Consider the following 225636-nt stretch of genomic DNA (forward strand, 5'->3'; position numbering starts at 1 on the left):
CGAGCAGCGTCTGATAGGCCGCCTTGGCCGCACCGATATCGCTCACCAGAACGACGACGTGATCGAGGCCGGTGATCATTCTGCACCCTTTTTGTGGACCGGGAACCCCGGGAGCGAACGACGGCGTTTCTCCGGGCTTGGCATTGGCCTGTGATGGTCGTATTCCCGGACCATGCTGACCTCAAGCGCTTCGGGCGGCAGTTTTGCGAATAATTTCAGCGTCCCTCCGGAGCGGAACCGGTGCTAGAGTAATCTCGCCGGCCGGGACCACAAGCGCATCACGGACAAGCAATGCAGGCTCTCTTCATCGGACAGACCTATATCGACGTCGTCTTCATCACCGACCACATGCCGACCGGCGACGAGAAGCACGTGGCGCGCGACTACGCGGTCTCATTCGGCGGCAATGCGGTGACGGCGGCGTTCTGCTGCGCCAAGCTCGGCATCGTGCCGGACCTGATCGCGACCGCAGCCAATGACTGGCTGGGGCGCATGTTCCAGGATATGTGCGCGAAGTACGGCATCTCGCTGCATGGGCGCAAGGTCAACCAGTCCTCGCTCTCCTTCATCATGCCCAAGGACGGCAAGCGCGCCATCGTCCGCTGTCGCGACGACGAGCACATCCACCCCTTTCCGATGCTCAATCTCGGCGGCTGCCGCGCGCTGCACGTCGACGGCCACCAGCCGGATGCCGCCATCCACTACGCCAAGGTGTGCCGCGAGGCCGGCATCCTGACCTCGCTCGACGGCGGCGGCCTGCGCACCAACACCCATGAGCTGCTGGAATTCATCGACGTCGCCATCGTCGCCGAGCGCCTGTGCGAGCAGATGGACCTGACGCCGGAGAAGATGCTCGACTACCTCAAGGGCCGCGGCTGCAAGATCGGCGGCGTCACCATGGGCGAGAAGGGCCTCTTCTGGTACGACGAAACCGGGACGGTGCAGGTGATGCCGGCGATGCCGATCCCGCGCGAGCGCGTGATCGACACCAACGGCGCTGGCGACGTCTTCCACGGCGCCTATGTCTATTCCTACCTCGCCCATCCCGGCAAAAGCTGGCGCGAGCATTTCGATTTCGCCCGCGCCGCCTCGACCTTCAAGATCCAGCGCCTCGGCAACGAGGCCGGCTTGCCGACGCTGGTCGATATCGCCAAGGTCAGGCACGAGTTCGAGGTCAGGGTCTAGAAAAAGATGGGACGCGTCTTCGTTGCCGGCAGCATCAACATGGATGTGGTGGCGACGGCCGATCGCCATCCACGTGTCGGCGAGACCGTCGCCGGCCGCCAGGTGCTGTATTTCCCGGGCGGCAAGGGCGCGAACCAGGCTGTCGCGGCCTCGCGGTTAGGGGCGCGGACCACGCTGATCGGACGGCTGGGCAGGGATTCGTTCGGCACTGAACTGAAGGCCTTTCTCGGCGAGCAGGGCATCGACCTCGGCTACGTCGTCGAAACGGCCGAGGCGCACACCGGGACGGCCATCATCACGGTGGCCGAGGCCGACAACACCATCGTCGTCGTTCCCGGAGCCAACGGGCTGGTCGGCGCTGATGACGTCAAGGTCGTGCCGCTACTGAAGGGTGACGTCGCCGTCAGCCAGTTCGAGATTCCGCTGCCGGCCATCGCCGCCTTCTTCGACCGCGCCCGCGCGGCGGGGGCGGTGACCGTGCTGAACCCGGCGCCGGCGCAGAAGATGCCGGGCGAGCTGCTGGCGCTGGTTGACATCCTCGTCCTGAACGAGACCGAGCTCGGCTTTCTCGCAGGCAGCGAGCTGTCGGACGACGATGAGGCCGCGAAGATCATCGACGTCGCGCGAAAACTTCAGGCGCGGCAGGACCAAACCATCTGCGTCACGCTCGGCAAGCGCGGCGTGCTCGCGCTGGCCGGGCGCGAGGAAATCTCGGTTGCCGGCCGTGTGGTGAAGGCACTCGACACCACCGGCGCCGGCGACTGCTTCGTCGGCGCGCTCGCCGCGCAACTCGCGGACGGCGCAGCCTTGCGCGACTCGCTGAGATTCGCCAACGCCGCCGCCTCGATCAGCGTGCAGCGGATGGGCGCCGGACCGTCGATGCCGACGGCGGCCGAAGTGACGGCGGTGCTGTAGAGGCCTCTTCGCCTCTCCCCGCTTGCGGGGAGAGGTCGGAATTTTGCGAGAGCAAATTCCGGGTGAACTCTCCGCGAGTCCGACTGCCATCGTATGCGCGGAGAAAGCCCCTCACCCCGACCCTCTCCCCGTAAGAACGAGGAGAGGGAGAAGAACTTCACGCCAGCGCGCTCTTGAGGTCGAAGCTCTCGTCCGCGGCCTGCTCCGGCGTGATCGTGCGGTCCATGCTCTGCAAGCGGCGGCCGAACATGTGATCGCCGGCGCGGTTGATCGATTCGATGCCGAGCAGCTTGTCGCCGTGATAGCAGAACGCCGAAAACGCCTTCTTGGCGGGATCGCCGCGCAGCACGACGCGGTCGTAGCCCGTGGTGAGACCTGCGATCTGGAGCTTGTCGTCGCCCTGGTCGCTCCAGAACCAGGGATGGCTGTCGTACGGCTTCTTGTCGCCGGTCAGCTTTGCGGCGAGACAGCGGGCCTGGTCGGTGGCGTTCTGCACCGATTCCAGCCGCAGCGATCCGCCGAAGCGCGGGCTTGCGAACAGCGCGCAATCGCCGATGGCCGAAATGTTGGGATCAGCCGTCGACAGATATTCATCGACGATGATGCCGGCCGCGACCGGCAGCCCTGCCTCGGCCGCGAGTTCGATGTTCGGCAGCACGCCGACGCCGACCACGACGAGGTCGGCGGGCAGATGCCGCCCGTCGCTCAAGGACACGCCGGTGACCTTGCCGGCCTCGGCTTCGATCGCGGTGGCCTGCACGCCGAGATGGATACGGATGCCGGCTTCGCGATGCCGCGCCTGGAAATATTCGGAGACCTCCGCCGTCACCGCCCGCGCCATCACGCGCGGGGCGAGCTCGAGCACGTCGACCTCGAGGCCCTTGATGCGGGCGGTCGCGGCGAATTCGAGGCCGATGAAGCCGGCGCCGATGATCACGGCGCGCATCTTCGACGGCATGATCGCGCGCAGCGCCTCGCTGTCGTCGAGGATACGCAAATATTTCACGTCGGGCAGATTGGCATTGGGCAGATCGAGCAGGCGATTGCGCGCGCCGGTCGCCAGCACGAGGTGCCAATAGTCCAGCGTCTCGCCGGATGCGAGATGCACCTTACGCGCGGAGCGGTCGATCGAGGCGGCGCGGCCCGCGATCAGCTCGATGGTCTGGTCCTGGTAAAACTTCTCAGGCCGGAACATCAGGCTCTCCGGACCCGCGGAGCCCTTGATGTAGGCCTTGGACAGCGGCGGCCGCTGATAGGGCAGATGCGGCTCGTCATTGATCAGGCAGATGCGCTCGGCAAAGCCGGCCTGGCGCAGCGATGCCGCGATCTGGTAGCCGCCATGGCCGGCACCGACGATGATCACCGGGCCAGTCATCGGACAGCCCATTTCCGGAAGACACGAGCGTGACCCATGCCGCCTCCTCTCTCGCTGATTTTGCTTGCTGGCCTTGCGAGGAGCCGGCGCTCGTGTCCGTCCCTTGGCGAAAGCGGCTCCATTTGAGCCTATCATTCCGCCCGGCGCAAGAGCGGTGGTTCGGGGATTGTCACCCCTGCCCTTCTGCGATTTAGTTCGAGCCTCGACCTCCTGCCGGAGAAATCCAGATGACCGCTCCCGTCTCAAAGCCCGACGATCCCGCCCTGCTGCGGATCGACGGCCCGATCGCGACCATCACGCTGAACCGCCCTGCCGCGTTCAACGCAATCGACCTTGCAATTGCGCAGAAGCTCGAGCAGCTCGCGGCCTATCTCGAAGGCGCCGACGACATCCGCGTCGTCGTGCTCGAGGGTGAAGGCCGCGCGTTCTGCGCCGGCGGTGATCTGCAGACGATCGGGGCCGCCGCCGAAGCCGGCACGGTGACGCCCGTCGTCGGCGAGCTATTGAAGCACTATCACGCCTTCATCGAGATCATCAGGCGCATGCCGAAGATCTCGCTGTCGAGCGTGCACGGCTCGGCCGCCGGCGCCGGCATGGGCCTCGCCTTCGTCACCGATCTCTGCATCGCCGCTGACGATGCCAAGTTCACGCCGGCCTATGCCAAGATCGGGGTGTCGCCGGACGGCGGCTCGACGGTCGGCATCGTCGGCACGGTCGGCTCCCGCCGGGCGCTGCAGATCTTTCTGTCCGAGGACAATTTTACCGCGCAGCAGGCCTATGAATGGGGCCTGGTCGCGAAGGTCGCTCCTGCCGCCGAGCTGAAGACCGCGACGCGAAAACTTGCCGAGCGTCTCGCGCAGAACCCGCCGGCTTCGATCGCCAGCACCAAGCAGCTGGTCTATCAAGCGGCGACCACGCCGGTGAAGCAGCAGCTCGATGCCGAGGAGCACAAGATCATCATGGCGATGAACACGGAGGCGTTCCGCACCGCCGTGAAGAAGTTCACGAGCAAGGGAAAGTAGCGGCCACATGACCGGTCACAGGTCTATCGCATATGACCCGTGGCGGCGGTCTGCGCGCACGCCTCGTCCTTCGAGACGGCGCAAACGCGCCTCCTCAGGATGAGGCTCATCAGCGTCAGTGCCCGTTGAAACTGCTGCCGCACTCCGTCCTCATCCTGAGGTGCCCGCCTAAAGCGGGCGTCTCGAAGGATGGCCGCAGGGAAAGCTCTCAAATGCGATACCCCTGCGGTCGGTGACTCAGCCCTTCGCGGGGCCTGTCCTCTGCATGAAGTCAAAATCGCAGCCCTCGTCGGCCTGCAGGATGGTCTCGTTGAACAGCCAGGCGTAGCCCCGCCGTGCCTCCTCCGGCGCGGCCACCGGCTTCAACGCAGCGCGGCGCCGCTCCAGCTCGGCGGCGTCAATCAAGAGCTCGATGCTGCGCTTGGCCACGTCGAGGCGGATCATGTCGCCGTTCTCAACCAGCGCCAGCGGCCCGCCGACGGCGGATTCCGGGGTGATGTGCAGCACGATGGTGCCGAACGCGGTGCCGCTCATGCGCGCATCCGAGATACGCACCATGTCCTTGATGCCACCGCGCGCGAGCTTCTTCGGGATCGGCAGATAACCCGCTTCCGGCATGCCCGGCGCGCCCTTCGGGCCGGCATTGCGCAGCACCAGCACGTCGTCGGCGTTGACGTCGAGATCGGGATCGTCGACCCGCAAGGTCATGTCCTCGACGGATTCGAACACGACGGCGCGCCCGGTGTGCTGCAGCAGCTTCGGGCTCGCGGCCGATTGCTTGATGACCGCGCCGCGCGGGGCGAGATTGCCGTGCAGGATGGCGAGGCCGCCCTCCTTCTTGATCGGATTGTCGCGCGGGCGGATGGCATCCTGGCCGGGCACGTCCTCCGCATTCGCCGCGATCTCACGCAGCGTCTGGCCGCTGATGGTCCTGGCATCGAGATCGACGAGATCGCCGAGCTGCGCCAGCAATTTCGGCACCCCGCCGGCGTGGTGGAAGTGCTCCATATAGTGCTCGCCGGACGGCTTGAGATCGACCAGCACCGGCACCTCGCGGCCGATCTGGTCGAACGCTGCGAGGTCGAGCCGGTGCGGCGAGCGATGCGCCATCGCGGTCAGATGGATCAAGCCGTTGGTCGAGCCGCCGATCGCCTGCAGCACGACTTGCGCGTTCTTGAACGAGGCCGGAGTCAACACGTCGCTCGGCTTCGGGCCCTTCGTCTTGGCCATCTCCGCGGCAATCTTGCCGCTGGCCTCGGCGAGACGGAAGCGCTCGGCATGCGGCGCGGGAATCGTCGCGCTCATCGGCAGCGACAGGCCCATGGCCTCGATCATGCAGGCCATGGTCGAGGCCGTGCCCATCACCATGCAGGTGCCGACCGATGGCGCCAGCCGGCCGTTCACCGCTTCGATTTCGGCATCGTCCATGTCGCCGGCGCGATATTTCGCCCAGAGACGGCGGCAATCGGTGCAGGCCCCCAGCACCTCGCCCTTGTGATGACCGACCACCATCGGCCCGACGGGGATGACCACAGTCGGCAGGTCGGCGCTGATCGCGGCCATCACCTGCGCCGGCAGCGTCTTGTCGCAGCCGCCGATCACGATCACCGCATCCATCGGCTGGGCGCGGATCATCTCCTCGGTGTCCATCGCCATCAGATTGCGCAGGTACATCGAGGTCGGATGCGCAAAGCTCTCGGCGATCGAGATGGTCGGGAACACGAACGGCATCGCGCCCGACAGCATCACACCGCGCTTGGCGGCTTCGATGATCTGCGGGACGTTGCCGTGGCAGGGATTGTAATCGCTATAGGTGTTGGTGATGCCGACGATCGGGCGCTCCAGCGCGTCGTCGGAATAGCCCATGGCCTTGATGAACGCCTTGCGCAGGAACAGCGAGAAGCCGGCATCGCCATAGCTCGTCAGACCCTTGCGCAAGCCGTTCGTCATCAGGTCGCTCCCTTCAGCTTTCGTCGTGGTGGTAAGGCCAGCCCCCTGATTGTCAATAACTCGACTTGCAGGCCTGACGCCTGGTCTTCGGGGCGTCCCGAGCATCGCACGGCCTTGCCGCACGCGACGGCGCCCGACGCGCACGGAATCTCCCGCTTCCAGCCTCTGCGGCGCCGACGTCTCCGGCCCGCCAGCCCGCCGTAGCTCCATTGAACGCAACTAAGAATGATTAGCAAGTAGTTGCACGGCCGGTCATTCTGTGGAATCTTTGTTGCGAATGACTTGCAATCGCAGGGGCTGCTCGTGAACCAAGCTCCTTGCTCGATTAGTGCCGTTGGTTCGCGTGGGTTGGTGGATGTCGTGCTGAGAAAGTCGAACTTCCGGGGCGCAACAGCGGCTGCAATTGTCGTCGCCGGTCATCTGGCGAGTTGCGTCTCCGCCTCTGCCGACGACGGTCCACGCGGCCTCGCCTATGCCTGGGCTGGCTCCGCACCGGCCCCCGGCGTCAGCAAGCTGACGGGAGGTTTGCCGTCGGCTCATTCGGAGATCGACACCGAGCACATCTTCGGTTTCAGCATGGGCTCCGACATCGGCAAGCCCGGCGAAATGGAGATCGAGTTCGAGAATGTCGGCGCGTTCGGCAAGCGCTCCGGCACTTACGCAGCCTGGGCCAATCTCAATCAAGTCAAATACACGGTCTCGGACAACTTCCGGATAGCACCCGGGTTTGCACTGACCGGACAGCACATCAGTGGCGTTCCGGGTCTTGCCGATCATCGCGACGTCGCTTTCGGCGGTGTCGCGCTCGAACTGCGCTACAAGCTGGTCGATCGTGCCGTCGCGCCCTTCGGGTTGACACTCCATGCCCAGCCCGGCTGGAGCCGGATCGACGACGCCAGCGGCATGCATATCGCGCAATATGGCGCAGAGTTTGCCGCGCTGTTCGACAGCGAGCTCGTCAAGGACAGGCTGTTCGCCGCCTTCAACGTCTGGTACGGGACCGGCGGAACCCGCGAGATCTCGACCAATCTTTGGCGACACGATTCCGAGATGCAGCTACAGGCCGCGATCTCGTACGCAGTGCAGCCCGACCTCGTGTTTGGCCTCGGCGTACGCTACGCGCGGGCCTATGACGGCGGCGGCCTCGACCGCTTTTTGGGAGACGCAGTCTTTGCTGGCCCAACCTTTTCCTACAACATCTCGAAGGAGGTCGGCATCTCCGGCACCTGGCAGATGCAGGTTGCCGGCCAGGCGATCGGCGACGTTCGCAGCCTCAACCTCGATCAGTTCGAGCGGCACCAGGCGCTGTTGCGGCTCAACCTGCATTTCTGATGTGCGCGCCCGCAGCTACGCCCGCGGCCTCCGCGGCGCAACGTTTCCGGGACTGTCGGCCAAGCGCGCCCTCAGGCGCGGCCCTGCGAAGTCGAGAAACGCGCGCAGCTTCGCCGGCATGAAGCGGTTGGGCGAATAGACGAAGCTGACCGGCTGCGGCGGCGGTTGATAGTCCTGCAGGAGCGCAACGAGCTCTCCAGACCTCAGCGCATCCGATGCCAGGTAGGAGAACACGACGGTGATCCCGATGCCTGCGCGCGCGGCATCGATGGCCGATTCCAGATTGCTCGCAATGAAGCGCGACCGAACCGGCACTGCATACTCGGTCTGCCCTCGTTTGAATCTCCACGTGCCCGGCGATTGAAGCGGAGGATAGCTGATGCAGTCGTGGGCGGAGACATCATCGGGAGCCTTCGGCGTTCCCCGTAGCTTCAGATAGGACGGGCTGGCGCAGGCGACGCGGTGAATTTCCCCCACGCGCACGGCGATCAGGCCGCTGTCGGCGAGATCGCCGACACGAAGCGCGACGTCAATGTTCTCGTCCAGAAGGTTGAGCGTCCGGTCCTGCAAGATGAGCTGAACATCCACTTCCGGAAATGCCGCAAGGAACTCGGCAAGGATCGGCTGCAAGCATAGCCGACCGAGCGCGACCAGCGTCGTGATGCTGAGATCGCCACGCGGCGTGGTGTATTCGCCGGAGGCAACGCGCTCGGCTTCGGTGAGATCGGCGAGAATTCGCTTGGCCGCGGCGATGTAAGAGCGACCGGCGTCCGTTGGGACGAGCGCGCGGCTCGAGCGATGAAACAGCTTGGTCTGGAGGTGCTCCTCGAGCTCCGAAACCTTCCGGCTCACCGTTGCCAACGGCATTTTCTGACGGCGCGCGGCAGCAGACAGGCTGCCCGCCTCCGCCACCGCCAAGACCACCGACATGCTTTCGAGACGATCCATGGGACACTTCCATATTCTGGAAGGAAAGATCCCGATTTTGCCAGATACCCACCATTTCCGGAAGTGCCTATTCCTCTCCGCACCCAAACCGAAGGAGAGACGAAAATGACCCAGACCAGAAAAGGCACTGCCCTCATCACCGGAGCTTCGACCGGAATCGGCGCGATCTACGCCGATCGCCTGGCGAAGCGCGGCCACGACCTCATCCTCGTTGCGCGCAACAGGCAGCGGCTCGCATCGCTCGCGCGCAGGCTCGGCAACGAAACTGGCCGCAAGGTGGAAACGGTGGAAGCCGATCTCACATCCCCTGCCGACCTCCGCCGCGTCGAGCAACTCATCAGAACCAACGGCAACATTTCGGTGCTGGTCAACAACGCCGGCGTCGGCGCCTCGGCCCCGCTGATCGATTCCGACATCGACAAGATGGAGGACATGATCCGTCTCAACGTCGGTGCACTGACGCGCCTGACCTACGCAGCGGTGCCCGGATTCATCGCCCGCGGCCACGGCACGATCATCAACATCGCTTCCATCGTCGCGATCGCGCCGGAGCTGCTCAACGGCGTCTACGGCGGCTCGAAAGCTTTCGTGCTCGCATTCACCCAGTCACTCGTTCACGAGCTCGCCGGGAAGGGCATCCGCATTCAGGCCGTGCTGCCGGGCGCCACTGCGACGGAGTTTTGGGACATCGCGGGCACGCCGGTTCACCAGCTGCCGGCAGAGATCGTCATGTCGGCCGACGACCTGGTCGACGCCGCCCTCGCCGGTCTCGACCTCGGCGAAGTCGTGACGATCCCGGCGCTGGCCGACAAGTCGGAGTGGGATCGCCACGAGAGCGCGCGGCTTGCCATGACGAACAAGCTCTCGAGCACCATTCCCGCCCCTCGCTACAACCTGCACACGCACGTGAGTGCGTGAGCGAACAACCGGCATCAAACGGAGATCACCATGTCACGCATCATCAGCCATGCGTCCACCTCAACCATCGCCCTGCGCCGCACGATCAGTTGGCGCGAACAGTCTGAACGCCTGCTTGCTTACGCCGAACCGATCAGCCGAATCGGTCTCTACGCGTCGCTCGCAATCATCTACGCCTGGTTCGGCGGCATGAAATTCACCGATTACGAAGCACAGGGGCTGGTGCCCCTGGTCGAGAACAGCCCGCTGCTGCGATGGTTCTACACGCTGTTCTCGGTCCGCGGCTTCTCGACCTTTCTCGGTTTCGTCGAACTCAGCATCGGGGTTCTGATCGCGCTCCGCCTGTCCAGCCCGATCTACTCCGCGGCCGGCGGCCTGTTGTCGGCCGGGCTGTTCGTCACCACGCTGAGCTTCATGATCTCGACGCCCGGCGTCGTCGTGCCGGAGCTCGGGGCCCCCGCGATCACGGTCGCTCCGGGACAGTTCCTGCTGAAGGACGTCGGCCTGCTCGCCGCTTCCTTCTGGGTGTTCACGGACTCGCTGAAGGCCGTCATCCGCAGCTGAACAAAGGCACCACAGCACAACAGACACGAACTCTAAACAGGAGATCCTCCATGAAAGTGCCATCCATTCTCGCTGCGGCTTGCGTTGCCATTTCCATTGCGAGTGCGGCGCCCAGCGCCGCCCACGGCATCGGCGAAACGGTCACGCCCCATTTCGAGCAATCGATCCCCAACATCCCGGGCAAGTCACTTGTGGCCCTGGTTGTGAACTATGAACCCGGCGGAAGATCGCCTTCGCACATCCACGCAAAGTCGGCCTTCATCTTTGGTTACGTGCTGTCAGGCGCAATCGAGTCACAGGTGAACGATGGACCTAGGCGGGTCTATCGCGCCGGCGAGAGCTTTTACGAGCCGCCGGGCTCCAAGCATCCTGTCAGCCGCAATGCGAGCCGGTCCGAGCCCGCAAGCCTGCTCGCAGTATTCGTCGTCGACAGCGGCGAGAAGGAACTGACCACTGCCGTCCAGCAGAAACACCCTCAAGGAGAGAAACATGAGTAAGCGTCTCGACTACAACCAGATCGCGCCAGCCGGCATCAAGGCGCTCGGCGGCGTCTACGGCTACGTCCTGCAAAGCCGGCTTTCTGCCACGCTGATCGAGCTGGTCTATCTGCGGATCTCCCAGATCAACAATTGCGCCTACTGCCTGGACATGCACACCCGCGACCTGCTCAAGAAGGGAGAGAAGGTCGAGAAGATCGCGCTGCTGCAGGCATGGCGCGAGGCCGGCAATCTCTTCGACGAACGCGAACGGGCTGCGCTGGCCTGGGCAGAGACGGTGACGCGGGTTGCCGAGACGGGCGTGCCGGACGAGGCATACCAGGCCGCAAGGGTCGTGTTCGAGGAGCGCGAGCTCGTCGACCTCACGATCGCGATCAGCCTGATGAACGCCTACAACCGCATGGCCATCAGCTTTCGCGCAACCCCGGCGGCTGCCGCCGGCTGATGCTCCCCCACAACATCCTGCATAACTCGAAAGGACATTCACATGACTAAACGTGGGATCGTGGTTGCGGCGGCGCTGATCGTCGCAACCAGCCTAGCTTCGCTCTCGGCACGATCCGAAGAGCCACGACTGGGAGACATCAAGCGCACACATCTCATGAAGGAAGCACTGAGCGCGCCCGGGCGCGAGGTCGTCCAGGTTCGCGTCGACTTTCCTCCGGGCGTCGTTGCCGCCAGGCACAGTCACCCGGGCGAAGAGCTCGTCTATCTGATCGAAGGCGAGCTGGAATATCGGCTCGACGGCAGGCCGCCGCTGATCCTGAAGGCCGGCGACGTGCTGCTCATTCCTCACGGAGTGCATCATGCAGTGAAGAATGTCGGCAGCGGCAACGCCGCGGAGCTTGCGACCTACATTGTCGAGACCGGCAAGCCGCTGTTGACGCTCGGCCGGTGAACGATCACTACCGCTTATTCCAGTCGATGATCCGGCTCGGATCAGCATCGAACTCCATGCTGCAGAACGTGCCGCCCTGGAAATAATCGCCAACCGGATCCGGCTTCAGCTTGGCCTGCTCGGCCATGGCGTGCTCGCGGAAATCTTCGGCGCGGCCTGTCGGGCGATAGCCGAATTCGTAGGCGCGGTGGTTGTCCCACCAGGCGCGCTCGTTGAAGGAGGCGCCGTAGAAGATCTCGAAATGGATGTCGGGATGCTCGAGCCCGATGCGGCAGAGCTGCACGAGGTCATCGGGCTTGAGCCAGATCGAGAGCCGGCGCTTGTCCAGCGGCATGTCGCCGAAATTGCCGATGCGCAGGCAGGTCACCTTCATCCCGTGCTTGTCGGCGTAGAGCGCGCCGACGGCCTCGCCGAACACCTTGCTGACGCCATAGCGGCCGTCAGGGCGCGGGGTGACGTCGGTGCCGATCTTGTGGTGGCGCGGATAGAAGCCGACGGCGTGGTTCGACGAGGCGAACACCACGCGCTTGACGCCCTTGCGGTAGGCCGCCTCGAACAGATTGTAACCGCCGATGATGTTGGCCTGGAGGATCTGATCCCAGGTGCCTTCGACCGAATAGCCGCCGAAATGCAGGATGCCGTCGACGCCCTCGCAGATCGCCTCGCATTGCGCGAGATCGGCGAGGTCTGCGGCCTTGAATTTTTCATCGGAGCCGAGATCAGCCGGCGGCTTGATATCGGACAGTAGGAGATCCGAGTAGATCGGCGGCAACAGCTTCCGCAGGCTGGTGCCGATCCCGCCCGAAGCTCCCGTCATCAGAATACGCGGCATGTCGTCCCTCGCCGTTGGTGACCGAATTTGCGATCACGTGTCTCTAATGATAGCAGGATTGTCCAGAGGGAACGAAACGAGAGAACCGGCATGAATGAGGCATCGTCCCACACGGAGGAACGGCCAGGCTGGCAGCCGGCGACCTATTACCCCGATCCCGCGATTAGGGCACTCGATCCTCGCTTCGAAAAATACTGGCTGAAGCTTTCGGCGGTGGAGCGGCTGGCGACCGGCCTGCGCTGGGCCGAGGGGCCGGTGTGGTTCGGCGATGGGCGTTATCTCCTGTGCAGCGACATCCCGAACCAGCGCATCCTCAAATGGGAGGAAGAGACCGGTGCGGTCAGCGTGTTCCGCAAGCCCTCAAATTTCGCCAACGGCAACACGCGTGACCGGCAGGGCCGGCTGATCACCTGCGAGCACGGCGGCCGGCGCGTGGTGCGCACCGAGTATGACGGCAGCATCACCGTGCTGATGGATCAATTCAACGGCAAGCGGTTGAACTCGCCGAACGATGTCGTTGTTAAATCGGACGGCTCGATCTGGTTCACCGATCCGACCTTCGGCCTGCTCGGCAATTACGAGGGCTACAAGGCCGAGCCCGAGATCGAGCCCAACGTCTATCGACTCGATCCCGAGACCGGCAAGGCGACCATCGTCGCCGAAGGCGTGCTCGGACCGAACGGGTTGTGCTTCTCGCCGGACGAGAAAATTCTGTATGTCGTGGAATCGCGGGGCGTGCCGAACCGAAAAATCCTCGCCTATGACGTTTCGCCCGAGGGCACCACGATCTCGAACAAGCGCGTCCATATCGATGCCGGCCCGGGCACGCCCGACGGCATGCGCTGCGACATCGACGGCAATCTCTGGTGCGGCTGGGGCATGGGCGATCCCGAGCTCGACGGCGTGGTGGTGTTCGCACCCGACGGCGTCATGATCGGCCGCATCGCCCTGCCCGAGCGCTGCGCCAATGTCTGCTTCGGCGGCGTCAAGCGCAACCGCCTGTTCATGGCCGCGAGCCAGTCGATCTACGCGCTGTATGTGAACACGCAGGGTGCGGTAGGGGGATAGGCTCCACAGCGCGCCCAACCACCGACCGTCTCTACCCCTTCTTCTCCTGTGCCGCCGCGGTCTGCTTGACGAGCGCCTCTTCGAACGCCTTTTCCAGCGATGCCGCATAGACCTTGAACTCGCCCGGGTCGACAAACGGACTGGGCCCGCCGCCGGCGAGCTTGGCGCGCTTCTCGGCCATCTTGTACATCTCGGGATGGGGAGCCAGCAGGATGTCGACCTTCATGTCCTTGGCACGCGCAAAGGTCTTGCGATAGTCGTCGACGATGCCGGCATAGGTCGGGCTGCCGACAAGCCGGTTCAGCGCGACGGTGCCGCTGCAGAAGATCAACACCGAGCGTGTTGCATCGCCATCCTTCACCGAGAAGGCCCAGCTGGTGCAGCCCGGCGAATGGCCGGGCGTCTCGCGCGCCGTTAGCGTGACGCTGCCGACCGCGACGGTGTCGCCCTCACGCACCGTGCGGTCGACTTTCACCGGCGGAAAGTCGAGCGCCTTCTCCTCCTGCGCACCCGGATAATAGCCGCCTTCGAGCAACGGCTTGTCGGCCTCGCCCGCGACCATCTGCGCGCCGCTCGCCTGCTTCAACTCGGCAAAGCCGCCGGTGTGGTCGATATGGGCGTGGGTGTTGATGAGATACTTGATGTCGCTGATCTTGAAGCCGAGCTTCTCGATGCTCGTCGTGATCTGGGACGTCGATTCCGGCATCACGGTATCGACCAGAATATGCCCCTGTGGCGACGTGATCAGGTAGGACGCAAGGCCGTTAGTGCCGACATAGTAGACGTTGTCGACGATCTTGAACGGCTCGGTCGGTTCGTTCCATTTCGCCCTGAGCGTGTTGAGCAGACCCTTCACCGTCTGGGCCTGCGCAGCGCCTGACAGCGTCAGCAGCGCAACGAATGCGATGATCAGTTGTCTCACGTTCCGTCCCTTTGCTTTTATTGATTTGACGGGCTGTTGTCGCCGTGAAGCGGCTGGTCTCACAGCAAAGATGCCGGCTTCCCTGGAAGCCGGCATCCCCTCGCGGCGCAAGCGCCGTATGAACTACGCCGCGTTGAAGCCGGCGACCGCCTTCACTTCGAGGAAGTCCTCGAGGCCGAACTTGCCCCACTCGCGGCCGTTACCGGACTGCTTGTAGCCGCCGAACGGCGCGGTGCGGTCGTTGGGTACGCCCTGCAGGTTGACATTGCCGGCGCGGATCTGGCGGCCGACGCGCTTGGCGTCCTCGACCGTCGGGCCGGTGACGTAACCGGCGAGGCCATACGGCGTATCGTTGGCGATCTTGACCGCGTCGGCTTCGTCCTTGGCGCCGATGATGGTCAGCACCGGCCCGAAGATCTCCTCGCGAGCGATCGTCATGTCAGGGGTGACGTCGGCGAAGATGGTCGGGCGGACATAGAAGCCCTTGTTGACGCCTTCGGGCAGGCCCGGGCCGCCGGCGACGAGCGTTGCGCCCTCGTCGATGCCCTTCTTGATCAGCCCCTGGATCTTGTCCCACTGACCGCGATTGACCACCGGGCCGATGGTGGTGCCTTCGGCGCGGGGATCACCGGCCTTGGTCTTGTCGGCGACGGCCTTCGCGATCGCGGCGACTTCCTTCATCTTCGACAGCGGCACGATCATGCGCGAGGGCGCGTTGCAGGACTGACCGGAATTGTTGAACATGTGCATCACGCCGCCGGTCACCGCCTTCGTGAGGTCGGCGCCTTCGAGGATGACGTTCGGCGACTTGCCGCCAAGCTCCTGGCTGACGCGCTTGACGGTCGGCGCTGCGCGCTTCGCAACGTCGATGCCGGCGCGGGTCGAGCCGGTGAATGAGATCATGTCGATGTCGGGGTGCTCGCTCATGGCGGCGCCGACCTCGGGGCCGAGGCCGTTGACGAGGTTGAACACGCCCTTGGACACGCCAGCTTCATGCAGGATCTCCGCGAAGATCAGCGCAGAGGTCGGCGTGAACTCGCTGGGCTTCAGGATCATGGTGCAGCCGGCGGCGAGCGCGGGCGCGACCTTGCAGGCGATCTGGTTCAGCGGCCAGTTCCAGGGCGTGATCATGCCGACCACGCCGATCGGCTCGCGCAGCACCATGGCGGTGCCGACCGGCTCCTCGAAATGATAGTTCTTGAGCACGTCGAGCGTGGTCATGAGATGGCCGAGGCCGGCGCCGGCCTGCAGCTTCTCCGCCATCGGCAGCGGCGCGCCCATCTCGTCGGAGACGGCGGCGCCGATCTCCTTAAGGCGGCCCTTGTAGATCTCGATGATCTTGCTGAGCAGCGCGACGCGCTCTTCGCGGCTGGTCTGGGAGAAGGTCTCGAAGGCGCGCTTGGCGGCGGCAACCGCCTTGTCGACATCGGCCTTGGAGCCGAGCGCAACCTCGTACATCGCCTCTTCCGTCGCCGGATTGATCACGGCGGTGGACTTCTTGACGGCGGGATCGACCCAGGCGCCGTCGATGTAAAATTGCATGCGATTGACCATCGTTAACCTCTTCTTGGGGGCTTGGAGGGGGCGTTTCGGCAGGCATCCTTGCACGAAAGCGCCGGCAATTGAACCCGCCATATGCGGGGCCAGCGTTGCGGCGGACGGAGGTTATATGAGCCGGTGGCGGGAACGTGGCAAGGCACTCTCAGCCGTCATTCCGGGCGCGCGGAGCGCGAGCCCGGAATCCATACTCCCGATCGTGGTTATGGATTCCGGGCTCGACGCTGCGCGTCGCCCCGGAATGACGAGGCAGTTACCTCCACTACACCGCCATCTTCCGGTGCAGCACCGGTGCGCCGGTGGTGAGGCTTTCGGCCGCATCGATGATCGCGTTCGCATCGATGCCGTAGTGCCGATAAAGGTCCGCGATGCTGCCGGTCTGGCCGAACTGCTCGACGCCGAGCGCCTCGGCACGGTGGCCGCGGACGCTGCCGAGCCAACCGAGCGCAGACGGATGGCCGTCGATCACGGTCACGATGCCGCAGTCGCGCGGCAGCGGCGCCAGGAGCTTTTCGATGTGGCTGAGATGCTGCACGCCGCGGCGGTCGCGCCGCAATTTCCGCGCGGCGGTCCACCCCGCATGGAGACGATCGGCCGAGGTGATCGCGAGCAGCCCGACGTCGCGGCGGCTCTCGCCGATGAAGCCGGTCGCCTCGATCGCCTCAGGCGCGACCGCGCCGGTATAGGCGATCACGACCTCGGCATTCGGCCCCGGCTTGCGCAGCCAATAGGCGCCGTCGGTGATGCCCTGTCGCAGCTCCGGTGTCATGATCCGCTGCGCCTGCTCGATTGAGCGCGTCGAGAGCCGCAAATAGACCGAGCCGCCCTCGCCTGGATCGCGCTGCATGTGCTCGAAGCCGAAAGCCATGATCACGGCGAGCTCGTCGACGAAGGCCGGCTCGAACGAGGCGAGGCCGTCTTGCGCCATGCCGATCAAGGGCGTTGCGATCGACTGATGCGCGCCGCCTTCGGGCGCGAGCGTGATACCCGACGGCGTCGCCGCCACCATGAAGCGGGCGTCCTGGTAGCAGGCGTAGTTCAGCGCATCGAGGCCGCGCTCGATGAAGGGATCGTAGAGCGTGCCGACCGGCAAGAGCCGCTCGCCGTTGATCTGGTGCGACAGGCCGAGCGCCGAGAGCATGATGAACAGGTTCATCTCGGCGATGCCGAGCTCCAGATGCTGGCCCTTTGGCGAAGCGTCCCAATTGTAGGTCGAAGGAATTTTCTCGCTGCGGAATAAGTCCGCCTTCTCGGCCCGCGCGAACAGGCCGCGGCGATTGACCCAGGGGCCGAGATTGGTGGAGACGGTGACGTCCGGCGAGGTCGTGACGATGCGCCTGGCGAGCTCGCTGTCGCTGCGCGCGATCTCGTTCAGCACGAGGCCAAAGCCCTGCTGGGTCGACATCTGCGGCGACGGCTTGAAGGCGAGCTGTTGCGCCACCTCGACGACGGGCGCCGTGAGCCGGCGGCCATCCTGGTTGAACGGCACCCGCGCGAGGAAGGCCTCGAGCTCGGCTGCATCCTGCGACAGCCCTTCGAACTTGTCCCATTCGTGGCCGGGCCGGATGTTCTGGCTCTCGCGATACTTCTCCATCTGCGCAACAGTCATCAGACCGGCGTGGTTGTCCTTGTGGCCCTGGAACGGCAGGCCGACGCCCTTGATGGTGTAGGCGATGAAGCAGACCGGGCGGTCGTGATCGATCGCGTCGAACGCCTCCAGCATGCTCGCCATGTCGTGGCCGCCGAGATTCGACATCAGCGCCAAGAGCTCCTCGTCGCTGCGCTTGTCGATCAGTCTTGTGATCGGGCCCTGGTCGCCGATCTCATCATGGAGGTGCTTGCGGAAGGCTGCGCCGCCCTGGAAGCACAGCGCCGCATAGAGCGCGTTCGGGCAATTGTCGATCCAGCGCTTCAGCGCCTCGCCGCCGGGCTCGGCGAAGGCCTCGCGCATCAGTCGGCCGTATTTCACGATGACGACGTCCCAGCCGAAATTGCGGAACATGGTCTCGAACTTTTCCCAGAGACCTTCGCGCACGACGGCATCGAGCGACTGCCTGTTGTAGTCGACCACCCACCAGGTGTTGCGCAGGCCGTGCTTCCAGCCCTCCGCGAGCGCTTCGAAGATGTTGCCTTCGTCCATCTCGGCATCGCCGACGAGGGCGATCATCCGCCCCTCGCGGCGGTCCTTCATCCAGCCGTGCGCCTTGACGTAGTCCTGCACCAGCGAGGAGAACAGCGTCTGCGCGACGCCGAGGCCGACCGAGCCGGTGGAGAAGTCGACGTCGTCGACGTCCTTGGTGCGCGAGGGATAGGACTGCGCGCCCTTGAAGCCGCGAAAATTCTCCAGCTTCTCGCGGCTCTGCCGGCCGAACAAATACTGGATGGCGTGGAACACCGGGCTCGCATGCGGCTTCACCGCGACGCGGTCCTCAGGGCGCAGCACGTGGAAGTACAGCGCCGACATGATGGTGGCGAGCGAGGCGGACGAGGCCTGGTGGCCGCCGACCTTGAGGCCATCCGCATTGGAGCGGATGTGGTTGGCGTGGTGGATGGTCCAGGACGACAGCCACAGCGCCTTGCGGCTGAGGGCGGTCAGGATTTCGAGACGGGCGGGGTCAACGGGCATGGCGATGCTCCGGGAAATATGCACCGATCATACGCCTGCGCGGTGCGTCAAACTTCTCAATTTTTCGCGCCGTACCCTCCGATATTGGGATACTTTACCAACGTAGCAGACAAAATGCAGGTTTCATCCCAATGCCCGAGCTCGACGCCATCGACCGCAAGATCCTCAGCCACCTTCAGAACGACAGCCGCCTGACCATGCAGGAGCTCGCCGACAAGGTCGGGCTCTCGGTCTCGCCCTGCCATCGCCGGGTCAAGCTCCTGGAGGAGCGCGGCGTCATCTCGCGCTATGTCGCGACCGTGAACCAGAAGGCGCTGGGACTGCATGTCAGCGTGTTCATCTCGATCAAGCTGGCACGGCAGAAGGAGGAGGACCTCAACCGCTTCGCGCGCGCCATCTCGAAATGGGACGAGGTGCTGGAATGCTATCTGATGACCGGCAACCGCGACTACCTGCTCCGCGTCGTCGCCGCCGACCTCGCCTCCTACGAGACGTTCCTGAAGACCAAGCTGACCCGGCTCGACGGCATTGCCTCGATCGAGTCCAGCTTTGCGCTCAGCCAGGTGAAATATTCGATCGCCCTGCCGGTGTGACCTGGCTCCGAGGTATTGGCGGGTTGTCACATGGGCGCAACAAAGCCCGCCGATGGTCGTTGGTAACTGGCATCCTAGCGGAGAGAAGGACCCATGACCGCAGCCGATCGCAAATCCGAGATCTCCAAGCGCGCGCGCATCATCCAGGAAATGGCCGATGATCTCGACGAGGAACTTGAGATGGAGCTGGATGATGCCCGTCTCGACGAGCTCCTCGACGAGACCGGAACCCTGAAACCGACGGTCGATCGCAGGCTCTATTTCCGGGAACTGCTTCGCCTCCAGGGCGAGTTGATCAAGCTCCAGGACTGGGTGCAGAGCGAGAGGAAGAAGGTCGTGGTGCTGTTCGAGGGCCGCGACGCCGCCGGCAAGGGCGGCGTGATCAAGCGCATCACGCAACGGCTCAATCCGCGTATCTGCCGCGTCGCGGCGCTCCCCGCGCCGAACGAGCGCGAGCGCACGCAATGGTATTTCCAGCGCTACGTCGCGCACCTGCCGGCCGGCGGCGAGATCGTGCTGTTCGATCGCAGCTGGTACAACCGCGCCGGCGTCGAGCGCGTCATGGGCTTCTGCTCGGAGAACGAATATCAGGAGTTCTTCAAGACAGTGCCGGAGTTCGAGCGCATGCTGATCCGCTCCGGCATCATCCTGGTCAAATACTGGTTCTCGATCACCGACGACGAGCAGCAGTTCCGCTTCACCATGCGGATCAAGGATCCGCTCAAGCAGTGGAAGCTGAGCCCGATGGACGTCGAGTCCCGCAGTCGCTGGGAGGCGTACACCAAGGCCAAGGAGACGATGCTGGAGCACACGCATCTGCCGGATAGCCCGTGGTGGATCGTCGATGCCGTGGACAAGAAGCGCGCCCGGCTCAACTGCATCGCACATCTATTGACTCAGATCCCGTACCAGGAGGTCGTGCGGGCTCCGGTGACGCTGCCGCCGCGCGTGCGACATCCCGACTATCAGCGAGGCCCGGTCCCGCCGGAGATGTACGTGCCGGCGAAATATTGACACTCCTACCGCCACGGCTGCACGATGATCTTGGTGTGGGCTTCGGGGTTGGCGAGATCGGCGAAGGCCTTGGCGACGCCGTCGAGGCCGACTTCGGCGGTGACCATCGCGGCCGCGTCCACCTGCCCTTCGGCGATCAGGCGCAGCGCCGCAGCAAACTCCTCCGGGGTGTAGCCGAGCACGTATTGGACGTTGAGCTCCTTCATGATGCCGAGCATGGGCTCGCTTCTGTCGCTCTCCATGCAGACGCCGACCACGACGATGCGCGCATCGCGCGGGGCACCCTCGAATACCTGCTGCAACAGGCCGGGCACGCCGACGCATTCGAAGATGATGGCGGGCTTCAGCGCGGGCAGCATGGCCTGGAACGGCGGCCGCGCCGCCTTCTCGGCCTCCGACATCTGCGCGTGCTCGGCCCAGGTCGTATAAGGCTGCGACGTGCGGGGATCGACGACGATGTCGGCGCCGAGTTTTGCGGCGAGCGCGCGCCGCGCCGGCGAATAGTCGGCCGCGATGATCGGATGCAGGCCCTTGATCCGCAGCGCCGCGATCACCGCAAGCCCGACCGGGCCGCAGCCGATCACGAGCGGCACCTCGCCGCCACGAATATTGGCTTTGGCGACGGCATGAACGCCGACGGCGAGCGGCTCGGTGAGCGCGGCATGCTCCGGCGCGAGGCCATTGGGTACTTCGAGCAGCAGCGCTTCGCTCAGCAGCATCGCCTCGGCATAGCCGCCGATATTGTCGTTGGAATAGCCGATCCCTTCGATGCCCTGCGGCGTCACCAGCGCGGGAAGCGAGCAGACCTGGGTTCCCGGCTTCAGCTTGCGCGATGTGCCGGCGCCGTAGTCGACGATCTCGCAGCAGAATTCGTGGCCGAACACGACGTCGCGGCTGAGATCCATCGGCTTGCGTCCGGTCTTACGCGCCATCTCCACCATGCGATGGGCGTGCTGGCGCGCGTGCAGATCGGAGCCGCAGATGCCGCAGGCGAGCGTCTTGACCAGAACCTGGCCGGGGCCCGGCGTCGGCTCGGCCATCCGACCTACGACGATTTCACCGTTCCTGAAAATCGCGGCGCGCATCCGGCTCCTCCCTGATCGTTGGAGCCGTTGATAGCATGACGCGAAAGCTGCGAACTTGCGTCAGGCGTTCGGAGACCGCTCTTCCAGCACGAGCAGCTGGGCGCGGCGGACGCGCTCGCGATGGGCGATGTAGAGACCGCTGGCAACGATGAAGGCTGCACCAACGACGGTCCAGATGCTCGGGATCTCGCCGAAGATGAAGAAGCCGAGAATGCTGACCCACAACAATTGGGAGTAGGAGAACGGCGCCAGCACCGAGGCATCGCCGTAGCGATAGGCGAGCACGACGATCCACTGGCCCGCGGTCGAGGCGACGCCGATGAAGATACCGAGCGCGATCGCGGTCCAGGACGGCGTCACCCAGACGAACGGCACGATCGCGGTGAGGATGGCAAGGCCGGTGAGCGAGGAATAAGCCATGGTGGTGACGACGGCTTCGCGTCCGCTCATCATCCGCGTCAGGATCAGCGTGCCGGCCCAGCACGCCGCCGAGACCAACGGAAAGAAGGCAGCGGGGTGAAACGCGCTGGTGCCCGGGCGCAGGATGATCAGCACGCCGATCAAGCCGAGCGCGGTGGCGAGCCAGCGGCGCATGCCGACCTTCTCGCCGAGGAACACGATCGAGAGCGCCGTGACGAACAGCGGCGCGACGAAACCGGTGGCGGACGCTTCCGCGATCGGCAGGAAGCCGAGGCCCGTGATGAAGAACAGCGAGGAGCCGAGCAGGGCCGCCCCGCGCATCACGTGCAGGCCGGGACGCTTGGTCCGCATCGCATAGAACGGCGAAGCGGGCAGCATCACGGGCGTGAACAGCAGCGTGAAAGTCAGGAACCGGATCCAGGTGATCTCGATCGAGGGCAGGCTGGTCGAAAGATATTTCGCAGTGACGTCGGAGCAGCCGAGAAACACCGTCGAGAGCAGGATCAGCGCGATGCCCTTGAAGGGATGATCGACGCGCGCAGGCGCGCGGCGAGCCTGCTGCTTCTTCTCCGGCACAGGCATGGGAATACTGTCGAGCCTTGCGGCTGCGGCGGGCGGCGGTGTCACGGCTGGAACCCGGGCAAAATGCGAATCGAGAACAGCCGTAAAAAACGACAAATGCCCCGCGTTCACAACTTCCGAAAACAGGATGCCGATATGCGCGAGCCGCTGCGCGCGTCAATGCTCCGTTAATATTGCCCGTTGTGCACTACAGCATGGGCAGGCCGCGCGGCCTCGGCCCGCGCGGAAACACCGCGTCGAGCGCGTCAACCTCATCTTTCGTCAGCACGAGATCGCCCGCCGCCGCATTCTCGCCGGCATGTTCCGCGGACGAGGCCTTCGGAATCGCGAACACCGTAGTCGCACGGGTCAGGAAGCCCAGCGCGACCTGACGCGGCGTCGCACGATGCGCTTCCGCGATGCGCGCCAGCACGGCGCCGCCCTTGCTGCTGCTTGCGGGGAAATCGTCGTGGCCGAACGGCGAGTAGGCGACGACGGCAACAGTGTGCCGTTCGCACCACGGGACGACCGCATGCTCGATCGCGCGCTCCTTCAGATGATAGAGCACTTGGTTGCAGGCGATCCGGCCCTCGCCGGAGACTTCGAGAATCTCGTCGAGATCGTCGGCATCGAAATTGGAGACGCCCCAGGATTTGATCTTGCCTGATTGCACCAACTCTTCAAACGCAGCGACGGTGTCCTCCAGCGGATAGGAGCCGCGCCAGTGCAACAGATAACAGTCGAGCCGGTCGGTCTTCAGTCGCTTCAGCGAGCGCTCGCAGGCGGTGATGGTGCCGCGGCGCGAGGCGTTGCTGGGCAGCACTTTCGAAACGAGAAACACTTCATCGCGCCGGCCTGCGATCGCATCCGCAATGACGAGCTCGGCATCGCCGTACATCTCGGCGGTATCGATGTGGGTCATGCCGAGATCGAGCCCGCGCTGCAGCGCCGCGATCGCGCGCTTGCGGTCGCCGTGGTCGAGATACCAGGTGCCCTGCCCGATGACGGAGACGTTTGCGCCGGTCTTGCCGAAGGGTTTTGTGTTCATGGTCGCTCCGATCTCCGCTGTTATTTCTCCCTCTCCCCGTTCTTACGGGGAGAGGGTCGGGGTGAGGGGCTGCTTCCGCAAACTCGATAGCAAAGAGACTCGCGCAGAGTCCCCCCCGCCGCCGCGCTTTGCGCGTCGGCCTCTCCCCACAAGCGGGGAGAGGCTAAGAGTCAGCGCTACAATCCCCCGATATCCGCCACCAGCACGCTGCCGGTCGCGGACTCCGTGATATAGAGCCGATCCTTGTTCTCGCCACCGATCGCGACATTGGTGCAGTTCGGTCCCGCGCACGATTTGATGCGCGCGATCAGTTCCCCGTTCGGCGCGAACACGAAGACGTGGCCGAGCGAGGGGTGGCCGACGAACAGGCGGCCCTTGGCATCCATGGTCAAACCGTCGGGGCCGCTGGTGCCGAACAGCGAGCAGAAGCGGCCGACCTTGGACACGCTGCCGTCCTTCATGAACGGCAGCCGCCACACCGCGTTGTCGCGCGTCATCGCGACGAACAGCACGGTTTCGGTTGGGTCGAGCACCAGGCCGTTCGGACTGATGCCGGTGTCGAGCAGGCAATCGAGCCGGCCGTTCGAACCCAGCCGATAGACGCGCCCGCTCGGATCATGCAGCCCGGTCTGCCCCTGGTCGGTAAAATAGATATCGCCGTTGGAGGCGAGATGCAGGTCGTTGCAGCCGCGAAACGATTCCGAATTGCGCCCGGTCACGACCGGCTTGACGCGGCCGGCTTCGGCATCGAGCTCCATGATGCCATGCCTGTAGTCGGCGACCAGGATGCGTCCGTCGGATGCGATCTTCAGCCCGTTCGGCCAGCCCTCATATTCGACCACGAGCGACCATTCGCCGTCGGGCGCAATCCGGAAGATGCGGCCGAACGGAATGTCGACGATGTAGAGATTGCCGTCCTTGTCGAATGACGGCCCCTCGATGAAGCTCTCGGTTGGCATGTTCGGCCGGTTGGCATCGGCCCAATCGGTTCGCACGCCCTTGCGGCGAAACTTTTCGGGCATGGCGGTGAACAGCCTGGTTTCGATCAGGCGCGGCGGCGTTTCCAGGTACATCTTTGTTGTTGTGTTTGTTGAGGGGGAGCGCGGGCAGCATAGGGCACAATCGAGGGCGCGTCGATTGGCGCGGGGGGCATGGCTGCGTCCACGTCGCTCTCGTGTCCCGGGCGCGCTGCAGCGTGAAACGCTGCTGCGCAGAGCCGGGACCCAGGAAGCCACGCAACTCGGTGCAACATGGGCCCCGGCTCTGCAGCGCATCGCTATGCGCTGCGCTGCGTCCGGGGCACGAGATGATCGATTTGGTGCGCACCTGCATCAACTCATTGCGAGCGCAGCGACGCAATCCAGAATCCCTCTGCTGAAAGACTCTGGATTGCTTCGCTGCGCTCGCAATGACGGTTGAGAGAGCCAGCCCTACCCCGCCGCGCTTGCGATCTTCGCCTGCTGTGCTGGCACTTCCGTCGTGGCGATCAGGCGTTTCAGCTCGGGGATGCAGGAGCCGCAATTGGTGCCGGCCTTGAGCTTGGCGCCGATTTCGGCGGCCGTGCGCGCGCCGCCAGCGATGCTGTCGCAGATGATGCCGCGGCCGACGCCGAAGCAGGCGCAGACGATCGGGCCGGTCGAGGCCGCGCCTTCGCTGGACCTGCCCGACAGCAGCATGCGGCGCTGCTCATCCGTGACCTGATCGGCCGCGAACAGGCTCTTCACCACCTCCCAGTCGCCGGCATCGTGCGCGGGGCCGACGAACAGGCAGGTCTCGATTCGATCCCCAACAAACGAAGCCGCGCGAAAAACCCCGCCGCCGAAATCGCGATATTCGGCAACGTCCTCTCCGGCGACGCTCTCGAGCCAGGCGGGCCAGCGGGCGAGATCGGCATTGTCGGCGAACAGATAGCCGAAGCCGCCGCTGACGGTCGCGCGCGTCCACAACAGGTTCTGCGGCAGATCGAGCGGCTTGCGCGACAATGCAAAGCCGCGGAAGACGAATTCGTAAGGCGCGATCGCGGCCGGCGTCGCCTTGGCTTCCGGCTGTCCCGAGAACGGATCGGTGAACGGTGCTACCATCGCCCCGACGCGGCCGTGCGAGGCGTTCATCGCGCTCCAGTGGATCGGCACGAACAGGGTGCCGCGCTGCTGGCGGTCGCTGACGACGACCTTGAGGATGCACTGGCCGTAATCGGTGGTGATACGGGCATAGCCGTCATGGGCGATGCCGTATTTGCCGGCATCGTCGGGATGGATCTCGACGAAAGGCTCGGGCAGATGCGCGCCCAGGCGCTGGCTCAGGCCGGTGCGCGTCATGGTGTGCCACTGGTCGCGGATGCGCCCGGTGTTGAGCCTCAGGGGACGCGACGGGCCGGTCTCGCCGCGCAGCGCCGGCACCTCCGGCGCAACGAAGCGGCCCTTGCCGTCATTGGTGAAGAAGCCGCCCTGCGCGAAGAAGCGCTCGCCGGGCGTCCCGCCCTCGCGCACCGGCCATTGCACCGGCTTCAAACCATCGAAGGCTTCGTCCGACAGCGAGGTCAGCGCGCCGATGTCGAAATCGCGGCTGCCATTGTTCTCGAACGCCGAGAGCGCGGCATGCTCGCGGAAGATATCGGCGGCCGATTTGTAATTGAAGCTGTCGCCGAAGCCGAGACGTTTTGCAGTCTCGCTCAGGATCCACCAGTCAGGACGCGCTTCCCCCGGCGCCGGCAGGAACGCGCGCTGGCGCGAGATGCGCCGCTCCGAATTGGTCACCGTGCCCGACTTCTCGCCCCAGGCCAGCGCCGGCAGCAGCACGTGCGGGCCGGCCGCGACGGTGTCGTTGGAGAGCACGTTCTCGGACACCACGAACAGCTCGAGCTTCTTCAGAGCGTCGCGCACCATGTCGGCATCGGGCAGCGACACCGCGGGGTTGGTGCCCATCACCCAGAGCGCCTTGACCTCGCCGCGGTTGATCGCCTCGAACAGCTGCACCGCTTTCAGCCCCTCATGGGTGGCGATGCGCGGCGCCTTCCAGAACCGCCTGACGCGGTCGATGTCGGGCGGCGTGAAACCCATATGGGCGGCGAGCATGTTGGCGAGGCCGCCGACCTCGCGGCCGCCCATCGCGTTGGGCTGGCCGGTCAGCGAGAACGGCGAGGCGCCCGGCTTGCCGATCCGCCCCGTGGCGAGATGGCAGTTCAGGATGGCGTTGACCTTGTCGGTGCCCTGCGCCGACTGGTTGACCCCTTGCGAATAGAGCGTGACGACCTTCTCGGTGTCGCGGAACATCCTGAAGAAGGCGGCGACGTCCTGCTCGGAGAGGCCCGTGGCGAGCGCGGTCGCAGTGACGCTGCCGGCGATGTTGCGCGCGCGCGCCAGCGCATCATCGAAGCCCGACGTGTTCTGCGCGATGTAATCCTGGTCCAGCACGCCATTGTCGGCGAGATGCACGAACAGGCCGGAGAACAGCGCGGTGTCGGTGCCGGGCTTGAGGCCGAGGAACAGGTCGACATCGCTGGCGGTATCGGTGCGGCGCGGATCGATCACGATCATGCGGGCGCCGCGCTCCTGCCTGTTCTTCACCATGCGCTGGAACAGCACCGGATGGCACCAGGCCGCGTTCGAGCCGACGAAGACGAGCAGATCGGCCTGGTCGAGATCCTCATAGCAGCCAGGCACCGTGTCGGCGCCGAAAGCGCGGCGATGGCCCGCAACCGAGGACGACATGCAGAGCCGGGAATTGGTGTCGACATTGGCGGTGCCGACAAACCCCTTCATCAGCTTGTTGGCGACGTAATAGTCTTCGGTGAGGAGCTGGCCGGAGAGATAGAACGCGACCGCGTTGGCCCCATCGCGCGCCACGATGTGCTGCATGCGGTGGGCGACGTGGTCCAGCGCATCGCTCCAGGCGACCCGCTCCAGCACGCCCTTGCAGCGGATCATCGGATAGAGCAGCCGCCCTTCCAGGCCGACGGTCTCGCCGAGCGCGGAGCCCTTCGAGCACAGCCGGCCGAAATTGGCGGGATGATCGGGGTCGCCCGCGATTGCTGCACCACCCTTGCCGTCAGGCGTTGCGAGCACGCCGCAGCCGACGCCGCAATAGGGACAGGTGGTCTTGGTGGTGCGGAGATTTGGATCGATCGCCGTCATATCACGCCGCTTTCGAAGGCTGCGCCAGCGCGCGGCCGAACATCATGTCGGTGCGGATCGAAGCGACCTTGTCGCGATTGCGGATCAGCTCGAGGTACCAGAGCGCATCGATCGTATCGCCGATCAGCACCGCCCCGGTGAGCCGACCGTCGGCGATGACGAGCTTCTTGTAAGTGCCGCGCCTGCGATCCGACAGCACGAGGCTCTCGCTGCCCTCCCCGCCCATGAAGTCGCCGGCGGAGAACACGCTGACGCCGGAGACTTTCAGGTTGGTCGAGACCACGCTGCCCTGATAAGCGGCGGGCCGGCCGGCCAGATGCCGCGCCAGCACGCGCGCCTGCTCGTAGGCGGGCTCGACCAGGCCATAGCAGGTGCCGCGATGCTCGGCGCATTCGCCGAGCGCAAAGATGTCGGACGCGGAGGTCTGCATCACGTCGTTGACGACGACGCCGCGGTTGACCGCGATTCCCGCCTCTTTCGCCAGCGCGACGTTCGGCTTGATGCCCGCGGCGAAGATCACCGCATCGGCCGCGATGCGACTGCCATCGGCGAGCTCGACCGCCTGGACGTGGCCGTCGCCGTGGATGCGGGCCGTCGCGGCATTGAGCAGGATGCGGATACCCTTGCGCTCGACCAGCGTCTTGAGCAGGTCGGCCGCGGGCGCGTCGAGCTGACGCTCCATCAGCCGGTCCATCAGATGCAGCAGCGTCACCGGTGCGCCGGCCTTGGCGAGACCGTAGGCCGCCTCTAACCCGAGCAGGCCGCCGCCGACCACGACGACGCGCTTCCTGGCCGCGGCCAGCGTCAGCAGCAGGTCGACGTCGCGGGTGTCGCGAAACGTGTGCACGCCGGCAAGATCGGCGCCCGGCACGTTGAGCCGCAGCGGCGTCGATCCCGTGGCGAGCACGAGCTTGGAATATTCCATGCTCTCCTCGCCCGCGATCTTGAGCTCACGGCGGCCGACATCGATCTCGCTGACGCGATAGCCGTAGCGTACCGTGACGCCGCGGTCTCGCCACCAACCGGCCGGCCGCAGCTCGATCTCGTGCGAGCCGGTCTCGCCCGCCAGCACGGAGGAGAGGAGCACGCGATTGTAAGCGAGCCGCGGCTCTTCGCCGATCACGGCGACCGCGTAGCGGCCGAGCGCGGTCTTGGCGAGCTCGTCGACCAGACGCGCGGCCGCCATACCGTTGCCGACGATGACCAGCGGTTCACTCACAACGCATCTCCTATTCGGCGGCCTGCGCTTGCGCGCCGTAGGCCTCGGAAATCATGTAGCCGGACAGCACGCCATAGGCGTCGGTCCACGCTGCGGCGAGTTCGGGCGTCCAGGCTTCGCCAAGGCCCTTCTCGAGGGTCCAAAGCAAGCTCGCGCCGACCACGGGGTAGTGCTCGGCCTTGGCGCCATAGTCGACGTGACGCTTGGCGAGCGCGGAGGCCGCGGGAAGAATCGACTCCAGATTCGACAGGCCGCTGATCACGGCGGCGAGCATGCCCATCAGCTTCTTGCGCTGCTCGGTCATGTCCTCGGGAAACATCCCCCGCACGGACGGCGCCACCTCGAACAAGCGGTCGTAGAACAGCACCGCAGCGGCTTCCGAAATCGGGGCGACCTTGGCGAAGCTCTGCTGAACGAGGGTAATCTGCTCGGGCGTCATGATGTTCTCCTGTCTGTTTCGGTCTGCCTTCGTCCGCGCCATTGCGGACAAAGTTCATGAGTCAAACGTCATCAGAGAGATTTCTCCCCGCGTACGGGGAGAAGCGACATTCGTGCCAATTTGTCGTGCTCACACACGCGCCTCGGCGAGGCTTGGCGCGCCCTCACCCTGCGGGCTGCGACGCAGGTAGAACCACCAGGTCAGAGCGAGGCAGGAGGCGTAGAAGCCGAGATAGACCACGAGCGCGAGCTGCGGCCCGCCGGTCATGGCGATCGACTTGCCGAAGCCGCTCGGGATCAGATAGCCGCCGACGGCACCGACTGCGCCGATGAAGCCGACGGCCGCGCCGCTCTCGATGCTCGCGGTCTTCAGGGCAGCGCTGCGTGCCGCATCGCCCTTGCCGCGCACCTTGAAAAGGTTCTCCTCGCGGAAGATCGAGGGGATCATGCGGTAGGTCGAGCCGTTGCCGATGCCCGTCGTCACGAACAGAATCAGGAACATCGACAGGAAGCCGATGAAATCCTTGTGTCCGACGAAATAGAGCGCGCCGACCGTGGCGCCCGCCATCACGATGAAATTCCAGAACGTGATGATGGAGCCGCCGACCCGGTCTGCGAGCCAGCCGCCGAGCGGACGCGACAGCGAGCCGACCAGCGGGCCGAGGAAGGCGATCGAGATTGTCACGGTGGGGAACTGCGTCTTGAGCAGCAGCGGAAACGCCGCCGAATAGCCGATGAAGGACCCGAACGTGCCGATATAGAGATAGGCCATGATCCAGGTGTGCTTGCGCTTGACGATCGCGAGCTGGTTCTTCACCGACGATTTCGCCGTGGTGAGGTTGTTCATGAAGAACACCGCGCCGAACACCGCGATTGCGATCGGCAGCACCCACATCAGGCCGGCATTCTGCAGGAAGATGCCGTCGACGGGCGTCGCCTGATACAGGTTGAAGACGGCGAGCGTCATCAGGATCGGGGTCAGGAGCTGCACGCTGGAGACACCGATATTGCCGCCGGCCGCGTTGAGGCCGAGCGCCCATCCCTTCATCCGGTCGGGAAAGAAGAAGGAGATGTTGGTCATGCTGGAGGCGAAATTGCCGCCGCCGAGACCCGCGGTCGAGGCGACCAGCAGCATGAGCCAGAACGGCGTGTCGGGCTGGCTGACGAAATAGGCAAGCGACAACGTCGGGATGAACAGGATCGCCGCGCTGAAGATGGTCCAGTTGCGGCCGCCGAACGTCGTCACCGCGAAGGTGTAGGGAAAGCGCATGAAGGCGCCGATCAGGCCCGGCACGGCGACGAGCTGGAACAGCTGGTCGGTGGTGTAGTGGAAGCCGGCCTGCGGCAGCTTGGTGGTGACGATGCTCCAGATCAGCCAGACGGAGAAGCCGATATGTTCGGCGACGATGGACCAGATCAGATTGCGCCGCGCGATCGACTTGCCGGTATTGTTCCAGAACGCCTCATCCTCGGGGCGCCAGTCTGAAATCCAGCTGGACTTCAGGGTCGGATTCTTCGTCATTGCGTATCCCTTCCAGGCTCACCGCTGCGTCGTTGCAGGCTCTGCCTCCGGTCACGGAGGCGCGCTCCGAGGCTTCACCCCCGGTGGCGAGATCACGATGCTGATTGATGATGTTGAGGGACGTCGTCGTTGGCGTCGCGCAAAGACGTTTCAATTTCCGTGCCAGTTGCGCGCACGCAGGAAACAAAGGGATTTCAGGATGTTATTCGTACTGCCCGAATGGTTTGCAGGGCTTTTCCGCACGCTAAATTTGCGTTTCGCTCAATCCCTGTGCGACGCACAAGGATTGAGCTTGATGTCGATTAATTGGGCGCGGGCAGATCTCGCGTGAACGCGTGACTTACGCGGCTTCGACGAAGCGATGACGCTCGTAGAGGAATTCGAGCACGCGCTGGCGGCACTTCAGATAAGTGGCGTTGGTGGCGAGGTCGAGCCGCTTGCGCGGCCGCGCCAGCGGCACCTCCAGCACCTCGCCGATGCGCGCGCTCGGTCCGTTGGTCATCATCACGATGCGATCAGATAGGAGCACGGCTTCGTCGACGTCGTGGGTGATCATCAGGATGGTATTGCCGAGCTTCTGATGCAGCGCCATCACCGAGTCCTGCAAGTGGGCGCGGGTCAGCGCGTCGAGCGCGCCGAACGGCTCGTCGAGAAGCAGCACCTTCGGCTCCATCGCCAGCGCCCGGGCGATGCCGACGCGCTGCTTCATGCCGCCGGAGATCTCCGAAGGACGCTTGTCCCTGGCATGGGCCATCTGCACGAGGTTGAGATTGTGCATCACCCAGGCGTCGCGCTCGGCACGGGACTTGGTCTTGGCAAAGACCTTGTCGACGCCGAGCCTGACGTTTTCGTAGACGGTCAGCCATGGCAGCAGGCTGTGGTTCTGGAACACCACGGCGCGATCGGGCCCCGGCGAGTTCACCTCGCGGTTTTCCAGCAGCACGCCGCCCGTGGTGGCGCCAGTCAGCCCTGCGATGATGTTGAGCAGGGTCGACTTGCCGCAGCCGGAATGGCCGATGATCGAGACGTATTCGCCCTTCTCGATCGTCAGGTTGATGTCCTTCAGCACCTCCGTGCTGGCGGCGCCGCGGGTGAAGACCTTGTCGATGTGGTCGAGCTTCAGATAGGCGGTCATGTGCCCTCTCCTCTCAGTTCTGCGCGGTGCCGCGGGTGACGATCTTGCCGAGCCCCGCGATCAGGCGGTCCAGCACGAAGCCGACGATGCCGACATAGAACAGCGCCAGGACGATCTCGCTGATATGCGAGGAGTTCCAGGCGTCCCAGATGAAGAAGCCGATGCCGACGCCGCCGATCAGCATTTCGGCGGCGACGATCGCGAGCCAGGACAGGCCGATGCCGATGCGCAGGCCCGTGAAGATGTAGGGCGCCGCCGCCGGGATCATGATCTTTGCGAAGAATTCCAGCGGATTGAGCTGCACCACCGCGGCGACGTTGCGATAGTCCTGCGGGATGTTGCGGATGCCGACCGCGGTGTTGATGATGATCGGCCAGATCGACGTGATGAAGATGACGAAGATCGCGCTAGGCTGGCCGTCGCGGAAGGCCGCGAGCGAGAGCGGCAGCCAGGCCAGCGGCGGAATCGTGCGCAGCACCTGGAACAGCGGATCGAGCCCGCGCATCGCCCAGACCGACTGTCCGACCAGCACGCCGAGCGCGATGCCGGCGATCGCCGAGAGCGAGTAGCCGAAGGCGACGCGCTGGAGACTGGCGGACAGGTGCCAGAACAGGCCTTTGTCGATGCCGCCATGATCGAAGAACGGATCGAAGATCAGCTCCTTGGTATCCGCAAATACTTTTGAGGGCGGCGGCAGCGCCGAACCGGCTCTCCTGCAGACCAGCTCCCACACCAGCGTCAGCAGCGCGATCACGACCAGCGGCGGGATCACGCGCACGGCTGTCTCGCGCGCCATGCGTGCGTAAGTTTCAGCGCGCGGGGGACGCTTGGGCGTCAGCGCGACGACCGGCGCAATCGTTGCGGCAGGCGTCGCAGTCTCAACCTCGATCTTGGTGGCGGTCATGTTCATCGCTATCTCTCTCCGGCGTGGCAAGGACGATGCGGCCGCCCCCTAAAGGCGGCCGCAGGGCTCCATCAGACTTCGACGCGCTTGATCGCGAGCGACTTCAGATAGGCGGCCGGATTTTCCGGATCGAACACCTTGCCGTCGAAGAAGGTCTCCTTGCCGCGCCAGGTGGAGGCCGGAATGTCGGCGGCGGCTACGCCCAGGGTCTTGGCCGCATCCTTCCAGAGGTCCTCGCGGTTGACCTTGGCGATAAGCGCCTTGCTGTCGAAGCCGGCCTCGTATTTGCCCCAGCGGATGTCCTCGGTCATGAACCAGAGATCGTGACTCCGGAACGGATAGGAGGCATGATCGCGCCAGTACTTCATGATGTGCGGCGAGTTCTCGACCACCTTGCCGGGAATGCCGTAGTCGAACTTGCCCTTGGCACGGTCGGCGATGTCCTCGACCGGGCAGTTGATCCACTGGCGCTTCGCCATGATGGTGGCGAGCTCTTCCTTGTTCTCCATTTTGTCGGCCCATTGCTGGGCCTCCATCACGGCCATCAGGATCGCCTTTGCAGCCTTGGGGTTCTTGTCGACCCAGGCCGCTCGCATGCCGAACGACTTTTCGGGATGCTTGCTCCAGATCTCGCCGGTGTTGACGGCGGTATAGCCGATCTTCTGGTGGACCAACTGCCCGGGCCAGGGCTCGCCGACGCAGAAGGCGTCCATGGTGCCGACCTTCATGTTCGCCACCATCTGGGGCGGCGGCACGGTGATGGTCTCGACGTCCTTGTCGGGGTCGATGCCGCCGGCGGCGAGCCAGTAGCGGATCCAGAGGTCATGCGTGCCGCCCGGGAAGGTCATCGCGACCTTGGCCGACTTGCCTTCGGCCTTCTTCTTCTCGAATGCGGCCTTGAGCACCGAGGCGTCCGCGCCAACCTTGAGGTCGGCATATTCCTTGGCGACCGAGATGCACTGCGCATCGAGATTGAGCCGCGCCAGGATGTACATCGGCGTCGGCTGGTTGTTCTGCGTCACCTTGCCGGCCGAGATCAGGTACGGCATCGGGGTGAGGATGTGCGCGCCGTCGATGCCGTTGCCTTCGGAGCCGAGCACGAGGTTGTCGCGCGTGGTGCCCCAGGATGCCTGCTTCTGCACGTCGGTGTCGGGCACCCCGTGCTTTGCGAAGAGGCCCTTGTCCTTGGCGACGAACAGCGGGCCGGCGTCGGAGAGCGCAATGAAGCCGAGCTTGGCGCCCTTGACCTCGGGGCCTCCGTCCTGCGCGAAGGCGCCGGCGGGGAAATTCAGCTTGGCGGCGGCGAGCAGTGCGGCGGTCGAGCCGGTGGCTTTCAACAATTGACGGCGGCTGAGGCCAGTCTCGGAGGGCCGGCGAATGCGCTTGGTCATAGGTCGTGTCGTCCTTTTGCGTCGTTGCGGAATGATTGCGTCAGTGCGCACGAGCAGCCCGTCCGTCCGTGACGCCAGAAAAAGGCGCATGCGAACGCGCGACGGGGAGACCCCGTTTGGGTGCGTCAGCAATTCGGATGAGAAGTCTCGCGGGACGGCTTCAATGGCGTCGGCCTGGAACTATTCAAGCTTCATGCCAAGCCTGCCACCGTCAAAAATGATGGATAATCAGATGCTTGGTAATTTCGCGTCTGACCAACGCAGCCCTGTTCCGCACGCGAAGTTTGCGATCTGCTCAATCCTTGTGCGCCGCACAAAAGTTGTGCAGCCGCTCAAGCAAGAGGCGGCGCAGTTTTGCCAATCATCCCCCTGCAGCTGACATCCAGCTGAATTTGCTCGCTTTTTCGATCGACGCACCACGGCACACAAATTGCTTCTGAGGTTGCGTCAACGACGACTGCGGCTTGGCCGCATTGATGCAGCCTCTGGCGGCTGCATCCCGGAAGCTCACCTGCTTCGCGGTCTCCGGCTTCAGAGTCCTCGTGACGCGATTCCCAAGGCTTCCAGACTTTCCATAGCCCTCGTGCGCGGCAGGCTGCCCGCACGGCCGATGACGTTCAGCCGCGCCCTCGTCGGGGCGTGTCGATCTCACTTACGAGCAAAAGGAACCATTGATGTCGTATCTCGCGCCTTCGGAATTCGTCACCAAGATGGTGGATGCGGGCGAGTCCAAGATCTTCATGTCCACCCGGGATACCATCATCCGCGCCTATATGGCCGGCGCGATCCTGGCCCTCGCAGCCTGGTTTGCCGTCACGATCACCGTGAACACCGGCCAGCCGCTGGTCGGCGCGCTCTTGTTCCCGGTCGGCTTCGTCATGCTCTATCTCCTGGGCTTCGACCTCCTGACCGGCGTGTTCGTGCTCTCGCCGCTCGCGCTGATCGACAAGCGCCCGGGCGTCACGCTCAACGGCGTGCTGCGCAATTGGGGTCTCGTCTTCGTCGGCAATTTCGCCGGCGCCTTCACCGTCGCCTTCATGATGGCCTTCGTCACGACCTTCGGCTTCACGCAGGCGCCCGACAAGGTCGGCGCCGCCATCGGCAATATTGGCGAGGGCCGAACCCTTGGCTATGCCGCGCACGGCGCGGCCGGCATGGCGACGCTGTTCTTGCGCGGCATGCTCTGCAACTGGATGGTCTCGACCGGCGTCGTCGGCGCCATGATCTCGACCTCCGTGCCCGGCAAGGTGATCGCGATGTGGATGCCGATCCTGGTGTTCTTCTACATGGTGTTCGAGCATTCCGTCGTGAACATGTTCCTGTTCCCGTCGGGCCTGCTGCTCGGCGCCAAGTTCTCGATCATGGACTATCTGATCTGGAACGAGATCCCGACCGTGCTCGGCAACCTCGTCGGCGGCCTCGCCTTCACCGGCATGACCCTCTATGCCACGCACGTCATGACCCTGCCGAAGCGTCAGGCGGAGAAGGCCGTGAAGCCCCGCGTTGCGGCCTGATCGAAAACGTCTCGACAGGGGAGCCTCGCCCGATCAGGGTGAGGCTCCTCCTTGCCGGGGATGGCGATGACCCGCGGACTCCTGATTTCAGTCGGCCAGCATTCCGACAAGGGCCGCAAGCCCATCAACCAGGACTTTCACGGCGTCCTGATTCCGGAAGAGCCGCTGCTCAGCCTGAAGGGCATCGCGGCGGTTCTCGCCGACGGAATTTCCTCGAGCACGGTAAGCCAGATCGCCAGCGAGTCGGCGGTCAAGAGCTTCCTGATGGATTATTACTGCACGTCGGAATCGTGGACGGTGAAGACCTCCGCCCGCCGCGTGCTGGAGGCGACCAATTCCTGGCTGCATGCGCAGACGCGCAAGAGCCAATATGCCTATGACCGCGACAAGGGTTATGTCTGCACCCTCAGCGCCATGGTCATCAAGGCAACCACCGCGCACATCTTCCATGTCGGCGATTGCCGCGTCTATCGCGTCGCCGGCAAGGCGCTGGAGCAACTGACCGACGATCACCGCATCATCGTCTCGTCCGAGCAGACCTATCTCGGCCGCGCGCTCGGCATTAATCCGCAGCTCGAGATCGACTATCAGGCGATCGAAATCGAGGCCGGCGACACCTTCCTGCTGGCGACCGATGGCGCCTATGAATTCGTCGACTCCCGTTTCATCACGAGCGCGCTAAGCGAGCATGCAGCCGAGCTGGACGGGGCGGCGAAGGCGATCGTGGAGGAAGCCTATCGCCGCGGCAGCGACGACAACATCACCGTGCAGATCCTGCGGATCGATGCGGTGCCGCAGCGCGATCCGGCCGGCATCTTCAATCAGAGCTCGGAATTGCCGCTGCCGGCGCTGCCGGAGCCGCGGGCGATCTTCGACGGCTACCGGATCGTCCGCGAGATCCACGGCAGCAGCCGCAGCCATATCTACCTCGCCGTCGACACCGAGACCGAGCAGCCGGTCGCGCTCAAGCTGCCGTCGGTCGACCTACGCGACAACGCCGCCTATCTCAAGCGCTTCCTGATGGAGGAGTGGATCGCGCGCCGGATCGACAGCCCGCATGTGCTCAAACCGCTGTCGCAGTCGCGGAGACGCGGCTATCTCTACGTCGCGACCGAGTTCGTCGAGGGGCAGACCTTGAAGCAGTGGATGACCGACAATCCGCGGCCCGATCTCGAAACCGTGCGCGGCCTCATCGAGCAGATCGCCGCGGGCCTGCGCGCCTTCCATCGCATGGAGATGCTGCATCAAGACCTCAGGCCCGACAACATCCTGATCGACAAGACCGGCACCGCCAAGATCATCGACTTCGGATCGGTCAGGGTCGCCGGCGTGGCCGAGGCGGCGCCGCCAGGGGAGGCCGACGAAATCCTGGGCACCGTCCAGTACACGGCGCCGGAGTATTTCCTGGGGCAAGGCGGCTCGCCGCGCTCCGACATGTTTTCGCTGGCCGTGATCTGCTACCAGATGCTGACGGGAAAGCTGCCCTACGGCACCCAAATCGCCAAAATCCGGCGCAAGGCGGATGTGCGAAAGCTTAAATATCGCGCCGCCGACGATGACCGCAACGTCCCCGCCTGGGTCGACGGCGCGCTCCGGCGCGCGCTCCATCCCGATCCCTACAAGCGGCACGAGGATCTCTCGGAATTCATCTTCGAGCTTCGCACGCCCAACCCGGCCTATCTCGACACGCGCATCACACCGCTCCTGGAGCGCAGCCCGCTGATGTTCTGGAAGCTGACAACGGCGGCGCTCGCCTGCGCCGTCGTCGTGCTGCTGGCCTTGCTGCATGCGCGCTGATCGAGATTGCCGCTCGCCACATGATCAATAGCGAGCGGCGCAGCCAGCCCGCCTGCGCTTCTGCTCTGGCAAGCCTCAAACGGGGGCCGCGATCTCGGCGACGAAGTCGCGATAGGAGCGCAAGGGACGGCCCAGCATGCCGGTCAGACGCTCGACGTCGCCGGGCTCAGGGATCATTCCCTCGGTGAGGAAGCGCTCGCCCATCACCCGCATGTCGAAAGCCATCCAGGGCGGCATGAACTGCCTGAGGTTCTTCTCGAACCCCGCGGTGTCGTCTCCGCCGTAGGCGATCGCGCGGCCGAGCACCTCCGACCAGATCGCGGCGGCCTTCGCGCCCGTGAGTGTCTCAGGGCCAACAAGATTGATGCGTTCGAGCGGAAGCGGCGCTGCGGATGTCTCGCGGCGGATCAGTTCGATCGCAGCGATCTCGCCGATGTCGCGCGCGTCGATCATCGCAAGGCCCTTGCTGCCGATCGGCATCGGGTAGACGCCATATCCGGTCACGGCATCCTTGATCATGAGCTCGTTGTTCATGAAATAGGCGGGCCGCAGGATGGTCGCCTTGAAGCCCATCTGCTCGATCATGCGCTCGACCCCGAACTTGCCGGCGAAGTGCGGCACATTCACGTAGAGGTCGCTGTGAATGACCGACAGATAGACGAACCGCTCGATGCCGGCTTCGCGGGCAAGGTTGAGCGCAGTCAGCGCCTGAGTGAATTCGTCGGGCACCACGGCGTTGAGCAGGAACAGCGTCGAGACGCCCGAAAACGCAGCGCGCACGGAATCGACGTCCAGCAAGTCGGCTTGGGCGACCGCGACACCTGCCGGAAGGTTGGCCTTCTCGGGATTTCGGACGAGTGCGCGCACATCGGCGCCGCGCTTGACGAGTTGCTCAACGACGTTGCGGCCGATGGTGCCGGTGGCGCCGGTAACGAGGATGGTCATGGGATCACTCCGGTTGGGTTTTGGAAGACACCCGGAAACTAATGATCCACATGCGAGCCGATAGACGTTATATTTGGACAGACCGTCTCATTGGTGGAACAGATGGATTTGCTTGCGCTTGCCGATTTCAATCTCGTCGCCCGTCACGGAGGGTTCGGAAAGGCCGCGCGGGCAGCGGGACGTCCGAAAGCGACCTTGTCTCGACGTGTGTCTGAACTGGAGAGCAGTCTTGATCTGCGTCTGTTCGAGCGCGGCGGGCGCACGCTCAAGCTCACCCAGGAAGGGCGCGCGCTCTATGAGCGGACGGGCGCACTCCTCACCGAGCTCGACGAGACAGCGGCCGCGATCGCCTCGGGCGGGGACAAGCCAAAGGGCAGGTTGCGGATCAGCGCACCCCTGCTCTTCTCGCAAACCGCGATGGGCCGTCTCGCGGCCGGCTTTGCCCTTCGGCATCCGCAAGTCCGGCTCGAAGTTACGACCGATGACCGCTACGTCGACATGATCGAGGAAGGCTTTGATCTCGTGATCCGGGTCAATCCCGATCCGGATGAAGGCCTGGTCGGCCGCATCTTCTTGCGCGACCGAATGCTGGTCGTCGCCAGCCCCGCTCTGAAGCGCCCGAGACGAAACCTCGCCGTTCCGGCCATCGTGCGCGGCGATGACAAAGCTGCGATTTGGGACATCAGACGGCCAAGCGGCCCATCGCGCATCGCGATCGATCCTGTGCTTCGACTGTCATCCCTGATGATGGTTCGCGATGCCGTGAGAGCCGGTATCGGTGCCGCAAGGCTGCCGCTGTCGCTCGTCAGCCACGATCTTGCCGCCGGCACGCTCATACGCTGGGGCGACGTCGAGGGAGCCGACATCGCCCTATGGACGCTCTATCCCTCGCGGCGATTGCTCAGTGCGCGCGTCTCCGCTTTCCTCGATTATCTGAAAGACGCCTTTCCAAAGGGTACGCCCGACGAGTTGGCAGCCTATATCGGGGGATGACTGAGATTTCGCATCCTCACGCCGGCTCGGTCGCCTTCACCCCGAGCGGCTTCGGCGCCATGCCGCCGCCGGGCTTGAGGTGGAATTCGTAAGTCATCAAATGCCACTGCCCGTTCGCCTTGGTTCCGTCGGGCATTGTGGGATCATTGCGCGGCTCGACCTTGGCGACGAGATCGTCCTTCACGCCGAACACCACGTCGGAATCGAGATATTTGTCACCGTCCATGAAGACGTGCGTGATCAGCGGCTCATAGCCCTTGGCGTTGACCAGGAAGTGCACATGTGCCGGGCGCATCGGGTGGCGGCCGGTCTGCACGATCATCTCGCCGACCGGACCATCGGTCGGGATCGGGTAGCTGCACGGCAGGATGGTGCGGAAGAAGAAGCGGCCATCGTCATCGGTGATGAAGCGCGCCCGCGCCGAGGCGCCGACCTCATCGTAGTTCGGCTTCTGGGAATCGTAGAAGCCGTCGTCATCGGCGTGCCAGACGTCGACGGGAACGCCGGCGAGCGGCTTGCCCTCGAGATCGGTGACGCGGCTCTGCACGAACATCCGCTCGCCGGTCTGGTTGTTCGGCGAGATGTCGGTGCCGTGCGCAGTCACCTTGTGCTCGCCGACGTAGAACGGGCCGAGCACCGTGGTCTCAGTGGCACCGTCGCGATCCCTGTGATTGACGGCGTCGACCAGCATGGAGACGCCGAGCACGTCGGACAAGAGGATGAATTCCTGGCGGGTGTCGGTGCATTTCTGCCCGGTCCGGGTCAGGAAATCGATGGCATATTCCCATTCCTCGAAGGTGAGACCGGTCTTGCTCACGTAATCGTGCAGCGACCTCACCAATTCCTGCAGCAGGAATTTCGCGCGCGTATCGGGCGTGTGGTCGAAGCTCCTGACGACGGCTTCGGTGAGTTCGGTCTCGGTGAACTGAGTCATGGTGCGTTTGCCCTCGCGTTCTTCTCGTTGGCCCTGGCGGGCTCCTTGCGTTCCGAGGCCGAGTCTACACCAGCCGGCCCGGCCCCGTTAAGCGCAACCGACTTGGAATGCGGCCGCCATTTCGGTATCAACGACAAAACGCCCGGAGGAACCGATGCTCGCCCCCACCCCCGCCTCGCCCGAATCCGTCGGCATGTCCAAGGCCGCGCTCGACCGCGTCGATGCACATCTCAAGCGCCGGTACATCGATGCCGGCCGTTTTCCGGGCACGCATCTTCTGGTCTACCGCCGCGGCAAGGTCGCGCACAGCTCAGTGCAGGGCTTTGCCGATGTCGAGCGCAAGGTGCCGGTGAAGGACGACACGATCTATCGCATCTATTCCATGACCAAGCCGCTCACCAGCGTCGCCTTCATGATGCTGGTCGAGGAAGGCCTCGTCGCCATCGACGAGCCCGTCGCCAAATACATTCCGGAGTGGAAGGACCTCGGCGTGTTCGTCGCCGGCACCTACCCGGCGTTCCTGACCCGGCCGCCGTCCCGGCCGATGCTGATCGTCGACCTCTTGCGCCACACGTCTGGGCTCACCTATGGCTTCCAGCAACGCTCCAACGTCGATGCCGCCTATCGAACTGAAAAGATCGGCGAGGTCGAGAAGTCAGGCACACTCCAAACCATGATCGAAGGCCTGGCCAAGATCCCGCTGGAGTTTTCGCCGGGCGAGTCCTGGAATTACTCCGTTGCGACCGACGTGATCGGCTATCTCGTCGGCAAGATCTCCGGCGTGCCGTTCGAGCAGTTCTTGAAACAGCGCATCCTCGATCCGCTCGGCATGATCGACACCGACTTCCACGTGCCGGCCTCGAAGGCACATCGCTTCGCAGCCTGCTATTCCGCCGATCCCGGCGGCGGCATGACCTTCCATGCCGGCCAGCGACGCGAAGGCCTGACGCTGCAGGACGACCCGGCAACGAGCTCGTTCCTGTCGCCCCCCTCGTTCATCTCCGGCGGCGGAGGCCTGTGCTCGACGGTCGCCGACTATCTCACCTTCTGCCGCACGCTGCTCAATGGCGGCGAGCTCGGCGGCGTCAGGCTGATCGGCCCGAAGACGCTGGCCCTGATGACGACCAACCACATTCCGGGCGGCCGAGCGCTGCCGGAAGTCTCGCGCTCGCTGTTCTCGGAAGCGACCTATAACGGCATCGGCTTCGGTCTCGGCTTCGCCGTCACCATGCGCCCGGCCGAGACGTTGATCGCCGGCAGCCCCGGCGAATACAATTGGGGCGGCGCCGCCACGACCTCGTTCTGGATCGATCCGGCAGAGGACCTGATCGCGATCTTCATGACCCAGGTGCTGCCGTCGAGCGCCTATCCGATCCGCCGCGAGCTGCGCAGCATGGTCTACGCCGCGATCACTGAAAGCAATCTGTAGCCCACCGGAACGGTCCCGCGGTCCACGACCGCGGGATCGCACGATCAAACGCTCATTTCAGCATTTCCGGCACAAGCAGGCGCGGCAGGAACAACGACACGCTGGGCCAAATGATCACCGCCGCCAGCACGAGCAGCATCGGGATCAGCATGATCACCGTGTCCTTCAGGGCATAGCGCAGCCGCACGCCCGCGATCGAACAGGCGATCATTAGACAGAGGCCGTAGGGTGGCGTCACCAGTCCGAAGGCCAGCGACACGATGGAGATGATCGCGAACTGGACTGGATGGAGATCGACCGACCTGGCGAGCGGCTCCAGCACGGTGCCGACAATGACGATCGCCGGGATCGCGTCGAGGAAGCAGCCCACAACCAGAAAGCAGAAGGCGATGAAGAAGCCCGCCGTGACCGTGCCCATGCCCCAGGTCGAGACATTCGCCAAAAGCTCCTGCGGGATCTTGTAGTAGGCCAGCAGCCACCCGAATGCACTTGCGGTGCCGACGCAAAACAGCGCCACGCCGGCAAGGCGCCCGGTGTCGAGCAGCGCCTTGTACAATTCCCGCAAGCCCGTCTCGCGGTAGAAGAACGCGGAGAGCACCACGGAATAAAGCACGGCGACGCAGGCGGACTCGGTCGCCGTGAACCAGCCGAGCAGAATGCCGCCGACGATGATGAACGGCGTCATCAGCGCCGGGATCGATCGCCAGATAGCGGATCCCATCTCGACCCAGGTCGATTTCGGATAGGTGGGGTAGCCGCGGCGCACGGCATAGATGTGCACCGTCACCATCTGCGCGCCCGCGATCAAAAGGCCCGGCACGATGCCGGCCAGATACATCGCCGCGATCGAGGTCGAGATCAGCCCGCCCCAGACGATCATCAGGATCGACGGCGGGATGATGACGGCAAGCACCGCCGACACCGCGGTGATGGCAATGGAGAACGAAAGGTCGTAGCCCTCCTTGTTCTGCGCATCGATGAAGATCTTGGACTGACTGGCGGCATCTGCGGTCGAGGAGCCCGAGATGCCGGCAAAGAACACCGACAGCACCACGTTGATCTGCGCCAGCGATCCCGGCCAGTGCCCGACCATCGAGCGCGACAGCGCCACGAGGCGGTCGGTGATGCCACCGATGCTCATCAGGTTCGCCGTCAAGAGGAAGAACGGCACCGCGAGCAGAATGAACGAATTGTAGGCGTTGAAGGTCTCCTGCGCGAGCGTCATCAACGACAGGCGCGGCTCGATCAGAAGGATCGGCACGCAGGCAAGGCCGAGCGCGAAGGCGACCGGCACGCGCACGATCAGCAGCCCGATGAAGACCCCGAACAGCACCATGGCGGCCTGTCCGGCAGAAAGTACAGTGCCGCTCATCTCTGTGCCCCGACCAGAATGCGCATTTCGTCCAGGATCTGTTCGCCCGCAAACACGATCCAGGTCACGCCGGCCACCGGCCAGGCGACGTGGATCAGCCAGAGCGGCAGATCGGCCAGCTCCGACGTTCTGTTCCAGGCGAAGCGCGTGAATTCGATTCCGGCCCACAAGAACACGAGGGCCAGTGCCAGCACGCCGAGGCGCGCGAGAATCCGTACAGCGGCCTCCGATCGCCGCGACAGATCGGGCCAGACGTCGACTTCGAAGTGCTGCGCTTCCCGGATGCCGACCATCGCCCCGATCATGATCGTCCAGACGAACAGGAACCGTGCCATCTCCTCGGTCCAGATGTAGGAGGGAATGAACGGCGTGTAACGTGAGACGATTTGCAACGTGACGGGGATGACCAGGATGCCGACGCAGGCGGCGAGCAGGAATTCCAGCAATTTCGCATAGGCTGCGGTGACGCGACGCCACAGCGACGGCGTGGACAGGACGTGCATTTCGGACATGGGGGCTCCGTACGGCGCTCATCCGCCGAGTCCGGGCAGGAAGCGGGGCCTGCCCGAAATGCTGTCGGCGGACGGGGCGGCCTCAGACGACGTTGATCTTCTCGAAGATGCCCTCCGCGCCGATCTCCTTGGCGTAGGTGGCCATCACGGGGTCGGCGAGCTTCTTCATGGCATCCCGCTCCTCGAACGGAACGCGCTTGAGCTTGCCGGCCTTCTCTAGCGCGTCGAGCTTGACGACCTCTTCACTCGACTCGAGCTGACGGCCGTAATCGCCGGCCTCCTTGCCCGCCTTCATGATCGCGTCCTGCAGATCCTTGGGCAGGGTCTTCAGCGTCTTCACCGAGAAGCAGATCGGCCGGATCGACACGGCGTGCTGAGTCAAGTTGAGATGCGGCGCCACTTCATAGAACTTCATCGCCTCGACGCCGGCCGCTTCGTTCTCGCCGGCTGATATCACTCCGTTTTGGATCGCGTTGTAGACTTCGTTATAGGCGATCACGGTGGGGCTCATGCCGACGGCCGCGAAGGTCTTCGACCAGATCGGCGCGCCCTGCACGCGCACCTTGAGGCCTTTGAGATCGGCGAGGTTCTTGAGCGGCTTGTTGGCGAAGATGTTGCGGATGCCACCGCCGGCATAGCCGATCAGAACCACCTCGGCCTTGGCCGCGACCTCGTCGGCGACCGGCGCCAGGATGTTGGCTTCGACCACCTTGTTCATGTGCTCGATGCCCTTGAACACGAAGGGCGCATCGATGAACGGGGCCGCCTTGGCGAAGGTCGACATATGCGCCGGCGAGACGATGGCGTAATCGACCGCCTTACCTTGCGACATGTACTCGAAATACTGCTTCTCGAGGCCGAGCGAGGAGTTTCTGTGCAGGGTGAAGTTGACGGGCTTGCCGTAATATTTCTTCACCAGCTCCTCGAACCGCAGCAGGGCCCGGTTGAAGGCATGGTCGTCATTGAACTGCACGGCACCGTTCAGCGTGATCGGGGCTTGCGCCCTCAGGATCGACGGCATGCCGATGGCAGCTGCCGCAGTGGTTGCCCCGATCCCAGCGAGAAATGACCTTCGCTTCATCGTCTCCCCTCCCTTTGATGCTCCGGCCCTGTCGCCGGGCCGTGAGCGCAGCCGTTATGCGGCTTGCGAGACGCAAGCGTATGAAAAACCTCGGCGGGACGGAAGTCATTTTGCGTGCGCTGGAGCTACCCCTTCGTCGCAGGACTGCACGTAAACGCCTGCTGCACTGCAACTCGCCACTTCGGTGTGCGGCGGAGGCGCGAGGTCTCCGGCGATCAGGAGCGCGCTGGACGGGGGCCGGAACGACGCTGCCGCTGATCGTTTTCGCGGTGGGCCTTGCCAATTACAACTACCGTCAGGATCGCAGCGAGGCTGCGCGCCGTGTGCTGGAAACGGTGCGTAGCGTGCGCATGGTGCTCGATGCCGAGGTGCAGCGGATCACGGGGGCTTGCCTCTGCCGCGCGGCGTCGTCTGCACTTTGACCTGCACGCTGGAGGAGATGCTTTGATCCGCGGTCCACGCGCATATCGCAACGCAACACGGGGTGTGCTGCGACAATAGTGCTTGCCCTCATCCATTCATCCGATGTTAAACATCCGATGATTGCAGCTGCCGGGGCGTGGCAGCCAAATACAAACGAACCAGCCGCGACAGGCCGGACGGGAGAAACGTACGAGTGGCAAGAGCGCGCCCGAGCCCCGTCGACAAGCCGATCAAGCCCGGCCGCATTCGCGCGGTGCTGACGACGCTCGGCCGGGAGATCGCGCAGGATCTCATTCCGGTCGGGACAGCCCTGCCGCCGGAGCCTGAGCTCGAAGCCCGCTTCGGAGTCGGGCGCGGCGTGGTGCGCGAAGCCATCAAGACGCTCGCCGCCAAAGGTCTGGTCAGCGTGCGGCCGCGCCACGGCACACACGTGCTGCCGCGCCACGAATGGAGCCTGCTCGACCGCGACGTGCTGAGCTGGCTGGTCGGCCAGGACGAGCCGGATCGGGACCTTCTGCTGGCAATCCAGGAGGTGCGCTCGATCATCGAGCCCGCTGCCGCAGCGCTTGCGGCCGAGCGTGCAACAAGGAACGACCGCTGGCGGATCGACACGGCCCTGGCGGCGATGCAGACTGCAAAGGACCAGGCCAGCGCCCTCGCTGCCGACAAGGCTTTCCATCTCGCCATCCTGGACGCGACCCACAATCCGGTCCTCCAGGGCTTTCGCGGCGCGATCGATACCATTCTGGGCACCGTCTTCACCGTTGCCGTCGGCGGCCCCGGCGGCTGGTTCAAGGACAATCTGCCGAACCACGTCATGGCGGCGCGGGCCATCGAGAGCGGCAACCCGGAGAAGGCGCGCGCCGCGATGGAACGGCTGCTGGGCTACACCCGATCGAAGCTGTCGAACCGAAAGACCATTATCGCCGCGGCGGCTCGCAAAGCGGATGGATCGACCCTGCGCGCCGTCAGGAAGCCGAGCCTCAACAAGAGAAAGCGCCATGCACCGTGACATGAGGGGCTCGGCCCGGATCCCCGCTCCGCGCGGATCGCGAGGAGGGTCGCAACCGATACAGATATGCGATTGGGCGAGACGCGGCTACGATACCAGCAATGATCAGTGGGAAATGCCGGTACAGGCATAGCTGAGCGTCAGGGAGGTCGAATGCAGCTGACGGGCAGTCTGAAAGGCCGATCGTCGCGGCTGATGCGCAGCGTCAACTCGCTGGCCGGCGCTGCAATGTTCATCGCGCCGCTGCTTGCGCTGGTCGCGGTCTGGGCCGCCGTGATCCCGCTGTTCAACGTCAATCCGCGCGTGTTTCCCTCGGTCGGCGCGGTCGGCACCGCCGCGCTTGACTCGATCCGGGACGGCACGTTGTTCGCGCATGTCGGCGCCAGTCTTTTGCGCGTCGGCCTGGGGACACTGATCGGCATCGCCACCGCGGTGCCGCTCGGCATCGCCATGGGCGTCAGCCCGACGGTCGCGGCCTTTCTCACGCCGCTGTTCCGGTTCTTCTCGGTGCTCGCCGGCATTGCCTGGATCCCGATCGCGACGCTGTGGTTCGGTTACGGTTTCGGCGCGATCGTCTTCGTGATCTTCAACGCGGTATTCTTCGTCGTCGCCTACAACACGCTTCTCGGCGTCAGGACCATCCCGCACACGCTGCGCAACGCTGCCGCCTCGCTCGGCGCCGGCCGCTGGGCGCTGCTGACCGAAGTACTGCTGCCGGGCGCGCTGCCCAATATCGTCACCGGCATTCGCACCGGCCTGGGCTTTGCCTGGCGCGGCCTGATCGCCGCGGAGATGATCGCGACCAATGTCGGGCTCGGCTACATGCTGTTCGTCGCGCGCGATTTCTACCGCACCGAGGTGATCGTGTTCGGCATGATCGTGATCGGCGTGCTCTGGCTTCTGATCGACCGTCTGTTGCTGGTCCCGCTGGAACGCGCGACCATCGAGCGCTGGGGCATGGTGAGGCGCGCATGAACGTCCTGCTGCAAATCTGGGCCGGCTATGCCCGCCTGACCCGACGCTGGCCGGGCATCGCCGCGATCATTCCCTTCATCCCGGTGCTGGCGCTGTGGACCGCGGTCAGCGAGGCCGGGCTGTTTCCACGCGCGTTCTTCCCCGGCCCGGCCGACGTCATCCGCGCATTCTTCACGCTGACCTACAAGGGCATCCTGCCCGACTATCTCCAGGACAGCCTGATCCGGCTCGCGACCGGCGCCGCGGTTGGGATGGCGCTCGGCATACCCTTGGGCATCCTGATCGGCACCAGCCGCTGGGCGCATCGCATCTGCTGGCCGGTGCTGCTGTTCTTCCAGGCCATCGGCGACATCGCCTGGCTGCCTATCCTTCTGATCTGGTTCGGCTTCGGTCTGACGACGATGACCTTCGTCATCGTCTACACCGTGCTGTTTCCCGTCGTGCTCAACACCGTGCTCGGCGTCGAATCGGTGCCGCGCGATCTGTCACGCGCCGCCTTGAGCCTCGGGGCTTCGCGGGCGCGCGTGCTCTGGGAGGTGACGCTGCCGGGAGCGCTGCCCAACATCATCACGGGCCTGCGCAACGGACTCGGTTACGGCTGGCGCGCGCTGATCGCCGTCGAGATGATCGTCGGCACCTCAGGGATCGGCTTCATGATGTTCGATGCGCGCCGCGCCGGCTCGACCGTCGAGATCATCCTCGGCATGATCATTCTCGGACTGCTCTGGTACATCGTGGACGCCTGGATTCTCGCCCCGCTCGAGCGTGCGACCGGCCAGCGTTGGGGATTGGTGACATCATGAAGACGCTCTCGCTGCGCAATCTCGGCAAGACCTATTTCGACCCTTATGCAGGCGCGCATGTCACCGCCGTCCACGACGTCTCACTCGACGTCGAGCCCGGCGAGTTCATCTCGGTGGTCGGCCCCTCCGGCTGCGGCAAGACGACGATCCTGAACATGATCGCCGGCTTCATTCCCTATTCGAAGGGGGACATCCTGCTCGACGGCAAGCCGGTGCACGGGCCCGGCCCCGAGCGCGGCGTCGTGTTCCAGTCGTTCGCGCTGTTTCCCTGGAAGACCGTGCTCGACAATGTCGGCTTCGGGCCGAAGATGCGCGGCGTGCCGAAGGCCGAGCGCGACCGCATCGCGCATGAATATCTCGCGCTTGCCGGGCTCTCGCATGCGGCGCACCGCTATCCCAACGAGCTCTCCGGGGGCATGCAGCAGCGCGTCGGCGTGGTGCGCGCACTCGCCAACAACCCCGACGTCCTCTTGATGGACGAGCCGTTCGCCAGCGTCGACGCGCAGACGCGCATGACGCTCCAGGAGGAACTGACCCGCATCTGGCAGGAGCGCAAGCCGACGGTGATCTTCATCACCCATGACGTGTCGGAAGCGGTGTTTCTCGCCAACCGCGTCGTCGTGCTGTCGAAGGGACGCGTGCTCGACCAGGTCGCGGTCGACCTGCCGCGTCCCCGCATCTGGGACGATCTCGTCCGGGACGACCAGTTCAAGCAGCTTTCGGCGCGCGTGCTGCAGATGGTGCGCGCAGCATGAGCATCGCCGCCGACGTTCTTCGCTCGCCCAAGAGCCGTGTCGTTCTCGGCGCGGTGGCCGCATGGGCACTGTTTCAGGTCTGGCTGACGGTGGCAGCGCCTGGAAAGATCTCGCCGCAGCTCGCGGGCACATCGGACAAGGTGAACGTGCAGATCGAGCTGCCGTTCACGCCGGAGCGTTTCCACGTGCTCGCCTTCCAGCAATACGGACGCGTCTCGGGCACGGACGAGCATTCGATCGAGCTGCGCGGTGTCAAAAGAACGGACCTCAATGCCGTGGCCCGGCCCTATTGGGTGACGTCGGTGGGGCCGATAAAAGAGGGAGGCTGAGACTATGAAACGACTCTTGCTGCTTGGATTGGCGCTTCTGGCCGGCATGGTGCCGGCAAGCGCCCAAACCCTGACGAAACTCAAGGCCGGCATGGTCACCGGCATCGACCAGATCGGCCTGCCCATCGCGCTCGAGCGCGGCTTCTTCGAGAAGTACGGGCTCGACGTCACGATCGCACGCCCCTACGCCACCGGCGTCGACGCGCTGAACGCGTTGCAGGCCGGCGAGAGCGAGATCGTGCAGGTCGGCGTACCCATGATCGGCGCGGTGCTGCGCGGCATGGACCTCGTCGCTCTGGGCAATTACAGCGGCAACGCCACCAAGGCCGGCTCCGATGCCACGATGGCGATCATCGCGCGCGAAGGCTCGGGCATCGTCAAGGGCGACCTTTCGACGTTGAAGGGCAAGAAGATCGCGGCGTCGTTCGGCACGATCAACCATCTCTACATCCTGGCGACGCTGGAGAGGGCCGGACTGAAACCCGACGACGTAACATTGGTCAACACCCCGCCCCCGGACATGACCGTCGCCCTGCTCGCCAAGGGCATCGACGCGTTCTCGGGCTGGGACCCCTGGCCGATCGTTGCGGGCAAGGACGTGCCGGGCGCCGTCGAGATCATTCGGGGCGGCGACGTGATCTCCTATATCGGCTTCAACGTCGCGCTGCGCCCATGGGTGCAGGCCAACGGCGAGACCATCGAGAAATTCCTCGCCGCCGTCTCCGAGGCCGACCAATGGATGCGCAAGAACCCGAAGCTGGCGGCACAAGTCGCGACGCGCTGGATTCCAGGCCTGAAGCAGGAGGTCGCGGAGGCCGCGATGCAGTTCAACATCCAGCAGGCGGACCGCCGGCTGTCGGCGAACAACTACCGCGCGCTATGGAGCGCCCAGGACCGGCTCACCCGGCTCGGCATCCTCAAATCGACCTTCGATGTCAATGCGCATATTGAGCCGAAGCACATTCTCAAGGTCATGAAAGACCGTCCTGAGCTGTTCGCCGACCTGCCGCCGATCCCGGAGACGGCGGCGATCACGCCGGGCTACGTGTTCAAGCCCTGAGCATTGTTGCAAACGTCCAGACCGGCGCGCCATGCACGCCGGTCCGGCCCACCGTCTGCAACGCTGGCGGGCGTCTGGTCTAGACCGTCGAGATGCCGTCGATCGGGCTGATATCCCCGACGAAACGCAGCAGGTCGGCCATCGTGAATTCGCCCGGCACTTGCGACGGCAGCGTCGGCTTCCAGGTCTTGCCCTTGAGCCAGAGATACGACTGGTGGTCGCCATGGACGAGGCCGACGAAGACCTCGGCAAGCAGGGTCGCGCCAACCGGCCCGAGCCTTTCGCCGCTGCCCCGCTGCTCCGCCTCCTTGAGGATGTAGTACCAGAGCGGGGTATGCTGGTGCAGGCCATGCTTTTTCGCCACGGCGCCGTCGCTCCCCTTCGAGATTTCTTCCGGCGTCAGCGGATTCTTGATCTTCATGGCCTTGGCGACGTCCTGCCCGGACGGCAATCCCAGCAACACGCCGCGCTTGAGGTTGCGGAACGGCAGGCTGCCGCCGTCGCCAGGCAGGGTATGGAGTTGCGGCACGATGAAGGGGTCGATCTTGCGCGAGGGATTGAGCGTCACGCCCGCAGGGTTGTTCGGCAGCACCTGAAAGTAGCGCCGCCAGTCGATGATCCAGTTGCTCGAAAGCAACGGAAGCGGGAGCGGCGGCTGAATCGGATTGGGTGCGAGGTCTCCGATGATTCCTCCCGAAAGGCCGGTGAACCTGAACAGCAAATCGAGAGTTGCAGGAATACCGTCGGGGCCGAACGTGAAAATCCGGTTGTGGCTATAGGCCTGGCGCACCATGCTGTGGCCGAGACGATAGACCGCCCCCGAAAACTCGACGGGCATGTAGGGGATCTTCTTGAAGCGGTAGAAGCGCCGACCCTGCTCGAGGATCTTCGCAACGATACCCTTCTCGGTGATCCGCTCCACGAAATCGTGCAGGACCATCCATTGGTAGTGCCAGGTCACGATCCGGCGCGCTTCCTCGAAGATCTCGCCCGCCGGCTTGCCGGACGCCGCGAACTGATCGCAGACCTTGTTGTGAAACTTCAGCATCGCAAGATGGGTTTGCGCGACGACCAGGTTCTCGTCGTTGCGATGATCGCCGATCAGGGCAAACCCCTCGGGATTGCGCGGCAGGTCGTTGCGATGATCTCCGGTGATGGTGTCGACGTTGACGGTCTTGCCGATCAGGAGCTTGGGACCCGGAGTCTTGCCGTTGTCGCCCGCCGAATTGCGCGCGTACAGATGACGGCTCCCGTCGGGACCGAGACCATAGATGCTGTCGAGATCGAGTGCGGGCGTGCGAAAGTTCGTGACCGCCATCGGATCGGCTTCCTTCTCGCCGAAGGAGGTCAGATCGAGCGTGATGTCATGATCGACGAATTGGCCGAGATAGGTGAAACCCGCCGGGACGTTGGCGTTGTTTCCCGCGGCATCGCCGGGGGCGGGATCCTTCATCGCGTCGGCGAGTTCGCGCAGCGGACCGTCGTCGACAGCGAGCGGCTCCAGGGTCGGAAACATCCGGCCAAACATGCCCGGATCGTCGTGTCCGGAAAGCGTATCCAGAAATTGTCGCGTCGGTTGACGTCCGGCCTTGCCATGACCGGGATGAACATTCACGTCGGTTCCCATCGCTTGCTCCTGCTCAATATGCTGTAAGGGAGAGGGGCGCCGAAGATGTCGATTGTCTGAAATTCTCGTTTCAGTATACGTTCAGAAGAATTGCCCCTCAGGGTGCAGTACGAAGGAATATTACCACAGATTGCATTCTGTGGATGTGTCCTACCGCGAGGCCTTTTGCCCCACCAGCCACACAGGCTTTTGATCGTCCGAAGCTCGAGCAGGAAAGACTAAGGCGCGATCGACGCGTCGGCTGAATCGCTCAGCGCGTCAGCGCTTAGCAGCGAACCGCGACCAGATCTCAGCGTCCGTGTAGAAGTCCACGCCGCCATCGAGATCTCTCACCAGCCACTCGCCGAGATAGACGATCTGTGTGCCGCTGCGCCGCTCGTGCCGAAGCTCGAATTTTCCGTCGGCATCCTTCTGCAGCGAGCAATTCGACTGAACCCAGCTCGGCCACTCCTGCAACGGCTGCCCCAAAAATTGCCAGGCAACCAACGCCGCGTTGTCCGACAGGGGTTCTAAGCGCAGTGTCTTGGTCACGTGATCTCCACCATGCGAGTTGTCCCACGATGCAACGCCTCGGGACCGGAAAGGTTTGGAATCGTCGTTCCGTGGCAGCATGCCTGACCGATTTCAACGGTTCCTCTACTTTTTCGTCCGTGAGAACCCGGTCCCCGCGCGCCCTAACCGATCGTCTGCAGCACCGGAAACGTCTCCAGCAGCCAGATGCTCACATTCGAGACCGCGCCGGTGAGAAAGCCGATGCCGGTGAGCACCATCAGGACGCCCATGGCGCGCTCGACGTTGACGAGTTGGCCCTTCATGCGCGCGAACAGCGCGGAGAACTGTTCGATCATCAGCGCGGCGATCAGGAATGGGATGCCGAGGCCCGCGGAATAGACCGCGAGCAGGCCGGCGCCCCTCGTCACCGTGGCTTCCGCCGCGGCGACCGAGAGGATCGCGGCGAGGATCGGGCCGATGCAAGGCGTCCAGCCGAACGCAAATGCGAGGCCCATGATATAGGCGCCCCACAGGCCGACCGGTTTGGGGATCGGCAGGCGTCCTTCCCGCATCAGAAAGCCGATCCGCGTCAGGCCGAGGAAGTGCAGGCCCATGATGATGATGACGATGCCGGCGAGGATCGACAGCTCCGCCGACCAGGCACGGATCAGCCCGCCGATCAGCGAAGCGCTGGCGCCGAGCGCCACGAAGATGGTGGAGAAGCCGAGCACGAACAGGAGCGCCGACATCATGATCGCGCGCTTGGAGGCCGCGACCGGCTCGTCGCTCTCGACATGCTCGATCGTGGCGCCCGTGAGGTAGACCAGATAGGGCGGAACCAGAGGCAGGACGCAAGGCGAGAGGAAGCTGACGAGGCCGGCAATCAGTGCGGCCGGAATCGAAACATTTTGCATGATGCAATCGGAGCCATCTCAGGCCCCGTCAAGGCGCGCAGGGATCGCGCCCGACCCGGAGCCGAACCGGCTCTGGTGTAGCCCATGCCGGAGAATGCGCAACAGAGGCGCACAAAGCCAGGGCTCCGCCCGATGCCCTCCGTGATCACAGATGCGGCATCGGGACGCGCACAAACCTCGCCGGAAAGCGAGATTGGGCGGCGCGGCTACTTCACCACGCGGAGCAGCGGACGCCGGGGCTGGTCCTGCGTCTGCTTGGAAGGGGCCGGCGGCTCGCTGGCAGCGCTCCGCAGCATTTCGTCGCACAGCGCCTTGAGATCGGCACTGTCGATTCCTTTCAGTTTCATCCTGACGTCGAGGATGACGATGGACAGCATCTCGGCCGACTCGCGGCTGTTGCAGGCATTGAGAACCCTGCGGCACTCCTCGAGCGTTTCCAGCACCGACTGCAACTGTTCGTCTGAATGCGACACCGGCGTTCTTTCCGTTAATTCGGCCTGCGAGACGTATCTGTCACGCCCCCTTCGGCCCCCATGGAAGACGATAGATAGCACGAGGCGACTGCGCCTTCGAACCTGATTTCAGTGTGTTTGTGCTGCGGAACCGGGTTCCCGCTCGCATCGCCATGCGACGCCTTTGGCGACCGCAGCAATGCTCCGGGAGCGAACGCCTGACGCGGTGCGATTGATCCGGCAACGGCGAAGAGCACCGACTCCTGCGCAAGACCGTTCATTGCAGTCAGCGCCGGCACTCCCGCAGCCATCTCGCGGCTCGCAACGGAACTCACGTCATACCCCTCACTCGAGCCGATTAGCCTCGCCCGAATTCCCAGCCCATGGGAGCATCCAAATACCGCCCTAAGGTAGTAAGGATGACGTTCAAAACTCGTCGTTCCCCAACCCGTCGTGGTTGTGGTTTGCGCCAGATTCTGCCAGTTTAGCGTTCCAAAGGGAATTGTATGCACTCCTTGGCGGAAAGGGGCGTTCCTCTGGCGGAACGCCCAAAGACAAATATCAGCGGCCTCTCCGATTGGGACGCCGCCCGCATATTCTTGGAAGTCGTCCGATGCGGAAGCTTTCGCTCGGCGGCCGAGCGCCTGTCTCTGTCGATCAACGCCGTGCGGCGTCGGATCGACGATTTCGAACGCCAGACCGGCACCACGTTATTCACGCGCGACGTCCACGGCACCCATCTGACCGATGAGGGCGCCTTGGTAGTCTCCGCTGTCGAACGCATGGAGGCGGCCACCTTCGACGTGCTGCGCGCCAGCGATTCGATGGCCAACGCGCTGTCGGGCGAGGTCCGCGTGGCCGTCACCGAAGGGCTCGGCACATTCTGGCTTGCCCCCCGCCTGGTCGAATTCCAGCAGGCCTATCCGAAAATCCTGGTGGACCTGCATTGCGCGATGCGCTCGGCCGACGTCTCGCGCCACGAGGCCGACGTCGCCATTCATCTGTCTCGTCCCTCGGCGCTGGACATCAAGCTGGTGCGGCTCGGCCGCATGCATCTGATGTTCTGGGCCTCCGAGAAATACATCGCAAAGCATGGCGCGCCGCGCTCGGCGGCGGAATTGATCAAGCATCGTCTGGTGCTGCAATTCGCCGACCAGCTCGCCGCCAAGGAATCCTTCGAGAGCTTCTTCCCGGGCGTGTCCGAACGTGACCTTCTGGTCATGAAGACGAACGTCTCGAGCGCCAATTATTGGGCGGTCGCGAACGGCGCCGGCATCGGTGTCTTCCCGAGCTACGCCATTGCGCTCGGCGGGAAACTAATTCCACTGGAGGTCGAGCTGAACCGGCCGCTGGATATCTGGTTGTCCTACCACCCCGGTAGCGGCCGTATCCCCCGCGTGCGGCACATGATTGACTGGCTGATCGAGGCTTTCAATCCGGCCCGCTTCCCGTGGTTTAAGGAAGAGTTCGTGCACCCGCATGAATTCAAGGACTCGTATATGGGCGAACCCCTGACCCAGCTCTTCGGGGGATTTTCAACCGAAGAACAAAGGTGAAAACAGAGATGAAAGCAGCGGCGAAAAGAATGAAGCAGCGCAGCGCGGGCAAGCCGGACATCGAGCTTGGCAAGCGGATCCGTCTGCGGCGCGTCGAGATGAAGATCTCGCAGGCCGAGCTCGGCGAGAAGCTCGGCGTCAGCTTCCAGCAGGTGCAGAAATACGAGAAGGGCGTCAATCGCGTCGGCGCGGCTCGGCTTCAGCAGATCGCCTCCGCCCTCGATGTGCCCGTGACCTTCTTCTACGACGGCGACAACAAGGCCCGCGAAGTCGAGAGCCTGCTCTTCCTCGACTCGGCCTTCAGCCTCCGCCTGCTGCGCGCCTACAGCAAGATCAAGGACCAGACGGTGCAGCGTCAGCTCGTCTCGCTGATGGAATCGATCGCGGCGAACGAGAGCTGAGGCCGGTCGACGGCCCGGCCTTCACGGCCGACGTTCAATCCGCCGCGTCACGGGGGCGCGGCCGGATTGCACGAGATCGGCCGAAAGATGTCTGCGCGCAACTGCGCGCGGCCCGTCTCGGGGCGGCCTGGCCGCCCCTTTTTCTTGGCGGTCTTCCTTCGACGTTTCCGCCTCCGTCGAACGCGGCGCGCCATGCAATCGCAGCACAGGCGGATGCAGCCTCTGCTCTCCCGCGCCGGTTGACCGCGGCGGCGCCTGCGCCGCACATTGCGCCTCGCCACCGAGCAGCGAGCGCGCGATGCCAGACGTTATCAGCACGACCGGAACACCTTACGCCGACGGCAAGATTCTGACGCACACGGCCGATGGCGTCGGCGTGATCACCTTCAACAATCCCGACAAGCGCAACGCGATGTCGCTGGAGATGTGGGAGGGATTTGGCGAGGCGCTGACGGCCTTGCGCGACGACGACACGGTGCGCGTCGTGATCCTGCGCGGCGCCGGCGGCAAGGCGTTCGTCTCGGGTGCCGACATCAGCCAGTTCGAGAAAGTGAGGCACAATGCGGCGGCGTCCGAGCAATACGCCAAGCGCAGCGCCGCCCAGCGCGCGCTGCTCGCCGATTATCCCAAGCCGACCATCGCCTGCATCGACGGCTATTGCCTCGGCGGCGGCATGCAGGTCGCGATGCTCGCCGACATCCGCCTCGCCTCGCAGGACAGCCAGTTCGGCATTCCCGCCGCCAAGCTCGGCATCGCCTATGGCTATGACGGCCTGCGGCATCTGGTGTCGCTGGTCGGGCCGTCCTGGGCGCGGCTTCTGATGTACACGGGCATGCGCATCGATTCCGCCGAGGCGCTTCGCATCGGCCTCGTCGAGCGTGTGTTTCCGCAAGGCGAGCTCTGGGGCGAGACCATGGCGATGGCCGAGACGATCGCGCAGAACGCCCCGCTCGCGATCAAGGCGGCCAAGATCACCATCGCGCAGGTGCTGAAGGACGAGAGCCGGCGCGACATGGAGGCGATCAAGGCGATCGGCAATGCCTGCATGGACAGCGCGGATTTCCGCGAGGGCCGGCAGGCCTTCATGGAAAAGCGCAAGCCGCAGTTTAGGGGAAAGTAATTTCGTCGTGGAGAGAGGCGAGGAGCACAGCCCCTACAGCGCTCCCAGCACCGCCTTCGTGATGTCGGCGGTGCCGTTGCTGCCGCCGAACTCCATCGGCTTGATGCCGCCGGCATAGACCTGGTCCATCGCGCGCTCGATTTGCTCACCCGCCTCGGCCGCAATTTCTACGCCGTGCTTGTCGGCGAGCCAATCCAGCATCATCGCGGCGGACAGGATCATGCCGGTGGGGTTGGCCTTGCCCTGCCCCATGATGTCAGGCGCCGTGCCGTGGCACGGCTGGAACACCGCGTATTTGTCACCGATGTCGGCGGACGGCGCCATGCCGAGGCCGCCGATCAGGCTCGCGGTGATATCGGAGACGATGTCGCCGAACATGTTCTCCATCACCATCACGTCGAAATCCCAGGGACGCTTGACCAGCATCGCCGAGCAGGCGTCAACATAGAGATGATCCGTCTTCACGTCCGGATGACGTTTAGCGGCCTCGTCAAAGATCCGGCGGAAGAAGGCGAACGCCTTGAACACATTTGCCTTGTCGACACAGGCAAGCGACCCCGGCTTGCCGCGCACCTTGCGCCGCTCGGCGAGGCGAAACGAGAACTCGAACAGACGCTCCGAGGTTTTGCGCGTGATCACCAGGGTCTCGCGCGCGTCCTCATGGGTAACGATGCCCTTCCCCATCGAGGCGAACAGGCCCTCGGTGGACTCCCGGATCACGACGAGATCGATGCCGCGCTGGTCCGCGCCGACGATCGGGCTCGGCACGCCCGGAATGAGCCGCGCCGGACGCACGCCGGCATAGAGATCGAAGATGAAGCGCAGCTCGATCTGCGGCGCGATCTCGGTGTTGTCGGGGTAGCGCACCGACGGCAGGCCGCAGGCCCCGAGCAGGATCGCGTCCGCCTCCTCGCATAGCTTGATGGTGCTATCCGGCATCGACTTGCCGGTCGCGAGATAATGGTTGGCGCCGGCCGGCGCCTCGGTGAAGCGGAAGCCGAGGCCGGACTTCTCGCCGACCTTGCGCAGCACCTCCAGCGCCGGCGCCATGACTTCAGGGCCGATGCCGTCACCGGCGAGCACGGCAATGTGGAAGGCGTTGTTTGCGGACATTTAAGGCCTCAAGGAAGGTGTCAACCAGGTCGTCATTGCGAGCGAAGCGAAGCAATCCAGAACTGCATCCACGGAGACATTCTGGATTGCTTCGTCGCTTCGCTCCTCGCAATGACGAGGGAGAGGGCGTTCGTTACGGCGTCAGCACCGTACGCCCGACCACCGCGCCCTGCTGCAATTGCAGCAGGGCGTCGTTGGCCTTGGCGAGCGGTTGTTGCGTCACCGGGATCGGCGGCACCTTCTTCGACCGCACCAGGTCGAGCAGCTCCTGCGTCTCGCGCAAATTGCCGACATAGCTGCCCTGGATCGTCACCGCCTTGATCGGAATCAGCGGCAGCGCCCAGGTCGCGCCGCCGCCGAACAGGCCGACGATGACGAGCTTGCCGCCTTTGGTCAGGCAGTCGAAGCCGAGCTGCGTCGTGGCGGCATTGCCGACGAGATCGATCACGGCGCGGATCGGGCCACCCGCCTTCTTGGCAAGTTGCTCCAGCGCGTCCGGCGCCTTGGGATCGACGGTCGCGAGCGCACCGGCCTTCTCTGCCGCCTCGCGCTTCCTCGCGTCGATATCGACCATGATCGCGCCCTTGCCGCCCATCGCCTTGAGCAGCGACAGCGCCATCAGCCCGAGGCCGCCGGCGCCGAACATCACGATCGGCGTGTCGAAATGCTGCTCGACCTTCTTCAGCGCACTGTAGGTGGTGACGCCCGAGCAGGCATAGGGCGCGGTCGTCGCAGGATCGAGGCCTTTCAGATTGAGCAGGTAGCGCGGATGCGGCACCAGCATGTGATCGGAATAGCCGCCGTCGCAATAGACCCCGAGCGAGCGCGGCGTCAGGCACATGTTCTCGTCACCGGCGAGGCACGTGGCACATTTGCCGCAGCCGATCCAGGGATAGACCAGCCCGACATCGCCGACCTTCAGGTCGCCCTGATCGGTCGGCTTCACGTCGGGTCCGAAGGCGAGGACTTCGCCGACCGTCTCGTGGCCCATGGTCAGCGGCAGATTGATGCCGCGGTCCTTCAGCGAGAGCGGCTTGCGGCCATGGCCGAGATCATAGCCGCCTTCCCAGATGTGGAGGTCGCTGTGGCAGACGCCGGCGGCCTTCACCTTGATCAGCACCTGTGTGCCCGAGGGCTGCGGCGTCGCCTCGTCGACCTCCAACAGCGGTGCCTTGAAATCGGCAACCTTGAAACTCTTCATCGGCGTCCTCCCGCATGCTTCTTGTTGTCGCGCCACCATGCCATGGTCGGCGCGACCAGACAAACCGGTCTTAGTTCAGGCCAGCGGATGGTGGCAAGCCGCGAACTGGCCGGGTGCGATCTGGCGCAACTCCGGTATCTCCGCGCTGCAACGCTGATCTGCGCGCGGGCAGCGGGTGCGGAAGCGGCAGCCGGATGGCGGCGCAATCGGCGATGGCGGCTCGCCGGCCGCCACACTTTCGACGGGACGCACGTCCGGATCCGGCACCGGGATCGCCTGCAACAGCAGCGCGGTGTAGGGATGCGCAGGCCGCGCGAACAATTGCTGGGAGGGAGCGACCTCGCAGAGCCGGCCGAGATACATCACCGCGACGCGATCGCTGACTGCTTTGACCACGGCGAGGTCGTGCGCGATGAACAGCAGCGTCAGACCGAAGCGCGCCTTCATCTCCTCCAGAAGGTTGAGGATCTGCGCGCGAATGGAGACGTCGAGGGCCGACACCGGCTCGTCGCAGACGATGAATTCGGGTTTGAGCACCAGCGAGCGCGCGATGCAGATGCGCTGGCACTGGCCGCCGGAGAATTCGTGCGGCAGGCGGTTCGCCACGAGATCGGGGTCGAGCCCGACCGCGGAGAGCACCTCGTGAACGCGCCGTTTGCGCTCGGCGGCATCCTTGATCCCGGCGATGATCAGCGGCTCGGCGACGATGTCGCCGATGCGCCGGCGCGGATTGAGGGAAGCAATCGGATCCTGGAAGATCAGCTGCACGCGCCGGCGCATCCTGCGCAGCGCCTCGCCCTCCATGGCGGTGAGGTCCTCGCCGTCGAACATCACGCGGCCGGACTTAGCGCGGCGCAGTTGCAGCACCGCGCGGCCGAGCGTCGACTTGCCGCAGCCGGATTCGCCGACCAGTCCCAGCGTCTCGCCGCGCGCGACCTCGAGGCTGACACCGGAGACGGCATGAACAATCTTGTTACCCAGACCATATTCGACGACGAGATTGTCGACGCTCAGAAGCGGCGCGGGGCGCGCGGCAAGCTGCATCATGCCTCGATCCCCTCCGCCATCCGGATCGGATGGAAGCAGGCATAGAGATGTTCCGCCATCTCGGCACTCGTCAGGACCGGCTTGGCCTCATGACAGCGCGCCGTGGCATAATTGCAGCGCGGCGCGAAGGAGCAGCCTTTCAGAGGCCGCGTCGGATCGGGTGGACGGCCCGAGATCGCCGGCAGCGGCGTATGCGGCGCGGTCTCGAGCTTCGGGATCGCCGCCAGCAACGCCTCGGTGTAGGGCATGTGCATGCGCTTGAACAAGGCTTGCGTCGGCGCGCGCTCCACCACCCGGCCGGCATACATCACCGCGACCTCGTCGGCCCGGCCAGCGACGACGCCGAGATCGTGGGTGATGATGATCATCGCCATGTGGCGGCGGCGCTGCTCGCGCGCGAGCAGATCGAGGATCTGAGCCTGGATGGTGACGTCGAGCGCGGTGGTCGGCTCGTCCGCGATCAACAGCTTCGGCTCGCAGGACAGTGCGATCGCAATCGCGATGCGCTGGCGCATGCCGCCGGAGCATTGATGGGGATATTGTGTGAGCCGCTGCTCCGGGGCGGGAATGCCGACGGCGGCGAGCAGCTCGATGCTGCGGGCCTTCGCGGCGGGAGCGTCAAGCTCGAGGTGCTCCTGGATCGTCTCCATCAGCTGCGTGCCGATGGTGAGCACCGGGTTGAGCGAGGTCATCGGGTCCTGGAACACGACCGCGAGGTCGCGTCCACGCAGGCGCCGCAGGCTTTCAGGCTCGAGCCGCACCAGATCCTCGCCGTCGAACATCACTCGGCCCGTCAGCTTCGCCTTCTTCGGCAGCAGCTGCAGCACGGCGCGCGAGAGCATGGTCTTGCCGCAGCCGGATTCGCCGACGATCCCAAGCGTGCGGCCGGCCTGCAGCGAAAGGTCGACGTGATCGACGGCGCGCAGGTTTCCGCGCGGGGTCGGCAGCTCGACCGCGACATCCTCGATGGCCAGGAGCGGCGCGGTCACAGCGCCCCCTGACGTGGGTCGGTGAGGGCCCGCAAGGTGTCGCCGACGAGGTTGAACGCCAGCACGGTCGCGAACAGTGCTGCCGCCGGCAGGAAGGCGAGACGCGGCGCGACGTCCAGACTGTCACGTCCCTCCCCGATCATGCTGCCCCAGCTCGGCATCGGCGGCGGCACGCCGAGGCCGAGGAAGGACAGCGCGCCCTCGACCACGATGGTGACGGCGACGCCGAGCAGGAAGAAGGCGAGCAGCGGCAGGATGACGTTCGGCAGCAGCTCGCGCAGCAGGATGCGCGCATGGCTCGCCCCTAACGCCTCGGCCGCGATCACGAATTCTCGCCGCGCCAGCGTCAGCGTCGCTGCGCGCGCCACGCGCATGAAGGCGGGAATACCGAGCACGCCGAGGACGACAGTGAGGTTGGGGACCGACTGCCCGAGATAGGCGACCACCGCGAGCGCGAAGATCAGCGGCGGAAACGCGAGCAGCACGTCCATGCTGCCGACCACCAGCGTCTCGAACCGGCCGCGGAAATAGCCGGCCAGCAGGCCGAGCGCGCCGCCGACGACGAGGCCGATCATGGGCGCGATCAGCCCGACCGTCAGCGACACCCGCGCGCCAAAGATCAGCCGGGCGAGCTCGTCGCGGCCGAGCCCGTCGGTGCCGAGCCAATGTTCGCTGGAGAAGGCGGCGCGCCGTTCCAGCATGTCCATGTCGGTCGGGTTCTGCAGCGGCAGCACCGGCGCCAGGATCGCTAGCGAAATGATGATCGCAACCCAGGCGCTTGCGATCCAGAACAACAGGCCGAGCTTGGGCTTGCGGCCGACCGGCGCAGCCACGTCCTCGTCCTGGATCGACAGCTCAAGCGTGGCCATGGCGGATCCTGGGGTCGAGCACGGCATAGAGCATGTCGACGATGAAGTTGACGATGACGAAACCGCAGGCGACCAGCAGCACGACGCCCTGGAGGATGACGAGGTCGCGGGTGTAGATCGCCCCGACCAGCAGCCGGCCGATGCCGGGCAGCGCGAAGATCGATTCCACGATCAGCGTGCCGCCGAGCAGGCGGCCGATATTGATGCCCGTCACCGTCACCAGGGTCAGCGACGACGGCTTGAGCGCATGCACGAACAGGATGCGCGATGGCTTGAGACCCTTTGCTTTCGCCAGCGCGATATAGTCCTCCTGCAAGGCGGCGATCATGTCCGAGCGCAGCACACGCATGATGCCCGGCCACTCCGCCAGCGCCAGCGTCAGCGCCGGCAGCACGAAGAAGCGCAAATTGGCCAGCGGTGCCTCGGTGAACGGCACATAGCCGGTCGCCGGCAGCCAGCGCAGCTCGACCGCGAACAGATAGATCAGCAGGATCGCTACCAGGAACGACGGCATCGACAGCATCGCGAAGGCACTGCCGGTCATGAAGCGGTCGAACGCGCCGCCGGCGCGCGCGGCACAGGCGATCGCGACGGGAACGCCGATCAGGAGCCCGATGAACTCGGCCATCAGCATCAGCTGCAGCGAGACCGGAATGCGCTCGGCCACCGCCTGCAGCACCGTCTGCCCGGTGCGAAACGAGCGGCCGAGATCGCCCTGCACCACGTGGCCGAGCCAGCTCAGGTAGCGCCACCACAGCGGCTGGTCGAGCCCCATGTCGCGGCGCAACGCCGCGACGTTCTCCGGCGTTGCCTGGTCGCCGAGGATGACGAGCGCGAGATCGCCCGGCAGCAGCGAGGCGATCAGGAACGTCAGCAACGAGACGGCGAGCAGCACCGGCAGCATGGCAAGCAGCCGCCGAACGATGAAGTTCAGCATCGCGCCATCATTCCAGCCAGGTTCTGGAGACGTCCATCACGCCGTTGTACATCTTCGGAAAGCCTTTCAGCTTGGCACTCGACAGCGCGTAATAGGTGTTCTGGAAGGTCCAGAACCAGATCGCCTCCTTGTTGATCAGGCGGCTGATGGCGCAGTAATCCTCGCTGCGTTGGCCCATATCTGCGGTCACGCGTGCATGATCCAGCAGCCTGTCGAGCTCGGGGTTCGAATATCCGGAGAGCGACAGCGGACTGCCGCTGCGGAAATTCGCGTACATCTGCGGATCGGGATCGGCGAGATCGACGATGCGCCACGGCGTCAGCTGGAATTGCCGCGTGAAGGCTCGCGTCGGAATCGTGGCCTGGTCGACCTGCTCGATCTCCATGTTGGCGCCGACGCGCTTCCAGAACTGCTGCAGCACCTGGCCGATGATGCGGCCGCGCGGCGTTGCCGTCACCAGCATCTTGAACTCGACCGGCTTGCCATAATCCTTGATCAGCGCCTTGGCCTTCTCGACGTCGAACGGCAGCGCCCCGTCGTCCTTGCACTTGACCCAGGAGCCGTCGCCGTAAGGATTGCTCGCGGGCCGGCTCAGGCCGTTGCTGATCGCCTGCGACATCTTGGGACGGTCGATCGCCATCACCAGCGCCTGGCGCACCCGCACGTCGTCGAACGGCGCCGCCTTGGTGTTGAAGGCATAGACCGCAGCGCCCGAGCCCTTGTAGGTGTGAACGGTGAGCTTGGGGTCCTTCTGCGCCTTCGTGATGTTGTCGGCGTCGTTCTCGTCGTCCCAGATGATGTCGGCTTCGCCCGATTGCAGCGAGGCGAAGCGCGACTGCGCATCCGGCAGCGGCTTCAGGACGATGCGGTCGAGATAGGGACGGCCCTTGTCCCAATAGTTCGGGTTCTTCTCCAGCACCATGCGGTCGCCGGCGGTCCATGACTTCAGGATGTAGGGACCGGTGCCGACGGGATTGCGGTTGTAATCGTCGCCCTTGGTCTTCCAGGCGGTCGGCGAATGGATGACGTTGTTCTGGCTCTGGATGGTGATCGTCGCCGGCAGGTTCACGCTAGGATCGGTGAGATTGTAGACGATTGTGTATTCGTCCGGCGCCAGCACCTCCTTGACGTTGGTGATGTAGAAGGCGCAGCGGCACTTGTTGGCGGGGTCCTTCTGGCGGTCGAAATTCTCCTTGAAGGCCTGCGCATTGAACGGTGTGCCGTCGTGGAATTTGACGCCTTCGCGGAGCTTGAAGGTCCAGGTCTTGTAGTCGTCGGAATGGGCCCACGACACCGCGAGCTTCGGCGCGGCCTCGCCCTTGTCATTCAGCGTCGTCAGCGTGTCGAAGATCGCGGCGGCAGCGGTGAAGGTCGAGGTGTCGTAGACGCCGACCTTGAGCGGATCGAAGCCTGCGATCTCCAGCTCCTGTCCGACCGTGATGCTGCCGCCCGATTTCTGCGCCTGCGCTGGCGTAGCCAGTGCAAATGCCGCAACGAGGAAAATAGGCACGCGCCTGCGTGCCAAGGCCGCCGCGTTCGTCATGGTTCCTCCCGGGATCCCTCGTCCGATGTTTCGGATCGTTGAATGACTCGGAGGCGAGCTTGGCGACAAATGCTCGCCTCGGCAAGAGGAACGAACGAGAGTTCAAACGCCGCATGTGGCGGCGATAAGACTCAGGATGTCGCCGCCGTTTTGCCTGGCGGAATTGCCCCACCGTCCGCAAGCCCGATCTCCTGGCGCAAGGCGGCGGTGTGCTCGCCGAGCACGGACACGGTCTTGGCCGGCGCCGTGTCAGCGCCCGACATCCGGAACGGCAGGTTGAGCACCTGGAATGAGCCGCCCTCGTCCCGCACCTCTGAGAGCGCACGGCGATGCGCAAGCTGCGGATCAGCCAAGGCCTCGGACACGCTGCGATAGGCCGAGGCCGGCACGCCGGCAGCCCCGAGTGCGCGCAGGCACGCCTCGGTCGAAAGCTGCCGCGACCAGATTTCGACGCCGTCCATCAGCTCGGCCCAGTTCTCGCGGCGCGCGGCATAGGTGGCGAAGCGTGGATCGGAAACCCAGTCCGGGCGGCCGATCACCCCCATCAGGGCCTGGAACGTCTTCTCGCTGGCGATCGTGATCATGACGTAGCCGCTTGCCGTCTCGGTCGGCCCGAACATGGGGCGCGGCGGCGGCGGCACCGCGAATTGCGAGCTCTGCAGCTCGGTCAGCGTCAGCGACAGCATGGTTTCCAGCATGGAGACGTCGATGTGCTGGCCGGCGCCCGTCACGCTGCGTTGATAGAGCGCCGACGCGATCGCGCCAAAACCATAGGTCCCGGTGACGACGTCGGCGTGGTAGATACCGCAATAGTCGGGACGGTTGCGGCCCGGCTGGTAGGCGAGATGGGCCATGTCATAGCCCGAGGCCGCGTGGATCACCGGGGCGTAGGCCGGCAGCTCGGCCGAAGGGCCGGTCTGGCCATAGCCCGAGATCGAGCAGTAGATCAGCCTCGGGTTGACCTGACGCAGGCTGTCGTAGTCGAGCCGAAGGCGGCGCATCACGCCGGGACGGAAGTTCTCGACCAGAATGTCGGACGTCGCGGCCAGCCGGCGCACCGCCTCCTTGCCGTCCTCGGACTTGAGGTCGAGGACCACGCTCTTCTTGCCGACATTGAGCTGGCCGAACGCGGTGCTGCAGCCGTTGCGGAGAGGAGGCCGGGTCCGCATCGTCTCCCCGCCATCGGTCTCGATCTTGATGACCTCGGCGCCCATGTCGGCGAGCATCCGTGTGCAATGGGGCCCGGCGATGGTGGTCGAAAAATCCAGCACCCGCAGGCCCGCGAAGGCCTTTGTCGTCGTCCCCTCATGCTTATCTGCTAGCTGCATGCCTGCCTGCGCCCTCGGATCTCGTGGGAACCATCGAAGTTCTTTGTTGTTGATGCGGCGACCCTAGAGGGCGGCGGCTGAGTAGGAAAGTGTTTACCGAACAGACGTGCCGCGTGGGCGGGCTTTGGAATTCCAGCACAACTGGACCCGTTCTTGCATAGCAGCGAGCGGGATCGGAAAAGGGCGGCTGTTCTTGAGGGTCTTGTTCGTCACCACTGAGATGGACGACTTCGTTCGCGTCGGCGGACTGGGCGCCGTTTCCGCCGCCCTTCCCCGCGCACTTCGCTCCTTCGCCGATATCCGGATCATGCTGCCCGGCTATCGCGACATCATCGAGCAACTCACCCATATCCAGATCGTTGGCCGCTGTCCGGCATTCGCGGAGATGCCGGCCTGCTCGCTTGGCCGTGCCGCGACCAAGGACGGGCTGCCGGTCTATGTGCTGTTGTGCTCGCAGCTCTACGACCGGCCCGGCAACCCCTATGGCGACGAGCTCGGGCGCGATTGGCCCGACAACGACATCCGCTTCGCGCGCTTCGCCTCGGCCGCGGCTGAGCTCGCCATGGGCAAGCTGGACAAGAATTGGGCAGCAGACCTGATCCATGCCAACGACTGGCAGGCCTCGCTCGTGCCGGCCTACCTGGCCTGGCAGGGCGCCAAGCTCCCATCCATCCTGACCATCCATAACCTCGCCTATCAGGGCCTCTTCCCGAAGGACTCGCTGCGGCGGATCGGCGCACCGGAGAGCTCCTTCCACATCGACGGCGTCGAGTTCTACGACCAGGTCTCCTTCCTCAAGGCGGGCCTCGTCTACGCCTCCCACCTCACCACGGTGAGCGGCACCTATGCGCGGGAGATCACCACGGCCGAATTCGGCTGTGGCCTGGAGGGCCTGCTCCGCCTGCGCTCGGACGCCGCCGAGCTCACCGGCATCCTCAACGGCATCGACGAGAGCTGGGACCCGCGCTCCTGCGCCCAGCTCGCCCAGCAATTCGGTGCCGGCGACTGGGTCGGCAAGAAGGCCAATGCGGATTACGTCCGCAAGCAGTTCGGGCTGGCGGTCTCGCGCGGACCGATGTTCGGCATCGTCGCGCGCCTCGTGCACCAGAAGGGCATCGACCTCGTTCTGTCAGCGGCGGACGAGATCGTCGACGCCGGCGGGCAGATCGTGGTCACCGGCTCCGGCGAGCCGGCGCTCGAGCAGGCCTTGATCGACGCGCACCGCCGCCGCCCCGACGCGATCGGGGTTGCGATCGGCTTCAACGACGCCCAGGCGCGGCGCATCTTTGCCGGCAGCGACTTCACCCTGATGCCGTCGCGGTTCGAGCCGTGCGGGCTCAGCCAGATGTACGCGCAGCGCTTCGGCTCGCTGCCGATCGGTCACCAGACCGGCGGCCTCGCCGAGACCATCAGCGACGGCGAGACCGGATTCCTGTTCTCGAAGCCCTCGCGCGAGTCCTTCCTCGGCGGCGTGCGGCGCGCCTTCTCGGCCTTCATGGCCCACGACCAGCTCGACACCATGCGCCGCAGCGCCATGGGGCGCTCGTTCTCCTGGAGCGTCTCGGCCGGCAGCTACAGCGCGCTGTACCGCAAGCTGGCATCGGTGTGAGGATGAGGCGCCCCGAGGAGCGTACTCATTCTCCGTCATTGCGAGGAGCGAAGCGACGAAGCAATCCAGAATCCCTCAGCGGTGACAGTCTGGATTGCTTCGCTGCGCTCGCAATGACGATGCGGAGAAACTCGCGCGCCCCACTCCGCTCTCGTGCCCCGGACGCAGCGCAGCGCGTCGCCCTTGCGACGTGGTGCGCTGCTGAGCCGGGGCCCACGCTGCACAGGAGTTCGTGGCCTCTGGGTCCCGGCTCTGCGCCGCAACGCTCATGCGTTGCGGCTTGTCCGGGACACGAGCGATCGGCCGTCACCCCTTCCCGCGCACATCCATCTGCGGACGGCCGATCCAGGCGCGATTAAGACACCGCGTCATCCAATCAGGCTGCGCTTCGCCCCGCAGCCGCGCCTGCGCTTCCTGGTAGGGACCGACATAGCGCAGCCGGCCAGGCAATTTCGGATAGACGAGCCTGATCCATCGCAGCGCGTTGTCGGCAGATCGGATCCCGCGCTCGTCGAGCTCAAAGCCGAAGCCCGCGCGCAAGCGCTCGGGCAGCATGCTCGCGGTGAGCGCGCAATACCAGCGCGGCGGCCGCAGCCACGGGCGCGCGCCGCTGAATATCTGCGCGGCGATCTCGCGCGCCGCAGGGCCGACGGTTAGCGCCTCCGACTGCGCCATGGCCTTGGTGTAGGCGACGAAGCCGGACCAGTCCGCCGGCAAATCATCCCCCGTCAATCCGAACAGGGCGCCGTACAGCCTGGCCTCGCTCCAATAGCGATCGCGCTCCTCCGCCGAGAGTGGCGGCAGCACCAGATCATGTGCCATGAGCGCGGTCTCGACCAGCGTGGCGTGGACCCAGCGCAGCGCGGGGATGTCGTTGGCGCAGTAGCGCGAGCCGGCCGCGAACGGCCCCACGGTCTCGGGCATCTCGCCGATGATCATGCTGTGACGCCGATGCAGCTGCCGGGACGACAGCAGCGCCCGGTCCAGCGAGCCGAACACCATCGTAAAGACGATGTCGAAGGTGCGATGGAAGCGGCCGATCGGATCGGCGAGGGTGCGCGAATGCTCGGCGATCGCCGCCGCCACCCATGGATGGGCCAGTTGCAGCAGCAGCGCACGGCCGGCGCCGAGAAAGAGCACGGCCTCCCGGTCGATCTGCCAGGTCAGTGAGGCCGGACCGAATACGCCCGCGACCGGTCCCGCCGCATTGGCACGCAGCGTATCGAGCGACTCCTCCAGATCTTTCTCAGCGACCATTTGCAAGCCTCGCGACGAAGATACGGCAACCATACTCCGGACCGCGCGCCTGCAAAATCGTCGTGCGAAGCTATGACGGACAGAGTCCTCACTCCGCCGCGATCGGCATCTCGTCCATATGCTCGTGCAGCACGACGCCGGCGAGCGGATCGAATTCGCCGATCCAGGGCTTGCGCGCCAGTACGGACTTCGTGTGCGCATAGCCGGCGTGCCAGCGCCGCGTGATCCCGGACGGACTGAAGTCGATATCCTTTGTATGGGTCTCGTGCTCGAGCTGCGGCGCCAGCAGCCGCACCACATGCATGCGGGTTGGACAGCCGTAGCTCGTCAGCTCCGTCACCGCGGGATCGTTGCGCTCGCTCTCGGGCAGCCGCGCCGCGAGCTGATTGATGACATGGCGCAGACGATGGGCCTGCTGCTGTCGCACGATCTGGCTGGCGATGCGGCTGGAATATTGCACGTCCTTGTGCCGGTTCAGCACCTCCGCCATCGTGGTCGGCTCCGGCCCGACCGGATTCCACAGATGCACGGAAAAGATCAGCGAGTCCCTGCGTGGATTGTCGTCGAACACCGCTTCGGTCGGCGTGTTCGACAGGATACCGCCGTCCCAATAGAGCTCGCCGTCGATGCGCACGGCGGGAAAAGCCGGCGGCAGCGCGCCCGACGCCATCACATGCTTCACCGTCAGCTCGCCGTCGCGGCTGTCGAAATAGCGCATTTCGCTGGTGCCGACATGAGCCGCACCGACCGTCAGACGCGGCGCGCAGCGGTTGGCGAGATCGAAATCGACGAGCTCGCTCAGCGTCTTCTCCAGCGGCGCGGTGGAATAATAGCCGGCGTGATCGGCGCCCAGCGGATAGGAATCGCCGGCATGGGCCAGCGGATTGGGCCGGAAGAAACCGGCAATGCCGTGGGTCACGGTCGACCAATAGGCCAGCTTCTCGTTGAAGCCGGGAAAGGCGGAGCGCCAGTCCCAGATCGGCTGCTGCTCCATCCGCTTCCAGAACTCCCGCAGGCGCGCGAGCCGGTGCTCGGGCGCGTTGCCCGCGATGAGGCTCGCATTGATGGCGCCGATCGAGGTGCCGATGATCCAGTCCGGCTCGATGCCGGCTTCGTGCAGGGCCTGGTAGACCCCGGCCTGGTACGAGCCGAGCGCACCGCCGCCCTGAAGCACGAGCACGACCTGACCCGGCAGGTCGAACTTCCTGTGCTGAGAATTGTCCTGCGTGCCCATGTCTCGCTCCTGGTGAGCTTGCACCTTTCGAGTATTCGACTTGCTGCGCCGGCCCATGTCAATGCGCGGTCCAACCGCCGTCGACCGGCAGCGCAACGCCGGTGATCGAGGCCGCCGCGTCCGTCGACAGGAACACCGCCAGCGCGCCGAGCTGCTCGACCGTGACAAAGCGCTTGTTCGGCTGTTGCGCCAGCAGCACGTCGCGGATCACCTGATCGCGCGATATGCCGTGCGCCTTCGCCTGCCCGTCGATCTGTGCCTCGACAAGTGGGGTATAGACATAGCCGGGGCAGACCGCGTTGCAGGTGATGCCTTCCTCCGCAGTTTCCAGCGCCGTCACCTTGGTCAGGCCGACGATGCCGTGCTTGGCCGCCACATAGGCCACCTTGAACGGCGAGCCGACCAGGCCGTGCGCCGAGGCAATGTTGATGATGCGGCCAAAACCGTTCTGCCGCATGGCCGGCAACGCGAGCCGCGTGGTGTGGAAGGCCGAGGACAGGTTGATCGCGAGGATCTGGTCCCACTTCTCGACTGGAAACTGGTCGAGCGGCGCGACATGCTGGATGCCGGCGTTGTTGACCAGGATGTCCAGCCGGCCGGATTGGGCCACCGTCGCCGCGATCATCTCGGCGATCGATTTCGGCCTCGTCATGTCCGCTGGCGAATAGCTGGCCTTGACGCCGAACTCGGCGCCGATCTGCTCGCGCGTCCGGCCGATCTCGCTGGCAACGCCAAGGCCATTGAGCACGATGTCGGCGCCGGAGGCGGCGAGGGCCCGTGCGATGCCGAGACCGATGCCGCTGGTCGACCCGGTGACAAGCGCCACCTTGCCGGCCAGCACGCGTGACGAAGTGGACGTCTGCGTCTTGATGGGGATGTTCATGATCCAGACCTCTTCTCGGCGCGACACCGCGCCAGGCTGAAGCGGAATGTGCGGGATCTCCGGGATTTGCGGAAATGCCGGCTGGCTTCCAAGTCCATACGTCGGCGCTATCGCAGGCGGGATGTCATTTCCCGTCCTGATCGGCTAGATTCCCGTTCGATTTCTGCTGGGAGCCGATCCATGGAAATGCACCAGGTCCGCTATTTCCTCGCGGTGGCGCAGCTCTTGAACTTCACGCGCGCGGCCGAGGAGTGCAACGTCACGCAGCCCTCGCTGACGCGCGCGATCAAGCAGCTCGAGGCCGAGCTTGGCGGCGATCTGTTCCGCCGCGAGCGCCCCGCCGCGCAATTGACCGAGCTCGGCCAGCGCATGCATCCGCTCCTGAAGCAGTGCTATGACGCAGCCATCGGCGCGCGCTCGCTCGCCTCCTCGTTCAGGAGCGGAGAGATCGGTGCGCTCCGCGTTGCGCTGACGCATTCGATCGACCTCGCTTTGCTGATTCCGCATCTCAACGAGATCAAGCGGCAGTTCAACCGGCTCGAATTCCGCTTCCTGCGCGGCTCTGCTCGCGAGGTCGGCGACTTCCTGAAGAAGGGCGAAGCCGAGCTCGGCATCGCGGCCGAGATCGACGAGGCCTGGGACCGGCTGGATGTGTGGCCGCTGTTCACCGAGAGCTTCGAGCTCGTTGTCGGAGACGGGCACCGCCTGGCGGGTCGCAGCTCGGTCGAACTGGACGATCTGCGATCGGAGCTGCTGCTGAGCCGAACCTTTTGCGAGCACGCGCGCCGCATCTCCGCGACCCTGCGCGAGCACGGCATCGACATCGAACAGGGTCATGAGGTCTCGAACGAGCGCGACTTGATCGAGCTGGTCGAGGCCGAGATGGGCATCGCCATGTTGCCGCATACCTCACCCGTGCCGGAGCGGCTGACCCGCGCTGCGGTCACGGGGCTGGACGCCCGCCGCACCGTCAATCTCTATGGCGTCGCCGGTCGGCAACGCACCGCGGTGGGCAATGCCGTAATGCGCATGCTGCGCGGCGCCGACTGGCGCGAGATCGCGGGCTAGCGCCGGCGCTCAATTCTCCTGGCTCGCGCGCTCCAGCGCTTCGATCAGATCGTCGATCTCCATGCGCTTGCGGAAATCCGGATCGACGAAGCGGGCTTTCACGATGCCGTCGGGTCCGACCACGAACACGGCGGGGATCGGCAGCATCCAGCCGTCATTGCCGTGGAATTTCGCCATGTCCTGATAGGACAGCAATTGCTGGATCTCGCCGCCGAGCCAGATCGCAAGGTTGAGCGACAGCGCATAGCCGTTGTCGAGATCGGTCAGGATCGGAAACGGCGCGCCAGCTTCGGCCTTGAGCTGACCAGTATATTCCTGCGTCTCCGGCATGATCGCGACTACATGCGCCCCCATCGCGTTGATGCGGTCCAGCGCCTGGACGACGGCGCGGACATTGAGCCGGCAATAGGGACACCAATGGCCGCGGAAGAACATCACCGCGACGGGGCCGCGCTCCAGCAGCGAGGGCAGCGACACGAGACGCCCACCTTCGTCGGGCAGCATGAACGGCGGCATCGGATCGCCCGGGCGCGGCGCAGTCTCGCCGCCGCCGTTGCCGTTCAATCGCGCGACCAGGCGATCGACCGCCTCGCCATAGGCCGGAAAGACCTCGCGGCTCGCATCGGCATAGGCGCGGAGCTGTTCGTTCAGCGTGCCGTCCATGTCGCGGCAGCGCTGGAACGCGAGCCTGAGCTGTTCGGCGTCGGCTGGCGAGAGAGACGTCATCTTCCTGCTCCGGCTTTCCTTAAGGGCGGATACTAGTTTCCCGGTTCGCCCGCCCGCAAGGGCGACCGCAATCCGGCGCGCTGGCATCGGACGCCGGATGCTGCGAAAGCGGAAATGCCGAGACCCAATCGGTTCGATAGCCGCCGCCTATCGGCATAGCGCGGGGCTATCGCATCGAAAGCAAGCCGGCATTTCAAGATGGAGGGGGTCTCGACGAAGCTCCTGCCATAGACCGCCGCCATCAGGGCTCGCGGCCAACAGAGGAGATTTTCCATGTCTAGCCATCTCACAATGTCGCGCGTGGTTTGGACAGGCGTTGCCGTGCTCGGTGCGCTGACATTCGCGACGCCGGCTTTCGCCGGCGAATGTCCGGCCGGCAAGACCAAGCCGAACGCGCAGCCGATGGTCGACTACAAGCCGGTCGGCGTCACCGACGTGACGCTCGGCGCGATCGATCTCGGCAAGCAGCCCGCCCGTATCGAGGGCCGCGAGCTGCGCTTCCGCAAGCTGACCATCGAGCCCGGCGGCATCGTGCCCTGGCACAGCCATGACGACCGTCCGGCCCTGATCTTCGTGCAGCAGGGCGAGATCGTCGAATACGCCTCCAACTGCGTCGACCCGATCGTGCACAAGGCCGGCGACATCCGCCCCGAAGTCCACGGCACGTCGCACTGGTGGAAGAACCTCGGCAAGGAGACGGTCATTCTCTATGTCGGCGACGTCCGCAAGGATCCCAACGACAAGCATATGTAGTGTGTCCATCCCTGCCCCCGTCATTCCGGGGCGATACGCAGCATCGAACTACGGTGCGCAATTGCGCACCTGAGAATCTCGAGATTCCGGGTCTGGTGCTCCGGCCCGCGCTTTGCGCGTCCCGTCCGCACCAGCCCGGAATGACAAGTCGAGGTGCCGCGCCATGACCGATCTTTCCGCATCGATCAAACCGACCGCGACGACGATGAATGCACATTCCCCTGGCTTCGCGTTTCGCTCGCTCGTGATCGGCCTCACCGCCTTCCTGACCGTCGTCGATCTCTTCGCGACGCAGGCGATCCTGCCCTCGCTGACCCGGCACTACGGCGTTACACCCGCGGCAATGGGCTTTGCCGTCAACGCCAGCACCTTCGGCATGGCCGCAGCCAGCCTCGTCGTCGGCTTCTTCAGTCCGCGTATCGACCGGCGAACCGGCATCCTGCTGAGCCTGGCCCTGCTTGCGGTTCCGACCAGCCTGCTGGCCGTCGCGCCCAATCTTGCCGTCTTCACCGCATTGCGGGTGACGCAGGGCCTGTGCATGGCGTCGGCCTTCGCGCTCACCCTCGCCTATCTCGGCGAGCAATGCAGCGCCACGGACGCCGGCGGCGCGTTTGCCGCCTACATCACCGGCAATGTCGCCAGCAACCTCGTCGGCCGGCTGATCTCTGCCGCATTGGCCGATGGCCTCGGTCTTGCCTGGAATTTCTATTTCTTCGCGGCGCTCAATCTTGCCGGCGCGGCGCTGGTCTATTTCACCGTGGGCCGCGTGCGGCCGATGCATGCGATGATGCCGGCGGCTTCGCCGCTCGCCGCCACCATCGCGCATTGGCGCAATCCGCAGCTGCGCGCTGCTTTCGGCGTCGGCTTCTGCATCCTGTTCGCCTTTATCGGCACCTTCACCTACGTCAATTTCGTGCTGGTGGGGCCGCCGCTGTCGCTCGGCATGATGGATCTCGGCCTCGTCTATTTCGTCTTCCTGCCGTCGATCGTCACGACGCTTCTGGCCGGGAAGGTGGCCGCGCGGCTGGGAACGCGACCCACGATCTGGGGCGCGCTCGCTGTCGCCGGGCTCGGCCTGCCCTTGATGCTGGCGCCGCGTCTCGGCGAGGTGCTCGCCGGCATGGTCCTGGTCGGGGTCGGCACATTCTTCGCACAAGCCGCTGCGACGGGTTTCGTCGGACAGGCCGCAGCCGACAATCGCGGCATCGCCAGCGGGGCTTATCTCGCGTGTTACTTCTGCGGCGGACTGGTCGGTACGGCCGTGCTCGGGCGCCTGTTCGACGCTTTCGGCTGGCAGGCGTGCATATTCGGCGTGGGCGCGGCGCTCGCGGCCGCAGCTCTGCTTACATTCGCCCTGAAACGCTAGCGTTTCGCCGGCGCTTCTTGCGGCGGCTCGTCGTCAGCGATCGCGCGCCAGGCGGCGCCGTCGAGATCGTCGTACTGGCCGCTCCTGAGCGACCAGAGGAAAGCGACGAGACCGGCACCTCCGAGCATCAGGGCCAGCGGGACCAGGATGACCAGGATCTCCATTATACGATCTCCCGCGAGGCGCTGCGGGCGCGCAGCGAGTTCAGCATCACCAGGATCGACGATCCGCTCATGGCGGCAGCGGCGATCAGCGGCGTCACGACGCCGCTGATCGCAACCGGGACCGCGAGCACATTGTAGCCGATCGCAAGCCAGAGGTTCTGCCGCATCAAATGCAGCGCCTTGCGCGAGGCGTCAATGGCGGCAACCACCGGCGCCAGCGGCCGGCCGAGGAAGACGAGATCGGCGGTGGCCTGGCTGAGATGCGCGGCCGAGATCGGCGACATCGAGACATGGGCCGCCGCAAGCGAGGGCGCATCGTTCATGCCGTCGCCCACCATCAGCACTTTCGCGTCGCGCCGTTTCAGCTCCTCGATCCGCGCGATCTTGTCGGCCGGGGTGACGCCGGTGCGCCACTCGGGGATGTCGAGCGCTTGGGCCGCGGCCTTCACCGCCGGCTCGCGATCGCCCGACAGGATCTCGATGCCGATGTTGCGCGCCTTCAGAGCCGCGATCACCGCCTTGGCATCGGGCCGCAGGCCCTGGCGAACCGAGAGGATGAATCTTTCGCTGCCCTTGCTGAACGCGACGATGGAAGCTTCGGGATCGACCAAGGCGCTGCCGACCAGCGCCTCGGCACCGCAGAAGGAGGGACGGCCGAGGCGAAGCTCGACGCCATCGACGGTCGCGCGGACACCCTGCCCGGCTTCCTCCACCGCACTGAGGATCGGAGACTTCGCAACGGCAGCTTGAGCGACGGCGGCGGCCACGGGGTGATGGCTCGAGAGTGCGAGCCGGCCGGCGAGCTCGAAGATTTCGGCGGGGATGTCGGCGGCATTCATGACTTCGAGCTCGGGCAGCGTCAGCGTGCCGGTCTTGTCGAAGATGACATGATTGGCTTCGGCCAGCCGCTCGATCGCATCGCCCGCATTGAGCAGAACACCGGCCTTGAACATCGCACCCGAGGCGACGGTCTGCACCGTCGGGATTGCGAGCCCGAGCGCGCAGGGACAGGTGATGATCAGCACGGCGACGCCGGTCACGATCGCATCGTGCCAGCTCGCACCGGCGACGACCCAGCCGAGAATGGTCAGAAGCGCGGTCGCATGCACGACCGGCGCATAAAGCCGCGAGGCCCGGTCGGCGAGGCGCATGTAGCGCGAGCGCGCCTGGAGCGCATTGTCGAGCAGCCGCGTGATCTCGGCGAGCAGCGTCGCCTCGGACGCCGCCGAGACCCGCACCCGCAACGTGCCGGAGATGTTCATCGATCCCGCATAGACCGGCGTGCCCTGCTCGGCCGTGACATAGAGCGTCTCGCCGGTGATCAGGCTCTGGTCGATCTCGGAACGGCCTTCGATCACGGTGCCGTCGACCGCGCAGCGCTCGCCGGGCCGGAGCAGCACGATGTCGCCGGGATTGATCGCGGCCACCGGCACCTGCGAGATCTCGTCGGGCCCGACGAACTTCGCCGCCGTCTCCGCCTTCAGCGCGGCGAGATTGCCCGCGACCGCGCGGGTCCGCCGCCGCATGTTCTGGTCGAGGAAGCGGCCGACCAGGAGGAAGGTCAGCAGCATGATCGCCGCGTCGAAATAGGCGTGCTCGGCGTGATGGATGGTCTCGACCACGGACATGCCGAGCGCCAGGATCACGCCGATCGAGATGGGCACGTCCATGTTGGTGGTCTTGGCCGACAGCGCGCGCCAGGCCGAGCGGAAGAACGGCTGGCCGGCATAGGCCGCCGCCGGCAGCGCGATCAGCGCCGACAGCCAGTGGAAGAAATCGCGCTGCTCCGGCAGCATGTCCGAGACGTTGCCGGACCACACCGGGATCGACAGCATCATCACGTTCATGGTGGCGAAGGCGGCGACGCCGAGGCAGCGCAGCAGGAAGCGGGATTCGGCGACCTCGGCGACCTCCGCGCTCTCGGTCTCGAACGGATAGGCCTTGTAGCCGAGCTCCTCGAGGCGATCGATGAAGCGGCCGGGATCGAGCGTACCCGCCTTCCATTCCAGCGCGACGCGGCGGTCGGTGAGGTTGACTCGGGCCAGGGTGACGTCAGGGATCGCCGAGAGCCCGCGCTCGATCTTGGCCATGCAGCCGGCGCAGTGAACGCCCTCGACCGCGAGATCGATGTGACGGAGGCCCTCGCCCGCATCGCGGACGTAATGAGAGAAATCGCGCGTGACCTGCATGACGGAATCCTTCAGTTCAGGATCACGCGGTTGCGCGACATGAACACGCGCGTCCCCCGCGCCTCGCCCTCGATCACCAGGTCCCATTGGCCCGGCGCAACGGACGCCGCATTGCCGCGATAGAGACCGATGCCGGCTTCGCTGAGCTCGACGGCGAGGTCGGCGCGCTTGTCGGTCGGCCGCTCCAGCCGGCCGCCGAACTTCAGCCCGGAGATCGGCTGGCCGCCGGCATCGCGGGCTTCGACCTGGACCGAGGCGCCGCCGTCGTCGCGGCGCTCGATATGGGCGTTGACCTTCCATTTGCGCGCGGCCTGGTCCTGCGCTGCGGAGATCTCGCGCTCGTAGACGAGGCCCGCGGCATAGGGGCTGTCGACGTCGGTGCCGGGCAGCGTCGCGATCGCGAGCTTCATCATGGTCGCGTTGACGCCGATCACGAGGCCGAAGAAGACGAGCAGCATCAGGAAGACTTTGGTTCCGGTCAGCGGCTTGGATGACATGGCGGTCTCCTGATCGCTCAAGGCGAAACGAAATTGTCGGTGGCGGTCGCGGCGACGCCCAGCCCGATGTCCATGACGTGGAAGCGGACCGGAATCGACTTCTCCGGATTATTTTCGGCCGGCGCGGTGACCAGCAGCCGCAGCTCGCTGGTCGCATCGCGCGGGATCACAATGATCGGCCGGTCCGGCGTGGCCGAATCGACGCCGACGACGTGCATCGTCGGGTTCACGGGCCCCTCGACGTCGATGGCGATGGCGCGGTCGTAGCCGCTCTTGTTCAGGAGCCGGACGGTGTAGGCGTTGCGGATCGAGCCGTCGCTGAGCTTGACTGCGACCGGGTTGCGGTCGTGCAGCACGTTGACGTCGAGCAGGCTGCGGGTCGCCAGCGTATAGATCATGAAGCCGCCGACCGCCGCGATGATCGCGCTGTAGGCGATGGTGCGGGCGCGGACGATCCGGTAGATCGGCGCCTTGCCTTCCTGGCGGCGGTGGATGTTGATGTCGTTGTCGTAGCCGATCAACCGCTTCGGCCGGCCGATCTTGGTCATCACGTTGTCGCAGGCATCGATGCAGAGCCCGCATTGGATGCATTCCATCTGCGGTCCGTTGCGGATGTCGATGCCGGTCGGGCAGACCGCCACGCACTGGTAGCAATCGACGCAATCGCCGACCTGCTGGCCGAGGGCGCGCAGCTCGGCGGCCTTCTTCACCGAGGTGCGCTTCTCGCCACGGTCATAGCGATAGGTGACGTTGAGCGCCCATTCGTCGGTGAGCGCGGCCTGGATGCGCGGCCACGGGCACATATAGGTGCAGACCTGCTCGCGCATGAAGCCGGCGAGCAGATAGGTCGTTGCGGTCAGGATGCCGATCCAGACATAGGCGATCATCGGCGCCTGGAAGGTGACGAGCTCCTTCACCAGGGTCGGCGCGTCGTTGAAGTAGAGCACCCAGGCGCCGCCGGTCCACCAGGCGATCAAGAGCCAGATCGAATGCTTGAGCACGATCTCGGAAATGCGCTCGAGCTTCATCGGATCGCTCGAGGCATCCTTCTTCATGCGCTCGCGCCGGTCGCCCTCGATCAGGCGCTCGACCGCGTAGAACAGGTCGGTCCAGACGGTCTGCGGACAGAGATAGCCGCACCAGATCCGGCCGCCGACGGAGTTCATCAGGAACAGCGCCACCGCGGCGACGATCAACAGGCCGGTGAAGTAATAGACCTCCTGCGGCCACAGCTCGATGAAGAAGAAATAGAAGCGGCTGTTGGGAAGATCGATCAGCACCGCCTGGCTCGGCGCCCCGAGACCGCGATTCCAGCGCACGAAGGGCAGGAAGTAGTAGACGCCGAGGCAGAATGCCATCAGGCCCCATTTGATCCGGCGGAACGTGCCCGAGACGCTCTGCGGATAGACCTTCTTGCGGGCTGCGTAGAGCGGCCCGTAATCGTCACCCGATATGAGGTCTTTGGGGTTCACGGTCTTGTTCATCGCCAAAACTTTTCAGGAGGTGCGATTAAACCTAGACCCGACTCCGCCGCGTCAGTTGATCCAGCGCAAACGGAGGCACTTTTGTTGGCCTCCGTTTGCTGCCTGTTCCGCTATTTGCCGCCGCCCAGCGAGTGGACGTAGACCGCCATCGCCTTGATGGTGGCGGGATCGAGCCGGCCTTCCCAGGCCGGCATCACGCCGGCGCGGCCCTGGCCGATGGTCTCGATCAGGCTGGCCTCGTCGAAGCCGTAGAGCCAGATCTTGTCGGTCAGATCAGGTGCGCCCATCTCCTGGTTGCCCTTGCCGGAATCGCCATGGCAGGCGGCGCAATTCTCGGCGAAAATCTTCTGGCCCTTGGCGGCGTCATAGCCGTTGCGGGTCGACAGGCCCGACAGCGACCGCACGTAATTGGCGGCGGTGACGATCTCGTCGCCCTTCAGCACGCCATCCTTACCGAAGGCGAGCATCTGGCCCTCATGGGACTTGGCATGGCCCGACCGCACGCCGAACTGGATGGTCTGCATGATCTGATCGAGCGAGCCGCCCCACAGCCATTCGTCGTCGTTCAGGTTGGGATAGCCCTTGGATCCCGTCGCACCCGTGCCGTGGCAGGGCGCGCAATTGTCGCCGAACACGGTCTTGCCCTTGGCGCGGGCGAGCGCCAGCAGAGCCGGATCCTTCTGAATGTCGGCGAGCGAGGCCGTGCCCAGCGCCGCCATCTTGTCACCCCGGATCTTCTCGAGATTGGCAAGCTCGACCGCGACGTCGGCGCGCGAGGAGTAGCCGAACAGGCCGGTGGTGTTGCTTTGGATCAGCGGCCAGGCCGGATAGACGACCCAGTAGCCGATCGACCAGAGGATGGTGAGATAGAAGGTGATCACCCACCACCGCGGCAGCGGCGTGTTGAGCTCCTTGATGCCGTCCCACTCGTGTCCGGTCGTGGACTTGCCGGAGACGGAATCGATGTCGCTAGAATGATCGGTCATGGTTTCTCACTCCTCCCGCAAGGGCAGGTGCGCTGCCTTGTCGAACGCAGCCTTGTTACGGGGCCAAAATGCGTAGGCGATGATCGCGAGAAAGATCGCGACGAACACCGGTGTCCAGATCGTGGTCACGAGATCGGACGCAAGATTATGGACGGTCAGGATGGCTTTCATCGTTCATGCCTTCTCAGCGAAGATTGGCTTTCTCGTTGTAGATCTTGAAGTCGACCAGCGTGCCGAGCATCTGCAGGTACGCAACCAGCGCGTCCATCTCGGTCGGCGTGCCGGTCTTGCCGTCGAAATTGCGCACGACGGCCTTGGCGTAGCGCTTGGTGAAGGCGTCGCTGCCGGCATTGTCCGGATCGGCCTGGGCCTTCAGGTCGGCGGCGGCATTGGCGAGTTGCTCGTCGCTATAGGGCACCCCTACGGTCCTGAGCGCGCGCATGTCGCCGGCGATCGCATCCGGGTCGATCTCGGCCTTGCCGAGGAACGGATAGCCGGGCATCACGGACTGCGGCACGATCGCGCGCGGGTTGGCCAGATGGGTGACGTGCCATTCGTCGGAATATTTGGCGCCGACGCGGGCGAGGTCCGGGCCGGTGCGCTTGGAGCCCCACTGGAACGGGTGATCGTACATGCTCTCGGCCGCGAGCGAGAAGTGGCCGTAGCGCTCGACCTCGTCGCGCAGGGGGCGAACCATCTGCGAGTGGCAGAGATAGCAGCCCTCGCGGACATAGACGTTGCGCCCCGCCAGCTCGAGCGGCGTGTAGGGCCTGACCCCATCGACCTTCTCGATCGTACTCTTGAGGTAGAACAGCGGGGTGATCTCGACGAGACCACCGACCGCGATCACTAGCAGGATGCCGACAATCAGGATGATCGAGTTCTTTTCGAAGATTTGGTGGCGTGTCCAGAACGACATTGCTTGAGCTCCTCACTCCGCCGGCTGAAGGGCGACGGGCATCTGGACTTCCTGTTCGCCGACGCGAACCGTCATCCAGAGATTGTAGGCCATGATCAGCGAGCCGATCAGGAACAGGCCGCCGCCTGCGGCGCGGATGATGTAGAAGGGATGCATGGCCTCGACGGTCTCGATGAAGGAATATTCGAGGAAGCCGAGCGAGGTGTAGGCGCGCCACATCAGGCCTTGCAGGACGCCGGACACCCACATCGCCGAGATGTAGAGGACGATGCCGAGGGTGGCGACCCAGAAGTGCCAGTTGACGAGCTTGAGGCTGTAGAGGCCCTTGCGGTTCCAGGCCCACGGCACCAGGCAGTACAGCGCGCCGAAGGAGACGAAGCCGACCCAGCCGAGCGCGCCGGAATGCACGTGGCCGATGGTCCAGTCGGTGTAGTGGCTGAGCGAGTTGACCACCTTGATCGACATCATCGGGCCTTCGAAGGTCGACATGCCGTAGAAGGCGACGGAGACGACGAGCATGCGCAGCACGGGATCGGTACGCAGCTTGTCCCAGGCCCCCGACAGCGTCATCAGGCCGTTGATCATGCCGCCCCAGGAGGGCATCCACAGCATGATCGAGAAGGTCATGCCGAGCGTCTGCGTCCAGTCCGGCAGCGCCGTGTAGTGCAGATGGTGGGGACCGGCCCAGATGTAGAGGAAGATCAGCGCCCAGAAGTGGATGATCGACAACCGGTAGGAATAGATCGGCCGCTCGGCGCGCTTCGGAATGAAGTAGTACATGATGGCGAGGAAGCCGGCGGTCAGGAAGAAGCCGACCGCATTGTGGCCGTACCACCATTGGAACATGGCGTCCTGGATGCCGCCCCAGGCGACGTAGGACTTCGAGCCGAACACCGAAACGGGCAGCGCCGGGTTGTTGCCGAGATGCAGCACCGCGATCGTCACGATGAAGGCGAGATAGAACCAGTTCGCAACGAAGATGTGCGGCTCCTTGCGCTTGAAGATGGTGGCAAGGAAGACAAGCAGATAGACGACCCAGACGATGGTCAGCCACAGATCGGCGTACCATTCCGGCTCGGCATATTCCTTTGACTGGGTGACGCCGAGCAGATAGCCGGTGCCGGCGATCAGGATGAAGAAGTTGTAGCCGAGCACGACGAACCACGGCGCGAGGTCGCCGGCAAGGCGCGCGCGGCAGGACTTCTGCACCACGTAGAAAGAGGTCGCGATCAACACGTTGCCGCCGAAGGCGAAGATCACCGCGGAGGTGTGCAGCGGACGCAGGCGGCCGAAGCTGATCCAGGGCAGATCGAAGTTCAGCGCGGGCCAGGCCAGCTGCGAGGCGATGATGAGGCCGACGAGGAATCCGGCAATGCCCCAGAACATCGCCATGAAGGCCGAGAACTTGATCGGTCCCATGCTGTAGTTCGGGCGGCCGTTGATCTCCTGGGCCGGCAGCGCCGCCGGCCGCTCGAAGTAGCGGTTAACGATGAAGAACACCGCAGCGAGGCTGGCCGCCGCGCTGAGCGCAGCGTGGAACGCGAAGGGCGCATCGAGCGCCTTGGCCGAGGCGATCACGCAGAGGAAAGCGGTGACTGCGAATACGACAGCCAAGCCGCTTTCACCGATGGTCATGGATTTTGAGATGGAGGGCTGGCTCATGCGGATTCTCTCTGAAAGAACACGCTGCCAGAAACCACATCCACCCTCGCGGCGAATTGATTGAAATCAAGCTGGATGGATTTCTGTTAATGTGAGCCGATGTGCCGCCAGCTGAGGTGCCTTCCCTCCCCGCGCGCAGGGCCATCGCACGCAGACACCTCCGTGAAATCACGGATTGGAACCAAAGGATCCGTCCTCACTCCCGCGCCGTCGCCTTGAGCGCCGCGATGACGTCCTCGCGCGCGATGATGCCGACCAGCTTCTGTGTGCCGTCGAGCACGATGATGCTCCTGATGCGATGCTCCACCATGATCTGGAGCACGCGTGTCAGCCGCGTGTCGGGGCTGACGTAGATGAACTCGGGCGTCATCACGTCGCCGATCTTGCGGCTCATCAGGTCGTCGTAGCGCGGCAACATCTGGCTCGGCGTGAAGGCGAAGCACTTCAGGATGTCGAACTTGGTGACGATGCCGACCACCTGCCCGTCGTCTTCGACCGGATAGGAATTGAAATCGTCGGTCTCGAACATCTCGCTGAGCTGGAACAAGTCGAGGCCGCGCTGCACCGTCTTGACGTTGCGCGTCATGTAGCCATCGACGGTCTGTTCAAGAAATTGGTACACGGCGCGTCCTCCTCGATTTCCTCAAACTGGCCGGCCGATGGTCAGTGCGACAGCAGCACGCTGCGGACGGTTTGCGTCACCAGATATTGGGTGACGCCTCCGAGGATCAGTTCGCGAAATCTCGAATGACCATAGGCGCCCGCGACGATCAGGCCCGCGCCGGTGTCGCCGGCGACTTTCTCCAACCGCGCGGCAGCGGTTTCGCTTCCTGCGGCCTCGAGGACCCGCGCAGTCGCGGTGATGCCGTGGCGGCCGAGCCAGGCGGCAACGTCGCTGACACCGGCCATCACGGCCGAACGGTCGTCGCCCCGCTCCGGGATTTCCACGATGGTGACGTCCTTCGCCTTGTGCAGCATCGGCAGCGCGCCCGCCACCGCCCGCCGCGCTTCCGGCGTGTCCTTCCACGCCACCAGCACGCTGCGCAGGTCGAGCCAGTTGGCCCGGTGGGGAACGACGAGCAGCGGGCGGCCGGCCTCCATCACCAGGTCCTTGGGGCTCGCCAGCGAGAAAGCATCGGAGAAGGCCGGGCTCTGCCCACCACTAACGACGATGTCGGCGCAACGCGCCTGCGCCGTGACGAAGCGGGCCGGATAATCCATCGCGCTGCGCCACTCCGCATGCCCACCGCGATTTTTCATGGCCGCGCGGAATTGCGCTTCGAGGCCGGCGAGCCGCCGTTTGATCGAAGCTTCGCCCTCGTCGATCAGCGCTTGCGCTTCTGCGCCGTCGGTGAAATAGAGCGGCGGGGTGAACTGCGCCGCAGCCACCCCGACGATGGCCGCTTCGAATCGTTCGGCGAGTTCGCCTGCGACCTGGAGACGTGCTTCGTTGGGCTGATCGAGCGCCAGGCTGACCATGACGGTCGCGTATGTCATCGGGGATCTCCAGCATTACAGAATTTCTTTCGAATCCTAGACCTGTTGCCACGCAACAGGCTGAGATAGATCAAATCCGACGCCTCTGGTGGCCCGCTCTCCCGGCAATGGGGAATTCGCCAGCGGATTCAACGTCCGCGCTTGCCTCAGGCCAAGCCTTGGGCGACATTCCCGGAGCGGTAAAGGCGTCCTGCCGACCCGCCGAGAAGAGGAGCAGAGCTTGGCGCCGACCCGCGTAACCCATCAGGCAGACGATGGTCGGGGCGAGCATTTCCGAGTCCGCATCGAGGGATTCGGCGTCGGCACCTGGGACCTCGACCTGCAGACCCGCGAACTCGAATGGTCGGACATGGCCAGGCGGCTGTTTGGCCTGCAGCCGGACCAGGAGGTGAGCTACGATCTCTTTCTGTCGCTCTTGCAGCCGGGCGATCGGGACCACCTCCTGAAGGCGATCGAGCGCACGTCGGAAGGCGGCGGGGGTCTCGACCTGTCCTTCAAGATCGGGGGCGCATCCGGGAAGGGTCAATGGATCCGGGCCAGGGCCGGCGTGATCCGCGACGATGCGGGCACGCCGCGTCACCTCAGCGGGATATTCCTCGACATCAACGAGGAGAAGCAGCTCGAGGAAGCCCTGCGATCCCAAGAGAATCATCTTCGCTCGATTCTCGAAACCGTGCCCGATGCCATGATCGTCATCGATTCACGCGGCATCATGCAGCTCTTCAGCAGCGCCGCGGAGCGGCTGTTCGGCTACAGCAGGCAGGAAGCGATCGGCCGAAACGTGAGCATTCTCATGCCGGAACCCGATCAGTCGCGTCACGACAGCTATCTCGCGCGCTATCTCAGGACCAATGATGCGCACATCATCGGCATCGGCCGCATCGTGACCGGCAAACGCCGCGACGGCACGACGTTCCCGATGCACCTGTCCGTCGGGAAGACGCAACGCGCGGGCGAGCCCTATTTCACCGGCTTCGTGCGCGACCTCACCGAGCACCAGCAGACCCAGGCGCGGCTCCAGGAGCTGCAATCCGAGCTCGTGCACGTGTCGCGGCTGACCGCGATGGGCGAGATGGCTTCCGCGCTCGCCCACGAGCTCAACCAGCCGCTGGCGGCGATCAGCAATTACATGAAGGGATCGCGGCGCCTCCTCGCCGGCAGCACCGATCCCAACATGCCGAAGGTCGAAAGCGCGCTGGACCGGGCGGCGGAGCAGGCACAGCGCGCCGGCCAGATCATCCGCCGCCTGCGCGACTTCGTCTCCCGCGGCGAGTCCGAGAAGCGGGTCGAGAGCCTGTCCAAGCTGATCGAGGAAGCCGGCGCGCTCGGGCTCGCCGGCGCGCGCGAGCAGAACGTGCAGCTCCGCTTCAGCCTCGATCCGGACGCCGACCTCGTTCTCGCCGACCGGGTGCAGATTCAGCAGGTGCTGGTCAACCTGTTCCGCAACGCGCTCGAAGCGATGGCGCAGTCGCAGCGGCGCGAGCTCGTTGTCGCCAACATCCGTGTCACCGACGGCATGATCGAGGTGGAGGTCTCCGACACCGGCATCGGCTTCCGGGAAGACATCATTCCAAACCTGTTCCAGACCTTCTTCACCACCAAGGACACCGGCATGGGCGTGGGACTCTCCATCAGCCGCTCGATCATCGAGGCCCATGGCGGCCGCATGTGGGCCGAGAGCAACGCAGCGGGCGGAGCGACGTTCCGCTTCACCCTGCCGGCAACCGACGAGAGCTGATCCATGACGACCAAGGGACATGTTTACGTCATCGACGACGACGCGGCGATGCGGGACTCGCTGAACTTCCTGCTGGATTCCGCCGGCTTCGCCGTCACTTTGTTCGACGACGCGCTCGCCTTTCTCGAAGCCCTGCCCGGCCTCGGTTTCGGCTGCGTCATCTCCGACGTGCGCATGCCCGGCCTTGACGGCATCGAGCTCTTGAAGCGGATGAAGGCGCAGCAAAGCCCGTTCCCGATCCTGATCATGACCGGTCATGGCGACGTGCCGCTGGCAGTCGAGGCGATGAAGCTCGGGGCCGTCGACTTCCTGGAGAAGCCGTTCGACGATGACCGGCTCACCGCCATGATCGAGTCGGCGCTCCGCCAGGCCGAGCCCGCCGCCAGGAACGAGGCGCTCGCACAAGACATCGCCGCCCGCGTCGCATCCTTGAGCCCGCGGGAGCGCCAGGTCATGGAGGGGCTGGTCGCGGGCCTCTCCAACAAGCTGATCGCCCGCGAATACGACATCAGCCCGCGGACCATCGAGGTCTACCGGGCCAACGTCATGACCAAGATGCAGGCGAGCAGCCTTTCGGAACTGGTTCGCTTGGCGATGCGCGCAGGCATGCTCGAGGATTGAGGCAGGTCAAGGTGGCTTCACGGCGCCGTGCTAACCAGACAGCATGGTTGATGTCAGCCCACATCTTGCGCGGCCGTCGTCCTCCCCACAACCCACCATCTTTGTGGTCGACGATGATGCCGCAGTCCTCGGATCCCTGCGGTTCCTGCTGGAGACCGACGGCTTTTCCGTGCGGACCTTCAGGAGCGGCACGGCGCTGCTCAATCTCGGCGCCGCGCCCGGGCCGGACTGCTACGTCATCGACTACAAGATGCCCGACATCAACGGCATCGACCTGACCGGCCGGCTGCGCAAATCGCACCGCGACGCGCCGGTGATCCTGATCACCGGCTACCCCGACGAGAACATCTCGGCCAGGGCCGCGACAGCGGGCATCAAGGACGTGGTTTTGAAGCCGCTTCTCGACGAAAACCTGGTCAAATGCATCCGCCACGCCATCCAGGACCGCCCCGGGGCGTGACCTACGGGACTCTACGTAAGTAAACATCCCTAAGATAACGCGCGAAATTTCCGGATTGCGTGTTTCATCGTAGCAGTGCTCCATCACAACGGAGATGGCGCAGATGCTGACCCAGACGCTCAACACCCAGGCGATCAACACCCAAGTCGGTGGCAAGATTGCTCCTGCCCACCCCGTTACCGACCAGTTCGGCGCCATCGCGGGCCATGTCGGCCTGGCCGCCACCGAGTTCTCCTACAGCAAGGACGAGGAGATCTATGGCGAGGACGAGGCGGCCGAATATGTCTATCAGGTCGTCACCGGCGCGGTGCGCAGCTACAAGCTTCTCTCCGACGGCCGCCGCCAGATCGGCGCCTTCCATCTTCCCGGCGACGTGTTCGGCCTCGAATCCGGTCCCACTCACCGCCTCGCCGCTGAAGCCATCATCGACACCACCGTTCGCCTCGTGAAGCGCGCAAGCCTGGAAAAGGCCGCCGGCACCGACGTGCAGGTCGCCCGCAAGCTCTGGGCCATGACCGCCGGCGAGCTGCGCCATGCCGAGGACCACATGCTGCTGCTGGGCCGCAAGACTGCGATGGAGCGCGTCGCGACCTTCCTGCTCGAAATGGACCGCCGCCTCGCCGTCGCCGGCATGATGGCGCTGCCGATGTGCCGCCGCGACATCGGCGACTATCTCGGCCTCACCTTGGAGACCGTGTCGCGCGCGCTGTCGCAGCTTCACGCTCAGGGCATCCTCGGTTTCTCCGGTGCCCGCCAGATCGTGCTGCGCAACCGCCAGCGCCTGCACAATCTCGATGCCTGATCCCAATCTTCCTCCCCACCGACTTTGGCCGGCTGAATTCGTTCAGCCGGCCATTTCTTTGGTGGCGGTCAGACCCGTGCGCCGCGTCTCCGGCATCACAAACAGGATCAGCAGGAGTCCCGCTGCCGCAACGCCGGACAGCCCGATGAATGCGGTGGCATTGCCGAACTTGTCGCTGACATAGCCGCCAAGCACCGTGCTCAGCGACGCGCCGATGCCCGTCGCGGTGCCGACGATCCCCTGCGCCAGATTGAAATGCCCGCTGCCGAAGGCCACGTCGGCGACGATCAGCGGGATCATCACCGCGAAGACCGCCGCGGTGATGCCGTCGAACACCTGCACCAGCACCAACAGATACGGATCGCGAACGGTCGCAAACAACAGGCCGCGAATCGCCAGAGCACCGAATCCGATCAGCAGCAAGGGCCGCCGGCCCCACGCTTGCGCCTTGCGCCCGACCGTCGGCGACAGCAGCGCCACGATCGCTTGCGGAACGACGATGCAAAAGGCGACGAGCACGGTCGCCCATTGGCTCGATCGCGCCGTCACCGCGCTCGCCATCAGCGGCATCATCGCGGCATTCGCCAGCTGCAGCAGCAGCACGCTGAGCGCGAACACGATGAGAGGGCGCTGCCGGATCAGGTGCCAGATATTGGGGTCGCCGCGCTCGGCGGCTTCAGGCGGCAGCTCGCCGTGACAGCGCCTGATGTCGACCTCGTTCTCGCGGATGCGCGACAGAGCGATCAGGGTTGGAATCACGAGCAGGAAGGTGACCAGGAAGACCGAGCGGCTCGATAACAGGTAGCCCGCGGTGCCCATCACCGCCGCCGCGACGCCGTTCCCGAGCGAGGCGAAGCGCGCGTTGCGCCCGAGCCGCTCGCCGATCGCGAGCGGGCCGACGAGGCCGAGGCTGATCGCGGCGATCGCCGGCCCGAGCACGCAGCTCGCCATCGCATGCAGCGTGGCGGCGGTCACCACGACGGCGAAGATCGGCATCGCCGCATAGGCCAGCGCGCAGGCGCCGATGGTCGCGATCGCGAGGGCGGCGACGAGGCGCTCCGATTTCGCGGCATCGATGATCGCGCCGCCCGGCATCTGGCCAATCAGGGCGACGATGCCGCCGATCGACAGCACGAACCCGATCTCGACCTGGGTCCATTTCTGCGTCGTCAGATAGACCGCGATGAAGGGACCGAATCCGGTCTGCACGTCGGCGAGGAAGAAGATGAACCAGTCGAGGCCGCGGAGGCTCTGCCGCGACGGGGCCGGAATGCCCGCAGCCGCCGGCTCCACGACGTTGTCCTGCTCGACGACGCCGCCGCGATCTGCATGGTTCGGCTTCCTCGATAACAACACGGGCGGTCAGCCCTCCCTGCACCTCACTGGATCGCTTGCAGCGGCTGAAGGCTGCCGGACGCGCCGAGCACGACGATCGGCGTGTCCTCCTTGTATTCCGGTGCGGCCGCGACCTGCGCCTTGGTCAATTCCAGCGTGATGCTGTCCTTCTTGTTGGCGATCTTGCCGAAGCGCAGCGCGTTCCAGTCGACGACGATCTTGCGGCTGCCGACTCCGAGGAAGCCGCCGAAATCGATCGCCGCAGCGCGGACATGACCGGTGCGATCGACGATGACGTCGACGATGCGACCCATGTCCTCGCCGGCGGCGCTGCGAACGTCGCGGCCGAGAACACCGTGGGCCTCGCTCGCGCCGATGATGGTCACCGATGGCGGTGGCGCGGCGTCCTTGGGCGTGACGGGCACCGTGGAAGCCGGCGGTTGCACCGTTGCCGGTGCCTTTGCTTCGCTCGGGGATGCGGGCGGCTCCTCGGCCGCGCGCGATCCGGCGACCGTCAAGCCCGCGACGATCGCCACGCTCAGGATCAACCATCCGGTCGCACGCATGAACTCCTCCTCGCGCCTCTAGCGCGCCAGCACGATCGAGACCTGGATCTGACCGCGCGTGCGCAACACTTCCAGCGCCACGTCGTCGCCGTGACGGCTGACGCGAAGATCGACGCTGGATTCGCCGAGGCGCAGATCGTGCAGGATCACCTCGTTGAGGAACGCCGGCAGATGCGGGTTGCGCAGGCGAATTTCGCCCCGCGCCACGTCGAACTCGAGGCCGAGCGCCGCTTCCAGGAGCGTGAACGGCGTGGCGCTGGCCCAGGCCTGCGGTGCGCAGGCGACCGGGTAGAGCGTCGGCCCGCGCCGCTTCTCGCGCCGGAAGCCGCAGAACAATTCGGGCAACCGGCGCAGGTCCATGTAGGTCGCGGCATCGAACAGACCCTTGAAGACATGCGCCACCGAATGCTTGAGGCCGTAGCGCGCCAGGCCCAGCGCGATCAGCGCGTTGTCGTGCGGCCAGATCGATCCGTCATGATAGGACATCGGGTTGTAGCGCACCTCGCCTTGCGCGACGGTGCGGATGCCCCAGCCCGAGAAGAAATGCGGCCGCATCAGATCGGCGGCGACGAGACGCGCGCGGTCCTCGCGGACCATACCGCTGAACAGGACCTGCCCGGCATTCGAGGTCCTGACCTTGCAGGGCCGCTTCTTGCCGTCCAGCGCAAGCGCATAGGTGCCGAGCTCCTCGCACCAGAACGCCTGCTCGAAGCGCTCGGCGAGCGCCTTGGCTTCGGCCTCGAGCTTGCGAACGCGGTCCGGCTTGCCGAGCCGCAGCGCGCAACGCGCGGCGAGCTGCTTGGCGGCAAAGACGTAGCCCTGGACCTCCGCGAGCGCGATGTTGCCCTCGGCAAGCCGGCCGTCGGCATGGAAGATCGCGTCATAGGAATCCTTCCAGCCCTGGTTCGCCAGCCCCTTCTCGGTGGCACGCTGGTATTCGACGAAGCCGTCCTGATCGGGATCACCAGGACCGTCGATCCAGGCGAGCCCCGCCTCGATCGCGGGCCACAGCTCGATCAACGTGGCCTTGTCGCCGGTGCGCTCGAAATAGCTGCCTGCGAGCAGCACGAACAGCGCGGTCGAATCGACGCTGCCGTAATAATGCGCGAACGGCACTTCCCCGAGCGCGGCCATCTCGCCGCCGCGCATCTCGTGCAGGATCTTGCCGGGCGCGGCGTCCGCGAGCGGATCGACCGCCGCGGCCTGGAAATGCGCGAGCCGGCGCAGGACGCCCTTGGCAATGCGCGGATCGACCCAGAGCATCTGCAGCGCGGTGATGAGGCCGTCGCGCCCAAACGTCGTCGAGTACCAGGGAATGCCGGCATAGGGATAACGTCCCTGTGGCGTCTCGGTCATCAACATGTTGAGGTCGGCCATGGCCTGGCACAGCACCTCGTTGAAGATGTTGTTGGAGGTCTCGATGCTGGCCGCGCCAGCCGTCTGGTGCCGCATCTCGCGGCGGTGCGCCAGCAGGCCCGGGAAGAACCGCACCGGCTTTTCCGCGAGCGGCCGGTTGCAGGACACGGCGACGAACAGCGATTTGGCCTGGTGCGGCTCCAGGTCGAGCTCCCAGGTCGCGGCATCGACCGAGAGCCGCGTCGGGCGCGGATCGAAATGCAGCCCGGTGGTCCGCTCGGTGTCGTCCAGACCGCGATATTCGAACAGGACGTCGGTCGGTCCGAGCAGCCGGCTCGTTCCGATGCCGCGGCGCGGTCGCCGCTCGCCGCGGACCTCGAACAGATCGGCGAAGTCGTTGCCGAACAGCAGCGTCAAGTTGAAGCTGGTGCGCCCTTCGCCATGGTTCTGCACGCCGATGCGCTGATAGGCGGTGCCGCGCCACAGGAAGATCGTGCGCACGATGTGCAGCAGGTCCTTTTGCAGAACGAGGCTGCCCTGCCGGTAGATGTCCGGATTGGTGAGGTCGACGGTCAACGCCGAATTGTCGTCGCGCAGATTCGAGCCGAGCAGCAGCGGCTGGAGATCGTCGAGCACGAGCTCCAGCCGCGCAAGATAGCGCGTGTCATGATGGAACAGCCCGTCCGGCCCACCGGCGGACGCGCCGATGTCGCCATGGCTGTCGAGCACGATGAAGGTGTCGTCGTGCTTGAGCGAGCGCCGCGGCCGGGCCGAGGGCCCGGTCATCGGAATGTAGAAAGGCTGTTCCGCGACCTGTTCCGAGGTCCGCGTCACGGAGACGAACTGGGTTACGGCTTCTGCCGACATGAGCTGCTCCCCTGCGCTTGATTCGAAACGCGACCGACTCGAGAACGCGACTGTTGGTCTACGCGGCGGCTTGCGCGAGCCGGCTCATTTCCTGCGTGACCAGCTCACGATACGGCCCGTGGCCCTGCATCAGGCGCTCGGGCGAGCCGTCCTCGATGATCTTACCATTCCTCAACACCACGACGCGATCGAAATTGCGCAGCGTCGCGAGGCGATGGGCGATCGCGATCACGGTGCGGCCGCGCATCAGGCGCGACAGCGCCTCGCGGATCGCCTCCTCGGATTCGCTGTCGAGCGCGGCGGTCGCCTCGTCCAGCAGCAGGATCGGCGCGTCCTTCAGAAAGGCGCGCGCGATGGCGATGCGCTGGCGCTGGCCGCCCGACATCTTGACGCCGCGGTCGCCGACCATGGTGTCGAGGCCCTCGGGCAGGCTCTCGACGAAGTCGCAGCGCGCCGCGATCGCCGCGCGCAGCACCTCGTCGTCGGTCGCGTTCGGCCGGCCGTAGCGGATGTTCTCGCGAATGGAGCGATGGAACAAGGAAATGTCCTGCGGCACGACGGAAATCGCCTCGCGCAGGCTCAGCTGCGTCACCTTCGAGATGTCCTGGCCGTCGATGGTGATGTTGCCCTCGTCGACGTCGTAGAAGCGCTGCAGCAACGTGAACAGCGTCGACTTGCCGCCGCCGGACTGGCCGACCAGTCCGACGCGCTGTCCGGGCTGGAGGCGCAGGCTGAAGCGCTCGAAGATCTTGTCGCTGCCGGGATAGCCGAAGGTGACGTTGTTGTACGCGATGGCCGCGCCGCTCTTCACCAGGGGCTCGGCCTCGGGGTGATCGCGGAGCTCGTGCGGCACCAGTAGCGTGGCGATCGCCTCGGTCAGACGCGCGACGTGCTGGGTGACGTCGACCAGCGCCACCGCGAGATCGCGCGTCGCGCTCAGGATCGAGATGCCGAGCGTACAGACCAGCACGACGTCGCCGGTCGTCGCCTGGCCCTTTTGCCAGAGCGAGATCGCCCAGGCCATCAGCGCAATGGTCAGAAGCACGGTGATCACGGCATGCAACAGCCGCAGCTTCTCCAGATAACGCAGGCTGCGGCTGCGCGCGGTCAGCTCCTGGTTCACCGTCGCGTCGAACCGCTCATGCTCGTGGGTGATGCCGCAAAAGGCGCGCACCAGCGGCATGTTGCTGATGACGTCGATCATCTCGCCGTCGACCAGCGCGGCCTTGTCGGCGAAATCGTCATGCAGCGGCTTGCCTGCCGCGGCGAGACGAAACATCGCAACCACCATGCCGCCCGCGATCGCGATCAGGCCGAGCGCCATATAGGGACTGACGGTTCCAATCAGGATGATTGCCGCAATTGTGGCAATGCACGGCGGCAACACATTCCAGACGAACATGTTCTCGACGGTGAACACCGCGTTCGAGGTCGCGGTGATGCGGCTCGTCAGCATGCCGGGCATCCGGTCCGAGAAGTAGCTCGGCGCGTGGCCGGTCAGATGACGAAATATGTCACGCCGTAAATCGCCCGTGACCCGGACGAAGGTGAAGCTCGCTGTCCAGCTCGCGATCCGCCACAGGAAGTTGTCGGCGGCAATGAGTGACATGAGCAGAATGAATGCCAGCCATACGCCACCGCCATACGAGGGACCGGCGGACAAGGCGTCGACCAGGGCTTTCACGCCATACTGGGTGCCTACGGAGCAGGCAACGGCCCCCACGACCGCGGCCAGGATCACCAAATGCGACGCGAGACGACGCCGGAGATAGCGCAGGACAAAGGCAAATGGCCTACGCGCGTACCCAGAAAGCTGATCCATATGGCTGTCGCCCCGTTATGCTGGTTTTTCGTTTCGTTACTGGTCGAGTGAACATCGACCGCTTCGCCTCGGTTCCCGGGCAATCCCATCACGACATGCGGATGCGGACGATCTGCGAAGATGTAGTGGCAGCATCGCGACGCTTCCCCGACGTGTCGAATATGTAACGTTCGCGGGAAGGAACTTCGCAGGTGCGGGAACGTTCCCTCGTCTGGCATTGCCGGTGCCGTAAAGGCGGGGGTTTCAACATTCATGATCGCAGAGGAGATGGTGAGATGCGCATCGCGCAGGTAGCTCCGTTGACGGAGGCTGTTCCACCCAAGCTGTATGGCGGCACCGAGCGGGTGGTGCATTGGTTGACGGAAGAGCTGGTGGCCCTGGGCCATGACGTGACGCTTTTCGCCAGCGGCGACTCGCGGACATCGGCCAAGCTCGATGCATTATGGCCGCGGGCGCTTCGGCTCGACGGTTCCGTGCGCGATCCCAACGCGCTGCACATGGTGCTGCTGGAGCGGGTGCGGCAAAAATGTGACGACGAGGAGTTCGATTTCCTCCACTTCCATCTCGACTATTATCCCTGGTCGTTGTTCCACCGCCAGCCGACCCCGTTCGTGACGACCTTGCACGGCCGGCTCGATCTTCCCGAGCATCAGCCGGTCTTCAATACCTTCACCAAGATGCCGGTCATCTCGATCTCCAATGCACAGCGGCGGCCGGTGCCGCAGGCGAACTGGGTGACGACGATCCACCACGGCCTGCCGGAGAATCTGCTGACGCCGAAGCCGGCGAAACAGGAATACCTCGCCGTGCTCGGCCGCATCGCGCCCGAGAAGGGCGTCGATCGCGCCATCAAGATCGCGACCCATTGCGGCATTCCGCTCAAGATCGCGGCCAAGGTCGACCGTGCCGACCAGGATTATTACGACGAGCTGATCCGGCCGATGATCGAGAACAATCCGTTGGTCGATTTCATCGGCGAGATCAGCGATCACGAGAAATCGGATTTCCTCAGCAGCGCGCTCGGCCTCTTGCTGCCGATCGACTGGCCGGAGCCGTTCGGCCTCGTCATGATCGAGGCCATGGCGTGCGGAACGCCGGTCGTCGCCTTCAACCGCGGCTCGGTGCCGGAGATCATCGACGAGGGCCTCACCGGCTTCATCGTCGAGGACGTCATCAGCGCCGCGGGCGTGGTGAACCGGCTTCCGCAACTCGACCGCACCGCGATCCGCAAGCAGTTCGAGACGCGCTTCACCGCGCGGCGCATGGCCCTGGACTACCTCGCCGCCTATCGCAGCCTGACCGAGGCGCAGGCACCGCGGATCAAGCTGGTGAGCAGCGCGGAGTAGGAAGGCAACGTAGGCGCAAATCTCATGGCCGGGCGAGTACCGGCCATGATTTGCGTAAGCGCCCGGCCCTATCAATTCGTCATTGCGAGCGCAGCGAAGCAATCCAGGATCTTTCCGCGGAGGGACTCTGGATTGCTTCGCTGCGCTCGCAATGACGGAGGACTTGGCGACGGCCTCCTACCCGACCCTCGCCCGCTTCGGTTCGACGATCTCGAACATCCTTCCTATGCCTGTCGCACCGCTACATCCCCAATAGCCGCGGCAGCCACAGCGACAGGCCGGGCCAATAGGTCACCACCACGAGGAAGCCCAGCATCGTCAGCAGCCACGGCCACACGGCGACCGTGAGCTCGGTGATCCCCATCTTGGCGATGCCCGAGGCGACGTAGAGATTGAGGCCGACGGGCGGATGGCACAGGCCGACCTCCATGTTGACCGTCATCAGGATGCCGAAATGAATCGGGTCGATGCCGAGCTTGACCGCGACCGGAAACAGGATCGGCGCCATGATCAGGATGATCGATGACGGCTCCATCACGTTGCCCGCGAGCAGCAGCAGCAGATTGACAAGCAGCAGGAAGCCGATCCAGCCCAGGCCCTGGTCGATCATCCATTGCGCCAGCGCCTGCGGCACGTTCTCGTAGGTCATCAGGAACGAGAACAGCACGGCATTGGTAATGATGTAGAGCAGCATCGCCGAAAGGTTGGCCGACGACAGCAGCACGCGCGGCACATCGCGCAGCTTCAGGTCCTTGTAGATGAACACCGCGACGATGAAGGCGTAGACCGCGCTGACGGCGGCCGCTTCAGTCGGCGTGAACAGGCCGCTGTAGATGCCGCCGATCACGATCACGATCAGGAGGATGCCCCAGATCGACTTGCGGAACGCATCGAGACGCTCCATGAAGGTCGCCTTCGGCATCCGCGGATAGTCGTTGCGCCAGGCGCGATAGAACGTCGTCATGCCGAGCAGCGTGGCGAGCGCAAGCCCCGGCACGATGCCGGCGATGAAGAGCTTGCCCACCGAGCTGTTGGTGGAGACGGCGTAGAGCACCATCGGGATCGATGGCGGAATCAGAATGCCGAGCGAGCCCGACGTCGTGATCACGCCGGCGCCGAACCGCTTGGGAAAGCCTTGCGCGACCATCGCGGGCAGGATCACCGAGCCGATCGCCACCACGGTCGCCGGCGAGGAGCCTGAGATCGCGGCGAACAGCGCGCAGGCGACCACGCCCGACAGCGCAAGGCCGCCGTACCAATGGCCGACCAGCGAGGTCGCGAAGGTGATCATCCGCCGCGCCACGCCGCCATGGGTCAGGAAGTTGCCGGCCAGGATGAAGAACGGGATCGCCATGATCTCGAAATTCTCGATGCCGGTGAACAGCTTCAGCGCCACCGATTCGGTTCGCACGTCAGTCAGCGTGAACATGAAGCTGAGCACGGTCAGACCCAGCGCGATCGAGATCGGCATGCCCGTCAGCATCAGCGAGATCAGCAGCGCGAACACGATGAAGACGCGCAGGCCCTGCGGCAGCGTGATGACGTGGCCGGCATGCGCGAAGCACAGCGCGACGATCAGGACCGGCAGCAGCATCAGGATCCAGCCGAGCGGGCTGCGCTCGTCCCGGACCACCTGGGTCGGCGTGACCGGCGCCGGATGCACCGGATCCGCCTCGACACCCTCGACGCCCGCCATATCGTGATGCGGCAGCTCGCCGGTGCGGTAGAACGACCAGGCGACCTGCAGGAAGCGGAAGCACATCAGGGCGGAGCCGAGCGGGATGGTGAGATACACGAACCACATCGGCGCTTCGAGGTCGTTGGACTGTTGGCCGCTGTGCCACATGTGGGTGACGAAGGCGGCTCCGAAATAGCCGACGATGGCGGTGAACAGCGCGCCGCACAGCAGGCCGAAGGTGATGATGCGGCGGCGCGAGCCGCCGGGCAGGATGTTGACCAGCACGTCGACGCCGACATGGATGCCGGTCCGCACGCCATAGGCGGCGCCGAACTTCGCCATCCAGATGAACATGTAGATGCAGAGCTCCTGCGCCCACGACAAATCGAGCGCAGCGAGCCAGGCGAACGTCGCGCGCGCGGGCACGGCGAGGAAGGCGAGGTTGCGGGCTTCCGCCCACTTGGCGATGTCGATCGACAGCCCGGCGCCGTAACGGTGCAGCACCGCGACGAAGATGAGCGACGTCGCAGCCGCGATCATCGTCGCGATCAGCCATTCCTCGAGATGATCGAGAAAACGATTCAGCACACGCAGCAACTTGTGTCCCCCCATTGGATCGTTCAAGCGCAACGGTCGGGAGCGCAATTGCCCCCGACCGTTGGTATTGTTGCTATTGGGCCGCAGCCGTCGGTAACAACGAGAGCTAAGCGCTGCCAAGCTAACGTGATGACCGCCGAATGCGCAAGCCGGCATCCGCGCGAGTCCAAGGCAACGCATGCTATGCCGCATTGCGGCAGCGTCATCAGCCTTTGCGTTGCGCGACCATGAAGAGGCGCCGGAATGGGAACAGCGTCTGCCCCGCCGCATTCTTCGGATAGGCCCTTGCGACGCGCATCCCGTAGGCGGCTTCGAACGCGGCCTTCTCTTCGCCTTGGAGAACGTCGAGATAGCGCGTCAGCCAGGTGCCCTTGGTCCATTCCTTCACGGGATTGTCGCCTTCGAGCACCTGCAGATATTCGGTCTCCCAGATGTCGATGTTGGCCGACATCGGCGCGAGCAGATCGTGATAGAAGGCCGGCCCTTCCACCGGCGGCGGGGTGACGAGATGCTCCACCTTGGACCGCCATGGGCCATCGAGCGCAGTCTCGCCGATCAGCACATGCGACGGCGCGAGGAAATTGCGCGGCATCTGCACCGCGAACATGCCCCCAGGCGTCACCTTCTCCATCAGCGACGGAAACAGCGCCGCATGATTGGGTAGCCAATGCAGTGCGGCATTGGAATAGATCAGGTCGTACTGCCCGACGGGACTCCAATGGCCGAGATCCTCATGTGACCATTCCACGTCAGGGGCGGCCTTGCGTCCTGCCGCGACCATCTCCGCCGAGCCCTCGACACCGGTCACGCGCGCCTCCGGCCAGCGCTCCCTGATCAATTTGGTGACGTTGCCGGCGCCGGCGCCGAGATCGGCGATCGCGCGCGGGGCAAAATCCGGAATCCGCATCAACAGGTCGACGGCCGGCCGGAGCCGATGGCCGGAGAACTTCAGATATTGCTGCGGATCCCAGACCATCCTTCGACGCCTTTTCCTTCGCCAAGGCTCTTGCTCCTTCGGCAAGGCTCTTGGTTACCACTGCTCGTCTCGGTCGGGCAATTCGCAAAGCCCACGGGATAGGGCAGAAAACGAACAACAAAAGCAGAAGACCAAGGGAGCGTGCGACCATACCCGCCGGACTATCGCGAGCGTTTTGCCGAGGAGGAGATCCGGGTCGGCTATTGGGGTGAACCGGAAGATCTCGCTGCACTCGCGGTGTTCCTGGCCTCACCCGTGGCCCGGTACATCACGGGCACTGTGATCCCGGTGGAGGACTGCGGCGGTATCAGTTCTAAGGCGGGACTTCGTAGCGGCCTTCTGGCACGCCGCCGACAGTTTGATTGCTACAAGGTAAGTGCACTCCCTCTCCCGCTTGCGGGAGAGGGCTGGGGAATGTTTCCGCAATGGGATAGCCCCGACAGGAGAAAGCCCTGACCCGCGCCGGAGCCTGTCGTCGGGCGCGCCGTCGGCGCGGCCAGGTGGCGTGACCTCTCCCGCATCCGCCTTCGCCAAGGCTTCGGCGGACAAGAGCGGGAGAGGTTGCACCGAGCCCATGGCAATCGATTCAACCTAAAGCCATTCCGCTCCAACTGCGCATCCGACGGCCTCATTGTCGCCGGACCTCACGGTTTGACGTAGCTCCAGCCTTGTTCCTGCAACTCCATGACGCGGACGACACCCGATTTGACCACCGTCGCCTGCGGAATCAGATTGACGTCCTTGCTCTCCGCCTTCCGCATATTTTCCTGGGTGTTGCCGCAGGCTTTGAAGGAGATTTCGGGATTGCTCATCGCGAGCACCTCGATGCGTGGCTTTACCGGCGAGGTATCATCGCGCAGCATATGAAGACCCGGACCGAAGGTGACGATCTCGATTGACACTGGTTCACCGAGATCGCGGTAATATTGCGCGACATTGCTCGCATTGTTGAGCGTGAGGTTCATCATCGCGGGGTCATTGGAATTGACCTGCAATATCAGCTGATGCGGCTTTCTGGCGATCTCGGGCTTTGTCGCCTGGGCCATCGCCGCCCTGGTCGCAGGGGATTGCTTGCTCGTGCGAGTCTGTCCCGGCTTGCTCGCCTGCGCCTGTCTACCCGGTTGCTTCGGATTGCTTACTTGATTCGTCGCGCTCGAGTGCGGGTTGAACTGGTTGTCCAGCTCCGCCTGCGCGTCTGATCCGACCAGGAGCAGCATCGCCATCGCTGCCATCGCCAACTTCAGATTGATCATCTCGTGTCTCCCGTTCCCTGACCATCACCTTCCTGGTCTGGCGACGCTATGTGGCCATTTGCATGCAGCCGCCATTCTCCTACGCACCTTCTCGAATCCGCTGAGCAGGAATTGTCCGTCTTGCACCTGACCCGTGCGGGCGAAAAGGCGCACGACGATGTGACCCTCGTCGGGTAGCGCGTTCAGCAACTTTACGACGTCGCCCCCGAAAGCGACGCCGGAGCCGAATGACGGCGATGCTGCCGCGAGTTGCATCGGCGTGTCCGCATTCAGCCGAACGGAGATGACGTATTCGTTGGCGCTCCGTGACAGCGCCGATCCGGCGACCGTGACTTCGGTGCGGCCTTTGCGGCAGTGGATTGCGAGCTGCATCGCGGCTCCATCGGAGCCGCTGACAGAGTATGTGGTGGCGGTGACGATCGGCGAATAGTCGACCGGCGAGGTGGTCTCGCTGACTAGCCAATTATCGTCCGACACCCGCCGGGCAGGCCGTGACAACTTACGTGATGAATCTTGAAGACATTCCTGCCGGGCCGATCCGTCCATGCCCGAACAAGCCCGAAGTGCTTCCGTGGAATCGCCGGTGCTTTGCGCGTAAGCGATTCCGCAGGCAACGTTGAAGGCGACGGCGAGCGGAGCAACGGCAGCGTTCATGGCTTCGCCTGGGCGCTGCGTGCCTGGCGATCCAGCCATTCCTGCGCTGCCTGGAAGCGGGTGAGTCCCGGGATGGTTGCGGCGAGATTGATCGACCGCCATTTCGGATCAAAGCCTGGTGCCTGCAGGCGGTCGATCCGCGAGAACAGGTAATCGACGAGGCGCGCCACGCGTTGATAGCGATTCGAGCCTGGCCGCCAGTTGAACGCAACGAGCGCTGTCGGCACCGCGATGGTCGAGACCCGATCGCCCTGCTTGATCAGATTGGGATACTCGATCGCGTCCAACGTCGCGGGCAGATAATAGTCCTCGAATCTCCTGTCGTAGTGGACCGGGAGAAACTTGAATCCCGCTTCCCAACGACCGCGTACGAAGGCGTCGACGGGCTTCGATGTGATGAACACCACGGCCGACATCTCACCCTTGCGCATCTGTTCCAGGGCAAGCTGATGCGGAATGAACGTCTTGTCGACGTCGATGCCGAGGCGGCTGAAGATCAGCGGTCCGGAATAGGCGGCTGCGGTGCCCTGGGTATTGAAGTTCACTTTCTTGCCGGCAAGGTCCTGCAGGCTCGTGATCTCCGGCCGCACGAAGATGTGCAATTCGGACGGGAACAGATTGAGCAGGTAGGTGATGCGGCTTTGGATCTGCGGAACCTGAAGCTTGTACTCGTCGAGGGCGTCGGAATTGATGATCGCGGTGTCGACACCACGCAGATAGAGTAGCGCATTCAGATTGTCGGTGGCGCCCCGGGTGACGATCGGCAAAAGATGCAGCTGTGCTCCGTCGTCGACGACACGGGCCATTTCGGCCGCGAGGCGGATCGGCGCGCCCTCGAGCAGGCCGCCGGCGAGCCCGACGGTCCAGGCGTTCATCCGGTCCTTTTCTCTCTCCTGAGGAAGCGGCCGTTGGACGATTTGTGCATCCGCCTTGGCGGATCTTGCGGTTTGTGCTTCCAGGCAAGTCGGTTGAAGCAGCACGGCCATCGGCACCAGCGCGGCGAGCAGGAGCGACGAGAGCGACCTTGGCAGCTTGTTCATGTCGTTCCTTTCCGGATGCCCACTGCAACCACTCGTCCCAGCATGAATGCAAAGCCCACTCTCAGTGATGCAATGCATCCAGTCGTTCCTTGGCTCCGCGAATGCCGCTCCTCTGCGCCTTCGCGTAGAGCTCGCGCGCCTTGGCCGCCTCGCCGCGCGTTCCATAGGCGCCCCAAGCGGCCAGAACCGCTGGATCATATGTCTCCGCGAGCATGAAGGTCGCCTGCGCAATGTTCTTCTCGGCTGCGAGCTCGAGCACGATCCGCGCTGCACCGATATTGCCCTGATCGAGCAACGCTCTGGCACGCGGGATCAATCGGGCCTCCACCTCGTCCTGGCCTGGATTCGTCGGCGGCTCCGTTGCGGTCACGTTCTGCGCCGTCGACAAGATCGGGCCGTCGCTTCTTTGCGCCGCCGGGGCATGCTGATCGGTAAGGCGCGATACCGAGGCGATCTCTCTCTCCCTGGCTTCAGTCCTGCTCCGCTCCCGCTCCAGCGACTGTCGCAGTTCGGCGATTTCCCGGTTCGCTGCCTGTCTCTGCTGCGAGGCTGCATCGTTCGCCTCGCGCAGATGCCCGTTCAGCGATTCGATGACGCCGCGCGTTTGCGCAAGCTTGCTCTCCAGCGCGGCAGCATGAGCCTGTGCCTCTTCGAGGGCACGGCGTTGTTGCTCGGCGTTCGCCGTTGCCGACCGCGCGGCGTCCTCCTGTTGCGCGAGGGCTGCGTTCCTTTCGCGCTCCTGCTGCAAGGACTGCCGCAATTCCGCGATCTCCCCGCCCGCCGCCTCGCTTTGCTCCGCCGTCGCACCGTCGGCCGTAGCCGATCCGCGAGTCATGCCGGCAAGCTCGCTCGCGAGGGCGGCGGCGCGTGACTGCGCCTCGTAGCGTTCTTGCTCAGCGCTTGCCGCTATCGCCTGCGCGGCGCTCACTCGCGTCGCCAGGACGGCGCTCTTTTCCCGCTCCTGCTGCAGGGACTGCCGCAGTTCAGCGATCTCCCACGCCGCCGCATCCCTCTGCTGTGCGGCCACCTCGTCCGCCTCGCGCGCCTGCGCGATACGAGCCTCTACTTCGCGGCGGGTTCCGGCAAGTTCGTCCGCGAACGCGGCGCTGCGGGCTCGCTCGTTTTGAAGAGACTGCCGCAGCTCCTCCGCAGCAGTTTCCGCTGCATGCGTGCGCTGGACCGCCTCTTCGAGCTCCCTGCGCGCGCCGGCCAGTTCACCGGAGAGCGAGTCACTGCGCCCGTCGGCGTCGAGCCGTTGTGGCGGGCCCGCCGCGCTTGCAGAGACTGCCTGAATCGGGGCCTCGGACGTTTCGCTCTGAAGGAGTGCTGGCGATCCGGTCGCGAAGTCAGGCCGCTGGTCTAGGCCGGCGGCGCTCCCGCTGTCGATTCGAGTCATTTCGGCAGTCGGTTGTGCCTTGAACGGGTCGAAAGCACCGAGCAGGGCTACCCCAGCGAAGATAAGGGGGACCAGAACGACAGCTGCAATGAGCGAACTACCCGTCTCCTCGGGATCGATATCCTCGGTCTCACCGAACCAATGGGTCCGTGAAGAGCAGAGCGCTGAGCCGTCCTTTGCGCCCCATCTGCCCGTCTCGGGCAACCCGTGACCGAGCTCAACGGCCCCCGCCGCATCATCTATCCGGGTGTTGTCTCGACCCTTGGGTGCAGTATCGATTGATTGGCGCATGCATCACGCCTCTCTCAAGAGCAACTCCAATGGAGCGATCGCCCAGCCTGTTCGCATGGTTTCGGCACCCGATCAGAACACGCGTAGATAATGTGTTGCGGCGCGGCGACACGCCCAAATTAAATATAACAATTAACTCAAATACATATAATTTTGACCATATTCAAAAGTCAAATTAAATATACTCGTCGGATGCCGTTAAACAGCTCATACATCGCATGGAATATAGGGCTGGCACCCCGAATCTGCGTATCTGACCATGTTCTCGTCGCGTCTAGGCATGGAGGAATGACCATGCGCATTGCATTGCCGTATTTGGGAATTGGCGTCTGTTTGTCTGTTGCCAGCTGGTTGGTGCTCGGGCTTGTGCTCTAGCAGCGGTTTTCCGTAAAGGAACTCGGAATCGACCTGGGGCGGTCGCGCAAAATCACCGAACCAACGGCGCTTTGACCCTTGGCGTGTCCCGATCGCGGTCGGCGGCGTCCCTGCCGCGCGTGTCAACCAAATTTCATGAACCTTTGCTATGGTCATCAACACTCATAGGTTTAAGTCCATTCTGTTTCTTGGCCCAGCTGTTCATTTCCTGACAGTCATAGTTTAGGGCGCGTCATGAGTACTCGTGGTCAGTGCGACCGTATTGCGATTCTGCGTCAACGTGTTTTGTCGCTCAGCTCTCAACTGACGGAGCTTCAGAACCTTCGTACCCGCCTGGAAAAGGCTGAGGAACGACGAATGCGCAAGCGTTCAAAAGTCACTGGTACCTTGGCGATGCGGCGCCGATCTTGGCAGTAGGCGAGTCGACAGCCCAAGCCCGCGTCGGGAGCGCCTCAAATTTTGGGATCGTAACTCCAAGATGCGGGTCCTTCACTTGCCTCATCGGGCCCATGCCCGATACACACTCAGGCGTGTCCTTCGGTTCTTCTCGTGCCACCACAGCTGGCTCGAAATCGCCGAAAACGGCCTGGTTTGACCGCATGGGTGCGTGCGCTCGTGGTGTTTTTCGCCTCGCGGGCGCAGTACAATCATGGGCACGGTGATCCCCGTGGATGGGGACTGCGGCGGGATCAGTTCTAGAACTGCGGCGAGGAGCATCAAGAGGCCGATCGCAACACTCACGCTCTTCGAGCATGACCGCCCAACCGTCAGACCGCCGCCGGTAATAAGCGAGTCATTGCTCAACCGCGGGCGCGCACTTCGTCCCCGGCTTCAGGGAACATGGGCCCAATCCAGTCGTTGCCTCCGCTCCACTGGAGGAAAGTTCATGCCCAAGAAGTCGCTCGCCGAAATCTCAAAGCAAATGGCCGGCATCGACATCGCCATTCTCTCGACGCACACCGAGAACGGCGAAATTGCCAACCGTCCGATGAGCAACAATGGCGACGTCGCCTACGACGGCACCTCGTACTACTTCACCTACGAACAGGCGCGGACGGTGTCGGACATCCAACGAAATCCCAAGGTAGCGCTCGGATTCTCATCGGAGGCGGGCCTATTCTCGAAGGGAATCTACGTCGCGGTCGAAGGGACTGCCGAGCTGATCCGCGACAAGGCCGCCTTCCAGCAGCATTGGACCAGCGACCTCGACAAGTGGTTCGACAACGGCATCGATACGCCGGGAATTGTCCTGATCAAGGTCAAAGCCAACCGCATCACGTATTGGAAGGGCCGCGAAGAGGGCGAGGTCGTGATCTGACCGACGCGGTGATCGTGCGCCGATTCCTCGATTGGTTCTTCAGGAGCCGCGAAATCGGCGCCATCACCATCGCGCAATGGCCCAACCTCATCCTATGGATCGTGATCGTCGCCGGCCTTCTGCTTTGGATCTGGCCTTCCGCGGGAAGAGCCAGCGTCGTCCTGACAATCGTCTTCAAAGGCGGACTGATGATTTGGGGCGCCGACGAGATCGTCCGCGGCGTGAACCCCTGGCGGCGCTGTCTCGGCGCTGCGGTCGTCGTCTACGCGCTCACCACGCTTGTGCCGTAAGGGGGCGACGAAGCACGCCTAGCCTTCGCGGTTTGCTGCTCCCTGCGCATCGCGCCGCCATGCACCCGGGCTGACGCCGACGATCGCGGAGAACACCCTCGTGAAGTGGCTCTGGTTGGCAAAACCGGCCGAAATAGCAACCTCGGACAGTGAGAGACCGTGCTCACGCATCAGGCGCTTGGCGGTTCTCACGCGATGATGCAGAAGCCAGCGATGAGGAGGCAGGCCGGTCGCAGTGCGAAACGCACGAGAGAAGTGGCTGACAGAGAGGTCGAGCTCCGCAGCGATCGCCTGCAACGGCAGCTTGCCGCCGAGATCCGCTTCAAGTTTGTCGCATGCGCGCGCGAGCTGCCATGGCGCAAGCGCTCCGCGGGTGGTCTCGGCCTTGTGCCGAAAGCCTCCATAGGTCTCGGCGACATGAGCCGTGAGCGCCAGCATCATGTGGTCGACGAAGAGTTGGTTGGCCTCGCCCGGCCGGCGCAGTCCGTCGCGCAAGGAAGCGCCGATATGACGGATGATGGCATCATCGTGCCCGACGGGGCCGCAGTCGAGCGCATCGATGCGCCGCGCCCCCGACTGATCGGCGAGACCATCGAGCGCCGAGCGCGGCACGTAGAAATGCAGAGAGTGAAACGGCTTGTCGATCACGTAGCGGGGGTCGGCCTTGAGATCGTATAGATAAGTCGTCCCGGCATGGACGTCTGCCTTTGTGAGGTGACGACCCTGCTCCCAGAGCTCGCACTCCGGATAGTCGCGCAATTTCAGGCTGACGAGATAGGCGTCTTCCGCAGCAAACGAACCGGACAGACCCGGCACCGGATTGTCGTTTCGCGTTTCCGTGACTGCGATCTCGGCGTTGCGCAGCGACCGCGTCATCAGCGTGGGCGGCACATCATCGAGGCGGAGGAATGCTCCGATCCGCTCACCGTACGCGCCTGTCCTGATCATCCTGTGTCTCGTCTGTGCCGTCGTAGAGCAGGCCACAGCAACCTGCCATTTGCAGGAACCTTTATCGGTATCCCCCACCGCTGTCCACGATTGACGAAGTCGCACCCCTCCCCGATCTAATCCCATCCAAATTTGTCAAACATTTCAAATTGTTCGGTGCTTGCTTTTGGCGACGTGAGGGGCCGCCGAACCGCAGCGTCGACATCACGACTTTTCACAAACGCGCGCGACTAGCGGGCGCCCGACGCGCGCAGCAGGATCAGGCAATGCGCGGCAGTATCAGGAAAGACACAGATCTTCGCGCTGCCTAGAACCTGTAAATCAACGGCATCGGAATCTCGATGGATCGCCTTCGGACCTGATCCATCCTTTGAGCAGATCGCCAAGACCGGCTGTTCGGCCCCGCTCTGCGCGGCTGAAACGATGGTCGATTTGTCGCGCCCCAGCGACGCGCCGCCACCCGGGCAAAGCCATGAGCAAAGTCGTATTGCACGAATCTCCGAACGACATCCCCGCCGCGTCTCAAATGCGGCGCGACGTCGTCCTGTCAGGCGATCGGCCCGCTGCCGGTGAGGAGATGGCGCGGGTGCTCGGGACGATGCCTTTCCGCATGGCGCTGGACTCCTCCGGCGCCGGGATTGCTCACTGGAAGCACGAGCCCTTGCACGACGTCGTTGCGCCGATGAGCCACCACGTCATCATGGCTTACAACGGCACGGTGCAGCGCATGGAGCGACGCTCCGGGCAATCCGTCGCAATCGGGACCTTTCGCCCGGGCGTCGTCATCATCATTCCGGAGGGGTCGAGCTCCCGGTGGGACATTCCAAAACCGGTCGACGTCGTACAGCTCTACCTTCCGCAGACAACGCTGAAGCGCGTTGCGGACGAAGCCGAAGCCGGCGCACCGTCCGAACTCCTGGAGCGAACCGCACATCCCGATCCCGTCACGTCCCGCCTGCTCCTGAGCGCAGCGGACGTGCTCGATGGAAACGAAGCCCTCGACACGCTGTTCAGACAGCAACTCATGGATTTGCTTGCGACGCGTCTTCTGGCTGCGCACACCGGCTCGCCGGGCACGATCGCTCCGGCCAGGGGCGGCTTGGCGCCGAAGACGTTGCTTCGGGCGATCGAGCGGTTGCGATCCGACAGTGATGCCGACGTCTCGCTCGCAGCGCTTGCCGCCGAGGCCGGCTTATCGCGCTTTCACTTCTGCCGCGCATTCAAGGACAGTACCGGGCTTTCTCCCCATGCCTGGCTGCGCCAGCACCGGCTCGAGCAAGCCATGAACATGCTGCGCGACACCGACGCCTCCGTCGTCTCGATCGCCGTCGCGCTCGGCTACTCCTCCCAGACCGCCTTTGCCGCCGCGTTTCGAAAGCTGACGGGGGAATCGCCGAGCGATTGGCGGCGGCGCGGTCGATAGCAGCAATCGCGATGCAATCGCGGCAATCGCGCTGGGGCACGGGCAAGCCCGGTTCGCTAGACATTCATGGTGCCCCCCACCTGCAATGGAAGCAGCAAATGCCCTTGATCACATCCGTCAGTCGGCTCGCGAGCACCTCGCGGCGAAATATCCTGGCAACCACACTTCTGTACGCGGCGTCATTGACCGTCCGCTCCACCTCGGCGGTAGGCCGCGATGCCGAGAGCGCCGCGCTTTCGGTCGGCAAGAACGACGGTGCAGCCTTCGTCACCACCAGCGACGGTGTCCAAATCTTCTACAAGGACTGGGGACCGAAGTCCGCGCAGCCGATCGTCTTCCATCACGGCTGGCCGCTCAGCGCCGACGACTGGGACGCCCAGATGCTGTTCTTCCTCGGCAAGGGTTTTCGCGTGATCGCCCATGACCGCCGCGGCCATGGCCGCTCCAGCCAGGTCAGCGACGGCCACGACATGGATCATTATGCCGCCGATGTCGCCGCCCTCGCCCAGCACCTCGATCTTCGCAATGCCATTCACGTCGGCCACTCCACCGGCGGCGGCGAGGCGACGCGATACGTTGCCCGTCACGGCCGTGACCGCGTGGCCAAGCTTGTGCTCATCGGTGCCGTGCCACCCCTGATGCTGAAGACCGAGTCGAATCCCGGTGGATTGCGCCTGGAGGTCTTCGACGGCCTGCGCCGGCAGCTCGCGGCCAACAGGTCGCAGTTCTATTTCGAATTCGCGAGCGGCCCCTTCTACGGCTACAACCGTCCGGGCGCCGAGCCCTCGCAGGCGGCGATCTGGAACTGGTGGCGTCAAGGCATGATGGGCAGCGCCAAGGCCCATTACGACGGCATCAAGGCCTTCTCGGAGACCGATTTCAGCGAAGACCTGAAGAGCATCGCCGTGCCGACGCTCGTCCTGCACGGCAGCGACGACCAGATCGTCCCCATCGCCGACTCCGCGCCGCTGTCCGCCCGGCTTTTGAAGCACAGCACCCTCAAAATCTACGATCTGCTGCCACACGGCGTCTGCACGACCCATCCGGACATCGTCAATGCCGACTTGCTCAGGTTCGTGACGGCATAGCCCGGCCTTCATCCCAATCACATCACTCGAGGAAAAATCAACATGCGCATCGCCATCATCGGCGCCGGCTTCGCCGGCATGTATGCCGCCCTTTCAGCCGCCCGCCTGCGCGACATTCAGGGCGCTTCGCCCGACAAGCTCGAGATCGCGCTCGTCGCACCCGAACCGACGCTCGTGGTTCGCCCGCGACTCTACGAACCAAAGCCCGAGACCCTTACCGCACCGCTGCAGGACGTCTTCAAGGCGATCGACGTCGTTTATGTCCGTGGCCATGCCGAGGCAATCGATACCAAGTCCAAGGTGGTCGAGATCGCTGCTGCGCAAGGCACGCGGAGAAAGCTGTCCTACGACCGGCTGGTGGTCGCCACCGGCAGCCGGCTGTTCCGGCCGAACGTTCCTGGCCTTGCCGAATACGGTTTCAGCGTCGACCAGCTCGATGATGCCATTGCGCTCGATCGTCACCTGCACGGGCTGTCGAGTCGCCCGGCCTCGAAGGCACGCAATACCGTCCTCGTCGCCGGCGGCGGATTCACCGGCATCGAGGCGGCAACCGAGGTGCCGTCGCGCCTGCGCAAGATTCTCGGCAAGGACGCCCGGCTGCGCGTGGTCATAGTCGACCGCAACGAGGCGATCGCCCCGGATATGGGCGCAGGCCCCCGCCCTATCATCGAGGAGGCGCTGCAGAAGCTCGGCATCGAAACCAGGCTCGGTGTCGGCGTGGCCTCGCTCGACAAGTCCGGCGTCACGCTTTCCAATGGCCAGCAGATCGAGTGCGAGACGGTGATCTGGGCCGCCGGCATCCGTGCAGCGCCGTTGACGGCGCAGATCCCGGCCGAACGCGACCAGTTTGGCCGGCTGCTCGTCGACCGCGAATTACGCGTCCCATCGGTCAGCGGCGTCTTCGCCACTGGCGATGCCGCACGGGCGGCGTGTGACGATGTCGGCAATTACGCGTTGATGTCATGTCAACACGCGACCCGGATGGGCGCGTTCGCCGGCAACAACGCCGCCGCCGAGCTGCTGGGCGTTCCGACCAGACCCTATCACCAGAAAGCCTACGTCACCTGCCTCGACCTCGGCGAAGCCGGCGCGCTGTTCACCCGCGGCTGGGAGCGCACGGTCGAGATGGTCGGCGACGTCGCCAAGAAGACCAAGCAGGAGATCAACACGGTCTGGATCTATCCGCCCAAAGCCGAACGCGCCGCAGCGCTCGCCTCCGCCGATCCCGAGCGCGTCACGGCGCTCTAGCAACTGCCCCCAACCTTGAAAAGGAGACCAACATGAATCTGCACAACGCCTCCATCGCCGCGAAACCCGAAGAGCTCGTGCCGTCGCGCTACGCGGTGCGCATTGGCGACATTGACGTGCTGGTGGTCAGCGACGGCGTGCTGCCGCTCCCGACCACCATGCTGGCGCACAACGCAGACCCCGCCGTACGGGCCAACTGGTTGAGCGAGATGTTCCTGCCTCAGGATGCGTTCGACTGGGCACTGAATGCGGTGATGGTGCGAAGTGGCGACAAGACCATTCTCATCGACGCCGGACTTGGGTCCGATCCCGATCTGCATCTGCCGCGCGCCGGACAGTTGATCAAGCGCCTGGAGGCCGCCGGAATCGACCTCTCGTCCGTGACCGATCTCGTGTTGACCCACATGCACATGGATCACGTCGGTGGCTTGCTGGTCGACGGCGTGAAGGAGCGGCTGCGCAAGGACCTGCGGATTCACGTGGCCGCCGCCGAGGTCAAGTTCTGGGAGTCGCCCGATTTCACGCATACCAACATGCCGCAGGGATTTCCCGATGCACTTCGGGCCGCCGCCAAGCAGTTCGTGAAGATGTACGGCAGCCAGATCCGGCCGTTCGAGGAGCAGCACGAGGTTGCACCCGGTGTCGTCGTCCGCCGCACCGGCGGTCACACGCCCGGACATAGCGTGGTCCGCGTGGCGTCCGGCGGCGAAGCGCTGACCTTTGCCGGCGATGCCGTGTTTGCGGTCGGGTTCGACCAACCCGAATGGCACAACGGCTTCGAGCACGACCCTGAGGAGGCGGCGCGCGTTCGTATCCAGCTGTTGCGGGAGCTTGCGCAGAGCGGCGAGCTGCTGGTGGCCACGCACATGCCGTTCCCATCGGTCGGCCATGTCGCGGCCGCCGGCGATGCCTTCCGCTGGGTCCCGGTGTTCTGGGACTACTGACCGGCAAGAACCGGCTGAACGGGAGCGCGCGTCCACGGATGATCGAGCGCGCGCTCTTCAGATCACACCCGTCACGGCGGCCGGTACACCGGGAATCGGCCGCCGCGGCGTGCAAACTCCGACCAATTGGTGCGGCTGACCGCACGAGAGATGAGAACATGCAAGATCAAAAGGTCGTTGTCGTCACCGGCGGCACGTCAGGCATCGGCCGCGCAGCGGCGCTCCGCTTCGCGAAACAAGGTTATCAGGTGCTGATCACCGGCCGCCGGGCGAGCCTGATCCAGGAGACCACGCTGCAACACGAGAACATCGCGGGAATGACGGCGGATGCAGCGTCCGCCGAGGACGCCAAGCGAACCATTGCGAAGGCGCTCGACAAATGGGGCCGCCTCGACGCGCTGGTCAACAATGCCGGCGCGGGCGCAATCCTGTCGCTCGCCGATGTCACTGCCGATCGCATCACAGACATCTTCGCTGTCAACGTGCTCGGCCCAAGTCTGCTCGCGTCGGCAGCGCTTCCCCATCTCAAGGCCAGGCGCGGCGCGATCGTCAACGTCTCCAGCACCTTCGGACACAAAGCGGCGCCGGGACTATCTCACTACGCAGCCAGCAAAGCCGCCGTGGAGCATTTGACGCGATGCTGGGCCTTGGAACTGGCCCCGTTCGGGATCAGGGTGAACGCCGTTGCACCGGGCCCAACGGAGACGGGCGCGCTGACGGGCATGATGGGATTGTCGGCGGAGCAGGCCGCAGCGGTCGAGGAACAGGAGCGCGGCAGCATACCGCTCGGCCGCCGCGGCGTGCCCGAGGATGTTGCTGAATGGGTCGTCCAACTCGCCGGTCCGGCCTCGGCGTGGGTAACCGGTCAGGTCATCGCCGTCGATGGCGGCCTGGGGCTGGCATGATCTCGCGCGACCAATAGCCTGCCGGCGCGAGATCGAAGGGCACCGAATCTCACCCCTGTCCCGCCGGCGGCACCACGTACAGCGTCAGCGCGAACACCGCATAGATGAAGATCAGCAGGGCGCCGACGAACCAGGCCGAGCGCCCGCTGGACGTGATGAAGGCCGACGTCACCGTCGCGATCATCATCATGGTGACGGCGCCCGGCCAGAACTGCAGGTCCATCGGCTTCGGCCCCACGACATAGCTGAGCAGCACCAAAGCGGGTGCGACGAACAGCGCAATCTGCGAGGCGCTGCCGAGCGCGATGCTGACGGCCATGTCGAGCCGGTCCTTGCGCGCCGCGGCGAAGGCCACCGCGAATTCCGCGGCGGCGCCGACCAGCGAGACGACGATGAAGCCGACGAAGGCCGGGCTCATTCCGAAGGTTTCCGCCGCCTTCTGCACCGATTCGACGAAGATCTCGCTGACCAACGCGACCAGCACGGTGACGACCAGCAGCGTGCCGACGGCCGTTCCGATCGGCCAGTGCGCCTCCTTGTCGTCGTGGCCGTGACCGGCGCTTGCGAACAATTCCTTGTGCGTTCGAAGCGAGAACAACAGGCCGAGCCCGTAAGCGATGATGAGCAGGACCGAAATGCCGAGGCTGAGCTTGTTGAGGATGCCCCCGCCCTGCGGCAGGTGGTCGAGATCGGCGACCGCCGAAGGCGCAAGCAGGGCGACGGTCGCCATCAGCAGCAGGCCGGACGAAAGCCGCGCACCGGCGCGGTTGTATTCCTGCACGTGATAGCGCAGGCCGCCGAGCAGCAGGCAGGCGCCCAGCATGAACACCGCGTTGGTGACGATCGCGCCCGCGATCGAGGCCTTCACCAGCATGTACTGGCCGGCCCGCAGTGCCGTGATGGCGATGATCAACTCGGTCAGATTACCGAGCGTTGCATTGAGCAATCCGCCCACGGCATCGCCGGTCTTCGCGGCAACCGCCTCGGTGGCGTGGCTGAGCAGCGCCGCCAGCGGAACGATGGCCAGCACCGCGAGCACGAACAGCAGCGTATGGGAATGCGGCGCCACCGCCTCTGCCACCAGCACGATGGGCACGAAGGCCAGCATCCAGAGCAAAGGGGTATTCCGGATTTCCCTGAGCAGAGTCTGCATGTGGCCGCCCTTCCATCGATGCGCTGATGGAAAGGTCGAGCGGCCGCGCGGGCGGAGTGTTGATCTGCCTCAACGTCGGCGTGGCGGAGACGGCGCGCAGGACGCGCATGCGGCCTGCTCCCGGCCTGATCGCTGGCACGCTGGCATCCTGCCAGTGTTTTGCCCGACGGGTCAACTTGATGGCGGCTGCGACCGCCGTTTTCGACACGGCGAGAAAATGCCTTTTCGATCAAAGGGCCTCCTACTGTGCATGGGGTTGTTTTTCGACTTTTGTTTTGGCCCTGCGCTCGCAGCGCAGCCGCATTGCCTGACCTTCGCGCATACACAGCATGCAAGCTTGCGCCTGTGGAAGCCGGCGCCTCCGTAGTACATGCCGAACGTCCCGCCGCCGGAGCAGCGCGCCAAGGAAAATGACAATCACGCTACCTGCCGCCGCGCGCGAGCCCGCTCCTCCCACCGCCGACGGCCTGCCGGCCGCGCAGCGGCGCTGGGCGGTCGCGGCGATCTTCACTGCGCTCGCGATGGCCTCGCTCGACACGGCGATCGCCAACATAGCCCTGCCCGCCATCGCAGCCGACCTGCACGTCACGCCGGAGCAATCGGTCTGGGTCGTCAACGTCTACCAGATCGCGCTGGTGGCGACGCTCTTGCCGCTCGGGGCGCTCGGCGAAATCGTCGGGCACCAGCGCATCTATCTCGGCGGCCTGATCCTGTTCACCATTGCCTCGCTGTTCTGCGCGGTGGCCTGGTCGCTCGACAGCCTGTTGCTGGCGCGGTCCCTCCAAGGGTTGGGAGCGAGCGGCATCATGAGCGTCAACACCGCGCTGGTGCGCTTCGTCTATCCCGGCCGCATGCTCGGCCGCGGTTTCGGCCACAACGCGCTGGTGGTCGCGACCGCCTTCACCATCGGGCCCTCGATCGCCTCTGCCATCCTCGCGCTCGGACCGTGGCCGTGGCTGTTCGCCGTCAACATCCCGTTCGGCCTCATCGCGATCGGCATTGGCTTTGCCATGCTGCCGAAGACTCCGCGCGCCGATCACGGCTTCGACTTGCTCGGCGCGATCCTGGCCACCGCCTGCCTCGGCCTGTTCATCACCGGCATCGGCAGCGCCGCGCACAATCTGTCGCCATTCGTGGTCGGCATCGAGCTGGTCACCGCCCTCGTGCTTGGCGTGATCCTGACCCGCCGCCACGCCGATCATCCCGCGCCAATGCTGCCGATCGACCTGTTCGCCAGGCCGATGTTCGCGCTGTCGGCGGCAACGGCGGTGTGCTCCTTCGCCGTCCAGGGCCTCGCCTTCGTCTCGCTGCCGTTCTATTTCGAGGATGTGCTCGGCCGCTCGCAGGTCGAGACCGGCTTCTTCATGACGCCCTGGCCGCTGGTGGTCGGCATCATGGCGCCGATCGCAGGCCGCCTCTCCGACCGCCATGCCGTCGGCCTGCTCGGCGGCATCGGGCTCGTGCTGCTCGGTCTCGGCATGGCGCTGCTGGCGACGCTGCCGGCCAATCCCGCCATTGCCGACATCATCTGGCGGATGGTGATCTGCGGCATGGGGTTCGGCTTCTTCCAGGCGCCGAACATGAAGGCGGTGATGGCAAGCGCGCCGCCGCACCGCAGCGGCAGCGCCTCCGGCATCGTCGCCACCGCGCGCCTGACCGGGCAGACCACCGGCGCGGCGCTCGCCGCCGCCTGCTTCGCACTCGCTGGCCACGAGGGCGCGACGCTGGCGCTGGCGCTCGGCGCGGGCTTTGCCGCGCTCGGCAGCGTGATGAGCTTCCTGCGGCTCGCGGTGAAGTAAGGCCTCAGGCCGCCGTCACGCCGACAGCCACAGGAGCGACGGCCTCGCTGTCCAGCGCGGCCAGGCGCTGGTCGATCGCCGCGATGACCTTGCGCGAGTACGGTCCGAGATGCGCATAGGCCGCGATCATCTGCACGGCGATGCGTGCGGACGACGTGTCGCGCTTGGCGCAGTTCATGAAGGTTTGCCAGAGCGGCCCCCGCGCCTCGGGAAGCGCGGACACCACCTTGTGCACGGTCTCCATGGCCCCGAGCTTGGAGCGGATGTCACCTTCGGCAAGTTCGGAGCGCTGCCGGGAGCGGTCGAGCAGCGTCATCAGGCGGTCGACACGTGCTGCATAGGCCGCCGGGCTGTAGATGTGTTCCAGCACCCGCTTGTAGTCCGTCAGGATGTCACGCAACGGGCGGACCGGATCGAAATTGATGCCCGCCGTGCACTGATCGGCGCCAATCGTCGGCGCCACGTCGTGCCCGGAATGCAGCCGGCCTTCGCGCTCCAGCCGGCGCGTGAGCTGCGTGTTGGGCAAGGCATAGAGCAGGCCGACCATGGCGACGGGGATTGCCGCCTCCTCGATGAAGTCGATCATCGCCTCCGCCATCGAGACCTTTTCGTTGTCGAAGCCAACGATGAAGCCCGCGGTGACGAGCATGCCGGCGGCGTAGATCTTGTGGATGCTCTCGGCGATGTTGCGCCGCGTATTCTGCTTCTTGCGCATCGCGACCAGCGTCGCCGGGTCCGGACTTTCGATGCCGACGAAGATGCCGAAGAAATTGGCCGCACCCATCAGCTCCAACAGCTCCGGGTCGTCGGCGAGATTGACCGAGGCTTCCGTGGAGAATTCGAAGGGATAGCCGTGCGTGCGCTGCCATTCGGCGAGCTTCGGCAGGAACTGCCGCAGCGACTTCTTGTTGCCGATGAAATTGTCGTCGACGAAGTCGAGATGGCCGCGATAGCCCATCTTGTAGAGCGTCTCGAGCTCGACGAACATCTGCTCGATCGTCTTGGTCCGCGGCACGCGCCCGTAGAGCTCGATAATGTCGCAGAACTCGCAGGTGAACGGACAGCCGCGCGAATATTGCACACCGAGATAGAGATAGTCCTCGAACTTGAGCAGGTCGAAACGCGGCACCGGCGTCTTGGTGACGTCGGCCTGGAACTTCGGCGCGGTGAAGAGGCCGGATCGCGCGCCGCTCTCCCAGGCCGCGATGAATTCGTTCATGACGCTCTCGGCCTCGCCGAGCACCCGGAAGTCGGCCCGCTCGTAGATGTGGGGGCTCGAGGTGGGGTCGGGACCGCCGACCACGACCGGCTTGCCCGCGGCGCGGCAGAGCTCGATCAGACGCAAAGTGTCGGCCTGCTGGGGCAACATTCCGCCGGTGAAGACGACGTCGGCCCAGGCGAGATCCTCCTCGCCGAAGGGTGCCGTGTTGCAATCGATCAGCCGGACGGTCCAGCTCTCGGGCAGCATCGCAGCGACGGTGATCAGGCCCAGGGGGGCGGCCGGGCGCTTGACGCCCATCACTTTGCAGGATTCGCCGAAGGTCCAGAAGGACTCTGCCGAGAACAGCGGGTAGAGCATCAGTACGTTGCAGGGACTCGGCACGTTCATGGAACTCCTTTTGCGTCGGCGCAGTGTACCAAAGCGCCCGCGACTTGCACCCCGGCAATAGGGACAAACTGTCGCCGCTGGGCAAGCGGCGCGGGGACCTGGAACCGGCATTCACAGCCGGACGTCGCCTCAAGCCGGGGATTGGCGCCCTCGGAACAAGGCCTCAACCCGAATCGATTGCGATTGGATGAGCCAAAACGGCCTCCCGGTCCATACCCCAGAGCGGGGCCCATGCGCCCTGGCCGCGCTCGGTTTGTTGATTTGAACCTCGGACTGTTGATTTGAACCGTTCCAGTTTGCCGCACACATTGCGCCCCTGAGTTCAATCGGTGGATTGGGCCAATCAGGGGACTTGCGATGGCAAACCTAACAATCAACGGAAAAACCTTCACGCTCGACGTCGAGCCGGATACGCCGCTGCTCTGGGCGATCCGCGAGAATGCCGGCCTGACCGGCACCAAATACGGTTGCGGCATTGCACAATGCGGTGCCTGCACGGTTCACCTCGACGGCGTTGCGATGCGCTCCTGCGGCATCTCGGTCAGCGAGGCCGAGGGCAAGCAGATCACCACCATCGAGGGGCTCGCCTCGGGCAATACGCTGCACAAGGTGCAGGAGGCCTGGATCGCCCAGGACGTGCCGCAATGCGGCTATTGCCAGAGCGGCATGATCATGGCGGTGGCCGCGCTCTTGAACGAGAAGCCGAAGCCGACCGACGCCGACATCGACGAGGCCATCACCAATATCTGCCGCTGCGGCACCTTCCAGCAGGTGCGCGAGGCGATCCACACGATCGCGAGCGCGTAAGGAAATCCCCACATGAACAAGCATATATCGCCGCGGCTCAACCGCCGCGCCTTCGTCATCGGCACCGCTGCGGTCGGTGCCGGCCTTGCCATCGGCCTCGACCTGCCCTTCGGCGGCCCCGCCGTGGTCCGCGCCGCCGACGGCTCGCCGGAGATCGGCGCCTGGGTCGTGGTCAGGCCCGACGACACCGTGGTGATCCGCATCGCCCGCTCGGAGATGGGCCAGGGCTCGCTGACCGGCCTCGCCCAGCTCGTTGCCGAGGAGCTCGAATGCGACTGGACCAAGGTCACGACCGAATATCCGACCCCCGGCCAGAGCGTCGCCCGCAAGCGCGTCTGGGGTGATTTCTCGACCGGCGGCAGCCGCGGCATCCGCTCCTCGCAGGACTATGTCCGCAAGGGCGGCGCCACCGCGCGCGTGATGCTGATCCAGGCCGCAGCCGACGCATGGAAAGTGCCGGCGTCCGAATGCAGGGCCGCGAACAGCGTCATCACCCATACGCCCTCGGGCCAGACCACGACCTACGGCAAGGTCGCCGAGGCCGCGGCGAAACTGACGCCGCCGGCTGACGTCAAGCTGAAGGATCCGAAGGACTGGAAGCTGATCGGCAAGGGCGTCAATCGGCTCGACACGGTCGACAAGACCACCGGCGCCATGATCTACGGCGCCGACGTCAGGCTGCCGGGCATGCTGAACGCCGCGATCAAGGACTGCCCGGTGTTCGGCGGCAAGCTGAAGAGCTTTGACGAAGCCAAGATCGCCAACATGAAAGGTGTCAAGAAGGTGGTCAAGGTCGGCGACACCGCCGTCGCCGTCGTCGCCGACACCTGGTGGCACGCCAAGACCGCGCTGGAGGCGCTGCCGATCGTCTGGGACGAAGGCGACAACGCAAAAGTCTCCAGCGAGTCGATTGCGAAATGGCTGGCCGAGGGCCTCGACAATGCGCAGCCGGCCTATGTCGGCAACAAGAACGGCGACGCGAAGGCCGCGATTGCCGGCGCCGCCAAGAAGGTCGAGGCCGTCTACTCCTATCCCTACCAGAACCACGCCACGATGGAGCCGATGAATGCCACCGCGCTCTACACGGCGGACCGATGCGAGGTCTGGTGCGGCACGCAGAACGGCGAGGCGGCGTTTGCAGCGGTGCTGGAAGCGTCCGGCCTGCCGGCCGAGAAGTGCGACGTGCACAAGGTGATGTTAGGCGGCGGCTTCGGCCGGCGCGGCCAGACCGACTATGTCCGCCAGGCCGTCATGATCGCCAAGCAGATGCCGGGCACGCCGGTCAAGCTGCTGTGGTCGCGCGAAGAGGACATGGCGCACGGCAGGTATCACCCGATCACCCAGTGCAAGATGACCGGCGCGTTCGATGCCAACAACAACCTGATCGCGCTGCACTACCGCCTGTCCGGGCAATCGATCCTGTTCTCGCTCCGCCCCGAAGCGTTGCAGAACGGCATGGATCCCGCGGCATTCCAGGGCGTCGCCCAATCCGGCGAAGCCGCATTCGGCTATTCGGTGCCGAACCTTCTGGTCGAGCATGCGATGCGCAACCCGCACGTCCCACCCGGCTTCTGGCGCGGCGTAAACGTCAATCACAACGCGATCTACATGGAATGCTTCATGGACGAGCTCGCCCATGCCGCAGGCCAGGACCCGCTCGAATTCCGCCGCAAGCTGATGGGCAATCATCCCAAGCACCTCGCGGTGCTCAATGCGGTGGCCGAGAAGATCGGCTGGAACACGCCGGCGCCGCAAGGCGTCTATCGCGGCATCGCGCAGGTGATGGGCTATGGCAGCTATGTCGCCGGCGCCGCCGAGATCTCGGTGACAGAGGGCAGCAAGATCAAGGTGCATCGCATCGTCGCCTCCACCGACCCCGGCTACGTCGTCAATCCGGCGCAGGTGGAACGGCAGGTCGCCGGCTCCTTCGTCTATGGCCTCTCCGCGCTGTTCTACGGCGGCTGCACGGTGAAGGGCGGCAAGATCGAGCAGACCAACTTCGACACCTACAATTCGATGCGCATCAACGAGATGCCGAAGGTGGAGACGGTGATGGTGCCGAGCGGCGGGTTCTGGGGCGGCGTCGGCGAGCCGACCATCGGCATCGCGGCGCCGGCGGTGCTGAACGCGTATTTCGCCGCGACCGGCAAGCGCATCCGCCATGTGCCGCTGCGCGACCAGAACATCACCTTCGCGTAAAGCATGATCCGGAGAAGTGTGGAGCGGTTGTCCGAAAAGATCATGCTCAAACGTCAAATCGCGGCGGCCGTATCGGCCGCCGCAGCATTTTCCGGACAAGTCTCATGAATGCGCCGGTGACGCGGCGGAATGCCGTCCTCGGCATCGCCGTCGCGGCTACATCGCTCGCCGCACCTTCGATCCTGCGCGCGCAATCGGCGGGCCGCGTCGTCGTGGTCGGCGGCGGCTTTGGCGGCGCGGCTTGCGCCCGCGCGCTCGCGCGCGCCGATGCTAAATTACAGGTCACCCTGATCGAGCCGAACCAGACCTACATCTCCTGTCCCTTCAGCAACGAGGTGATCGCGGGCCTGCGCGAGATAGAGGCGCAGCAGTTCGGCTATGACAAGCTTGCCGCCGGGGGCATCGGCATCGTCACACAAGCTGCGACGGGCATCGACACGCAGACGCGTCGTGTGACGACGGGCGATGGCACCACGTTTGGCTATGACCGCCTCGTGCTTTCGCCCGGCATCGACTTCCATCTCGAGGCCCTGCCCGGCTACGACGGTGCCGCGTCGGAGACGATGCCGCATGGCTGGAAGGCTGGCGCGCAAACGCTTTTGCTGCGCCGGCAATTGGAGGCGATGGCGGACGGCGGCACGGTCGCCATTGCAATCCCGGCCAATCCTTCCCGGTGCCCGCCAGCGCCCTACGAGCGCGCGAGCCTGATCGCGCATTACCTGAAGTCGAGAAAGCCGCGGTCGAAAGTTCTGATCCTCGATGCCAAGGACGCCTTCTCGCAACAGCGGCTGTTCGAGAAGGCGTGGAAGGAGCTCTATGGCGACATGATCGAGCGCGTCGCACTGTCGCAAGGCGGCCGCGTCACCTCGATCGATCCGACGACGCGAACCATCGTCACGGAGTTCGGCAACTACACCCCTGATGTCGCCAACGTCATCCCGCCGCAGCGCGCGGGGCGCATCGCCGCCATCGCGGGCGCTGCGGACGCGACGGGCTGGTGCCCGATCGATCCCGTCACGTTCGAGTCGAAACTCGTTCCGAACGTCCACGTCGTTGGCGATGCCTGCCTCGGCGGCGGCATTCCAAAATCGGCATCCGCTGCGAGTGCGCAAGGCATGGCCTGTGCTGGCGCGATCGTGAATCTCTTTGCAGGCCGCGGGCCGGAGACGCCGCGCCTGACAGGCGTCTGCTACAACGTCGTCGCGCCCGGTTACGGCTTCTCGCTGGCCGGCAATTACGAGCCCAGGGGCGACATCTTCGCCGAGATCGAGGGCGGCACCACCAGCCCGGTCGGCGCGCCGCCCGAACTGCGGGCGCGCGAAGCGGCAGAGGCGGAGCGCTGGTTTGAAGCCATCACGGCGGACACCTTTGGCTAGGGCAATGATGGAACGAGCCCGCCGCCACGACCACAGTGCGCCCCCTCCCCCGTCTGCGGGGGAGGGTTGGGGAGAGGGTGTCTCCGCTCGCGAGACCCCCCAAGAGGAAAGAGCCCTCACCCGGCGCTGCGCGCCGACCTCTCCCGCAAGCGGGAGAGGTAAGAGGAGCTTGCGGCTGGATCTCTCGTCTCACATTCCATCGGTCGTCGCTGCGGTGATTACGCTAAGCCTTGCACTTGCCGCTGGGGCGAGAGCCGAAGAGCTCGTACCCTACAAGATCGTCGGCGACGGCATTCCCGCCTCGCTCACCGGCTCACCCGGCGATGCCGCGCGCGGGCGCGCGCTGGTGCTCACTCGCACGACGACGTGCATCCTCTGCCATTCGGGCCCATTTCCGGAAACGCGGTTCCAGGGCGACCTCGCGCCTGATCTTGCCGGTGCCGGGAACCGGTGGTCCGCGAGCCAGTTGCGGCTTCGACTGGTCGATGCCTCGCGCTTCAATCCGGACACCATCATGCCGTTCTATTATCGCAACGATGGCCTCGTCCGCGTCGGACGCAACTTCGCCGGCAAGCCGATCCTGTCGGCTGCGGAGATCGAGGACATCGTGGCCTTTCTTGCAACGCTTCGGGACTAGGTTCATGCCAACGACGCGACGACAATTCTTGAACCTTGCCGGAGGCGTGACAGTCGCCGGCACGGTCCCGATCGTGACGCTGCGGCCGCTTCAAGCGACGCCGGCGATGCTCAACGCTGCGATCCGTAACCTCGTCGGCGAAGCCCAGCTTCGCAACGGCAGGATCAGGCTCGACATTCCGCCGCTGGTCGAGAACGGCAACACGGTGCCGGTGACAGTCAGCGTTGCGAGCCCGATGACGGCGGATGACCACGTCAAGAGCATCCACGTCTTCAACGAGAAGAACCCGCAGCCGAACATCGGCAATTTCTATCTTGGTCCTTCCGCCGGCCGAGCCCAGGTCTCGACCCGGATCCGGCTCGCCGACACCCAGAAGGTGGTCGCGATCGCGCGCCTGTCCGACGACACGTTCTGGCAGGTTGCCGCCGATGTCGTCGTGACGCTGGCGGCCTGCACCGAGGAGATGAACTGATGGCCGCCCTCATCAACGTTCCCTCGAAAGCCAGACGCGGCGAGATCATCGAGATCCGCACGCTGACCTCGCACATCATGGAAACGGGATTCCGCCACACCGCGGACGGCAAGCTCGTGCCGCGCGACATCATCACGAGCTTCATCTGCCGCTACAACGGCGCCGAGATCTTTCGTGCCGACCTGTTTCCGGCGATTGCGGCGAACCCATATCTGTCGTTCTTCACGGTGGCCAAGGAGAGCGGCAAGTTCGAGTTCGAGTGGATTGGCGACAACGGCTATTCGTCCACCGCATCGGCATCGATCACGGTCGGATGATCTCTTGGCGCGCGATAGCGGCGGCGATATTGCTCGTCACGGCCCCCGCCCTGCTCGCCGGAGAGATCCCGTCCGATGCGCGCCGCTCCGGCTATGCCTTCATGGGTCCGGACACCCGCGCGATGCAGGATGACGACACCGCCAATCCCGGCATGCTGTTCGTGCTCGACGGCGAGCAGCTGTGGAAGAAGAAGACCGGCAGCGCCGACAGGGCATGCGCCGATTGTCATGGCGATGCGCGCACCAGCATGAAGGGCGTCGCGGCGCGTTATCCCGCCTTCGACAAAGCACTTGCGCGCCCCGTCACGCTCGACCAGCGCATCAATCTCTGCCGGGCCAATCATCAGCAGGCAACGCCGCTACCTTACGAGAGCCGCGACCTGCTCGCATTGTCCGCCCTCGTCGGCCACCAGTCACGCAGCATTCCGATCACCGCCGGCGACGATCCGCAGCTCAAGCCGTTTGTCGACCAGGGCCGCGACCTCTTCATGCAGCGCGAAGGCCAGCTCAACCTTGCCTGCACCAACTGCCATGACGACAATTTCGACAAGCGCCTCGCCGGCGCCCCGATCACGCAAGGACAGCCGACCGGCTATCCGCTGTATCGACTGGAATGGCAGACGCTGGGGTCGCTGGAGCGGCGGCTGCGCAGCTGCATGAGCGGCGTCCGCGCCCAGGCCTATGATTACGGCTCACCCGAGCTGGTTGCGCTCGAACTGTACCTGATGTCGCGGGCGCGCGGCCTGCCGATGGAAACGCCGGCGGTACGCCCCTGAAACAGAAGCGGCCGGGCGATCGCCCGGCCGCTTCCTCAAGTGAAAGCCAGGCCTACTCCGCCGGCGCGGCCGACATCTCCGGATGCGCGCCATAGTGCTCGCTAGCGCCGAGCTTGCTGGCGGCGAACAGGCCGGCGGCCATCACGGCGTAGGCCAGCGCGACCGCGGGGGTCACGCCAAAGCCGCCGCCGATGCCGACGGCCTCGCCATGCATGAAGCCGAAATAGGTCAGGGTTGCCCCGACCAGCGCAAAGGCGGAGGCCTTCTCGAAATCGCGCTCAATGATGAAGACACCAATGGCGCCGAGGATGAGGCCGCCGAGGATGGAGCCGCCGCCCATCACCTCGAGGCCGTGATAGAACACGCCTTGCTGCGGCAGCGCGGCAATCGCAGCCGTTTTGACTGCGTCGGCCTTGTCCGCCGCCATCCCGCCGACGGTTGCTGCCGCAGTCATGGTCGAGGCCAGCATCGTATCGATCTGGAGCTTGGCCCACGCCGCAAGGTGCGGGGTCAGTGCCAGCACGATCGCAGGCGCGTGCTTGACCGGCGTGGTCTGGAACGCCTGCGCGCCGATCAGCATGCCGATGTAGAGCAGGATCGGCGAGATTGCGACGACGGGCACCAGCGCCAGCAGCACCGAGATGATGCCGAACCAGGACAGCACCACCACCATGACGCCAGTCGCAGCCGAATAGCCGATCCGGCCGCCCATCGCCTTCCAGCCGGGATGACCGATATAGACGGCGTTGATGAAGGGATTGCCCATCAGGCAGCCGATCAGGCTGACGACGCCGTCGGCGGTGAGCACGCGCGTGGTCGGATAGTCGTCTCCGGCCGCTTCCGCGCTCTCGACATTGTCCATGGCCTCGACGAGGTCGTAGATGCCGAACGGAATGGCCGTGACCAGGATGATGCCGAGGAATTCGAAGCCGGAGAAGACATAGCCCAGCGCCGGGATCGGCACCGAGAACCCGAAATTGGCAAAGGCCGCGCCAACACCCGCGATGCTCAGGCCGCCGAGGCCGAGCCCGAACAGGTTCGAGCCCCAGGCGATGATCATGCCGGCCGCGATCGCGACGAGGCCCGCGGGAATGCCGCGCCAATATTTCACGCCGCCGAACCAGCTCACCAGGATGATGGCGAAGCAGACGAGACCGATCTGCGGCGTCATGTACATCTCGAGCGCCGGCCGCATCGAGATGAAGGTGACGGAGACGCCCGCGAGCGTGCCGAGCAGCGCCGCGCGCGGCGTGATCTTGCGGATGAACGGCGCGATGAAGCCGCCGATCATTAAAATAAAACTCTGGAAGAATACCCAGACGAGACCCGCCGACCAGCCCTTGAGCGGATCGCCGGTCTTGAGCGTGATCGGCAGCATGATCACGAAGGTCACGATGAACATGTGCGGCACGCTGACGCCCGACGGCAGCGCGCAGACATCGTTGCGGCCGGTCTTCTGGGCGAGGCGGTAGGCGAGATAGGCGTAGTAGAAAGTGGAGAGACACATCATCAGCCCCAGCGCGGGCAGGATGCGGCCGAACACGAGGCTGTCGGGCATCTTCAGCACGAAGCGCAACAGGCCCGTGAGCACCAACATGTTGACGAGGATGTTGGTGCCGAAGCCGAACAACGCGTTCCAGTCGCCCGACGTCCAGAGCGCCGGCTTGAAGTCGGAGTTGTTCAGATCAGAACTGCCGGCCGCCCCCGTCAATGTGCTCATGACAATACCCCCTATGTGGTCGAAACCTTCATTGCCTCCAGAACTGCGGCTGAATCCGCGACCCAGCCGAAGATCCCGCCCTGGGCCTTGATCATCTTCAGGCCCATCTCGTGAAACTCGGGGAAGTAGGACGCGCAGCCGTCGGCGATGACGACGCAGCGATAGCCGCGGTCGTTGGCCTCGCGCACGGTGGTGTTGACGCACACTTCGGTGGTGACGCCGCACACCAGCAAATTCTCGATGCCGTATTTCTCCAGGACCTCGCCGAGCTCGGTCGCGTAGAACGCCCCCTTGCCGGGCTTGTCGATCACGATTTCGCTGTCGAGCGGATAGAGCTCGGGAATGATGTCGTGGCCGGCCTCGCCGCGAATGAGGATGCGCCCCATCGGACCGGGATCGCCGATGCGAAGGCTCGGCGCGCCGCGCTCGACCTTGGCCGGCGGCGCGTCGGAGAGATCGGGCAGATGCCCCTCGCGCGTGTGAATGACCAGCATGCCGGTGTCGCGCGCCGCCGTCAGCACCGCGCCGATCGGCTTCACCGCGCGCGCGAGCTGGCTGACGTCGTTGCCTAGCGTTTCGCCGAAACCGCCGGGCTCCATGAAGTCGCGCTGCATGTCGATGATGAGGAGCGCGGTGGCGGGCCAGTCGAGCGTGATCGGCTCGGGCTCGGCGCTGACGACGCCCCTTGTCGGCTTGGCTGAGTTCAACATGACGGCCCCGCGAGAACTCTCCTGGCCGGGAGTTCTGCAAAGGCCGTGCCATTGTGTACAATTGCGATGGGGCGAGAGCCGCGAGGGAATTAGTTGCGCAGTCAGAAGGTTACGCCGGCGATCGGCGCCTGCTTATTCCCTGTGCGACGGCTTCGCACCGTGCATCTGCTTAAAGGATGAGCGGCCTCCGCTCGTCATTCCGGGGCGACGCGAAGCGTCGAGCCCGGAATCCATCGGGCGGCAGTGCGCGAGGTGAGATGGATTCTCTGATGCGCAATTGCGCATCATAGTTCGCGCTACGCGCGCCCCGGAATGACGAGCAGAGGCTACCGCCCCGCCCCATACAACCGCCGATGCTCTTCCTCATACGGGGCGTAAGACTCCTTCAGCGTTGCCGCGTTGAGCAACATGGTTGCGACCATCGTGCCCGCCTTGTCGAACACGCGCGTCTTGACCCAGGCGCTTTCGGTGCGGCGGCTGCCCGAGAGCGCGACGACTTCGCGCTCGACCTCGTATTCCTCGCCCTCGAAGAGCGGCCCCTTCAGCAGGCGGATCTCCTGGTCGGCGAACAGGCCGACTGCCGGGCCCTTGGCCGGCAGCGGATCGTCCTTGGAGCGGTACTGGAACAGCACGCTCAGCATCTCCATCGGGATGATGGGCTTGCCCCACGGATTGTCCGCGCCCGAATAGTACGGCGAGCTCTCGGTGATGACGGCGAGCTTCTGCCGAAGCGAGAACGGATAGAGGTCGCCCATATTCTGGTCGAACGCCATGCGCACCGATTGCCGCTTGCTGGTCACGCCGACTTGCACGTCGCGAAGGATCACCGGGTCGGCGAGCGGCTTAAGCTCACGCAGACGCAGACCAAGGGCCGTTGGGCTGTCGATGATGGAGGCCGTGCCGCGCAGCACCTCGGTGCCGTCCCGCTTGACCATTTGAATTTGACACTCCGGTTGCTCATCCGAAGAAGCCATCAGGATCGCCTGCACCTCTTCCCCCTCGTAGCAGACGCTGCGATAGTGGGCAGAAAGGCAACCTCTTTCGAACCAAACCTGCCCCCATTGCCGCTCGCAAAGCGGGGCAAACTGGCTGAAATGCGTCGGACCCTCGATCGTCCCGCCCTTGAAGCCAAGCTTCTGCGCGGTGGCGTCGTCATGGATCGAGGCGTGCGCGTCGTAGGTCTGCGCCTGCAGCATCTGGCGAGGCCGGCGCCACGGCCCGACCAAGGCGCCTCCGGTCTGAGTGATCTCGGTCTCGAACGCCGTCATGTTTTCCTCCGCGTGCAAGCCATGACTAGCAGGAGCGCCACGGATGCGGCCAGCGATATTGACTTCGCTGGCCCTTCCTTTTGACTGTCACAATTCGCGTCGCGCAGCCGCGATCCCTCCCGCAGCGCAAACCTCCCGCCGAACGAAAGACGAGGACTTCCGAAATGACGCTGTTGCAGGTCGAGCTGGACGACAAATACCGGCTCGAATCGAAGCGGATCTTCCTGTCCGGGACGCAGGCCCTGGTCCGCCTGCCCATGTTGCAGCGCGAACGCGACCGGCTTCAGGGGCTCAACACCGGCGGCTTCATCTCGGGCTATCGCGGTTCGCCGCTCGGCATGTACGACCACGCGTTGTGGCGCGCGAAGTCGCACCTTCAGCAGCACGACATCGCTTTCGTCCCAGGCCTGAACGAGGACCTCGCCGCAACCGCCGTCTGGGGCAGCCAGCAGGTCGGCCTGTTTCCCGGCGCCAAGGTCGATGGCGTGTTCGGCATCTGGTACGGCAAGGGCCCGGGCGTCGACCGCTCGGTCGATGCGCTCAAGCATGCCAATGCCGCCGGCACCTCGCTTCATGGCGGCGTGCTGGCGCTCGCCGGGGACGACCACGGCTGCCAATCCTCGACGCTGGCGCATCAGAGCGAGCAGGTGTTCGCGGCGGCGCTGATTCCGGTGATCAATCCGGCGACGCTGCAGGACTATCTCGACCTCGGCCTCTACGGCTTTGCGCTGTCGCGCTTCTCGGGCTGCTGGGTCGGCTTCAAGGCGATCAGCGAGACGGTGGAGAGCTCGGCCTCGATCTATAGCGACCCCGAACGCATCAAGATCGTGGTGCCCGACGATTTCGAGATGCCGCCCGGCGGCCTCAACATCCGCTGGCCCGATCCGCCGCTGGAGGCTGAGAAGCGGCTGTTCGGGCCGAAGATGGCCGCGGTGCAGGCCTTCGCCCGCGCCAACCAGCTTGACCGCATCGTGCTCGATTCCAAGCCCGCCCGGCTCGGCATCGTCGCCACCGGCAAGGCCTATCTCGATCTGCGCCAGGCGCTCGCCGACCTGGGGATCACCGACAAGGACGCGCAGGACCTGGGTTTGCGCATCTACAAGGTGGCGATGACCTGGCCGCTGGAGGAAAGCGGCGCCAGGCGTTTCGCCGAAAGCCTTCAGGACGTGCTGGTGGTCGAGGAGAAGCGCGGCTTCATCGAAGACCAGCTGATGCGGATCCTCTACAACGTCGATGCCTCAAAGCGCCCGACCGTCACCGGCAAGCGCGATGAGCGCGGCGCACCGCTGTTGCCGAGCGAGGGCGAGCTGACGCCGACCATCGTCGCTGGCGGGCTGGTGGCGCGCTTGCGCAAGCTCGGCCATCACAGTCCCGTGCTGGAGCAGCGCCTCGCCCGGCTCGAGGCCTTCGACAATCCCGTCACGACCAGCACGCCGATCAAGCTAGCGCGCACGCCGTTCTTCTGCTCGGGCTGCCCGCACAACACCTCGACGCGGGTGCCCGATGGCAGCCGCGCCATGGCCGGCATCGGCTGCCACGGCATGGCCCTGAGCATGCCGACCCGCCGCACGGACTTGATCTCGCATATGGGCGCCGAGGGCGTGAACTGGATCGGCCAGTCGCCCTTCACGAACGAGACGCACATCTTCCAGAATCTCGGCGACGGCACCTACACCCATTCCGGGCTTCTCGCGCTTCGCGCAGCTTCGGCCGCCGGCATCAACATCACCTACAAGATCCTCTACAACGACGCCGTGGCGATGACCGGCGGCCAGCCCGCCGAAGGCGCCTTCAACGTCGCGCAGATCGCCCATCAAGTCTGGGCCGAAGGCGTCAAGCGGCTTGCGATCGTCTCCGATGATCCCAGCAAATACCCGCAAGGCAATTACTTCCCGCAGGGCGCGACCATCCACCACCGCCGCGAGCTCGATGCCGTGCAGCGCGAGCTGCGCGATATCAAGGGCCTAACGGTCATCATCTACGACCAGACCTGCGCCGCCGAGAAGCGCCGCCGCCGTAAGCGCGGGCTCTATCCCGATCCCGCCAAGCGCGCCTTCATCAATGAGCTGGTCTGCGAAGGCTGCGGCGATTGCTCGCAGGCCTCGAACTGCGTCTCGGTGCAGCCGCTGGAGACCGAATTCGGCCGCAAGCGCCAGATCGACCAGTCGAACTGCAACAAGGACTTTTCCTGCGTCGAGGGCTTTTGCCCGAGCTTTGTCACCGTCCATGGCGGCTCGCTGAAGCGGATGAAGACCTCGGCTGTGGATTCCGGCCAGCTGTTCGCGGATCTGCCGCTGCCGCCGGCGCGTGAGCTGGACGGGCCCTACAACGTCCTCGTCACCGGCATCGGCGGCACCGGCGTCATCACCATCGGAGCCCTGCTCGGCATGGCCGCCCATGTCGACGGCCGCGGCTGCTCGGCGCTCGACTTCACCGGCCTGTCGCAGAAGAACGGCGCGGTGATGAGCCATGTCCGCATCGCACGGAGGCCGGAAGACATCTCCGCCGTCCGCATCACCACCGGCGGCGCCGATGTCATCCTCGGCTGCGACATGATCGTCTCCGCGGGCCCGACGGCGCTGAGCCGCGCCGAGCGCGGCGTGACCACGGCCTACATCAACGCCGATCTGCAGCCGACCGCGAGCTTCGTGCAAAACCCCGATCTCGATTTCGAGATGGGCGCGATGCAGACCGTGCTCCGCGACGCTATCGGCGACAACAACCTCGACATCATCGACGCGACAGGCATTGCCGCGGCCCTGATGGGCGATTCCATCGCAACCAACCCGTTCATGCTGGGCTTTGCGTTCCAGAAGGGCGCGATCCCGCTGTCGCTGGAGGCCCTGCTCCGTGCCATCGAGATCAACGGCGCTGCGATCGAGATGAACAAGCTCGCCTTCACCTGGGGCCGTCTCGCAGCCCACGACATGTCGCGCGTGCGCAGCGTGCTTCAGTTCAAGGCGAGAGCGTCCGCGCCGGCGAAATCGCTCGACGACACCATCGCGACGCGCGCGGAATTCCTGAACTCCTATCAGGACAAGGCCTATGCCGACCGCTACATCGCAGCCGTCGCGAAGGTGCGCAAGGCGGAGAGCGCGGCTTCGCCCGGGTCAACCGAGCTCACAGAAGCGGTCGCAAAGAACCTGTTCAAGCTGATGTCCTACAAGGACGAATATGAGGTCGCCCGACTTTATACCGACGGCAGTTTTGCAAAAAAGGTGTCCGAAAAATTCGATGGTGACTTTACGCTGAAGTACCATCTGGCACCGCCGATCTTCGCCAAGCGCGACAAGACGACCGGGCACCTGCAGAAACAGGAATTCGGCAGCTGGATGATCCACGGCTTCCGCCTGCTCGCCAGGCTCAAGGTCCTGCGCGGCAGCGTGTTCGATCCGTTCGGCCGCACCGAGGAGCGCCGGACCGAGCGGAAGTTGATCGCGGATTATCTGGCGATGATCGATCAGCGGATCACAGGGCTGAAGCCGGAGCAGATCTCGCTGCTGACGCGGCTTGCGCGCGTGCCGGAGACCATCCGCGGCTTCGGCCACGTCAAGGAGGCCAACATCAAGCTGGCGGCGACCGAGACGGCGCGGCTGGAAGCGGAGCTCGAGAACAGCCGCTTCGCCGCGGCTGCGGAGTAGCGGGGGAAGGCCCATGCTCTCTCCGCGTCATTGCGAGGAGCCCTTGCGACGAAGCAATCCAGAGTCTTTCCGCCGAGACAGTCTGGATTGCTTCGCTTCGCTCGCAATGACGAGATCGTGGAGACGTGCTCGCTACCGCTCTGCGCTAGCGCGCCGGCTTGCGCTCTACGGGATCGATGTCGATCGCCCGGAGGCGGCCGAGGCGCAGCACGTCCATGGGTAGCCGGCGGCCGATCCGGTCGCGGTCCAGCACGCGGATCAGATCGTCGACGCCGTTGATCTCGACGCCGTCGAGCCTGATCACGACGTCGCCGGGCAACAGGCCTGCCTTCGCCGCTGGTCCATCCGGCTCGATCTGCATCAGAAGCGCGCCCATCTTGTTCTCGACCCCGGCCAGCACCGCGTGCCGCCGCGGGACCGGCGCGGTCTGCCCGGCGACACCGATATAGGCGCGGCGGACATAGCCGTGGCGGATGATCTCCGACAGCACGAATTGCGCGGTGTTGCTGGCCACCGCAAAACAGATTCCTTGCGCGCCATTGATGATCGCGGTGTTGATGCCGATCACCTCGGCATGCGACGACACCAGCGGCCCGCCGGAATTGCCGGGATTGAGCGCGGCGTCGGTCTGGATCACGTCCTCGATGGTGCGCCCGCTCACCGAGCGGATCGAGCGGCCGAGCGCGGAGACCACGCCGGCCGTCACCGTCGATTCGAAGCCGAGCGGATTGCCGATCGCGATCACAAGCTGGCCGCGCCGCAGATTCTTGGAATTGCCGAGCGCGGCATAGGGCAAGTGCCGCACGCCATTGGCGCGCAACAGCGCCAGATCCGTGTCGGGATCGACGCCGAGCACCTGGGCGTCGCCGACATGGCCTTCGACGTCGCGCAGCCGGATCTCCTTCGACGTGCCGACGACATGGCTGTTGGTGAGCACGAGTCCGTCCGGCGAGATCACGATGCCGGAGCCGAGCCCGCCGCGCTTCCGGCCGTTCGGCACCTTGGGGCCGGTCTCGACGCGCACGACCGCAGGGCCGACGCGATCGGTGACGTCGATCACGGCATGGGAATAGGCGTCCAGCAGCGCCCGGTCATCGGCCGGGCCAGGCGCCGTCGTCCGCGATGACGGTGCGTCATCGGCGATATCTGAGGTGAAGTCCAACATGGCAAGAGTCCTTGAGGCTCACACAGATGGTGGCCTGCTCCCGCCGATGCAAGTGGCCCGCCTGGAGCGCTGGGCCGGACTGCCCAGATGGCTAGGGCGGGCGCCGCAGCGAACCACCTCTCGCCTTGACCGGATCGAGCAGCGACCAGTCCCCCTCTGGGAGCACATGGCCCTTGGGGAATGGCGCGCGCAGCTCGAGCCCCAGCGAGCCCAGCACGCGGTCGTCGCGGTAATAGCATTGCAGCACGACACGGACGAGCGTTGCCGCGGCGGCACCGCCGCTCTTCCGAAACTCGTGCACCACCGCATCGCGTCTGGCGGCATCGAGCTCGGCGAGCGGGGCGCCGGCGAGCCGCGCCAAATGATCCAGCGCCGCCGCGACCAATTTGGTATCGCGACCGAGCGTTGCTAGCATGTCCGCCTGGATCGCGGGATCATCGGCGCCCGGCACCTTGTACTCGTCACTGGCCGGGATGATCATCGCGGCGATAGCGCGGAGATCGTCGCGCTGCCTGCGTGTCAGTTGGTTGTCTGCGGACATTACAGCCTCAATCGAACAAATTGGCGAGGCGCTGCTTCATCTGGTCGGCAATGTAGAGCGCGAGGGCCTGGATGGTGGAAGTCGGGTTCACGCCGCCCGAGGTGACGAAGATGCTGCCGTCGACGATGAAGAGGTTCTTCACGTCGTGCGAGCGGCCCCATTCGTTGACGACGGAGCGCTCGGGGTCGGTGCCCATGCGCGCGGTGCCGAGCAGGTGCCAGCCGCCCCAGGGAATCGGCGAGTTGACGCAGATGTCGGTCGCGCCGGCCGTCTCGAGAAACTCGCGGCCGCGCGCCAGCGCGTGCTCCATCATCTTTCGGCTGTTCTCGCTGATGGTGTAGTCGACCTTCGGCGCGGGAATGCCGTGGCTGTCCTTCAGCACCGGATCGAGCGTGACGCGATTGTGCTCCTCGGGCAGGTCCTCGCAAATCGCGGAGAAACCCAAGCGATGGCCGTTGAGCCTGCGGAACACGCGGTGGTGATCCTCGCCCCACGGCAAGATGCCCTTCTGCTCGCTCACGACCGCTTCGAACACCGGCCCGGCCCCGCGCACGAACTGAACGCCATAGCCGCGCACGAAACCGCGCGACAGGTCGGTGTCGTACCATTGCTTGCTCCACAGGCAGGTCGGCGGCGCGCGGTTGGAGTCGGTCGGCTCCTTCACATAGCCGTAGATCTGCGCATAGGGATGGAACATCAGGTTCTTGCCGACGAGGCCCGACGAATTGGCGAGACCGTTGGGGAAGCGGCCCGATGCCGAGTTGAGCAGCAGCCGCGGCGTGCCGACGCCGTTGCAGGCGATGACGACGACATGCGCGGGCTGAAACTGCTCGATGCCGTCCTTGTCGTAATAGACCACGCCCGAGGCCATGCCGTTCTCGTCGGTGGTGATCTCGCGCACCCGGCAATGCGTGCGCAGCTCGACGCCGGCGCGGATCGCATGCGGCCAATAGGTGATGTCGGTGGAGGATTTTGCGCCTTGCGCGCAGGCCGGCGTGCAATGGCCGAGATTGATGCAGCGCGCCCGGCCCTCGTAGTCCATCGTCGCGACCGTGGTGTCCGACGGCCACCAGTGCCAGCCGAGCGTGTTCATGGCCTTGCCGATGATGGCGCCGGACAGGCCCATCGGCTGCTGCGGCATCGGCGGATGCGTCAGCGGCGACAGCGGATCGCCTGACAGGCCCGACGTGCCCATCATGCGATCGTTCTCTTCGAAGAACGGAGTCAATGCCTCGTAGTCGATCGGCCAGTCGTCGGCGACGCCGTCGAGCGTCTTCACCTTGAAATCGGAGGGATGCAGCCGCGGCCAGTGCGCGGTGTACATCACCGTCGAGCCGCCGACCGCGTTGTAGTTCACGACCTTGATCGGAGAGTTGTCGTCGTTGATCGGGTAGTCCTCGGGCCGGGCGCGCACGTTCGGGCTCGACGACCATTCGCCGTAGAACTTAGCCTCCCAGTCGCGGCCCGTGCTGGGATATTCCGCCGGGTTCATCCAGCCGCCTTGCTCCAGGCAGAGGATGTGCATCTTGGTCTCGGCCAGCGACCACGCCACCGCCGCGCCCGAAGCGCCGGCGCCGATGATCAGGACATCCACAGGGTCTTTCATCGCAACCTTGTCCTCCCCCCTCGCCGCTTACCGGGCGATTCGGCCTTTCGCGCCTCGCAAGGCCGGCAAACGATACGGGCAGAGCGACGGCGGAGTAAAGCCGCGGGGCCGGAATGTTGCACTTCGCGAGGCGCAGACCATTGGTCTCGCCCCATCCGGATGCTAGGAACGGGGCGCACGAGCCATCGATAGCGAGACCGTATGTCCTTCCAGAAATTCTTTGCCGCCGCCCGCGCTTTTGCGCTCGTTTCGTTTCTCGCCTTGTCCGGATTTCTGGCCTCGTCCGGACCAGTTTCCGCGCTCACCGGCGCCGCGACGGCCCGTGACGGCAACTCGGTCCAGCTCGGCGACGTCACCTACCGGCTCGACGGCGTCGACGCGCCGGAGCTCGACCAGGTCTGCATCGACAATAAAGCCGATGCCTGGACCTGCGGCATCGAGGCCCGCGACCAGCTCACGAAGCTCATCAACAAACGAACGGTGCGCTGCGACGATGTCGGACCCGAGAAGAGCTTTGGCAAGCGGCACCGCGCCATCTGCACGGCCGAAGGTGACAAGGCCAGCTTGAACGAGCAGCTGATCAAGCTCGGCTTTGCCCTCGCACGCGAGCCGATGAAGGCCAACGTCAAGCCGGCAGCCACCGAGGCCAAGACGACGGCGGCGGGGATCTGGAAGGGCTGTTTTGTTGCACCGCAAGAGTTCCGCAGCGGCAAGAAGGACGGCGCGCTGCTGGGCACCGCCTGCCGCCCGGACCGCGACAAGGAAATCCGCGCCGTGCTGTTTCCGGAGGAGCTGACGATGCCCCCCAACTGCAGCATCAAGGGCAAGCTCGCGGTGCGCGCCCGCGTCACCGGCAATATCGGCATCTACCATCTGCGGGGATGCCCGAGCTATCCCGCGACCACGACACCGGATCGCTGGTTCTGCTCGGAGGACGACGCCCAGGCGGCCGGCTTCCGCAAGGCCTACAATTGCCGCCGGCCAAGGTGAGCAAGCTCCCTCACGCACCCGTGAGTGGTAATCCGAGACCGTATTGATCCGGAATTGAACTTCGTCGGCGGTTGCTGCATTTGTAAGCCTACGCAAGCGCCTTGCGCGAGCGTTCCTTGGCAGCAATCCGGCTTCGGCCGATTGTCTTTGCTTGGGCGTTTCCTCCCTAGACTTGGGCCGCTTGTCACAAACAAGCGGCTCTTTCTTTTTGTGCGTCGCTAAAGCAAAGCGACACTTTGAATCGATGCGAGCTCCGGGGTTCACCTCTCCCGAAGGGAGAGGTGAACCCGAACAGCGACCGATTCCAATCTCATTGCACGAAAGAGCGCCATCACTGCATCCGCATGATCTGGTCCATCGGCGGCATGTTGGCGTTGAGATTCGCCATGATCCAGACCGTGCCGCCGACCACCAGGAACACCACCAGCAGCCCGAAGGCGAGCGCCAGCACGTTGTTGGTGTTGTCGGGGCCGGTGGTGATGTGCAGGAAGAACACCAGATGCACGCCCATCTGTGCGATCGCGAGCACGATCAGCGCGACGGGAATCGAGGGCTGCCAGACCAGGTCCGTGCCGGCGATGAAGAACGACGTCGCCGTGAGCAGCAGCGCGAGCACGAGCCCGACGACGTAACCGAGGATCCTTGCGCCGACGCTATGCTCTTCTTCCTCGCCCGGCGCGAGGTCGCGTTTGACCATCCCATGCGTCTGCTCACTCATGGCGCGCTTCCGAGCAGGTAAACGACGGAGAACACTGCGACCCAGACGATGTCGAGCGCGTGCCAGAACAGCGCAAAGCACGTCATCCGGCGCAAGATGTCGGCGCGAAAGCCCTTTGCGAACACCTGGGCCATCATGGTGAGCAGCCACAGCACGCCGGCCGAGACGTGCAGACCATGGCAGCCGACCAGCGAGAAGAACGCGGTCAGGAACGCACTTCGTGACGGGCCATAGCCACGCGCGATGAGGTCGGCAAATTCGCGAAACTCCAGCACGAGGAATATCAGCCCGAGCACGCAGGTCACGGTCATGCTAAGATAAAACCAGAACCGGTTGCGCACGTCGGCGGCGATGCTGGCCATGCCGCAGGTGAAGCTCGACAGCAGCAGGCAGACCGTCTCGATCGCCACGTTCCTCTGCTCGAAGATCTCCGCGCCCTTGGGGCCGCCGGCGGTCTGGCCTGACAGCACCGCATAGGCCGCGAAGAAGCAGGAGAACATCACGATGTCGGAGAGCAGGAAGATCCAGAAGCCGTAGGCGGTCACGATCCGCTTCGGCGCGGGGCCAGGATGCTCGATGACGAGGCCGATATGATGGGGATCGGCGTGGGCGTGGCCTGCGGTCGCGGTCATCGCCATCAGACTGCTCCCGCCATGCTGACGAGGTTGCGCCGTTCCTGGATGTTGCTGCGGTCGATGCGGGCGACCTCCTCGGCCGGAATGACGTATTCGTCATGGTCGCGCCAGGCGAACACGACGAAGGTCGCCCAAGCGCCCAAGCCGCCCAGGATCACCATCCACCAGATGTGCCAGATCAGCGCGAATCCCATGATGGTGGCGAAGAAGGCACAGACGAATCCGGTCGGGGAATTCCGGGGCATCTCGATGTCCTGATAATCCGGCGTCTCATGCGCGAGCGATTGCTGCTTCGCGCGCGCCTTCATATCCCAATAGGCGTCCTCGCCGCGCACATCGGGGTTGAAGGCGAAGTTGAACGCCGGCGGCGGCGACGAGGTTGCCCATTCCAGCGAGCGCCCGTCCCAGGGATCGCCGGTGCGGTCGCGCAACGCCTCGCGATTGCGGATGCTGACGACGAGCTGCACGATCTGGCAGATCACCCCGATCGTCAGCACCGCCACGCCGACCGCCGCAACGATCATCCAGGGCCGCCAGGCCGCCACGTCGTAGTGCTGCATGCGCCGGGTCATGCCGAGCATGCCGGCAATGTAGAGCGGCATGAATGTTATGAAGAAACCGATGAAGGTGAACCAGAACGCGGCCTTGCCCCAGCGTTCGTCGAGACGGAAGCCGAACGCCTTCGGGAACCAGTACTCGAAGCCGGCAAAAACGCCGAACAGCACGCCGCCGATGATCACGTTGTGGAAGTGCGCCACCAGGAACATGCTGTTGTGGAGCATGAAGTCGGCCGGCGGCACCGCGAGCAGCACGCCGGTCAGTCCGCCGATGAGGAACGTCACCATGAAGCCGACCGACCACAACATCGGGGTCGCAAAACGGATGCGGCCGCCATACATCGTGAACAGCCAATTGTAAATCTTCACGCCGGTCGGTATCGCAATGATCATGCTGGCGATGCCGAAGATGGCATTGACGTTGGGACCTGCGCCCATCGTGAAGAAGTGGTGCAGCCAGACCATGAAGGAGACGACACAGATCGCCATGGTCGCGAGCACCATGGAGCGATAGCCGAACAGCGCCTTGCCGGAGAAGGTCGAGACCACCTCAGAGAAGATGCCGAAGGCGGGCAGCACCAGGATGTAGACCTCGGGATGACCCCAGGCCCAGATCAGGTTCATGAACATCATGACGTTGCCGCCGGCCTCGTTGGTGAAGAAGTGGAAGCCGAGATAGCGGTCGAGCAGCAGCATCGCCAGCGTCGCGGTAAGGATCGGGAACGCCGCGACGATGAGGAGGTTCGAGGCCAGCGTGGTCCAGCAGAACATCGGCATGCGCAGGTAATTCATGCCCTTGGTGCGCAGCTTCAGCACGGTGGTGACGAGGTTGATGCCGGCCACCAGCGTGCCGACGCCGGAAATCTGCAGCGACCAGGCGTAATAGTCGACGCCGACGCCGGGCGAATAGGACAGTTCCGACAGCGGCGGAAAGGCGAGCCAGCCGGTGCGCGCGAATTCGCCGACCACGAGTGAGATATTGACCAAGAGCGCACCCGTCGCCGTCAGCCAGAAGCCGACCGAATTGAGCGTCGGGAAGGCGACGTCGCGCACGCCGAGCTGGAGCGGTACGATGAGGTTCATCAGCCCGATCACGAACGGCATCGCCACGAAGAAGATCATGATCGTGCCGTGCGCGGAGAAGATCTGGTTGTAGTGCTCCGGCGGCAGATAGCCCTGCGACTGATACGCCACAGCCTGCTGGATCCGCATCATGATGGCGTCGCTGCCGCCGCGCAGCAGCATGACCGAGGCGAGCAGGATGTACATGACACCGATGCGCTTGTGGTCGACGCTGGTGATCCATTCGTGCCAGAGATAGGGCAGATGTCCCTTCACCACGACCCAGCCCAGCACGCCGAGGATCGCGACAAGCACCACCCCGCCGGCGACGAGCGGAATCGGCTGGTCCAGCGGGATGGCCGACCAATCGAGCTTACCGAGCATCATGGCCCCCACTGTGCGACCGGCCTGCATCGGAGGCGAGGGCCGGCCCGGGCCCCGGCGGAATGTGCTGGGTCGCGATCAAATCGAACAGGCGCGGATCGTCGAGGCGGTAGACCGGCCTGCCCTTCTCAATGCCCTGCTGCATCAGCTTCTTGTAGCTGTCCTCGTTCAGCACCGCGTCCGTCTTCGCCGTATTCGCCACCCAGTCTGGGAAGGCGAGCGGCGAGATTACGTTGACGTCGAACATCATGTCCGGGAAACCGTCGCCGGAGAAATGCGCGGACAGGCCCTGAAGCTTGCCTTCGTTGTCGGCGCGCAGGTTCAGCTTCGTCACCATGCCGTTCATGGTGTAGATCATGCTGCCGAGCTGCGGGATGAAGAACGTGTTCATCACGCTCGATGACGTCAGCTGGAAATTCAGCTCGGCGCCGGCCGGCACCGTCAGCGTGTTGACGGTGGCGATGCGCTGGTCCGGATAGATGAACAGCCATTTCCAGTCGAGCGAGACCGCCTGGATTCGCACCGGGCTGCCGGTGCCCGGCACGGGCGCGGCGGGATCGAGCTGGTGCGAGCCGATCCAGGCGACGCCGCCGAGCAGGATCACGGTGAGCGCCGGAATAGACCACACCACCATCTCGACGCGGCCGGAATAGACGAACTCCGGCTGGTAGCGTGCCCTCGGATTCGAGGCGCGAAACCAGAACGCGAAAGCCAGAATCGCGAAAATGGTCGGCACCACGATCACGAGCATGATGAAGACCGAATCGACCAGGATGGTGCTGTTGCCAGCAGCCACGGGCCCTTGCGGATCGAGCAGATTCATCGGCAAGCCACTGGTGGTTGGGAAGCCCCGGGACTGAGCCTAGCGCGGGAAAGGCTCCGCGACAAACGCAGCGAAGCCGGAACGGTTCCTGGACCGCAACGGCCAGCCATGCGCGATGGACCGGCCGCCACATGCAATTCCGTGTGATGTCAATGACATGAACGCGGAAAGCGCGCTCTTCTCTCCCAGGAGCGCGATTGCTAGTCTGCACGAAAATAATGACAAGGACGGGAGTGAGCCGAGATGCGCTTGAAGGACAAGGTCGCGATCGTCGTCGGGGCCGGGCAAAGCCCCGGCGAAGGCATGGGCAACGGCCGCGCGACCGCGCTTACCTTCGCGCGCGAGGGCGCCAAGGTCTTGTGTGTCGACCACCATCCGGAATCGGCGCAGGAGACGGTCACGATGATCACCGCGAAAGGTGGCACGGCGGCGGCCTTCAAGGCGGACGTGACCAAGGCTGCGGACATCAAGGCGATGGTTGCGGACGCGCAATCGCGCTGGGAACGTATCGACGTGCTGCACAACAATGTCGGCGTCAGCCTCGCCGGTGGCGATGCCGAGCTGCTGCAATTGACCGAGGAGGCCTTCGATCGCGTCGTCGCCATCAATCTGAAGAGCTGCATTCTCGCGGCGAAGGAAGTGATCCCGATCATGCGCGCGCAGAGAAGCGGCGCCATCATCAACATCTCGTCGATGGCCGCGATCACCACCTATCCTTACGTCGCCTACAAAGCGACGAAGTCGGCGATGATCGCCTTCACCGAACAGCTCGCCTACCAGAACGCCGAATACGGCATCCGCGCCAACGTCATCCTGCCCGGCCTGATGAACACGCCGATGGCCGTCGACACCCGCGCCCGCGAATGGCACAAAACCCGCGCCGAGGTCGAAGCCGAACGCGACAGCAAGGTGCCGCTGCGCAGAAAGATGGGCACGGGCTGGGACGTCGCCAACGCCGCGCTGTTCCTGGCGAGCGATGAGGCGAATTTCATCACCGGCGTGACGCTGCCGGTGGATGGTGGTGCGAGCGTGAGACGGGGCTAGGTCGAGGCGAGCGTGCTGCTCTTACCCTCCCCTAAAGGGGGAGGGTCGATGCGCATGCAGCGAAGCGGAATGCGCAGCGGGGTGAGGTGACGGTCTCTCCGCATCGAACGCTGCCGGAGTGGAGAGATCACCCCACCCTGGCGCTTCGCGCCGACCCTCCCCCTCCAGGGCAGGGCTATCGCATGTGGCCTAGGAGTTCGAAGAAGAAGGTATCGTTCCAGCCGGCGCGCTTGAGCTTGAGGCGCAAGGAGATTTTTGTATCGGGGTGAGCTCTGGCGACGTTGAGGGCGAGTCGTCTGAGCACGGCAAGGTTGGCCGGACCGTTGTCCTTGCGATTGCGGGCCAGATCCTCGTCGAGGATGACATCGAGCGGCCAGTGCAGGCCGTTTTCGATGGTCCAATGGGTGCGAACAATGCGCAAAACCTGCGTTCGACTGTAGTTCTGGCTCATCAGGAAGTAGCGTTCGACGGTTTTATCGTTCCCCCGCTTGCTCCTGATCCGCGCGACTGCCTTGAGGCCAGGAAAGTTATGCTTTTGGGCCATGTCTTTGACGGGCACGACAAGCGCGCTGCGCTTTTCTTTTCGCCCATGGTCTGCATCCGTGGTGGCGACCGGCTTCTGACCCTTGCGCGTGGCTGCGGCAATCGCTGCCTTGGCGTCAGCCAACAGCGCGGGCTGATTCTCCTTCACAGCCAGCACGTAATCGCCGCCCCGCGTCACGATCTTTTCGGCCATGCCGCGGTGGCAATGCAGTGCATCCGCCGTCACTACGCAGCCTTTGAGTTGCAAGAGTTCGAGGAGTTGCAAAGCGCCGAGAGCTTCGTTGTTGTTTGGCGCCAGAACATTGGCCAACGCCATACGCGTCTGCGCCGCCCAGGCCGTCACCATGACCGGCGGCATGTGGCTTTTGCCGCTCTCGTAGCCACGCCGCAGCGCCTTGCCGTCTAACGCGATCACGCCTTGTGGCTGTGCAATCTTCGCACCTTGAGCGAAAGCCTCCATAAAGCGTCGGAATGCCGCTTCGAACGCTTTTGGATCGAGCATGCGGAACACACGGCTGAACGTATCATGGCTCGGTAATCCATGCTTAAGCACCAGCACGTCCTGCCAAAGGTAAGCCTTCAGCCGCGCAAACAGCGCCATGTCGGTGCAACTTGTCGCTCCGCACAACGTAGCCATCAGGGCGATGAACAAAAGCTCCGTCAGGTCGTGCAGCGCATTGTCCGCACGCGGGTCGGGCAGCTCTTCGAAGCACTCCGAAAATCGATCCATCGGTCGCTCCTTCCAACTCCGGGAGTCACCTTCAGAATCGATTTCTCTCCAAATCGCAATGCCTTAGGATTACATGCGATTCCCCTGCCCTCCAGGGGAGGGTAAGATCAGTGCGTCACCCGCCAGATCGTGCCGTTGCCATCTTCCGAGATCAGCAGCGATCCATCCTTCGCCACCGCCACTCCCACCGGCCTGCCCCACACTTCCGTATCGTTCACGACGAACCCCGTCACGAAATCCTCGTACTCGCCGGTCGGCTTGCCGTCCTTCATGCGGATGCGGATCACCTTGTAGCCGGTGCGTTTCGACCTGTTCCAGGAGCCGTGCTGGGCGGCGAAGGCGTCGCCCTGGTATTCGGGCGGAAACTGCGCGCCGTGGTAGAAGGTCATGCCGAGTGAGGCCGAGTGCGGCTGGATCAGCACATCGGGCACCGTCACCTTGTCCTTGAGATCCGGCCGCGCGCCGGCATGGCGCGGGTCTTCATTGCCACCGATATAGAACCACGGCCAGCCGTAGAACGCGCCTTCCTTCACGCTCGTGACGTAATCGGGCACGAGGTCGTCGCCGAGACCGTCGCGCTCATTGGTCGAGCACCAGGGTAGACCGGTCTGCGGCTGGATCGCGAGGCCGACGCAGTTGCGGATACCGGTGGCATGGATCTTTCGCTCCTTGCCGTCAGGGTTGAAGGCCAGCACCGCGCCGCGCTCGAGCTCGCTGGCCCATGTGGCGCCGAGCGGCTGCGTCTTCGCCCACGCCTCCATCCCGCCGGGCGGCGTGCCCATGCCTTCGGCGACGTTGCTGAGCGAACCCACCGACACCAGCATACGCGTGTTGTCGGGCGTGAAGACGATATCGCGGGTGGAATGGCCCCCATCCGGCAGGCTTGCGACAACCGTCTCCGCCTTGCCGCGCGCCTTCAGTTCGCCGGCCTTGTACGGAAAGCGAACGACGCTGTCGGTGTTGGCGACATAGACCCATTGCGGATTGTCGCCGTTCGGAAAAAAAGCGATGCCGAACGGCTGCCGCAGACCACTGGCGAACACCTCGTTGGTGGCGACCTTGCCGCCCTCGCCTGCGCGCAGCACGCGAATGGTACCGGCGCGTGTTTCCGCAACGAACACGTCGCCATTCGGCGCCGCGCGGATGATGCGCGGCGCACGCAGGCCTTCGGCGAACAGCTCGATCTTGAAGCCGGCCGGCACCTGGAGCTGGGCTTCCGGCGGACGCGGCACCACGCGCGACGAGCTCGCAACCGATCGCGTGGCGCCGGGCCTGACCAGATCCTGCGGCCGGATCAGCCTGACCGTGCCGGGCTTGTCGGCGCGCCAATCGCCATAGGCGTCCTTGCCCTGCAACACGGGCTCGGCGTGTGCACCGGCCGCCGCAGCAGCGGCCAGCAGCGCTGCGAGCATCGCCACGAACGTTATCCTGTCGCTCAATTCGTCGTCCTCCGCCTTGGGCGTGTCGTGCGTCAACGCCGATCACCCGCAAAAGGTCTCTCGGCGAGTTTGGCGACTGCCGAATCCCACGTCAGTTCATGCCCGCACGATGTGCATCAGCCGCAGTCCATCATACTGGAAAATGCGGTTGAACGGTGCGACACATTGTGAGGGCGGCGATCGCCGGTTACGGTCATGGAGGCTGCGGCATCCAGGTCGCGCCGGATGAGGAGATCATGTGGGGATCCGTCATATCGGAATGGGCGAGCCTGCTGCTGCGCTGGCTGCACGTGGTGGCCGCAATCGCCTGGATCGGCAGTTCCTTCTATTTCATCGCCCTCGACCTCAGCCTGAAGCCGAAGGCCGACCTGCCGGGCGGCGTGCAGGGCGAGGCCTGGCAGGTCCATGGCGGCGGCTTCTACCGGATCATGAAATACCTGGTCGCGCCCAGCCAGATGCCGGACGAGCTGACCTGGTTCAAATGGGAGGCCTACACCACCTGGCTGTCCGGCTTCGCGCTGATGGTGGTGGTGTATTATCTCGAGGCCGAGTTGTTCCTGGTCGACAAGTCGATCCTCGACCTCACATCATTCCAGGCTGGACTGTTCAGCTTCTGCAGCCTGGCGCTGGCATGGCTGCTCTATGAGGCCGCCTGCCGCACCGGGCTCGCCCAGCGCGAACTGCCCTTCGCCATCGGCGGCTATCTGTTCCTGGTCGCACTCACTTACGCCTTCACCCATGTGCTGAGCGGACGCGGCGCCTTCAACCAGATCGGCGCGATCATCGGCACCATCATGGTGGCCAACGTCTTCACGCTAATCATCCCGAACCAGAAGAAGATCGTGGCCAGCCTGATCGCCGGACAGGCGCCTGATCCCAAGCTCGGCAAGGCCAGCAAGGAACGCTCGGTCCACAACAATTACCTGACGCTTCCCGTCGTCGTGCTGATGATCAGCAACCACTATCCCCTGCTCTACGCCACGCGCTTCAACTGGATCATCGTCGCGATCGTCCTGGCGCTCGGGCCGGTGATCCGCCACTTCTTCAACGAGCGTCATGCCGGGCGCAAATCGCCCTGGTGGGTGTGGGGCGTGGCCGCGGCCGGCGTGATTGCGATCCTCCTCCTCTCCGCCGCCGGACCGCGCGAGGTGAAGACGGGCGCATTGTCGGCGCCCGTCACGGCCGCCAATGTCGAGGAGATCGTGATGTCCCGCTGCAGCATGTGTCACGCAGCCGAGCCGGTCTGGGCCGGCATCGTCACCGCGCCGAAGGGCATTGTGCTAGACACGCCCGAGCACATCCATCGCAACATCCGCCTGATCGGACGGGTCGCGGCCTGGTCCAATTCTATGCCGCCCGGCAACATCACCGAGATGACCGGCGAGGAGCGCGCCGTCCTCGCGGCCTATATCGAACAGGCGCGCTGACGCACGCCGGACGAGGATGCATCGCGCGGAATGAAATTCCGCATCTCTCGCCGAATTGAAAATGACTTGACGGCCCATCCGGCGTAGACATGGCCGGCAGCCGCCGGCGCGGCGCAAAATCAGCTTGCAATCGGGGAATAACAACAGTGGCCCTCAAGAACGTCATCGGTATCGACCACGCAGTCGTCATGGTGAAGGATCTCGACAAGGCTGCCGAGAATTATCGGCAACTCGGCTTCACGGTCTCGCCGCGCGGCACCCACAGCGCGCATATGGGCACCGGCAATTACACCATCATGTTCGACCCCGATTACATGGAGCTGCTCGGCGTGCTCGTGGCAACCGAGCACAATGCGCCGGCCCGCGCCTTCGTCGAGCGCCATGGCGAGGGCATCGAGCGCATCGCTTTCACTGCAGTCGATAGCGCCGCCGGCGCCGAGGAGATCCGTGCACGGGGCCTGGAGCCGATCGGCCCGACCGATTTCGAACGCCCCGTCACGCTGCCAGACGGCACGATCTCGGCGGCGAAATTCCGCACCTTCATGTGGCCGACGGCTGAAGCGCCGGGCGGCGTGCGCATCTTCGCCTGCCAGCACAAGACCCGCGAGACCGTGTGGATCCCCGAGCTGATGACCCACGCCAATGCGGCCAAGCGGATCAAGCAGACGCTGATCGCAACGCCAGAGCCTGCCAAGGAGGCCGCGCATCTCGCCCGCCTGATCGACCGCGAGGCGAAGACCGACGCGGACGGCGCCGTCATCGTGCCCTCCGGCGGCGATCGCGCCGACTTCGTCTATCTGACGCTGGACCAGCTCGCCAAGCGCTATCCCGGCGTGTCGCTGACCGGCCTCTCCGAACGCGGTGGCGCCGCGCTGGTGCTGGTCAGCGGCGATCTCGCCGCGACCGAGAAGGCGCTGGGGCCGGCCGCCGTGCGGAGCGGAGCTGCGATCTGCGTGCCGCCGGCCAAGGCCAACGGCACCCTGCTCGCCTTCATTGCCGGCTGATTTGAACCAATTCTTTAACGGGCGTTTACCCGGCGGCTGTAGACTTCCCGGCCATCAAGCCACCGGGGCCAAACGCATGTTCAAAGAGGGATCGCCGATCGCCTATGACGCGCCGGCCGAGTTGAAGAAATGGCCGTCGCTGAAGGGCGAGCGGCTGAAGGATCGCGGTTCGCCCTATCTCGTCTACAACGGCACGCTCGCCGAATGCGTCCGCGAGCTCATGGGCAAGCCGATCAAGGGCATCTCGCTCTACGACATCATGACGACGCCGCAGGCCGCCTTCGATCAAAACGTGCTGTCGCCCGGCGACGCCGCGGAGATCGCGATGCGCAAGGATTTTCCGAAAGACTAGTTCGCGGCCCGCTTCGCAGCGGGCGTGCCCTGCCGCTTCGATGAGGATTCCGTCGGCGCATCGAGGAAGACGACGGGCATGCCGCGCTTCACATTCTCGCCGAGCACCCGCGCGTCCCAATTGGTGAGCCGAACGCAGCCGTGCGACGCCGACTTGCTGACCTTGTCGGGCTCTGCCGTTCCGTGGATGCCGTAGCCCTGCGCCGACAGGCCGATCCAGTATGCGCCCACCGGATTGTTCGGCCCCGGCTTGATGTCGAACGGTCTCTTGGACTTGACGCTCTTGAACTTGTACTCGGGATTGTAGCGGTAGGTCGGCAGTTCGTGGCTGGCGGTGACCTTCAGCGTTCCCGTTGGCGTCGGGCGATCCGGACTGCCGACTGACGCCGGATAGAACGCCAGCAGAGCGCCGCTTGCGTCGAACGCTTTCAAGGTCCCGTTGGTCTTATCGACTTCGAGCCGGGCAATGCGCGGCAGCTCGCGCCGCGCCGGAACATTGGCAACCACGATCGTCTCTCCGGCCTTGTCGAACGCCTTGCCCGGATTGAGCGCCTTGAGCAGATCCGCGCTCATGTGGAATTTCTCGGCAAGTCCTTCGAGCGGGCTGGTGTAGCTCAGCGCGTCCAGCGACTTCATGTCATCGAGCCTGGCCGGCAGCTTCTTTAAGAACGGTCCCTTCACGTCGGCGTCGGTGATCTTGTAGTCGACGAGAATCGGGCCCTCGCTCGCTGCGGTCAGCCTGTCCCAGAGCTCCGGCGCCACAGCCTTGTCGGATGCGATGCCATTCTGCTCCGCGAACGCCTTGAGCGCCTTCTGCGCGTTCTCGCCGAGCTTGCCGTCGATCTCGCCGGGCGAGAATTGCGCGCGATCGAGCAGCACCTGAAGCTTCACCACGGCTGCATTCAGCTTGTCGGTGGCCGGCGGCTTCGCAGGACGCGCAGCCTCGTTCACCGCGGCCGGATCGAGATTGCCTGCGAGCGCCGGGCCGGCGAGCCACAGCACAATCACCGCGCCAAGCATCCATCGCATCGTCATCGCGCATCCCACTCGCAAACAGCCCGCAAAACCGCGGATGGTTTCGCTTCGGGAACACCGTAGTAACACCGAAGGAACCGACGAGATCGCAGCTTTGCCGCAATCGGACGGTTAAGAACTTCCTATTGCCGGCGCATCGCTGGCCGTTCATCCCACAGTTCGAGGTTCTCCCAGCAAATGCGATTTGTCGTCGCGGCTTGCGCCGCGTTTCTGCTTCTGATGTGCGATCTCGATCCGTCGGCATCCCGCCAAGCATCACGTTTCGACACCACTGTTCTCAAGAACAATCATGCCTCATCACTTGTTCCGGTGGTCGAGCTCTTCGTCGCCAGCGTGCAGGCGATCGAGCTTGCCAATGCGCACGCGGCGTACGAGCAGGTGATCGAGCCACCGCGCGCGGTTGAGCCGGTCGTGCAGGCGGAGCCCTCGCCAACCGAACGATTTTGTCACGCGCTGCGCGAGGCCGCAGAATCCAGCGGCATTCCGGTGCCGTTCTTCGCGCGCCTGATCTGGCAGGAGAGCCGCTTCAAGTCCGACGAGGTCAGCCATGCTGGCGCGCAGGGCGTCGCGCAGTTCATGCCAGGGACGGCCGCCGAGGTCGGGCTCGACGATCCCTTCGATCCGATGAAGGCGCTGCCGGCGTCGGCGAAATTCCTGCGCAAGCTGCGCGACGATTTCGGCAATCTCGGCCTTGCTGCCGCCGCCTACAATGCCGGTCCCGGCCGCATCCAGAAATGGCTTGCCAGGCAGAGCGAGCTGCCGCGCGAAACGCGTGACTATGTCCGGATCATCACCGGCACCAAGGCCGAAGACTGGACCGAACGGTCGGAGGCGCTCGCGATCCGCATCGACCTGCCGCGCGAAGCGCCATGCGAAGGCATCGGCAGTCTTTCGAAGGCCAAGGACGTCGCCTGGGTTCCGGTGAACCTGACGCCTTCGGTTGCGAACATCATTCGCAAGGGTGAGCAACTCGCGGCGCGCGTGACGACGAATCTCGCCCGCAAGCGGCTCGCCACACTGTTGCGGAAGAATGTCACGGCTCCCGGCAAGGCCCGCAGCATGATCGCGGCACGCGCGGCCGGAAAGAGCGCGAAGGCGCGCGCCGTTCGTCTCGCATCGCGCGAACGGACATCAGGCTAACGATCGGAGCCGCTCCCTTGCGCGGCTCCAATCGCCATCGACCTAGTCGATCTCCTCGATCACCCTCCGCTCGCGCGGCTCGATGACATAGGTCCGGGTGTCGCGGTGGATGTAGCGATATTCACGCAAGCCCGGCGCATCGCGGTAGACCGTGGTCGGGAACTCCTCGACCTCGACGCTCTCGGGAAGACGGTCACCGACGCGGATCTCACTGCGCGCTGTGCTGCCGGTGGTCCGTACTTCCTTGCGCCCCTCGGTACGGGTTTTCGCATGCTTGCGGATCACCTCGCGATCGCGATCCGAGAACTTGCTGGCGCTACGCTCGCGCGTGGTCGTCGTTGTCGCCGTGGACTGGCCTGAATACGGCAGCACCGTCACGATCTTGTAGGTCGCCGGATCGACCACGACGATCTGATCTTTCACCAGCGCAAAGCTGTAGCCGCGATATTGCGGCACGATCTCAACGACGTCGGGCGGCAGCGTCGAGAGGTGCACGTCGCGCGGCACCACCGTGCCGACGTTCAGCGAGAAATTGACGTTGGTCAGCGGCCGCACGTTGAGGTGCGAGATCGACGCGCTGATCTTGGTCTCCTGCTGCTTGTTGAGGTTGACGTCGGTCTGGGCGGCCGCCTGGTTGCTCGTCGGCGCAGTCGGTGCCTGCTGGGCCTGGTTGGTTCCAGATGCCGCCGGTGCCTGCTGGGCTTGATTGCTGGCCGGCGGCGGATTGGACCGGTCCTGCGCCTGGTTGGTATTCGCAGCTGGCGGGTTGGCGCTCTGCTGCGTTGCAGGCTGGTTGCCGGCTGCATTGGAATTCGCCGTCCCGCTCTGCGACTGCGCAGTCGAGCCCGTATTGGCGGTGCCGGAGCCGGACGATGGTTGGTTGGTCTGCGTGGTCTGGGCCGGCGTTCCCGACGACGGGGATTGCTGCGGTTGCGATGTGGTCTGCTGCTTGTCGGTCGCGCTCGACGGCGAGGTCGTGGATGGCGCGGTGGAGTTCGACTGGGACTGCGGCGTCTGCTGAGACGGCGGATTCGTGCTGGGCGATTGCGCATACGCGGCGCTCGCCAGCACCACCCCCAATGCGGTGGTTGCCAACAGGCGGATCATGGTTCACTCCCTTTCATCAAATGAACATTGGCTACTAACCTGCGCTAGGACGCGCAGTTCCACTTTTTCCCGAGGGAAGGCCGCCGCTCTTTTTCTGCGGAACCTGCAATGCCATCGAAGAGTGCCGGGATCATCGCTTATCGCAGGCGTGGGAACATCGAGGTGCTCCTGGTCCATCCCGGAGGGCCGTTCTGGCGCAACAAGGATCTCGGCGCATGGTCGATCCCGAAAGGCGAGTACGCGGACGGAGATGACGCAGAGACCGCTGCGCGACGTGAGTTCGCCGAGGAGCTGGGGCAGGAGCTTTCCATGCCGCTGACCCCGCTAGGCCAGGTCAGGCAGCGCGGGGGCAAGCTCGTCACCGCTTTCGCGGCCGAGCTCGATCTCGACGTGCGCAGCATTCGCAGCAACACGTTCGAGATGGAATGGCCGCCGCGCAGCGGCAAGCGGCAGGCCTTTCCGGAAGTCGACCGCGCCGAATGGTTCACGCTCGACGCGGCGCAGGACAAGATCAATGCAGGGCAGCGTCCGCTGCTCGATCGGCTTACGCTGCTGATCGCCAGATAGCGCGTCGCGTCCTATTCCGCCTTGATGTTCGCCGCCGCGACCACCTCTGCGAGCTCCTTGGTCTCCTTGGCGATCTTCGCGGCGTAATCGGCCGGGCTGAGCACGCTGACGACGCCCTGCGCGCCGAGCTTCTCCTCGGCCGAGGGATCCTTGGCGGCGGCGACGATCTCCCGGTGCAGGGTTTCCAGGATCGGCGCGGGTGTTGCCTTGGGCATGAAGAAGCCGACCCAGAACGAGATGTCGAATCCAGGATAGCCCGCTTCCGCCACGGTCGGCACGTCGGGCAGCGCCGGCAGCCGCTCGGCCGAGGACACTGCCAGCGCGCGCAGCTTGCCGGCCTTGACCAGCGGCACGGCGGAGAGCGGATCGAACACCGCCAGCACCTCCTGCGCGAGAATGCCGACCTCGGCGGCCGAGCCGCCGCGATAGGGCACGTGGATCAGCTTGATACCGGCCTTCTGACTGAGCAGCTCCATGGCGAGATGGGCGAGATTGCCGTTGCCGCCCGAGCCGTAGGCGAGCGCGCCGGGCGCGGCCTTCGCCGCCGCGACGAGATCGGCCACCGATTTGACGTTCGCCGTCTTGGGATTCTCGGGATTGACGACGAGGACGAGCGGCGCCGAGACCACCGTGGTGAGCGGCGCAAAGTCACCTTGCGGATCGTAGCGGATGTCCTTGAACAGCGTCTTGTTCAGCGTGATCGTCGACGAGTTGCAGGCGAGCATGGTGTAGCCGTCCGCGTCCGCACGCGCGACGGCTTCGGCGGCGATCATGCCGTTGGCGCCGGCGCGGTTCTCGACGACGAAGGGCTGGCCGAGCTTGTTGCTGAGGCGATCGCCGATGATGCGCGCGACGACGTCGACCGGGCCGCCGGCGCTGAAGCCGACCATGACCTTGACCGGCCGCGACGGATATTTCTGCGCGAGAGCCTCTGTCGCCAGCGCCGAGGCGCATAGTCCTGCGATGACTGCCAGCAGGCGGGCGGTTCGTTGCATTCGTTCTCTCCCGGACCTCTTGGCGCCGCTTGTGCATGTTTGTTGGTGCGGCGCCTTTGAGTCATGAATAGCGGCCGTGCCGGATTTCGCAATCGGGTTTGGCTGCCGGCATTCCGCGGCACGGCACGTGCGCGCCGCTTCCAAAACAAAAGTGCGAAAACAACCCCATGCACAGTAGACCGCCCCTGCCAGAACAAGGACTTGCGGGCGGCGGACAAATCTTTTCGGATTTGCGAAATAAATTCTGTCGCGTCGGGCAAAACAGTGGCATACTGGCATCATCGCAACAGTCGCGAGCGTCACGGCCTGCCAAGCCGAAGCCGTCCCGACCCGGTTGCGCCAAACCCTTCATCGACATCTCGAAATTCGCATTCGCGCGCAGCAGCGAACGGCCGTTCGCGCCTGCGCCGTCAGTAGGACACAGCACATGACGACAGCTCTCTCACGTCCCATCACTTCGCCGCTCGCGGCATCCGATCGCAGCGCCTCCACAACGAACCCGCGCGTAAAACTCTACAAGCGGCGCATTGCGATCCGCCATCCCGACCCGCATGCCGGCGAGCAGCTGCTGGTCGAGGCGCTCGGCGCCGCCGACCGTGACGCGATGCACGGAATATTGAGGCAATTGGTCAAGGCCAGTGTGGTCGGGCAGAAGCCGGATGAAGCCAATCTCGCCTTCATGATCTCGACGATCAGGAGCATCGCACCGAAGGATTCCATCGAGGCCTTGCTGGTGTCGCAGATGGTGTCGGTGCACATGGCGGCGATGCGCTGTGCATGCCGGCTCGCCTGCACCGACGATCTCGCGCAGCAGGAGGGCATCGCCCGCGCGTTGACCCGGCTCTCCCGCACCTTCGCCGCCCAGGTCGAAGCGCTGAATCGCCACCGCAACAGCGACGAGCGCGGGATCACGGTGCAAAACCTGTCGGTGCAGGATGGCGGACGGGCGATCGTGGGCAACGTCACGCAGCATGCTCATCTGATCGACGCTCATCCGGACACTGCGTCGGGCGCGGCCGGCGAAGCCGAATGGGCGGACGCAACGCAAGGCGCCCGCGCATGAGCGGCGGCCACGTCCGCAACACGCACGCGATGGTGACGAGCCCGCGCTGCGGGGCGCGGACGCGCGACGGCACCGCCTGCCGCGCGCCGGCGATGCACGGCAAGCCCCGCTGCCGCATGCATGGCGGCGCGCCGAGGTCGGGCGCTCCGAAGGGCAACCGGAATGCATATCGACATGGAATGTGCACACCGGATGGTCGCGCCGAGCGACACAGAGTGAAGACTTTGCTGGAGGACGCTCGGAAGCTTCTGAATGAGCTGAAGTAGATTGCGGCGCGACCTCCGGCGCCGGTCGTGGCACGGGCGAATTGGAGCGCGTCATTTCCGGCGCGAGACCTGACCTAGAAGACGAAGACTCTGATGGATCTAGGGGGCCATATGTACGAAGCTACGAAGCTCGATTAGCAATTGAGTGAGAGCCTGAGCCGTGCGGGACGGCGTCGGACCGATCGGGAGGCCGAAATGCCTATCACCGTTTCTATGATGGGGACGTCAGTTGGTTGTGCCGGTGGCAGACGGAGTGCCGAAATTCGACATTGCCCGGAGTTGCAAGCTCGACGTCGCCGTCACCGCCGGCCTCTCTGTTGATCAGTCGATAAAGAGCTGCTCTGGGCTGGTTATTCACTCAGGCGATTGGTGCTGGTCCCTTCCGGCTGATGGGTGGGTTGAACACTGCGTCAGGCGTAATGATCGAACTCGCTCAGTGCGATTCGCACCTCGCGGGCAAAATCAACAAGCGATGCAGTGAACGCACCAAGGGCAACCATGAACAGGATGGCCACCCCGCGCTCATGCTGAATCTGAAGAAACGCGCTTGCAAACGCGACGACGACAAGAACCGCTACCGAAATACTGCCGATCACGGCCCAGAAGATTGCCCGGTTCAGCATGGCCGCACGTCGCATCAAACGTGGCAGATCAGCCTTCAGCCGGCATCTCACATCGTCCTCGGGTATCCCGTTCAGGACAATCGTTCTGTCAACGATACGATTTTGACGGGAGATCAGGACCGCAATGAAGGCTGCCAGCGCGCCCAGAAGAAACGCGGGCGCCGCAGCCTGCGAGATAACGTGGGATAGCTGACTGACAGTCGGCGTATCGGGTAGCATCGGTTGCCGCTTTCCGCGCGATGTGCCTTACTTCGTCACCACCCGGCGCGCCGGTGTCAGCGTGCTGGTGGGGGCCGTCGGCGAGATCGCGAACGTCAGCCAGACATTCCATCCCGACGGCCGGTTCTCGGCGGCAAATTCGCCATAGCCTTTCAGATTGAGATATCCCTGCATGTCGCCGATCGGAAAGAGATATCCGAACTGCGGGCCGATGCCGAAGACGCGGGACCGGAAACCGCCGAGCTGCGGATGCTGGCCGAAGTCGTCGGTGATCTGCTGATATCCGTAGCCGACGAAGCCGACGAAAAACTGCTTGGAGAGGAACTGCGAGATACCCCAATCGACATGGAAGTCGATCCCGTTCTGGTATTGCGTGTCGGGATTCTTGAAGTTGTAGGTGAAGCCCGCGACGGCGGAGAATTCGTGTCCCGCGGCCGGGTTGAAGTAGGTGTAGCCGCCGCCGGCGTCGATCGCGGCGTGGCCGATGCCGAGGTTGCTGAGGCGCGCGGGATCGTAGGCGCCCACCGGAATGTCGCCCGTCACATAGGTCATGAAATTGTGCACGCCGGCGTTCCACTTCAATGTGGCCTGCGGATAGAGGTCGCCGACGGAGGTGAGGGAATCCGAGATGCTTCCCTCGCGGGTTATCACCAGCGGTCCGAGTGCCGCGGTGAGCGTTCCGTCAATGCCGGTACTTGCTCGGCCGAACAGGCCAGTGATGCCGATGGCCAGTTGTCCGCCAAGCACCGGTGTGCCGAAAGTGTAAGTGGGATTCAAAAGAATCAGATCGGCCTGCGCGTTCAGACTGGCATTAAGATTGACGTTCACCGTTGCCGGGAATCTGCCGATCTGGATCTGCCTTGCCGCGGCGACGGCGCCCGATGCTTCGACCGAGGTGTGATAGTACACCGCGGCCATGGACCAGCCCGGCACCTGAGGTGTCGCTGCAAGGCTGCCGAAGCGTCCGGGAAGCCAGTAGGAAACGCCGCTTTCGTCGGCGTAGGCCGCCCCGGACATCGATCCCAACATTAGCAGAGCCGCGCCGAGGCCGCGGCACGTGCGCTGACGGTTGGAACTTCGCTTGGGAAGGTGGTGCGCCATATACCTGCTCCCAATGGCTGGAGACCACAGTGCTCTACCCGAGATTGCCATAGATATAATAGCTCGTCGTAGGCTATCGCTCTGAAAACGGTCCAGATCAAAAATCCTTCGCAACTGTTGCGCTAAAGTCGCGAGAACATCGCCTGCTATTCCTCCATCGGGCATTGCGAAAACGGCCCCGTCCACTTGATGTTCATTTGCTTCCAAATGGAAATATCTTCCTCCAGTCGTTCTTCATGTCGACAACGGTCCAGCCCATCGCCTGGGCCGCGTCGAGCGCTTTGTCGAGGCGGCCAATGGAGGAATGGCGATCGTAGGCCCATTCCCGTTCGGCGTCGGTATGGTGCACGATAAGGGCGAAGCGGACACCGCCGCCTCCCTTGGCCCATTCGAGCATTTGCAGGTCACCGTCGGAGTTGCCGAAAGCCGCGATCGGATGGCGGCCGATGTGCATCTGGATGCCGACGGGCTTGCCGGCCTTGTCGTCAATGAAATCGAGTTCGGGCAGTTTCATGAGAACGGGTTTGCCGTCGCGCAGCTCGAAGTTCAGCTTGCCGCTGCTGCCCACCACCTGCTCGGGCGGGACGCCATAGACCCGCTCGGCAAAGACGCGCATGAAGTCGATGCCGCCGCCGGAGACGATGAACGTCTTGAAGCCGTTGCCGCGCAGATAGGCGAGCAACTCCAGCATCGGCTGATAGACCATCTCGGTATAGAGGCGCCCGGTCACCGGGTGTTTGGCTGTGGCGATCCAGTCGCGCACGATCTGGTCGAATTCCACCGTGGTCATGCCGGAATGGGTGGCCGTCACGATCTGGAAGATGGCGGCCTCGCCGCCGGCGAGCGCGCCTTTGATGTCGCCCTTGAGCAGCGAGGCAAACGGCTCCTTGTCCTTCCACTCCGGATGCAGCGGGGCGAGCGCCTTCACGCGGTCGAATGCGAAGGCAGCCTGGAAATAGATCGGCTGCTCCGCCCACAAGGTGCCGTCATTGTCGAAGGTGGCAATCCGCTCGGCAGGCGGCACCAGGTCGGGCGAGCCTGGCTTCGTCACGCGCTCGACGAAGGTGACGATAGAATTTTTGGTCGCCGTATCATTCCACGACGGCAGCGGATCGGCCGCGGGCGTTTGCGCCAGGGCGGACACGACAGGAAACGCGGTGAACGCTGCAAACGCAGACAGCACCGCGCGGCGGTTCATAACGGAAACCCGTTGGCCGAAGCCATGTTCGGATCCTCTCTTGTTTTCCATTGTCCCTGCTTCGGATCGGGCACACGTCGACAACCAGGCTGCGGCCGCCATCACCTTCCGGCGATGGCGGACCGACCCGAATGCTAGCTCGCCACGACGATCGCCGGCGGCTTCCAGGTGCCGTTGCCGGGGGGCAGGATCGACGGGGCCTCGGTCTTCGGCCAGTACAGCCGCATGACGAGGTAAATATCCCCGTTAGGTGCTGGCAGCCAGTTGGATTCCTTGTCAGCGCCTGGCGATTTGTGCTGGATGTACAACGTCACTGAGCCGTCGGCATTCTTCTTCATGTCGGGCAGCATCGGCGAGTTGATCAGGTATCGGTTGATCGGATTTTCGATCAGCAACTGCGTCTTGCCATCATACATCGTCACCGACCAGAATGCATTTACGGGTGGAGCTTGTCCTGCCGGGAAGGTCAGCGTGTAATTGTGCTTGCTGCCGTCGAGCGCCTCACCATTGGCGAGAGCTTTGGTAAAGGGGTACATTGCCTCTTCCGCATCGTTGCCATAGATGCCGCCCTTGGCTGCGGCGGCTCGCTTCAGCCAGTCGCCGCTGAAGAATGCCCGGTCTCCGAACAGCGACCCGATTTTCCATCCATTGACCTCCTTTTGCCCGCCAGCAAGATACTTCTCAACCTTCTCCTCGCCGTCCTTCATGCCAAAGCCGATTTCGAGCTTGTGAGCAATCGGAAGTTCCTTGAAATCGAAGGTCTTGCCGGGGCCGACGCCAATGCGCGCGAGCCTCGCGCGGATTTCCTTTTCCTCCGGCCCCGCAGGTGCGAACTGCAAGGAGAAGTCGAGATATTCGAAGAAGTTCTTCTTCACCAACTCCTTGTCGATCTTGGGAAAGTCCACGGCGGCCGTACCGACTGTGACTGATTGCTTCAAATAGGCTGAGAGCGGCTGCACCTTAAATCCGGCCTGTATCTTCTCGACATTAGGCATGTCCGCCGGATTGAAAAGCTGCGTCCGATAGCCAGCGATGGAAAACTGCGTCGTGGACCGGAACACCTTCTTGATACCGGCAGGCGTTGCGCCCTGCCAGTCTGGTCCAGCAACCATATAGTCTCCGGCATCGCTGCCGGTCGCGCGGCTACCGATATATCCATAATTGAACGTGTTGCCGTCGCACAGCATGATCGAGTAGTAGCGCTTGGGATCCACCGCCGGCACCGAGAGGACAACCGGCTCCGCTCGCAGGTCCATCCAGGCAAACGAATACGGTGTGTCGCTGTTGGGGGTGATAACCGCGGTGTCCTTGTAGGTGAAGACCCGTGGCTCATTCTTGATCTGATTGAACGGCGCCTTGTATTGTCCCGAATTCTTGTCGACAGAATACTCGTACATCACAGCGTAGTTCATCACGATCGGGAGCCCGTAGATGAAGCCTTCCTCGGCGATGGCCTTGGCCTCGCGGATGTCCGGCCATTCCGTCTTGGCCTGCGCGTTGGCCGGGATAGCCTTGGTCGTCGTGACAGTGATTGCAGCAAGCGCCGCGGAACGGAGAAGGTCGCGTTTCGTCAACATGGTGCCGGCTCCTCTTCAGGGATGATTGTTTTCGCGCGGTCAAACGCCGGCGCCGAAGCGCCGGCGTGCCGTCAACTTTCATTGGGCCGAGATCCCCACCGTTGTTTGCGACCTCACGACCGGCGGCGGATTCCATTTTCCGGTCAGCGCCTCAGACTTCGGCGCGTACAGGCGCATCGTCAGGTTGAATGGCGCCTTCGGCGCTGGAAGCCAGTTGGCTTCGAGCTCCTTGCCGGGGCTCGCGTTCTGGAAATAGAGATCGAGCGAACCATCCGCATTGTACTTGAACGGCATCCAGCTACTCACCGCGAAGCGGTTCAGTGTGTTGCCGACCTGGAATCCGTCCTGATCGTAGAGCGTGATCGACCAGAACGCATTGACCGGAGGGGTGGCGCCCTTCTCGAAGGTGATGGTGTACTTGTTCGCGCCATCGAGCGGCTTGCCGGATTCATCGGCGAGATTGAGCGGATAGATGGCGTCCTCGACCACGTTCGCGCCCAGCCCCTGCTGCGAGAGAATGGCCCGCTTCAGGTAATAGTTGCCATAAACGCCCACGGTGTCGGTATTCATCGACCAGCCGTTGGCAACCCGCGCCAGCGTCGGCAGCTTCCAGGCCATCAGCTTTTGCGCATCCTTCGGTGCGGCTTCCACCGCCCGCTGCACGGTGGGATCGAGCTTGCCGATGTCAAAGCTCTTGCCAACTTCGATGCCGATTTTCTTCATCTGCGCGAGGATCGGCTCGTCGGTGATATGTGGCGGATGCAGCTTGAGCAACTCGGCGGCGTTGGCGAAATAGACGCCCGCCGACATGGTATCGACCTGGGTTTTTGGCGGTGTCTTCATATCGACGCTTGGGTCGGGCTTGAAATCAAGCGGTCTGGGCGCCTTGCCATATTCGGAAAGAAGCGTGACCTTGTAGCCGGCCTGGATTTTGCGAACCGCGTCATAGTCCGGCGGGCCGTCGGTCTTGGTCCGGCCGATCAGCCAGACGTAAGGCGTCGGCGCGTTGATGCGCTGGGTGTCTTTCGGAAGCTTGAACTCCTCGGCAAACTTGTCGCGCAGATCCGGCCGCCAGCCTGGGGGTGTCACCAGAAACGTCCCGGCCTTGGTGCCCGTCGTGCGCCAGCCTGGCGACGCAAAAACATCGGTCCACATGTCGAGCATCGGCAGCAGATAATAGCGTCCATCGGTATCCGGCGCCGAGATGACGACAGGCTCCTTGGTCATGTCCAGCCACGATACGGAATACAGCGTGTCGAAGTTGGAACGCACCACGCCCTTGAAATCCGCCGGCGGGTATTCGGCCACGTTGACGAACGTATTCATCGGGCCCTTGAAATCGGTGGTGCCGTTGGTGAACTGCTTGCGGGATACGTCCATCGACAGCAGCGGGTAGAAGTAGACGTAGGCGTCAACCGCGATGGCGTGCGCCTCCTGTTCGGTGATGGCCGCCTGGGCGAGCGCCGCGGGCGCGGCTGCCGCGCCGAGGCAGAGAGACAACGTCAGGGGCAGAAATCCTCGAAACATATCGGGTCCTCCTCTTCAGTGATGTAATACGGTCTCCATCGTCGGTTCGTTCGGAATTCGGCGTCGCGCGCTCGGCGGGTGCCGCGGGCGGTGCCGATTGTTTTTCATGGATGGCAGGGCTGCCGTGTGCTGGGCAGGCGCTATTTCGGTCCCGCACAACGTCGCGGTCACGCCGAGCGTTCCGAAATCTGATTCAGTGCTGTGATACGCATACATCATTCCTTGTACAGAAAACGACGGAGCCACTTGAATCGCTGGTGAGCGAGGGAGCGTGCAAATGAACGTGCGACGTCGACGCCGCATGGCGTCTGCATAATCGAAACAGGATTGCTGGGCGATAAAGCTTGTCGTTGAAGGGCACTTCGACGTGCGGCTTCGGCTACCTCCACCGCATCACGATAGCACAACCTAACAGTGAGGGCCAGCCATGATCACTATTCTGGCCTATATGGTCGTTCCGCTGTCGCTTGTGTCTCGAAATTCAAACTGGTGCGATGGGGGCGGGTTGTTTGGGTCTATCTCGCTGTTAACAGGCGGACCTATCCTCGCGACATTTCTCGCTCTTTTTAATTATCGAATGTGCAGGACAAATTGTGGCGATCCCGATCAAGCCGAACGTGCCGGTAAAGGCCAACGACGTGCTGTTTCAAATCGACCCAGTACAAGGTCACGCAGTTGCAGGCTTCGCTTGCCGGCGCAAAGCAGCCGGTCGAGATCCTGAGATCGAATTGCGAACTGGCAACGGCGAATGTCAGTGGGCTCACCACGCAGGTTGCCTACAACAAGAAGCGTCTTGCCGACGCGCCGTTCCGAAACCGGAATGCGCGGAAGCATGGATGGTTCACGAGGGAAACAATCAGCGAGCGGAGACAGATCGATTGTTTGCTGGATGATGCGCTGAAGCTGCTACGGAACTTGACGTGATGGCGTCCGGCCGGACGCGGATGACGGACGGACGCATGGAGATTCGAAAACCCCGTGCACACGGAACTTCCCGCACCGGCGCCGACTTGAATCGGCAACGGAAGCACAGTCCGATGAATGCCGAAACGGAACTCAAATTCCGCCTTGCGCCGCGAAAGCTGTCATCCATCTTGCGCGACGGCGCTTTGAACGGACGACACAGCGACCGGTCGGAGCAGGCACTCGTGTCGACCTACTACGACACCAGCAAGCAGAAGCTCAGGCGCCATGGGCTCACGCTCCGCGTCCGCAAGGTTGGCGATCGCTATGTGCAGACCGTAAAGGCCGACGGCTCCGGAGCCGCGACGCGCGGCGAATGGGAGCATGACGTCGCAGGCGCAAGGCCCGACTTGACGAAGGTCAAGAACACGCCTCTTGCGGATCTCGCGTCTAAAAAACTTCCGCGCAAGCTGCGGCCGGTGTTTCGGACCGAGGTTCATCGCACGACTGAAGCAAGGCGGGTGCGACGGAGCCAGATCGAGCTCGCCGTCGACCGTGGCCGCATCGGCGCCGGGCGGCGCTCGCGGCTGGTCGCCGAGCTCGAGCTGGAATTGAAATCCGGGCAAATCGCCGATCTGTTTCGACTGGCACGCAATGTCGAACGCAAAACGGGCGCCGAGCTCGATCTGCGCTCGAAAGCCGAGCGAGGCTTTCAACTCGTGACGGGAAACGGCGCAGGCGCGCAATACGCCGAACGGGTCGAGCTGAAACGAGAGCTCTCGCCGCGCAATGCCTTCGGCGTGATCGCACATTCGACGCTTCGCCAGATCACGGCGAATGCCGATCCCGTGCGGGACATGGATTAGGAAGGTGTCCACCAGATGCGCGTCGGCCTGCGGCGCCTGCGGGCGGCGATCTCGCTGTTCTCCGACATCCTCCCGCGCGCCAGCACGGAGCGGATCAAGGCCGAGCTCAAATGGCTCACGGGCGAGCTGGCGCCGGCGCGCGAGATCGACGTCTTTCTCACGGAAAGCATTCTGCCGATCGCGGACCAAGGCGTGCCGAATCGCGGCGCACGCGCGATCGCCGAGAAATTTTCCACGGAGCGAGGCGCAGCCTTCGCGCGCGCCCGCGAGGCCGTCGAATCGCCCCGCTACCGCCGCCTGCTGATCGACGTGATCGAGTGGATCGAAACCGGACAGCCCCGCCCCGATGACGACCGGTCGATTGCCGGTTACGCCGCGGCGGTGCTGGACCGCCGGATCAGGAAGGCGCGCAAGCAGGGCAAGCATCTGGACGATCTCGACCCGATGCAGCGTCACAGGCTGCGGATCAAGATCAAGAAGATCCGTTACGCCGTCGACTTCTTCAAGAGCCTGTATAGCGATCGCGACCAGAAACAGCTCGCAAATCTCTCCGATCAGCTGAAGCAGATCCAATCCGCGCTAGGATCGCTCAACGACTTCATGACGCATCGAGAGCTGGCGACGGAGACAGCGTTGGCGGCGCCGCCGGCGAACCGGCGCGCCGTGGCTTTTGCATCGGGGTTCATCGTCGGCCGGGACCGTGAGGCGGCGCGCGGCCTGATGAAGACCGCCGCCGGGGAGCTGCATCGATTGCACCGGCTGCACATCACACCGGGCAAATGACCATGGGAGAACCGGGATGTCATGGGTCGGCAGTTGGCGAAATCAGTTCGGCTCCATCCTGCGCATCATCAGCGAGACGGAGGAGCGCGTCGAAGGCACGTTCGAGACCGCGCTTGAAGACAGCGGCTTCTATGGACAAACGGTGCAGGTCACCGGATTTCATCGGGGCAATTGCATCGGCTTCGTCGCCGTGGGCTCGTCCGCCACGGGCGACAGCGTCGTTTCGTACACGGGATTGTTGCGTCACGAGAAAATGGAGACCGCTTGGTTCGTGGTTGCCGACCAGGCGCTGAGTGCCGCCAGCGAGGGCGACCCCGCAAAGCTCAAGCCATCGAACTGGTGGCGCGCCGTCACAACCAACGTCGATACTTTCGAACGGGTCTAGCGCCGTCCCCCCACCTGACGGACCTTTGAGCCAGAAAGCCCGGTGCCGCAACCATAGAGCTAGGGCCTTGTGATCGCCGGTTCCACAGGGACAATCTGCAGTCCGGCAGCGTTCAGCGCTTCAGTGATCTGCTTGGCCAGCAGCTTGGCTTCTTCAGGTCCGATTTCAGCGTCCGGAAGGCCCTTGAAGAACGCGCAAACCGTCGTCGCTATGATGGTATTGACCTGGTGCGGATCAATCATTTGCTGCACGCGACATTAAGAATGACTCCACCGGCGCGGCGGTCACCTGCCGGGCCGTGGCGGGTCATCGCAAGCCGAAGAACGAAAGAATGACGGCGATCACAACGATTAGCCCTATGAGGTAGATCAGACCGTTCATCGCAATTCTCCTTTCCCACGTGATGGGTTGGATTCATTCGAGGGTCGTCGCCGCGTCCCTGGCACTACCCTGCTGAACGGCCAGTTTTTCGAGCTCCACTTCCTTCTCGATGGCCGCCAGAGAGTTGCCGATCTTGTCGACGATCCTGGCCAGATCGGCATTGGAGATGCGAAGCCGCCTGCGTACCGACTTGACCTGCTCAGCGTTCGCAAGATCGAGCGTCGTGCGAATGGGCCGTGGTGGTCTCGACGACAGCATGATCAGGTCTCCTTAACCTGGGTAAGAGAGACGATGTCTCCTTTGTTCCTACGTCCGCCAACGGAAGCTCCCAAGAGCGAAGATGATGCAACCGTCGCGCGCACCGCGGAGACGCCCACAACACTTCATCCCCGGGGCGCAACGCCATGACTCCGTACCGGGGTGAGCGCCGTCTCGAAAGTGGTGCGTTGCAATGCAGCTAGCTCTCGGCAATGGCATTGCTCGATAGCTCGAGTACCAGTCCGAGGTCACATTCCGGCATGAGGGGGGCGCGCTGCCGCCATTGGCACCCACCCCGTCGATCATGTAACCCACCCCAAAACCTTCTCGGGACGGGACGCTCATGACCACCGCCGCCGACGACGCGGGCACCGCCACCCGCGCGCTGATCTTCGCGCTGATCGCGCTCGCCTGCGGCCACATGCTGTCGACCTTGCTGCGCACCATTCCGGCCGTCAGCCTCGACCTGATGGCGGCGGATTTCCACATCGAGTCGCAGGCGCTGGCGAGCCTCACGTCGGTCTACCACTTCGCCTTTGCGGCCTCGCAGATCCCGGTCGGGGCGGCGATGGACCGGTTCGGCGTGCGGCCGGTGTCGCTCGCCCTGCTGGCGGGAACCGTGTTCGGCGCGATGGCCTCGGGGTTTGCGACGGGACCCGAGAGCTTCGCCGTCGGGCAGCTGCTGCTCGGCGTCGCGACTTCGGGCATGCTGATGTGCCCGATGACGCTCGCAGCCAAGCAATTGTCGGCGGAGCGGTTCGGATTGTGGTCGGGTGCCATCCTCTCGATCGGCAATATCGGCATGCTGCTGTCGGCGAGCCCGCTCGCCTTTGTGATCGACACTTACGGCTGGCGCGCGGGGTTCTGGATCTCCGCGATCGGCGGCGTCGTGGTGGCGCTCGCGGTGTTCGCGCTGGTGCCGCACCAGGCGGCCGAGCACAAGGACGATTCCTCGCCGCTGTCGCAGATGATCGATGTGGTCAGGCTCGGCCTGTCGCGGCCGCTGCGCGGCGTGATCGCGCTGGCGATGGTGTCGCTGGCGAGCACGCTGGTGCTGCGCGGCCTCTGGGGCGGGCCCTGGCTGATGGAGATCAAGGGCCTGACGCGGATCGAGGCCGGCAACCAGCTCGGCGCGTTCACGCTGGCGATGATCGCAGGCCCGCTGCTGGTCGGCATGATCGACCGCAGGCTCGGCCGCCGCCGCGAGCTGGTCGCCGGAACGCATGCGATCGCGGCGCTGCTGCTCGCGCTGATGGCGCTGGGAGCGCCGCACTTTGCCGTTGCATGGCTGTTCGGCGTGAACGTCATGCCGCCGTCCTACGATCTGGCATTGTTCGTGCTCATCGGGCTCTTCACGTCGGCGCAGCCGCTGCTGTTCGGCATGTCCAGGCAACTGGTCGATGCGCAGGTCGCCGGCAAGGCGCTTGCGGCCGTCAATCTCGCCTTCTTTCTCGGCACTGCGCTGATGCAATCCGTCACCGGCGCGGTGGCCGCGCTCGCGGGGCTGCCGGCAGTGCTGCTGTTCATGGCGGCGGCGCTGGCGCTCGGCGTGCTGATCTTCTTGATCTACACGCAGCGCGTCTGAGCCCCTTGCGAAATGCGGAAGCGCAGGAGATGCTGCGCCGCCATCCGCATCAAGGGAATTCGAGTCCATGCCTGTCGACACCAAAGCCGCCACCGATCGTCTCATGCGCTTCCTCGCCGTGGAGGGCGTCACCGGGCAGGAGGCGGCGATCGGGCGGGAGCTCACGGCTGCGCTGAAGGAGAGCGGTGTGCCGGCGGAGGCGATCCGGCTCGACGACGCCAATACGCGGATTCCGGTGCCGACCGAGACCGGCAACCTCATCGTCGACCTGCCCGGCCGCGGCGCGCTGCACAACCAGCCGCGGATCATGTTCATGACCCACATGGACACCGTGCCGCTGTGCGCCGGTGCCAAGCCAAAGTTGACGGGGCGCAAGATCGTCAACGACGCCAGGACCGCGCTCGGCGGCGACAATCGCTGCGGCTGCGGCGTGCTGGTGACGCTGGCCGCCGAGCTCGAAAAGCAGAAGCTCGATCATCCGCCGATCACGCTTCTGTTCTGCGTGCGCGAGGAGAGCGGGCTCTATGGCGCGCGGCACGTCAAGCTCGACGAGCTCGGGAAGCCGGTGATGGCGTTCAATTATGACGGCGGCTCGGCCTCCAATGTCGTGATCGGGGCGGTCGGCGCCGACCGCTGGACGGTCGAGATCTTCGGCCGCGCCTCGCATGCCGGCGTCGCACCGGAGCGCGGCATCTCCTCGACCATGATCATGGCGCTGGCGCTTGCGGAGGTGAAGGCCGGCGGCTGGTTCGGCAAGGTGGTGAAGGGCAAGAGGCAAGGCACCAGCAATGTCGGCCCTGTCACCGGTGGCGAAGGCCGCCCCGCGGGCGATGCCACCAACGTCGTCACCGACTACGTGCATGTGCGCGGCGAGAGCCGCAGCCATGACGGCAAGTTCTTCAAGGAGATCACCAAGGCCTACAAGGCCGCGTTCGAGAAAGCGGCCAAGAAGGTCACCAACGCGCAAGGCAAGTCCGGCAAGGTCAAGTTCAAGGCCGAGACCGACTATTATCCGTTCCGCATGAAGGAGAATCTGCCGGTGGTCAAACGCGCGATCGAGGCGGTGTCTGCCGTGGGCGGAACGGCGAACGTGCGCGCCGCCAATGGCGGCCTGGACGCCAACTGGATGGTCCGCCACGGCGTTCCGACCGTAACATTCGGCGCCGGCCAGAACGAGGCGCACACGGTCGACGAATGGATCAATCTCGACGAATACGACCGCGCCTGCGCGCTGGCGGTGCAACTCGCGACGATGCGGTAGATCGTAGGGTGGGTTAGCTCCGCGGATTGCGCGTAGTGCAAACCGCGGGGCGTAACCCACCACTGTTCGTATCCGCGGTGACAGAAGAGGTGGGTTACGCCAGCGTTTGCGCTTCGCGCAGCCGCTAGCTAACCCACCCTACGAAGAACAAAAAAACAGGGAGGCCACATGCCGCGCATCGCACACATCGAGACCGGGCTCTACCGGATTCCCCTCCCCATCACGCTGTCGGACTCCACGCATGGCGACATGACGGCGTTCGAGCTGATCACCTGCCGCATCCGCGATGCCGACGGTGCCGAAGGGGTCGGCTACACCTATACGGTCGGGCGCAACGGCGGGGCTGTGGCCGACATTCTCAAGCGCGAGATCCCGCCGCTGGTCGAAGGGCGCGAGGCCGAGGATACCGAGGCGATCTGGCATCATGTCTGGTGGGGGCTGCATTATGGCGGGCGCGGCGGGCCGGCGGTGCTGGCGCTCTCGGCACTCGACATCGCGCTGTGGGATCTGAAGGCGCGGCGCGCCAAGCTGCCGCTGTACCGCCTGCTCGGCGGCTTCGATGCGCACGTGCCGTGCTATGCCGGCGGCATCGATCTCGATCTCTCCGTCGATGCGCTGCTGAAGCAGACCGACGGCAACCTCGCCAAGGGATTTCGCGCCATCAAGATGAAGGTCGGCCGGCCCGACCTCAAGTCCGATGTCGCGCGCATCTCCGCGATGCGGCAACATCTCGGCGACGGCTTTCCGTTGATGGCCGACGCCAACATGAAATGGACGGTCGAGGAGGCGATTCGCGCCGCGCGCGCTTTCGTTCCTTTCGACCTCACCTGGCTCGAGGAGCCGATCATCCCCGACGACGTCGCGGGCCATGTGCGCATCATGCAGGCGGGCGGCGTGCCGATCGCGACGGGCGAGAATCTGCGCTCACTGTGGGAGTTCAAGAACTACATCGCCAGTGGCGCGGTGTCCTATCCCGAGCCCGACGTCACCAATTGCGGCGGCGTCAGCGCGTTCATGAAGATCTCGCGGCTGGCGGAAGCGTTCAACCTGCCCGTCACCAGCCATGGCGCGCATGACATCACCGTGCATCTGCTCGCGGCCTGCCCGAACCGATCCTATCTGGAGGCGCACGGATTCGGGCTCGACAAGTATATCGAGCATCCGCTGGTGCTGAAGGACGGGCTGGCGCTGGCGCCGGACAGGCACGGGCACGGGATCGGGTTTGATTGGAAGGGGCTGGCGAAGCTGGCATAACACCCATGCTCGTCATTCCGGGGCGCGACGAAGTCGCGAACCCGGAATGACGGGGAAAGAGCGGCGTGCTTTGCACGCGAGCCATTTGCTGGCGCTTGATGCAGCGGTCCAATAATCGGCTATGCTGACTCAAGTCGATCCTCCTCGCGAAAGATCCCTGCCTTGTCCCCCGAACTGCACCAGAAACTGACCGCGTGGCGCCGGCACCTCCACGCCCACCCGGAGCTGTCGCTCCAGGAGAAAGAGACCTCTGCGTTCGTGCAGGAGAAGCTCACCGAGCTCGGCATTCCCTTCGAGGCTGGCATCGGCGGCCACGGCATCGTCGCAACCTTGAGGCGCGGCCACGCGCAGAGGCGGGTTGGCCTGCGCGCCGACATGGATGCGCTGCCGATCACCGAGGACACCGGCCTGCCCTACGCTTCGACGACGTCCGGCGTGATGCATGCGTGCGGCCATGACGGCCATACCGCCGCGCTGCTGGGCGCCGCAGCGCTGCTCGCCACTGATACCGATTGGAGCGGCACGGTCGATTTCATCTTCCAGCCGGCCGAGGAAGGCTTTGGCGGCTCGCGGGCGATGGTCGCGGCCGGCTTGTTCGATCGCTTTCCGATGGAGCGGATCTTCGGCTTCCACAACTGGCCGGGCCTTGCCGCCGGCACCATCGCCGTGCACGACGGCGTCGTGATGGCCTCCGGCGGGCGCATCTCCATCACTATCGAGGGCCACGCCGGGCACGCCGGCATGCCGCATCTGACTCGCGATCCCGTGGTGGCGGCCGGGCACCTCATCGTCGCGCTGCAATCGGTCACCTCGCGCGGCGTCGATCCGCTCGACACCGCCGTGCTGTCGCTGTGCACGATCGAAGGCGGCACCGCGCCGAACCAGATCGCCGGACGCGTCACCATCCGCGGCACGCTGCGCTATCACCGCGAGGCGGTCAAGGACGTCATCCTCGACGGCATCACGCGCACCTGCGCCGGAATTGCGACCAGCTTCGGCGTCAAGGTCACGCCCGAGATCGTCTGGGGGGTTGGCGTCGTGATCAACACGCCCGACGAGGCCGACCTCGCGCGCATCGCAGCGGAGAAGGTGCAGGCGCCGGTGCGGCGCGATCTCGCGCCGAGCATGGCCGGCGAGGATTTTGCCCATTATCTGCAGCAGCGGCCCGGCGCCTTCGTCTGGATCGGCAATGGCGAGTTGCGCGAGGGCGCCGAGCTGCACGGCCCGCGCTACGACTTCAACGACGCGATCCTGCCCGTGGCCTCACGCTGGATGGCCGAAGTCGCCAAGGCGGCGCTGGCGTCGAATTAAAGCGCCATGCCATGAGGCTTGATCGCCGCAACGGGGACGGTGCGCTCCCTCTCCCGCTTGCGGGAGAGGGTTGGGGAGAGGGTGTTTCCGCGATGGGACAATCCCCTAGAGGAGAAAGCCCTCACCCGCGCCTTCGGCGCGACCTCTCCCGCAAGCGGGAGAGGTGAACGAGCCGCGCCAGTCCCCGACCACGAGAGATCAGCATCACGAGATTTCGCGCGGCAGCTTCCAGTCCGGGCGCGGCGCGAATGTCTCGTCCACGCGCTCGACGTGATAGCCGGCGGGCAGAATGTGGCCACCCTCCTCGTCGGCAACGGGGACGTCGGTGACGAGGCCTTCGATCAAGGCGGCTTCCCACACTTCCTTCTCGGTCGGAAAGGGATTGCCGATCTGCTTGTTGCCTTCGAACAGCGCGTACATCGGTTCCGGTCCTCACCGTTGATGCTCACGAGAAACGTATCGGCCACACGGACGTTCCCTCCGGCAAATGGCAACGAATGGTACGTGAAACATGGCGCGCGTTCTGATCGGAACTTCGGGCTGGCATTACGCCTCCTGGCGCGGCCCGTTCTTCCCCGAGGGCGTGACGCTGAAGCAGCAGCTCAGCTATTATGCCGGGCAGTTCGACACCACGGAGCTGAACGGGGTGTTCTACCGCACGCCGACGCCGGAGGCGGTGAAGGGATGGCGGGAGCAGACCGGCCGCGATTTCGTGTTCGCCTGGAAGGCGTCCAAGTTCATCACGCACTGGAAGCGCCTGTCGGAGCGCTCCGTCAACAGCCTCGAGCTGCTGGAGGACCGCATCTCCAGGCTCGGCGGCAAGGCCGGCCCGATCCTGTTCCAGCTGCCGCCGCAATTCGAGGCGAATGCGGACCGGCTCGCCTCGTTCTGCAAGCTGCTGTCACGAAAGCGGCGTTACAGTTTCGAATTCCGCCATCCGAGCTGGTATCAGCCGCGCATCCTGCGCATGCTGGCTGAGGAGAACATCTCGCTGTGCCTGTCCGATCATCACGACGCGCCCGCGCCGTGGAAGCGTACGGCGGATTTTGTCTATGTGCGCGGACACGGGCCAAGCGGGCGCTATCACGGGCACTATACCAAACCCACGCTGGCGCAATGGGCCAAGCGCATCAAGTCGTGGAAGCGGCAGGGCTGCGACGTCTATGTCTATTTCGACAACGACCAGAAGAGCGCAGCGCCCGCCGATGCCAAGGCGCTGAAGCAATTGCTGTGACGCGCAGGGCTTGGTTCACCTCTCCCGAAGGGAGAGGTCGGAGCGCATCGAAGATGCGGTCCGGGTGAGGGGTCAAGGTCTCTCTGAATGCCGCGGGCCCCTCACCCGGATTGCTACGCCGCGCAATTGCGCGTCCTAGCAATCCGACCTCTCCCCGTCGGGGAGAGGTGAAGCACGGCAGTCTGCGGAACCGAATGATATGCCGCTAGATGACGCCGCTCTGCCGGAGCGCCGCGATCTCGTCCGCACCATAGCCGAGGTCGGCGAGGACGCGGTCGGTGTGCTCGCCGAGGGTCGGCGGGCGGTGCGCGATCTCGCCCGGCGTTTCCGACAGCCGCACCGCGGCGCGGGCAACCGGTGCCTGCTTCGGCAGGCCGGGATAGTCGACATCCTGCATGAAGCCGGCGGCGCGGATGTGCGGATGATCCAGTGCCTGCTGCGGCGAGAGCACAGGGCCGGTCGGGATCATCGCCTGGCCGAGCGTATCGACGGCCTCCTGCGTGGTCCGCTCGGCGCACCAGCGCGCCATCCGCTCGCTGATGAGCGGGCCGTTGTTGCCGCGGCTGATGTCGTCGGCAAAGCGCGGATCGTTCAGCCACACATCTTCCTCACCCATCAGCCGCGCCCAGCGCTTGAACAGCGGATGGCCGGTGACCTGGCACAGCACCCAGCCGTCCTTGGTGCGGTAGATGTCGGCGGGCGCGGCGGTCTGGCCGAGATTGCCCGTCGGCACGCGGTTGACGTTAATGACAGCCTGCTCGATCAGCGTGGCATTGGTGAAGGACAGAGCGGTTGCGAGCAGCGCGCCCTCGACGATCTGCCCCCGCCCGGACTTGCCGCGCTCGATCAGCGCGGCGAGCGTGCCGAAGGCGCAGTGCAGCGCGGTGCCGAAATCGACCCAGTTCACCGCGGCGCGGTACGGCGGATCGCCCGCGCCCGTCATGTACACCGAGCCCGACATCACCTGGCCGACGCCGTCGAAACCGACGCGGTCGGACCACGGGCCCGGCCCGCCGAACGCGGTCGCCGTGGTCAGGATGATGTCCGGCTTGATCGCCTTCAGCGAGTCGTAATCGAGCTTCATCGCGCGCAGGGTCTGCGGCGGCAGGTTGGCGACCACGACGTCCGCGGTCGCGATCAGGCGGCGCATCACCTCCTGGCCTTCCGCCTTCATCGGATCGAGCGTGATGCCCTTCTTGTTGCGATTGATCTGGAGGAACAGCGCGCCCTCGCCGCCTTCACCCACCGGCGCGACGAACCGGTCCTCGCTGCCGTCGCGCTTCTCGACGCGGATGACCTCGGCCCCGAACTCGGCCAGCAAGGTGGCGCAATAGGGCCCGGCGATATAGCGCCCGAAATCGAGCACGCGCACGCCCTCCAAGACTCCTCCCATGGATTCCTTCCTTTGATGTTTTGCTCAAATTACAGCGGCCGGCTGTCACCGCAAGGCACGACATCCATGCTGGCCCAGGAATGAGCCGCGGACATTTCGACCGGCGGAATTGGACGGCACACCCGGCAGTGACGATGGCGGCCAACGCCTCTCTCCTCCGCGAGTGACGCCCCTGCGCGCCGCGACCAAACGTCGGAGCCGCAGCACGAGACTTGAAGTCGTCACGGCCGATCCTAAGTTCGAATGCAGCCGGGCCCCGTGTTTGGCGAGACGAAACTCATGCAAAGGATTGAGAAGCCCGCTTGCGCGGGCATAAGTCGAGGGAAGTCACATGAGAAAGCTTGCTCTTGCAATCGCCGCGGCAGCAACGCTCCTCATCGGAACCGTTGCGCCGGCCTCGGCCCATTGGCGGGGCCATCATCATCATTGGGGCGGTCCAGGCATCGGTCCGGCCATCGCGCTCGGCCTGTTCACCGGAGCGCTGGCCGCCGCGGCCGCACCTCCGGTCTATTATGCGCCGGTCTATGGTCCGCCGCGATACTATTATGGCCCCCGCTATTACCGGACCGTCCGGTATTATCCGGCGGCATATCCTTACTGGTATCCCTGGTGAGCTGATGCAAAGGCCCGGCCTGCAACCGGGCCTTATCGCTGCCCGGCATCTCGATCGCCTGCGTACGGCGCTGCCGAGCCCGCGTTTGGGATGACTGGAACCGATGGCAGCAGGAGAAGTTCTGTCGCTAAGATGCAGGTCCGGAGGCGCACCGGGCCCGAGCGAGCGCGCCAAAATGCGCCTCGACGTTAGCCCGGCCCGCGTAACACGATCGGATCTGGCCTCCCCATGAACAAGAATGCCCGTTTCAATATCGGATACGCCATCGCCGCAATTTTCGCGGTCTTCCTGATTCAGTATCTGATCTCGGCGGCGAACCAGATCGCGGTGATCCCCTACAGCGAATATCAGCAATTGCTGCGGCAGGGGAAAGTCGAGGCGGTCGGCATCTCCGACCGCACCTTGCAGGGCACGCTGAAGGAGCCGCTGTCCGGCGGCCAGAAGCAATTCGTCACCACGCGCGTCGACCAGGACGTCGCCCAGGAACTGGAGAAGCACAGCGTCCGCTTCACCGGGCAGATCGAGAGCACGTTTCTGCGCGACCTGTTGTCCTGGGTCATGCCGGTTCTGCTGTTCTTCGGCGTCTGGTGGTACATCGGCCGCCGCATGGCCGAGGGCGGCGGGATCGGCGGCGGGCTGATGGCGATCGGCAAGAGCAAGGCCAAGGTCTACGTTGAATCCAACACCGGCGTCACGTTTGCCGACGTCGCCGGCGTGGACGAGGCCAAGGACGAGCTGCGCGAGGTTGTCGATTTCCTGAAGAACCCGACCGACTATGGTCGCCTCGGCGGCCGCATGCCGAAAGGCGTGCTGCTGGTGGGCCCGCCAGGCACGGGCAAGACCTTGCTCGCCAAGGCCGTGGCCGGCGAGGCGAGAGTGCCGTTCTTCTCGATCTCCGGCTCGGAGTTCGTCGAGATGTTCGTCGGCGTGGGCGCCGCGCGGGTGCGGGACCTGTTCCAGCAGGCGCACGACAAGGCGCCGGCGATCATCTTCATCGACGAGCTCGATGCACTGGGCCGCGCCCGCGGCATCGGCCCGTTCGCGGGCGGCCATGACGAGAAGGAGCAGACGCTCAACCAGCTGCTGGTCGAGCTCGACGGCTTCGATTCGCGCTCCGGGCTCGTCATCCTCGCCGCCACCAACCGGCCCGAAATCCTCGACCCCGCCCTGCTCCGCGCCGGCCGCTTTGACCGCCAGGTGCTGGTCGACCGCCCCGACAAGAAGGGCCGCATCGAGATCCTCAAGGTGCACATGAAGAAGGTGCGCCTCGCCGACAATGTCGACGCAGACGCCGTTGCCGCGCTGACCCCTGGTTTCACCGGGGCCGACCTCGCCAATCTCGTCAACGAAGCCGCGCTGCTGGCGACGCGCCGCGCCGCCGAAGCGGTGACCATGAGCGATTTCAACAATGCGGTCGAGCGCATGGTCGCCGGGCTGGAAAAGCGCAACCGCCTGCTCAACCCCAGGGAACGCGAGATCGTCGCCTATCACGAGATGGGGCACGCGCTCGTCGCGCTCTCACTGCCGGGGACCGATCCCGTGCACAAGGTCTCGATCATCCCGCGCGGCGTCGGCGCGCTCGGCTACACCATCCAGCGGCCGATCGAGGACCGCTTCCTGATGACCAAGGAGGAGCTGGAGAACAAGATGGCGGTGCTGCTCGGCGGCCGCGCCGCGGAGCTGATCGTGTTCGGGCACCTGTCGACCGGTGCGGCGGACGATCTGCGCCGCGTCACCGACATCGCCCGCAGCATGGTGACGCGTTACGGCATGTCGGAGCGTCTGGGCAGCGTCGCCTATGAGCGTGATCCCGGCAACTTCCTGGCCGGCCCTGACCGCCCCTATCCGACGCGCGAGCGCGACTATGCCGAGGAGACCGCCGCCGCGGTCGACCACGAGGTGAAAACCATCGTCGACCAGGTGTTCCAGCGCACCCAGGGCATCCTGACCACGCGGCGGCCGATCCTGGACCGCGCCGCAAAGAAGCTGCTCGAGAAGGAAACGCTGGAGCAGAGCGACATCGATGTGCTGATCCGGGAGATGCCCAAGGAAGGGCTGCGGGCGATCTAGGGCCACTCACGCGGCGCGCTTGCGCCTGATCTCGGCGGGAAGCTCGATCATCCGCCTGTCCGGCGGCGAACCGTTCGAGATGAGCGGCGCGGGCGCGCCCTCGCGCTTCGGCGCCTCGATCCCGATGCCGGGATCGGTGCTTCTGGCGTGCCATTCGATCAGGAGATGGCCGGCCACCAACATCAAGCCGGCGCAGAACAGCGCAAGAGCTGCGCTCACGAGATCACGATAGTCATCCATCCCACGAACCAAGCATGCGTGCAGCCTCATCGGCGCCTGCGTGGACCAGATTGGAATGAAGGCTCCGCGTTTCAAGAGCCTGTCTGCAGCGGCAAAGGCATACGGCAATCGCAATTTCCGTCACGACCGTTCACGCTGGAACATTCCGGCCATCTCCAAATTCTAGTGGCGCCCACCGGCCTGAGGCGTCTGGGTGCCATGATCGGGCTCAGCGGATCAGGTTCGCGGTGGTCCAACCATCTTGCTCTAACGAGGATTTGGCCATGAAACCTGACTGCGCTCGGACCGCGCCGCTCTCGGCGCTTCACTCAGATTATCGCTTGGATCGGCAAGGCGCCCCTGATCGGGGCGAACGGTGCTCGTGAGGGAGGGCGCGATGTTGGTTGCCTCACTTCCTGCCCTTCACGGGGAAAGCGGGCTATCCCGCTATCTCAAGGAGATCCATCGCTTTCCGCTGCTCGAGGCATCGGAGGAAGCCGAATATGCGCGGCGATTGCGCGATTGCGGCGATCGTGACGCCGCCTATCGGCTGGTGACGAGCCATTTGCGGCTCGCAGCCAGGATCGCGCTGCAATATCGCCGCTATGGCCTCGCCATCGCCGACCTCATCTCGGAGGCCAATGTCGGGCTGATGCTGGCCGTCAAGCGGTTCGATCCCGAGAAAGGCTTCCGGCTTGCGACCTACGCCTCCTGGTGGATCAAGGCCTCGGTTCAGGAATACATCCTGCGATCATGGTCGCTCGTCAAGCTGGGCACCACTGCTGCGCAGAAGAAGCTGTTCTTCAACCTGCGCAAGCTGAAGAGCAGACTTGGGGTCGCGGAGGATGGCGATCTCCGGACGGATCAGCTGACAACTATCGCCAAACATCTCGACGTGAGGGAAGCCGACGTCGCCGAGATGAACGGCCGGCTGCGCGGCGACATCTCACTCAACGCGCCGATCAGCGTCGAGGCGGAAGGCGACCAATGGCAGGACCGGCTGGTGGATCCCTCTCCCGATCCGGAGAGCCTGCTGCTGGACGCGGCCGACCGTGAACGCACCAAGGCTGCCCTCGCCGATGCACTCGCTGCGCTGACACCGCGGGAGCGCAGCATCGTCGAGGCGCGATATCTCGGCGAGCCGCAGCAGACGCTGGATGCGCTCGCCGGCAAGTTCGCCATCTCGCGCGAGCGCGTCCGGCAGATCGAGCAGCGCGCGTTGCAGCGGATCAAGGCGAAGATGTCCGCGCGTCTCGATGAGGCGCGCCTTGCGACGTCGCGTTAGGCGAGCGAAGAAGAATGCTGATCGGCCAAGGCCGATCAGCATCCTCTGCAGATATCGGGGACGAGACGTTCGGGCGAAAACTCCCGGCTCCTGCGCTCGGTCTGGCCGGACTTCTCAGGATCGCTCCGAGACGCTCCGACGGAACTGGTCGCAAGCTGCCGGGCGGGCTCGGCCAAGCTCCGCATCTCGGCGCGAGGCGTGTCGGCCTCCTTGGCCTGGAGCCCATTGGCCATGCCCAACAAAGCGACGGCGAGGACAATGCCTCTCATCTGATGATCCTCCTTTCGCGTGAGCGATGAGTGGCTGCAACGATGAGGAGCGGCCTCGCCGGCCGCTCCCCGTATCAGCTGGTGGCAGGCTCCGGCCTGTCCCGATCAGGCGGCGTGAGGTCGAGCCGGATCCCGGATGGCCCGAGGACCGGCAGCAATGTGTCCACCTTCATGGTCGGGCTGCCCCGGTCCCAGCTCGACCACGGCATCGTGTCCAGGTACGGGATCGGCGGCAAGGCGAGCCGCTCGAAACTGTCCGCCGTCTTGGCGGCAGGGCCGGCGCTTTCGGCGCCAAAGGCCGCAAAGGGCACCAGCGAGAGGCCAGCCCCAACGGCCAAGGCGGCGAGCCGCCGCAACGTTTTCCGAGTGGTTTCCCCGCGAGCGGAGAAAGCACGATCCTTGATCATTTCATCCTCCTTTCGTTCGAGAACACAGTCACAGATCCATGGCAAACGAGCCCGGCCGTTCGGCCGGGCTCGCCCGTCCTCAGAAGTCCATCGCGGGAGCGCTCGGCGCTTCCGTCTTCTTCGGCTTCTCGGCCACCAGCGCTTCGGTCGTGATGAGCAGCGAGGCCACCGAGGCCGCATCCTGCAAGGCGGTGCGGACGACCTTGGCAGGATCGATCACGCCGGCCTGCACCAGATCCTGGTACTCGCCAGTCGCGGCATTGAAGCCCCAGGTGTAGGTCTGGTTCTCGAGCAGCTTGCCGACCACGACGGAGCCGTCCTCACCCGCATTCTGCACGATCTGCCGCGCCGGGACCTGGATGGCGCGGCGCACGATGTCCACGCCCGCCTTCTGGTCGGCATTGGCGGTCTTGACGCCGTCGAGCGCCTTGAGCGCGCGCAGCAGTGCCACGCCGCCGCCCGGCAGGATGCCTTCCTCGACCGCGGCCCGGGTCGCATGCAGAGCGTCGTCGACGCGATCCTTGCGCTCCTTGACCTCGACCTCGGTCGCGCCGCCAACCCGGATCACCGCGACGCCGCCGGCGAGCTTGGCGAGGCGCTCCTGCAGTTTCTCGCGGTCGTAGTCCGAGGTGGTTTCCTCGATCTGCGCCCTGATCTGCTGGCTGCGCGCCTCGATGTCCTTCTTGGCGCCGGCGCCGTCGACGATCGTCGTGTTCTCCTTCTCGATCACGACCTTCTTGGCGCGGCCTAGCATCTTCACGGTGACGTTCTCGAGCTTGATGCCGAGATCTTCGGAGATCACGGTGCCGCCGGTGAGGATCGCGATATCCTCCAGCATCGCCTTGCGGCGGTCGCCGAAGCCCGGCGCCTTGACGGCTGCCACCTTCAGGCCGCCGCGCAGGCGGTTGACGACCAGCGTCGCCAGCGCCTCACCCTCGACCTCCTCCGCGATGATCAGGAGCGGCTTGCCGGATTGCACGACCTGCTCCAGCAGCGGCAGCACGGTCTGCAGGCCCGACAGCTTCTTCTCGTGGATCAGCACATAGGGATCTTCGAGCTCGGCCTTCATCTTCTCGGCGTTGGTGACGAAATAGGGCGAGATGTAGCCGCGGTCGAACTGCATGCCCTCGACCACTTCGAGCTCGGTGTGCAGGCTCTTCGCTTCCTCGACCGTGATCACGCCCTCGTTGCCGACCTTCTGCATCGCATCCGCAAGGAAACGGCCGATCTCGGTGTCGCCGTTGGCCGAGATGGTGCCGACCTGGGCGATCTCGTCGTTGGAGGTGATCTTCTTGGCGTGCGACTTGAGGTCGGCGACGATCGCGTCCACGCCAAGGTCGACGCCGCGCTTGAGGTCCATCGGATTCATGCCGGCAGCGACCGCCTTGGCGCCCTCCTTGACGATGGCCTGCGCCAGCACGGTCGCCGTGGTGGTGCCGTCTCCGGCGAGATCACTGGTCTTGGAGGCGACTTCGCGCACCATCTGGGCGCCCATGTTCTCGAACTTGTCCTCCAGCTCGATCTCCTTGGCGACGGTGACGCCGTCCTTGGTGATGCGGGGAGCGCCGAACGATTTCTCGATAACCACGTTGCGTCCCTTTGGACCGAGCGTGACCTTCACCGCATTAGCCAGTGTGTCGACGCCCCGCAGCATGCGCTCGCGGGCCTCGGTCGCGAACTTCACGTCCTTGGCAGCCATGTTGTTAAACTCCTTTCCGTTCGATGACTGTCAGCGTTACGCCGCCTTCTTCAGCGTGCCGGCCTGCTCGGCCACGCCGAGAAGATCGCTTTCCTTCATGATCAACAGCTCCTCGCCGTCGATCTTGACCTCGGTGCCCGACCACTTGCCGAACAGCACCCGGTCGCCGACCTTGACGTCGAGCGGCACGAGCTGGCCCTGCTCGTTTCGCCCGCCCGGCCCCACGGCGATGACCTCGCCCTGCTGCGGCTTCTCCTTGGCGGTGTCGGGAATGATGATGCCGCCGGCGGTCTTCTCCTCGGCATCGATGCGGCGCACGAGCACACGGTCGTGCAACGGGCGGAAATGCATGCACATCCTCCTTGGGTAGGTTCAGCGATGTCCAAAATCCGGGTCCGGAACCGGCCCCCGGGCGGCAAACGACCTAGGAACGGGTCGAATTCCGTTCAAGGGTCACAGCAGAGAAAAAATTGTCGCAGGGCGCCTCCGCGGAAGCAGCGGCGGCTGGCGAGACGGCAATCGGCATGTCGTCCGCGCCGGCAGGACGTGCCCGGCGGAAAAATTCGACGGCCGGAAACTATGCTTTAAGATGCACCGGTTCGTCCCCAGCGAGAAGTGCACACCCATGCCGCAGCAATTCGACCGATCCGCAGAAGATCTCGGTAACGCCCTCCATTTCGAGCACGTCAACATCCAGGTCCCGGACCAGCGCCTCGCCACGCTGTTCTACGTCGCCGGGCTGGGGCTCACCCGCGATCCCTACCTGATGGTGTCCGACACCAACATGTGGATCAACGCCGGCCGGAGCCAGTTTCATCTCCCGAGCGGCCGCCCGCAGGTGCTGCGCGGACACATCGGCCTCGTCATCGAAGGCCGCGAGGCGCTGCTGACGCGGCTTGCGTCGGTCGCGAAGAAGCTCGAGGGCACCGCGTTCGCATTCAGCGAGCGCAACGACCATGTCGAGGCGGTTTGCCCCTGGGGTAACCGCGTGCGCTGCTACGAGCCCGACGTCGCGCGGTTCGGCCGGATCGCGCTCGGCATCCCCTATGTCGAGTTCGACGTGCCCAAGGGATCGGCGGCCGGCATCTGCGCCTTCTATCCCGAGATCATGGGCATGCCCGCGAGCCTGCGGAACGGCGATGGCACTGTTGCCGCGGTGAAGACGGGCCGCAGCCAGCATCTGTTGTTTCGCGAGACCGACCGGCCGCAAGCCGATTATGACGGCCACCATGTGCAGATGTACATCACGGACTTCTCCGGTCCCTACCGCAAGCTGCTCGCGCGCAAGCTGATCTCCCGCGAGGACAATCAATACCAGTACCGGTTCTGCGACATCGTCGACCTCGACAACGGCAAGCCGCTGTTCACGGTCGAGCACGAGGTGCGCTCGGCGACCCATCCGATGTTCATGCGGCCGATGGTCAACCGCAATCCGGCGCTCAACAACCGCAATTATGCCTTCGGCCACGACGAGTCGTCGTGGGCGATGGGGCCGGATCAGTACGAGGGATAATTCTACGGCAGATTGTCCCGCAAAAAGATGTCGATGCGGATGCGCTCCTGGTCGGGGCTGATCGGCTCGCCCGAACAATGCGCGAGCAGGACTCGCGCCGCAGACCGCGCCTCATGGCCGGCATCCTGGTTGATGACGGCATCGAGCGTGCCGCGCACCAGGAACCGTCTAGTGTGCTCGGTCAGCTCATGGGTGATCCAGACCACCTCGCGCGCGCGGCCCGAGGCCTCGAGCGCATCGGCGATGCCGCGGTTTCCGGCGCCGCAGCAATAGATGCCGCGGAGGTCGGCGTGGCGCGCGAGCAGCGCGGCAGTAAGGTCCCGCGTGCGGTCGCTGTCGTCGCGCCCCTCGATGACGGGCAGTGCGGACAGGTTCGCATACTCGCTCGACAGGATCTGGTGGAAGCCGAACTGCCGTTCGGTGTGGTCGCGCAGCGACAACGATCCCGCAATCACGGCGACGGTGCCCTCGCGCCCGGCGAGGAAGCGCCCCATCAGCGTGGCGGCGGTGCGGCCCGCGGCCGGATTGTCGATCCCGACATAATGCACCCGGGACGAGCTCGGCGCATCCGATACCAGGGTGACCACCGCAACCCCGCGCGCGACGAGCTCGTCGATCGCGGCGCGAACCCGGGGATGATCGAGCGCGATGACGGCGACGCCCTGATAGGCCGACGAGAGATTCTCCAGCGCACCGGCAAGGACATCGGGGTCGAACACGTCGACATGGTGGATGTCGATGAAGCCCCGATGGCCGGCGAGCCAGTCCGCGGTGCGCGCGACCTGCTCGCTGAGATTGGTCATGAAGCTGTTGCTGCCGATCGGCAGCACGAAGGCGAAGCGGAAGGTCTGCCCGCGGGCGAGCCGCGCCGCGGCAAGATCGGCGCGATAGCCGAGCTTTGCCACGGCGGCCTCGACGCGCGCGACGGTCTTGGCGCGGACACCCTCGCGCCGGTTGACGACGCGATCGACGGTGGCGAGCGAAACGCCCGCCGCGCGCGCGACGTCCTCGAGCGTGGCCCGAAGCACCGGCTGGGTCGCGCCTTCAGTCATTCGCGCGCGGCCCACAGCATGCCGCGGGTCATCAGCGTCCGGATCTCCGGCACGTCGAGCTCGTAGGCGCGGTGGCCCAGCGAGGAATAGAACACCCTCCCCGCGCCATAGCGCTTCTTCCACACCACGGGCATCACCACGCCGTCGATCCAGGGCGCGTGCTCACCGGTGAAGGTCGTCGTTGCCAGGACCTCGATGGCGGGATCGACATGCATGTAATATTGCTCGGACCGATGCTCGAAGCTCTTCAGACCCGTCATGATCGGATCGTCCGGCTTCGTCAAGTCGACCTTGTAGTCGATGATGTTGCCGGGATGGGCGACCCACTGCCCGCCGCACAGGAATTGGTAATCGACCGATTCGCGGAAAGCATCGCACATGCCGCCATGATGGCCGGCAAGCCCGACGCCGCTGCGCACCGCGTCGCAGAGGTTGAGCGCGTCCGCCTTCTCGATCTTCGACATCGTGTAGATCGGGATGATCAACGAGAGATCATGGATCGAGGGATCGCCGAACGCCTCCGTCGTCGTTTCAATCCGCACCTCGAAACCTTCCGCCTTCAGCCAGCCGCGGATCATCGAAGCGCAGAGATCGGGATCGTGTCCCGGCCAACCACCCCATACAATCATTGCCTTGCGCATGGTCATTCCCTCAATCGATCTGTCCGGTTTCGCGCCCGGCCGGCAGCATCGCCGGCCGCTCGACGCGGCTCTCGATCTTGACGCGACGGCCCTCGTCGGCGGAAGTCTGGAACGCCTCCATCACCTCCAGCACGTGGAGGGCGAGCGCGCCGCTGGCGCGATGCGGCCGGTCGTTCAGGATCGCGGACGCCATGTCGGCAACGCCGATCGAGCGGAACTCGCCCTCGACGTGACCGTGCGTCAGCGGCATCGCCTCCCATTCGCCGCCGGTTTTGGCCACCTGCACCTCGCCGCCGAAGCGATTCGGGTCGGGCACCAGCATGCTGCCCTTGTCGCCGTAGATCTCGATCGGCGCATGCCGATGTTTCGGCACGTCGAAGCTCATCGTGATCGACACGACCGCCCCGCTCTCGAACTCCAGCGTCCCCGCGACATGGGTCGGGACCTCGACCGGAATCAGCGCGCCGTTCATCGGCTGGCTGGTGACGAGGCGCTCGGTTTTGGGGCGCGCGGTCGAGCCCATCACGCTGGCGACCGGACCGAGCAATTGCACGAGATCGGTGATGTAATACGGCCCCATGTCGAGCATCGGCCCGCCGCCGCGCAGATAGTAGAAGCCGGGCGCCGGATGCCAGCGCTCGTGACCGGGGCAGCCGAAGAAGGCGCTGCCCGCGACGGGCGTGCCGATCGCGCCGTCGTCGATCAGCTTGCGCGCGGTCTGATGGCCGCCGCCAAGGAACGTGTCGGGCGCGCAGCCGACGCGCAGGTTCTTCTGCGCGGCGAGCTCCATGACCTTGCGCGCCTCAGCGACATTGATGCCGAGCGGCTTCTCCGAATGGACGTGCTTGCCGGCGTTCAGCACCGCCAGGCTGACATCGGTGTGGGCGAGCGGCACCGTGAGATTGACGACGATTTCGACATCGTCGCGCTTCAACAATTGGTCGACCCGCATTCCCGGCAAGCCGAAGGCTGCGCCCTGGCGCTCCGCAATCTCGCTGCGCATGTCGGCGAGCGCCCTGACCTCCATGACCGGAAAGCGCTGGGCCGCCTTGAGATAGGCGGTGCTGATCACCCCGCAACCGATGATTCCGATGCCGACTTTTCTCATGTTATCTCCTCAGAATACGGCTCATCCCTTGACCGCGCCTGCGGTGAGGCCGGCCACGATGTGCTTCTGGGCCAGCAGGAACAGAATGATCGTGGGCAGGATGGTGAGTGTGATGAAGGCCAGGATCAGGTGCCATTCGGACGAGTATTCGCCCTGGTAGACCATGATGCCGAGCGGCCAGGGATACAGCGCATCGGTGTTCAGCATCACCAGCGGCAGCAGGTAGGCGTTCCAGCTGTTGACGAAGGTGATGGTGCCGACGGTCGCCAGGATCGGCCGCGATAAGGGCAACGTCACATAGCGGAAGAACTTGATGTAGCTGCAGCCGTCGACCAGCGCGGCCTCGAGCAGCTCGTATGGAATGTCCTTGAAGAAGCGACGTAGCAGCAGCACGCTCATGGCGAGGCTGAACGCCACCTGCGGCAGCGCGACGCCGAAATAAGTATCGAGCAGGCCGAGATCCCTCACCTTGATGAACAGAGGCAGCACGGCGGTCGCGGCGGGAAACAGCAGGCCCAGCGTCAGATAGCTGAGCAGCATCGATGAGCCGAAGAACCTGACATGGGCGAAGGTGAATGCGGCCATCGAAGCCGTGATCAGAGTCAGCGCCACCGCCAGCGTCGAGATGACAAGCGAATTGCGCAGCAGCTGCCAGTAGCGCGCCGAGAATAGGATGTCGGCGTAGTTCTGCCACTCCCATTGTGCAGGCAGGCCGAATGGATTGACACGGAGCTCGCCGAGCGACTTGAAGCCGCCGAGCAGGGTCGCGAGCAGCGGCACCAGGACGAAGATCGCGACCAGGCCGAGGAACAGCGCCTTGAACAGCGCTGCGGGATCGAATGCGCTTTTAGCCCCGGCACTATTCATCGCGCATGAACCATCGCTTGTAGGTGAAGGCAAAGGTCACGCAGATCGCGAACAGGATGACGCCGATGGCGCTGCCATAGCCGACCCGCATGCGCGAGATGCCGTTGTTGTAGAGAAAGCTCACCAACGTATTCGAGGAATCGGCCGGTCCGCCGCGCGTCAGCGGCATGACGAGATCGAACAGCTGCAGGGATCCGATGATGGCGAAGAACACCGACAGGCGGATCGTCGGATAGAGCAAGGGGATCACGACGTGGCGCAGCGTCTGCGTCCGCGTCGCGCCGTCGATACGGGCGGCCTCGACCAGGTTCTTGTCGAGGCTCTGGAGCGCCGCGATGAACAGCATCATGTGGAAGCCGAAATACTTCCAGACCACGACGATCAGCACCGCCAGCATCGCCGTGTCGGTCGAGGCCAGCAAATGCGGAGGCTCGGCGCCGAAGGTGCGCCAGATCGAGGCGACGAGGCCGTAGTCGCCGTCATAGACGAAGCTGAAGATCAGGCCGGTCGCAATCTCGGCGAGGATGTAGGGCATGAAGAACAGCATGCGCAGCGCCACGGCGCCGCGAAAGCGTTCGGCCAGCATGAGGGCGAGCGTCAGCGCAAGCGGCAGCTGGATGGCGAGCGAAACGGCGATGATCAGCCCGTTGTTGCGCAGCGCGAGCCAGAAGGCCCGCGTCTCCAGCACGAAGCGGTAATTGTCGAAGCCGATCCAGTTCGTCGGCCTGCCGAACCCGTTCCAGTTGAAGCCCGAGTACCAGGCGGCCTCGCCGATCGGCAGCACCACGAACAGCGTGAACAACAGCAGCGCGGGCGGCAGGAACAGGATCAGGACGGTGAAGCGGCCATCCCAGCCTGGGCCACGAACCGCGCCACGAATCCCGACTTGGGGGGCCGCCTCACCGGCAACGCCGATCGGCGAGGTGATCGCGATCCGTCGCGCCACCGTCAGTTACCTTGCTTGTACGCCGCTTCGATGGCTTTCGCAGCGTTCTGCGGGCTCATGCTGCCGCCGGCGATCTCCGCGGTGACGTCGTTGACGACGCGACCGACCGACGGGCCGAGGCTCTGGTCATAGAAGTTCTGGTGATAGTTGGACTTCGCCAGATTGGCCGCGATCTGCTTCATGAAGGCGCTGTTCAGACCGGCCTCGCCGCCCTTGACGACGGGAACGATGAAGTTGCCGGCGGCAAGCCGCGCCTGCACGTCCTTGGAGATGAAGAACTTGAGGAAGTCGGTAGCTTCCTTGGGCGCGCCCTTGGTGATCAGCCAGCCCGTGATGCCGCCGAGCGTGTCCGACGGCTCGCCCTTGCCGCCGGGTACGACCGGAAAATCGAACCAGCCAAGCTTGTCGTCGCTGAGACCGACCTTGTCGGCGGCAAGCGCGCGCTGGGTGTGATAGAAGGACGAGATGGCTAGGATCATCGCGGCCTTGCCGTCGCCGAAATAGCCGACGGCCTGCGGATTCTTGAACCCGAGGAAGCCGTTCTGGAAGGGCTGGAGATCGACCAGCTGCTTGAACAACTCGCCGGATTTCTGAAAGGTCTCGCCGGCGAAGCCGCCATTCTCACCCTTCAGTGCTGCATCGAAGGCCGGCTTGCCGCCGATGCGCACTGCGAGATGCGTCCAGTAGAAATGCAGCGGCCATTTGTCGGCACCGCCAACCACGATCGGCGTCACGCCCGCGGCCCTCAGCGTTTTCACTGCGCCGAGCAGATCGTCCCATGTCTTGATCTTGCTCGCGTCGACATTCCCCTTGGCCATCAAATCCTTGTTGTAGAGGAAGCCGACCTGCGAGAGCGCGGTCGGCAGGCCATAGACCTTGCCGTTGCTGGTGAAAGCCGCGAGCGCTGCCGGCGCGATCGTGTCGCTGTAGCCGCCGCTCTTCACGGAATCGGTGATGTCTTGCAGCACGCCGGCCTCGATCTGGGTCTTCAGGACCCCGCCGGCCCAGCTATAGATGATGTGCGGCCGGTCCTTGGATTGCAGGATGGTCGGCAGCTTGGCCTTGTAGGCCTCGTTCTCGAGGAACTGCATCTCGACCTTCACACCGGGGTGCGACGCCTCATAGCTGCGTGCGACCTCCTCCCAGATCTTCACCTGGGCCGGGTTGACCTCGATGTGCAGCCATTTGACCGTGGTGTCGGCTGACGCGGAACTGGCCCAAAGCAGGCATGCGGCAGCGGCGAGTCCCAGTATCCCGAGCAATCTCATCACATCCTCCCGACCGTCTTTTATTCTTTGGCGCAATCCTGCCCTCAATTTTTGAGGTACGCAACACAATTTCTGATCTATGCACCTCACCAATGGAATGGCTATGGTTTGCGAAAGAGTCGACGCGGCCTGCCGCGCCGGCCGCAACAAACGAGGTGCCCAATGGCTGCGATCTATTCCGACCTCGCCGGCAAGGTCGTGCTCGTCACCGGCGGCGCAGCCGGAATCGGCGCTGCGATCGTGCGGCGCTTTGCGGAGCAGAAATCCAAGGTCGTGTTCTTCGACATCAAGATCGACGAGGGACAGCGCCTGGCGCGCGAGCTGTTCGAGCAGGGACTGGCTGCGCATTTTCAGCACGTCGATCTCACCGACATACCCGCGCTGCGTGCCGGCGTCGCCGAGGCACGCAAGGCTCATGGCCCGATCAACATCCTGATCAACAATGCCGCGCATGACGAGCGGCACAACACCGAGGAGATGACGCCGGACTATTGGGACGACCGCATCGCGGTGAACCTGAAGCACCAGTTCTTCGCGTCGCAGGCCGTGTTGCCGGACATGAAGGCGGCGAATGCCGGCGCCATCGTCAATTTCGGCTCGGTATCGTGGATCGCAGGACAAGGCGGCATGGCCGCCTACACCGCCAGCAAGTCGGGCGTGATCGGGTTGACGCGCTCGCTGGCGCGCGATTACGGCCCCTACAACATCCGAGTCAATGCGATCGCGCCGGGCTGGATCATGACCGAGCGCCAGCTCGAGAAATGGATGACGCCGGCCGGCGAGATCGAGCTGCAGCAGCGACAATGCCTAAAGCGCCGGCTCATGCCGGACGAGGTTGCAAAGTTCACCGTCTTCCTCGCCTCCGACGAGGCTTCCGCCTGCACAGCCCAGCACTACATCGTCGATGGCGGCTGGGTCTGAGGCGCCTTGAGGATCCAGTTGGAAGATCCGATCCGGACGCGGCCCGGCGGAGCTCACGGGGTCAAGGACGCGATGGATCGAGCCGGTCGCCGAGACCGGCTGGTGCGGTATCGCGCGAGGCCGACCGATGCCCTCGCTCAAGGTCTTGCCGCTGGCGACACCCACGAAGTGCAGGGAGGCGCAAGCGGGACACCGGATCGGGACGTGCGTGTCCGCGGCGTCGGAGGCTGTGCCGGGAATCCAGTGCTGCACGTTCATGCCCGTGCGGGGGCATTTGAAGATGACATTGCGCTCCATGCTGTAGATATGGGCCCGGCGCGGCGACCTGGAAATTGCGGGCCAATACTTACGCAGATGTCCTGAACAGATTGACGCGAGCAGCGGTGAAGACATCGCGCAGCGCTCGTAAGCAGGTTGCCGATCGAGAAGCGTTCGGTCGAATACCGCCGCCTCCTTTGAGCTGGATCAAGTCATGTTTGCGACGCCGACGATAGTCTTGTGTCGGCATCGGGAACGCTTTTTCGAGGTCCCCTTTGCCGGAGCGAGCGACGTTTGGATTTCGAGACCTTCCCGGCGCCGCTTTCACGGAGAGTGCAGAAGACCGCGAACATGGAGCAGGCCGGAGAGCGGCTCCGCCGAAGAGTTCGATGGAACGAAGATCGGCAGCGCGGGTTTGCTGGACGAGTTCAGACCCTGGATGGAAGAGCCACGCGAACAATTCGGCCTCGGCGCTCCCATCGAGCCCGAGGCCGGTTTTCGTCGAAGGCAGTGCATGGTCTGGACAAGGGAGGACGCCGATCAGGAGAAACGGACATGCTTGCCGACATTGACACCGACGATCTCACCGAGGTCGTGCGCTATGCCCTGGAGACGACCCGCGCGACGACGGCCTGCCCGTTCCATCGGGATGTGATCGTCCGAATCGGCGATGACGCCGCCGAGAGTCACGCCTTCGAGCGCGCCAAGCGAATCGTCAGATGCGACGGCGCCGAATGGGACAAGGAGGCTCTCAGGGCCGAGCTCGGCCGTCAGCTCGGCGCAGCCGCCGACGGCCGCTGCCCGAAGTGCGATCCGACCGCCTCGTGCCCCTAGCGCGCCCCGAAGCCAATGCAGACGACCCGCTCCGGTGACTTAACGTGTGTGAAGGCGGCAGATGGAACTGGCACCTAGCCTGAACGACACGCGTCGTGCATCAGAGGTCAGACTTCCCGTGAAAGTGACAAAGCCGATCGCCTCGATCATGCGCGGGAGATCCAGGACGGATCCTCCGTCGCCGGACGGGGACGACGACCGTCAGCTGCCGCCATCGGCCGAGAGGCGTCAGGTCGTCGATGAGTACGCCGAAAACCTGCGCAAGATCATCCGAAGACTGCTTGGAAGGCTGAACTGATCTTTGCCGCGGGGACCGTATTCTGCCACATCGTAAAGGACGTCCGCACGATGTAGGGGCTCTTCTCGACGATCGCGGACGTCGCGGCGTTCATGACGATCATCGGCACCTTCGCTTCCTCGAGAAGTGGAGCGACGGCCAGGGCGTCCGGAGTGAAGTACAGTCCCGCGATGTACTGAACCTTCTCCTTGACGATCAACTCCTGAGCCAATGATTTCGACTTGGCGGGGTTCGGCGATTCTTCGTCGCGATAGACAAACTCGATCTGATGATCGCCGACTTTCGATCCATGCTTGGCCACCCAGGCGTCAATGCCGTACTTGAAGTTCTGGCCGAACAAGGCATACGGACCGGACATGGTGCCGATGATCCCCACCTTGATCGTGTCGCACTGCGCCGGCGACATCCAGGCAGTGGCAATCGCGACGGCACCAACAAGTCCAAACCTCAAGCTCATATCTCTCTTCTCCCGCTTCGGTGATGCCGTTTCAAAACATTTCGAAATATTCTCGCTGCTCCCACTCGGTGACCGTCGATTGGAAGCGCTCGATTTCCGCGTTCTTGATGAAAACGTAGTAGTCGACGAATTTCTCTCCGAGAGCCTCGCGGAAGAAGGGGTCATCGCGCAACGCGAACACCGCCTCGCGCAAGGAGGTCGGCAGGAGGTTCGCCTTGGTCTCGTATGGAGTGTCCGCCGACGGACCGGGATCGAGCTGGCGATCAATGCCGTTGAGGCCGGCCAGAATCTGCGACGCCATGTAAAGATAGGGGTTTGCGGCCGGCTCGCCGATCCTGTTTTCGAGCCGGGTGGCTTTATCGTCGGGACCGCCCAGCACGCGGATCATGACGCCCCTGTTGTCGCGTCCCCAGATCGCCCGATCCGGAGCCAGCGAATAGGAACGGTAGCGCTTGTAGCCATTGATCGTCGGCGTCGAGAAGACCGCGGATGCCCTGGCATGCTCCAGCAGCCCGGCCATATAGTGCTTGCCAAGGTTCGACAGGCCGGCCGGTTCGCTCGTCATGAACGCGTTGACGCCCTCTGTTCGGGAGACCAGCGATTGGTGAAGGTGCCACCCCGATGACATCACGTTCGGTATCCGCGGCCGGCACATGAAGGTCGCGTGATAGCCGTGGCGGTTGCAGATCTGCTTCACTGCCGTACGAAACAGCACCATGGTGTCCGCCGGCTCAATGCCGACGGTGGGCTGGAACACGAACTCGCACTGGCTCGGCCCGTATTCCAACTCGATCGACCGAAGCGGCAAGCCCAGCGCCACGATGTTTTGCCTGATCAGCTCGAGCGCAGGCTCCATCTGGTCGTAACGTTGCTCCGTCAGGTACTGATAGCCCTGCGAAAGCAGGCTGACCTCCGGAGGCTCGCCCGGTTGGCCGGGACTGCCGGCGTCCCAAGGCGCCAGGCGGGGATTCTCGACTCTGAAGATGTGGCATTCGACCTCGAGGCCCGCTTTGAAATCATAGCCCCGGTCTTTGAGCTGCCCCAGCACGGATTGGTACAGGCCCCTGGAGGCGAAGGGCACGGGTCGTCCATCGGAGAAGTAGAGGTCGCAAAGCACCCACCCGGTTTTTGATGCCCAGGGGAGAACCTTGAAGGTGGTGGGATCAGCGACCATCAAGATGTCGCCTCCCCCCTGCATCTCGTGCATCCCGAACCCGCCGCCGGCGGTGAATACGGGAAACACCGTGCGGTGAGAGGTATCTTTCGCGAGCAATGTCGTCGTTATCGAGCAGCCGCTCTCGATCGACGAGAGCGCCTCGGAAGCGACCAGCGCCTTGCCGCGCAAGATGCCGTGCTGGTCCGGAAAGGAGAGCCGGATCGTATGCAACTCCTGCTCCTCCGCCATCCGCCGCATGCGGATCGCAGCCTCCTTCTGTTCGGCCGACCAGAGACCGTGCTTTTCGACGAAACTCAACGACATCTCCTTTGCTGAGCTGGGCGGCCTGGCTTATTCGGCGGCGGTCAGGTGAGGCACCTTCTTGGCGAGCTCGGCGGGCACCGGCGCGGCCCAGGGAGCGCCCCGACGACGCTTGACGTCCACTTCCATCCAGTAGGTTTCCCAGCCCTTCGTCGGACCGATGCCATCCATTGTGGCTGGCCCCTGGATGCTGCGCGCGCTGGCAGCGTCGAGGAACAACAGCGGCTTGCCCCCGGAAGCCACCTTCTCGATCTCCTGGCGAAGCAGCCGGCGGTACTGAATGATCGCCTTGTCGGATTGGCCGAGATGTTCACGCGTCCGGTCCTGAATAGCGCCCATCGACTCGACGGCCCACTGATCGTGGACGTTGATGTCCGCGCCCATGCCGGTGTAAGTCTCGGTCGCCTGCTCGTGCGGGTCGAAGCCGTAGTCGTTCGACTTGTTCTTCCGCGAGCGGTATTCCGGCAACTCGTAAAGCTCGAGGCGCTGCGCGCGCATTTTTGCCTTGTCGACGGGCGCGGCGTAGCTGGTGAAAATCGCATACCAATAGCAATTCACGTCGTCGACGGGCACGTGCCACTGGGTAATCGTCATCTCCGTGCTCATCGGAATGACGAACGCATGCGGGAATAGCTGGTTGGTGACGCGAACGTGGGTGCGCTGCTCGTCGATTTCTCGCAAGGCGATGAGCCGCAGGCCGTATTCGGTGTGCTCGACGTTGATGATCGGCCGGTCGTACTCGCGCAGGACCTTCGTCATGGGCATTTCCGAGTCGGCCGACGCACCGCGAAACTGCTTGCCATAGGCCGCCGATGTATCCTCATCCTCGAAGAACCGGTGAAGGAACGATGCGTGGGCCGGGTCGATGCCGACTTCCAGGGCCTGCAGCCAATTGCATTCGATCAGGCCCTTGAAGGCGAAGGTGTATTCGTCCGGCGCCGCGAAGCAGTCGATCTCCGGAAAGGCGGGCGGCTCGCCTTCACCCAAATACGCCCACAGGATTCCACCCTTCTCCACGACGGGGTAGGACCGCTGCTTGATGTTTTTGCAGAGCGAGGAGTTTGCAGGCTCGGCGGGCGTTTCGAGACACTGTCCCGTGACGTCGAACAGCCACCCGTGGAAGGCGCAGCGCAGGCCACCGTTCTCGAGCCGGCCGAAGGCAAGGTCGGCGCCCCGATGCGGGCAGTCGCGATCGAGCAGGCCATAGCGCCCCGTTTCGTCCTTGAACAGAACGAAGTTCTCGCCGAGAAGCTTGACGGCCTTGATGGGCCGTCCCTCCGCGAGTTCGTCGACGAGCGCAGCAGGCTGCCAATACATCCGCATCAGCTTTCCCGCAGGCGCCTTCGGTCCGACGCGGGTAATGAGGTCATTCTGCTCTTGGCTCATCATGACTTGGATCTCCTCACTCGGCTTCGAGATGCGTCCTCATGCTATCGGGACGCAGACTAACGCTGAAACACGATCTTGCCGCCGACGATCGTCAGGTCGGCTTTGATGTCTTTGATCTGCTCCTCGGGGACCGTCATGAGGTCCGCCGACAACACGGTCAGGTCCGCGAGTTTTCCGGCCTCGATCGTCCCCTTCTCGTTCTCTTCGAACATATAGTGCGATGCCGCGCTGGTGTAGAGGCGCAGCGCCTGCTCGCGGCTGACGGCTTCGTTCGCTCCATAAACGCGTCCGGCGAGATCCTTGCGGGTTACCATGACGTAGATGTTGATGAAGGGATTGATCGTGTTCACCGGGAAGTCGGTGCCTGCGCCGAGGCTGTTCAGCCCCACCTTCTCGATGAGAGTTTTCGTGGGCACGGCCCGATTGGCGACCGCCGCACCCAGGAAGCGCTCGACGGTGGCCGCCTTGTCCCACATGAACACGTTCTGGAAGTCGACTCTGACACCGAGGCGCTTCGCGCGCTCCATTTGCTCGGGCACTATCAAGCTTCCATGGATCAGGACGAAACGCCGATCCTTGATCGATTTCTCCTTGTCGGCCGCCTCGAATGCATCAAGGACTTGGTCGATGCCCTTGTCGCCGACGGCATGGACACCCACGCGCCAATTGTGGCGATTGCAAATGGACACCAGCTCCTTGAGGCGTTGCGGCGATTGCTGGGCAATGCCGTGGTAGCCATCATGCGAGTCTGGATAGGCCTCGCGCATGAGCGCCGTCTTGAGCGTCATGCCGCCATCGTAAAGGATCTTGATTCCGGCGAACTTCAGCCAGTCATCGCCAAAGCCCGAGGAGGCGCCGTTGCCTCGCATGATGGCCTCCCAGGCCGCGTTCTCGGCGGGGGGTTCCGGGCGCCACATGAGACCGACCCGTAGTGTTGCTTCACCGGCCTGCGCCACGCGCTGCAGGGCCGCGATGTCCCTGGGCGAGGTGGCCCCTTCTACGGCGCTGGTGATCCCGAACGAGTTCAGCACACCTTCCGCGAGCTTGAATTGGCGAAACTCGTCGTCCGCCGTCCACTCCGGAACGATCTTTTCGACTTTATCGATCGCCGTCTCGACCAGAACGCCGGTCAGGTCACCGGCACTGTCGCGCTCAAACGATCCGCCGCTTGGGTTTGGCGTGGCCTTGGTTACGCCGGCCTTCTCGAGCGCCATCGAATTGGCCATCGAGAAGTGGCCAACGGTCCGGAGATAGATCGGATTGTTCGGCGCGACGCCGTCGATTTCCTGGCGTGTCAGGTAACGCTTTTCCGCGAGCTGTGACGGGGGATGCCAGGCGCTTCCGATGATCCACTCGCCGGGCTTTTTCTTCGCCACGAACTGCTTGATGCTTGCGAGGGCATCCGCAACAGTCTTGGCGCCGCTCATGTTGACGACGTAGTCGGACAGACCGGCAGCCTTGAAATGCGCGTGCGTGTCGATCAGCCCGGGAACGACAGTCTTGCCCTGCAAGTCGATCGTGCGGGTGCGATTTCCGGCCAACGCCTTGATCGTCGCCGCGTCTCCTACGGCCAAGATTCGTCCGTCGCGAACGGCAAGCGCTTCCGCAACCTTTGACTGACCGTCCATGGTGAGAATCTTGCCGTTGATCAAGGCAAGCGAGGGAGCATTGGCCTCCTGCTGGGCAAACGCCGCGCTTGATGTCAGCACCACTCCCACGATCGCTGTCGTCAGCTTCATTGCGTCCTCCCCGCAAGTTCGGTAGACGAACAATCGTTCGATGTTCTTCAGAATGACTCCAGTGTGAGGCGCAAGCAAGCAAAATGTTTCGCAGGATCTGCCTAATGGAACCGCAGCGGCGGCAAACAAGCTGGGATTGAGGGGCCGCCAGAATTGATGTAACCGTCTATCGAACTTATGTTCTTAGATCGAACAAACGGCACGGAGGTCGGATGCCGCGAGTGAGATTTGTCCAGCAGGACGGCAGCGGAAAATCCATCGAGGTCGGACGCGACGTGAGCGTGATGCTCGCGGCCGTCCGCAACGGTATTCACGGCATCGACGGCGAATGCGGCGGCTGCCTCGATTGCGCGACCTGTCACGTCTACGTCGATGAAGAACAAGCAAGCTTTGTCCCTCAGCCGAGCGAAGAAGAGCTCGAGTTGCTGTCCGCCGTCTCGGGAGAGCGAAAGCCGAACAGTCGGCTGAGTTGCCAGCTGAAGGTGCCCGCCCCTCTCGACGAGCTGGTGGTCCATGTGCCGGCGAGGCAAGCATGACGGGACTGGTCATCATCGGCGCATCATATGCCGGGGTTCAAGCCGCTCTCACGGCTCGTGACGCCGGCTATTCTCAGCCCATCACCATCGTGTGCGACGAAGAGTGGCTGCCCTATCAGAGGCCGCCGCTATCCAAGGACTTCCTTCTCGATACGCGTTTGCGGGCTGATGTCGATCTCCCCTGCACCGGAGCAAGCCGCAGACCTTTCTTTGACCTCAAATCCCTGGTGACAGCCGGAGACAAGGCTGGCGCCTAGTCCGCGGATTTGTGATGGTTCTCGCTTTCGAGAGGCCACTGAGAGGGACCGCCCAAGAGAATGCCGAGGCTGAAGCGTACGGAAGAAGAGGAAAAGGCGCGGGAGGGCAGCGAGTTCATCGAGACCCTGGATCGGGGTCTTCGCGTGATACAGTCGTTCGGTATCGATCGCCGTCCAATGACCCTCAGCGACCTCTCCAAGAGCGCGAATCTTCCGCGGGCGACGGTGCGCCGGATTCTGATGACCCTCGTAAAATCCGGATTCGTCGCGGGCAACGAGCGGTTGTTTTCGCTAACGCCCAGAGTGCTGCTTTTGGCTTCGGCCTATTTGACGTCGAACCAAATCAGCACCGTGATGCAGCCGCTGATGGACGAGGTCGCCGGCAAGGCCAAGGAGGTCTGCTCCCTTGCGATCCTGGATGGCGAAGAGGTCGTTTTCATCGCCCGCTCGAGTCCAGCGCGGGTATTTTCGACCGGACTGGACATAGGATATCGGCTGCCGGCTTTCTGCACGTCGGTGGGACGCGTTCTGCTTGGCAGATTGGCAAACGACGAGCTGACAAGAACGGTCGACGGCATGAAGCTGGCGGCTCAAACCCAGTCGACGCTGGTCGACAAATCGGCAGTGATTGCGACGATCATTGCGGACCGCACCAAAGGGTATAGCCTTGTCGATCAGGAAGCCGAAGAGGGCTTTCGGTCGATATCGGTGCCAATTCGCCGCTACGATGGCACCGTCATCGCGGCCGCAAATATCGGCGCTCATGTCGATCGCATCACGACCGGTGAGATGATCGATCGCTTCCTGCCTCTCCTCAAGGAGATGTCCCTCGCCGCGCAGCCCCTGCTCGTCTGAGAAGCTGCCGCCTTTTGGCGAGCACCCGTCATTTTAGCCGTTTCTTGTAGGCGACCGGGTCCATGTCACGGACATCCACGCTTATGCTGACCACATCCGGGCATCGCTCTGTCATCGTCCGTCGAAGGCTCGTACTCAGCTCGACCTTCTGGTCGGGCGATCGACCTTCGAGCAAATAGACAGACAGATGCACGAAGCTGTCACGCTTCCCGGCAACCAGGAAATCGTTGTAGACGCACGCCCGCACCTTGACGTCCTCCGCCTTCATGATGCCCGTTCGCCAAGCGGCTTCAAAGAGCGCTTCCATCAAGCCTGTTACGTCGTCGCGAGCGAGCGCCCCTTCCGAATATTCGATCACCAAGTGCGGCATGACGTTGTTCTCGTTTTTAGGTCGCGTTCATGAGATGACCTCACCGTCGTAGACCGTTCGCCCCTCAACGTCCCCATCTTTTGTCGCGGCGGGTCATGGTTCGCATGGGGAAGGCCCGGTCGGCGGAATCTTTGCCGAGAAACACCCTGTGCAGCGCAGAGCTGCGCAGCAGCTCCCCAGCCAAGCCGGTTTCGTGGGTGATTTCAGGCGGGGCGGGAGATCTGGCTGGGGCGGGAGGGATCGAACCTCCGAATGGCGGAATCAAAATCAGTTTGATTATTCAGTGATTTCAAGGTGCATTTGGAAAAATCGAGCCAATTCGCCTCTAGGAATATCAATTGCTTGGCAGGCATTTCCAAATAAGGAAGCGCCTCTCGGAGCTTAGCCAACCACATGCTGCTCGCGTGAAAGCGGACACCGTCAGTATCGATACGTGCGAGGGCATCCTGGGTCGTCTCGCTGAAGCGCTATCGTTTTTCGAGCAAGACAGTTTGTAAGGTCTCAGCCATTCTCATCCGGTGATCTGCTCCGGAAGTCGTGCGGACCAACGCGTGATAGGACTTTGCGTGCTGATCGAGCAGCTGATTAAGAGACACGCTGCTACCATTGGTTTCACAAGGGAATTCTTCCAACCAAGTCAAAATCCGATCACTGCAGATCATAGCTTGTAGCGAAACATCCAACCGCAAAAGAGCGTGCCGGCGGCTGAGCAAGACGTCGCGGGTTCGAGTCAGTGGAGGGCTACCGCCTTTCCCAACGCCAACCGAACCTGCGATCATCTCATCCTATCCTTTTAAGGCATCTCGTCGAATCTGAATGGCGACGCCTACATCGCTGTTCTCATATCCTACAATGAGGCTTTGCGTTTCCTGCGCAAGAGGCGGCCAATAGTGAATCTCGCGCACCACGCTGCTAAGTCCGTTGGGAGGGCGCAATGAATGATTATGTCAATCACGACAATATCCGGCGCTAAAAGAAGCTCATCGCCATCAGCGAAGGTGACCCGCATCGAGATCTTCTAGCCGAATAAGAAGCCGAGCATACGAAGCCGGATGACTGGCCCAACGACGTATACGCCGGCGTCCCCTGGGTTCCGGCACTGACAACGGGCGATCTGTGCGGAGCACCGACTGCGGCATGCATGACACGGCCACCTTGGAGGATTCTCCACCATTTCAGATTTGGCTTCGGACTTCTTGGCGAATGAGCATAACGGTACAGCGGCGGAACCCTGGTCAGTCCATTGTTGAGGATATCCCAGATCTCCCCACTCTCAACGAGTCGCTTCCCAACCATCCCCAATAGCCAAGGACTTGTTCGCGACGACTTTTTTTGGAGGGCTTTGAGTTCCCTTCCTCTGAAGGTCCAAAGTTGGAAATCGACCAAGCTGGTGCTCTGGAAGACCCAATCCGGTCAGTCATCTGGCTAGGCCGGATCAACGGAATCTCAGGCATTGAGAAGTGACGGAGATGCCGCCCACTCTCCTGTTGGAGCGATCGGAGATACCGTCGCGGCCCTGCGACAAATGTGGCGTGCCCATGAGGCACTTGGCCGATCTTCGCAGTGCTGGCGTCCGCCCCAGCTCAACGGCACGTCGTTTCAGAGAATTGGTGAAGGCGTCCGGCAGTCGTCGGAGACGGCTTATGTCCCAAGAGTGATGTGAACTGGAGCATCACGGGACTCCATCTACGCATCGATCAAGCCAGCTCATAACAGGCTTCATCGTAAGGAAGAACGACCGCCGGATCCGGCCTCGCCTCAGGCTTCGGTCATCTGGAGCGACATTTGCATAGCCTCGTCAACTCGGCCACACTTCCCGAAGGGGACCACCGGATAAGGGGCCTGGCCGGAGGCTGCAGCGATGGGAGCATTCGTTGACGACGCTGAAGGTTCTTCACACGACGACCTATCGATTCAACGAACATGTGCGCCTGTTGCCGCATCGCTTGATGCTTCGTCCGCGCGAAAGCCGCGAGCTTCGTTTGATTTCGAGCAACATCAAGGTGACGCCGGACGCGGACCTGACCTGGGCGCACGATGTGTTCGGCAATACGATCGCGACGGCCACGTTTCAGATGGCGGCCTCGAACCTGGTGATCGTCGGCGTCGCGGAGCTCCAGCTCGACGCGGTTGCATGGCCGGTATTCGATATCGCTGTTTCGGCCATGTCTTACCCATTCCGCTATTCTGACGACGATTGGATCGATCTCGGCGCCCTGGCCTCCCCCCAGTTCTCGGATGCGGCAGGACTCCTGAGAAATTGGGCACAAAGGTTCGTTCGAGGAAGTCGGACTGATACGCTGTCGCTGCTAAAGGACCTGAGCGTCGGTGTTTCTGAAGCCGCTCGGTACCAGAGCCGTGAGGATGAGGGGACCCAAACGCCACTGGAAACACTAGATCGCGGCTGGGGGTCATGCCGGGACTTCGCGGTGCTGTTCGCCGAAGCAGCACGCATGCTCGGCTTCGGAGCCAGGATCGTCTCCGGCTACCTTTACAATCCGGAACAAGGCAGCGTCGGATCGACCTGCGCGGGATCAACCCATGCGTGGGCGGAGGTCTTCGTACCGGGAGCCGGCTGGATCACTTTCGACCCGACCAATCGCAGCCTCGGGGGCTTCAATCTGATCCCGGTCGCGGTCGCGCGCGACATCCGGCAGACGATCCCGGTGTCCGGCAGTTTCGTCGGCAGCACCGGTGCCTTCGCCGGGATGTCCGTACAAGTTCTCGTCACATCCTAGTGCGACGCAATGGAGCTTCAGGATGGCAAAATCTCGCCCATTAAATTGTCGTGAACGAGCAAATTTGACCATCAGCTCGAGCTGCACTGCGGCACGATATCCTTCATCACCGGTCCATTCTCGGCATCCATCGGTGAGTGGGAGCGTGTTGCTCCCGTCTGATCTTAGAAGGAGCATCATGCCCGACATTCTCGAGGCGTTGCGCGGATGGCTCGAACGTACGTCCCGCGCAAGAACGTCGTCTTTCGATCCAATCAGCGAGGTCAGCCATGGAGAAGTACATTCACCTGCAGGACCTCATCCTATCCAAGGAACATCTTGCATAGCCGCACAGTGAAGCGGAGCGGGAAGTGCTCTTGAAGTTGCTGGCGGAGGAGGAGGCGAGAGAGCCTCAGCCGAAAAGAGGCGTTCTCTTGCCGCGCTGAACCGCATCAAGGAGCGGCGTACTCCAATTCGAGAGGATACGACTATGAACCACCAGACAATAAAAGGCACGGTCGCCGTCGCGCTCTTCGGTGCGGCGATGCTTGGCTCGGTGCTCCCTTCGGCGGCAGCCCCGATCTCGGCGAGTACGACTCTTCTGACACAAGCGGCTTCTTCATCCGGAGTGACCGAGGTCTACTACCGACGCCACTATCGTGGCCGCTACTACCGCGCTCCGGGGGCCGCGATTGGTCTTGGCATCCTTGGTGCTGCGGCTGGAGCCGCCGCCTATGGAGCCTACGGTGGCGGCTATTACGGGCCGGGCTATCCGCAGAGCTACTACGCGCCAGGCTACTACGGCGGCCCGTATCCCTATCGCCGCCAATACTACACCCCGTATTGAGCGCACGAGCCACGCTGCTCGAGTGCGACGGTCTTCATCATAGACCGTCGCACTCGATGCGGTTGCGAGGCTCATAAGAAGCGCAAGCGCGATCGGGGGCGCGTTCGCGCCAGCGGCGGCTTACTTTTCGTTTTCTTCCGTTTGCTCTCGCTCCAGGTCGCCGATCAGCTTGCCAATGCGCTGCGCGGTCGTGGGATCTTTCGCTCCACGCAGCAGGCGCTTGGATTGTTCTAAACGAAAAGCAACCTGCTCTTGGCGGGCGAGTTGGTCTTCCATCATTTGCTTTCCTCCAGGGAGGAAGACGATTGGCAGGGCCAATGGTTCAAATCTATTGTGCCGGCGCGCGGCGCTCCGCTCGATTGCAACAGTGCCGCACCAGGCATAGGAACGAACCAGGCCAAACAGCCGAGTTGAACAGGAGGAACGATATCTCGTTATGGTTGTTGCCCTGGCGGATCCTCGAACGTGGCGGGATCGAAGACCGAAAGTCAGCAGAACAAAATGGTGAGATCTCTGTCATCCCTCGCGATCTTCATGCTCCTCGGAGCGGCGGTGATCGCTTTGCCGACCTTTGCTCCAAAAGTGCAGGCGGATGAGCTCGTGGCGCTGGCCAAAGGCGACCGGCTCAAAATCCGAGCCGCTTTCCTAGATTGCTCGGCACAGGTCTGGCCGGACTTTCCCACGTCCTGTTTGCGACACGCTGGCTCTGGAACGAAGATCCAGGAAGCTCGTCTCGTGACTGCCCGGCGATAGTTCGGTCCTCGTTCAATCAGCTAGCCTCAGGGATCAGCCCCCCAGTTCTTCCCGTCCAAACCAGCCTGGCAGCATCAGACCGTCACGCCGAGACGAGACACCGCGGACGCGGCGAATTGGCTGGCCTTCTTCCCTCGAAAGGCGCAGCAATGGGCGCGGCGTCGGTCCAGGGCAATCGGTTTACGAGCATTCGCGGGTGCCGAGACTCCCTCGGCCCGCCGAGAGAGAGCGAGATCACCATGTCAATAGAGCCAATCCAGGTGCCGAAAGTTCTCATCGTGGAGGACGAGATGATCCTGCGGATGCGTGCGGTCGACATCGTGGAGGATGCCGGGTTCTGTCCCATCGAGGCGATTAATGCCGACGAGGCAATCTCGGTTCTGGAGTCCCGATCGGACATCTCGCTGCTGCTGACCGATATTCAAATGCCGGGAACTATCGATGGCCTCAAGCTCGCCCATGCGGTGCACGAGCGCTGGCCCTCGATCAAGATCATTCTGGTGTCCGGCCAGGTAAAGCCGTCCGAGGCGGAACGGCCGGCGAACAGCAGATTTTTCGGTAAACCGCTCGGTGTCGAGCAAATGATCACCGAGCTTAAGGCGATGGTGGGCGCAGGTGCTTTGCAGATCGTTCCGACGGCAGGCGACTGGACGCTCGGTGGCGCGTTTGACGCCGCGCGCGCCTCCCCCTCCCGGTCGGAGCAGGAGGCTTCCCTGTCCGCCGAGAACGACAGCCTTCGCTTGCTGCTCGAACAGGCCAAGATCGACGCGCAAGCTTTGATCATTCAGGCCGGCATCGATGCCGAGCAGCGAAGTGCCGCCGACAAATTGCAGAAGCTGATCCTCGGTGAGCTTCATCATCGCGTCAAGAATACGCTTGCCATGGTGAGTGCAATCGCGTCCCAGAGCTTCCGCGGAGCGCCGAGTATCGAGCATGGACAGAAGGCCATGGAGGGCAGGCTGCTCGCATTGGGGCGAGCCCATGATCTGCTGATGCAGGTGAGTTGGGCCGATGCGAGCCTGACCCACACGCTGAGCAGCGCAACGGAGCCCTACGACAGTCAGGGCGACAGACGCTTCCACTTCAATGGACCGGATATCAGGATTACGTCGGTCGCCGTCATTGCGCTTGCGATGACGTTGAACGAACTGTGCACCAACACCACCAAGTTCGGCGCCCTGTCCGTCCCGACGGGCCGCGTCGAGATTTCGTGGGCAATCGATGAGTTGAAGCAGAGGCTTCGCCTAGTCTGGACTGAAAGGGGCGGTCCCCCCGTCGAGCCGCCCACACGCCGGAGTTTCGGCACCCGGATGATGGGGTCTCTGGGCCAGCAACTGACCGGGCAGGTGAGCCTCGCATATGAACGGGGCGGATTAGTCTACACGCTGGACGTGCCACTCGGCTCGATCGCCGTGGTCGCGTGATCTGGCTTTTGTTCAAGCCCTGAGCGAGCTCTGTCGAAAGGGTCCGATACCTTAGCTTCCCAGCTGGGCCGGCGCCGTTTGGCTTGCCGATCGCCTGAGAATCCAACAAAAAGGCCGCGGATTGCACCGCGACCTCTTGCATCGGCTTGCTTCGTCTCTCAGTAGGTGCCGATCCCGACGCTCACGCCGGGAGCGCGGAAGCCAACGCCGCCGCGGTCTTCATAGCCACGTCGCTCGATGTAGCGCTCACGTGGTGCATATCCGTACGCATCGCGCCCTTCGCGGATGATGACGCGCCTTTCGCTACGTTCGCGCCAGCACCGTCCGTCTTCATTGCAGACCATGCGAATCTTTTGAAGGCTGCTCTCCGGCGTGGGCGATGTGCTGAGGGAAAGCGGGGCTGCCGATGCCGCGGTCACGATAAGCGTACTGGCTGCGGCTGCTAAAACTGTGAGAATTCTCATGAAGTATCTCCCAAAAGAAGTTTGTGTCAGTGAGCCAATAGAATCGCGAAACAATGGTTCCGGGAGAGCAAGAAGAAACTGCTCCGCAGAAGTAGCTAATGCTATCGGTGGCGTGAACGCGAGTTGCGCTCCCGCTTACCCCGCAGCGGAACATGAAAATCTTGGCTCGACGATCCCAGAACCATCATCGACGTTCGAATATCGCCTGACGCAAGAAGCGCTCAACCTTCGCCAGCAGGCCAAAGGGATGCCCGCTGGTATCCGCCGCTCGGAGCTTTTGCGAAAAGCCCGGCAGATCGATGTTGCCGGAGAGGTCAACAAGTGGTTGACCTCGCCGGGACTATTGGCGCCGCTTTAGGACTTCATCTCCAACAGGCTGAACCTACGTCCGCTCCGTAGAGACCAACTGGTATCGGGATTTTACTCTCACCCTCCCGGGGCTGATCGACCGCCGTCTGCGCTTCATTTCAAGCGGGCGGCGTTTTTGCTTCCGGCGGCGAGCCCTTCGCCGGGACTGATCCGCAACTGGGAGTAATTCCCAAGTGCCTCCCAGCGGCGCCGAACACCTTCACCTCGACCAAAGGCAACGGCCTCAGTGCGGGGGCATCTGAGGCCGCTAAGCCTTCCGCCGGGCATTGGGGCAAAATGTCGACCGGTCAGTGGGCTTGGCTCTCGGAGATAAATCTCCGATTGCTGAGGACCAAGAACTCCCAAGATCAATCGTTCCAGCCGCTTGAGAATATTGCTCGTCCTAACTTGGGCAATATTCGAAAGACTCAGGACGTGCCCCTCCTCCCCCGGGGGCTCACCGGCGGCACTGACTTGCCATTTGATGGAAGCGATGACTTCGATGAGTCGCCGTTTTGGGGTAGCGCTAGGACAAGCAATCCGCTCGAGCATGCCAAAGCACTACGCCGATTTTGCACCTGATGAATAACTCCCCCTTGGGTCACCTCGTTGCGGAAGATGAAACCAATTGACCTTCCCTCGATCAGAGCGGCTAACCATTGATCCGGGGGTGGTCAATATTGACCAGCGGCTGTCAGAGTTTCAGGTCATATTTCGCCAAAATGGGGGTTGGCAGATCAATGCAGTCACTCGACGATAAGCTTTTTTACCTCCGCTCCATTTCAAAGGATCTCAATACACAGCTGCTCACTTTGATCGCTTTGCGAGAGAGCACCAACGAGGCCCACAGAAGGATCGCCTATCGGGGCAGGCGCAGGAGGCGACGACGCGCGAGAGAGAGAATTTAACGGCAATCTTCCTTTTCTACGCTTTGCAGAACTTACCCATATCGGTCGACGCTCGCTCCTCCAACTTCTAAACAGGCCGAGTCGCTCTTGCGCATTGAGCCAAGCGCGAATCAGGTTGAGCTGGACTCGCCAGCGGTTGGTCCTCGCTGGTCCCAGAGAATGACGGACCAGCTCTTTCGTGAAGATGGTAGAGGCCTACGGGCAACGAACTATATCAAAGAAGCAAAAGGCCGGGCGTCGCCATCCGCATTCTCGGGCGCCATGTGTCCGCCGGCGGCCGAAGCTTCGGCTCGGCGACGATGGCCATCCTGCTGATCAAGAGAGCTGCCACCGAGCAGGCATTCCGGATCACATTGGGCACTTTTGTCCGGTCGATATCGATCTTGTTCTCCGAATTGTTGTTGAATGTACTGCGCGTCGAAACCGTATTGGATCCTCCAGGATCTTGCCGCCACGACCGAGCTGTGGTTTCGCAGCTCTGCTTATCGCCAAGCGCGGGTCATTCTACTACGATTGTGATACTGAGCGCACATGACTCCAGTCGCGAGATTTCTCGTGGTCCAGGTCTCAGGCCAGTCTATGAAACGCTGGCGGCAACACCTCCCGAACGAGTTGACTTAGATCTAAAGCCTCGCCGCTTTCCGTAATGTCAGAGAATAGAACCTCGACAAAGGGATGCTGGCGGTTGAATGCGGCGCCTCGCTGGTACTTCGCGCTCACAATCCGCTGAAGTGCGGCAAGGTTCAACCGGCCAAGCGCATTGTATTGATCGCGGAACAGACTTTGTCGTCCTCCACGGTGCTCGACAGACTCCGCCCAAACGTCCATCACCTTCCGGCCCATGAACGCCTCGATCTGTTCATTTCCGTCCTGAGCAAGAAGCCGCAACCCGTCCATGGTATGTGGTCCGTCATCGACCCGAAATTGTGTAAGTGACATGGAAATCTCCTGTTATCGGCATCCGGTTAGATCGACAGCCCGTCGCGCACTGCGCCTCCCTCGTTGTCCCACCGTGAGAGAGCCAAAGTGCACGATCTCGCATCGCTAGGCATGTCTTCTGTTAGAGGCAATTTGCCGTGACCGGCGTCATCCTTGTGGTTATGAAGAAATCGGGCGATCTGGCCGCGGAGCGCCGCCGTCTCCAGCAACTCGCCAATCGACCCGGCAGTGTCGAAGATATCGCGTTGCAGCGTGGTCGGTAGAGCGTTCCATTGCATGATGATGGCTGCGCCAAGATACCGCAGAACAAGCTCTTCTTCAGCCGCAAGGGCTACGCCGTCCGATCGGCCCTGTTCCGCCACTGCGCGGTATTGCTGAGATTTAAACATGCTGGGCTCTTTCGTTCGAAGTCTCAGCCCATCTCCCCACCCTGGATGGTGAGACTTAGAAAGATATGGGGATCAACGGTTTGAATAACGAGCCTCGGCCGTACAATAAGATGGCACAAGAGTGAGCAATATTGACCAGCGGGCTGGGGTACCGAGCCAGCATACTGCCTCATCACCGCCCGATCATCTGCGTCGACATCCGCATTCTGAACACGTCAACTGCGCTCATTCCCACGTCGTAGCGATCGCAATCCGGTGATTAACAGCCGCAGCCGTAGCCGATGCGCGACGCGCTCGGGGAAGCGCAGGCGGTGTCGCCCTCGGTGGGCAGCGAGCTGACGCGCTCAACAGTCTGCTTTCTTGTAGAACTGGTGAAAATCGGCAGGTAAGCTGGCTAAAAACGCTCTCGCCGCTCGTTCAAAAACGCCAGGGCGCTTGGCAGTTAACCGAGATCGGGCAGGTTTGTGAGGCACAGGAGGCTCCGTGACAAAGCCAACCAAGGGCATCTTTGACCCCAAGAAATTCCTCGCCAAAGTGGGTGCGGGGAAAACGATTCTCGAGCTTCCCAAGAACCGGCATGTGTTCCAGCAAGGCGATGTCGCAGACTCGGTGTTTTACATTCAGAAAGGTAAAGTCAAGCTAACGGTCGTATCCGAGCAGGGTAAGGAGGCGGTTGTCGCAATTCTGGAGCCCGGCCAATTCTTCGGCGAGGGATGCATGAACGGTCATCAGTTACGCATCGCGACGACAACGACGATGGAAGATTGCGTTATCACGTCGATCAGCAAAGACGCGATGATGAAGGCTATCGAGCCGAAATTTTCACAGCTCTTCATGTCGTATCTCCTGACCCGGAACAGTCGGATTGAGGAGGACTTGATCGACCAGCTCTTCAATTCGAGCGAGCGGCGGCTTGCTCGACTGCTGTTGCTGCTCGCCAATTTCGGCAAGGAAGGCAGCCCGCAGCCGATCAGCGCGAACATTAGTCAGGAGACATTGGCTGAGATGATCGGGACCACGCGATCCCGCGTCAGCTATTTCATGAACAAGTTTCGCAGGCTGGGCTTCATCAGCTATAATGGGCACATCGAGGTCCACAATTCACTGTTGAGCGCGGTTTTGCATGAGAAGCCCCTGCTGAGAGAGCGAGATCAGTAGGGCGGTCGGAAAAAAACGACCCCAGGGCGTGGGGGCGCGCTGAGGCCGTCATTTCATCGGATGCTTTGGGGGGCATATGCATCCGGTCGCCCCTCACCAAGTCGCGCCGCCGGCGTTCGTTCCGCAGGGATTCGAGGTCGAGATTCGGTACACCGAAAGGCAGGTGAAATGCCGGCCGACGTCACTATTCCCCTTCTAGGAAATGTCCCAACGCCTTAAGGGGGCGCAACCTGTCGCAAACGATCTTCAGAATAGCCAGCATCGGCACAGCCAAGATCGCACCCAGCACGCCCCACATCCAGAACCAGAACACCAGCGACAGGATAATCAGCACCGGGTTTAGCGTGAAGCGCCGCGCAAGCAGCAGGGGCGTCAAGATTTCGCCCTCGACGAGATGAATGCCAAAGTAGAGCACCGGCGGCAGCAAGGCCCACCACAAGCTCTCGAAGCTCAGCATTCCGACCAGCACAAAGATGCCGACGCCGAAAAGCGGCCCCAGAATCGGAATGTAGTTCAGAAGGAAGGCCGTGGTAGCCCACAACAGCGGATCTCCCAGGCCGCAAAGATACATCGCTGCCGCCGTCGTGACGCCTACCCCGGCATTCATGGCCGTAATTGTAAGCAGATACCCCGATATGTCCTCCTGGATCTGCTGAGAGATATCGACGGCTTGTCGCTTGTTGCTGAACGTCGGCAGAATTTCAACGACCCGCCGGAGGAATATGTTGCCCGCGACTAGAAGAAAATAAAGCACCAGGACCGTCGTAAACAGGCCATCGAGTACGGAGCGCGTGCCGGCGAAAAGGACGCCTGTTATGCCCAGATCGCGGCGAACCGAAACAATTGATCCCTTGCCGGGCGGAGCATCTGCAGCCTGCTCGGCCTGTTGAATGACTTTTTGCAACGCCTGAATCGGCCCGCTGACAAGCCGTAGGTGTGCCTCCAGGCGGGGAATGCCCTCGGGCAGCCGCTCTGCCCAGGTCGTGGCCGGCACCGATAACGCCGCCACCAGACCGACAAGCGCTCCAATCACCAGAAGAACGGTGAAGAGCGCTCCCACAGCCCGCGGCAGATGCAAGCGTCCCAAGAGGGGGACAGCGGGTTGAAGCAGGAGATTCAGCACGAGGGCAACCATGACCGGAAGAATGATCGAGCTTGCGACGTAGAGCGCCGCCAGGACACCTAATCCGAACAAGCCACCGAGAAAAAACGTCCGCGGATCAGACGGAAGCGGCATCTCCGTCTCATTGCGAGCATCGACTGCCGCAGCGTGTGGATCTGGCAGATCAACATCAAGCGGGACCGAAGGACTATGCAACGGCGGTATGACGGCAACCATGGTTTTCCCTCTGGAGATGAGCGGATCATCTCCTCGGTGCCAATCGCCCCCCTTTTCGGCGTCAGGCTTCGCAAGAGCACAGGCGTGAAGTTCTTGCTCCGCTCTTCGGGCAGGCAAAGTAGCGGATTACGAAGCCAGCCTAAATTGCAACGATGACGACTTCGTCGTGTCCGCACCTTGCGCATTTAAAGGTGCGCACATCAAAACCGGGCTTGTCCGGTTCGATGCAGACCAACGTCATCGGCGTGCGGCATCTCGAGCAGCCATGAATTCTGAAGTCTGCGGCACTAAGCCTTGGATTGGATCGACTAGACGGCATGATACTCCCCTTGAGAACCAGGCGGGAGCGCGACACTCTCAGTCACCGATGGATGCCTATCGTAGGGCGGTGATCAAACAACCTACCTTTTGGAGTTCCCTGTGCGCTGGTCAATATTGCTCGCTTTCCGCAACAAACTTGCGGAGGAGATAACAACACCACGCGCGCGGCGCCCGGTTCATATATTGAGGGCGGCTCTTGAGCCGCCCTCTTGCGTTCAGCTGCTTGTCATGTGGTTCGGGAGCTCGCCTACCCCTCAATGATGTAAACGATCTCATGCGTACGCGGGCGAAGGACAAAATACTTGCCGTGCACCAGGATGAAATCGTATCCACGCCATTCCGGATAGATTTCCACGATACGTGACGGCATCGGGTAATAGCGGATACCGGCGGGCACAGCCGTTCCGATTGAGAGATTGAAATTCACGTTCGTTACTTCCTCGACCTTCTCTTGCTTCATCGCCGAGGTTATCTGGGTGCGCTTCTCGGCGGGAGGAGCTGCCGTCGCCGAGTTTGCCGCACTTCCCGTCGTCCTACTGTCGGAGGTCGATGGCTTTGTGTCGGCAGACGGCGTTTTCAAGTCCTTTGAGGTGGTTGTCGAATCAACTGCCTTTGCCTTGCTGTCGGCTTTCAGCTCGCTTGCCGGCTTGGTGTCAGGAAGTGATTTCGAGTCAGCTGTCGGATTCTTCATGTCCTTCGAAGCGGCGGTCGGAGCAGTTGAGTCCGGAGCCTTCGACCGGCCGTCAGCTTTCTTGTCGCCCGTCGTTGTTGCCTCCGGCTTGACCTGTACATGTTGAGGCTTACCCTCTTTTGACGTAGCGCCGGGGGGTAATGTCTCGGCTCCCTTTGCCGCTGGTGCATTCATCGGCACCGCGCTATCGCCTTTAGGCGAGGCGGCAGCCGGAGACTCCTTCGCTGCTCCCTGATTGACGCCTTGCGCTGTCGCCAGCCCTGTCGTGGCCAATAGCGCCGCGACAGCTGCAGAAACTATTAAGGACTTCGTCAGCTAATATTTTCCAATCAAACTGCATTCAAGCCGACGAAGATCGGCCATAGGATGGAACGGCCCTAACAAGCTTTAGTTCCCTGCAGTGCTCGGTTGCGAACGAGACGCAGTCAATGACGGGATGACATTCGGATCTTCGCTCGAAGCTCTCATCTCGCAAGGCGAGCGGCGCAATTCGCTGAGGCGACTACCCAAATGGTATTTGACTTGTGGCTCTGCCAGTCAGTGGATCGTTCGGGCCGTTAGGTGCTATGCTGCCGGTAGTCGAGCGCAGTCAGTCCACGGATGGCACGCGCGCACAGCTTGTCGGCATCGCGCTCGCCGTCGCCTGCTGCCTGCACAATTCTCCTGGCAATGATTTCCCGATCTACCTCCAGCTGGCCGATGTGTTGAAGCGTTCGACATGCCAGGTCGTACGCTGCGTTCACGGCGGTTACCTGCTCTGGGTTAATGGATAAGCTTTCGAAGATCTGATTGATACTGGCCATAATGCTCCTCCCGGCAATGCCTCGCGATGAACCAGAGCCGCTTTGCTCCGGCACCGCGGGACAGAGTTCTAAGCCATGTTACCGATTTGTCGGGGTCATCTTTGCAACAACCTCAGCGAATGGCTTGTACGACTCCTTGGCAAGATCGCCGTAAAGCGTGCCGATCTTCTGCGACTCCACAACGAACGTGCCATAGGTTGCCTTGGCGAAGTCGGCCTGAACTTCAATCGCCTTGTCGAGCGACTTTACGCCCGAGAGCTTCTCAACAAACAGTCTCGTATGCTCGAGCGACTTCTTCGTGTAGTCCCCGTAAGCATTGGCAATCGCAAGGAAGGCCCCGGGCAAGGCGCTGGACGAAGCTCTTGTATTGAGCTGATCATTGCCATTCGGTTGGTGCGGCACATTCTGCTCTGTCTGGATGTGATCTGACATTTGTGTCTCCTTGTTTCGCTTGGTGGTGGATCAACGTTGCTCGCCACCGATGGTTGCTTCAGGACCCTCACTTATCGCTGGTCCGTTCCGGGGCGTGTGTTCGTAGGACGAGCAGCAGCCCGCTGTGTCTACGCTTGAATATCTCATCGACCGGTGAGCTAAGCGTTCCGCCGGCGACGCGTCGGCGCAGACAGGACAGCCAGGCCGGTAGATGCCGTTCATGGGAGCGACCGGACAACTGCATATTCTAAAAAGGAGTCGAATCGTGAAAGCGCGTGTTTGGGATAACCAACGCTAGTTCGGAAGATGATCAATATTGGCCAGCGGCAGCAGCATGCATTGCTCAACGATGGTGCATCACCGCGCCCAACGGCATCCACCGGTGACTGGGAGTTTCGCGCTCCCGCCCTGATCAAGGCTAGCTCAATGACCATCCAGCGACCGATGTGTCCCGAATGCCAGATAAGCATGATGCTGGCGCGCATTACGCCCGGTCCCGCCGGCTTTCGCATTCAAACCTTCGAATGTCCCGCTTGTGATCTCATCCACCAGCTCCTCGACGAAGCAGTCGACCCGATGAAATGCGCAAATACTTTAGCTTGGTTTCGGGGCGAGCTGCGGGCGCCGACATAGCACGCGCGCAACCGAAGCGATCAGGCGCCGAAACCATCGATGTAGGCCTTGCGGCGACGAAGCCGTGGGGCGAGCCTAGCTTCGCTACGGCCGTGACCCGCTCAACGGACATCTAGCTCAGCGCCTCGTTTCGCGAACTCAGCGTCGCCCTTCGACGTATCGAAGGATAGTCTCCGAAAGGCGGACGACCAGCTCCTTCAGCTCCATATTCTCTTTTTCGAGAGAGCGAAGGGTGCCCCTCATTCGCATCTCGTCGTCCGGACTCTGAGGCCAAAAGCTGGGTGGCTTTCGCTCGGCGATCATTCCTTCCTCCCAACAGCCCGCCCCCCAAGGATACATGCTCTTAGAGACACCGATTCGCTGGTCAATTTTGCTCAGTCTCCACGGCGAGCGCGTTGGTTATCAAATGGCCCCGATCTGCCGCGACGCTCTCGGTTATGGCTGCTCTTGCCGCCCACTAGCACGACTATCATGCTAGGACAGCCATGCTGCCCAACGCCTTCGATGGAAGCGCCCGAAGCCTGACCCAACAATACCGCCGGTAGACGTAGTCACCCGAAAATCCGCATCATGATTGCTTTGCCGAGGGGGACGGCGCGTATGCCGGTGAATGCGGTGACGTAGTCGCCGGAATAGAAAGCTCGAATGAGATCAACGCGCGTGTTGAGGGTCTCATCGAATCGGATTGCAAATCCATCCGCTGTACGCCGCACGACCAGAGCGGCGAGAGTTCTCTCACGAAGTGTGCAATGGACGACGGTGCCAACCGGTGGAGGATTGTTGCTCACGAAGCGGGCACCCGTGATCGACATGTCGGCCAAACGGTAGATGCCGGACCGCCCACCGATATTGAAAAGAACTGGCTCAGTTCGCTCGAACCGCTCGGCCTTTCGCCGCCGCGGCTGCTCGACGGACACCAGGCAGACGATCGTCAGGACGACTGCATTGTATAAACTCCAGGCCAGCGCCAGGCCGCCATAAGCGATAATGTCGCCTTGCGCATGAAGCACGAAGGCATAGGTAATTCCGGCGAGCGTAATCGCCAACGCGGAGCCGTAGATCCTGAGCAGCGGCCATTCGATGAAACCTTGATCGCGATCCCCGCCCTTTGCGGTGACCTCGAACTTGTGCCCCAGCGGCTTGAGCAGTCCCCTCGCGACTGCTTTGAGAACCGCTGGCAAAGCAATGTATTGGGAGACGTCGGACATCACCGCCATTGACCGTCCACGAGAAATCCAGGCGATGGTGAGCGAATACCAGATATAAAACGGCAGGAAATTTCCGAGGAGTATGGAAAGATCCGCCTGAACGGCTTTGATGCCGAACAGAAGATAAAGGCTCGGAATGACAAGACCGAATACCTTGATGACATAGGTCGAGGTCCAACTCATGAATGCTTCGACCAGGGATAGCCTGTCGACAAGTTCCAGCCGCGATCTTCGCGAAAAGGGGCCGCTGCGCCCCCGAATTATCTGCATGAAGCCAAGACACCATCGGCTGCGCTGAGTGATGTACTCCTTCAGTCCTTCGGGGGCCAACCCCAAGGTCAGCCGCTCGTTCAGGTACACCGTGCGCGCGCCAATCTCCTTCAGCCGCAGTGTCAGTAGATAATCCTCCGTCACGGAATCGGTCGGAAAGCCGCCAATTTTCACCAGTGACGAGTGTCTGATGACCGACGACGTGCCGCAACAGAAAGCCACGCCCCACGCGTCCTTCGCTGGCATCAGAATATCGAAGAAGAAGCGCTGCTCGTCCGGCCAGACCTTGGTCGCGGCCAGGTTGGTTTGAATCGGATCCGCATTGATGAAATGCTGAGGCGTCTGCACCACGCCTACGCCAGGATCGCGGAGCAGGCACATCGCGCGAGCGAGAAATTCGGGCATGGGAACGAAATCGGCATCGAGGATCGAAATGAAGTCGGGAGGATCGACGAGCCCTGTCACATGACGAAGAGCGTGGTTGATGTTGCCGGCCTTGGCGTCCTTGTTGTCGGGCCGAGCCAGATAGCGGCAGCCGAGCTCGCCTGAAAGCTTTTCGAGCCAGCGGCGCCGCCCGTCGTCCAGCACCCAAACTCGATAGTTAGGATAGTTCATTCCAGTTGTGCCGACGATCGTGCGCTCGAGAATCGAAACTTCCTCGTTGTAGGTGCAAATGAACACGTCGATGAGGGGAGTGTCCCGTCCGGCAAGCCACCGCCTATTGGCTTCGACTTGCGGCGTTCGATCGATCGTACGACTGAGAAACAGTAGCGACAGTGCACTCGCCGCGAGTGATGCAGCCTCCACGAGGAGGAACACGACTCCCACGACGAAATCGGCGGTCCAGCCGACGGGCGGGATCGTGGACGTAAGGCGCCATCCAAAGTAGCGGATCATGAGCAGCAATAGAATCGCGATCATCAGCGAACGCGACGCAGAGTTCCCAGGCCGCAGCCAGGGCAGGATGGCAAGGCAGAACCCGAGCGCAAGAAGGCCCGGTGTCAGCGCGGCGATCATGGCATTCTCGCACTATCTGCCGAGAAGATGACGCGTCCGGTTCGCCCGACCGGACAATCGTTGGAGCCATCGTTAAGGGCGGGGACCGAAATTGTGGCACGATATGGTTCCTTGCTCAGGGCATCGGGATTGATGGCGAGGTTGGCCGCGGCCCCTGCGGAGCCCGTAAGATTGACCACGGTGCCGGCCAACTCGGGCCCTTCGGCGCTCGGTCGGAATTGCGCGACCGATCCAAGTTGCAGGCTGTTATACACACTCTCCCTGACGTTCGCCGTCACCACCGCGCCGGAACAATCGAGCAGGCGAACGAGCGGTTGACCGGCCCGGACGTCCTCACCTGGCGCAGTCAGGATTTCCCAGACTCGGCCGGCGACGGGGAATTTGAGCTCCGCTTCGGAGCGGCTGCTGTAACGAGATCGCTCGGATTCAATCTCACCCTCGAGCCACGCGATCTGCGCATCCGCATGCGCGACGTCCGCGGTGAGCCCCTCCGCCCGCTGCCGCATTTCCTCCTCACGTTGCACCGAACTCGGACGATCGTTGTAACTGTCGCCGAGAAAGGTGCCTTCGCGGGCGGCGGTGAGCTCAACCTGGGTTGCATCCAGGCGGCGTCGCGCGCCGATCTCAGTCTGTTGGGCGATGGTTTGATCTCTCGTCAAGCGCCCAAGCTCGACGGAGGAAACGCTGCCCGATTTTACAAGCGAAGAGGCTCTCTCCACCGCGGCCGTCGCCTCCTCGCGACGCGCCGCGGCCGCTTCGATTGAGGCCTGGATTTCCGCGATGCGCGCCTCGAGCTGACGAATACGCCCCTTCGTGAACAGGGCCGCCTGACGCGCCAGATCCTTCTGCGCCGCGCGAGCCGATGCTATCTTCGAAACGAGGCTTGGCCTCTCGTTTTCCAGGCGAGACATCTGGCTGCGCAGATCGTCGAGCCGCACGCGGTCACCGCGCGCGTTGACGACACGAAGGATGAACGTGCCCTCGGCGACGATGCCTGGATCGCCCGACAGACCGGCGCCGGATGAAATCTTGCCGTCAATCGGCGACCTCAATGTCACCAGCCTCGCGTTGACGACTGCTTCGACGCTTGACGTCTGGAAAACCGCTCTCAGGGGGAGCCAGCCGAATACTGCGACGATGGCGATGCCCACGGCTGCCTCACAAATCGCAGTGGTGTCCGGCTCGGCGCCACATTTGCACTCGGAGCGTCAGTCTCCGAGACCTCGGTCTTGCCGGGATCAAGATGCACGTCCAACGCGTGCCGTGGACCGGACCCGCCATTTGTTGCGCCGTCGATCGGCGTCGTGAGGGGGCCACCTGTGTGTGGGCTGCCGCGTTCCGGCGCGGAGGTGCAACGCGATTGATTTTCCATGGTAGGCATGATCACCAATTCGCAACCTCGGCGAGAGATGCAGGCTACGGAAGAAAAATGTCATGTTGGTGAGACAAGCGCTAACCGAAACGCGAGAATGGTCTACAATGGCGGAGGGCCGGGGAGCCGCTCCGCCCACGGAGGTGCAGGTTCGTGCTACCGTTCAGCGGTGGCGTTGACGACCTGCAGCTTGGGCACGGGTAAAGCCGGCGACATTGGCCTCGCGAAGCCCGCCAGAATGCTGGCGCCGAGCTCCGAGGCCGGGACCGGCCGGCCGAAGAAAAACCCTTGGACCTGATCACCGTCGGCCGTATCGAGAAATGCCGCCTGGCTGGCGGTCTCGACGCCTTCGACCGTTACGCGCATGTGCAACTCGCGTCCAAGCGCGATGATCGCTTTGACCACCGCTCCGACCTGGCGATGGGGGCCGTCGAGGCCCTGCATGAAGGTTCGATCGATCTTGATCTTGTCGAACGGAAAGCGCCACAGATAGCTGAAGCTCGAATAGCCTGCACCGAAATCGTCCATTACGATGGCCACGCCCATCGCCTTGAGAGTCAGGAGCTGCGCCATGATCGTTTCGGTGTTGCCGAGCAGCAAGCCTTCGGTAATCTCCAGTTCGAGCCGGTGCGGCGCGAGTTCCGCCTCCCTCAGTACGGCAGCGACGATGTCGCTGATGGTGCCCGCCACGAACTGCTGGGGTGACAGGTTTACTGCAACGGTCAGGTGCGCCGGCCAGGTTGCGGCGGTGCGGCATGCCTCCCGCAACACCCACGCCCCGATCTTGTCGATAAGTCGCAAGTCCTCGGCGACCGGGATGAAGGCCAGTGGCGGAACGAGGGTCCCGTCCGCTGCGTGCATCCGGATCAGCGCTTCGAAGCCGGCAAGACGGCGCTGAGATACTTCGAAGAGCGGCTGGTAATGCAGTTCGAAGCGATCATTCAGCACCGCCTCGCGAATCGCTCTTTCGAGCTCGATGCGCGCTTGTAGCTCGGTATCCATCTCGGGCACGAAGAACCGGATGCAGTTGCGGCCGGCGGCCTTGGCCGCGTAGAGCGCGAGGTCGGCACTCTTGAGCAATCGTTCCGGGCTGGTGCCCTCCTCCATCGCCAGCGCCACGCCGATGCTAGCGGTGGTGTGTATCTCGTGCTGCTTGAACTTCACCGCAGCATTTGCGGCGGTGGCAAGATGGCGCGCAAAGGTCTCGGCCTGCATCCTGCCGCCGACGTCGTTCTGCACGACGACGAACTCGTCGCCGCCGAGCCTGGCCACCACGTCGTCGATCCGGACCGCAGCGCGCAGACGCTCGGCGATGGACTTGAGTAGAAAGTCGCCGCCGTCATGACCAAGCGTATCGTTGACCTCCTTGAAGCGGTCGACATCGATGAAGTGCACGGCAAGGCTGCCGCCCCGCGTCGGCAAGTGAGCGAGGGCTCTTTCCAGCTTTTCGATCAACTGGGGACGATTGGCCAGCCCGGTCAACGCGTCATGGTGGGCGAGGAAGCGGATGCGTCGGTCAACCTGCTTCACCTTTGTTTCACGATACCACGCAACTGCGGGAATGGAGAAGGCGAGGCCCGACAGCAGGCAAAGGAATGCGGCCGCGGTCAGGAATGTATTGTGAAAACTCCTGCGTTGCTCCGTTTGATCCACGTAGGCCGCAACGACCGCAATGTGACGACCGTCGGCCTGGACCGGGACATAGGCGCGCGCGAAGAATGCCGGTCGGTCGACCGAATTGCCCTCCCTGACATCGACGATAGGTTGAGCCTCGGCGACCGATCGCGCTGCATCGGGGCTGTATACCGACAAATCGAGGAGTGCGATCTTTGCTTGGGTCGACACGAGCTGCGAATAACCATTGCGGTTGAAGATCTCGTATTGAAAGACCTCACCGGAATTTCGGGCCGACAAGAAGAACGCTAGGCTTGCGGCGGCCGGCTGCTCGCCGCCGGCAATCTGCTCGAGATCGGCGACACTGGCTGCCAGGAACCGGGCCCAGCTGCGAGCGGTCGACGTCGCGTCTTGACGGAGAAGATAATCAGTCGTGATCTTCAGGGTCGCCCCGGTACCCAGCAACAATATGGCAAGCGCGACGCAGATGATGACGATGTTTCGCTGAGGCCGGATGCTGGCGAATGATGGCATCCGCGGCTACCGGTTCGATCGCATTTTCGTGAGCTCGGCCCGGACCGTTTTCAGTAGCTCGGCATTGCGCTGACTTTTCGAAGCCCAATCATCGGCAATGGTCGCGAATACGGCATTTGCCGCATCCAGGTCCGACGGCGTGGGCACGATCACGTGACGGTTGGGATCTGACTTTAGCTCCCTCATAATGCTGCTTTCCACAGCTTCGTAGGTATCTACGAAGCGTCCGGCAGACCACGCACCACTGTATTTGAGGATGATTGACTGCGCCGATTTCGGGAGCCGGTTGAATGTCTTCCGGTTCATCAAGACCATCAGCGGCGCGCCGCTGATGCCAAGAAGGTAGTGATAAGTCGCAACGCGTTTGACGCCGTAATCGACCACTGAAGCAGGGTTCACGAGGGCGCCGTCGATGCTGCCGTTGCCGATAGCTTCGGAGATCTTGTTGACCGGCAAGAGCACAGGCCGCGCCCCCAGTTTTTCGAGCGCGGCGGCTTCGCCAGGATTGTTGACGCGAAGTCGCTTGCCTTTCAGATCATTCAGCGACGTGATCGGGATATTGCTGTGGATCGTCTCGGGTTCGCTGACATAAGCGCCGATCACGATGTAGTCATCGTAACCTTGCAGCGCGTTGGCTGCCATCAGCCGGGTGAGCACCGCAACGGACTCCCGCATGCTCGCAAACAAGCCGGGCAATTCGAGGATTGCATTGTCGGCAAATCGATTGCGCGTCAGGCCTGTGACGACGTAGGCGATGTCCGCCCTACCATCGAGCACGAGCTGGGGCTGCTCAGCCGGGTCCTTGCCAAGCGCGCCGCTGAAATAGGTTTCAATTTCGATCTGGCCTCTGGCCTCGGCGTTGACCGCGTCGACGAACGGCTTGACCGCCGCGAGATAGCTCGTCGAGCGGTCGGAGCTGAAGAACGCCAATTTGAGCTTGACCGGTTCGGCGGCGAGCGCCGAAGTCAGCACAATAGAGACCACCGCGCATCGTGCCAGCAATTTAAGCATCGGTTTTCCGATCGTGGCGGCGGCGCGTCACACAATTTTGCGAGACACCGATCTTCTCTGGTCTCTAGCGAACTCCCATAGATAGAAACGCTGAAGATAACTCTCATACGTAGAAAATGCCAGAAAATGCTGACCGAGCGGCGATCAAATCGCACATCGTGGTTTGACGTGTGCTAACGTGAACGAGACAATTGTCTGAGAGGGCCGATGACTCGGCCCAACTTCAGCGGCCTGTGCCCGCACGGCAAATGGTGCGAAACCCGAGGCTAGCCTTGTCAGTCCGCGAAGTGAGGCGGCCCCGCTCTTAAGCTTTCAGCTCCAGGTCTTCTGTGCTGAAGCAAGTAGGATCGCGGACGCCCGTCCTGCTTGTTCCTTCGATAAACGATCCGCCACATCGGTTCCAATCAGAGCCGGCCCCCTGCGTTCTCGATCGTAGACCATCCAGCCGACACCTCCCGCGCGAACGAAAAATCTACTCTGCGGCGCATTTTCAACCATTAGGCGACTCCTAGAAAATGAACCGCGCCCGCTTTCCTGACCGCATCGCACATCGCTGCGGGACTGAAACGCGCGTTTCGAGGACGGCTTCAATGCGCCGCTTACGGGAACCTGTTTGAGACCTCAAGCCAATAACGGAATGTTAGACAACGGCGGCCAATCTCTGGCGATCAGAGCGGTAGTATGCTTTCAAAAATGCCGCGCTCACTGGTCAATATTGCTCACATTGGAAATTTTGCCGGAGACGGGCCTCTCGAAACGAAACGAGCCGCCGCCCTTTCTCATCCCACAAGGCCCTCGGCACACACTGCAGGCTTTGCAAAAGCGTGATTCCGTCCCACGGCAGCGAGTTCCGGATGATCCTGGAGTACGTCGGGCAACCGATAGCAGGGAATTCGACTGCATAGATGATGGACGTGATGGACGCCGATGTTCGCCGTAAACCAGCGCAAGACAGCCGGCAAGTGATAGTGCGAACTGCCATGCAGCGCAGCTTCGTGAAAGCTCCACGCCTTATCACGGGACCACGATGTTTCCTCGAATTGGTGTTGAACATAGAACAGCCAGACACCGATTGACGCAGCCAGAACCACGATCGGCAGATGCACCAGCAGGAATGGCCCAAGGCCAACCAGCCCAATCATGCCGGCGATCAGAACCGCGATGGTGACGTTCGTACCCATTGTACTTAGCCAGGGCCGCCAGCCGCTGCGCATCGACCCTATCGGCAAGCGATGCCGCAAAATGAAGAGATATGTGGGACCTGCGCCGAACATTACGATCGGATGCCGGTACAGACGATAGAGGATCTGTCGCCATCGAGGCCGTGCGGCAAACTCTCTCACGGTCAAATGTATCAATGTCGCCGGAGCCCCTATGATCGAGATTACCCGAACTCGCGTGATGGCGCGCATGGTTGCGTCGCCAGTAATCGTACGGAGTTAGGGTAATAACGCCGATGGCTCGGCCGACCCAATCGTTCGCAAGACGGCCGCGGAAGAACGACCCATGGCCGCAGTCATGCTGGATCATGAAGAGACGAACGAGCAGGCCCGCCGCGGGCGCTGCCAGCAGCAGACCAATCCAATGGCCGCGGACAACAACGGCCAACATTAGAGCCCAGATGACCAAAAAGGGTACTGCTGTGATCAAAAGCTCGAAAATACCGCGCGCGTTATTGGGTTGGCGATAGTGGGCAAGCAACTGCGCCAACGCGCGGGTTTCTGAGGGGCCTTGAACCATGTCTAGACTGCTTTCGGACATGTGCGTTCGAGCGTATCCACCGACGGTCCCTTAGTAACAGCTCCAAAACCGCGTTTGGTGTGTCAAGTTGGCTCGAGAGCAAGCGAAGTCTCGTCAACCTTGGAAGCGTTTTTCTGTTGTGTGAACGGGGTGCTCAGCGGCAGCGAGCCGGTTTTCTCGGCCGACACGGTCTTGTCCTGGCTCGCCAAAGCCAAGGCCACGACGGGGTTCATGCTGTCGACCATCGATGTCGGCATCAGGATCGTGGTGCCGCGCTCCTTGGTTGTCTCATAGATGATGTTCATGGCGCGGAGCTGCAATGCCGCCGGCCGCCCCGCATAGATCACGGCCGCCTCGACGAATTTGCCGGCTATGGCGGCTTCGGCCGATCCGAGGATTACACGGGCCTGCTTTTCCCGCTCGGCCTGCGCTTGCCGAGACATCGCATCCTGCAAAGCCACCGGGATCGCGACGTCGCGGATCTCGACTGACCTCACTGAGATGCCCCAGTCGGCCGTTTTGCGTCCGATTTCGCTTCGCAACAGCTGGTCAGCGGCGGTCCGCTCCGACAAGAGCGCCGCTAGCATCGAGGAGCCGATCATTTCGCGCAGCGAAGTCTGGGCGACACGATCGATGGCTTCCCGGTAGTTCGTAATGTTCAAGGCCGCCTTCTGTGCGTCATGGACGAACCAAAAAATGATGGCGTCCACGTTCACTGGGACGGTGTCCTTCGTCAGGGCCTCCTGGGCGCTGAAAGCGGTAGTCTGGATACGCTCGTCAATGACGGCAACGACACTATCGACAACCGGAATGATCACGAAAAGTCCGGGCCCTTTCACGCCGCGCAATTTGCCGGCGCGGAGGATAACGAACTTCTGCCAGGTGTTTGCCATCTTCGCGGAGGCGATGACGATCGCGGCGATCAGCGAAGCGGTGCCGAGCGCGAAGTAACCCATCAGGCCAAGCACCGCGCCGATAGCGACGCAGGCTATCGCAAGAAATGCGGTGATCGGATTCATAGTTGGCTCCTTCCGCCGAGTTCGCCCCTGCGAACCAGTATATTGATCCAGATCGGGATGTTTTGCTGAGCAATATTGCTCAGTCTACAAAGACAGCACTTCATACGGCGGACTGAACAAGGCTGCAGGCTCCGGATGCACCGGATGCGGGTCGAACTCCTTGACCGCACCTGGCGCCCATTCTCTTGGAACGTGAGCAATATTGATCAGCAGCTGGTCATCCGGTGCGGCAAGCTTGATTCTTCGTCGTCCGATTCTTTCCGCTGCCACGATCCGCAAGACGTATCACATGCCTTCCACTGTCCAGACGAGGTCGACCCGCCCTCCGGGACCGACCGGCCGCCAAACTTCGTGGAGTTCGTGCAAAGCTCCTTAAGCGTCATCGCGACAGCGATGACGGCAGCCGACGTCATTCGGCTATCGGGTCCCGAGGAGAGAATTTCGACTCATCGGGATTGTCGAAGGCTTCGATCGCGCTACGGACGGCCGTGCAAGATCAGCGCTGGACCAGCATCATTGGATGGGCCATCTACGGGAAACGGCTGTAGACTGGTACGAGCGATCGATCTGGGACAAGCATCTCGGTGCCCCTATGATCCATACCCAGGTGCTCTTTCCTCATAATATCCGACCCCATCGGCGTGCGTGAACGGTGGAGCGGACAGGATCAACTCTCACCTGTCATTCTGATGACACGCCGACCTTGCAGCCGAGATGCTTGAGCATCTCGGCAGCGTTCTCCAGGATTGTTACCTTTTGCAGTGCCTCCGCGCTCTGATGTCCGGCGGCATCTTGCGAGCTCTATCCGAGGCGTTTGCCGCCCTGATGCTCAGTTCAGAAGCCAACAAACGATTTGGCTCCCTTCCTTGGCGAATGGATCATTGGCTGGAACTGATGACGCTCGCCTGCCGGAGGGAACTACCACTGAATCAGCACTGCAGCAGCGATCAGCAGCACGAAAAAGATCGGCAGCAATACGGGAGGTACCATCCACTCGCGAACACTGAACTTGGAGATATTCGACATTTGACCGCCTCTTGGCCGCGGCGGGAGCACAATGCTCTCAGTCACCGATAACAGCCGAGGAGCGCGCGGTGATGACTAAGATGTAGTGCCTATTCGCAGAATGACGAGGGCCAAGCGCAACTTTCTTGCTGTCGTTATCATCGAGCGACATTGTAATACGCTTCCAAGATAACCACTTGAGAGTTCGCGCAACTGAATCGCTCCAACCTCCGATGCAAATCGTGCTAGGCGCGAGTCTCGTGTATCGGCAACTGATCGGCTCAACCATGATTGAGTTTCCAAATCACAGTCGCTCTTATGATCGCACGCGGCGCGCCGTGCGATTTTGGGGATACGACAGCGCTATTGAGGCGTCGTTCTTCATAAACGAAGGTGCGCTGAAGCGACTTAAACCAGATGCCAGCTACGATGAACCAGGCTTTCTGAACGCGTTTGATTGCAATCGTGACTTGATCTGTGCCGCCGCTGCCAAGATCTACAGCCGCGGCAGCAGGGGCTCTTACGATTTGGTCGCCGCAAACTTTTGAAACGGTCCTGCTCGCGCAAGCTGGGCTCCATCAGCGAAATTGCGCGGCGAACAGCTAAACGTCGACTCTTTGATCTGCCCACCTGGACAATAGCGCTGGGCCGACACCCGTGTGCCGGAAGATCCCAACCGACACTGCGCGCGAATTAACTTCCGTCGTGTGTAGGAATTTTCCTCTTCGCGTTCTGGCTCACGGAACGGTTGCGTGGAAAGAAAAGACTCTCACCCGGGAAGTGGCGATGGTCACATCGAATCGACGGTATAAGCCGCCTGTGCCTGCAAGAAGAGGCCGGGAACCATCAATGGCAGCGGTCTTTCCGCCGCACGAGTTTCCTGACTATCCGCGCAGCTCCGCGGCATTCTTGCTACCAAGCGATTCGGCACAAGCTTTTGCAACGGCCGAGTTTGGCTCGGTGCTTCCCGGCATGGTGGCCCAACCGCCTTTTTCAACGAACTTGCTCTGGTCCCATGCATAGGTCGCTTTCTTCATTTCGACCAGGTTTGCCGACGCGTCTGCGGCTTGTCGAAACTTCTCAACGCAGATGGGTGTGAGAGCTGCGACGACAGCCGTCGCAGCTCCATTCCTTGCGAGCGCCTCGGCGGTCCCACCCGTCACCCAGCCGCCCCAGCTGAAACCCACGATTGCCAGAGCGATTGCTCCGGCCACGGCTCCCCACAGTGCCGGCCGCACGGCAGCTTTTGTCTCCCTGGAGATTTCCATCGTTTTCGCCTTGACCTAGAGGTAAGTCGAATCTCACCCGTTAAGGAGGCTAGACACGTCAAGCGATCGGCGTCTGTACCAAATTGCTCACGCAATCGCATACGGACACTCTTACGAGGGCACGATGCGCCTTGTCGCCGTAGCCTGGCGGCAGCGCCCTATGCTCACAGCGAGTATCTGCGCCAAGGGCCAGGAGCGGGACTCCCCGAAATGTCGCGCCCTTGTGAAATCTCTACACTGCGCGGTCTTGCCAATAATCGGTTCGAGTGTTCCTTTTTGAACAGACGCGACATCTTTCCCCGATTTCTTCCGTGCATTGCCTGACTTGGAATTATTACCGATCAGCCCGGCTCTCGTGGCCGGGCTTTTCGCTTGAGGACTTCGCGGTCGATGCCGATAGGACAGCAAGGCTCACCTCGGCACCTCGGCATCTCTGTAGGATTCGGCTCATCCGTTTCCTTCTCTGCCATTCTTCGTCATGAGCCGGCTCGCTTAGAAATCCATACCACCCATGCCGCCGCCCGCAGGCACGCCGGTGCCTGCATTCCTCTTCGGCACCTCGGCGACCATGGCTTCGGTGGTGATCAAGAGAGCCGCGACTGAGGCCGCGTTCTGGATCGCCACCCGAACCACCTTGGTCGGGTCGATGATGCCTTTGGTGACCAGGTTGACGTATTCGCCGGACTGGGAGTCAAAGCCGTAGCCGTACTGATCCTTCTCCAGGATCTTCCCGACGATCACCGAGCCATCCTCGCCAGCGTTGATCGCGATTCTGGCGAGCCGGATACGATAGAGCCTTGCGCACGATCTCGACACCGGTCTTCTGGTCATCGTTCTTGGTGCGCAGCCCCTTGAGATGCTCGGAAGCGCGCAGCAGGGCGACGCCGCCGCCCGGCAGGATGCCTTCCTCGACCGCCGCGCGGGTCGCATGCATCGCGTCATCAACGCGATCCTTGCGCTCCTTCACCTCGACCTCGGTCGCGCCGCCGACGCGGATGACCGCGACGCCGCCGGCGAGCTTGGCCAGACGCTCCTGCAGCTTCTCACGGTCGTAGTCCGAGGTGGTCTCCTCGATCTGCGCCTTGAGCTGATTGACGCGCGCCTCGATGTCGGCCTTCTTGCCCGCGCCGCTGACGATGGTGGTGTTCTCCTTGTCGATCATCACCTTCTTGGCGCGACCGAGCATGTTGAGCGTGACGTTCTCGAGCTTGATGCCGAGATCTTCCGAGATCGCCTGGCCGCCGGTCAGGATCGCGATGTCCTGCAGCATGGCCTTGCGGCGATCGCCGAAGCCTGGAGCCTTGACGGCCGCGACCTTCAGGCCACCACGCAGGCGGTTCCCGACGAGAGTGGCGAGCGCTTCGCCTTCGACGTCTTCCGCGATAATCACAAGCGGCTTGCCGCTCTGCACCACGGCTTCGAGCAGCGGAAGCAATTCATTCAGGTGAGACAGCTTCTTCTCATTGATGAGGACGTAGGCGTCGTCCATCTCAACGCGCATCTTGTCTGCGTTGGTAACAAAGTAAGGCGAGATATAGCCGCGGTCGAACTGCATACCTTCGACGACCTCGAGTTCAGTCTCGAGCGACTTCGCTTCTTCAACCGTGATAACGCCCTCGTTGCCCACCTTCTTCATGGCGTCGGAGAGGAACTTACCAATCTCGGCATCGCCGTTGGCCGAGATGGTGCCCACCTGGGCGATCTCGTCGTTCGAGGTGACCTTCTTGGAGTTCTTGACGAGGTCCGCAACGACGGCTTCCACGGCGAGGTCGATACCGCGCTTCAGGTCCATCGGGTTCATGCCGGCGGCAACCGCCTTGGCGCCTTCACGGACGATCGCAGCCGCGAGCACGGTGGCGGTCGTGGTGCCGTCGCCGGCGGCATCAGCGGACTTGGAGGCGACTTCGCGCACCATCTGGGCGCCCATGTTCTCGAACTTGTCCTCGAGCTCGATCTCCTTGGCGACGGTGACGCCGTCCTTGGTGATGCGGGGAGCGCCGAACGACTTGTCGAGAACGACGTTGCGGCCTTTGGGACCGAGCGTGACCTTGACTGCGTTGTTGAGAATTTCGACACCGCGCAGCATCTTGTCGCGGGCATCTACGCCGAACTTGACTTCTTTGGCCGACATCATGATCTCCGTTTTCGACTGGTCAGATCCCAATGATCGCGCCTAGGCGAGCTCTTAAGGAGCGGGATTTGAACTTGCGGGCCTCATCCTGCGAGACGCCGGCTGCGCCGACGGCTCAGGATGAGGAAAACTGACTGGTGCTTAGGCAACCTTCTTCTTCGCGGCAGGCAGATCGACGAGAACGCCCATAATGTCGCTTTCCTTCATGATCAGCAGTTCCTGACCATCGAGCTTGACCTCAGTACCGGACCACTTGCCGAACAGCACGCGGTCGCCGACCTGGAGGTCTATCGGAATCAGCTTGCCGGCTTCGTCGCGGCCGCCTGGACCAACCGCCGTGATCTCGCCCTGCGAGGGTTTTTCCTTGGCAGTGTCCGGAATGATGATGCCGCCAGTGGTCTTGTCTTCGGCTTCGATGCGCTTGACCACAACGCGGTCGTGAAGCGGACGGAACTTCATGCTGTCCTCCTGTTTTCTGGTTGTTGTTGCTTTGGATGAAATAGCAGTCGTGGCCAGCAAGTGCTAATCAGCACATAAGCCGCCGCAGGGGACGTACAAGACCGTGCTGAATCGATATTCCGAGAGCATCACAACTGCCAAGGCCGCGGCGGCTAGGGAGCCGGGATGCAAAGGTGTGAGTTCTGCAATCTTATGCTCTTCTCTGCTTTGAGTTGCACGGCCTTTTCAGAGATCCGCTGTTATTCGGCGCGCGGTTTGACCCCGATCGGCGCCGAAGGTTGACCCCCGCCAACACAGCCGAATTCATTGAACGATCACGGGAATGTTCATCACGTATGGGGTCAATGTTGTAAGCCGATGGGGGGCGAACTTCGGCTTATTCACATTCACCCTGTCGTCGATCTCGCCGCAGAGCCGGCTCACCTGGCTTTTGGAGATCCCGGTCATACCCATCGCCTGCACCAGATCGTCCACCGAGCGGGTCGAGACGCCCTGCACATGGGCTTCCTGCTCCACGGCGGTGAGCGCCTTCTTGGCCATCCGCCGCGGCTCCAGGAAGCCCGGGAATTAGGACCGCTTGCGCAGCTTGGGAATGCGCAGCTCAATCGCGCCGGCCCGGGTCCCAGATCCAGTCGCGGTAGCCATGCGCTGGGCCAGACGCTCGGGGCCTTCTCGCCGTAGCCCGCCCCCGGTCTGGCTTTCGAATTCCATCTCCATCAGACGCTGGGCAGCAAAGCCGATCAGCTCGCGCAGCAGATCGGCGCCTGGGGTCTTCTCTACGAGCGTGCGCAGGTTCATCATGTCGTTGGTCGTCGGCTTTCCTCGGTTGGGTTGGCGTGTCGCAACCCGATCCTACCGGAGAACTGCCGGTGACCACTGCAAAGCCGCCCGCCCGCTACGGCGCTAGGTGAGGCGCGCGTCCGGGCGGCTTTGCTCTACCGAGCTACATCACCTCCGGGGACACGACCAATATGTTCGAGATTACGATCGCACGCATCGAGATGATTCTGCCGAATGAACGTGGCGAGGACATTCGCCTGACGTTTCAGTTCGATAGCCGTCAGACCAGTTTTACCTTGCCAATTTTCCTGAAGTCTTGCGAATTCGACGATACCGAGATCGTCAGGGTCGCCCGAAGCCAATTGCACGACGTTTTCGCGCAGCTTTGCAGCCAGTGCGCGAATTGGCAACTGACAGACGACGAGCGTCGCGAGCTCGCAAGAATTAGCGTGCGGCCCGCTGTCACGGCGCAGGAGTAGCTCGGGAAAAAAAGGAGCTATTGAATTGGATGTATGCTCCTGAGATCAGCTTAAGATGCGCGGATCGAGTCAAGTCCACGGAGGGTGCTAGACGAGTGGCGTTTCGAATAGGAAGTGAGCACAATCGAAGGCCAGCTGGATGTAACGCATCTGGATTCCTCTGTTATTATCCTCTCGATGGCTACGAACACGTCAGGAGAGTGGTGCTTCCGCCCTTGCTCGCATTAGCTGGCTATTAGGTTCCTACGAGTTGTTGAGAAACACGGTTGACGCCAACGACCACGAAGGCCGCGCCTAGCATTTCATCGCGTCCATGAGCTCGGAAATCTCGATCGTTGCGAAATTCGAGAATGTGTCCGACACGGCATATGGCAGAATGATCTGGTTGTTGTGCCGCATCCCGCCACAAGTATAAACGACGTTAGGGACGTATCCTTCGCGCTCGGATGATTCAGGCCGCAATAGCGGCTCGCGCGAACGTGCCAGCACCTTGGATGGGTCGCGCTTGTCGAGCAGCGCCGCACCGATCGAGTATTTGCGGACCGGGCCGACACCGTGCGTCGATCTCCGCGCACAGCCGTGAGACCTGGCTCTTGGAGATGCCGCTCATCCCCATGGCCTGCACCAGATCGTCGACCGAGCGGGTCGAGACGCCTGGCACATAGGCTTCCTGCACTACGGCGGTGAGCGCCTTCTCGGCCATCCGGCGCGGCTCCAGAAAGCCTGGAAAGTAGGAGCCCTTGCGCAGCTTGGGGATGCGAAGCTCGACCGTGCCGGCATGGGTCTCCCAGGTCCGGTCGCGGTAGCCGTTGCGCTGTGCCAGACGCTCGGGGTTCTTCTCGCCGTAGGCGGCCCCGGCCTGGCCTTCAACTTCCAGCTCCATCAATCGCTGGGCCGCAAAGCCGATCATCTCGCGCAGCAGATCCGCATCGGGGGTCTTCTCCACGAGCGTGCGGAGGTTCATCATCTCATCGGTCATCGGTGGTTCCTCGAATCAGGTTGGTGTCAGCAACCCGACCCTATCGGCGAACCGCCGGTGACCACCGCAAAGCCGCCCGCCCGCTACGGCGCTATCTGCGGCGCGCGTACGGGCGGCTTTGCTCTACCGAGCTACACCACCACAGGGGACACGACCCCGAGGAACGCTACCCCTGGCGATGCTTGCGGCTCGTGAACTACTTCACGCCGTCAAAGCCCATCACACCCGCGCGCAGGAGAGGCGCCCGCCATGTCCGATTTGTTCGCCGCAATGCGCCATCCTACGATGAGGGCTTAACGGACCTGCCCGAGCAGCTTCCGCAGTATATGTTGGGAGATGAGACCCACGGAGATAAGCCAACGGTCGTTTAGTTCGAGTCCAGACCGAGCACCAGAAACTCAATTTCCAAACGCACCCAAGAAAATTGGCGGAAATAGCGCTGTTTATATAAGTGAACTCAGCAGCTTTGAGTGCTGGCTGGGGCGGGAGGGACCCCACCTAGATTTGGGCCACATCGCCGTTGCAGCTACGCACCTGAAAAACCTAACTAAATCAGGCAACACCGGTCCGGTGTGTAGCACCTCAGTGCTGCAGCCTGCAAGCACGGCAGCTGGGCACCATCCCATGGATTGCGCCCGGGCGTCACTCAGGGCTGCACAGGACGGCGCGGAAACGAGAAGGACGGCAGCCCCAAACTGGGTGCAGGCTGGACCTGATCAGTTGCTCGTTCTCCGTGCCCTTCATCGGCCTCGACCGAAGGCACGATGGCCGCCACGTCGGCAGAGACCTCGCCTGGAGCGCCAGCCGGCGGCTCCCCAAGGGGATCGCCCGCATCCTCACCCTTCAACGCGCTCACGCGGTCTCCGAACGTCTTACGCAGGCTGGCAAGCTGCCCTTCGGTCACCCGGCCGACCCATCCGCCATCCCGGCCGTGCCAGTGGAGCCCCGCCGAAACGAGCACCTGGCGCTTCGCCGCCGAGGCGTTGCGCCCGAACTTCACGAAAACCGCTGTATCGTCTTCGCTGACTCGATCTTCCTGAATCAGCCCCTCGGTCAACTTTGACACTCTCGAAACGAGCAGGTCGATCGGCACTTGGCTAAGATCCATGCTTTCAACTGTGGTCCCGATGAGCTCGATGATCTTCACCTTGTTGGATGCGGCCAAATCCGAAATCTCCTGCCCGATGCGGGCGTGATCCCTCTGCAATAGCGCCAACTTTTTGTTGTTGATCTCGATTTCACGTATGAGCGTAGCAACCTTCTTCATGGAATTCTCCTCCATCCATTCTGCTACGACACCATGGATGCCGGAAAAACGCCAAGGCTAGAATCTTGTCCGGCGTGCAGGCTTCCGAATTGCCGACACGCTCAATATATTAAGTTGCGAGAAAGAACAGCACCTTGGCAATTCCGTACGTGCGGGCGACACCGATCAGCCTCACCGTCACCGGTGGCGTGACAAAGAGTTTCGCCTATTCGGGCCGCACGATCATGATGGACCCTCGACCCGAGATCGCAGCGTTCGATTACTCAGCGTTGCGAGGGGATCTGGCCCACGTGGAGGTGCTCCTACCGCCCGATGCGCCCGCAATGTACCTCGATCCTGCCGCACTCGCATATGCTCTCGACGTAAAGGAAATTCAAAAGGTGCGGACGCCGCTTTCGCAGCGCGAGCGTCTGCCTCAAATCGTCATGTCGGCGGTTATCGCGCTACCTTCTGCATTCGAGGTATCAGGAGATGAAGCCCTCACGATCGCGCGGAGGATCGCCCTGTATCCGTGCGGATCGCATCGCGTCCCTATCCACATCGCGATCCACAACGCACCAGCTCGGCCGCAAGGTCGGGCAGCCGGTCGAGCCGACCCTCTGCGAAACGATAGTCGATGACAATATTCTGGCCTTCAATCCACCCGCGCTCGCGCAGCCCTTGCCGGAACGTGTCGAGTAGAGGTGGCCTATCGGAAAGTGACGTGACGCCAAGATAGCCTATCCGGGGCGACTTTCCCGCCTGCTGCGCGTGCGACGAGAACGAACAAAGCGCTGCGCTTCCAGTCAATAGGATGAATTCGCGTCGCCTCATGGTCCGCCCCAGGCTCAGGTGGCGGTATCGTACCGGCTCAAACTGCGTCCCAAAAGGGGTTAGTAGCGATGGTGGGATGCCCGCTAATGGAATGGTCCGACCGTGCTCCGGCCCTGCCAGCACGAGAAGCTGGCAAGGGGGCTCAAGACAAGGAGCACGCCATAGCCTTCGTTGGGCTGCATGAGTTGGTCGGATCATCTGCCGAAAGCGGACAACTTGCACCGCGAGCCAAAGTCGGCCACGGGCCAAATGCCGACAAGGTGAGGTAGAGGGATTTGTCGGTAAGCCTGAAAGATAAACTTCATCCGGCGCGGCAGTGCCTTTTTACCGGCATATCGCGAAGCAACCGGGACGGCTGCTCATAGTTAATGGGGTTTAGCTCTGTCCCATTAGGA

At 63.7% G+C, this 225636-nt stretch carries 205 protein-coding genes and 10 pseudogenes (1 of these 215 cut by a window edge); 89 read left to right on the forward strand and 126 right to left on the reverse strand.

What is annotated here, in order from left to right:
* Positions 1 to 79 carry the 5' portion of a VOC family protein gene (locus ABIA40_RS18560; RefSeq protein WP_404542669.1) on the reverse strand. It extends 770 nt beyond the left edge of the window, so the window shows 79 of its 849 coding nt (coding positions 1-79); its start codon is at positions 77 to 79; the stop codon falls past the left edge of the window.
* A 212-nt stretch (positions 80 to 291) separates the two neighbouring features.
* Between ABIA40_RS18560 and ABIA40_RS18565 the strand changes: the two genes are divergently transcribed.
* Together ABIA40_RS18565 and ABIA40_RS18570 are read left to right on the forward strand one after the other, a co-directional pair.
* The gene (locus ABIA40_RS18565) at positions 292 to 1185 is read left to right on the forward strand and encodes a sugar kinase (RefSeq protein ID WP_036043087.1); all 894 of its coding nucleotides are present in this window, start codon (positions 292 to 294) and stop codon (positions 1183 to 1185) included.
* Between the two features lie 6 nt (positions 1186 to 1191).
* Positions 1192 to 2100 carry a ribokinase gene (locus ABIA40_RS18570; protein ID WP_404542671.1) on the forward strand — a complete coding sequence of 303 codons (909 nt, stop codon included), beginning with the start codon at positions 1192 to 1194 and terminating at the stop codon, positions 2098 to 2100.
* Positions 2101 to 2257: 157 nt separating this feature from the next.
* On the opposite strand, the gene ABIA40_RS18575 is transcribed toward ABIA40_RS18570, so the two are convergent.
* Positions 2258 to 3475 (reverse strand): NAD(P)/FAD-dependent oxidoreductase, encoded by a 1218-nt coding sequence (locus tag ABIA40_RS18575; RefSeq protein ID WP_404542674.1) that lies wholly within the window; start codon positions 3473 to 3475, stop codon positions 2258 to 2260.
* 227 nt (positions 3476 to 3702) lie between these two features.
* On the opposite strand from ABIA40_RS18575, the gene ABIA40_RS18580 reads away from it, so the two are divergent.
* Positions 3703 to 4497: an enoyl-CoA hydratase/isomerase family protein gene (locus ABIA40_RS18580; RefSeq protein WP_271545422.1), complete on the forward strand. Its 795-nt coding sequence runs from the start codon at positions 3703 to 3705 to the stop codon at positions 4495 to 4497.
* A gap of 237 nt (positions 4498 to 4734) precedes the next feature.
* Here the strand turns inward: ABIA40_RS18580 and ABIA40_RS18585 are convergent, their stop codons facing one another.
* Positions 4735 to 6447 carry an IlvD/Edd family dehydratase gene (locus ABIA40_RS18585; protein ID WP_404542676.1) on the reverse strand — a complete coding sequence of 571 codons (1713 nt, stop codon included), beginning with the start codon at positions 6445 to 6447 and terminating at the stop codon, positions 4735 to 4737.
* Between the two features lie 360 nt (positions 6448 to 6807).
* On the opposite strand from ABIA40_RS18585, the gene ABIA40_RS18590 reads away from it, so the two are divergent.
* Positions 6808 to 7779 (forward strand): hypothetical protein, encoded by a 972-nt coding sequence (locus tag ABIA40_RS18590; RefSeq protein ID WP_404542678.1) that lies wholly within the window; start codon positions 6808 to 6810, stop codon positions 7777 to 7779.
* A gap of 15 nt (positions 7780 to 7794) precedes the next feature.
* Here ABIA40_RS18590 and ABIA40_RS18595 read toward each other — a convergent pair whose 3' ends face one another.
* Positions 7795 to 8925, reverse strand: a complete 1131-nt coding sequence (locus ABIA40_RS18595) for a LysR family transcriptional regulator (RefSeq protein WP_404542680.1) — start codon at positions 8923 to 8925, stop codon at positions 7795 to 7797.
* On the opposite strand from ABIA40_RS18595, the gene ABIA40_RS18600 reads away from it, so the two are divergent.
* Genes ABIA40_RS18600 through ABIA40_RS18620 form a run of 5 tightly spaced genes read left to right on the forward strand, consistent with a single transcriptional unit; the run spans position 8833 to position 11604 of the window.
* Positions 8833 to 9645, forward strand: a complete 813-nt coding sequence (locus ABIA40_RS18600; RefSeq protein ID WP_271545428.1) for an SDR family oxidoreductase — start codon at positions 8833 to 8835, stop codon at positions 9643 to 9645. The two genes, ABIA40_RS18595 and ABIA40_RS18600, sit on opposite strands and share 93 nt — an antisense overlap.
* A gap of 30 nt (positions 9646 to 9675) precedes the next feature.
* Positions 9676 to 10209: a YkgB family protein gene (locus ABIA40_RS18605; protein ID WP_271545430.1), complete on the forward strand. Its 534-nt coding sequence runs from the start codon at positions 9676 to 9678 to the stop codon at positions 10207 to 10209.
* Between the two features lie 50 nt (positions 10210 to 10259).
* Complete coding sequence (locus ABIA40_RS18610) at positions 10260 to 10706, forward strand: cupin domain-containing protein (protein ID WP_275496681.1); 447 nt, start codon at positions 10260 to 10262, stop codon at positions 10704 to 10706.
* Positions 10699 to 11151 (forward strand): carboxymuconolactone decarboxylase family protein, encoded by a 453-nt coding sequence (locus tag ABIA40_RS18615; protein WP_157281058.1) that lies wholly within the window; start codon positions 10699 to 10701, stop codon positions 11149 to 11151. The genes ABIA40_RS18610 and ABIA40_RS18615 overlap by 8 nt, the downstream gene beginning before the upstream one ends.
* A 42-nt stretch (positions 11152 to 11193) precedes the next feature.
* On the forward strand, positions 11194 to 11604 hold the full coding sequence (locus ABIA40_RS18620; protein ID WP_271545434.1) for a cupin domain-containing protein: 411 nt from the start codon (positions 11194 to 11196) through the stop codon (positions 11602 to 11604).
* A 7-nt stretch (positions 11605 to 11611) separates the two neighbouring features.
* On the opposite strand, the gene ABIA40_RS18625 is transcribed toward ABIA40_RS18620, so the two are convergent.
* Positions 11612 to 12436, reverse strand: coding sequence for an NAD(P)-dependent oxidoreductase (locus ABIA40_RS18625; RefSeq protein ID WP_271545436.1), 825 nt, complete (start codon positions 12434 to 12436; stop codon positions 11612 to 11614).
* Positions 12437 to 12526: 90 nt separating this feature from the next.
* On the opposite strand from ABIA40_RS18625, the gene ABIA40_RS18630 reads away from it, so the two are divergent.
* Positions 12527 to 13504 carry an SMP-30/gluconolactonase/LRE family protein gene (locus ABIA40_RS18630; protein WP_404542686.1) on the forward strand — a complete coding sequence of 326 codons (978 nt, stop codon included), beginning with the start codon at positions 12527 to 12529 and terminating at the stop codon, positions 13502 to 13504.
* 31 nt (positions 13505 to 13535) lie between these two features.
* Here the strand turns inward: ABIA40_RS18630 and bla are convergent, their stop codons facing one another.
* The 3 genes from bla to ABIA40_RS18645 all read right to left on the reverse strand — a co-directional run bounded on the left by bla (position 13536) and on the right by ABIA40_RS18645 (position 18609).
* On the reverse strand, positions 13536 to 14426 hold the full coding sequence (bla, locus tag ABIA40_RS18635; protein WP_404542689.1) for a subclass B3 metallo-beta-lactamase: 891 nt from the start codon (positions 14424 to 14426) through the stop codon (positions 13536 to 13538).
* Between the two features lie 123 nt (positions 14427 to 14549).
* Positions 14550 to 15980, reverse strand: coding sequence for an aldehyde dehydrogenase family protein (locus ABIA40_RS18640; RefSeq protein ID WP_404542691.1), 1431 nt, complete (start codon positions 15978 to 15980; stop codon positions 14550 to 14552).
* 265 nt (positions 15981 to 16245) lie between these two features.
* Positions 16246 to 18609 (reverse strand): transketolase, encoded by a 2364-nt coding sequence (locus ABIA40_RS18645; RefSeq protein WP_404542693.1) that lies wholly within the window; start codon positions 18607 to 18609, stop codon positions 16246 to 16248.
* 131 nt (positions 18610 to 18740) lie between these two features.
* Between ABIA40_RS18645 and ABIA40_RS18650 the strand changes: the two genes are divergently transcribed.
* A complete protein-coding gene (locus tag ABIA40_RS18650; protein ID WP_404542696.1) occupies positions 18741 to 19202 on the forward strand; it encodes an Lrp/AsnC family transcriptional regulator in 462 nt (153 codons plus the stop codon).
* Positions 19203 to 19295: 93 nt separating this feature from the next.
* Positions 19296 to 20216: a polyphosphate kinase 2 gene (gene ppk2, locus ABIA40_RS18655; protein ID WP_404542699.1), complete on the forward strand. Its 921-nt coding sequence runs from the start codon at positions 19296 to 19298 to the stop codon at positions 20214 to 20216.
* A 5-nt stretch (positions 20217 to 20221) separates the two neighbouring features.
* Here the strand turns inward: ppk2 and ABIA40_RS18660 are convergent, their stop codons facing one another.
* The 8 genes from ABIA40_RS18660 to ABIA40_RS18695 all read right to left on the reverse strand — a co-directional run bounded on the left by ABIA40_RS18660 (position 20222) and on the right by ABIA40_RS18695 (position 30642).
* Complete coding sequence (locus tag ABIA40_RS18660) at positions 20222 to 21301, reverse strand: zinc-binding dehydrogenase (protein WP_404542702.1); 1080 nt, start codon at positions 21299 to 21301, stop codon at positions 20222 to 20224.
* A gap of 60 nt (positions 21302 to 21361) precedes the next feature.
* Complete coding sequence (locus ABIA40_RS18665; protein ID WP_404546274.1) at positions 21362 to 22303, reverse strand: DMT family transporter; 942 nt, start codon at positions 22301 to 22303, stop codon at positions 21362 to 21364.
* 187 nt (positions 22304 to 22490) lie between these two features.
* Complete coding sequence (locus ABIA40_RS18670) at positions 22491 to 23330, reverse strand: aldo/keto reductase (RefSeq protein WP_404542704.1); 840 nt, start codon at positions 23328 to 23330, stop codon at positions 22491 to 22493.
* Positions 23331 to 23506: 176 nt separating this feature from the next.
* Positions 23507 to 24403, reverse strand: a complete 897-nt coding sequence (locus ABIA40_RS18675) for an SMP-30/gluconolactonase/LRE family protein (protein ID WP_404542707.1) — start codon at positions 24401 to 24403, stop codon at positions 23507 to 23509.
* 357 nt (positions 24404 to 24760) lie between these two features.
* The gene (locus ABIA40_RS18680) at positions 24761 to 27463 is read right to left on the reverse strand and encodes a molybdopterin-dependent oxidoreductase (RefSeq protein ID WP_404542708.1); all 2703 of its coding nucleotides are present in this window, start codon (positions 27461 to 27463) and stop codon (positions 24761 to 24763) included.
* Between the two features lies 1 nt (position 27464).
* Entirely contained in the window at positions 27465 to 28682 is a 1218-nt protein-coding gene (locus tag ABIA40_RS18685) for an NAD(P)/FAD-dependent oxidoreductase (RefSeq protein WP_404542711.1), read from the reverse strand.
* 10 nt (positions 28683 to 28692) lie between these two features.
* The gene (locus ABIA40_RS18690) at positions 28693 to 29121 is read right to left on the reverse strand and encodes a globin family protein (RefSeq protein ID WP_404542713.1); all 429 of its coding nucleotides are present in this window, start codon (positions 29119 to 29121) and stop codon (positions 28693 to 28695) included.
* A gap of 129 nt (positions 29122 to 29250) precedes the next feature.
* Positions 29251 to 30642 carry an MFS transporter gene (locus tag ABIA40_RS18695; protein WP_404542715.1) on the reverse strand — a complete coding sequence of 464 codons (1392 nt, stop codon included), beginning with the start codon at positions 30640 to 30642 and terminating at the stop codon, positions 29251 to 29253.
* A gap of 97 nt (positions 30643 to 30739) precedes the next feature.
* Here ABIA40_RS18695 and ABIA40_RS18700 point away from each other — a divergent pair, with 97 nt between their 5' ends.
* On the forward strand, positions 30740 to 30973 hold the full coding sequence (locus ABIA40_RS18700) for a hypothetical protein (protein WP_275496695.1): 234 nt from the start codon (positions 30740 to 30742) through the stop codon (positions 30971 to 30973).
* A gap of 9 nt (positions 30974 to 30982) precedes the next feature.
* Here ABIA40_RS18700 and ABIA40_RS18705 read toward each other — a convergent pair whose 3' ends face one another.
* From ABIA40_RS18705 to ABIA40_RS18715, 3 genes are all read right to left on the reverse strand, one after another.
* Positions 30983 to 31777 carry an ABC transporter ATP-binding protein gene (locus ABIA40_RS18705; RefSeq protein WP_157281028.1) on the reverse strand — a complete coding sequence of 265 codons (795 nt, stop codon included), beginning with the start codon at positions 31775 to 31777 and terminating at the stop codon, positions 30983 to 30985.
* Between the two features lie 13 nt (positions 31778 to 31790).
* A complete protein-coding gene (gene ntrB, locus ABIA40_RS18710; RefSeq protein ID WP_157281026.1) occupies positions 31791 to 32687 on the reverse strand; it encodes a nitrate ABC transporter permease in 897 nt (298 codons plus the stop codon).
* 65 nt (positions 32688 to 32752) lie between these two features.
* A complete protein-coding gene (locus ABIA40_RS18715; protein WP_404542717.1) occupies positions 32753 to 34072 on the reverse strand; it encodes a CmpA/NrtA family ABC transporter substrate-binding protein in 1320 nt (439 codons plus the stop codon).
* A gap of 674 nt (positions 34073 to 34746) precedes the next feature.
* Between ABIA40_RS18715 and ABIA40_RS18720 the strand changes: the two genes are divergently transcribed.
* Together ABIA40_RS18720 and ABIA40_RS18725 are read left to right on the forward strand one after the other, a co-directional pair.
* Entirely contained in the window at positions 34747 to 35586 is an 840-nt protein-coding gene (locus tag ABIA40_RS18720; RefSeq protein ID WP_271545468.1) for a formate/nitrite transporter family protein, read from the forward strand.
* Between the two features lie 60 nt (positions 35587 to 35646).
* Complete coding sequence (locus ABIA40_RS18725; protein WP_271545470.1) at positions 35647 to 37383, forward strand: bifunctional protein-serine/threonine kinase/phosphatase; 1737 nt, start codon at positions 35647 to 35649, stop codon at positions 37381 to 37383.
* Between the two features lie 75 nt (positions 37384 to 37458).
* On the opposite strand, the gene ABIA40_RS18730 is transcribed toward ABIA40_RS18725, so the two are convergent.
* A complete protein-coding gene (locus ABIA40_RS18730; RefSeq protein WP_275496698.1) occupies positions 37459 to 38328 on the reverse strand; it encodes an SDR family oxidoreductase in 870 nt (289 codons plus the stop codon).
* 102 nt (positions 38329 to 38430) lie between these two features.
* Here ABIA40_RS18730 and ABIA40_RS18735 point away from each other — a divergent pair, with 102 nt between their 5' ends.
* Positions 38431 to 39321 carry a LysR family transcriptional regulator gene (locus ABIA40_RS18735; RefSeq protein WP_404542720.1) on the forward strand — a complete coding sequence of 297 codons (891 nt, stop codon included), beginning with the start codon at positions 38431 to 38433 and terminating at the stop codon, positions 39319 to 39321.
* Between the two features lie 16 nt (positions 39322 to 39337).
* Here ABIA40_RS18735 and ABIA40_RS18740 read toward each other — a convergent pair whose 3' ends face one another.
* Positions 39338 to 40255 carry an intradiol ring-cleavage dioxygenase gene (locus tag ABIA40_RS18740; RefSeq protein ID WP_404542722.1) on the reverse strand — a complete coding sequence of 306 codons (918 nt, stop codon included), beginning with the start codon at positions 40253 to 40255 and terminating at the stop codon, positions 39338 to 39340.
* 154 nt (positions 40256 to 40409) lie between these two features.
* Here ABIA40_RS18740 and ABIA40_RS18745 point away from each other — a divergent pair, with 154 nt between their 5' ends.
* Entirely contained in the window at positions 40410 to 41684 is a 1275-nt protein-coding gene (locus ABIA40_RS18745; RefSeq protein WP_271545478.1) for a serine hydrolase, read from the forward strand.
* A 52-nt stretch (positions 41685 to 41736) separates the two neighbouring features.
* On the opposite strand, the gene ABIA40_RS18750 is transcribed toward ABIA40_RS18745, so the two are convergent.
* The 3 genes from ABIA40_RS18750 to ABIA40_RS18760 form a co-directional block, all read right to left on the reverse strand.
* Positions 41737 to 43056 (reverse strand): TRAP transporter large permease, encoded by a 1320-nt coding sequence (locus tag ABIA40_RS18750; protein WP_271545480.1) that lies wholly within the window; start codon positions 43054 to 43056, stop codon positions 41737 to 41739.
* The gene (locus ABIA40_RS18755) at positions 43053 to 43568 is read right to left on the reverse strand and encodes a TRAP transporter small permease (RefSeq protein ID WP_271545482.1); all 516 of its coding nucleotides are present in this window, start codon (positions 43566 to 43568) and stop codon (positions 43053 to 43055) included. The genes ABIA40_RS18750 and ABIA40_RS18755 overlap by 4 nt, the downstream gene beginning before the upstream one ends.
* 82 nt (positions 43569 to 43650) lie before the next feature.
* The gene (locus ABIA40_RS18760; RefSeq protein ID WP_271545484.1) at positions 43651 to 44649 is read right to left on the reverse strand and encodes a TRAP transporter substrate-binding protein; all 999 of its coding nucleotides are present in this window, start codon (positions 44647 to 44649) and stop codon (positions 43651 to 43653) included.
* Positions 44650 to 44897: 248 nt separating this feature from the next.
* On the opposite strand from ABIA40_RS18760, the pseudogene ABIA40_RS18765 reads away from it, so the two are divergent.
* The 7 genes and pseudogenes from ABIA40_RS18765 to ABIA40_RS18795 form a co-directional block, all read left to right on the forward strand.
* Positions 44898 to 45068: pseudogene (locus ABIA40_RS18765) on the forward strand (sensor histidine kinase); the annotation flags it as partial.
* Between the two features lie 197 nt (positions 45069 to 45265).
* Positions 45266 to 46084, forward strand: a complete 819-nt coding sequence (locus ABIA40_RS18770) for a FadR/GntR family transcriptional regulator (protein WP_271545486.1) — start codon at positions 45266 to 45268, stop codon at positions 46082 to 46084.
* Between the two features lie 153 nt (positions 46085 to 46237).
* Positions 46238 to 47059 carry an ABC transporter permease gene (locus ABIA40_RS18775; protein WP_271545488.1) on the forward strand — a complete coding sequence of 274 codons (822 nt, stop codon included), beginning with the start codon at positions 46238 to 46240 and terminating at the stop codon, positions 47057 to 47059.
* Complete coding sequence (locus tag ABIA40_RS18780) at positions 47056 to 47862, forward strand: ABC transporter permease (RefSeq protein WP_036004520.1); 807 nt, start codon at positions 47056 to 47058, stop codon at positions 47860 to 47862. The genes ABIA40_RS18775 and ABIA40_RS18780 overlap by 4 nt, the downstream gene beginning before the upstream one ends.
* Positions 47859 to 48617, forward strand: a complete 759-nt coding sequence (locus ABIA40_RS18785; protein WP_157281004.1) for an ABC transporter ATP-binding protein — start codon at positions 47859 to 47861, stop codon at positions 48615 to 48617. Before ABIA40_RS18780 ends, ABIA40_RS18785 begins: the two co-directional genes overlap by 4 nt.
* A complete protein-coding gene (locus tag ABIA40_RS18790; RefSeq protein ID WP_404542726.1) occupies positions 48614 to 48946 on the forward strand; it encodes a hypothetical protein in 333 nt (110 codons plus the stop codon). The genes ABIA40_RS18785 and ABIA40_RS18790 overlap by 4 nt, the downstream gene beginning before the upstream one ends.
* Positions 48947 to 48950: 4 nt before the next feature.
* Complete coding sequence (locus ABIA40_RS18795; RefSeq protein WP_404542728.1) at positions 48951 to 50006, forward strand: ABC transporter substrate-binding protein; 1056 nt, start codon at positions 48951 to 48953, stop codon at positions 50004 to 50006.
* A gap of 79 nt (positions 50007 to 50085) precedes the next feature.
* On the opposite strand, the gene ABIA40_RS18800 is transcribed toward ABIA40_RS18795, so the two are convergent.
* From ABIA40_RS18800 to ABIA40_RS18815, 4 genes are all read right to left on the reverse strand, one after another.
* The gene (locus tag ABIA40_RS18800; RefSeq protein WP_404542730.1) at positions 50086 to 51633 is read right to left on the reverse strand and encodes a heme peroxidase family protein; all 1548 of its coding nucleotides are present in this window, start codon (positions 51631 to 51633) and stop codon (positions 50086 to 50088) included.
* A gap of 258 nt (positions 51634 to 51891) precedes the next feature.
* Positions 51892 to 52164 (reverse strand): hypothetical protein, encoded by a 273-nt coding sequence (locus ABIA40_RS18805; RefSeq protein WP_036025895.1) that lies wholly within the window; start codon positions 52162 to 52164, stop codon positions 51892 to 51894.
* A 143-nt stretch (positions 52165 to 52307) separates the two neighbouring features.
* Entirely contained in the window at positions 52308 to 53039 is a 732-nt protein-coding gene (locus tag ABIA40_RS18810; RefSeq protein ID WP_157280996.1) for a cytochrome c biogenesis CcdA family protein, read from the reverse strand.
* A 206-nt stretch (positions 53040 to 53245) separates the two neighbouring features.
* On the reverse strand, positions 53246 to 53512 hold the full coding sequence (locus ABIA40_RS18815) for a hypothetical protein (RefSeq protein ID WP_275508917.1): 267 nt from the start codon (positions 53510 to 53512) through the stop codon (positions 53246 to 53248).
* 485 nt (positions 53513 to 53997) lie between these two features.
* Here ABIA40_RS18815 and ABIA40_RS18820 point away from each other — a divergent pair, with 485 nt between their 5' ends.
* From ABIA40_RS18820 to ABIA40_RS18830, 3 genes are all read left to right on the forward strand, one after another.
* Positions 53998 to 55047, forward strand: coding sequence for a LysR family transcriptional regulator (locus ABIA40_RS18820; protein ID WP_157280992.1), 1050 nt, complete (start codon positions 53998 to 54000; stop codon positions 55045 to 55047).
* Positions 55048 to 55076: 29 nt separating this feature from the next.
* Positions 55077 to 55448 (forward strand): helix-turn-helix domain-containing protein, encoded by a 372-nt coding sequence (locus tag ABIA40_RS18825; protein WP_020608151.1) that lies wholly within the window; start codon positions 55077 to 55079, stop codon positions 55446 to 55448.
* Between the two features lie 298 nt (positions 55449 to 55746).
* A complete protein-coding gene (locus ABIA40_RS18830; RefSeq protein ID WP_404542734.1) occupies positions 55747 to 56568 on the forward strand; it encodes an enoyl-CoA hydratase in 822 nt (273 codons plus the stop codon).
* Positions 56569 to 56601: 33 nt separating this feature from the next.
* On the opposite strand, the gene ABIA40_RS18835 is transcribed toward ABIA40_RS18830, so the two are convergent.
* The 8 genes from ABIA40_RS18835 to ABIA40_RS18870 all read right to left on the reverse strand — a co-directional run bounded on the left by ABIA40_RS18835 (position 56602) and on the right by ABIA40_RS18870 (position 65595).
* The gene (locus ABIA40_RS18835; protein WP_404542736.1) at positions 56602 to 57681 is read right to left on the reverse strand and encodes an isocitrate/isopropylmalate dehydrogenase family protein; all 1080 of its coding nucleotides are present in this window, start codon (positions 57679 to 57681) and stop codon (positions 56602 to 56604) included.
* Positions 57682 to 57814: 133 nt separating this feature from the next.
* The gene (locus ABIA40_RS18840) at positions 57815 to 58882 is read right to left on the reverse strand and encodes an alcohol dehydrogenase (protein ID WP_036037755.1); all 1068 of its coding nucleotides are present in this window, start codon (positions 58880 to 58882) and stop codon (positions 57815 to 57817) included.
* 75 nt (positions 58883 to 58957) lie between these two features.
* Positions 58958 to 59929, reverse strand: coding sequence for an ABC transporter ATP-binding protein (locus ABIA40_RS18845; protein WP_271545502.1), 972 nt, complete (start codon positions 59927 to 59929; stop codon positions 58958 to 58960).
* Entirely contained in the window at positions 59926 to 60918 is a 993-nt protein-coding gene (locus ABIA40_RS18850; protein ID WP_404542739.1) for an ABC transporter ATP-binding protein, read from the reverse strand. Before ABIA40_RS18850 ends, ABIA40_RS18845 begins: the two co-directional genes overlap by 4 nt.
* Positions 60915 to 61787, reverse strand: coding sequence for an ABC transporter permease (locus tag ABIA40_RS18855; protein ID WP_404542742.1), 873 nt, complete (start codon positions 61785 to 61787; stop codon positions 60915 to 60917). Before ABIA40_RS18855 ends, ABIA40_RS18850 begins: the two co-directional genes overlap by 4 nt.
* Positions 61774 to 62724, reverse strand: a complete 951-nt coding sequence (locus ABIA40_RS18860) for an ABC transporter permease (protein WP_404542745.1) — start codon at positions 62722 to 62724, stop codon at positions 61774 to 61776. Before ABIA40_RS18860 ends, ABIA40_RS18855 begins: the two co-directional genes overlap by 14 nt.
* Positions 62725 to 62731: 7 nt before the next feature.
* Positions 62732 to 64267, reverse strand: coding sequence for an ABC transporter substrate-binding protein (locus tag ABIA40_RS18865; RefSeq protein ID WP_404542748.1), 1536 nt, complete (start codon positions 64265 to 64267; stop codon positions 62732 to 62734).
* Positions 64268 to 64398: 131 nt separating this feature from the next.
* On the reverse strand, positions 64399 to 65595 hold the full coding sequence (locus ABIA40_RS18870) for a CaiB/BaiF CoA transferase family protein (RefSeq protein ID WP_404542751.1): 1197 nt from the start codon (positions 65593 to 65595) through the stop codon (positions 64399 to 64401).
* 193 nt (positions 65596 to 65788) lie between these two features.
* Between ABIA40_RS18870 and glgA the strand changes: the two genes are divergently transcribed.
* Positions 65789 to 67204 carry a glycogen synthase GlgA gene (gene glgA, locus ABIA40_RS18875; RefSeq protein ID WP_271545533.1) on the forward strand — a complete coding sequence of 472 codons (1416 nt, stop codon included), beginning with the start codon at positions 65789 to 65791 and terminating at the stop codon, positions 67202 to 67204.
* A 306-nt stretch (positions 67205 to 67510) separates the two neighbouring features.
* Here the strand turns inward: glgA and ABIA40_RS18880 are convergent, their stop codons facing one another.
* From ABIA40_RS18880 to ABIA40_RS18890, 3 genes are all read right to left on the reverse strand, one after another.
* Entirely contained in the window at positions 67511 to 68461 is a 951-nt protein-coding gene (locus ABIA40_RS18880; protein WP_404542755.1) for an oxygenase MpaB family protein, read from the reverse strand.
* An 88-nt stretch (positions 68462 to 68549) separates the two neighbouring features.
* The gene (locus tag ABIA40_RS18885; protein ID WP_404542758.1) at positions 68550 to 69695 is read right to left on the reverse strand and encodes a patatin-like phospholipase family protein; all 1146 of its coding nucleotides are present in this window, start codon (positions 69693 to 69695) and stop codon (positions 68550 to 68552) included.
* 58 nt (positions 69696 to 69753) lie between these two features.
* On the reverse strand, positions 69754 to 70578 hold the full coding sequence (locus tag ABIA40_RS18890; RefSeq protein ID WP_404542761.1) for a 3-hydroxybutyrate dehydrogenase: 825 nt from the start codon (positions 70576 to 70578) through the stop codon (positions 69754 to 69756).
* A 180-nt stretch (positions 70579 to 70758) separates the two neighbouring features.
* On the opposite strand from ABIA40_RS18890, the gene ABIA40_RS18895 reads away from it, so the two are divergent.
* Positions 70759 to 71646, forward strand: a complete 888-nt coding sequence (locus ABIA40_RS18895; RefSeq protein ID WP_404542764.1) for a LysR family transcriptional regulator — start codon at positions 70759 to 70761, stop codon at positions 71644 to 71646.
* 9 nt (positions 71647 to 71655) lie between these two features.
* Here the strand turns inward: ABIA40_RS18895 and ABIA40_RS18900 are convergent, their stop codons facing one another.
* Entirely contained in the window at positions 71656 to 72372 is a 717-nt protein-coding gene (locus ABIA40_RS18900; protein WP_404542767.1) for a peroxiredoxin-like family protein, read from the reverse strand.
* Positions 72373 to 72645: 273 nt separating this feature from the next.
* Here ABIA40_RS18900 and ABIA40_RS18905 point away from each other — a divergent pair, with 273 nt between their 5' ends.
* Positions 72646 to 73125 carry a cupin domain-containing protein gene (locus ABIA40_RS18905; RefSeq protein ID WP_404542770.1) on the forward strand — a complete coding sequence of 160 codons (480 nt, stop codon included), beginning with the start codon at positions 72646 to 72648 and terminating at the stop codon, positions 73123 to 73125.
* A gap of 163 nt (positions 73126 to 73288) precedes the next feature.
* Positions 73289 to 74491, forward strand: a complete 1203-nt coding sequence (locus ABIA40_RS18910; RefSeq protein WP_404542773.1) for an MFS transporter — start codon at positions 73289 to 73291, stop codon at positions 74489 to 74491.
* Here the strand turns inward: ABIA40_RS18910 and ccoS are convergent.
* The 10 genes from ccoS to ABIA40_RS18960 all read right to left on the reverse strand — a co-directional run bounded on the left by ccoS (position 74488) and on the right by ABIA40_RS18960 (position 83889).
* Positions 74488 to 74655: a cbb3-type cytochrome oxidase assembly protein CcoS gene (ccoS, locus tag ABIA40_RS18915; RefSeq protein WP_008550618.1), complete on the reverse strand. Its 168-nt coding sequence runs from the start codon at positions 74653 to 74655 to the stop codon at positions 74488 to 74490. The genes ABIA40_RS18910 and ccoS overlap by 4 nt on opposite strands.
* Entirely contained in the window at positions 74655 to 76844 is a 2190-nt protein-coding gene (locus ABIA40_RS18920) for a cation-translocating P-type ATPase (RefSeq protein ID WP_404542776.1), read from the reverse strand. The genes ccoS and ABIA40_RS18920 overlap by 1 nt, the downstream gene beginning before the upstream one ends.
* Before the next feature lie 11 nt (positions 76845 to 76855).
* Positions 76856 to 77341: a FixH family protein gene (locus ABIA40_RS18925; protein ID WP_404542779.1), complete on the reverse strand. Its 486-nt coding sequence runs from the start codon at positions 77339 to 77341 to the stop codon at positions 76856 to 76858.
* Between the two features lie 17 nt (positions 77342 to 77358).
* Positions 77359 to 78825 (reverse strand): cytochrome c oxidase accessory protein CcoG, encoded by a 1467-nt coding sequence (gene ccoG, locus ABIA40_RS18930; RefSeq protein ID WP_404542782.1) that lies wholly within the window; start codon positions 78823 to 78825, stop codon positions 77359 to 77361.
* Positions 78826 to 78935: 110 nt separating this feature from the next.
* Entirely contained in the window at positions 78936 to 79811 is an 876-nt protein-coding gene (gene ccoP / locus ABIA40_RS18935; protein WP_404542784.1) for a cytochrome-c oxidase, cbb3-type subunit III, read from the reverse strand.
* 6 nt (positions 79812 to 79817) lie between these two features.
* Complete coding sequence (locus tag ABIA40_RS18940) at positions 79818 to 79982, reverse strand: cbb3-type cytochrome c oxidase subunit 3 (RefSeq protein WP_025034779.1); 165 nt, start codon at positions 79980 to 79982, stop codon at positions 79818 to 79820.
* 13 nt (positions 79983 to 79995) lie between these two features.
* Complete coding sequence (ccoO, locus tag ABIA40_RS18945) at positions 79996 to 80730, reverse strand: cytochrome-c oxidase, cbb3-type subunit II (RefSeq protein WP_404542787.1); 735 nt, start codon at positions 80728 to 80730, stop codon at positions 79996 to 79998.
* A 12-nt stretch (positions 80731 to 80742) separates the two neighbouring features.
* Positions 80743 to 82392, reverse strand: a complete 1650-nt coding sequence (gene ccoN, locus ABIA40_RS18950; protein ID WP_404542790.1) for a cytochrome-c oxidase, cbb3-type subunit I — start codon at positions 82390 to 82392, stop codon at positions 80743 to 80745.
* A gap of 196 nt (positions 82393 to 82588) precedes the next feature.
* Complete coding sequence (locus tag ABIA40_RS18955; protein WP_271545560.1) at positions 82589 to 83014, reverse strand: HPP family protein; 426 nt, start codon at positions 83012 to 83014, stop codon at positions 82589 to 82591.
* Positions 83015 to 83055: 41 nt separating this feature from the next.
* Positions 83056 to 83889: a universal stress protein gene (locus tag ABIA40_RS18960; RefSeq protein ID WP_404542792.1), complete on the reverse strand. Its 834-nt coding sequence runs from the start codon at positions 83887 to 83889 to the stop codon at positions 83056 to 83058.
* A gap of 220 nt (positions 83890 to 84109) precedes the next feature.
* Between ABIA40_RS18960 and fixL the strand changes: the two genes are divergently transcribed.
* The 4 genes from fixL to ABIA40_RS18980 all read left to right on the forward strand — a co-directional run bounded on the left by fixL (position 84110) and on the right by ABIA40_RS18980 (position 87510).
* Positions 84110 to 85627, forward strand: a complete 1518-nt coding sequence (gene fixL, locus ABIA40_RS18965) for a sensor protein FixL (protein ID WP_404542794.1) — start codon at positions 84110 to 84112, stop codon at positions 85625 to 85627.
* A gap of 3 nt (positions 85628 to 85630) precedes the next feature.
* On the forward strand, positions 85631 to 86248 hold the full coding sequence (gene fixJ, locus ABIA40_RS18970) for a response regulator FixJ (protein ID WP_157280953.1): 618 nt from the start codon (positions 85631 to 85633) through the stop codon (positions 86246 to 86248).
* Between the two features lie 43 nt (positions 86249 to 86291).
* On the forward strand, positions 86292 to 86708 hold the full coding sequence (locus tag ABIA40_RS18975; protein ID WP_271545567.1) for a response regulator transcription factor: 417 nt from the start codon (positions 86292 to 86294) through the stop codon (positions 86706 to 86708).
* A gap of 103 nt (positions 86709 to 86811) precedes the next feature.
* A complete protein-coding gene (locus ABIA40_RS18980; RefSeq protein WP_404542797.1) occupies positions 86812 to 87510 on the forward strand; it encodes a helix-turn-helix domain-containing protein in 699 nt (232 codons plus the stop codon).
* Between the two features lie 42 nt (positions 87511 to 87552).
* Here ABIA40_RS18980 and ABIA40_RS18985 read toward each other — a convergent pair whose 3' ends face one another.
* Genes ABIA40_RS18985 through ABIA40_RS19000 form a run of 4 tightly spaced genes read right to left on the reverse strand, consistent with a single transcriptional unit; the run spans position 87553 to position 93456 of the window.
* Entirely contained in the window at positions 87553 to 88866 is a 1314-nt protein-coding gene (locus tag ABIA40_RS18985; RefSeq protein ID WP_275496725.1) for an MFS transporter, read from the reverse strand.
* Positions 88867 to 88889: 23 nt separating this feature from the next.
* Positions 88890 to 89411: a PRC-barrel domain-containing protein gene (locus ABIA40_RS18990; RefSeq protein WP_271545572.1), complete on the reverse strand. Its 522-nt coding sequence runs from the start codon at positions 89409 to 89411 to the stop codon at positions 88890 to 88892.
* A gap of 18 nt (positions 89412 to 89429) precedes the next feature.
* Positions 89430 to 91634 carry an amylo-alpha-1,6-glucosidase gene (locus ABIA40_RS18995; RefSeq protein ID WP_271545574.1) on the reverse strand — a complete coding sequence of 735 codons (2205 nt, stop codon included), beginning with the start codon at positions 91632 to 91634 and terminating at the stop codon, positions 89430 to 89432.
* A 58-nt stretch (positions 91635 to 91692) separates the two neighbouring features.
* Complete coding sequence (locus tag ABIA40_RS19000) at positions 91693 to 93456, reverse strand: ABC transporter ATP-binding protein (protein WP_157280949.1); 1764 nt, start codon at positions 93454 to 93456, stop codon at positions 91693 to 91695.
* 275 nt (positions 93457 to 93731) lie between these two features.
* Here ABIA40_RS19000 and ABIA40_RS19005 point away from each other — a divergent pair, with 275 nt between their 5' ends.
* Positions 93732 to 94802 (forward strand): glycosyltransferase family 4 protein, encoded by a 1071-nt coding sequence (locus ABIA40_RS19005; RefSeq protein ID WP_271545576.1) that lies wholly within the window; start codon positions 93732 to 93734, stop codon positions 94800 to 94802.
* 241 nt (positions 94803 to 95043) lie between these two features.
* On the opposite strand, the gene ABIA40_RS19010 is transcribed toward ABIA40_RS19005, so the two are convergent.
* From ABIA40_RS19010 to ABIA40_RS19020, 3 genes and pseudogenes are all read right to left on the reverse strand, one after another.
* Positions 95044 to 96324 (reverse strand): TRAP transporter large permease, encoded by a 1281-nt coding sequence (locus tag ABIA40_RS19010; RefSeq protein ID WP_246732131.1) that lies wholly within the window; start codon positions 96322 to 96324, stop codon positions 95044 to 95046.
* Positions 96325 to 96543: 219 nt separating this feature from the next.
* A pseudogene (locus ABIA40_RS19015) lies at positions 96544 to 97347 on the reverse strand (TRAP transporter small permease); the annotation flags it as partial.
* Positions 97283 to 98053, reverse strand: coding sequence for a methyltransferase domain-containing protein (locus ABIA40_RS19020; RefSeq protein WP_271545578.1), 771 nt, complete (start codon positions 98051 to 98053; stop codon positions 97283 to 97285). The pseudogene ABIA40_RS19015 and the gene ABIA40_RS19020, both read right to left, overlap by 65 nt.
* A gap of 141 nt (positions 98054 to 98194) precedes the next feature.
* Between ABIA40_RS19020 and ABIA40_RS19025 the strand changes: the two genes are divergently transcribed.
* A complete protein-coding gene (locus tag ABIA40_RS19025; protein ID WP_271545580.1) occupies positions 98195 to 98509 on the forward strand; it encodes an SDR family oxidoreductase in 315 nt (104 codons plus the stop codon).
* Positions 98510 to 98697: 188 nt separating this feature from the next.
* On the opposite strand, the gene ABIA40_RS19030 is transcribed toward ABIA40_RS19025, so the two are convergent.
* The 4 genes from ABIA40_RS19030 to ABIA40_RS19045 form a co-directional block, all read right to left on the reverse strand.
* Positions 98698 to 99306, reverse strand: a complete 609-nt coding sequence (locus ABIA40_RS19030) for a hypothetical protein (protein ID WP_275496730.1) — start codon at positions 99304 to 99306, stop codon at positions 98698 to 98700.
* 24 nt (positions 99307 to 99330) lie between these two features.
* Entirely contained in the window at positions 99331 to 99960 is a 630-nt protein-coding gene (locus ABIA40_RS19035; protein ID WP_404542802.1) for a hypothetical protein, read from the reverse strand.
* The gene (locus tag ABIA40_RS19040) at positions 99957 to 101000 is read right to left on the reverse strand and encodes a TAXI family TRAP transporter solute-binding subunit (RefSeq protein ID WP_271545586.1); all 1044 of its coding nucleotides are present in this window, start codon (positions 100998 to 101000) and stop codon (positions 99957 to 99959) included. Before ABIA40_RS19040 ends, ABIA40_RS19035 begins: the two co-directional genes overlap by 4 nt.
* Before the next feature lie 61 nt (positions 101001 to 101061).
* On the reverse strand, positions 101062 to 102687 hold the full coding sequence (locus tag ABIA40_RS19045; protein ID WP_271545588.1) for a hypothetical protein: 1626 nt from the start codon (positions 102685 to 102687) through the stop codon (positions 101062 to 101064).
* 1261 nt (positions 102688 to 103948) lie between these two features.
* Here ABIA40_RS19045 and ABIA40_RS19050 point away from each other — a divergent pair.
* Both ABIA40_RS19050 and ABIA40_RS19055 read left to right on the forward strand, forming a co-directional pair.
* The gene (locus tag ABIA40_RS19050; RefSeq protein ID WP_157280943.1) at positions 103949 to 104380 is read left to right on the forward strand and encodes a pyridoxamine 5'-phosphate oxidase family protein; all 432 of its coding nucleotides are present in this window, start codon (positions 103949 to 103951) and stop codon (positions 104378 to 104380) included.
* 14 nt (positions 104381 to 104394) lie between these two features.
* Positions 104395 to 104670, forward strand: coding sequence for a hypothetical protein (locus ABIA40_RS19055; RefSeq protein WP_271545591.1), 276 nt, complete (start codon positions 104395 to 104397; stop codon positions 104668 to 104670).
* Positions 104671 to 104688: 18 nt separating this feature from the next.
* Here ABIA40_RS19055 and ABIA40_RS19060 read toward each other — a convergent pair whose 3' ends face one another.
* Positions 104689 to 105618: a helix-turn-helix domain-containing protein gene (locus ABIA40_RS19060; protein WP_271545592.1), complete on the reverse strand. Its 930-nt coding sequence runs from the start codon at positions 105616 to 105618 to the stop codon at positions 104689 to 104691.
* A gap of 472 nt (positions 105619 to 106090) precedes the next feature.
* Between ABIA40_RS19060 and ABIA40_RS19065 the strand changes: the two genes are divergently transcribed.
* From ABIA40_RS19065 to ABIA40_RS19085, 5 genes are all read left to right on the forward strand, one after another.
* Positions 106091 to 107041 (forward strand): AraC family transcriptional regulator, encoded by a 951-nt coding sequence (locus tag ABIA40_RS19065; RefSeq protein ID WP_157280942.1) that lies wholly within the window; start codon positions 106091 to 106093, stop codon positions 107039 to 107041.
* Positions 107042 to 107139: 98 nt separating this feature from the next.
* On the forward strand, positions 107140 to 108129 hold the full coding sequence (locus ABIA40_RS19070) for an alpha/beta fold hydrolase (protein WP_271545595.1): 990 nt from the start codon (positions 107140 to 107142) through the stop codon (positions 108127 to 108129).
* A gap of 42 nt (positions 108130 to 108171) precedes the next feature.
* Positions 108172 to 109377 (forward strand): NAD(P)/FAD-dependent oxidoreductase, encoded by a 1206-nt coding sequence (locus ABIA40_RS19075; RefSeq protein WP_271545597.1) that lies wholly within the window; start codon positions 108172 to 108174, stop codon positions 109375 to 109377.
* A 32-nt stretch (positions 109378 to 109409) separates the two neighbouring features.
* Positions 109410 to 110321, forward strand: a complete 912-nt coding sequence (locus ABIA40_RS19080; protein ID WP_271545599.1) for an MBL fold metallo-hydrolase — start codon at positions 109410 to 109412, stop codon at positions 110319 to 110321.
* 38 nt (positions 110322 to 110359) lie between these two features.
* A complete protein-coding gene (locus ABIA40_RS19085; protein WP_404542807.1) occupies positions 110360 to 111226 on the forward strand; it encodes an SDR family NAD(P)-dependent oxidoreductase in 867 nt (288 codons plus the stop codon).
* A gap of 49 nt (positions 111227 to 111275) precedes the next feature.
* Here ABIA40_RS19085 and cax read toward each other — a convergent pair whose 3' ends face one another.
* A complete protein-coding gene (gene cax, locus ABIA40_RS19090) occupies positions 111276 to 112379 on the reverse strand; it encodes a calcium/proton exchanger (protein WP_271545604.1) in 1104 nt (367 codons plus the stop codon).
* A 410-nt stretch (positions 112380 to 112789) separates the two neighbouring features.
* On the opposite strand from cax, the gene ABIA40_RS19095 reads away from it, so the two are divergent.
* A complete protein-coding gene (locus ABIA40_RS19095) occupies positions 112790 to 114178 on the forward strand; it encodes an MFS transporter (protein WP_404542811.1) in 1389 nt (462 codons plus the stop codon).
* 4 nt (positions 114179 to 114182) lie between these two features.
* On the opposite strand, the gene ABIA40_RS19100 is transcribed toward ABIA40_RS19095, so the two are convergent.
* A complete protein-coding gene (locus ABIA40_RS19100) occupies positions 114183 to 115787 on the reverse strand; it encodes a B12-binding domain-containing radical SAM protein (protein ID WP_271545606.1) in 1605 nt (534 codons plus the stop codon).
* Between the two features lie 357 nt (positions 115788 to 116144).
* Between ABIA40_RS19100 and ABIA40_RS19105 the strand changes: the two genes are divergently transcribed.
* The 7 genes from ABIA40_RS19105 (at position 116145) to soxA (ending at position 122371) form a co-directional block, all read left to right on the forward strand.
* Positions 116145 to 116594 carry a (2Fe-2S)-binding protein gene (locus tag ABIA40_RS19105; RefSeq protein WP_271545607.1) on the forward strand — a complete coding sequence of 150 codons (450 nt, stop codon included), beginning with the start codon at positions 116145 to 116147 and terminating at the stop codon, positions 116592 to 116594.
* A gap of 12 nt (positions 116595 to 116606) precedes the next feature.
* Positions 116607 to 118793 (forward strand): molybdopterin cofactor-binding domain-containing protein, encoded by a 2187-nt coding sequence (locus ABIA40_RS19110; RefSeq protein ID WP_404542814.1) that lies wholly within the window; start codon positions 116607 to 116609, stop codon positions 118791 to 118793.
* A gap of 104 nt (positions 118794 to 118897) precedes the next feature.
* Complete coding sequence (locus ABIA40_RS19115) at positions 118898 to 120169, forward strand: FCSD flavin-binding domain-containing protein (protein WP_404542817.1); 1272 nt, start codon at positions 118898 to 118900, stop codon at positions 120167 to 120169.
* Positions 120170 to 120362: 193 nt separating this feature from the next.
* On the forward strand, positions 120363 to 120806 hold the full coding sequence (gene soxX, locus ABIA40_RS19120; RefSeq protein ID WP_271545676.1) for a sulfur oxidation c-type cytochrome SoxX: 444 nt from the start codon (positions 120363 to 120365) through the stop codon (positions 120804 to 120806).
* Positions 120807 to 120810: 4 nt separating this feature from the next.
* Positions 120811 to 121278: a SoxY-related AACIE arm protein gene (locus ABIA40_RS19125; RefSeq protein WP_157280931.1), complete on the forward strand. Its 468-nt coding sequence runs from the start codon at positions 120811 to 120813 to the stop codon at positions 121276 to 121278.
* A complete protein-coding gene (soxZ, locus tag ABIA40_RS19130) occupies positions 121278 to 121595 on the forward strand; it encodes a thiosulfate oxidation carrier complex protein SoxZ (protein WP_404542820.1) in 318 nt (105 codons plus the stop codon). The genes ABIA40_RS19125 and soxZ overlap by 1 nt, the downstream gene beginning before the upstream one ends.
* Positions 121592 to 122371: a sulfur oxidation c-type cytochrome SoxA gene (soxA, locus tag ABIA40_RS19135; RefSeq protein WP_404542822.1), complete on the forward strand. Its 780-nt coding sequence runs from the start codon at positions 121592 to 121594 to the stop codon at positions 122369 to 122371. Before soxZ ends, soxA begins: the two co-directional genes overlap by 4 nt.
* A gap of 52 nt (positions 122372 to 122423) precedes the next feature.
* On the opposite strand, the gene ABIA40_RS19140 is transcribed toward soxA, so the two are convergent.
* From ABIA40_RS19140 to ABIA40_RS19150, 3 genes are all read right to left on the reverse strand, one after another.
* Positions 122424 to 124091, reverse strand: coding sequence for a regulator (locus ABIA40_RS19140; RefSeq protein WP_404542824.1), 1668 nt, complete (start codon positions 124089 to 124091; stop codon positions 122424 to 122426).
* Positions 124092 to 124102: 11 nt separating this feature from the next.
* Complete coding sequence (locus tag ABIA40_RS19145; protein ID WP_225139651.1) at positions 124103 to 124801, reverse strand: cysteine hydrolase family protein; 699 nt, start codon at positions 124799 to 124801, stop codon at positions 124103 to 124105.
* 326 nt (positions 124802 to 125127) lie between these two features.
* Positions 125128 to 126069 (reverse strand): hypothetical protein, encoded by a 942-nt coding sequence (locus tag ABIA40_RS19150; RefSeq protein ID WP_404542826.1) that lies wholly within the window; start codon positions 126067 to 126069, stop codon positions 125128 to 125130.
* Positions 126070 to 126233: 164 nt separating this feature from the next.
* On the opposite strand from ABIA40_RS19150, the gene ABIA40_RS19155 reads away from it, so the two are divergent.
* Positions 126234 to 129710, forward strand: a complete 3477-nt coding sequence (locus tag ABIA40_RS19155) for an indolepyruvate ferredoxin oxidoreductase family protein (RefSeq protein ID WP_404542828.1) — start codon at positions 126234 to 126236, stop codon at positions 129708 to 129710.
* A gap of 145 nt (positions 129711 to 129855) precedes the next feature.
* On the opposite strand, the gene ABIA40_RS19160 is transcribed toward ABIA40_RS19155, so the two are convergent.
* From ABIA40_RS19160 to ABIA40_RS19170, 3 genes are all read right to left on the reverse strand, one after another.
* The gene (locus tag ABIA40_RS19160; RefSeq protein WP_404542830.1) at positions 129856 to 130875 is read right to left on the reverse strand and encodes a S1C family serine protease; all 1020 of its coding nucleotides are present in this window, start codon (positions 130873 to 130875) and stop codon (positions 129856 to 129858) included.
* A gap of 91 nt (positions 130876 to 130966) precedes the next feature.
* A complete protein-coding gene (locus ABIA40_RS19165; RefSeq protein WP_057026817.1) occupies positions 130967 to 131416 on the reverse strand; it encodes a hypothetical protein in 450 nt (149 codons plus the stop codon).
* Positions 131417 to 131423: 7 nt separating this feature from the next.
* The gene (locus ABIA40_RS19170; protein WP_404542832.1) at positions 131424 to 133022 is read right to left on the reverse strand and encodes a GMC family oxidoreductase; all 1599 of its coding nucleotides are present in this window, start codon (positions 133020 to 133022) and stop codon (positions 131424 to 131426) included.
* 201 nt (positions 133023 to 133223) lie between these two features.
* Here ABIA40_RS19170 and ABIA40_RS19175 point away from each other — a divergent pair, with 201 nt between their 5' ends.
* A complete protein-coding gene (locus tag ABIA40_RS19175) occupies positions 133224 to 134012 on the forward strand; it encodes a thermonuclease family protein (RefSeq protein ID WP_404542834.1) in 789 nt (262 codons plus the stop codon).
* 331 nt (positions 134013 to 134343) lie between these two features.
* Here ABIA40_RS19175 and cyoD read toward each other — a convergent pair whose 3' ends face one another.
* From cyoD to ABIA40_RS19195, 4 genes are read right to left on the reverse strand one after another with little or no spacing between them, the layout of a single operon-like run.
* Entirely contained in the window at positions 134344 to 134730 is a 387-nt protein-coding gene (cyoD, locus tag ABIA40_RS19180; RefSeq protein ID WP_036026014.1) for a cytochrome o ubiquinol oxidase subunit IV, read from the reverse strand.
* A complete protein-coding gene (locus ABIA40_RS19185; RefSeq protein ID WP_036026017.1) occupies positions 134727 to 135368 on the reverse strand; it encodes a cytochrome (ubi)quinol oxidase subunit III in 642 nt (213 codons plus the stop codon). Before ABIA40_RS19185 ends, cyoD begins: the two co-directional genes overlap by 4 nt.
* Complete coding sequence (gene cyoB / locus ABIA40_RS19190; protein WP_271545677.1) at positions 135368 to 137368, reverse strand: cytochrome o ubiquinol oxidase subunit I; 2001 nt, start codon at positions 137366 to 137368, stop codon at positions 135368 to 135370. Before cyoB ends, ABIA40_RS19185 begins: the two co-directional genes overlap by 1 nt.
* The gene (locus ABIA40_RS19195) at positions 137358 to 138191 is read right to left on the reverse strand and encodes a cytochrome ubiquinol oxidase subunit II (RefSeq protein ID WP_271545627.1); all 834 of its coding nucleotides are present in this window, start codon (positions 138189 to 138191) and stop codon (positions 137358 to 137360) included. The genes cyoB and ABIA40_RS19195 overlap by 11 nt, the downstream gene beginning before the upstream one ends.
* 243 nt (positions 138192 to 138434) lie before the next feature.
* On the opposite strand from ABIA40_RS19195, the gene ABIA40_RS19200 reads away from it, so the two are divergent.
* Positions 138435 to 139235, forward strand: a complete 801-nt coding sequence (locus ABIA40_RS19200) for an SDR family NAD(P)-dependent oxidoreductase (RefSeq protein ID WP_271545629.1) — start codon at positions 138435 to 138437, stop codon at positions 139233 to 139235.
* A 175-nt stretch (positions 139236 to 139410) separates the two neighbouring features.
* On the opposite strand, the gene ABIA40_RS19205 is transcribed toward ABIA40_RS19200, so the two are convergent.
* Together ABIA40_RS19205 and ABIA40_RS19210 are read right to left on the reverse strand one after the other, a co-directional pair.
* Entirely contained in the window at positions 139411 to 140508 is a 1098-nt protein-coding gene (locus tag ABIA40_RS19205; protein ID WP_404542838.1) for an ISAs1 family transposase, read from the reverse strand.
* Positions 140509 to 140615: 107 nt separating this feature from the next.
* The gene (locus ABIA40_RS19210; RefSeq protein WP_404546276.1) at positions 140616 to 141920 is read right to left on the reverse strand and encodes a PQQ-dependent sugar dehydrogenase; all 1305 of its coding nucleotides are present in this window, start codon (positions 141918 to 141920) and stop codon (positions 140616 to 140618) included.
* A gap of 263 nt (positions 141921 to 142183) precedes the next feature.
* Between ABIA40_RS19210 and ABIA40_RS19215 the strand changes: the two genes are divergently transcribed.
* The 3 genes from ABIA40_RS19215 to ABIA40_RS19225 all read left to right on the forward strand — a co-directional run bounded on the left by ABIA40_RS19215 (position 142184) and on the right by ABIA40_RS19225 (position 144730).
* Complete coding sequence (locus ABIA40_RS19215; protein ID WP_404546278.1) at positions 142184 to 143374, forward strand: urate hydroxylase PuuD; 1191 nt, start codon at positions 142184 to 142186, stop codon at positions 143372 to 143374.
* 146 nt (positions 143375 to 143520) lie between these two features.
* A complete protein-coding gene (locus ABIA40_RS19220; RefSeq protein WP_271545633.1) occupies positions 143521 to 144378 on the forward strand; it encodes a VOC family protein in 858 nt (285 codons plus the stop codon).
* Between the two features lie 76 nt (positions 144379 to 144454).
* Positions 144455 to 144730: a hypothetical protein gene (locus ABIA40_RS19225; protein WP_271545635.1), complete on the forward strand. Its 276-nt coding sequence runs from the start codon at positions 144455 to 144457 to the stop codon at positions 144728 to 144730.
* Here the strand turns inward: ABIA40_RS19225 and ABIA40_RS19230 are convergent.
* A complete protein-coding gene (locus tag ABIA40_RS19230) occupies positions 144727 to 145764 on the reverse strand; it encodes a L,D-transpeptidase family protein (RefSeq protein WP_404542842.1) in 1038 nt (345 codons plus the stop codon). The two genes, ABIA40_RS19225 and ABIA40_RS19230, sit on opposite strands and share 4 nt — an antisense overlap.
* 177 nt (positions 145765 to 145941) lie before the next feature.
* Between ABIA40_RS19230 and ABIA40_RS19235 the strand changes: the two genes are divergently transcribed.
* The gene (locus tag ABIA40_RS19235) at positions 145942 to 146904 is read left to right on the forward strand and encodes a lytic transglycosylase domain-containing protein (protein ID WP_271545637.1); all 963 of its coding nucleotides are present in this window, start codon (positions 145942 to 145944) and stop codon (positions 146902 to 146904) included.
* 42 nt (positions 146905 to 146946) lie between these two features.
* Here the strand turns inward: ABIA40_RS19235 and ABIA40_RS19240 are convergent, their stop codons facing one another.
* The gene (locus ABIA40_RS19240; RefSeq protein ID WP_404542844.1) at positions 146947 to 148011 is read right to left on the reverse strand and encodes a DUF1236 domain-containing protein; all 1065 of its coding nucleotides are present in this window, start codon (positions 148009 to 148011) and stop codon (positions 146947 to 146949) included.
* A 108-nt stretch (positions 148012 to 148119) separates the two neighbouring features.
* Between ABIA40_RS19240 and ABIA40_RS19245 the strand changes: the two genes are divergently transcribed.
* Complete coding sequence (locus ABIA40_RS19245) at positions 148120 to 148578, forward strand: NUDIX domain-containing protein (protein WP_404542846.1); 459 nt, start codon at positions 148120 to 148122, stop codon at positions 148576 to 148578.
* 11 nt (positions 148579 to 148589) lie between these two features.
* Here ABIA40_RS19245 and ABIA40_RS19250 read toward each other — a convergent pair whose 3' ends face one another.
* Positions 148590 to 149573, reverse strand: a complete 984-nt coding sequence (locus tag ABIA40_RS19250; RefSeq protein ID WP_271545643.1) for a tripartite tricarboxylate transporter substrate binding protein — start codon at positions 149571 to 149573, stop codon at positions 148590 to 148592.
* Positions 149574 to 150000: 427 nt separating this feature from the next.
* Here ABIA40_RS19250 and ABIA40_RS19255 point away from each other — a divergent pair, with 427 nt between their 5' ends.
* Complete coding sequence (locus ABIA40_RS19255) at positions 150001 to 150636, forward strand: hypothetical protein (protein ID WP_404542848.1); 636 nt, start codon at positions 150001 to 150003, stop codon at positions 150634 to 150636.
* Between the two features lie 29 nt (positions 150637 to 150665).
* Positions 150666 to 150902: an HGGxSTG domain-containing protein gene (locus ABIA40_RS19260; RefSeq protein WP_271545682.1), complete on the forward strand. Its 237-nt coding sequence runs from the start codon at positions 150666 to 150668 to the stop codon at positions 150900 to 150902.
* 410 nt (positions 150903 to 151312) lie between these two features.
* On the opposite strand, the gene ABIA40_RS19265 is transcribed toward ABIA40_RS19260, so the two are convergent.
* The 5 genes from ABIA40_RS19265 to ABIA40_RS19285 all read right to left on the reverse strand — a co-directional run bounded on the left by ABIA40_RS19265 (position 151313) and on the right by ABIA40_RS19285 (position 157147).
* Entirely contained in the window at positions 151313 to 151744 is a 432-nt protein-coding gene (locus ABIA40_RS19265) for a DUF2721 domain-containing protein (protein WP_404542850.1), read from the reverse strand.
* Between the two features lie 27 nt (positions 151745 to 151771).
* Positions 151772 to 152761 carry a transporter gene (locus tag ABIA40_RS19270; protein WP_404542851.1) on the reverse strand — a complete coding sequence of 330 codons (990 nt, stop codon included), beginning with the start codon at positions 152759 to 152761 and terminating at the stop codon, positions 151772 to 151774.
* Positions 152762 to 153038: 277 nt separating this feature from the next.
* Positions 153039 to 154043 carry an HAD family hydrolase gene (locus ABIA40_RS19275; protein ID WP_404546280.1) on the reverse strand — a complete coding sequence of 335 codons (1005 nt, stop codon included), beginning with the start codon at positions 154041 to 154043 and terminating at the stop codon, positions 153039 to 153041.
* Between the two features lie 134 nt (positions 154044 to 154177).
* Entirely contained in the window at positions 154178 to 155620 is a 1443-nt protein-coding gene (locus ABIA40_RS19280) for a DUF1254 domain-containing protein (RefSeq protein ID WP_271542304.1), read from the reverse strand.
* A gap of 78 nt (positions 155621 to 155698) precedes the next feature.
* A complete protein-coding gene (locus tag ABIA40_RS19285) occupies positions 155699 to 157147 on the reverse strand; it encodes a DUF1254 domain-containing protein (RefSeq protein ID WP_271542306.1) in 1449 nt (482 codons plus the stop codon).
* A gap of 675 nt (positions 157148 to 157822) precedes the next feature.
* Between ABIA40_RS19285 and ABIA40_RS19290 the strand changes: the two genes are divergently transcribed.
* The 4 genes and pseudogenes from ABIA40_RS19290 to ABIA40_RS19305 all read left to right on the forward strand — a co-directional run bounded on the left by ABIA40_RS19290 (position 157823) and on the right by ABIA40_RS19305 (position 160084).
* Complete coding sequence (locus ABIA40_RS19290) at positions 157823 to 158071, forward strand: hypothetical protein (RefSeq protein WP_404542854.1); 249 nt, start codon at positions 157823 to 157825, stop codon at positions 158069 to 158071.
* Between the two features lie 113 nt (positions 158072 to 158184).
* On the forward strand, positions 158185 to 158916 hold the full coding sequence (locus tag ABIA40_RS19295) for an inorganic triphosphatase (RefSeq protein WP_404542855.1): 732 nt from the start codon (positions 158185 to 158187) through the stop codon (positions 158914 to 158916).
* A gap of 12 nt (positions 158917 to 158928) precedes the next feature.
* A pseudogene (locus tag ABIA40_RS19300) lies at positions 158929 to 159699 on the forward strand (CHAD domain-containing protein); the annotation flags it as partial.
* A gap of 16 nt (positions 159700 to 159715) precedes the next feature.
* Positions 159716 to 160084: an avidin/streptavidin family protein gene (locus ABIA40_RS19305; RefSeq protein ID WP_404542857.1), complete on the forward strand. Its 369-nt coding sequence runs from the start codon at positions 159716 to 159718 to the stop codon at positions 160082 to 160084.
* 59 nt (positions 160085 to 160143) lie between these two features.
* Here ABIA40_RS19305 and ABIA40_RS19310 read toward each other — a convergent pair whose 3' ends face one another.
* Positions 160144 to 160326 carry a hypothetical protein gene (locus ABIA40_RS19310; protein ID WP_271542317.1) on the reverse strand — a complete coding sequence of 61 codons (183 nt, stop codon included), beginning with the start codon at positions 160324 to 160326 and terminating at the stop codon, positions 160144 to 160146.
* Positions 160327 to 160498: 172 nt separating this feature from the next.
* Positions 160499 to 160723, reverse strand: a complete 225-nt coding sequence (locus ABIA40_RS19315) for a hypothetical protein (RefSeq protein ID WP_271542319.1) — start codon at positions 160721 to 160723, stop codon at positions 160499 to 160501.
* 343 nt (positions 160724 to 161066) lie between these two features.
* Here ABIA40_RS19315 and ABIA40_RS19320 point away from each other — a divergent pair, with 343 nt between their 5' ends.
* The 4 genes from ABIA40_RS19320 (at position 161067) to ABIA40_RS19335 (ending at position 166134) form a co-directional block, all read left to right on the forward strand.
* The gene (locus ABIA40_RS19320; RefSeq protein WP_404542860.1) at positions 161067 to 162308 is read left to right on the forward strand and encodes an MFS transporter; all 1242 of its coding nucleotides are present in this window, start codon (positions 161067 to 161069) and stop codon (positions 162306 to 162308) included.
* 67 nt (positions 162309 to 162375) lie between these two features.
* Complete coding sequence (locus ABIA40_RS19325; RefSeq protein ID WP_271542323.1) at positions 162376 to 163569, forward strand: M20/M25/M40 family metallo-hydrolase; 1194 nt, start codon at positions 162376 to 162378, stop codon at positions 163567 to 163569.
* Between the two features lie 168 nt (positions 163570 to 163737).
* Positions 163738 to 164823 (forward strand): mandelate racemase/muconate lactonizing enzyme family protein, encoded by a 1086-nt coding sequence (locus ABIA40_RS19330; protein ID WP_404542862.1) that lies wholly within the window; start codon positions 163738 to 163740, stop codon positions 164821 to 164823.
* 162 nt (positions 164824 to 164985) lie between these two features.
* Entirely contained in the window at positions 164986 to 166134 is a 1149-nt protein-coding gene (locus ABIA40_RS19335; protein ID WP_404542864.1) for an amidohydrolase, read from the forward strand.
* 204 nt (positions 166135 to 166338) lie between these two features.
* Here ABIA40_RS19335 and ABIA40_RS19340 read toward each other — a convergent pair whose 3' ends face one another.
* On the reverse strand, positions 166339 to 166554 hold the full coding sequence (locus tag ABIA40_RS19340; RefSeq protein ID WP_109144595.1) for a hypothetical protein: 216 nt from the start codon (positions 166552 to 166554) through the stop codon (positions 166339 to 166341).
* Positions 166555 to 166645: 91 nt separating this feature from the next.
* On the opposite strand from ABIA40_RS19340, the gene ABIA40_RS19345 reads away from it, so the two are divergent.
* Entirely contained in the window at positions 166646 to 167368 is a 723-nt protein-coding gene (locus ABIA40_RS19345; RefSeq protein WP_404542867.1) for a DUF72 domain-containing protein, read from the forward strand.
* 205 nt (positions 167369 to 167573) lie between these two features.
* On the opposite strand, the gene ABIA40_RS19350 is transcribed toward ABIA40_RS19345, so the two are convergent.
* A complete protein-coding gene (locus ABIA40_RS19350; protein WP_404542869.1) occupies positions 167574 to 168761 on the reverse strand; it encodes a CaiB/BaiF CoA transferase family protein in 1188 nt (395 codons plus the stop codon).
* A gap of 331 nt (positions 168762 to 169092) precedes the next feature.
* On the opposite strand from ABIA40_RS19350, the gene ABIA40_RS19355 reads away from it, so the two are divergent.
* Together ABIA40_RS19355 and ftsH are read left to right on the forward strand one after the other, a co-directional pair.
* Positions 169093 to 169374: a hypothetical protein gene (locus tag ABIA40_RS19355; RefSeq protein ID WP_036002069.1), complete on the forward strand. Its 282-nt coding sequence runs from the start codon at positions 169093 to 169095 to the stop codon at positions 169372 to 169374.
* A 228-nt stretch (positions 169375 to 169602) separates the two neighbouring features.
* Positions 169603 to 171444, forward strand: coding sequence for an ATP-dependent zinc metalloprotease FtsH (ftsH, locus tag ABIA40_RS19360; protein ID WP_404542872.1), 1842 nt, complete (start codon positions 169603 to 169605; stop codon positions 171442 to 171444).
* Positions 171445 to 171450: 6 nt separating this feature from the next.
* On the opposite strand, the gene ABIA40_RS19365 is transcribed toward ftsH, so the two are convergent.
* Positions 171451 to 171684, reverse strand: coding sequence for a hypothetical protein (locus ABIA40_RS19365; RefSeq protein ID WP_128262508.1), 234 nt, complete (start codon positions 171682 to 171684; stop codon positions 171451 to 171453).
* 376 nt (positions 171685 to 172060) lie between these two features.
* Between ABIA40_RS19365 and rpoH the strand changes: the two genes are divergently transcribed.
* Positions 172061 to 172948, forward strand: a complete 888-nt coding sequence (gene rpoH, locus ABIA40_RS19370; protein WP_404542875.1) for an RNA polymerase sigma factor RpoH — start codon at positions 172061 to 172063, stop codon at positions 172946 to 172948.
* Positions 172949 to 173291: 343 nt separating this feature from the next.
* On the opposite strand, the gene ABIA40_RS19375 is transcribed toward rpoH, so the two are convergent.
* The 3 genes from ABIA40_RS19375 to groES form a co-directional block, all read right to left on the reverse strand.
* Positions 173292 to 173624: a hypothetical protein gene (locus ABIA40_RS19375; protein WP_404542877.1), complete on the reverse strand. Its 333-nt coding sequence runs from the start codon at positions 173622 to 173624 to the stop codon at positions 173292 to 173294.
* A 79-nt stretch (positions 173625 to 173703) separates the two neighbouring features.
* Positions 173704 to 175323, reverse strand: coding sequence for a chaperonin GroEL (groL, locus tag ABIA40_RS19380; RefSeq protein ID WP_128262511.1), 1620 nt, complete (start codon positions 175321 to 175323; stop codon positions 173704 to 173706).
* A gap of 36 nt (positions 175324 to 175359) precedes the next feature.
* The gene (gene groES, locus ABIA40_RS19385; RefSeq protein ID WP_036020204.1) at positions 175360 to 175674 is read right to left on the reverse strand and encodes a co-chaperone GroES; all 315 of its coding nucleotides are present in this window, start codon (positions 175672 to 175674) and stop codon (positions 175360 to 175362) included.
* 274 nt (positions 175675 to 175948) lie between these two features.
* Here groES and ABIA40_RS19390 point away from each other — a divergent pair, with 274 nt between their 5' ends.
* A complete protein-coding gene (locus tag ABIA40_RS19390) occupies positions 175949 to 176836 on the forward strand; it encodes a VOC family protein (protein ID WP_404542880.1) in 888 nt (295 codons plus the stop codon).
* A 2-nt stretch (positions 176837 to 176838) separates the two neighbouring features.
* Here ABIA40_RS19390 and ABIA40_RS19395 read toward each other — a convergent pair whose 3' ends face one another.
* Genes ABIA40_RS19395 through ABIA40_RS19420 form a run of 6 tightly spaced genes read right to left on the reverse strand, consistent with a single transcriptional unit; the run spans position 176839 to position 182718 of the window.
* Entirely contained in the window at positions 176839 to 177888 is a 1050-nt protein-coding gene (locus ABIA40_RS19395) for a LacI family DNA-binding transcriptional regulator (RefSeq protein ID WP_271542347.1), read from the reverse strand.
* Entirely contained in the window at positions 177885 to 178529 is a 645-nt protein-coding gene (locus tag ABIA40_RS19400; RefSeq protein WP_404542882.1) for a ThuA domain-containing protein, read from the reverse strand. The genes ABIA40_RS19395 and ABIA40_RS19400 overlap by 4 nt, the downstream gene beginning before the upstream one ends.
* Positions 178530 to 178539: 10 nt before the next feature.
* The gene (locus ABIA40_RS19405; protein WP_404542884.1) at positions 178540 to 179637 is read right to left on the reverse strand and encodes a Gfo/Idh/MocA family protein; all 1098 of its coding nucleotides are present in this window, start codon (positions 179635 to 179637) and stop codon (positions 178540 to 178542) included.
* A 21-nt stretch (positions 179638 to 179658) separates the two neighbouring features.
* A complete protein-coding gene (locus ABIA40_RS19410) occupies positions 179659 to 180504 on the reverse strand; it encodes a carbohydrate ABC transporter permease (RefSeq protein ID WP_404542886.1) in 846 nt (281 codons plus the stop codon).
* Positions 180497 to 181450, reverse strand: a complete 954-nt coding sequence (locus ABIA40_RS19415) for a carbohydrate ABC transporter permease (RefSeq protein ID WP_271542354.1) — start codon at positions 181448 to 181450, stop codon at positions 180497 to 180499. The genes ABIA40_RS19410 and ABIA40_RS19415 overlap by 8 nt, the downstream gene beginning before the upstream one ends.
* 2 nt (positions 181451 to 181452) lie before the next feature.
* Positions 181453 to 182718, reverse strand: a complete 1266-nt coding sequence (locus ABIA40_RS19420; RefSeq protein ID WP_404542889.1) for an extracellular solute-binding protein — start codon at positions 182716 to 182718, stop codon at positions 181453 to 181455.
* 162 nt (positions 182719 to 182880) lie between these two features.
* Between ABIA40_RS19420 and ABIA40_RS19425 the strand changes: the two genes are divergently transcribed.
* Positions 182881 to 183639, forward strand: a complete 759-nt coding sequence (locus ABIA40_RS19425; RefSeq protein ID WP_404542891.1) for an SDR family NAD(P)-dependent oxidoreductase — start codon at positions 182881 to 182883, stop codon at positions 183637 to 183639.
* Between the two features lie 813 nt (positions 183640 to 184452).
* Entirely contained in the window at positions 184453 to 184731 is a 279-nt protein-coding gene (locus tag ABIA40_RS19430) for a hypothetical protein (protein WP_271542360.1), read from the forward strand.
* Positions 184732 to 185024: 293 nt separating this feature from the next.
* On the opposite strand, the pseudogene ABIA40_RS19435 reads toward ABIA40_RS19430, so the two are convergent.
* The 4 genes and pseudogenes from ABIA40_RS19435 to ABIA40_RS19450 form a co-directional block, all read right to left on the reverse strand.
* Positions 185025 to 185435, reverse strand: a pseudogene (locus tag ABIA40_RS19435) (ABC transporter substrate-binding protein); the annotation flags it as partial.
* Between the two features lie 82 nt (positions 185436 to 185517).
* On the reverse strand, positions 185518 to 186960 hold the full coding sequence (locus ABIA40_RS19440; protein WP_271542363.1) for a glutamine synthetase family protein: 1443 nt from the start codon (positions 186958 to 186960) through the stop codon (positions 185518 to 185520).
* 33 nt (positions 186961 to 186993) lie between these two features.
* On the reverse strand, positions 186994 to 188352 hold the full coding sequence (locus ABIA40_RS19445) for an aromatic ring-hydroxylating dioxygenase subunit alpha (RefSeq protein ID WP_036026089.1): 1359 nt from the start codon (positions 188350 to 188352) through the stop codon (positions 186994 to 186996).
* A 56-nt stretch (positions 188353 to 188408) separates the two neighbouring features.
* Complete coding sequence (locus ABIA40_RS19450) at positions 188409 to 190091, reverse strand: amidohydrolase (protein ID WP_404542894.1); 1683 nt, start codon at positions 190089 to 190091, stop codon at positions 188409 to 188411.
* 284 nt (positions 190092 to 190375) lie between these two features.
* Between ABIA40_RS19450 and ABIA40_RS19455 the strand changes: the two genes are divergently transcribed.
* The 3 genes from ABIA40_RS19455 to ABIA40_RS19465 are packed head-to-tail and all read left to right on the forward strand — an operon-like array spanning position 190376 to position 191739.
* Positions 190376 to 190627 carry a 2Fe-2S iron-sulfur cluster-binding protein gene (locus ABIA40_RS19455; RefSeq protein ID WP_404546282.1) on the forward strand — a complete coding sequence of 84 codons (252 nt, stop codon included), beginning with the start codon at positions 190376 to 190378 and terminating at the stop codon, positions 190625 to 190627.
* Entirely contained in the window at positions 190624 to 190884 is a 261-nt protein-coding gene (locus ABIA40_RS19460; RefSeq protein ID WP_404542896.1) for an FAD-dependent oxidoreductase, read from the forward strand. Before ABIA40_RS19455 ends, ABIA40_RS19460 begins: the two co-directional genes overlap by 4 nt.
* 60 nt (positions 190885 to 190944) lie before the next feature.
* A complete protein-coding gene (locus tag ABIA40_RS19465; protein WP_404542897.1) occupies positions 190945 to 191739 on the forward strand; it encodes an IclR family transcriptional regulator C-terminal domain-containing protein in 795 nt (264 codons plus the stop codon).
* Positions 191740 to 191767: 28 nt separating this feature from the next.
* Here ABIA40_RS19465 and ABIA40_RS19470 read toward each other — a convergent pair whose 3' ends face one another.
* Positions 191768 to 192109, reverse strand: a complete 342-nt coding sequence (locus ABIA40_RS19470) for a 5-carboxymethyl-2-hydroxymuconate Delta-isomerase (RefSeq protein ID WP_028182201.1) — start codon at positions 192107 to 192109, stop codon at positions 191768 to 191770.
* Positions 192110 to 193983: 1874 nt separating this feature from the next.
* Between ABIA40_RS19470 and ABIA40_RS19475 the strand changes: the two genes are divergently transcribed.
* Both ABIA40_RS19475 and ABIA40_RS19480 read left to right on the forward strand, forming a co-directional pair.
* A complete protein-coding gene (locus ABIA40_RS19475) occupies positions 193984 to 194847 on the forward strand; it encodes a transglutaminase family protein (protein WP_271542369.1) in 864 nt (287 codons plus the stop codon).
* A gap of 469 nt (positions 194848 to 195316) precedes the next feature.
* Complete coding sequence (locus ABIA40_RS19480) at positions 195317 to 195673, forward strand: hypothetical protein (protein WP_271542371.1); 357 nt, start codon at positions 195317 to 195319, stop codon at positions 195671 to 195673.
* Between the two features lie 120 nt (positions 195674 to 195793).
* Here the strand turns inward: ABIA40_RS19480 and ABIA40_RS19485 are convergent, their stop codons facing one another.
* Positions 195794 to 195952 (reverse strand): hypothetical protein, encoded by a 159-nt coding sequence (locus ABIA40_RS19485; RefSeq protein WP_271542372.1) that lies wholly within the window; start codon positions 195950 to 195952, stop codon positions 195794 to 195796.
* Positions 195953 to 196665: 713 nt separating this feature from the next.
* Between ABIA40_RS19485 and ABIA40_RS19490 the strand changes: the two genes are divergently transcribed.
* A complete protein-coding gene (locus ABIA40_RS19490; RefSeq protein WP_271542374.1) occupies positions 196666 to 197850 on the forward strand; it encodes an HWE histidine kinase domain-containing protein in 1185 nt (394 codons plus the stop codon).
* 158 nt (positions 197851 to 198008) lie between these two features.
* Here the strand turns inward: ABIA40_RS19490 and ABIA40_RS19495 are convergent, their stop codons facing one another.
* Complete coding sequence (locus tag ABIA40_RS19495; RefSeq protein ID WP_247421723.1) at positions 198009 to 198314, reverse strand: hypothetical protein; 306 nt, start codon at positions 198312 to 198314, stop codon at positions 198009 to 198011.
* Between ABIA40_RS19495 and ABIA40_RS19500 the strand changes: the two genes are divergently transcribed.
* Entirely contained in the window at positions 198313 to 198672 is a 360-nt protein-coding gene (locus tag ABIA40_RS19500; RefSeq protein ID WP_271542379.1) for a hypothetical protein, read from the forward strand. The genes ABIA40_RS19495 and ABIA40_RS19500 overlap by 2 nt on opposite strands.
* A 1465-nt stretch (positions 198673 to 200137) precedes the next feature.
* On the opposite strand, the gene ABIA40_RS19505 is transcribed toward ABIA40_RS19500, so the two are convergent.
* Both ABIA40_RS19505 and ABIA40_RS19510 read right to left on the reverse strand, forming a co-directional pair.
* Positions 200138 to 200509 (reverse strand): signal transduction histidine kinase, encoded by a 372-nt coding sequence (locus tag ABIA40_RS19505; RefSeq protein WP_404542899.1) that lies wholly within the window; start codon positions 200507 to 200509, stop codon positions 200138 to 200140.
* Positions 200510 to 200535: 26 nt separating this feature from the next.
* Positions 200536 to 200898, reverse strand: coding sequence for a hypothetical protein (locus ABIA40_RS19510; RefSeq protein ID WP_404542900.1), 363 nt, complete (start codon positions 200896 to 200898; stop codon positions 200536 to 200538).
* Positions 200899 to 201381: 483 nt separating this feature from the next.
* On the opposite strand from ABIA40_RS19510, the gene ABIA40_RS19515 reads away from it, so the two are divergent.
* Positions 201382 to 202056 (forward strand): Crp/Fnr family transcriptional regulator, encoded by a 675-nt coding sequence (locus ABIA40_RS19515; RefSeq protein WP_404542901.1) that lies wholly within the window; start codon positions 201382 to 201384, stop codon positions 202054 to 202056.
* A gap of 184 nt (positions 202057 to 202240) precedes the next feature.
* On the opposite strand, the gene ABIA40_RS19520 is transcribed toward ABIA40_RS19515, so the two are convergent.
* The 4 genes from ABIA40_RS19520 to ABIA40_RS19535 form a co-directional block, all read right to left on the reverse strand.
* Complete coding sequence (locus ABIA40_RS19520; RefSeq protein WP_271542386.1) at positions 202241 to 203395, reverse strand: AI-2E family transporter; 1155 nt, start codon at positions 203393 to 203395, stop codon at positions 202241 to 202243.
* Positions 203396 to 203963: 568 nt separating this feature from the next.
* Positions 203964 to 204680, reverse strand: coding sequence for a DUF1236 domain-containing protein (locus tag ABIA40_RS19525; RefSeq protein WP_404542902.1), 717 nt, complete (start codon positions 204678 to 204680; stop codon positions 203964 to 203966).
* Between the two features lie 284 nt (positions 204681 to 204964).
* Entirely contained in the window at positions 204965 to 205210 is a 246-nt protein-coding gene (locus tag ABIA40_RS19530) for a hypothetical protein (protein ID WP_271542389.1), read from the reverse strand.
* A gap of 78 nt (positions 205211 to 205288) precedes the next feature.
* The gene (locus tag ABIA40_RS19535) at positions 205289 to 205642 is read right to left on the reverse strand and encodes a phasin family protein (protein ID WP_271542391.1); all 354 of its coding nucleotides are present in this window, start codon (positions 205640 to 205642) and stop codon (positions 205289 to 205291) included.
* A 306-nt stretch (positions 205643 to 205948) separates the two neighbouring features.
* Between ABIA40_RS19535 and ABIA40_RS19540 the strand changes: the two genes are divergently transcribed.
* Positions 205949 to 206275 (forward strand): hypothetical protein, encoded by a 327-nt coding sequence (locus tag ABIA40_RS19540; RefSeq protein WP_271542393.1) that lies wholly within the window; start codon positions 205949 to 205951, stop codon positions 206273 to 206275.
* 551 nt (positions 206276 to 206826) lie between these two features.
* Here the strand turns inward: ABIA40_RS19540 and ABIA40_RS19545 are convergent.
* The 8 genes and pseudogenes from ABIA40_RS19545 to ABIA40_RS19580 form a co-directional block, all read right to left on the reverse strand.
* Positions 206827 to 208770, reverse strand: a complete 1944-nt coding sequence (locus ABIA40_RS19545) for a glycosyltransferase (RefSeq protein WP_404542904.1) — start codon at positions 208768 to 208770, stop codon at positions 206827 to 206829.
* The gene (locus ABIA40_RS19550; protein WP_333919546.1) at positions 208767 to 209921 is read right to left on the reverse strand and encodes an HlyD family efflux transporter periplasmic adaptor subunit; all 1155 of its coding nucleotides are present in this window, start codon (positions 209919 to 209921) and stop codon (positions 208767 to 208769) included. Before ABIA40_RS19550 ends, ABIA40_RS19545 begins: the two co-directional genes overlap by 4 nt.
* 377 nt (positions 209922 to 210298) lie before the next feature.
* On the reverse strand, positions 210299 to 212290 hold the full coding sequence (locus ABIA40_RS19555) for a bifunctional diguanylate cyclase/phosphodiesterase (RefSeq protein WP_271542398.1): 1992 nt from the start codon (positions 212288 to 212290) through the stop codon (positions 210299 to 210301).
* A 6-nt stretch (positions 212291 to 212296) separates the two neighbouring features.
* A complete protein-coding gene (locus ABIA40_RS19560; protein WP_271542401.1) occupies positions 212297 to 213301 on the reverse strand; it encodes a TRAP transporter substrate-binding protein in 1005 nt (334 codons plus the stop codon).
* Positions 213302 to 214080: 779 nt separating this feature from the next.
* Positions 214081 to 214831: pseudogene (locus ABIA40_RS19565) on the reverse strand (fatty acid desaturase).
* Positions 214832 to 215124: 293 nt separating this feature from the next.
* On the reverse strand, positions 215125 to 216060 hold the full coding sequence (locus ABIA40_RS19570; protein WP_404542906.1) for a slipin family protein: 936 nt from the start codon (positions 216058 to 216060) through the stop codon (positions 215125 to 215127).
* Between the two features lie 84 nt (positions 216061 to 216144).
* Positions 216145 to 216339 (reverse strand): hypothetical protein, encoded by a 195-nt coding sequence (locus ABIA40_RS19575; RefSeq protein ID WP_271542405.1) that lies wholly within the window; start codon positions 216337 to 216339, stop codon positions 216145 to 216147.
* A gap of 15 nt (positions 216340 to 216354) precedes the next feature.
* Positions 216355 to 216570, reverse strand: a pseudogene (locus ABIA40_RS19580) (sensor histidine kinase); the annotation flags it as partial.
* 755 nt (positions 216571 to 217325) lie between these two features.
* Between ABIA40_RS19580 and ABIA40_RS19585 the strand changes: the two are divergent.
* Positions 217326 to 217613, forward strand: a complete 288-nt coding sequence (locus ABIA40_RS19585; RefSeq protein WP_333919549.1) for a DUF1488 domain-containing protein — start codon at positions 217326 to 217328, stop codon at positions 217611 to 217613.
* Positions 217614 to 217949: 336 nt separating this feature from the next.
* On the opposite strand, the gene ABIA40_RS19590 is transcribed toward ABIA40_RS19585, so the two are convergent.
* The 4 genes and pseudogenes from ABIA40_RS19590 to ABIA40_RS19605 form a co-directional block, all read right to left on the reverse strand.
* Positions 217950 to 218333 (reverse strand): hypothetical protein, encoded by a 384-nt coding sequence (locus ABIA40_RS19590; RefSeq protein WP_271542407.1) that lies wholly within the window; start codon positions 218331 to 218333, stop codon positions 217950 to 217952.
* Between the two features lie 492 nt (positions 218334 to 218825).
* Positions 218826 to 220464: pseudogene (groL, locus tag ABIA40_RS19595) on the reverse strand (chaperonin GroEL).
* A gap of 141 nt (positions 220465 to 220605) precedes the next feature.
* A complete protein-coding gene (locus tag ABIA40_RS19600) occupies positions 220606 to 220923 on the reverse strand; it encodes a co-chaperone GroES (RefSeq protein ID WP_247419046.1) in 318 nt (105 codons plus the stop codon).
* Positions 220924 to 221310: 387 nt separating this feature from the next.
* Positions 221311 to 221724, reverse strand: a pseudogene (locus ABIA40_RS19605) (transposase); the annotation flags it as partial.
* 170 nt (positions 221725 to 221894) lie between these two features.
* Here ABIA40_RS19605 and ABIA40_RS19610 point away from each other — a divergent pair.
* Positions 221895 to 222182: a hypothetical protein gene (locus ABIA40_RS19610; RefSeq protein WP_404542908.1), complete on the forward strand. Its 288-nt coding sequence runs from the start codon at positions 221895 to 221897 to the stop codon at positions 222180 to 222182.
* A gap of 294 nt (positions 222183 to 222476) precedes the next feature.
* On the opposite strand, the pseudogene ABIA40_RS19615 reads toward ABIA40_RS19610, so the two are convergent.
* From ABIA40_RS19615 to ABIA40_RS19625, 3 genes and pseudogenes are all read right to left on the reverse strand, one after another.
* Positions 222477 to 222743 (reverse strand): annotated as a pseudogene (locus ABIA40_RS19615) (glycosidase); the annotation flags it as partial.
* Positions 222736 to 223161: pseudogene (locus ABIA40_RS19620) on the reverse strand (transposase); the annotation flags it as partial. The pseudogenes ABIA40_RS19615 and ABIA40_RS19620, both read right to left, overlap by 8 nt.
* Before the next feature lie 646 nt (positions 223162 to 223807).
* A complete protein-coding gene (locus ABIA40_RS19625) occupies positions 223808 to 224428 on the reverse strand; it encodes a hypothetical protein (protein ID WP_404542910.1) in 621 nt (206 codons plus the stop codon).
* 134 nt (positions 224429 to 224562) lie between these two features.
* On the opposite strand from ABIA40_RS19625, the gene ABIA40_RS19630 reads away from it, so the two are divergent.
* Positions 224563 to 225048, forward strand: coding sequence for a hypothetical protein (locus tag ABIA40_RS19630; protein ID WP_404542912.1), 486 nt, complete (start codon positions 224563 to 224565; stop codon positions 225046 to 225048).
* Positions 225049 to 225636: the final 588 nt, after the last annotated feature.

The organism is Bradyrhizobium sp. USDA 223 (genome assembly GCF_044909005.1).
Taxonomy (GTDB): domain Bacteria; phylum Pseudomonadota; class Alphaproteobacteria; order Rhizobiales; family Xanthobacteraceae; genus Bradyrhizobium; species Bradyrhizobium yuanmingense.

What these genes read in the sequence shown, in the direction of transcription:
- groES (WP_036020204.1), bottom strand. Translation starts at nt 175,674, where the DNA reads ATGCATTTCCGCCCGTTGCACGACCGTGTGCTCGTGCGCCGCATCGAT.
- ABIA40_RS18625 (WP_271545436.1), bottom strand. Translation starts at nt 12,436, where the DNA reads ATGCCGCGTATTCTGATGACGGGAGCTTCGGGCGGGATCGGCACCAGC.
- ABIA40_RS18840 (WP_036037755.1), bottom strand. Translation starts at nt 58,882, where the DNA reads ATGAAGAGTTTCAAGGTTGCCGATTTCAAGGCACCGCTGTTGGAGGTC.
- ABIA40_RS19035 (WP_404542802.1), bottom strand. Translation starts at nt 99,960, where the DNA reads ATGAACGCTGCCGTTGCTCCGCTCGCCGTCGCCTTCAACGTTGCCTGC.
- ABIA40_RS19460 (WP_404542896.1), top strand. Translation starts at nt 190,624, where the DNA reads ATGACGGGACTGGTCATCATCGGCGCATCATATGCCGGGGTTCAAGCC.
- ccoN (WP_404542790.1), bottom strand. Translation starts at nt 82,392, where the DNA reads ATGAGCCAGCCCTCCATCTCAAAATCCATGACCATCGGTGAAAGCGGC.
- ABIA40_RS18895 (WP_404542764.1), top strand. Translation starts at nt 70,759, where the DNA reads ATGGAAATGCACCAGGTCCGCTATTTCCTCGCGGTGGCGCAGCTCTTG.
- ABIA40_RS19330 (WP_404542862.1), top strand. Translation starts at nt 163,738, where the DNA reads ATGCCGCGCATCGCACACATCGAGACCGGGCTCTACCGGATTCCCCTC.
- ABIA40_RS19100 (WP_271545606.1), bottom strand. Translation starts at nt 115,787, where the DNA reads ATGAACGTGCCGAGTCCCTGCAACGTACTGATGCTCTACCCGCTGTTC.
- ABIA40_RS18880 (WP_404542755.1), bottom strand. Translation starts at nt 68,461, where the DNA reads ATGGTCGCTGAGAAAGATCTGGAGGAGTCGCTCGATACGCTGCGTGCC.
- ABIA40_RS19420 (WP_404542889.1), bottom strand. Translation starts at nt 182,718, where the DNA reads ATGAGATTGCTCGGGATACTGGGACTCGCCGCTGCCGCATGCCTGCTT.
- ABIA40_RS18885 (WP_404542758.1), bottom strand. Translation starts at nt 69,695, where the DNA reads ATGGGCACGCAGGACAATTCTCAGCACAGGAAGTTCGACCTGCCGGGT.
- ABIA40_RS19375 (WP_404542877.1), bottom strand. Translation starts at nt 173,624, where the DNA reads ATGATCAAGGATCGTGCTTTCTCCGCTCGCGGGGAAACCACTCGGAAA.
- cax (WP_271545604.1), bottom strand. Translation starts at nt 112,379, where the DNA reads ATGCAGACTCTGCTCAGGGAAATCCGGAATACCCCTTTGCTCTGGATG.
- ABIA40_RS18720 (WP_271545468.1), top strand. Translation starts at nt 34,747, where the DNA reads ATGTCGTATCTCGCGCCTTCGGAATTCGTCACCAAGATGGTGGATGCG.
- ABIA40_RS18825 (WP_020608151.1), top strand. Translation starts at nt 55,077, where the DNA reads ATGAAGCAGCGCAGCGCGGGCAAGCCGGACATCGAGCTTGGCAAGCGG.
- ABIA40_RS19125 (WP_157280931.1), top strand. Translation starts at nt 120,811, where the DNA reads ATGCCAACGACGCGACGACAATTCTTGAACCTTGCCGGAGGCGTGACA.
- ABIA40_RS18910 (WP_404542773.1), top strand. Translation starts at nt 73,289, where the DNA reads ATGACCGATCTTTCCGCATCGATCAAACCGACCGCGACGACGATGAAT.
- ABIA40_RS19355 (WP_036002069.1), top strand. Translation starts at nt 169,093, where the DNA reads ATGAGAAAGCTTGCTCTTGCAATCGCCGCGGCAGCAACGCTCCTCATC.
- ABIA40_RS19310 (WP_271542317.1), bottom strand. Translation starts at nt 160,326, where the DNA reads ATGATTGATCCGCACCAGGTCAATACCATCATAGCGACGACGGTTTGC.
- ABIA40_RS19350 (WP_404542869.1), bottom strand. Translation starts at nt 168,761, where the DNA reads ATGGGAGGAGTCTTGGAGGGCGTGCGCGTGCTCGATTTCGGGCGCTAT.
- ABIA40_RS19030 (WP_275496730.1), bottom strand. Translation starts at nt 99,306, where the DNA reads ATGATCAATCTGAAGTTGGCGATGGCAGCGATGGCGATGCTGCTCCTG.
- ABIA40_RS19095 (WP_404542811.1), top strand. Translation starts at nt 112,790, where the DNA reads ATGACAATCACGCTACCTGCCGCCGCGCGCGAGCCCGCTCCTCCCACC.
- ABIA40_RS18780 (WP_036004520.1), top strand. Translation starts at nt 47,056, where the DNA reads ATGAACGTCCTGCTGCAAATCTGGGCCGGCTATGCCCGCCTGACCCGA.
- ABIA40_RS18870 (WP_404542751.1), bottom strand. Translation starts at nt 65,595, where the DNA reads ATGCAGCTAGCAGATAAGCATGAGGGGACGACGACAAAGGCCTTCGCG.
- ABIA40_RS18705 (WP_157281028.1), bottom strand. Translation starts at nt 31,777, where the DNA reads ATGACCGCCTATCTGAAGCTCGACCACATCGACAAGGTCTTCACCCGC.
- ABIA40_RS18980 (WP_404542797.1), top strand. Translation starts at nt 86,812, where the DNA reads ATGCTGACCCAGACGCTCAACACCCAGGCGATCAACACCCAAGTCGGT.
- ABIA40_RS19400 (WP_404542882.1), bottom strand. Translation starts at nt 178,529, where the DNA reads ATGCGCAAGGCAATGATTGTATGGGGTGGTTGGCCGGGACACGATCCC.
- ABIA40_RS18725 (WP_271545470.1), top strand. Translation starts at nt 35,647, where the DNA reads ATGGCGATGACCCGCGGACTCCTGATTTCAGTCGGCCAGCATTCCGAC.
- ABIA40_RS18775 (WP_271545488.1), top strand. Translation starts at nt 46,238, where the DNA reads ATGCAGCTGACGGGCAGTCTGAAAGGCCGATCGTCGCGGCTGATGCGC.
- ABIA40_RS18700 (WP_275496695.1), top strand. Translation starts at nt 30,740, where the DNA reads ATGCTGATTGATGATGTTGAGGGACGTCGTCGTTGGCGTCGCGCAAAG.
- ABIA40_RS18630 (WP_404542686.1), top strand. Translation starts at nt 12,527, where the DNA reads ATGAATGAGGCATCGTCCCACACGGAGGAACGGCCAGGCTGGCAGCCG.
- ABIA40_RS18900 (WP_404542767.1), bottom strand. Translation starts at nt 72,372, where the DNA reads ATGACGTCTCTCTCGCCAGCCGACGCCGAACAGCTCAGGCTCGCGTTC.
- ABIA40_RS18905 (WP_404542770.1), top strand. Translation starts at nt 72,646, where the DNA reads ATGTCTAGCCATCTCACAATGTCGCGCGTGGTTTGGACAGGCGTTGCC.
- ABIA40_RS19230 (WP_404542842.1), bottom strand. Translation starts at nt 145,764, where the DNA reads ATGACGATGCGATGGATGCTTGGCGCGGTGATTGTGCTGTGGCTCGCC.
- soxZ (WP_404542820.1), top strand. Translation starts at nt 121,278, where the DNA reads ATGGCCGCCCTCATCAACGTTCCCTCGAAAGCCAGACGCGGCGAGATC.
- ABIA40_RS19275 (WP_404546280.1), bottom strand. Translation starts at nt 154,043, where the DNA reads ATGAACCGCCGCGCGGTGCTGTCTGCGTTTGCAGCGTTCACCGCGTTT.
- ABIA40_RS19260 (WP_271545682.1), top strand. Translation starts at nt 150,666, where the DNA reads ATGGTGACGAGCCCGCGCTGCGGGGCGCGGACGCGCGACGGCACCGCC.
- ABIA40_RS19285 (WP_271542306.1), bottom strand. Translation starts at nt 157,147, where the DNA reads ATGTTTCGAGGATTTCTGCCCCTGACGTTGTCTCTCTGCCTCGGCGCG.
- ABIA40_RS18660 (WP_404542702.1), bottom strand. Translation starts at nt 21,301, where the DNA reads ATGCGCGCCGCGATTTTCAGGAACGGTGAAATCGTCGTAGGTCGGATG.
- ABIA40_RS18940 (WP_025034779.1), bottom strand. Translation starts at nt 79,982, where the DNA reads ATGAAAGCCATCCTGACCGTCCATAATCTTGCGTCCGATCTCGTGACC.
- ABIA40_RS18755 (WP_271545482.1), bottom strand. Translation starts at nt 43,568, where the DNA reads ATGTCCGAAATGCACGTCCTGTCCACGCCGTCGCTGTGGCGTCGCGTC.
- ABIA40_RS18830 (WP_404542734.1), top strand. Translation starts at nt 55,747, where the DNA reads ATGCCAGACGTTATCAGCACGACCGGAACACCTTACGCCGACGGCAAG.
- cyoD (WP_036026014.1), bottom strand. Translation starts at nt 134,730, where the DNA reads ATGAGTGAGCAGACGCATGGGATGGTCAAACGCGACCTCGCGCCGGGC.
- ABIA40_RS18810 (WP_157280996.1), bottom strand. Translation starts at nt 53,039, where the DNA reads ATGCAAAATGTTTCGATTCCGGCCGCACTGATTGCCGGCCTCGTCAGC.
- ABIA40_RS19005 (WP_271545576.1), top strand. Translation starts at nt 93,732, where the DNA reads ATGCGCATCGCGCAGGTAGCTCCGTTGACGGAGGCTGTTCCACCCAAG.
- ABIA40_RS18615 (WP_157281058.1), top strand. Translation starts at nt 10,699, where the DNA reads ATGAGTAAGCGTCTCGACTACAACCAGATCGCGCCAGCCGGCATCAAG.
- ABIA40_RS19195 (WP_271545627.1), bottom strand. Translation starts at nt 138,191, where the DNA reads ATGAATCTGCTCGATCCGCAAGGGCCCGTGGCTGCTGGCAACAGCACC.
- rpoH (WP_404542875.1), top strand. Translation starts at nt 172,061, where the DNA reads ATGTTGGTTGCCTCACTTCCTGCCCTTCACGGGGAAAGCGGGCTATCC.
- ABIA40_RS19140 (WP_404542824.1), bottom strand. Translation starts at nt 124,091, where the DNA reads ATGAGCACATTGACGGGGGCGGCCGGCAGTTCTGATCTGAACAACTCC.
- ABIA40_RS19225 (WP_271545635.1), top strand. Translation starts at nt 144,455, where the DNA reads ATGTTCAAAGAGGGATCGCCGATCGCCTATGACGCGCCGGCCGAGTTG.
- ABIA40_RS19245 (WP_404542846.1), top strand. Translation starts at nt 148,120, where the DNA reads ATGCCATCGAAGAGTGCCGGGATCATCGCTTATCGCAGGCGTGGGAAC.
- ABIA40_RS18845 (WP_271545502.1), bottom strand. Translation starts at nt 59,929, where the DNA reads ATGATGCAGCTTGCCGCGCGCCCCGCGCCGCTTCTGAGCGTCGACAAT.
- ABIA40_RS18620 (WP_271545434.1), top strand. Translation starts at nt 11,194, where the DNA reads ATGACTAAACGTGGGATCGTGGTTGCGGCGGCGCTGATCGTCGCAACC.
- ABIA40_RS19560 (WP_271542401.1), bottom strand. Translation starts at nt 213,301, where the DNA reads ATGCTTAAATTGCTGGCACGATGCGCGGTGGTCTCTATTGTGCTGACT.
- ABIA40_RS19250 (WP_271545643.1), bottom strand. Translation starts at nt 149,573, where the DNA reads ATGCAACGAACCGCCCGCCTGCTGGCAGTCATCGCAGGACTATGCGCC.
- ABIA40_RS18745 (WP_271545478.1), top strand. Translation starts at nt 40,410, where the DNA reads ATGCTCGCCCCCACCCCCGCCTCGCCCGAATCCGTCGGCATGTCCAAG.
- ABIA40_RS18730 (WP_275496698.1), bottom strand. Translation starts at nt 38,328, where the DNA reads ATGACCATCCTCGTTACCGGCGCCACCGGCACCATCGGCCGCAACGTC.
- ABIA40_RS18665 (WP_404546274.1), bottom strand. Translation starts at nt 22,303, where the DNA reads ATGCCTGTGCCGGAGAAGAAGCAGCAGGCTCGCCGCGCGCCTGCGCGC.
- ABIA40_RS19510 (WP_404542900.1), bottom strand. Translation starts at nt 200,898, where the DNA reads ATGTTTAAATCTCAGCAATACCGCGCAGTGGCGGAACAGGGCCGATCG.
- ABIA40_RS19540 (WP_271542393.1), top strand. Translation starts at nt 205,949, where the DNA reads ATGATCAATATTGGCCAGCGGCAGCAGCATGCATTGCTCAACGATGGT.
- ABIA40_RS19495 (WP_247421723.1), bottom strand. Translation starts at nt 198,314, where the DNA reads ATGAGAATTCTCACAGTTTTAGCAGCCGCAGCCAGTACGCTTATCGTG.
- ABIA40_RS18995 (WP_271545574.1), bottom strand. Translation starts at nt 91,634, where the DNA reads ATGTCGGCAGAAGCCGTAACCCAGTTCGTCTCCGTGACGCGGACCTCG.
- ABIA40_RS19115 (WP_404542817.1), top strand. Translation starts at nt 118,898, where the DNA reads ATGAATGCGCCGGTGACGCGGCGGAATGCCGTCCTCGGCATCGCCGTC.
- ABIA40_RS19325 (WP_271542323.1), top strand. Translation starts at nt 162,376, where the DNA reads ATGCCTGTCGACACCAAAGCCGCCACCGATCGTCTCATGCGCTTCCTC.
- ABIA40_RS19480 (WP_271542371.1), top strand. Translation starts at nt 195,317, where the DNA reads ATGAACCACCAGACAATAAAAGGCACGGTCGCCGTCGCGCTCTTCGGT.
- ABIA40_RS18795 (WP_404542728.1), top strand. Translation starts at nt 48,951, where the DNA reads ATGAAACGACTCTTGCTGCTTGGATTGGCGCTTCTGGCCGGCATGGTG.
- ABIA40_RS19395 (WP_271542347.1), bottom strand. Translation starts at nt 177,888, where the DNA reads ATGACTGAAGGCGCGACCCAGCCGGTGCTTCGGGCCACGCTCGAGGAC.
- ABIA40_RS19080 (WP_271545599.1), top strand. Translation starts at nt 109,410, where the DNA reads ATGAATCTGCACAACGCCTCCATCGCCGCGAAACCCGAAGAGCTCGTG.
- ABIA40_RS19390 (WP_404542880.1), top strand. Translation starts at nt 175,949, where the DNA reads ATGCCGCAGCAATTCGACCGATCCGCAGAAGATCTCGGTAACGCCCTC.
- ABIA40_RS19110 (WP_404542814.1), top strand. Translation starts at nt 116,607, where the DNA reads ATGAACAAGCATATATCGCCGCGGCTCAACCGCCGCGCCTTCGTCATC.
- ABIA40_RS19210 (WP_404546276.1), bottom strand. Translation starts at nt 141,920, where the DNA reads ATGCTCGCAGCGCTGCTGGCCGCTGCTGCGGCGGCCGGTGCACACGCC.
- ABIA40_RS19175 (WP_404542834.1), top strand. Translation starts at nt 133,224, where the DNA reads ATGTCCTTCCAGAAATTCTTTGCCGCCGCCCGCGCTTTTGCGCTCGTT.
- ABIA40_RS18790 (WP_404542726.1), top strand. Translation starts at nt 48,614, where the DNA reads ATGAGCATCGCCGCCGACGTTCTTCGCTCGCCCAAGAGCCGTGTCGTT.
- ABIA40_RS18570 (WP_404542671.1), top strand. Translation starts at nt 1,192, where the DNA reads ATGGGACGCGTCTTCGTTGCCGGCAGCATCAACATGGATGTGGTGGCG.
- ABIA40_RS19145 (WP_225139651.1), bottom strand. Translation starts at nt 124,801, where the DNA reads ATGTTGAACTCAGCCAAGCCGACAAGGGGCGTCGTCAGCGCCGAGCCC.
- ABIA40_RS19490 (WP_271542374.1), top strand. Translation starts at nt 196,666, where the DNA reads ATGTCAATAGAGCCAATCCAGGTGCCGAAAGTTCTCATCGTGGAGGAC.
- ABIA40_RS18785 (WP_157281004.1), top strand. Translation starts at nt 47,859, where the DNA reads ATGAAGACGCTCTCGCTGCGCAATCTCGGCAAGACCTATTTCGACCCT.
- ABIA40_RS19200 (WP_271545629.1), top strand. Translation starts at nt 138,435, where the DNA reads ATGCGCTTGAAGGACAAGGTCGCGATCGTCGTCGGGGCCGGGCAAAGC.
- ABIA40_RS19315 (WP_271542319.1), bottom strand. Translation starts at nt 160,723, where the DNA reads ATGCTGTCGTCGAGACCACCACGGCCCATTCGCACGACGCTCGATCTT.
- ABIA40_RS18600 (WP_271545428.1), top strand. Translation starts at nt 8,833, where the DNA reads ATGACCCAGACCAGAAAAGGCACTGCCCTCATCACCGGAGCTTCGACC.
- ABIA40_RS19470 (WP_028182201.1), bottom strand. Translation starts at nt 192,109, where the DNA reads ATGCCGCACTTGGTGATCGAATATTCGGAAGGGGCGCTCGCTCGCGAC.
- ABIA40_RS18605 (WP_271545430.1), top strand. Translation starts at nt 9,676, where the DNA reads ATGTCACGCATCATCAGCCATGCGTCCACCTCAACCATCGCCCTGCGC.
- ABIA40_RS19340 (WP_109144595.1), bottom strand. Translation starts at nt 166,554, where the DNA reads ATGTACGCGCTGTTCGAAGGCAACAAGCAGATCGGCAATCCCTTTCCG.
- soxA (WP_404542822.1), top strand. Translation starts at nt 121,592, where the DNA reads ATGATCTCTTGGCGCGCGATAGCGGCGGCGATATTGCTCGTCACGGCC.
- ABIA40_RS19085 (WP_404542807.1), top strand. Translation starts at nt 110,360, where the DNA reads ATGATCGAGCGCGCGCTCTTCAGATCACACCCGTCACGGCGGCCGGTA.
- ABIA40_RS19040 (WP_271545586.1), bottom strand. Translation starts at nt 101,000, where the DNA reads ATGAACAAGCTGCCAAGGTCGCTCTCGTCGCTCCTGCTCGCCGCGCTG.
- ccoG (WP_404542782.1), bottom strand. Translation starts at nt 78,825, where the DNA reads ATGAACAAGACCGTGAACCCCAAAGACCTCATATCGGGTGACGATTAC.
- ABIA40_RS19450 (WP_404542894.1), bottom strand. Translation starts at nt 190,091, where the DNA reads ATGAAGCTGACGACAGCGATCGTGGGAGTGGTGCTGACATCAAGCGCG.
- ABIA40_RS19520 (WP_271542386.1), bottom strand. Translation starts at nt 203,395, where the DNA reads ATGGTTGCCGTCATACCGCCGTTGCATAGTCCTTCGGTCCCGCTTGAT.
- ABIA40_RS19445 (WP_036026089.1), bottom strand. Translation starts at nt 188,352, where the DNA reads ATGATGAGCCAAGAGCAGAATGACCTCATTACCCGCGTCGGACCGAAG.
- ABIA40_RS19570 (WP_404542906.1), bottom strand. Translation starts at nt 216,060, where the DNA reads ATGAATCCGATCACCGCATTTCTTGCGATAGCCTGCGTCGCTATCGGC.
- ABIA40_RS18800 (WP_404542730.1), bottom strand. Translation starts at nt 51,633, where the DNA reads ATGGGAACCGACGTGAATGTTCATCCCGGTCATGGCAAGGCCGGACGT.
- ABIA40_RS18960 (WP_404542792.1), bottom strand. Translation starts at nt 83,889, where the DNA reads ATGACATACGCGACCGTCATGGTCAGCCTGGCGCTCGATCAGCCCAAC.
- ABIA40_RS19155 (WP_404542828.1), top strand. Translation starts at nt 126,234, where the DNA reads ATGACGCTGTTGCAGGTCGAGCTGGACGACAAATACCGGCTCGAATCG.
- ABIA40_RS19045 (WP_271545588.1), bottom strand. Translation starts at nt 102,687, where the DNA reads ATGCGCCAATCAATCGATACTGCACCCAAGGGTCGAGACAACACCCGG.
- ABIA40_RS19485 (WP_271542372.1), bottom strand. Translation starts at nt 195,952, where the DNA reads ATGATGGAAGACCAACTCGCCCGCCAAGAGCAGGTTGCTTTTCGTTTA.
- ABIA40_RS18640 (WP_404542691.1), bottom strand. Translation starts at nt 15,980, where the DNA reads ATGGTCAATCGCATGCAATTTTACATCGACGGCGCCTGGGTCGATCCC.
- ABIA40_RS18925 (WP_404542779.1), bottom strand. Translation starts at nt 77,341, where the DNA reads ATGTCATCCAAGCCGCTGACCGGAACCAAAGTCTTCCTGATGCTGCTC.
- ccoO (WP_404542787.1), bottom strand. Translation starts at nt 80,730, where the DNA reads ATGTCGTTCTGGACACGCCACCAAATCTTCGAAAAGAACTCGATCATC.
- ABIA40_RS19205 (WP_404542838.1), bottom strand. Translation starts at nt 140,508, where the DNA reads ATGGATCGATTTTCGGAGTGCTTCGAAGAGCTGCCCGACCCGCGTGCG.
- ABIA40_RS18735 (WP_404542720.1), top strand. Translation starts at nt 38,431, where the DNA reads ATGGATTTGCTTGCGCTTGCCGATTTCAATCTCGTCGCCCGTCACGGA.
- ABIA40_RS19505 (WP_404542899.1), bottom strand. Translation starts at nt 200,509, where the DNA reads ATGTCACTTACACAATTTCGGGTCGATGACGGACCACATACCATGGAC.
- ABIA40_RS18565 (WP_036043087.1), top strand. Translation starts at nt 292, where the DNA reads ATGCAGGCTCTCTTCATCGGACAGACCTATATCGACGTCGTCTTCATC.
- ABIA40_RS19020 (WP_271545578.1), bottom strand. Translation starts at nt 98,053, where the DNA reads ATGGTCTGGGATCCGCAGCAATATCTGAAGTTCTCCGGCCATCGGCTC.
- ABIA40_RS18650 (WP_404542696.1), top strand. Translation starts at nt 18,741, where the DNA reads ATGCCCGAGCTCGACGCCATCGACCGCAAGATCCTCAGCCACCTTCAG.
- ntrB (WP_157281026.1), bottom strand. Translation starts at nt 32,687, where the DNA reads ATGAACATGACCGCCACCAAGATCGAGGTTGAGACTGCGACGCCTGCC.
- ABIA40_RS19405 (WP_404542884.1), bottom strand. Translation starts at nt 179,637, where the DNA reads ATGAGAAAAGTCGGCATCGGAATCATCGGTTGCGGGGTGATCAGCACC.
- ABIA40_RS18680 (WP_404542708.1), bottom strand. Translation starts at nt 27,463, where the DNA reads ATGACGGCGATCGATCCAAATCTCCGCACCACCAAGACCACCTGTCCC.
- ABIA40_RS19280 (WP_271542304.1), bottom strand. Translation starts at nt 155,620, where the DNA reads ATGTTGACGAAACGCGACCTTCTCCGTTCCGCGGCGCTTGCTGCAATC.
- ABIA40_RS19535 (WP_271542391.1), bottom strand. Translation starts at nt 205,642, where the DNA reads ATGTCAGATCACATCCAGACAGAGCAGAATGTGCCGCACCAACCGAAT.
- ABIA40_RS19345 (WP_404542867.1), top strand. Translation starts at nt 166,646, where the DNA reads ATGGCGCGCGTTCTGATCGGAACTTCGGGCTGGCATTACGCCTCCTGG.
- ABIA40_RS18760 (WP_271545484.1), bottom strand. Translation starts at nt 44,649, where the DNA reads ATGAAGCGAAGGTCATTTCTCGCTGGGATCGGGGCAACCACTGCGGCA.
- ABIA40_RS19295 (WP_404542855.1), top strand. Translation starts at nt 158,185, where the DNA reads ATGAATGCCGAAACGGAACTCAAATTCCGCCTTGCGCCGCGAAAGCTG.
- ABIA40_RS19600 (WP_247419046.1), bottom strand. Translation starts at nt 220,923, where the DNA reads ATGAAGTTCCGTCCGCTTCACGACCGCGTTGTGGTCAAGCGCATCGAA.
- ABIA40_RS19625 (WP_404542910.1), bottom strand. Translation starts at nt 224,428, where the DNA reads ATGAAGAAGGTTGCTACGCTCATACGTGAAATCGAGATCAACAACAAA.
- ABIA40_RS19240 (WP_404542844.1), bottom strand. Translation starts at nt 148,011, where the DNA reads ATGATCCGCCTGTTGGCAACCACCGCATTGGGGGTGGTGCTGGCGAGC.
- ABIA40_RS19410 (WP_404542886.1), bottom strand. Translation starts at nt 180,504, where the DNA reads ATGAATAGTGCCGGGGCTAAAAGCGCATTCGATCCCGCAGCGCTGTTC.
- ABIA40_RS19430 (WP_271542360.1), top strand. Translation starts at nt 184,453, where the DNA reads ATGCTTGCCGACATTGACACCGACGATCTCACCGAGGTCGTGCGCTAT.
- ABIA40_RS18975 (WP_271545567.1), top strand. Translation starts at nt 86,292, where the DNA reads ATGGTTGATGTCAGCCCACATCTTGCGCGGCCGTCGTCCTCCCCACAA.
- ABIA40_RS19235 (WP_271545637.1), top strand. Translation starts at nt 145,942, where the DNA reads ATGCGATTTGTCGTCGCGGCTTGCGCCGCGTTTCTGCTTCTGATGTGC.
- ABIA40_RS19305 (WP_404542857.1), top strand. Translation starts at nt 159,716, where the DNA reads ATGTCATGGGTCGGCAGTTGGCGAAATCAGTTCGGCTCCATCCTGCGC.
- ABIA40_RS18690 (WP_404542713.1), bottom strand. Translation starts at nt 29,121, where the DNA reads ATGACGCCCGAGCAGATTACCCTCGTTCAGCAGAGCTTCGCCAAGGTC.
- ABIA40_RS18695 (WP_404542715.1), bottom strand. Translation starts at nt 30,642, where the DNA reads ATGACGAAGAATCCGACCCTGAAGTCCAGCTGGATTTCAGACTGGCGC.
- ABIA40_RS18610 (WP_275496681.1), top strand. Translation starts at nt 10,260, where the DNA reads ATGAAAGTGCCATCCATTCTCGCTGCGGCTTGCGTTGCCATTTCCATT.
- ABIA40_RS18585 (WP_404542676.1), bottom strand. Translation starts at nt 6,447, where the DNA reads ATGACGAACGGCTTGCGCAAGGGTCTGACGAGCTATGGCGATGCCGGC.
- ABIA40_RS19320 (WP_404542860.1), top strand. Translation starts at nt 161,067, where the DNA reads ATGACCACCGCCGCCGACGACGCGGGCACCGCCACCCGCGCGCTGATC.
- ABIA40_RS19070 (WP_271545595.1), top strand. Translation starts at nt 107,140, where the DNA reads ATGCCCTTGATCACATCCGTCAGTCGGCTCGCGAGCACCTCGCGGCGA.
- ABIA40_RS18740 (WP_404542722.1), bottom strand. Translation starts at nt 40,255, where the DNA reads ATGACTCAGTTCACCGAGACCGAACTCACCGAAGCCGTCGTCAGGAGC.
- ABIA40_RS19150 (WP_404542826.1), bottom strand. Translation starts at nt 126,069, where the DNA reads ATGACGGCGTTCGAGACCGAGATCACTCAGACCGGAGGCGCCTTGGTC.
- ABIA40_RS18820 (WP_157280992.1), top strand. Translation starts at nt 53,998, where the DNA reads ATGCACTCCTTGGCGGAAAGGGGCGTTCCTCTGGCGGAACGCCCAAAG.
- ABIA40_RS19530 (WP_271542389.1), bottom strand. Translation starts at nt 205,210, where the DNA reads ATGGCCAGTATCAATCAGATCTTCGAAAGCTTATCCATTAACCCAGAG.
- ABIA40_RS19075 (WP_271545597.1), top strand. Translation starts at nt 108,172, where the DNA reads ATGCGCATCGCCATCATCGGCGCCGGCTTCGCCGGCATGTATGCCGCC.
- ccoS (WP_008550618.1), bottom strand. Translation starts at nt 74,655, where the DNA reads ATGGAGATCCTGGTCATCCTGGTCCCGCTGGCCCTGATGCTCGGAGGT.
- ABIA40_RS19060 (WP_271545592.1), bottom strand. Translation starts at nt 105,618, where the DNA reads ATGATCAGGACAGGCGCGTACGGTGAGCGGATCGGAGCATTCCTCCGC.
- ABIA40_RS18860 (WP_404542745.1), bottom strand. Translation starts at nt 62,724, where the DNA reads ATGCTGAACTTCATCGTTCGGCGGCTGCTTGCCATGCTGCCGGTGCTG.
- ABIA40_RS19160 (WP_404542830.1), bottom strand. Translation starts at nt 130,875, where the DNA reads ATGTTGGACTTCACCTCAGATATCGCCGATGACGCACCGTCATCGCGG.
- ABIA40_RS19500 (WP_271542379.1), top strand. Translation starts at nt 198,313, where the DNA reads ATGAAGTATCTCCCAAAAGAAGTTTGTGTCAGTGAGCCAATAGAATCG.
- ABIA40_RS18865 (WP_404542748.1), bottom strand. Translation starts at nt 64,267, where the DNA reads ATGACGAACGCGGCGGCCTTGGCACGCAGGCGCGTGCCTATTTTCCTC.
- ABIA40_RS19610 (WP_404542908.1), top strand. Translation starts at nt 221,895, where the DNA reads ATGTTCGAGATTACGATCGCACGCATCGAGATGATTCTGCCGAATGAA.
- ABIA40_RS18715 (WP_404542717.1), bottom strand. Translation starts at nt 34,072, where the DNA reads ATGACCAAGCGCATTCGCCGGCCCTCCGAGACTGGCCTCAGCCGCCGT.
- ABIA40_RS18750 (WP_271545480.1), bottom strand. Translation starts at nt 43,056, where the DNA reads ATGAGCGGCACTGTACTTTCTGCCGGACAGGCCGCCATGGTGCTGTTC.
- ABIA40_RS19270 (WP_404542851.1), bottom strand. Translation starts at nt 152,761, where the DNA reads ATGTCCGGGGCGGCCTACGCCGACGAAAGCGGCGTTTCCTACTGGCTT.
- ABIA40_RS19455 (WP_404546282.1), top strand. Translation starts at nt 190,376, where the DNA reads ATGCTCGCGGCCGTCCGCAACGGTATTCACGGCATCGACGGCGAATGC.
- ABIA40_RS19265 (WP_404542850.1), bottom strand. Translation starts at nt 151,744, where the DNA reads ATGCTACCCGATACGCCGACTGTCAGTCAGCTATCCCACGTTATCTCG.
- ABIA40_RS19590 (WP_271542407.1), bottom strand. Translation starts at nt 218,333, where the DNA reads ATGGAAATCTCCAGGGAGACAAAAGCTGCCGTGCGGCCGGCACTGTGG.
- ABIA40_RS18575 (WP_404542674.1), bottom strand. Translation starts at nt 3,475, where the DNA reads ATGACTGGCCCGGTGATCATCGTCGGTGCCGGCCATGGCGGCTACCAG.
- ABIA40_RS18990 (WP_271545572.1), bottom strand. Translation starts at nt 89,411, where the DNA reads ATGCGTGCGACCGGATGGTTGATCCTGAGCGTGGCGATCGTCGCGGGC.
- ABIA40_RS19185 (WP_036026017.1), bottom strand. Translation starts at nt 135,368, where the DNA reads ATGGCGATGACCGCGACCGCAGGCCACGCCCACGCCGATCCCCATCAT.
- ABIA40_RS19255 (WP_404542848.1), top strand. Translation starts at nt 150,001, where the DNA reads ATGACGACAGCTCTCTCACGTCCCATCACTTCGCCGCTCGCGGCATCC.
- ABIA40_RS19170 (WP_404542832.1), bottom strand. Translation starts at nt 133,022, where the DNA reads ATGAAAGACCCTGTGGATGTCCTGATCATCGGCGCCGGCGCTTCGGGC.
- ABIA40_RS18645 (WP_404542693.1), bottom strand. Translation starts at nt 18,609, where the DNA reads ATGCCCGTTGACCCCGCCCGTCTCGAAATCCTGACCGCCCTCAGCCGC.
- ABIA40_RS19365 (WP_128262508.1), bottom strand. Translation starts at nt 171,684, where the DNA reads ATGGATGACTATCGTGATCTCGTGAGCGCAGCTCTTGCGCTGTTCTGC.
- ABIA40_RS19050 (WP_157280943.1), top strand. Translation starts at nt 103,949, where the DNA reads ATGCCCAAGAAGTCGCTCGCCGAAATCTCAAAGCAAATGGCCGGCATC.
- ppk2 (WP_404542699.1), top strand. Translation starts at nt 19,296, where the DNA reads ATGACCGCAGCCGATCGCAAATCCGAGATCTCCAAGCGCGCGCGCATC.
- ABIA40_RS19065 (WP_157280942.1), top strand. Translation starts at nt 106,091, where the DNA reads ATGAGCAAAGTCGTATTGCACGAATCTCCGAACGACATCCCCGCCGCG.
- ftsH (WP_404542872.1), top strand. Translation starts at nt 169,603, where the DNA reads ATGAACAAGAATGCCCGTTTCAATATCGGATACGCCATCGCCGCAATT.
- ABIA40_RS18675 (WP_404542707.1), bottom strand. Translation starts at nt 24,403, where the DNA reads ATGTACCTGGAAACGCCGCCGCGCCTGATCGAAACCAGGCTGTTCACC.
- ABIA40_RS18855 (WP_404542742.1), bottom strand. Translation starts at nt 61,787, where the DNA reads ATGGCCACGCTTGAGCTGTCGATCCAGGACGAGGACGTGGCTGCGCCG.
- ABIA40_RS19165 (WP_057026817.1), bottom strand. Translation starts at nt 131,416, where the DNA reads ATGTCCGCAGACAACCAACTGACACGCAGGCAGCGCGACGATCTCCGC.
- ABIA40_RS18890 (WP_404542761.1), bottom strand. Translation starts at nt 70,578, where the DNA reads ATGAACATCCCCATCAAGACGCAGACGTCCACTTCGTCACGCGTGCTG.
- ABIA40_RS18580 (WP_271545422.1), top strand. Translation starts at nt 3,703, where the DNA reads ATGACCGCTCCCGTCTCAAAGCCCGACGATCCCGCCCTGCTGCGGATC.
- ABIA40_RS19545 (WP_404542904.1), bottom strand. Translation starts at nt 208,770, where the DNA reads ATGATCGCCGCGCTGACACCGGGCCTTCTTGCGCTCGGGTTCTGCCTT.
- ABIA40_RS19215 (WP_404546278.1), top strand. Translation starts at nt 142,184, where the DNA reads ATGTGGGGATCCGTCATATCGGAATGGGCGAGCCTGCTGCTGCGCTGG.
- fixJ (WP_157280953.1), top strand. Translation starts at nt 85,631, where the DNA reads ATGACGACCAAGGGACATGTTTACGTCATCGACGACGACGCGGCGATG.
- ABIA40_RS19000 (WP_157280949.1), bottom strand. Translation starts at nt 93,456, where the DNA reads ATGGATCAGCTTTCTGGGTACGCGCGTAGGCCATTTGCCTTTGTCCTG.
- cyoB (WP_271545677.1), bottom strand. Translation starts at nt 137,368, where the DNA reads ATGCTCGGTAAGCTCGATTGGTCGGCCATCCCGCTGGACCAGCCGATT.
- ABIA40_RS19555 (WP_271542398.1), bottom strand. Translation starts at nt 212,290, where the DNA reads ATGCCATCATTCGCCAGCATCCGGCCTCAGCGAAACATCGTCATCATC.
- ccoP (WP_404542784.1), bottom strand. Translation starts at nt 79,811, where the DNA reads ATGACCGATCATTCTAGCGACATCGATTCCGTCTCCGGCAAGTCCACG.
- ABIA40_RS18835 (WP_404542736.1), bottom strand. Translation starts at nt 57,681, where the DNA reads ATGTCCGCAAACAACGCCTTCCACATTGCCGTGCTCGCCGGTGACGGC.
- ABIA40_RS19465 (WP_404542897.1), top strand. Translation starts at nt 190,945, where the DNA reads ATGCCGAGGCTGAAGCGTACGGAAGAAGAGGAAAAGGCGCGGGAGGGC.
- ABIA40_RS19425 (WP_404542891.1), top strand. Translation starts at nt 182,881, where the DNA reads ATGGCTGCGATCTATTCCGACCTCGCCGGCAAGGTCGTGCTCGTCACC.
- ABIA40_RS18920 (WP_404542776.1), bottom strand. Translation starts at nt 76,844, where the DNA reads ATGCAGGTCACGCGCGATTTCTCTCATTACGTCCGCGATGCGGGCGAG.
- ABIA40_RS18670 (WP_404542704.1), bottom strand. Translation starts at nt 23,330, where the DNA reads ATGAACACAAAACCCTTCGGCAAGACCGGCGCAAACGTCTCCGTCATC.
- ABIA40_RS19105 (WP_271545607.1), top strand. Translation starts at nt 116,145, where the DNA reads ATGGCAAACCTAACAATCAACGGAAAAACCTTCACGCTCGACGTCGAG.
- groL (WP_128262511.1), bottom strand. Translation starts at nt 175,323, where the DNA reads ATGGCTGCCAAGGACGTGAAGTTCGCGACCGAGGCCCGCGAGCGCATG.